Source organism: Streptomyces sp. NPDC093546 (assembly GCF_044765045.1).
Taxonomy (GTDB): domain Bacteria; phylum Actinomycetota; class Actinomycetes; order Streptomycetales; family Streptomycetaceae; genus Streptomyces.
In genome coordinates this window covers 57,317-222,235 of the sequence record NZ_JBIWJG010000012.1, presented here as the reverse complement: position 1 = coordinate 222,235, position 164,919 = coordinate 57,317, and the positions used below count along the sequence as shown (strand labels likewise).

156 protein-coding genes, 1 rRNA gene, 2 pseudogenes and 2 riboswitches (1 of these 161 running past the window's edge) are annotated in these 164,919 nt (G+C 73.1%); of the genes and pseudogenes, 83 read left to right on the top strand and 76 right to left on the bottom strand.

What is annotated here, in order from left to right:
* From rrf to ACIRNI_RS25035, 11 genes are all read left to right on the top strand, one after another.
* Positions 1–93: ribosomal RNA gene (rrf, locus tag ACIRNI_RS25085) — 5S ribosomal RNA — on the top strand; the annotation flags it as partial.
* Between the two features lie 145 nt (positions 94–238).
* Positions 239–847, top strand: a complete 609-nt coding sequence (locus ACIRNI_RS25080; protein ID WP_403554480.1) for a CDP-alcohol phosphatidyltransferase family protein — start codon at positions 239–241, stop codon at positions 845–847.
* Positions 848–963: 116 nt separating this feature from the next.
* Positions 964–3,459 carry a mannose-1-phosphate guanyltransferase gene (locus ACIRNI_RS25075; RefSeq protein WP_355367142.1) on the top strand — a complete coding sequence of 832 codons (2,496 nt, stop codon included), beginning with the start codon at positions 964–966 and terminating at the stop codon, positions 3,457–3,459.
* Between the two features lie 124 nt (positions 3,460–3,583).
* Positions 3,584–4,513 (top strand): DUF881 domain-containing protein, encoded by a 930-nt coding sequence (locus ACIRNI_RS25070; RefSeq protein ID WP_403554478.1) that lies wholly within the window; start codon positions 3,584–3,586, stop codon positions 4,511–4,513.
* Positions 4,510–4,842, top strand: a complete 333-nt coding sequence (locus ACIRNI_RS25065; RefSeq protein WP_064068997.1) for a small basic family protein — start codon at positions 4,510–4,512, stop codon at positions 4,840–4,842. The genes ACIRNI_RS25070 and ACIRNI_RS25065 overlap by 4 nt, the downstream gene beginning before the upstream one ends.
* A gap of 5 nt (positions 4,843–4,847) precedes the next feature.
* Complete coding sequence (locus ACIRNI_RS25060; protein ID WP_403554477.1) at positions 4,848–5,765, top strand: DUF881 domain-containing protein; 918 nt, start codon at positions 4,848–4,850, stop codon at positions 5,763–5,765.
* A gap of 190 nt (positions 5,766–5,955) precedes the next feature.
* Complete coding sequence (locus ACIRNI_RS25055) at positions 5,956–6,726, top strand: FHA domain-containing protein (protein ID WP_403554476.1); 771 nt, start codon at positions 5,956–5,958, stop codon at positions 6,724–6,726.
* A gap of 17 nt (positions 6,727–6,743) precedes the next feature.
* Entirely contained in the window at positions 6,744–7,496 is a 753-nt protein-coding gene (locus ACIRNI_RS25050) for a MerR family transcriptional regulator (protein ID WP_403554475.1), read from the top strand.
* Between the two features lie 64 nt (positions 7,497–7,560).
* A complete protein-coding gene (locus tag ACIRNI_RS25045; protein ID WP_033327106.1) occupies positions 7,561–8,034 on the top strand; it encodes a bifunctional nuclease family protein in 474 nt (157 codons plus the stop codon).
* A 285-nt stretch (positions 8,035–8,319) separates the two neighbouring features.
* A complete protein-coding gene (locus ACIRNI_RS25040; protein WP_403554474.1) occupies positions 8,320–8,943 on the top strand; it encodes a MerR family transcriptional regulator in 624 nt (207 codons plus the stop codon).
* Positions 8,944–9,028: 85 nt separating this feature from the next.
* Positions 9,029–10,453: a DNA polymerase IV gene (locus ACIRNI_RS25035; RefSeq protein ID WP_403554473.1), complete on the top strand. Its 1,425-nt coding sequence runs from the start codon at positions 9,029–9,031 to the stop codon at positions 10,451–10,453.
* A gap of 15 nt (positions 10,454–10,468) precedes the next feature.
* Here ACIRNI_RS25035 and ACIRNI_RS25030 read toward each other — a convergent pair whose 3' ends face one another.
* Complete coding sequence (locus ACIRNI_RS25030) at positions 10,469–10,876, bottom strand: PRC-barrel domain-containing protein (protein ID WP_403554471.1); 408 nt, start codon at positions 10,874–10,876, stop codon at positions 10,469–10,471.
* Between the two features lie 123 nt (positions 10,877–10,999).
* Positions 11,000–11,099: riboswitch (glycine riboswitch) on the top strand.
* Between the two features lie 179 nt (positions 11,100–11,278).
* Between ACIRNI_RS25030 and gcvP the strand changes: the two genes are divergently transcribed.
* Positions 11,279–14,164, top strand: a complete 2,886-nt coding sequence (gcvP, locus tag ACIRNI_RS25025) for an aminomethyl-transferring glycine dehydrogenase (protein WP_403554469.1) — start codon at positions 11,279–11,281, stop codon at positions 14,162–14,164.
* Positions 14,165–14,271: 107 nt separating this feature from the next.
* Here the strand turns inward: gcvP and ACIRNI_RS25020 are convergent, their stop codons facing one another.
* Positions 14,272–14,478 (bottom strand): DUF5999 family protein, encoded by a 207-nt coding sequence (locus tag ACIRNI_RS25020; protein WP_403554467.1) that lies wholly within the window; start codon positions 14,476–14,478, stop codon positions 14,272–14,274.
* Between the two features lie 252 nt (positions 14,479–14,730).
* A complete protein-coding gene (locus ACIRNI_RS25015) occupies positions 14,731–15,333 on the bottom strand; it encodes a hypothetical protein (RefSeq protein ID WP_403554465.1) in 603 nt (200 codons plus the stop codon).
* Between the two features lie 505 nt (positions 15,334–15,838).
* Here ACIRNI_RS25015 and ACIRNI_RS25010 point away from each other — a divergent pair.
* Both ACIRNI_RS25010 and ACIRNI_RS25005 read left to right on the top strand, forming a co-directional pair.
* On the top strand, positions 15,839–17,344 hold the full coding sequence (locus ACIRNI_RS25010; RefSeq protein WP_403554463.1) for a glutamate--cysteine ligase: 1,506 nt from the start codon (positions 15,839–15,841) through the stop codon (positions 17,342–17,344).
* 70 nt (positions 17,345–17,414) lie between these two features.
* Complete coding sequence (locus tag ACIRNI_RS25005; protein WP_403554461.1) at positions 17,415–18,221, top strand: type II CAAX prenyl endopeptidase Rce1 family protein; 807 nt, start codon at positions 17,415–17,417, stop codon at positions 18,219–18,221.
* A gap of 58 nt (positions 18,222–18,279) precedes the next feature.
* On the opposite strand, the gene ACIRNI_RS25000 is transcribed toward ACIRNI_RS25005, so the two are convergent.
* A complete protein-coding gene (locus ACIRNI_RS25000) occupies positions 18,280–19,089 on the bottom strand; it encodes a PhzF family phenazine biosynthesis protein (RefSeq protein WP_403554459.1) in 810 nt (269 codons plus the stop codon).
* Positions 19,090–19,221: 132 nt separating this feature from the next.
* Between ACIRNI_RS25000 and ACIRNI_RS24995 the strand changes: the two genes are divergently transcribed.
* From ACIRNI_RS24995 to ACIRNI_RS24980, 4 genes are all read left to right on the top strand, one after another.
* Positions 19,222–19,602, top strand: a complete 381-nt coding sequence (locus ACIRNI_RS24995; protein ID WP_403554458.1) for a hypothetical protein — start codon at positions 19,222–19,224, stop codon at positions 19,600–19,602.
* 236 nt (positions 19,603–19,838) lie between these two features.
* On the top strand, positions 19,839–20,501 hold the full coding sequence (locus ACIRNI_RS24990) for a PadR family transcriptional regulator (RefSeq protein ID WP_403554456.1): 663 nt from the start codon (positions 19,839–19,841) through the stop codon (positions 20,499–20,501).
* A gap of 167 nt (positions 20,502–20,668) precedes the next feature.
* Positions 20,669–21,661, top strand: a complete 993-nt coding sequence (locus ACIRNI_RS24985; protein ID WP_403554454.1) for an EamA family transporter — start codon at positions 20,669–20,671, stop codon at positions 21,659–21,661.
* A gap of 193 nt (positions 21,662–21,854) precedes the next feature.
* Positions 21,855–22,811, top strand: coding sequence for a DMT family transporter (locus ACIRNI_RS24980; RefSeq protein ID WP_403554453.1), 957 nt, complete (start codon positions 21,855–21,857; stop codon positions 22,809–22,811).
* A 101-nt stretch (positions 22,812–22,912) separates the two neighbouring features.
* On the opposite strand, the gene ACIRNI_RS24975 is transcribed toward ACIRNI_RS24980, so the two are convergent.
* A complete protein-coding gene (locus ACIRNI_RS24975; protein WP_403554451.1) occupies positions 22,913–23,632 on the bottom strand; it encodes a pyridoxamine 5'-phosphate oxidase family protein in 720 nt (239 codons plus the stop codon).
* 35 nt (positions 23,633–23,667) lie between these two features.
* On the opposite strand from ACIRNI_RS24975, the gene ACIRNI_RS24970 reads away from it, so the two are divergent.
* Entirely contained in the window at positions 23,668–24,999 is a 1,332-nt protein-coding gene (locus tag ACIRNI_RS24970; protein WP_403554449.1) for an aminotransferase class I/II-fold pyridoxal phosphate-dependent enzyme, read from the top strand.
* Here the strand turns inward: ACIRNI_RS24970 and ACIRNI_RS24965 are convergent.
* Positions 24,990–26,006, bottom strand: coding sequence for a DMT family transporter (locus ACIRNI_RS24965; protein ID WP_403554447.1), 1,017 nt, complete (start codon positions 26,004–26,006; stop codon positions 24,990–24,992). The genes ACIRNI_RS24970 and ACIRNI_RS24965 overlap by 10 nt on opposite strands.
* Positions 26,007–26,080: 74 nt before the next feature.
* On the opposite strand from ACIRNI_RS24965, the gene ACIRNI_RS24960 reads away from it, so the two are divergent.
* On the top strand, positions 26,081–26,986 hold the full coding sequence (locus tag ACIRNI_RS24960) for a LysR substrate-binding domain-containing protein (RefSeq protein WP_403554445.1): 906 nt from the start codon (positions 26,081–26,083) through the stop codon (positions 26,984–26,986).
* Positions 26,987–27,160: 174 nt separating this feature from the next.
* On the opposite strand, the gene ACIRNI_RS24955 is transcribed toward ACIRNI_RS24960, so the two are convergent.
* The 5 genes and pseudogenes from ACIRNI_RS24955 to ACIRNI_RS24935 all read right to left on the bottom strand — a co-directional run bounded on the left by ACIRNI_RS24955 (position 27,161) and on the right by ACIRNI_RS24935 (position 30,205).
* Positions 27,161–27,637 (bottom strand): Rieske (2Fe-2S) protein, encoded by a 477-nt coding sequence (locus ACIRNI_RS24955; RefSeq protein ID WP_403554443.1) that lies wholly within the window; start codon positions 27,635–27,637, stop codon positions 27,161–27,163.
* Positions 27,638–27,667: 30 nt separating this feature from the next.
* On the bottom strand, positions 27,668–27,934 hold the full coding sequence (locus tag ACIRNI_RS24950; RefSeq protein WP_403554494.1) for an alpha/beta hydrolase family protein: 267 nt from the start codon (positions 27,932–27,934) through the stop codon (positions 27,668–27,670).
* Positions 27,935–28,109: 175 nt separating this feature from the next.
* Positions 28,110–28,712, bottom strand: a pseudogene (locus ACIRNI_RS24945) (prolyl oligopeptidase family serine peptidase); the annotation flags it as partial.
* Positions 28,713–28,851: 139 nt separating this feature from the next.
* On the bottom strand, positions 28,852–29,859 hold the full coding sequence (locus ACIRNI_RS24940; protein WP_403554441.1) for a hypothetical protein: 1,008 nt from the start codon (positions 29,857–29,859) through the stop codon (positions 28,852–28,854).
* Between the two features lie 4 nt (positions 29,860–29,863).
* Entirely contained in the window at positions 29,864–30,205 is a 342-nt protein-coding gene (locus ACIRNI_RS24935; RefSeq protein WP_403554439.1) for a hypothetical protein, read from the bottom strand.
* An 871-nt stretch (positions 30,206–31,076) separates the two neighbouring features.
* On the opposite strand from ACIRNI_RS24935, the gene ACIRNI_RS24930 reads away from it, so the two are divergent.
* The 7 genes from ACIRNI_RS24930 (at position 31,077) to ACIRNI_RS24900 (ending at position 37,138) form a co-directional block, all read left to right on the top strand.
* Positions 31,077–31,925 (top strand): HipA family kinase, encoded by an 849-nt coding sequence (locus tag ACIRNI_RS24930; protein WP_403554437.1) that lies wholly within the window; start codon positions 31,077–31,079, stop codon positions 31,923–31,925.
* Positions 31,922–32,305 (top strand): DUF3037 domain-containing protein, encoded by a 384-nt coding sequence (locus ACIRNI_RS24925; protein WP_403554435.1) that lies wholly within the window; start codon positions 31,922–31,924, stop codon positions 32,303–32,305. Before ACIRNI_RS24930 ends, ACIRNI_RS24925 begins: the two co-directional genes overlap by 4 nt.
* A 174-nt stretch (positions 32,306–32,479) precedes the next feature.
* Positions 32,480–33,241: a 3-oxoacyl-ACP reductase FabG gene (fabG, locus tag ACIRNI_RS24920; protein WP_403554433.1), complete on the top strand. Its 762-nt coding sequence runs from the start codon at positions 32,480–32,482 to the stop codon at positions 33,239–33,241.
* A gap of 13 nt (positions 33,242–33,254) precedes the next feature.
* Positions 33,255–34,022, top strand: coding sequence for an SDR family oxidoreductase (locus ACIRNI_RS24915; protein ID WP_403554431.1), 768 nt, complete (start codon positions 33,255–33,257; stop codon positions 34,020–34,022).
* A 116-nt stretch (positions 34,023–34,138) separates the two neighbouring features.
* Positions 34,139–35,716, top strand: coding sequence for an ABC transporter substrate-binding protein (locus tag ACIRNI_RS24910; RefSeq protein WP_403554429.1), 1,578 nt, complete (start codon positions 34,139–34,141; stop codon positions 35,714–35,716).
* Positions 35,717–35,817: 101 nt separating this feature from the next.
* Entirely contained in the window at positions 35,818–36,504 is a 687-nt protein-coding gene (locus ACIRNI_RS24905) for a uracil-DNA glycosylase (RefSeq protein WP_403554427.1), read from the top strand.
* Between the two features lie 145 nt (positions 36,505–36,649).
* On the top strand, positions 36,650–37,138 hold the full coding sequence (locus ACIRNI_RS24900; protein ID WP_403554492.1) for a hypothetical protein: 489 nt from the start codon (positions 36,650–36,652) through the stop codon (positions 37,136–37,138).
* A 66-nt stretch (positions 37,139–37,204) separates the two neighbouring features.
* Here the strand turns inward: ACIRNI_RS24900 and ACIRNI_RS24895 are convergent, their stop codons facing one another.
* From ACIRNI_RS24895 to ACIRNI_RS24885, 3 genes are all read right to left on the bottom strand, one after another.
* Positions 37,205–37,699 (bottom strand): hypothetical protein, encoded by a 495-nt coding sequence (locus tag ACIRNI_RS24895; RefSeq protein WP_403554425.1) that lies wholly within the window; start codon positions 37,697–37,699, stop codon positions 37,205–37,207.
* A gap of 89 nt (positions 37,700–37,788) precedes the next feature.
* Positions 37,789–38,322 (bottom strand): DinB family protein, encoded by a 534-nt coding sequence (locus ACIRNI_RS24890; RefSeq protein ID WP_403554423.1) that lies wholly within the window; start codon positions 38,320–38,322, stop codon positions 37,789–37,791.
* Between the two features lie 40 nt (positions 38,323–38,362).
* A complete protein-coding gene (locus ACIRNI_RS24885; RefSeq protein WP_403554421.1) occupies positions 38,363–38,968 on the bottom strand; it encodes a TetR/AcrR family transcriptional regulator in 606 nt (201 codons plus the stop codon).
* 113 nt (positions 38,969–39,081) lie between these two features.
* Here ACIRNI_RS24885 and ACIRNI_RS24880 point away from each other — a divergent pair, with 113 nt between their 5' ends.
* Together ACIRNI_RS24880 and ACIRNI_RS24875 are read left to right on the top strand one after the other, a co-directional pair.
* The gene (locus ACIRNI_RS24880; protein ID WP_403554419.1) at positions 39,082–40,386 is read left to right on the top strand and encodes an FAD-dependent monooxygenase; all 1,305 of its coding nucleotides are present in this window, start codon (positions 39,082–39,084) and stop codon (positions 40,384–40,386) included.
* Positions 40,358–41,266 carry a Gfo/Idh/MocA family protein gene (locus tag ACIRNI_RS24875; RefSeq protein ID WP_403554417.1) on the top strand — a complete coding sequence of 303 codons (909 nt, stop codon included), beginning with the start codon at positions 40,358–40,360 and terminating at the stop codon, positions 41,264–41,266. Before ACIRNI_RS24880 ends, ACIRNI_RS24875 begins: the two co-directional genes overlap by 29 nt.
* Here ACIRNI_RS24875 and lnt read toward each other — a convergent pair.
* The 5 genes from lnt to ACIRNI_RS24850 all read right to left on the bottom strand — a co-directional run bounded on the left by lnt (position 41,187) and on the right by ACIRNI_RS24850 (position 45,514).
* The gene (gene lnt, locus ACIRNI_RS24870) at positions 41,187–42,797 is read right to left on the bottom strand and encodes an apolipoprotein N-acyltransferase (protein ID WP_403554415.1); all 1,611 of its coding nucleotides are present in this window, start codon (positions 42,795–42,797) and stop codon (positions 41,187–41,189) included. The two genes, ACIRNI_RS24875 and lnt, sit on opposite strands and share 80 nt — an antisense overlap.
* 56 nt (positions 42,798–42,853) lie before the next feature.
* A complete protein-coding gene (locus ACIRNI_RS24865; RefSeq protein WP_403554413.1) occupies positions 42,854–43,312 on the bottom strand; it encodes a nuclear transport factor 2 family protein in 459 nt (152 codons plus the stop codon).
* Between the two features lie 49 nt (positions 43,313–43,361).
* Positions 43,362–43,577, bottom strand: a complete 216-nt coding sequence (locus tag ACIRNI_RS24860) for a hypothetical protein (RefSeq protein ID WP_403554411.1) — start codon at positions 43,575–43,577, stop codon at positions 43,362–43,364.
* Positions 43,578–43,803: 226 nt separating this feature from the next.
* Complete coding sequence (locus ACIRNI_RS24855) at positions 43,804–44,679, bottom strand: undecaprenyl-diphosphate phosphatase (RefSeq protein WP_403554409.1); 876 nt, start codon at positions 44,677–44,679, stop codon at positions 43,804–43,806.
* A gap of 127 nt (positions 44,680–44,806) precedes the next feature.
* Positions 44,807–45,514 carry a TVP38/TMEM64 family protein gene (locus ACIRNI_RS24850; RefSeq protein ID WP_403554408.1) on the bottom strand — a complete coding sequence of 236 codons (708 nt, stop codon included), beginning with the start codon at positions 45,512–45,514 and terminating at the stop codon, positions 44,807–44,809.
* Positions 45,515–45,856: 342 nt separating this feature from the next.
* Between ACIRNI_RS24850 and tuf the strand changes: the two genes are divergently transcribed.
* From tuf to ACIRNI_RS24835, 3 genes are all read left to right on the top strand, one after another.
* A complete protein-coding gene (gene tuf, locus ACIRNI_RS24845) occupies positions 45,857–47,026 on the top strand; it encodes an elongation factor Tu (protein ID WP_403554406.1) in 1,170 nt (389 codons plus the stop codon).
* Between the two features lie 171 nt (positions 47,027–47,197).
* Positions 47,198–47,632: a DUF3995 domain-containing protein gene (locus ACIRNI_RS24840; protein ID WP_403554404.1), complete on the top strand. Its 435-nt coding sequence runs from the start codon at positions 47,198–47,200 to the stop codon at positions 47,630–47,632.
* A 45-nt stretch (positions 47,633–47,677) separates the two neighbouring features.
* Positions 47,678–48,526 (top strand): spermidine synthase, encoded by an 849-nt coding sequence (locus tag ACIRNI_RS24835; RefSeq protein ID WP_403554402.1) that lies wholly within the window; start codon positions 47,678–47,680, stop codon positions 48,524–48,526.
* On the opposite strand, the gene ACIRNI_RS24830 is transcribed toward ACIRNI_RS24835, so the two are convergent.
* On the bottom strand, positions 48,488–49,801 hold the full coding sequence (locus ACIRNI_RS24830) for an MFS transporter (protein ID WP_403554400.1): 1,314 nt from the start codon (positions 49,799–49,801) through the stop codon (positions 48,488–48,490). The genes ACIRNI_RS24835 and ACIRNI_RS24830 overlap by 39 nt on opposite strands.
* Positions 49,802–49,868: 67 nt before the next feature.
* Positions 49,869–51,020: a hypothetical protein gene (locus tag ACIRNI_RS24825; protein WP_403554398.1), complete on the bottom strand. Its 1,152-nt coding sequence runs from the start codon at positions 51,018–51,020 to the stop codon at positions 49,869–49,871.
* Between the two features lie 94 nt (positions 51,021–51,114).
* Between ACIRNI_RS24825 and ACIRNI_RS24820 the strand changes: the two genes are divergently transcribed.
* The 3 genes from ACIRNI_RS24820 (at position 51,115) to ACIRNI_RS24810 (ending at position 54,933) form a co-directional block, all read left to right on the top strand.
* Positions 51,115–51,567, top strand: coding sequence for a DUF4442 domain-containing protein (locus tag ACIRNI_RS24820; RefSeq protein WP_403554396.1), 453 nt, complete (start codon positions 51,115–51,117; stop codon positions 51,565–51,567).
* A gap of 105 nt (positions 51,568–51,672) precedes the next feature.
* A complete protein-coding gene (locus ACIRNI_RS24815; RefSeq protein WP_403554395.1) occupies positions 51,673–54,168 on the top strand; it encodes a beta-glucosidase in 2,496 nt (831 codons plus the stop codon).
* 93 nt (positions 54,169–54,261) lie between these two features.
* On the top strand, positions 54,262–54,933 hold the full coding sequence (locus tag ACIRNI_RS24810) for a DedA family protein (RefSeq protein WP_403554393.1): 672 nt from the start codon (positions 54,262–54,264) through the stop codon (positions 54,931–54,933).
* Between the two features lie 155 nt (positions 54,934–55,088).
* On the opposite strand, the gene ACIRNI_RS24805 is transcribed toward ACIRNI_RS24810, so the two are convergent.
* Positions 55,089–55,619: a gamma carbonic anhydrase family protein gene (locus ACIRNI_RS24805; protein ID WP_355368423.1), complete on the bottom strand. Its 531-nt coding sequence runs from the start codon at positions 55,617–55,619 to the stop codon at positions 55,089–55,091.
* A gap of 141 nt (positions 55,620–55,760) precedes the next feature.
* Between ACIRNI_RS24805 and ACIRNI_RS24800 the strand changes: the two genes are divergently transcribed.
* A complete protein-coding gene (locus ACIRNI_RS24800; protein ID WP_403554391.1) occupies positions 55,761–56,516 on the top strand; it encodes an acyltransferase in 756 nt (251 codons plus the stop codon).
* A 32-nt stretch (positions 56,517–56,548) separates the two neighbouring features.
* On the opposite strand, the gene ACIRNI_RS24795 is transcribed toward ACIRNI_RS24800, so the two are convergent.
* On the bottom strand, positions 56,549–57,415 hold the full coding sequence (locus ACIRNI_RS24795; RefSeq protein WP_403554389.1) for an EamA family transporter: 867 nt from the start codon (positions 57,413–57,415) through the stop codon (positions 56,549–56,551).
* 97 nt (positions 57,416–57,512) lie between these two features.
* Here ACIRNI_RS24795 and ACIRNI_RS24790 point away from each other — a divergent pair, with 97 nt between their 5' ends.
* Positions 57,513–58,085: an XRE family transcriptional regulator gene (locus tag ACIRNI_RS24790; protein WP_355368414.1), complete on the top strand. Its 573-nt coding sequence runs from the start codon at positions 57,513–57,515 to the stop codon at positions 58,083–58,085.
* Between the two features lie 74 nt (positions 58,086–58,159).
* Positions 58,160–58,729: a YbaK/EbsC family protein gene (locus ACIRNI_RS24785; RefSeq protein WP_403554387.1), complete on the top strand. Its 570-nt coding sequence runs from the start codon at positions 58,160–58,162 to the stop codon at positions 58,727–58,729.
* Here the strand turns inward: ACIRNI_RS24785 and ACIRNI_RS24780 are convergent.
* Positions 58,722–59,147: a CoA-binding protein gene (locus ACIRNI_RS24780; RefSeq protein WP_403554386.1), complete on the bottom strand. Its 426-nt coding sequence runs from the start codon at positions 59,145–59,147 to the stop codon at positions 58,722–58,724. The two genes, ACIRNI_RS24785 and ACIRNI_RS24780, sit on opposite strands and share 8 nt — an antisense overlap.
* An 88-nt stretch (positions 59,148–59,235) precedes the next feature.
* Here ACIRNI_RS24780 and ACIRNI_RS24775 point away from each other — a divergent pair, with 88 nt between their 5' ends.
* The 3 genes from ACIRNI_RS24775 to ACIRNI_RS24765 are packed head-to-tail and all read left to right on the top strand — an operon-like array spanning position 59,236 to position 64,139.
* Positions 59,236–59,862, top strand: coding sequence for a YigZ family protein (locus ACIRNI_RS24775; RefSeq protein WP_403554384.1), 627 nt, complete (start codon positions 59,236–59,238; stop codon positions 59,860–59,862).
* 42 nt (positions 59,863–59,904) lie between these two features.
* Positions 59,905–61,074 (top strand): exonuclease SbcCD subunit D, encoded by a 1,170-nt coding sequence (locus ACIRNI_RS24770; RefSeq protein WP_403554382.1) that lies wholly within the window; start codon positions 59,905–59,907, stop codon positions 61,072–61,074.
* On the top strand, positions 61,071–64,139 hold the full coding sequence (locus ACIRNI_RS24765) for an AAA family ATPase (protein ID WP_403554380.1): 3,069 nt from the start codon (positions 61,071–61,073) through the stop codon (positions 64,137–64,139). The genes ACIRNI_RS24770 and ACIRNI_RS24765 overlap by 4 nt, the downstream gene beginning before the upstream one ends.
* A gap of 21 nt (positions 64,140–64,160) precedes the next feature.
* Here ACIRNI_RS24765 and ACIRNI_RS24760 read toward each other — a convergent pair whose 3' ends face one another.
* Positions 64,161–64,607: an Lrp/AsnC family transcriptional regulator gene (locus ACIRNI_RS24760; RefSeq protein WP_355367605.1), complete on the bottom strand. Its 447-nt coding sequence runs from the start codon at positions 64,605–64,607 to the stop codon at positions 64,161–64,163.
* Positions 64,608–64,701: 94 nt separating this feature from the next.
* Between ACIRNI_RS24760 and ACIRNI_RS24755 the strand changes: the two genes are divergently transcribed.
* A complete protein-coding gene (locus tag ACIRNI_RS24755) occupies positions 64,702–65,205 on the top strand; it encodes a rhodanese-like domain-containing protein (protein ID WP_403554378.1) in 504 nt (167 codons plus the stop codon).
* A 71-nt stretch (positions 65,206–65,276) separates the two neighbouring features.
* On the opposite strand, the gene ACIRNI_RS24750 is transcribed toward ACIRNI_RS24755, so the two are convergent.
* Positions 65,277–66,965 carry a DUF885 domain-containing protein gene (locus tag ACIRNI_RS24750; protein WP_403554376.1) on the bottom strand — a complete coding sequence of 563 codons (1,689 nt, stop codon included), beginning with the start codon at positions 66,963–66,965 and terminating at the stop codon, positions 65,277–65,279.
* Between the two features lie 48 nt (positions 66,966–67,013).
* Positions 67,014–67,520, bottom strand: coding sequence for an Lrp/AsnC family transcriptional regulator (locus ACIRNI_RS24745; protein WP_403554374.1), 507 nt, complete (start codon positions 67,518–67,520; stop codon positions 67,014–67,016).
* Positions 67,521–67,589: 69 nt separating this feature from the next.
* On the opposite strand from ACIRNI_RS24745, the gene ACIRNI_RS24740 reads away from it, so the two are divergent.
* A complete protein-coding gene (locus tag ACIRNI_RS24740) occupies positions 67,590–68,825 on the top strand; it encodes a trans-sulfuration enzyme family protein (protein WP_403554490.1) in 1,236 nt (411 codons plus the stop codon).
* Here the strand turns inward: ACIRNI_RS24740 and ACIRNI_RS24735 are convergent.
* From ACIRNI_RS24735 to ACIRNI_RS24720, 4 genes are all read right to left on the bottom strand, one after another.
* The gene (locus tag ACIRNI_RS24735) at positions 68,731–70,191 is read right to left on the bottom strand and encodes a GNAT family N-acetyltransferase (RefSeq protein ID WP_403554372.1); all 1,461 of its coding nucleotides are present in this window, start codon (positions 70,189–70,191) and stop codon (positions 68,731–68,733) included. The two genes, ACIRNI_RS24740 and ACIRNI_RS24735, sit on opposite strands and share 95 nt — an antisense overlap.
* Positions 70,192–70,267: 76 nt before the next feature.
* Positions 70,268–73,000: a DUF6493 family protein gene (locus tag ACIRNI_RS24730; protein ID WP_403554370.1), complete on the bottom strand. Its 2,733-nt coding sequence runs from the start codon at positions 72,998–73,000 to the stop codon at positions 70,268–70,270.
* Positions 72,997–74,406, bottom strand: a complete 1,410-nt coding sequence (locus tag ACIRNI_RS24725; RefSeq protein ID WP_403554369.1) for an SWIM zinc finger family protein — start codon at positions 74,404–74,406, stop codon at positions 72,997–72,999. Before ACIRNI_RS24725 ends, ACIRNI_RS24730 begins: the two co-directional genes overlap by 4 nt.
* A gap of 75 nt (positions 74,407–74,481) precedes the next feature.
* A complete protein-coding gene (locus tag ACIRNI_RS24720) occupies positions 74,482–75,312 on the bottom strand; it encodes an alpha/beta fold hydrolase (RefSeq protein WP_403554367.1) in 831 nt (276 codons plus the stop codon).
* A 136-nt stretch (positions 75,313–75,448) separates the two neighbouring features.
* On the opposite strand from ACIRNI_RS24720, the gene ACIRNI_RS24715 reads away from it, so the two are divergent.
* Positions 75,449–76,390 (top strand): RNA polymerase sigma-70 factor, encoded by a 942-nt coding sequence (locus tag ACIRNI_RS24715; protein WP_403554365.1) that lies wholly within the window; start codon positions 75,449–75,451, stop codon positions 76,388–76,390.
* A gap of 239 nt (positions 76,391–76,629) precedes the next feature.
* A complete protein-coding gene (locus ACIRNI_RS24710; RefSeq protein ID WP_403554363.1) occupies positions 76,630–77,376 on the top strand; it encodes a GntR family transcriptional regulator in 747 nt (248 codons plus the stop codon).
* A gap of 49 nt (positions 77,377–77,425) precedes the next feature.
* On the opposite strand, the gene ACIRNI_RS24705 is transcribed toward ACIRNI_RS24710, so the two are convergent.
* The 3 genes from ACIRNI_RS24705 to ACIRNI_RS24695 form a co-directional block, all read right to left on the bottom strand.
* Positions 77,426–78,583, bottom strand: coding sequence for an ROK family transcriptional regulator (locus ACIRNI_RS24705; protein ID WP_403554361.1), 1,158 nt, complete (start codon positions 78,581–78,583; stop codon positions 77,426–77,428).
* Positions 78,584–78,671: 88 nt separating this feature from the next.
* Positions 78,672–79,334, bottom strand: a complete 663-nt coding sequence (locus ACIRNI_RS24700; protein WP_403554359.1) for a response regulator — start codon at positions 79,332–79,334, stop codon at positions 78,672–78,674.
* A 4-nt stretch (positions 79,335–79,338) separates the two neighbouring features.
* Positions 79,339–80,517, bottom strand: a complete 1,179-nt coding sequence (locus ACIRNI_RS24695) for a sensor histidine kinase (RefSeq protein WP_403554357.1) — start codon at positions 80,515–80,517, stop codon at positions 79,339–79,341.
* 107 nt (positions 80,518–80,624) lie between these two features.
* Between ACIRNI_RS24695 and ACIRNI_RS24690 the strand changes: the two genes are divergently transcribed.
* Genes ACIRNI_RS24690 through ACIRNI_RS24680 form a run of 3 tightly spaced genes read left to right on the top strand, consistent with a single transcriptional unit; the run spans position 80,625 to position 82,771 of the window.
* On the top strand, positions 80,625–81,557 hold the full coding sequence (locus ACIRNI_RS24690) for an ATP-binding cassette domain-containing protein (RefSeq protein ID WP_403554355.1): 933 nt from the start codon (positions 80,625–80,627) through the stop codon (positions 81,555–81,557).
* 1 nt (position 81,558) lies between these two features.
* Positions 81,559–82,293: an ABC transporter permease gene (locus tag ACIRNI_RS24685; protein WP_403554353.1), complete on the top strand. Its 735-nt coding sequence runs from the start codon at positions 81,559–81,561 to the stop codon at positions 82,291–82,293.
* Between the two features lie 40 nt (positions 82,294–82,333).
* Entirely contained in the window at positions 82,334–82,771 is a 438-nt protein-coding gene (locus tag ACIRNI_RS24680) for a hypothetical protein (protein WP_403554351.1), read from the top strand.
* On the opposite strand, the gene mug is transcribed toward ACIRNI_RS24680, so the two are convergent.
* The 6 genes and pseudogenes from mug to ACIRNI_RS24650 all read right to left on the bottom strand — a co-directional run bounded on the left by mug (position 82,768) and on the right by ACIRNI_RS24650 (position 88,837).
* Complete coding sequence (mug, locus tag ACIRNI_RS24675) at positions 82,768–83,307, bottom strand: G/U mismatch-specific DNA glycosylase (protein WP_403554349.1); 540 nt, start codon at positions 83,305–83,307, stop codon at positions 82,768–82,770. The two genes, ACIRNI_RS24680 and mug, sit on opposite strands and share 4 nt — an antisense overlap.
* A 20-nt stretch (positions 83,308–83,327) precedes the next feature.
* Positions 83,328–84,770 (bottom strand): adenylosuccinate lyase, encoded by a 1,443-nt coding sequence (gene purB / locus ACIRNI_RS24670; protein WP_355367563.1) that lies wholly within the window; start codon positions 84,768–84,770, stop codon positions 83,328–83,330.
* 246 nt (positions 84,771–85,016) lie between these two features.
* A pseudogene (locus tag ACIRNI_RS24665) lies at positions 85,017–85,781 on the bottom strand (SGNH/GDSL hydrolase family protein); the annotation flags it as partial.
* Positions 85,782–85,821: 40 nt separating this feature from the next.
* Positions 85,822–86,841, bottom strand: coding sequence for a hemolysin family protein (locus ACIRNI_RS24660; protein ID WP_403554347.1), 1,020 nt, complete (start codon positions 86,839–86,841; stop codon positions 85,822–85,824).
* Positions 86,838–88,214 (bottom strand): hemolysin family protein, encoded by a 1,377-nt coding sequence (locus ACIRNI_RS24655; RefSeq protein ID WP_403554345.1) that lies wholly within the window; start codon positions 88,212–88,214, stop codon positions 86,838–86,840. Before ACIRNI_RS24655 ends, ACIRNI_RS24660 begins: the two co-directional genes overlap by 4 nt.
* Positions 88,215–88,372: 158 nt before the next feature.
* Positions 88,373–88,837 carry a GNAT family N-acetyltransferase gene (locus ACIRNI_RS24650; protein WP_403554343.1) on the bottom strand — a complete coding sequence of 155 codons (465 nt, stop codon included), beginning with the start codon at positions 88,835–88,837 and terminating at the stop codon, positions 88,373–88,375.
* Between the two features lie 70 nt (positions 88,838–88,907).
* On the opposite strand from ACIRNI_RS24650, the gene ACIRNI_RS24645 reads away from it, so the two are divergent.
* Positions 88,908–89,177: a toxin-antitoxin system HicB family antitoxin gene (locus tag ACIRNI_RS24645; RefSeq protein ID WP_356647277.1), complete on the top strand. Its 270-nt coding sequence runs from the start codon at positions 88,908–88,910 to the stop codon at positions 89,175–89,177.
* Between the two features lie 52 nt (positions 89,178–89,229).
* Positions 89,230–89,601: a fic family toxin-antitoxin system, toxin component gene (locus ACIRNI_RS24640; RefSeq protein WP_403554341.1), complete on the top strand. Its 372-nt coding sequence runs from the start codon at positions 89,230–89,232 to the stop codon at positions 89,599–89,601.
* 10 nt (positions 89,602–89,611) lie between these two features.
* On the opposite strand, the gene ACIRNI_RS24635 is transcribed toward ACIRNI_RS24640, so the two are convergent.
* The gene (locus ACIRNI_RS24635) at positions 89,612–90,589 is read right to left on the bottom strand and encodes a GlxA family transcriptional regulator (RefSeq protein WP_403554339.1); all 978 of its coding nucleotides are present in this window, start codon (positions 90,587–90,589) and stop codon (positions 89,612–89,614) included.
* A gap of 135 nt (positions 90,590–90,724) precedes the next feature.
* Here ACIRNI_RS24635 and ACIRNI_RS24630 point away from each other — a divergent pair, with 135 nt between their 5' ends.
* Complete coding sequence (locus tag ACIRNI_RS24630; RefSeq protein ID WP_403554337.1) at positions 90,725–91,207, top strand: hypothetical protein; 483 nt, start codon at positions 90,725–90,727, stop codon at positions 91,205–91,207.
* Between the two features lie 32 nt (positions 91,208–91,239).
* On the opposite strand, the gene rox is transcribed toward ACIRNI_RS24630, so the two are convergent.
* Positions 91,240–92,700, bottom strand: coding sequence for a rifampin monooxygenase (gene rox / locus ACIRNI_RS24625; protein ID WP_403554336.1), 1,461 nt, complete (start codon positions 92,698–92,700; stop codon positions 91,240–91,242).
* A 303-nt stretch (positions 92,701–93,003) separates the two neighbouring features.
* On the opposite strand from rox, the gene ACIRNI_RS24620 reads away from it, so the two are divergent.
* Positions 93,004–93,327: a hypothetical protein gene (locus tag ACIRNI_RS24620; RefSeq protein ID WP_403554334.1), complete on the top strand. Its 324-nt coding sequence runs from the start codon at positions 93,004–93,006 to the stop codon at positions 93,325–93,327.
* 45 nt (positions 93,328–93,372) lie between these two features.
* On the opposite strand, the gene tpg is transcribed toward ACIRNI_RS24620, so the two are convergent.
* The 7 genes from tpg to bioB are packed head-to-tail and all read right to left on the bottom strand — an operon-like array spanning position 93,373 to position 100,362.
* Positions 93,373–93,930: a telomere-protecting terminal protein Tpg gene (gene tpg / locus ACIRNI_RS24615; protein WP_403554332.1), complete on the bottom strand. Its 558-nt coding sequence runs from the start codon at positions 93,928–93,930 to the stop codon at positions 93,373–93,375.
* A gap of 9 nt (positions 93,931–93,939) precedes the next feature.
* Positions 93,940–96,111 (bottom strand): telomere-associated protein Tap, encoded by a 2,172-nt coding sequence (gene tap / locus ACIRNI_RS24610; RefSeq protein WP_403554330.1) that lies wholly within the window; start codon positions 96,109–96,111, stop codon positions 93,940–93,942.
* A gap of 15 nt (positions 96,112–96,126) precedes the next feature.
* Positions 96,127–96,774, bottom strand: coding sequence for a class I SAM-dependent methyltransferase (locus ACIRNI_RS24605; protein ID WP_403554326.1), 648 nt, complete (start codon positions 96,772–96,774; stop codon positions 96,127–96,129).
* A gap of 50 nt (positions 96,775–96,824) precedes the next feature.
* A complete protein-coding gene (locus tag ACIRNI_RS24600) occupies positions 96,825–97,169 on the bottom strand; it encodes a VOC family protein (RefSeq protein ID WP_403554324.1) in 345 nt (114 codons plus the stop codon).
* A 2-nt stretch (positions 97,170–97,171) separates the two neighbouring features.
* A complete protein-coding gene (bioD, locus tag ACIRNI_RS24595) occupies positions 97,172–97,891 on the bottom strand; it encodes a dethiobiotin synthase (RefSeq protein WP_403554322.1) in 720 nt (239 codons plus the stop codon).
* A gap of 1 nt (position 97,892) precedes the next feature.
* Positions 97,893–99,185, bottom strand: a complete 1,293-nt coding sequence (locus tag ACIRNI_RS24590; RefSeq protein ID WP_403554320.1) for an adenosylmethionine--8-amino-7-oxononanoate transaminase — start codon at positions 99,183–99,185, stop codon at positions 97,893–97,895.
* Positions 99,178–100,362, bottom strand: a complete 1,185-nt coding sequence (gene bioB, locus ACIRNI_RS24585) for a biotin synthase BioB (protein WP_355368206.1) — start codon at positions 100,360–100,362, stop codon at positions 99,178–99,180. Before bioB ends, ACIRNI_RS24590 begins: the two co-directional genes overlap by 8 nt.
* Before the next feature lie 144 nt (positions 100,363–100,506).
* Between bioB and ACIRNI_RS24580 the strand changes: the two genes are divergently transcribed.
* Positions 100,507–101,679, top strand: a complete 1,173-nt coding sequence (locus ACIRNI_RS24580) for an 8-amino-7-oxononanoate synthase (protein ID WP_403554318.1) — start codon at positions 100,507–100,509, stop codon at positions 101,677–101,679.
* Here ACIRNI_RS24580 and ACIRNI_RS24575 read toward each other — a convergent pair.
* Together ACIRNI_RS24575 and ACIRNI_RS24570 are read right to left on the bottom strand one after the other, a co-directional pair.
* Positions 101,654–101,857, bottom strand: coding sequence for a DUF397 domain-containing protein (locus ACIRNI_RS24575; protein ID WP_403554316.1), 204 nt, complete (start codon positions 101,855–101,857; stop codon positions 101,654–101,656). The two genes, ACIRNI_RS24580 and ACIRNI_RS24575, sit on opposite strands and share 26 nt — an antisense overlap.
* A 20-nt stretch (positions 101,858–101,877) precedes the next feature.
* Complete coding sequence (locus tag ACIRNI_RS24570) at positions 101,878–102,747, bottom strand: helix-turn-helix domain-containing protein (RefSeq protein WP_403554314.1); 870 nt, start codon at positions 102,745–102,747, stop codon at positions 101,878–101,880.
* A 240-nt stretch (positions 102,748–102,987) separates the two neighbouring features.
* On the opposite strand from ACIRNI_RS24570, the gene ACIRNI_RS24565 reads away from it, so the two are divergent.
* Positions 102,988–103,428, top strand: coding sequence for an ATP-binding protein (locus ACIRNI_RS24565; RefSeq protein WP_403554312.1), 441 nt, complete (start codon positions 102,988–102,990; stop codon positions 103,426–103,428).
* Between the two features lie 58 nt (positions 103,429–103,486).
* On the opposite strand, the gene ACIRNI_RS24560 is transcribed toward ACIRNI_RS24565, so the two are convergent.
* The gene (locus ACIRNI_RS24560) at positions 103,487–103,966 is read right to left on the bottom strand and encodes a C40 family peptidase (RefSeq protein WP_403554310.1); all 480 of its coding nucleotides are present in this window, start codon (positions 103,964–103,966) and stop codon (positions 103,487–103,489) included.
* A 4-nt stretch (positions 103,967–103,970) separates the two neighbouring features.
* Positions 103,971–104,165, bottom strand: a riboswitch (cyclic di-AMP (ydaO/yuaA leader).
* Positions 104,166–104,793: 628 nt separating this feature from the next.
* Here ACIRNI_RS24560 and ACIRNI_RS24555 point away from each other — a divergent pair.
* The 8 genes from ACIRNI_RS24555 to ACIRNI_RS24520 all read left to right on the top strand — a co-directional run bounded on the left by ACIRNI_RS24555 (position 104,794) and on the right by ACIRNI_RS24520 (position 110,181).
* Positions 104,794–105,000: a hypothetical protein gene (locus tag ACIRNI_RS24555; protein ID WP_403554309.1), complete on the top strand. Its 207-nt coding sequence runs from the start codon at positions 104,794–104,796 to the stop codon at positions 104,998–105,000.
* Between the two features lie 224 nt (positions 105,001–105,224).
* Positions 105,225–105,527, top strand: coding sequence for an urease subunit gamma (locus tag ACIRNI_RS24550; RefSeq protein ID WP_355368514.1), 303 nt, complete (start codon positions 105,225–105,227; stop codon positions 105,525–105,527).
* A gap of 15 nt (positions 105,528–105,542) precedes the next feature.
* Positions 105,543–105,854 carry an urease subunit beta gene (locus tag ACIRNI_RS24545; RefSeq protein ID WP_403554306.1) on the top strand — a complete coding sequence of 104 codons (312 nt, stop codon included), beginning with the start codon at positions 105,543–105,545 and terminating at the stop codon, positions 105,852–105,854.
* A complete protein-coding gene (locus tag ACIRNI_RS24540; protein ID WP_403554304.1) occupies positions 105,847–107,568 on the top strand; it encodes an urease subunit alpha in 1,722 nt (573 codons plus the stop codon). Before ACIRNI_RS24545 ends, ACIRNI_RS24540 begins: the two co-directional genes overlap by 8 nt.
* A gap of 11 nt (positions 107,569–107,579) precedes the next feature.
* Complete coding sequence (locus ACIRNI_RS24535; RefSeq protein WP_403554302.1) at positions 107,580–108,242, top strand: urease accessory protein UreF; 663 nt, start codon at positions 107,580–107,582, stop codon at positions 108,240–108,242.
* Positions 108,243–108,256: 14 nt separating this feature from the next.
* Positions 108,257–108,937, top strand: a complete 681-nt coding sequence (gene ureG, locus ACIRNI_RS24530; RefSeq protein ID WP_403554300.1) for an urease accessory protein UreG — start codon at positions 108,257–108,259, stop codon at positions 108,935–108,937.
* Complete coding sequence (locus tag ACIRNI_RS24525; RefSeq protein ID WP_403554298.1) at positions 108,934–109,719, top strand: urease accessory protein UreD; 786 nt, start codon at positions 108,934–108,936, stop codon at positions 109,717–109,719. The genes ureG and ACIRNI_RS24525 overlap by 4 nt, the downstream gene beginning before the upstream one ends.
* Positions 109,720–109,785: 66 nt before the next feature.
* Entirely contained in the window at positions 109,786–110,181 is a 396-nt protein-coding gene (locus tag ACIRNI_RS24520; protein ID WP_403554296.1) for a cupin domain-containing protein, read from the top strand.
* A 15-nt stretch (positions 110,182–110,196) separates the two neighbouring features.
* Here ACIRNI_RS24520 and ACIRNI_RS24515 read toward each other — a convergent pair whose 3' ends face one another.
* Positions 110,197–110,910, bottom strand: a complete 714-nt coding sequence (locus ACIRNI_RS24515) for a lysophospholipid acyltransferase family protein (RefSeq protein ID WP_403554294.1) — start codon at positions 110,908–110,910, stop codon at positions 110,197–110,199.
* A 180-nt stretch (positions 110,911–111,090) separates the two neighbouring features.
* Here ACIRNI_RS24515 and ACIRNI_RS24510 point away from each other — a divergent pair, with 180 nt between their 5' ends.
* The gene (locus ACIRNI_RS24510) at positions 111,091–111,528 is read left to right on the top strand and encodes an ATP-binding protein (RefSeq protein WP_403554292.1); all 438 of its coding nucleotides are present in this window, start codon (positions 111,091–111,093) and stop codon (positions 111,526–111,528) included.
* Between the two features lie 30 nt (positions 111,529–111,558).
* Positions 111,559–111,906, top strand: coding sequence for an STAS domain-containing protein (locus ACIRNI_RS24505; RefSeq protein WP_403554290.1), 348 nt, complete (start codon positions 111,559–111,561; stop codon positions 111,904–111,906).
* Here the strand turns inward: ACIRNI_RS24505 and ACIRNI_RS24500 are convergent.
* The 3 genes from ACIRNI_RS24500 to ACIRNI_RS24490 are packed head-to-tail and all read right to left on the bottom strand — an operon-like array spanning position 111,799 to position 119,224.
* Positions 111,799–112,425 carry a MarR family winged helix-turn-helix transcriptional regulator gene (locus ACIRNI_RS24500; protein WP_403554288.1) on the bottom strand — a complete coding sequence of 209 codons (627 nt, stop codon included), beginning with the start codon at positions 112,423–112,425 and terminating at the stop codon, positions 111,799–111,801. The genes ACIRNI_RS24505 and ACIRNI_RS24500 overlap by 108 nt on opposite strands.
* Before the next feature lie 58 nt (positions 112,426–112,483).
* A complete protein-coding gene (locus ACIRNI_RS24495; protein WP_403554286.1) occupies positions 112,484–114,913 on the bottom strand; it encodes a GAF domain-containing SpoIIE family protein phosphatase in 2,430 nt (809 codons plus the stop codon).
* Between the two features lie 9 nt (positions 114,914–114,922).
* Entirely contained in the window at positions 114,923–119,224 is a 4,302-nt protein-coding gene (locus ACIRNI_RS24490; protein ID WP_403554284.1) for a HAMP domain-containing protein, read from the bottom strand.
* 262 nt (positions 119,225–119,486) lie between these two features.
* Here ACIRNI_RS24490 and ACIRNI_RS24485 point away from each other — a divergent pair, with 262 nt between their 5' ends.
* Positions 119,487–119,918 (top strand): DUF4190 domain-containing protein, encoded by a 432-nt coding sequence (locus ACIRNI_RS24485; RefSeq protein WP_403554282.1) that lies wholly within the window; start codon positions 119,487–119,489, stop codon positions 119,916–119,918.
* Positions 119,919–119,940: 22 nt separating this feature from the next.
* Here the strand turns inward: ACIRNI_RS24485 and ACIRNI_RS24480 are convergent, their stop codons facing one another.
* The gene (locus tag ACIRNI_RS24480) at positions 119,941–120,369 is read right to left on the bottom strand and encodes an ATP-binding protein (RefSeq protein ID WP_403554281.1); all 429 of its coding nucleotides are present in this window, start codon (positions 120,367–120,369) and stop codon (positions 119,941–119,943) included.
* Between the two features lie 281 nt (positions 120,370–120,650).
* Positions 120,651–121,163 (bottom strand): MarR family winged helix-turn-helix transcriptional regulator, encoded by a 513-nt coding sequence (locus tag ACIRNI_RS24475; RefSeq protein ID WP_403554279.1) that lies wholly within the window; start codon positions 121,161–121,163, stop codon positions 120,651–120,653.
* A gap of 102 nt (positions 121,164–121,265) precedes the next feature.
* On the opposite strand from ACIRNI_RS24475, the gene ACIRNI_RS24470 reads away from it, so the two are divergent.
* The gene (locus ACIRNI_RS24470; protein ID WP_403554277.1) at positions 121,266–122,432 is read left to right on the top strand and encodes a PP2C family protein-serine/threonine phosphatase; all 1,167 of its coding nucleotides are present in this window, start codon (positions 121,266–121,268) and stop codon (positions 122,430–122,432) included.
* A gap of 23 nt (positions 122,433–122,455) precedes the next feature.
* On the opposite strand, the gene ACIRNI_RS24465 is transcribed toward ACIRNI_RS24470, so the two are convergent.
* Positions 122,456–122,893 carry an ATP-binding protein gene (locus ACIRNI_RS24465; RefSeq protein WP_403554275.1) on the bottom strand — a complete coding sequence of 146 codons (438 nt, stop codon included), beginning with the start codon at positions 122,891–122,893 and terminating at the stop codon, positions 122,456–122,458.
* A gap of 148 nt (positions 122,894–123,041) precedes the next feature.
* Between ACIRNI_RS24465 and ACIRNI_RS24460 the strand changes: the two genes are divergently transcribed.
* Positions 123,042–124,220, top strand: a complete 1,179-nt coding sequence (locus tag ACIRNI_RS24460) for a PP2C family protein-serine/threonine phosphatase (RefSeq protein ID WP_403554273.1) — start codon at positions 123,042–123,044, stop codon at positions 124,218–124,220.
* A 21-nt stretch (positions 124,221–124,241) separates the two neighbouring features.
* Here ACIRNI_RS24460 and ACIRNI_RS24455 read toward each other — a convergent pair whose 3' ends face one another.
* Positions 124,242–125,306, bottom strand: coding sequence for a lactonase family protein (locus ACIRNI_RS24455; protein ID WP_403554271.1), 1,065 nt, complete (start codon positions 125,304–125,306; stop codon positions 124,242–124,244).
* 140 nt (positions 125,307–125,446) lie between these two features.
* Here ACIRNI_RS24455 and ACIRNI_RS24450 point away from each other — a divergent pair, with 140 nt between their 5' ends.
* The 5 genes from ACIRNI_RS24450 to ACIRNI_RS24430 all read left to right on the top strand — a co-directional run bounded on the left by ACIRNI_RS24450 (position 125,447) and on the right by ACIRNI_RS24430 (position 132,602).
* Positions 125,447–125,845 carry a VOC family protein gene (locus ACIRNI_RS24450; protein WP_403554269.1) on the top strand — a complete coding sequence of 133 codons (399 nt, stop codon included), beginning with the start codon at positions 125,447–125,449 and terminating at the stop codon, positions 125,843–125,845.
* A gap of 107 nt (positions 125,846–125,952) precedes the next feature.
* The gene (gene lanKC, locus ACIRNI_RS24445; RefSeq protein ID WP_403554267.1) at positions 125,953–128,511 is read left to right on the top strand and encodes a class III lanthionine synthetase LanKC; all 2,559 of its coding nucleotides are present in this window, start codon (positions 125,953–125,955) and stop codon (positions 128,509–128,511) included.
* Positions 128,508–128,636 (top strand): SapB/AmfS family lanthipeptide, encoded by a 129-nt coding sequence (locus ACIRNI_RS24440; RefSeq protein WP_058940762.1) that lies wholly within the window; start codon positions 128,508–128,510, stop codon positions 128,634–128,636. The genes lanKC and ACIRNI_RS24440 overlap by 4 nt, the downstream gene beginning before the upstream one ends.
* 493 nt (positions 128,637–129,129) lie before the next feature.
* A complete protein-coding gene (locus tag ACIRNI_RS24435; protein WP_403554265.1) occupies positions 129,130–130,851 on the top strand; it encodes an ABC transporter ATP-binding protein in 1,722 nt (573 codons plus the stop codon).
* The gene (locus ACIRNI_RS24430) at positions 130,848–132,602 is read left to right on the top strand and encodes an ATP-binding cassette domain-containing protein (RefSeq protein WP_403554263.1); all 1,755 of its coding nucleotides are present in this window, start codon (positions 130,848–130,850) and stop codon (positions 132,600–132,602) included. Before ACIRNI_RS24435 ends, ACIRNI_RS24430 begins: the two co-directional genes overlap by 4 nt.
* Positions 132,603–132,618: 16 nt before the next feature.
* On the opposite strand, the gene ACIRNI_RS24425 is transcribed toward ACIRNI_RS24430, so the two are convergent.
* The 4 genes from ACIRNI_RS24425 to ACIRNI_RS24410 all read right to left on the bottom strand — a co-directional run bounded on the left by ACIRNI_RS24425 (position 132,619) and on the right by ACIRNI_RS24410 (position 138,492).
* Positions 132,619–133,269: a DNA-binding response regulator gene (locus ACIRNI_RS24425; protein WP_403554262.1), complete on the bottom strand. Its 651-nt coding sequence runs from the start codon at positions 133,267–133,269 to the stop codon at positions 132,619–132,621.
* 184 nt (positions 133,270–133,453) lie between these two features.
* Entirely contained in the window at positions 133,454–134,746 is a 1,293-nt protein-coding gene (locus ACIRNI_RS24420; RefSeq protein ID WP_403554260.1) for a PQQ-binding-like beta-propeller repeat protein, read from the bottom strand.
* Between the two features lie 30 nt (positions 134,747–134,776).
* Positions 134,777–137,572: a LuxR C-terminal-related transcriptional regulator gene (locus tag ACIRNI_RS24415; protein ID WP_403554258.1), complete on the bottom strand. Its 2,796-nt coding sequence runs from the start codon at positions 137,570–137,572 to the stop codon at positions 134,777–134,779.
* Positions 137,573–137,670: 98 nt separating this feature from the next.
* On the bottom strand, positions 137,671–138,492 hold the full coding sequence (locus ACIRNI_RS24410; RefSeq protein WP_403554256.1) for a dienelactone hydrolase family protein: 822 nt from the start codon (positions 138,490–138,492) through the stop codon (positions 137,671–137,673).
* 247 nt (positions 138,493–138,739) lie between these two features.
* Here ACIRNI_RS24410 and ACIRNI_RS24405 point away from each other — a divergent pair, with 247 nt between their 5' ends.
* Both ACIRNI_RS24405 and ACIRNI_RS24400 read left to right on the top strand, forming a co-directional pair.
* Positions 138,740–139,219, top strand: coding sequence for a DUF6098 family protein (locus ACIRNI_RS24405; RefSeq protein WP_403554254.1), 480 nt, complete (start codon positions 138,740–138,742; stop codon positions 139,217–139,219).
* A gap of 78 nt (positions 139,220–139,297) precedes the next feature.
* Positions 139,298–140,662: an APC family permease gene (locus ACIRNI_RS24400; RefSeq protein ID WP_403554252.1), complete on the top strand. Its 1,365-nt coding sequence runs from the start codon at positions 139,298–139,300 to the stop codon at positions 140,660–140,662.
* On the opposite strand, the gene ACIRNI_RS24395 is transcribed toward ACIRNI_RS24400, so the two are convergent.
* The 5 genes from ACIRNI_RS24395 to ACIRNI_RS24375 all read right to left on the bottom strand — a co-directional run bounded on the left by ACIRNI_RS24395 (position 140,659) and on the right by ACIRNI_RS24375 (position 145,212).
* A complete protein-coding gene (locus tag ACIRNI_RS24395) occupies positions 140,659–140,817 on the bottom strand; it encodes a hypothetical protein (RefSeq protein WP_355365174.1) in 159 nt (52 codons plus the stop codon). The genes ACIRNI_RS24400 and ACIRNI_RS24395 overlap by 4 nt on opposite strands.
* A 117-nt stretch (positions 140,818–140,934) precedes the next feature.
* The gene (locus ACIRNI_RS24390; protein WP_355365177.1) at positions 140,935–141,891 is read right to left on the bottom strand and encodes a cytochrome c oxidase assembly protein; all 957 of its coding nucleotides are present in this window, start codon (positions 141,889–141,891) and stop codon (positions 140,935–140,937) included.
* A 116-nt stretch (positions 141,892–142,007) separates the two neighbouring features.
* Positions 142,008–143,033: a 6-phosphofructokinase gene (locus tag ACIRNI_RS24385; RefSeq protein WP_403554249.1), complete on the bottom strand. Its 1,026-nt coding sequence runs from the start codon at positions 143,031–143,033 to the stop codon at positions 142,008–142,010.
* A 177-nt stretch (positions 143,034–143,210) separates the two neighbouring features.
* A complete protein-coding gene (locus ACIRNI_RS24380; protein WP_355365183.1) occupies positions 143,211–143,939 on the bottom strand; it encodes a glutamine amidotransferase in 729 nt (242 codons plus the stop codon).
* Positions 143,940–143,973: 34 nt separating this feature from the next.
* The gene (locus ACIRNI_RS24375) at positions 143,974–145,212 is read right to left on the bottom strand and encodes a MurT ligase domain-containing protein (RefSeq protein ID WP_355365186.1); all 1,239 of its coding nucleotides are present in this window, start codon (positions 145,210–145,212) and stop codon (positions 143,974–143,976) included.
* A gap of 147 nt (positions 145,213–145,359) precedes the next feature.
* On the opposite strand from ACIRNI_RS24375, the gene def reads away from it, so the two are divergent.
* Positions 145,360–145,905: a peptide deformylase gene (gene def / locus ACIRNI_RS24370; RefSeq protein ID WP_403554247.1), complete on the top strand. Its 546-nt coding sequence runs from the start codon at positions 145,360–145,362 to the stop codon at positions 145,903–145,905.
* 17 nt (positions 145,906–145,922) lie between these two features.
* Here def and ACIRNI_RS24365 read toward each other — a convergent pair whose 3' ends face one another.
* A complete protein-coding gene (locus ACIRNI_RS24365) occupies positions 145,923–146,570 on the bottom strand; it encodes a TetR family transcriptional regulator (RefSeq protein ID WP_403554245.1) in 648 nt (215 codons plus the stop codon).
* A gap of 134 nt (positions 146,571–146,704) precedes the next feature.
* Between ACIRNI_RS24365 and ACIRNI_RS24360 the strand changes: the two genes are divergently transcribed.
* The 4 genes from ACIRNI_RS24360 to ACIRNI_RS24345 all read left to right on the top strand — a co-directional run bounded on the left by ACIRNI_RS24360 (position 146,705) and on the right by ACIRNI_RS24345 (position 153,349).
* Positions 146,705–147,946, top strand: coding sequence for an acyl-CoA dehydrogenase family protein (locus ACIRNI_RS24360; protein ID WP_403554243.1), 1,242 nt, complete (start codon positions 146,705–146,707; stop codon positions 147,944–147,946).
* Positions 147,947–148,039: 93 nt separating this feature from the next.
* Entirely contained in the window at positions 148,040–149,005 is a 966-nt protein-coding gene (locus tag ACIRNI_RS24355; protein ID WP_403554241.1) for a serine/threonine protein kinase, read from the top strand.
* A gap of 8 nt (positions 149,006–149,013) precedes the next feature.
* Positions 149,014–151,212: a PQQ-binding-like beta-propeller repeat protein gene (locus ACIRNI_RS24350; RefSeq protein WP_403554239.1), complete on the top strand. Its 2,199-nt coding sequence runs from the start codon at positions 149,014–149,016 to the stop codon at positions 151,210–151,212.
* A gap of 25 nt (positions 151,213–151,237) precedes the next feature.
* Entirely contained in the window at positions 151,238–153,349 is a 2,112-nt protein-coding gene (locus ACIRNI_RS24345) for a serine/threonine-protein kinase (protein WP_403554237.1), read from the top strand.
* A 53-nt stretch (positions 153,350–153,402) separates the two neighbouring features.
* Here the strand turns inward: ACIRNI_RS24345 and ACIRNI_RS24340 are convergent, their stop codons facing one another.
* The 5 genes from ACIRNI_RS24340 to ACIRNI_RS24320 all read right to left on the bottom strand — a co-directional run bounded on the left by ACIRNI_RS24340 (position 153,403) and on the right by ACIRNI_RS24320 (position 160,178).
* Positions 153,403–154,272 carry a carbohydrate ABC transporter permease gene (locus ACIRNI_RS24340; protein WP_355365201.1) on the bottom strand — a complete coding sequence of 290 codons (870 nt, stop codon included), beginning with the start codon at positions 154,270–154,272 and terminating at the stop codon, positions 153,403–153,405.
* Complete coding sequence (locus ACIRNI_RS24335; RefSeq protein WP_403554235.1) at positions 154,269–155,654, bottom strand: carbohydrate ABC transporter permease; 1,386 nt, start codon at positions 155,652–155,654, stop codon at positions 154,269–154,271. The genes ACIRNI_RS24340 and ACIRNI_RS24335 overlap by 4 nt, the downstream gene beginning before the upstream one ends.
* A gap of 4 nt (positions 155,655–155,658) precedes the next feature.
* Entirely contained in the window at positions 155,659–157,008 is a 1,350-nt protein-coding gene (locus ACIRNI_RS24330; protein ID WP_403554233.1) for an ABC transporter substrate-binding protein, read from the bottom strand.
* A complete protein-coding gene (locus tag ACIRNI_RS24325; protein ID WP_403554231.1) occupies positions 157,005–158,672 on the bottom strand; it encodes a glycoside hydrolase family 13 protein in 1,668 nt (555 codons plus the stop codon). The genes ACIRNI_RS24330 and ACIRNI_RS24325 overlap by 4 nt, the downstream gene beginning before the upstream one ends.
* Positions 158,673–158,891: 219 nt before the next feature.
* Positions 158,892–160,178 (bottom strand): ABC transporter substrate-binding protein, encoded by a 1,287-nt coding sequence (locus tag ACIRNI_RS24320; protein ID WP_403554229.1) that lies wholly within the window; start codon positions 160,176–160,178, stop codon positions 158,892–158,894.
* Between the two features lie 122 nt (positions 160,179–160,300).
* Here ACIRNI_RS24320 and ACIRNI_RS24315 point away from each other — a divergent pair, with 122 nt between their 5' ends.
* Genes ACIRNI_RS24315 through ACIRNI_RS24305 form a run of 3 tightly spaced genes read left to right on the top strand, consistent with a single transcriptional unit; the run spans position 160,301 to position 163,874 of the window.
* Positions 160,301–160,816 (top strand): PadR family transcriptional regulator, encoded by a 516-nt coding sequence (locus ACIRNI_RS24315; RefSeq protein ID WP_355365215.1) that lies wholly within the window; start codon positions 160,301–160,303, stop codon positions 160,814–160,816.
* Positions 160,813–161,580 carry an ABC transporter ATP-binding protein gene (locus tag ACIRNI_RS24310; protein ID WP_403554227.1) on the top strand — a complete coding sequence of 256 codons (768 nt, stop codon included), beginning with the start codon at positions 160,813–160,815 and terminating at the stop codon, positions 161,578–161,580. The genes ACIRNI_RS24315 and ACIRNI_RS24310 overlap by 4 nt, the downstream gene beginning before the upstream one ends.
* Positions 161,581–161,585: 5 nt before the next feature.
* The gene (locus ACIRNI_RS24305) at positions 161,586–163,874 is read left to right on the top strand and encodes an ABC transporter permease (protein ID WP_403554225.1); all 2,289 of its coding nucleotides are present in this window, start codon (positions 161,586–161,588) and stop codon (positions 163,872–163,874) included.
* Positions 163,875–163,893: 19 nt separating this feature from the next.
* On the opposite strand, the gene ACIRNI_RS24300 is transcribed toward ACIRNI_RS24305, so the two are convergent.
* On the bottom strand, positions 163,894–164,580 hold the full coding sequence (locus ACIRNI_RS24300; RefSeq protein ID WP_403554223.1) for an esterase/lipase family protein: 687 nt from the start codon (positions 164,578–164,580) through the stop codon (positions 163,894–163,896).
* Positions 164,581–164,787: 207 nt separating this feature from the next.
* On the opposite strand from ACIRNI_RS24300, the gene ACIRNI_RS24295 reads away from it, so the two are divergent.
* Positions 164,788–164,919, top strand: partial view of a thermonuclease family protein gene (locus ACIRNI_RS24295; RefSeq protein ID WP_403554221.1) — the 5' end (the start) only. It continues 405 nt past the right edge of the window; 132 of the gene's 537 nt are visible here — the first part of the coding sequence; its start codon is at positions 164,788–164,790; its stop codon lies off the right edge, out of view.

The following is a 164,919-nucleotide window of genomic DNA, read 5'->3' as shown; positions in this document are numbered from 1 at the left end:
ACGCCCGGTTACATTCCGAACCCGGAAGCTAAGCCTTTCAGCGCCGATGGTACTGCAGGGGGGACCCTGTGGGAGAGTAGGACGCCGCCGAACAAATATTGTGGGGAAGCCCCGCACCTTTATGGTGCGGGGCTTTTCTGCGTTCACGACCCAAGGGCCGGCACCCCTGTGCGCGAGGCGGGCCGTGCTGACGGTAAAGTCAGGGGGCATCGTTGGCACGTTCCCCAGGAGGCCCCGGGTGGAGGTACAGGAGACCCGCGTTCAGACGGACCGGGTGCTCACCATCCCCAACATCCTGAGCATGGCTCGCCTTGTCGGCGTACCGCTCTTCCTGTGGCTGATCCTCCGCCCCGTCTTCGAGGGGCCGAATAGTGACGGCTGGGCTCTCCTCGTACTGATGCTCAGCGGTGTCAGCGACTATCTCGACGGCAAACTCGCGCGTCGATGGAACCAGATCAGCAGTCTCGGACGTCTGCTCGACCCGGCCGCCGACCGGCTCTACATCCTTTCGACGCTCCTCGGGCTCACCTGGCGCGAGATCCTCCCTCTGTGGTTGACGATCGCACTATTGGCCCGTGAGCTGATGCTGCTGGTGATGGTGGGAATCCTCCGCCGGCATGGCTATCCCCCGCCGCAGGTGAACTTCCTCGGGAAGGCCGCCACGTTCAACTTGATGTACGCGTTTCCGCTCCTTCTGCTCAGTGACGGAGACGGGTGGCTGGCATCACTCGCTGAAGTTTTCGGGTGGGCGTTCGCCGGATGGGGTACAACTCTCTATTGGTGGGCAGGGATCCTCTATGTGGTCCAAGTCCGCCGACTTGTCAAGGCGGATGCCACAGCCGATTGAGCCTATCCCTCTGGTGCGGCGCAGCGACGGAGCGCGCCCCGAAGACGTAAGACGGCCAGTTACCGGATGGGTGAAGTCGGCTAGACCGTCGTCTCTGCAAGGAGGACGCTTCCGACATGAAAGCCGTTGTGATGGCTGGCGGCGAAGGCACGCGCCTTCGCCCCATGACCTCGAGCATGCCCAAGCCACTCCTGCCGGTGGCAAACCGGCCGATCATGGAGCACGTGCTGCGGCTGCTCAAGCGGCATGGGCTCACTGAGACCGTCGTAACCGTGCAGTTCCTCGCCTCGCTCGTGAAGAACTACTTCGGCGACGGCGAAGAGCTCGGCATGGAGCTCACCTATGCCAATGAGGAGAAGCCACTCGGCACCGCGGGGAGTGTCAAGAACGCCGAGGAGGCACTGAAGGACGACGCCTTCCTCGTCATCTCCGGTGACGCGCTCACCGACTTCGACCTGACCGACCTCATCAGGTTCCACAAGGAAAAGGGCGCACTCGTCACGGTGTGCCTGACCCGGGTGCCGAACCCGCTGGAATTCGGCATCACCATCGTGGACGAGGAAGGGAAGGTGGAGCGCTTCCTGGAGAAGCCCACCTGGGGGCAGGTCTTTTCGGACACGGTCAACACCGGCATCTACGTCATGGAGCCGGAAGTCTTCGACTACGTCCAGCCGGACGTCCCGGTCGACTGGTCCGGTGATGTCTTCCCGCAGCTGATGAAGGAAGGCAAGCCGATTTACGGCTATGTCGCCGAGGGCTACTGGGAGGATGTCGGCACGCACGAGAGCTACGTGAAGGCCCAGGCCGACGTCCTCGAGGGCAAGGTCGACGTCCAGCTCGACGGCTTCGAGATCTCGCCGGGCGTGTGGGTCGCCGAGGGTGCCGAGGTGCACCCGGACGCGGTGCTGCACGGGCCCCTGTACATCGGGGACTACGCCAAGGTCGAGGCCGATGTGGAGATCCGCGAGCACACCGTCGTCGGGTCGAACGTGGTGGTGAAGAGCGGCGCCTTCCTTCACAAGGCGGTTGTTCACGACAACGTCTACATCGGGCAGCACAGCAACCTGCGCGGCTGCGTGATCGGCAAGAACACCGACATCATGCGGGCCGCCCGCATCGAGGACGGCGCCGTCATCGGCGACGAGTGCCTCGTCGGTGAAGAATCGATCGTTCAGGGCAATGTGCGGGTCTATCCGTTCAAGACGATCGAGGCCGGCGCCTTCGTCAACACGTCCGTCATCTGGGAGTCGCGCGGGCAGGCCCACCTCTTCGGGGCCCGAGGGGTCTCCGGCATCCTCAACGTGGAGATCACGCCCGAGCTGGCGGTCCGGCTCGCGGGCGCGTACGCCACGACGCTGAAGAAGGGCGCGACCGTCACCACGGCGCGTGACCACTCCCGGGGTGCGAGAGCGCTCAAGCGAGCGGTCATCTCGGCGCTGCAGGCCAGCGCCATCGACGTACGCGACCTGGAGAACGTACCGCTGCCCGTCGCGCGTGAGCAGACGGCCAGGGGAAGCGCCGGCGGCATCATGATCCGGACGTCGCCCGGGGTGCCCGACTCCGTGGACATCATGTTCTTCGACGAGCGTGGCGCGGACCTCTCGCAGGGCGGGCAGCGGAAGCTGGACCGGGTCTACGCGCGCCAGGAGTACCGGCGGGCCTTCCCCGGTGAGATCGGTGACCTGAGCTTCCCGTCCAGCGTCTTCGACTCGTACACCGGGTCCCTGCTGCGCAATGTCGACACGACGGGCATCGCCGAGGCGGGCCTCAAGGTCGTCGTGGACGCCTCCAACGGGAGCGCCGGGCTCGTTCTCCCGAGCCTCCTCGGTCGGCTCCAGGTCGACTCGCTGACGATCAACCCGGGTCTCGACGAGTCGCGGCCCACGGAGACGGCTGAGTCCCGGCGCGCCGGGCTGGTACGGCTCGGCGAGATCGTGGCCTCGGCGCGGGCGGCGTTCGGTGTCCGCTTCGACCCGGTCGGCGAGCGGATCTCGCTGGTCGACGAGCGCGGCCGGATCATCGAGGACGACCGGGCCCTGCTGGTCCTGCTCGACCTGGTGGCCGCCGAGCGGCGCAGCGGGCGCGTCGCGCTGCCGGTGACCACGACGAGGATCGCCGAGCAGGTCGCGGCGTACCACGGCACGCAGGTGGAGTGGACGACGACCTCGCCCGACGACCTGACGCGCGTCGGCCGCGAGGAATCGACCATCTTCGGCGGCGACGGGCGCGGCGGCTTCATCGTGCCGGAGTTCAGCAGCGTCTTCGACGGTACGGCGGCGTTCGTGCGGCTGATCGGCCTGGTGGCGCGTACGCAACTCACCCTCAGCCAGATCGACGCGCGCATACCCCGCGCTCATGTGCTGCGGCGCGACCTGGCCACCCCGTGGGCGGTCAAGGGTCTCGTGATGCGGCGGGTCGTGGAGGCGGCCGGGGACCGGCACGTCGACACGACCGACGGAGTACGGGTGGTGGAGGCCGACGGCCGGTGGGTGATGGTGCTGCCCGACCCGGCGGAGGCCGTCACCCATCTGTGGGCCGAAGGGCCGGACGACGCGTCCGCGCAGGCACTGCTCGACGAGTGGGCCGCCGTGGTGGAGAGCGCCGGTCGCTGACGTCCTGAGACGGATCCTGAGGGGATCCCCTGATACGGATGTGCCGGGAGGTGCCCACGGGCGCCCCCGGCACACCGGTGGGGCCATTCGGCGGTAGCAGCCGCGACGTGCGACGATGTGCGGCATGTCGCAGCAGCCCCCCGTTCGGAGCACAGGTTCCCCGCCTCCGCGTCCCGACGCGTCCATGTCGCTGCTGACCAATGTCATGGACCACGCGCTCGACGACGGGTACGCGGAGGCCTCGGCACGCCGCACCGCCGAGGGCGGCGGTTTGCCGCGCACGCTGCGGGCCAAGCTCGGGCTCGCGGCGGGGCTCGTGCTGGCCGCTGCGGTGGTCACGCTCGGCGCCGCGCAGGCGCAGATCTCGGCCCCGGTCGTGGCCAAGGAGCGCGAGGAGCTCATCGACCGGATCGAGTCGGAGACGACCGCGGCCGACAAGCTCGAGGAGCGGATCGAGGCGCTGCGCACCGAGGTGGGGGAGCGCCAGCGCAAGGCGCTGCAGGAGCACGGCGGGGACCAGGGGGAGCTCGTGGCGCTGCTCTCCGGGGCGACGGAGGTACGCGGCCCCGGCGTCAAGCTGGTCGTCGACGACGCCAAGGACACCGAGCAGGGGGGCGACGGGCCGCGTGAGAGCAGTGGCTTCGCGGACACCGGGCGGGTGCGCGACCGTGACATGCAGCGCGTGGTCAACGGGCTGTGGCAGTCGGGCGCGGAGGCGGTCGCGATCAACGGGCAGCGGCTGACCTCCCTGTCGGCGATCCGCGCGGCGGGCGACGCCATACTGGTGGACAACAAACCGCTGGTGCCGCCGTACACGGTGCTGGCGGTGGGGGACGGGAACAAGCTCAGCACCGCGTTCCAGGACAGCCCCGACGGGCAGTACCTGCACGCGCTGCGGGAGAACTTCGGTATCCGTACCAGCATTTCGGGTCAGGGAGAGGTGCGCCTGCCGGCCGCGTCCAGCCTGATCGTACGCACAGCAGAGCCGAGGCCCGCCGGAACCGGCACGGATGCCGGGCGGGGCGCGGCCGACACAGGGAAGGGCACATCTTGATCGCCGTACTGGGCCTCGTCGTGGGAGTCGTGGTCGGCCTGTTCATCCGGCCCGAGGTGCCGGCGGTCGTCGAGCCCTACCTGCCGATCGCCGTCGTGGCGGCGCTCGACGCGGTCTTCGGAGGGCTGCGGGCCATGCTCGACGGGATCTTCGTCGACAAGGTCTTCGTCGTCTCCTTCCTCTCCAACGTCGTCGTGGCGGCGCTGATCGTGTTCCTGGGCGACAAGCTCGGCGTCGGCGCGCAGCTGTCCACGGGCGTGGTCGTGGTGCTGGGCATCCGCATCTTCTCCAACGCCGCCGCCATCCGGCGGCATGTGTTCCGGGCGTGAGGCCGATGAGCGAGAACGAACCGACCCCGCACGAGCAGCCGGAGCCTCGGCGACCGGATCCTCAGCGCCCGGAGCCGAAGACTCCGCAGGCCGAGCCCCGGCGGGCGCTGCCGCCTGAGGCGAGCAGCCCCGAGCCGCCGTCGCCGACGGCCGGGCGGCCGCACGGCGCCGAGTCCGGACCCGGCGGGCCCGCGGAGCCCGAGATGACCGGGCGGCAGCGGCTGGTGGCCGGCCTGTGGCCGCCGCGCGTCACGCGCGCCCAACTCATCGTCGCCGTCCTGCTCTTCGTGCTCGGTCTCGGCCTGGCCATCCAGGTCCGCTCGACCAACGACAACAGCGCCCTGCGCGGGGCACGCCAGGAGGACCTGGTGCGCATCCTCGACGAGCTGGACGACCGGACGCAGCGGCTGGAGGCCGAGAAGGCGCGCCTGGAGGACCAGCGCACCGAGTTGGTGAACAGCTCCGACCAGGCGGAAGAGGCGCGCAAGCAGACCCTGGAGAAGGAGCGTCAGCTGGGCATCCTCGCCGGTACGGTGGCGGCGCAGGGTCCCGGGATCACGCTGACGATCGACGACGGGGCCGGGGCGGTCGAGCCCGACATGCTGCTGGACGCCGTTCAGGAGCTGCGCGCGGCGGGCGCCGAGGCCATCCAGGTCAATGACGCCAGGATCGTCGCCGACACGTACATCTCCGGCGAGGCCGGGGACATCGAGGTGGACGGCCGGAAGATCAGCGCACCGTACCGTTTCAAGGTCATCGGGAAGCCCCAGGACCTGGAGCCCGCGCTGAACATCCCGGGAGGCGTCGTACAGACGCTGGAGAAGGAGCAGGCCACCGCGGCGGTCACCAGGTCGGAGAAGATCGTCGTGGATGCCTTGCGACCGGCGGAGCGGCCTCACTACGCTCGGTCGTCATCGCAGTGAGGCGGGGGTGCATGGGGGCCGCGAGACAAGGGCATGAGGTTGCGGGGGGTCGGCGCATCACCCGCATGGTGCGTGGTGGAAACTGTCCGGAGGATACGGACGTTGTGAGGGTGTCCGGGTCGGCAGGTGTGTTCAGTCAGGGTTCGTCCTGCCCCACGGGCGGGTCTGTTTCGGTCAAGGGGAATCGCCCGTGAAGTTGTTTGCGAAGTTGTTCGGCAAGAGCGCACGCGAGGACGGCAGCAGTGCCAAGCACCGCGCGCCGCGCCATGCCCAGAGTGAGGAGCAGGGCGGCGAGCGCCCGCTGTTCCGCGATGAGGTCGCCGGTCCGGGCGGTGTTCCCGGGGGGCAGGGCGCGTCTGTTGACCCTGCTCGTTCCGGCCGCATAGGTTTCGGGGAACCATCGACCTCGAGTACGGGCGGAGACTCGTCCATGCCGGTTTGTACGAGGTGCGGGCACCGTAACGCCGAGGCGAGCCGGTTCTGCTCCAACTGCGGCGCGCCGCTGCGAGGGGGCGTCCCCGCGGAGCGCGCCTCCGAGACGACGTCGACCATCTCGATTTCGGGCCTGGAGGCGTACGACTCCGAGGCCACCGGTCAGACGCAGCTGCCGTCGCTGTCGCCCGAGGCCCAGGCGGCCGTGGAGGCGCTGCCGCTCGGCTCGGCGCTTCTGGTGGTGCGCCGCGGGCCGAACTCGGGCAGCCGCTTCCTGCTGGACTCCGACCTGACGACGGCCGGCCGCCACCCGCAGAGCGACATCTTCCTCGACGACGTGACGGTGTCGCGGCGTCATGTGGAGTTTCGCAGGTCGCCGGACGGCAGCTTCACGGTCTCGGACGTCGGCAGCCTCAACGGCACGTACGTCAACCGGGAGCGCATCGACTCGGTGCCGCTGTCCAACGGCGACGAGGTGCAGATCGGCAAGTACCGGCTGGTCTTCTACGCGAGCCAGCGGGGCGTGTGACCCGGCAGGGGAGGCGCATGCCGCGACCACCGACGGGCGGTGCCGGACACGGCACCGCCGGGGCGGCCGACCAGCTGGTGAGCATCGGGACGGTGCTCAACCAGCTGCGGGAAGAGTTTCCCGAAGTGACCATCTCCAAGATCCGGTTCCTGGAGGCGGAGGGGCTCGTCGAGCCGCAGCGGACGGCTTCCGGATACCGGAAGTTCAGTCCCGCGGATGTGGAGCGGCTCGCGCGGATCCTGCGCATGCAGCGGGACCACTACCTGCCGCTCAAGGTGATCCGCGAGCACCTCGACGCCCTGGAGCGCGGGGAGCAGGTGCGGCTGCCCGCCCCGGCGCCCGGCGGGCGCCGGGAGTCGCCGGACGGCGACCCCTGGAACTCGGACGCGGACGCGCCCACGGCGGCCAGGGTGGGCCGTGCGGAGCTGCTCGCGGCCGCCGGGGTCGGCGAGGACGAGCTCGCCGAGTGGGAGGCGTACGGGCTGATCACGCCCGTGGCCGACGGCGCGTACGACGCCGAGGCGGTGACCGTCGCCAAGCTCGTCGCGGAGCTGGGCGGTTTTGGTCTGGAACCACGCCACCTGCGGGCCGTGAAGGCCGCCGCCGAGCGTGAGGCCGGGCTGGTCGAGCAGGTCGTCGCGCCGCTGCGCCGGCACCGGAATCCGCAGACCAGAGCCCATGCGGAGGCGACCGCGAAGGAGCTCGCGGCCCTGTGCGTACGGCTGCACGCGGCGCTGCTGCAGACGGCTCTCGGTGTCCGGTTGCACTGACCTCCGAGGAGCCGGGAGGGGCCCCGACTACCCAAACCGGTCCAGCACGTCCTAGGGTTGCAATGTGAACGAGCTCGATGTTGTCGGTGTCCGGGTGGAAATGCCGTCCAACCAGCCGATCGTGCTCCTGCGTGAAGTGGGAGGGGATCGGTACCTCCCCATCTGGATCGGTCCCGGGGAGGCGACGGCGATCGCCTTCGCCCAGCAGGGCATGGCCCCTGCGCGACCGCTCACCCATGACCTCTTCAAGGACGTACTGGAGGCCGTGGGTCAGGAGCTGACCGAAGTCCGGATCACGGACCTGCGGGACGGGGTCTTCTACGCGGAGCTGGTCTTCGCCAGCGGTGTCGAGGTGAGCGCCAGGCCGTCCGACGCCATAGCGCTGGCCCTGCGGACCGGTACGCCCATCTACGGAAGTGACGGGGTGCTGGACGACGCCGGGATCGCGATCCCGGACGAGCAGGAGGACGAGGTGGAGAAGTTCCGCGAGTTCCTCGACCAGATCTCGCCCGAGGACTTCGGCACCAACAGCCAGTGACCCGGCCGTCGGTGGCGTCGGCGCGGTGAACCCGCGGCGGCGTCGGCCGAGCCGGTGTCGGTGATCCGAGTCGATCGAGCGCTGATCGGGCATCGATCGACGTCGACCCGAGGAGGGCCGTAGGGGTCGCCTTCAGCGCATTCCGTGATGTGTTCCCCGACGGGGGACACGGGAAACCACCCTCAGGGTGATTATCACTCGGCGTGCCGAGTGTGGCGATCGTTGACGCACCCCTGGTGACTGCCTACCGTCGAGATGGCAGGTCAAGGACGGAGGGTCGGCGTGATGAGCAGCGGCGACGGTGCGGTTGGGGGTATCCCCGGACGAAGTCTGGGGCAGAGCGGGCCGTATCCGCTTCACGGAAACGCGTCCGTCCATGGGGTCGTTCAGGAGGAGTCGGCGGATTCGGCGACCGATATCATCGGGTACCGGGGGCCGACCGCCTGCGCGGCGGCCGGCATCACGTACCGGCAGCTCGACTACTGGGCCCGTACGGGGCTCGTCGAGCCGAGCGTGCGGCCCGCGTACGGGTCGGGGACGCAGCGGCTCTACAGCTTCCGCGATGTCGTGGTCTTGAAGATCGTCAAGCGGTTCCTGGACACCGGGGTCGCGTTGCAGAACATCCGCACCGCCGTCCAGCATCTGCGTGCCCGGGGCTTTCGGGACCTGGAGCGCATGACGCTGATGAGCGACGGCGCCACGGTGTACGAGTGCTCGTCGCCCGACGAGGTCGTCGATCTGCTCCAGGGCGGCCAGGGTGTCTTCGGGATCGCCGTGGGTGTGGTGTGGCGGGACGTCGAGGCGGCGCTCTCGCAGCTGCACGGGGAGCGCGTCGACACCGGTGAGACGCTCATCGGGCACAATCCGGCCGACGAGCTGGCGCGGCGCAGGCGCGACAGGGCCGTGTGACGGCCGCCCGGCAGTACCCGCGCGGTGGTACGGGATCGCACGTGCGTGCGGGCGATTGTCAGTGGCGTGAGGCAGCATCGGTGATGTGAGAGCCGCGCCGACGATTCTGCATCTGGACATGGATGCCTTCTTCGCCGCCGCCGAGCAGGCGGCGAAGCCGAGCCTGCGCGGAAAGCCCGTGGTGGTGGGCGGCCTCGGGCCGCGGGGGGTCGTCGCCACCGCGTCGTACGAGGCGCGGCGCTTCGGGGTGCACTCGGCGATGCCGATGGCGCAGGCGCGGCGGCTGGCGCCGAACGCCGCGTATCTGGTGCCGCGCTTCACGCTCTACCGGGCCGTGAGCGACCAGGTCATGGAGCTGCTGCGGCGGCTGTCGCCGCTGGTGGAGCCGCTGAGCCTGGACGAGGCGTTCGTCGACCTGGAGGCGGGCGGCACGGCTCACGACGCGGCGACGGCGCGGGCGACCGGGGAGCGCCTGCGCGCGGACATCCGGGCGGTCACGGGACTGACGGGCTCCGTCGGCCTCGCGGGCTCCAAGATGCTGGCGAAGATCGCGTCGGAGCAGGCGAAGCCCGACGGACTGGTGCTCATAGAGCCCGGGACCGAGCGCGAGCTGCTCGGGCCGATGTCGGTGCGGATCCTGCCGGGGGTCGGCCCCGCCACCGGCGAGCACCTGCGCCGGGCCGGGATGACGACCGTGGCCGATCTGGCGGAGGCGGGCGAGGACGAGCTCGTACGGCTGCTGGGGAGGGCCCACGGGGCGTCGCTGTACCGGATGGCGCTGGGGCACGACGACCGGCCCGTGGTCGCCGAGCGGGACGCCAAGTCCGTCTCCGTGGAGGACACCTTCGACGTGGACCTGCACGACCGTGTACGGGTGCGCCTGGAGGTGGAGCGCCTGGCCGACCGGTGCGTTCGGCGGCTGCGCGGGGCCGGGCGGTCGGGGCGGACGGTGGTGCTGAAGGTACGCCGGTACGACTTCTCTACGCTGACCCGATCCGAGACCCTGCGGGGGCCGACGGACGACCTCGCGGTGGTCCGGGAGGCGGCGGCCCGGCTGCTGGAGTCGGTGGACACCACGGGTGGCGTGCGGCTCCTTGGGGTGGGGGTGACGGGGCTGGCGGACTACACCCAGGAGGACCTGTTCGCCCAGGCGGCGATGGCGGAGGCGTCGGCCGGGCCCCAGGCCGGCACGGTCCCGGAGCCGCAGGAGCCGGCTGCCGGGGCCGGCGAGGCCGGTGTGGCGGGCGCGGCCGCTGGGACGGGGGCCGCGGAGGACGCCGACGGCGGCGGGGAGCGCAGGTGGCTGGCCGGGCAGGACGTCCGGCACGAGGAGTACGGGCCGGGGTGGGTGCAGGGCAGCGGGGTGGGGCGCGTGACCGTGCGGTTCGAGGAGCCCGGCTCGCCGCCGGGCCGGGTGCGGACCTTCCGGACCGACGACCCGGCGCTGGAGCCGTCGGACCCGCTGCCGCTGGTCGCGCGGGAGCAGGCGGAGCGGGCGCCGTCGCCCTGACGGGCGGGCGGCGCGTCAGCCGTCGCGGCCCGCGAGATCGCCGAGCCCCGGGTCGGGGTCCGGGTCCGGGTCCGTCTTCGGGTTCCGGTTCGGGTCGGGTGGGGGAGGGGACGGGAGTTCCAGGCCGTAGTGGTGGTAGAGCTGGAGCTCCTGCTCGGGGGAGAGGTGGCGGCCGACGCCGAAGTCGGGGGCGTCCTTGATCAGGGCGCGGTCGTACGGGACGTGGAGACCGTCGTCGGTGAAGTCGCTGGGGGCCAGGGGGACGAAGGCGTCGCGGCCGAAGAGGCCGGTGCGGACGGCGGCCCACTCGGGCACGCCCGTCGCGTCGTCCAGGTACACCTCGTCGATGGTGCCGATCTTGTGGCCGTTGCGGTCGTAGGCCTTGCGGCCGATCAGGCTCCGCGGATCGATATCGGTCTGCACGGTCCCTCCAACTGGTCGCAACCGCTCGCAACTGCACTACACCACTACGAAAGTGCACATCCGTGACGTCGGCCACTCGAGGGATCGGGCCTGGACCTCGCTGGTAGGCTGGCAGGCGGCTGTTGACCCCATGCGGGAGAGTCCTCTGGAGAATCCTTTCGGAGGCGCCGAAGGAGCAAATCCTCCCCGGAATCTCTCAGGCACCCGGTACCGCATGGACGAGGTCACTCTGGAAAGCAGGGCGGGCGTCGGACGGCATCCGCTCTCACCGACGGTGAAAGCCGGGCGGCCCCCAGTGGCGCCCGGTGAAGCTCTCAGGTTGAGATGACAGAGGGGGAGGCCGTCCGGGCACCCGCGCCATGGTGCCCCTCGCAGGTCGTGACGACCAGGAGGCCTCCGTAGATGACCGCCAACCGTACTCCGCTCTCCGAGCTTGAGCAGGGCATCCCCTTCGAGCAGCGGCACATCGGCCCCGACGCCGAGGCCCGCGCCAAGATGCTCGCGCAGGTCGGCTACGGCTCGCTCGACGAGCTCACCGCCGCCGCCGTGCCGGATGTGATCAAGACCGCCGAGGCGCTCGGGCTGCCGGCGGCGCGCACCGAGGCCGAGGTCCTCGCCGAGCTGCGCTCGCTCGCCGACCGCAACCAGGTGCTGGCCCCGATGATCGGGCTCGGCTACTACGGCACCTTCACGCCCCCGGTCATCCTGCGCAACGTCATGGAGAACCCGGCCTGGTACACGGCGTACACGCCCTACCAGCCGGAGATCTCGCAGGGCCGCCTGGAGGCGCTGCTCAACTTCCAGACCATGGTCGCCGACCTGACCGGCCTGCCGACCTCCGGCGCCTCGCTGCTCGACGAGGGCACCGCCGCCGCCGAGGCCATGGCGCTGGCCCGCCGCGTCGGCAAGGTCAAGGGCGGGGTCTTCCTCATCGACGCCGACGCCCTGCCGCAGACCATCGCCGTCATCGAGACCCGCGCGGAGCCGACCGGCGTCGAGGTCGTCGTCGCCGACCTCAGCGAGGGCATCCCGGCCGAGGTCGCCGAGCGCGGCGTCTTCGGCGTGCTGATCCAGTACCCGGGCGCGTCCGGTGCCGTACGGGACATCAAGCCGGTCATCGACCGGGCCCACGAGCTCGGCGCCATCGTCACCGTCGCCGCCGACCTGCTCGCGCTGACGCTGCTCACCTCGCCCGGCGAGCTGGGCGCCGACATCGCCGTCGGCACCACCCAGCGGTTCGGCGTGCCCATGGGCTTCGGCGGTCCGCACGCCGGCTACATGGCCGTGCGCGACACCTTCGCCCGCTCCCTGCCGGGCCGGCTCGTCGGCGTCTCCGTCGACGCCGACGGCAACAAGGCGTACCGCCTGGCGCTCCAGACCCGTGAGCAGCACATCCGCCGCGAGAAGGCCACCAGCAACATCTGTACCGCGCAGGTGCTGCTCGCCGTCATGGCCGGCATGTACGCCGTCTACCACGGTCCCGACGGGCTGAAGCAGATCGCGCAGCGCGTGCACCGCTACGCGGCGATCCTCGCCGAGGGGCTGCGCGCCGGCGGCGTCGAGGTCGTCCACGGCAGCTTCTTCGACACCGTGACCGTCCGGGTGCCGGGCAAGGCCGCCGAGGCCGTCGCCGCCGCCCGCGAGAACGGCGTCAACCTGCGCCTCGTCGACGCCGACCACGTCTCGGTCGCCTGCGACGAGACCACCGGCCGCGCGCAGCTCGCCGCCGTGTGGGAGGCCTTCGGCGTACGCGGCGACATCGAGGCGCTGGACGCCGAGACCGCGGAGGCGCTGCCCGAGGCGCGCTTGCGTTCGGACGCGTACCTGACCCACCCGGTCTTCCACGCGCACCGCTCGGAAACCGCGATGCTGCGCTACCTGCGCAAGCTCGCCGACCGCGACTACGCGCTGGACCGGGGCATGATCCCGCTCGGCTCCTGCACGATGAAGCTGAACGCCACCACCGAGATGGAGCCGGTGACCTGGCCGGAGTTCGGTCAGATGCACCCCTTCGCGCCGGCCGACCAGGCGCAGGGCTACCTCACCCTCATCCGTGAGCTGGAGGAGCGCCTCGCCGAGGTCACCGGCTACGACAAGGTGTCGATCCAGCCCAACGCCGGTTCGCAGGGCGAACTCGCCGGTCTGCTCGCGGTGCGCGCGTACCACCGCGCCAACGGCGACACGCAGCGCACCGTCTGCCTGATCCCCTCGTCCGCGCACGGCACCAACGCCGCCAGCGCCGTGATGGCCGGGATGAAGGTCGTGGTCGTCAAGACCGCCGACGACGGCGAGATCGACGTCGAGGACCTGCGCGCCAAGATCGAGCAGTACCGCGACGAGCTCTCCGTCCTGATGATCACCTACCCCTCCACGCACGGCGTCTTCGAGGAGCACGTCGCCGACATCTGCGCCCAGGTGCACGAGGCGGGCGGCCAGGTGTACGTGGACGGCGCCAACCTCAACGCGCTGGTGGGCCTCGCGAAGCCGGGCGAGTTCGGCGGCGACGTGTCGCACCTGAACCTGCACAAGACCTTCTGCATCCCGCACGGCGGCGGCGGCCCCGGCGTCGGCCCGGTCGGCGTCCGCGCCCACCTCGCCCCGTACCTGCCGAACCACCCGCTCCAGCCGGGCGCCGGCCCCGAGACGGGCGTCGGCCCGATCTCCGCCGCCCCGTGGGGCTCGGCCGGCATCCTGCCGATCTCCTGGGCGTACGTCCGGCTCATGGGCGGCGAGGGCCTCAAGCGCGCCACGCAGGTCGCGGTGCTCGCGGCCAACTACATCGCCAAGCGCCTGGAGCCGCACTACCCCGTGCTGTACACCGGCCCGGCCGGGCTCGTCGCGCACGAGTGCATCGTCGACCTGCGCCCGATCTCCAAGGCGACCGGGGTCAGCGTCGACGACATCGCCAAGCGCCTGATCGACTACGGCTTCCACGCGCCGACCATGTCGTTCCCGGTCGCCGGCACGCTGATGATCGAGCCGACCGAGAGCGAGGACCTGACCGAGCTCGACCGGTTCTGCGACACGATGATCGCGATCCGCGGCGAGATCGAGAAGGTCGCCTCGGGCCAGTGGCCCGCCGAGGACAACCCGCTGCGCAACGCCCCGCACACCGCGGCCGCGCTGGGTGGCGAGTGGTCGCACGCGTACAGCCGTGAGGAGGCGGTCTTCCCGGCCGGGGTGTCCGCCGCGGACAAGTACTGGCCGCCGGTGCGCCGGATCGACGGCGCGTTCGGTGACCGCAACCTGGTCTGCTCCTGCCCGCCGCTGGACGAGTACGACAACTGACGGTCGGAGACGGACTGACGGTCGGAAACGGTCGACGGTCGGGACGGCCATGACGAAGGGCCGGTACGGAGTGATCCGTACCGGCCCTTCGCCGTGCGCCGGCCGGTTCAGGCGGCCGTCATGACGTGTGAGGTGCCGAGCGGTCGGTGCGGCGCGATGATCTGGCCGTCCGGCAGCAGTTCACCGGTGTCCTCGAAGAGGAGGACGCCGTTGCACAGCAGGCTCCAGCCCTGTTCCGGGTGGTGCGCCACCAGGCGGGCCGCCTCCCGGTCGGCGGATTCGGCGGTCGGGCAGGGTGGCTGGTGCTGGCACATGGATGGGTTCTTTCGCTGCGGTGTGGTGTCTGTCCTGCGGCTCGATGCGGTGTTCATGGCCGCCCCCCGTTGTGTCGGTCGATCCGGTCCCAGTGTTGCCCCACGGGCGTCCGTCCGCAGGGATTTCGCAGCAGCTCTTCCTACTGCCTAAGGACGTATCACCCGTGCGGATGGTTCAACTCAAACCCCCTGTCCCTTCGGGTGGTTCGGGGTGGCCCCAGTGGGCTAGCCCGTACGGGCCACCCCGTCGCGTCACGCGGTTGACTCCAGCAGCGGCGGCGGTCCGAGGCGGAGCGTCAGGACCGGCAGCAGGTCCGCGACCCGGTACGGGAGGTGGGCGGCGATCCCGGGCGGCGCGGGCGCCAGCGGCACCAGCAGGTCCGTCGGGGCGGGGCTGCCGGTGGCCGGGTCGGCGTCCGGGTCGCCGTGCAGCCACAGCGTGAGCATGTACAGCTCCGGCACGGACAGCAGCCGGGGCTGGTAGTGCGTCGTCATCGTCTCGGCCTGGTGCAGGGCGCGCTCGGTCGAGGCGAGGTAGGGCCCCTCGAAGAAGTGCGAGAAGGCCCACCCGTCCGGGGTGAGCCTGGTGTCCGCGGCGGCGACGGGGCGGTCGCCGCCGCGGATCAGGAACCGCCAGCCGGTCAGGCGCGTGCGCGGTGCGCCGGCGGGCGGAACGATCTGGTCGCGTACGTCGAGCACGTCCAACTCGTGGACGGGAAGCGGCAGTTCGGGGCTCAGCGGTCCCTGGACGGACCGCAGGGCAGGGGTGTGCGCCTCACGGACGGCGGCGGAGCCGAGGGCCATGAGGACACTGCGAAGGGCGGGCGCGGGTGCCTGGGAGACATGGAGCGGCATGGTTGGGTCGCCTCTCACTCAAGAGACAGGTGATGCGGGGGAGGTGCGGACGGCGCTGTCGGCGGCGGGGTCAGAGGGCGGGTCCATAAGGGGGCCGTCGGGCCATGGCCGGGCGCCGACTCTCTGCCTCGTCCGCGGAGTTTATACGACGCGTGTTCACGTGATGTTTCCGCTAGCTGTCGCCGATATTGCAAACAAGCCCGGATCGGGACTTTGTTTTGCGGAGTTCCTGTAGATTTCCCGTGAACCCCACGGCTGCGGCCTGCACCGCCGCTCAGTGCGCGGTCGGCCGAATCTCGCCGGTGATTATCATCGGAAGTCAGCGGGACTTGCCCGTGGTAACCACGCGCTGCGGCTTGCCCCCGGAATGTGCCGGACGGTCTTCCTAACCAGCCTACCCGCCACGCGGTTCCGGCGGGGGCGTTACAGATCAGTCCGGCTGGGCATTATCGTCCGTGATGCGGGCGGCCGACGCCGCGCGCCACCCACGAGGAGGGACGCTTCGATGGGGGAGAAGGTCGTGGCGGGCGCGTTCGACCTGTCCGATCGGCAGAGGTACCGCCACAAGCTCCAGCAGTGTCTCAAGGCCCTTGAGCGACTCCTCGCCGAGAAGAGGTTCGACCGCCCCAAGAATCTGATGGGGCTGGAGATCGAGCTGAATCTGGCGGGCTCGGACGGCCTGCCGCGGATGATGAATGCCGAGGTGCTGGAGCGCATCGCGAGCCGGGATTTCCAGACGGAACTCGGAATGTTCAACCTGGAAGTGAATATCGCTCCGCACCGGCTCGGCGGCCGTGTTCTCGATCAGCTCGCCGAGGAGCTGCGCACCGGCCTCGGGTACGCGCACCGCAAGGCCAAGGAGGTCGACGCCGGGATCGTGATGATCGGGATTCTGCCCACGCTCGCCGAGGGTGATCTCGTCTCCGGGAACCTGTCGGACGTCGACCGGTACATGCTGCTCAACGACCAGATCGTCGCCGCGCGGGGCGAGGATTTCACGCTCGACATCGAGGGCGTCGAGCACCTCAGCTCCACCGCCACCTCCATCACACCCGAGGCCGCCTGCACCTCCGTACAGCTGCACCTCCAGGTCACTCCCGCGCGGTTCCCGGACGTGTGGAACGCGGCGCAGGCCATCGCCGCCGTCCAGATCGTGGTCGGCGCCAACGCGCCGTTCCTCTTCGGGCGCGAGCTGTGGCGCGAGTCCCGGCCGCCGCTGTTCACGCAGGCCACCGACACCCGGCCGCCCGAGCTCCAGGCCCAGGGCGTACGGCCGCGCACGTGGTTCGGCGAGCGGTGGGTCTCCTCGGCGTACGAGCTCTTCGAGGAGAACGTGCGGTACTTCCCCGCCCTGCTGCCGATCTGCGACGACGAGGAGCCGCTGCGGGTCCTCGACCAGGGCGGCGTACCGTCCCTCCAGGAGCTCGTCCTGCACAACGGCACGGTCTACCGCTGGAACCGGCCGGTGTACGGAGTGGTCGACGGCGTACCGCACCTGCGCGTGGAGAACCGGGTGCTGCCGGCCGGGCCGACCGTCGACGACGTACTGGCCAACGCGGCCTTCTACTACGGGCTTGTACGGGCCCTGGCGGAGGAGCCCCGGCCGGTGTGGCGGCGGATGCCGTTCACCGACGCGGCCGACAACTTCGACACCGCGTGCCGGTACGGCATCGACGCCGAGCTGCGCTGGCCCCGGCCCGGGCGTGGCGGCGGGAGCACGACCGTCCCGGCGGTGAAGCTCGTACGGGACGAGCTGCTGCCGCTCGCGGCGGCGGGCCTCGACGCGTGGGGCATCGAACGGGCCGACCGCGACCGCTACCTGGGGATCATCGAGGAGCGGTGCAAGCGGCGGGTGAACGGCGCGTCCTGGCAGGTGGAAACGTTTCATCGGGCCCTGGCCGCGGGCCTGGGGCGCGACGCCGCGCTGGCCGCCACCACGCGCCGCTACTGCGAGCTGATGCGGGAGGGCGAGCCCGTGCACACCTGGCCGGTGGGGTTCCCGGCGCCGTAGGGAAAGCTGTGCCCGTAGGGCAAGCTGTGCCCGTAGGCGTGGAGCCGGGACGGGTGAAGTGGAGACAGGTGTGCAGGCAGAGGCGGGGCGTGTGGCCGAGTCGGTTCCCGACGGGGGTTCGGGTTCCTCCCGAAGGATCTTCCGCTCCGAGCTGCTGCTCGTGCTGGCCCTCTCGCTCGGCGCCAGCGCGGTCGCCTCACTCATCAGCTTCGTCGGGGCGCTGACGAAGCCCGGCGGCCTGAAGGACCAGGCGGCCCACCTCAACACCTCGGCGGCGCCCGGGCGGCCGTGGCTCGACCTCGCCTGGCAGCTGTTCGGCATCGCGACGGCGCTGGTGCCGGTCCTGCTCGTGGCGCACCTGCTGCTCAGGGAGGGCGCCGGTCTGCGGACCATCGGCTTCGACCGCCGCAGGCCGTGGAGCGACCTGGGCCGCGGGGCGCTGGTCGCGGCGGGCATCGGCAGCGCCGGGCTGGCCTTCTACCTGGTGGCGCGGGCGGCCGGGTTCAACTTGACCGTGGTGCCCGAGTCGCTGCCCGCGGTGTGGTGGAAGTACCCGGTCCTGATCCTGTCGGCGGTGCAGAACTCCGTGGTGGAGGAGGTCATCGTCGTCGGGTATCTGCTGCGCCGGCTCGGGCAGTCCGGCTGGACGCCGGTGGCGGCGCTGGTGGCGAGTGCGGTGCTGCGCGGTTCGTACCACCTGTACCAGGGCATCGGCGGATTCATCGGCAACATGGTGATGGGCGCGGTCTTCGTGGTGCTGTACCGGCGGTGGGGGCGGGTCGGCCCGCTGGTGGTGGCGCACGCGCTGCTCGACATCGTGGCGTTCGTCGGGTACGCCCTGCTGAAGGGGCAGGTGGGGTGGTTGCCCGTCGAGTGACGGACCCCTGGTGGTGAGGGGGCGTACGGCGATGCCGCCGCACGCCCCCTTCGTCGTCTCAGGCGAGCAGGTCGCCCTCGACGACCGTCACCGCCTTGCCCGTCAGCAGCGTCCGCGCGCCGCGCAGCGCGGTGCGGACCAGCCCGGTGCGGGCGCCGCCCTGCAAGCCGGTCAGCTCGTCGCGGCCCAGGCGCTCCGACCAGAACGGCGCGAGCGCGGTGTGCGCGCTGCCGGTCACCGGGTCCTCGTCGATGCCGACCGCCGGGAAGAAGCAGCGGGAGACGAAGTCGTAGCCGCGTGCCGGCTCGGCGGCGGCGGCCGTGGCGATGACGCCCCGGTCGGACAGGCCCGCCAGCGCCGGGAGGTCCGGCGCCAGGGAGCGTACGGCCTCCTCGTCCGCCAGCTCCACCAGCAGGTCGCCGATGTGCGCGGCCGTGTCGTGTACGGAGACGACGTCGGCGCCGAGCGCCTTCGCGAGCCCGTCGGGCGCGGGCACCGGCGTCAGGCTGGAGGTCGGGAAGTCCATCGTGACCGTGCCGTCCTCCGCGGCCGTCGCCGCCAGGATGCCGCAGCGCGCGGCGAAGCGGACGGTGCCGGTCGCGTGGCCGGTGGTGTGCAGGACGTGCGCGGTGGCGAGGGTCGCGTGGCCGCACATGTCCACTTCGGCGACCGGGGTGAACCAGCGCAGCGCCCAGTCGGCATCGCCGCCGGGCGGGAGCGGGTGGGCGAAGGCGGTCTCGGAGAGGTTGAGCTCGGCGGCCACCTTCTGGAGCCAGTGGTCGTCCGGGAAGGCGTCGAGGAGGAGTACCGCTGCCGGGTTGCCGGCGAAGGGGCGGTCGGTGAAGGCGTCGACGATTCGAATCCGCATGGGGCCGACGGTAGGGGCGCGATGAGGCGGAGAGCCACGGCCAATTCGAGCTCGCTGGACTGGCCTCGGCGAGGAGACGCTCGCGATCGCGGCTGTCCGGTCTGCGAGAACCCGCTGTTAGATTCGTCCGTCATGCGATCACGTGAGTACGACCTCGACTTCCGCGACCAGGCCGGACGGCTGCGCGCCTGGGGTATCGGTCTGTTGGTCGTCGCGGCGCTCCAGTGGGCATGGTGTGCCCTGTTGCTGCTGACGCCGTACGAGGTCGACAGGGTGCCTGACGACCATTACCCCGCGGAGTGCGAGTCACGGTTGTTGACCGACCGTGGTACGGCCAACGACGGTCTGCGCAGGGAAGACTGGTGTGCGAACGAACGCGACTGGCCGGAAGCCCTGGCTGTGCTCGGGCTGTCCGTGCCGGTGTCGGTCGCCGGCGCTGTTCTCTTCACGAGCGGCAGTCTCAGTCTCCGGATGAGCGCCCACGCCGAGGCGATGCGTGAGCTGGACAAGTGACGTGCCACGGGACCGTGAGGCGCGGCGCCGCGACCTCGCTGTGAGGCATTGAAGAAGCCGCCGGCGCGTCCGCCCACCCATTCTTTCGGTTCGCCGAACACCTCCAGAAGATGCTCGGTCACGGCCACCGGCCGGCCGGAGCTTACCCAGCGATGCTCTCGAACGATTGCCCGCCGAAGTGTTCCGATATATCGTTGACACATCGCGACACGTTATCGATGGAGGGAGCGTCAGTGATGCACGCAGCTGACCACGGACACGGACACGGACGCGGACACGGACACGGACACGGACACGAGCATGGACATGGGTCCGGGCACGGGCCCGGCTGGGGCGGCGAGTTCGGTGGCTTCGAGCGGCTGCGCGCCGCCTTCGGGCCGTTCGGACCGGGCTTTGGTGGCGGCCCCTTCCGCGGAGGGCCGTTCGGTGGCGGGCCCGGGCGGGGAGGCGGTCGGGGCAGGGCGCGGCGCGGTGACGTCCGTGCCTCGATCCTGGCCCTGCTGAAGGACCGCCCGATGCACGGCTACGAAATGATCCAGGAGATCGCCGAACGCAGCGGCGGGGCCTGGCGGCCCAGCCCCGGCTCGGTCTACCCCACCCTCCAGCTGCTGGAGGACGAGGGCCTGATCGTCAGCGAGAGCGACGGCGGCAAGAAGCTGTTCACCCTGAGCGATGCCGGACGCGCGGAGGCCGAAGCGGGGCCCGAAGCCCCCTGGGAGGAGGCCGGGCGCGGGGTCGACTGGGAGGCGCTGAACGAGATCCGGCAGGCCGGCACGGGCCTGTTCGAGGCGTTCGGGCAGGTCTGGAAGACCGGTAACGCCGAGCAGCGGCAGAAGGCCCTGGCCGTCGTCAACGACGCCCGCAAGAAGCTCTACCTGATCCTCGCCGACGAGGACTGATCCACCCCAAGGAGGCGGCGGGTCCCGCGACCGGTCTCGGTCGCGGGACCCGCCGTTCGTCGAGCCGCCGCCGTCGAACCGCCTCCACCGGTCGGCGACTTGCCGTAGCCGTCTCAACAGGTGTCACAGCCTTTACGCTCCTGACCGGCTGCTGCCATGATGTGCCGATGCACGCGTCTCAGGGGAGAAGCGCCGGCCTGGGACTTGCCCTGGCCTCGGCCTTCGCATTCGGTGGATCAGGTGTCGCGGCCAAGCCGCTGATCGAAGCGGGTCTCGACCCGCTGCACGTGGTGTGGCTCCGGGTGACGGGCGCCGCGCTCGTCATGCTGCCCGTCGCCTGGCGCCACCGCGACCTGCTGCGCCGCAAGCCCGCGCTGCTGGCCGGCTTCGGGCTGCTCGCCGTGGCCGGCGTACAGGCCTGCTACTTCGCCGCACTCTCCCGCATTCCCGTCGGCGTCGCCCTGCTCATCGAGTACCTCGCCCCGGCGCTCGTCCTCGGTTGGGTGCGGTTCGTCCAGCGCCGTCCCGTGACCCGTGCCGCCGCCGTCGGTGTGGTCCTCGCCGTCGGGGGCCTCGCCTGCGTGGTGGAGGTGTGGGCGGGGCTCAGCTTCGACCTGCTCGGACTGCTGCTGGCGCTCGGCGCCGCCTGCTGCCAGGTCGGCTACTTCGTCCTGTCCGACCAGGGCTCCGACGAGGCCGAGCCCGCCGATCCGCTCGGCGTCATCGCGTACGGACTGCTCATCGGCGCCCTCGTGCTCACCGCCGTCGCGCGCCCCTGGGGCATGGACTGGTCCGTGCTCGGCGGCACCGCCGACATGGGCGGGACCGAGGCCCCGGCCTGGATGCTGCTCGGGTGGATCGTGCTGATCGCGACGGTCCTCGCGTACGTCACCGGGATCGTCGCCGTACGCAAGCTCTCGCCGCAGGTGGCGGGCGTGGTGGCGTGCCTGGAGGCGGTCATCGCGACCGTACTGGCGTGGGTGTTGCTGCGCGAGCACCTGTCGGCGCCGCAGATCGTCGGCGGTGCGGTCGTGCTCGTCGGGGCCTTCATCGCGCAGTCGTCGACGCCCAAGGCGGTCCCGGCCGAGCCCGTGGCGGGGTCGGAACCACCCGAGGAGGGCGCCGGTAATGAGGTGGCTGCCGGCCGGGCCGCCACGTAAGGTGACGATCATGCATTCGACCGTGCTGCCGCCGCCCGCCGCGTAAACGCGGGCGGACACTCTTCTCGACCTCCTCTGACGAGGACCGGGCTCGGGGCCCTCGGCCCCGGGCGGTTCGTCGCTGCCCGCGTACGGAGTCAAGCGGCCAACCTTCCCGTTCTTCGTACGGAGACGTCACGTGTCGAATTCCTCCATGGCTTCCTCCATGGCCCTGCCCGTCGGGCGGAGCCTGCTCTATCTGATCGTCGCCGGAGTGGCGTGGGGCACCGCCGGAGCGGCTGCCTCGCTGGTGTTCCGGATCAGCGATCTCGGGCCCCTGGCCCTGTCGTTCTGGCGCTGCGTCGGCGGACTCGTGCTGCTGCTCGGCGCGCTCGCGCTACGACGCGGGCCCGTGGTCGGCCGCCCGGAACCCCGGCGGCGCCGGGTTTTGCGCATCCTCGCCACGGGGATCGGCCTCACCGCCTTCCAGAGCGCCTACTTCGCGGCGGTCGAGGTGACCGGACTCGCCGTGGGGACCGTCGTCACGCTCGGGGCCGGGCCCGTGCTCATCGCGCTCGGGGCGCGGCTGACCATGGGCGAGCGCCTCGGGCGCGGCGGGGCCGTCGCCGTCGTGGGGGCGCTCGCCGGGCTGGGCGTGATGGTCCTCGGCGACGGCACCGGAGAGGTGCGTCCCGCGGGGGTCGCGCTGGCGGTGCTCTCGGCGGCCGGGTACGCGGCGATCACCCTGCTGACGCGGTGGCTCGGCCGCGACGGCGGTGGCGCGGACCCGCTCGCCATGTCCGTGTGGGCCTTCGCGGTCGGTGCCGCCGCCCTGCTGCCGATGGCGGCGGCGGAGGGGCTGCTGCCGCACACGGCCGAACCGGCGCGGGTCGTCGGGCTGTTGGCGTACATCGCCGCGGTGCCGACCGCGCTCGCGTACGCGCTCTACTTCGCGGGGGCGGCGGTCGTACGGGCCGCGACCGTGTCCGTGATCATGCTGCTGGAGCCGGTGAGCGCGGCGGTCATCGCGGTGACGGTGCTCGGCGAGCGGCTGACGGCGGCCACGGTGGCCGGGACGCTGCTGTTGCTGACGGCGGTCGCCGGGCTGGCGGCCGCGGAGGCGAGGGCCGCGTCGGCGGTACGGGCGCGGCGGCGCGAGGCGACGGCCTGAGGCCTGGCGGCATGAGGTCTGAGGCGTGAGGCCTCGGGCCGGGGTGTCGGGCCGGGCTGGATGTGCCCGGCACCCCGGCCCGCACGCGGGGATCCTCGGGTTCAGAGGGCGGAGAGGTACTCCGGCAGCGCGATGGACGGGTCGAGGTCGTCGGAGGGGACCGGGGTGCCGTAGGCGGTGCTCAGCGGCACGACACCGCTCCAGTGGGGGAGCGGGAGGTCCTCGGCGTCGTCGTTCGGGCCGCCCGTGCGCACCTTGGCGGACACCTCGGTGAGGTCGAGGCGCAGGACGGCGGTCGCGGCGAGCTCCTTGGCGTTGGCGGGGCGGGAGTCGTACGAGCGGCCGGGGACGACGTGGTCGACGAGCGCGTCGAGCGCGGCCGTCTTCTCCTCCGGGTCGGTGACCTGGTGGGCGGTGCCGTGGACCACGACGGAGCGGTAGTTGATGGAGTGGTGGAAGGCGGAACGGGCCAGCACCAAGCCGTCGACGTGGGTGACGGTCAGGCAGACCGGAAGGCCCGGGTCGGGCTTGCCCGCCATGCGTACGGGGCGCGAGCCGGTCGAGCCGTGAACGTAGAGGCGCTCGCCGACGCGGCCGTAGAGGGTCGGCAGGACGACGGGCCTGCCGTCGCGGACGAAGCCGAGGTGGCAGACGTACGCCGCGTCGAGGATCGAGTGCACCAGCGCGCGGTCGTACGAGGCGCGCTCGCGGGCGCGGGTGGGGACGGTGCGGTCGGTCGGCTCGTACGACTCGGATGACTCGTACGGCTGCTCCGGCTCGGACGGCTGGCCCTGTTCGTACGCGACGGTCGTCTCCGGCATGGCGGACTCCATTGCACTAGTGCATAATGCTGTTTGTGCTAGGAGACTATCGGATCGTAGGGCGCCGCGCATCTGAGATCGCCGCGAGCGTGGAGCAGGGCGTCGGTACGGGGCGGCTGGAGCCCGGTCAACTACTGCCTCCGCTGCGGGAGTTGGCCGCGGAGCTGGGGGTCAATCCGAATACGGTGGCCGCCGCGTACCGCACCCTGCGCGAGCGGGGAGTGATCGAGACGGCCGGGCGCCGGGGCAGCCGGGTGAGGCCCCGGCCCGCCACCACGGTGCGCGGGTCGCTCCGGATCGAGGCCCCCGAGGGCGTACGCAGTGTGGAGAAGGGCAACCCCGATCCGGCGCTGCTGCCGCCGCTCGGCGAGGCGCTGGCGGCCGCGGCGCGGCGCAACGCCGAGGAGCCCGTGCTGTACGGCCGGGCACCCGTGGGCGAGGACTTCGCGCGGCTCGCGCGCGCCGCGCTGGACGCCGACGGCGTGCCGGACGGGCCGATCGCCGTGACCTCCGGTTCGCTGGACGCCACCGAGCGGGTCCTCGCCGCGCACCTCAAACCGGGGGACACGGTCGCCGTGGAGGACCCCGGCTGGGGCTCGCTCCTCGACCTCGTGCCGGCGCTGGGGCTGCGGCCCGTGCCCGTCGCCGTCGACGACGACGGGCCGCTCCCCGGCGCGGTCGAAGGCGCGTTGCGCGGCGGCGCGCGGGCGCTCATCGTGACCTGCCGGGCGCAGAACCCGACGGGCGCGGCGGTGAGCGCCGCCCGCGCCGCGGACCTGCGGGAGGTGCTGGGCCGGCGCCCCGAGGTCCTGCTCGTCGAGGACGACCACGGGCACGGCTTCGTCGACCTGCCGGCACACCCGCTGGCGGGCGTGACGGACCGCTGGGCGTTCGTGCGGTCGGTCGCCAAGGCGTACGGCCCCGACCTGCGGCTCGCCACGCTCACCGGGGACGCCGTCACCATCGACCGGGTGCTCGGGCGCCAGGGGCTCGGGCCCGGCTGGGTGAGCCTGCTCCTCCAGCGCGCGGTCGTCCACCTGTGGGAGACCGGTGCGGTGGACACGCGCGCGGTCGCGCGGGCTTACGGAGAACGGCGCGACGCGCTCGTACGGGCCCTGGCGCGGCGCGGCGTCGAGGCGCACGGCCGCAGCGGCATGAACGTGTGGGTGCCCGTGGCCGACGAGACCGGGGCGGTGGCCCGGATGCTGCACGCGGGGTGGGCGGTCGCCCCCGGTGCACGGTTCCGCATGGTGGCGGGGCCGGGGATCCGGGTCACCGTCTCCGGGCTGGCACCCGCCGACATCGAGGTGCTGGCCGACGCGGTGGCGGCGGCCGCCGGACCGATGCCGGCGCGCGGTTACGCCTGAGACCGCTCGGTGCGAGGGGCGCGGCTCTGGGTGCTCTGGGTGCTCCGGCCGCTCTGGGTGAGGGCCGCGCCGGCCAGCACGATGAGGGCGCCGACCGGGGTGTTCCAGGTGAGCCGCTCGTCCAGGAGCGTCACGCCGGCGGCGGTGGCGATGACCGGGATGAAGTAGGTGACCATCTGCGCCGTGGTCGGGCCGACCTCGGCGACGATCCCGTACTGGAGCAGCACGGCCAGGCCCGTCCCCAGGGCGCCCAGGGCGACCACCGCGAGCAGCGGAAGGACCGGGAACTCCTGCGGCCACGAGGTGAACAGCGGTGTCACGGCGGCCAGTTGCAGCGTGGCCAGGAACAGCTGCGCGCCGGTGAGGGAGAGGTGCGACTCGCCGCGGCCCGCGAGCGTACGGCGGACGTAGATCCAGCCCACGGGGTAGCTGAGCGACGCGAGCAGCGCCATGGCGGTGCCGGTGACGTCGAGCCCGGAGAAGCCCTGCCAGGCGCCGAGGACGGTCAGGACGCCGAGGAAACCGATGCCGAGCCCGGCGACGCGGCGCCGGGTGGGGCGGTCCTCGGAGAGGGCCACCAGGGACAGGATCATGCCCCACAGGGGCGAGGTGGCGTTGCAGATGCCGGCGAGCGTCGAGGGGATCGTCAGCTCGGCGTACGCGAAGAGCGAGAACGGCAGCGCGTTGAGGAGGAACCCCGCCACCGCCAGATGGCCCCACGTGCGGGCGCCGCGCGGCAGTGCGGTGCGCTTCACCGCCATCGCGACCGCGAGCACCGCCGTACCGAACAGCAGCCGGCCGAAGGTGACGTGGAAGGGGGCGTACGCCTGGGTGCCCACCTTGATGAGGAGGAAGCTGAAGCCCCAGATGAGCGCGAGCACCGCGAAGCGGACGCGCCAGTCCAGGGCGGCCCGGCGGAGGGTGAGGACGGTGGGCGCTGTGGGTGCTGCGGGTGCTGCGGGAGTCGGGGTGGCCGACCGAGGCGCGGAGGGGGGTGCGGTGCTCATGACGACCACCCTGGTCCGCGGGACGTCGTAGGACAAGCGAGTTTTCGTCGACCTCTTCGCTTAGAATCGCTTACATGTTGAACTTGGAGCGCCTGCGGACCCTGGACGCCGTCGCCCGGCACGGCTCGGTGACCGGCGCGGCCGACGGACTGCATGTGACGACGTCGGCCGTCTCGCAGCAGCTGGCCAAGCTGGAACGCGAGGTCGGGCAGCAGCTGGTGGCGAAGAACGGGCGCGGCGTGCGGCTCACCGACGCGGGGCAGCTGCTGGCCGATCACGCGGCGCGGATCCTCTCCCAGGTGGAGCTCGCGCAGGCGGACATAGAGGCACAGCGCGGGCAGGTGGTGGGCGAGGTGCGGCTGGCAGGCTTCCCGACCGCCGCGCGCGGGCTGTTTCCGGCGGCGATCGGCCGACTGCGCCGCGACCACCCCGACCTGAGCGTGCGTACCAGCGAGCTGGAGCCCGAGCGCGGCATCGAGCACGTCATGCGCGGCGACATGGACCTCGCGGTGGTCCTCGACTGGAGCAACAAGCCGCTGCCGGTGCCGAGCGCGCTGGCACGCGAGCCGCTGCTGGACGACGCCGCCGATGTCGCCCTCCCGGCGGACCACCCGCTGGCGGGGCGGACCGAGGTGGACCTGGAGGAGTTCGCCGACGACGACTGGGTGTCGTGGCCCCAGGGCGAATTCTGTTACGAGTGGCTGATGTTCACGCTGCGGTCGAAGGGCATCGAGCCGCGCATCGCCCACCTGGCGGGGGAGCACCACACGCAACTCGCGCTCATCCAGGCGGGGTTGGGGGTGTGCGTCACGCCTCGGCTCGGCCGCGGGCCGGTGCCGGAGGGCGTCACGCTCGTGCCCGTACGGCAGCAGATGCGCCGACACATCTACGCGGTCTGGCGCGCGGACGCGGACCGGCGGCCCTCGATCCGGGCGGCGGTGGGGGCGCTGCGGGAGGTGGGGCGGGCGGTCGGCAGCTGAGCGCCGCGCTTGGGGCCGGTCGGTGACCGGCCGTGGCGATCGGTTGAGGGGGACGGTCATCGGGTCCCGGGCGGGTCATCGCGGGGATCCCCTCCGTGCACCCCCGCGACGACCCGTCCGCCGCGCCCTCAGTCACCTGCTCCCTCGGTCACCCGCCCCGGGTCGGCCCTGCCCTCATGCCAGCTTGATCGAGTCGCCGTCGACCGTGATCGACGCCGCCGCGAGCGGCGAGGTGGCCGGGCCCGCCTTGACGCTGCCGTCCGTCGCGTCGAACTTCGAGCCGTGGCACGGGCAGTTGATGACCCCGTCCGCCACGTCCTTCACCGCGCAGCCCGCGTGGGTGCACTTGGCCGAGAAGGCCTTGAACTCGCCCGCCCTCGGCTGCGTCACCACGACCTCTCCGAAGACCTTGCCCCCACCCTCCGGGATGTCGGCCGTCTTCGCGAGCACCTGCCCCGCGCCGCCCGCACCCCCGGCCCCGCCGGTGGTGCCGGCGCCGCCGGTCCCGGCGGCCGGCTGTCCGGCACCGGACGGGGCCGGGCTGTCCGAGCCCCCGCACGCGGTGAGCACGGCGGCCAACCCCGCCCCGCCCGCCGCCGCGACGACGGCACGGCGCCCCACCGCGCTGGTGGTCCCCTGCGATCCGGTCATTCCGGCTTCCCTTCCACGATGGTCAGAACGTCACCCAGGGGTACGGGCCTGCAGGCCCGCTCGTTCAGCCGCACAGCGACCTTTTGAGGAAGTCGAGTTCGAGCGGGTGCTGGTTGCTCGCCACATCCTCCCGGGTAACAGATGGGTCGCACCGGACAGCGGCAGCACGTTGTGGGGCCGGCCCACCGCGAGCAGGGTCGCCGACAGGCGCAGGGTATGGACGGTGACCACATTGTCGTCGGCAAGGCCGTGGACCAGCAGCAGCGGCCGGGACAGCCGGTCGGCGTCCGGGATCAGGGAGGAGCGCTCGTAGTTCTCCGGAGCGTCCGGGTGACCGAGAAAGCGCTCCTCCCAGGCGTGTCGTACAGCCGCCGGTCGGTTGGCGCCGCGCCCGCGGCCGCCGCGTGGACACGTCCGGGCGGTGCGGTATGGCGCCTACGGCGAGGCAACCGCCGTACGACCAGCCCCGGATCGCCACCCGGTACAGGCCCAGGCCCAGGTAGGCCTCCGCGGCCGCATGCATTGCGTCGACCTGGTCCTCCAGGGGAGCGGTCAGCCGGTCGCCGTGGATCGCGGTCTCCCACGCTCGGCCCCGGCCGGGTGTGCCGCCCCCGTCCGTGACGAGCACGGCGAAGCCCTGCTCGGCGACCACTGCCACCGCGCTGTACCAGCGGTGCGCCCGCACCGCGAGCTGGAGCCCGTACCCGGCGCACGGACTGAGCAGCACCGGCGGGGGGCCCGAGCCTGGCTCGTACCACGACGGCAGGTACAGGTGACTGCGCAACTTCCTTGCGCCGAGGGACAGATGGCGGGCCGGGGCGTGACCAGCGGGGGTCTCGGCGTGGACGGCGATGGTTCCGACGGGCTCACCGCCGCGCAGCACGGTCACCGGCCATCCGCCGGGCGTGCGGCCGTCAGGGACGACGGTGCCGTCGCCGACCGACGCGGCGTGGACGCCCGGTTCCCGGCTGATCCGGTGGAGGCCGTCGCCGGGGCCCACGGGGTCGTAGGCCAACACGTGCGTCTCGGTCCGCGAACCTATGGGTGATCGCGTTGCCAGCGGGCCCCGGCACATTTGGTAGCGGACCCAGCACGCTGTCACGAGGTGGCGGCCGTGGTCCTCACGATTCGGTGAGATTTGGTACGCAGACCGGCACCACCGGGCGGTGACCAGGTGGCCATGTGGCCGGTGGGCCGGTCTGCTGCCGTGGGGATCAGCCGCGCCAGCGCCGTACGGTGTCGCCGTGCAGGGTGAGCCACGTGCCGTCGCCCAGCGGCACTGGCAGGCAGTCCACGGCGTCCGGGTAGTGCACCTCACCTCGCACGGTGAGAGTTTCGGCATCGAGGATGAAGTGGCGCGCTTCCTCGCCCCAGGGGTCCTCCCCTGCCGCTGCCAGGATGCGGTCGCCGTCGACGTAACCAGGCCGGCCCATGAAGACCAATGCGTCCGGCAGGACGTCGCTGGTCTCGACAGCGAGTGGTTCCTGCGCACCTGCCGCGTAGCGGGACAGGAGATCCCCTCCGACGGAGATGGTCAGGAAGTCGCCGGGTGCGATGCAGCTGCCCGTGAACGGTTCGTCGAAGGTGCCCACGGTCCGCAGGTGCAGCGCGGTGTCGGGGGTGAGGGAGACGAGGAGGGAGTAGGCCTCCTCCTGCCCCTGAGCCGCGTTGAGGAACACCTCCGCCGCTCCGGTGGGGCCCTGCTGGAACTCGTAGGTGCCGTCGGAGGACGGCATGACGGTCTCAGCGACGACCTCACCGGTCTTCAGGTCGAGAGCGATGCAGGCGTCCTGCCGACGGCCCTGATCCGTCAGTGTGGCAGCGGGTACGGCGGCGAGCAGGTAGCGGCCGGTCGGGTCGGGACAGCAGGCACCGAAAGATCCGCTCGGCCACGGCGAGTGTGGAAATGTCCAGCGGGCCTGCCCGTCCGCGTCATAGACCGTCACAGCCTCGCGGGTGCTGGCGGCTAGAGCTCCATCGGGAGCAGGAGAGCAGTACGAACGGCTCTCGGCCAGAGCGCGAATGGCCCAGCTGTGCTGCGTGTCCAAGACCGTGCCCTGGTCGCTGGATACCCGGACCAGGCGGATATCCGCTGCGCTGCGGGCCACCAGCCAGTAGGCACCATCCCTCACCAGCCACTGGTCGAGTCTGCCGTCCGACCCGGCAAGGCCGGAGAACTCCTCGCTGGCTGTGAGCTCCGCGGACACCGGCGTGTGCTCCATGCTGCTACTTCTTCCTCAGATAGTTGTCGGGCCAGTAGAACTTCACGTAGTCGCTACTGTTGGTCTCGTAGACGGTGACCACTTTGCCGCTTGCGCGGGTCACGGGAGGGCAGATGTCCGGGCAGGCTTTACGTGAGGCTGCTCCATGGGTTGGAAGCCAGCTCTCCTTGCCGTTGGCTACATGCCTGCGCGCGAGGAAGTGGAGGATGTTCTGCTCTGCATGGCCTCCCCTTACCTTGGGTGGTGTCGGTGGCAGGTACTCGCTGGCGGGGAGGGGGATAAGGCCCAGTTGCTTGGCGAGCGTCTGTTGCTCGGCATTCAGGGGTACCTTGCTGGTGCCCGCCACGAACGAATGCCGCTTTGCCCTAGCAAGTTCAGTGCCTCGTCAGGACAAGAAGTTGCATCCCCAGTGCTTTGCGCGCCCTGGGACGTGTTCCCGGTTGCTACAGAGCCGGGCGCTGCGGCCATGTCGTCTCGGCAGAGATGGCCGAGCAACGTTAGACCTCGTCAGGTCGACGCGTAGGTCCCAGCAGAGTTTCCTCCTGGTCCACTTAGCGGCATAGCGGCAGTGTGCCTCGTAGCCGACGGGTAGTCGGGTGTTGGATCCTGGCCGACCTTGTGGCGATTCTGCTAGGGGTTGACGGACGGCGAGGTGGCATGGGCCCAGAGGACGTTGGGCAGCGTGCAGAACTCGCATAGCCCTCGGACTATGCAGAACTCGCGGCTTGCCGCAGCCCGGGCAGGCGTACAGCCGGCATAGCCCGCGGACGGCCCGCAACGGCGACAGCCTTTTTGTGGGGTGCGCAGTGCGCATGGGGCGGACGCAGCCGACAGGGCAGGCCGGGATCCGTAGGTGCGCGTTTGCCCCACACGAGCACGTCTTCGTCGCCACCTGGATATGGCGGCGACACCGGGCGCGGGGTGGGTGCAGTCGGCCGCCATGTTCATGCTGGAGGCGGGGAAGTCCGTGGTGACGTGGGCGCGGCGGCTCGGCACTCTTCACCGACTGTCACGCCCAGTTACTCTGTTCACTTCATGCCGGATGCCGGGAGCAAGGGGCGTACCGCGATCGACGGACTGCTCGGAAGGTAGGGCGATGAGCGTGGCAGTCGAAACCCCAGATCATTCCCCAGGGCTGACCATGGCCGGGGCTCCCGCGCGAGCTTCTTGGAGTTGACCGTGAAGTGCAAGGGTAAAAGGTCGGGCGGTCTTGGAACATGCTGACAGAAGTCACCGCGACCCGCTATGTCACGCCCCTGCGTGAGGGCGGCTCGCTCCCCGGGATCGTCGAGGCCGACGATCTCGGTACGTACGTCATGAAATTCACCGGCGCGGGGCAGGGCCGCAAGACCCTGGTCGCCGAAGTCGTCTGCGGGCAGTTGGCCCGGCGGCTCGGGCTGCGGGTGCCGGAGTTGGTCGCCATTCAGCTGGACCCGGTCATCGGGCTCGCCGAGCCCGATCAGGAGGTGCAGGAGCTGCTCAAGGCGAGTGGCGGGCTGAACCTCGGCATGGACTATCTGCCGGGGTCCCTCGGGTTCGACCCGCTCGCCTATGCGATGGATCCGGTGGAGGCGGGGCGGGTCGTCTGGTTCGACGCGCTCGTCAACAACGTCGACCGCTCGTGGCGCAACCCCAACATGCTCGTCTGGCACGGCGAACCCTGGCTCATCGACCACGGCGCCACCATGATCTGGCACCACAACTGGCCGGGCGCCGCCGCCTCCGCGGCCAAGCCGTACGACGCCTCCGACCACGTCCTGGCCACCTTCGGCCCGGACGTGGCCGCCGCGGCGGCCGAGCTGGCGCCGCTCGTGACCGAGGAGCTGCTGACCGAGGTCGCCGCCGACGTACCCGACGAATGGCTCGTGGACGAGCCCGGGTTCGAGACGACCGACGCGCTGCGCCGCGCCTATGTGGAGACCCTCCTGTCGCGCGCGGCGACCATCCACGAGCGCGTCACCGTCGGCGAGCGCACCGAACCGGGGCCCTCCCGGGCCCCCGGCTGGCTCGCCGAACGGCTGGCGCCCCCCTCCAAGCAGGACCGTACGAAGGACAGCACCACGTGACCGACCGCGACGTCTTCGAGTACGCGCTGCTGCGCGTCGTACCGCGCGTCGAGCGCGGCGAGTGCTTCAACGCCGGCGTGGTGGTCTACTGCCGCGCCAAGTCCTACGTGTGCGCGCGGACGCACCTCGACGAGGCCAAGCTGAAGGCGCTGGACCCGCACGCCGACGTGGTGGGCGTACGGGCCGCCCTGCACGCCGTGGAGGGCGTCTGCGAGGGCGGTGAGCACGCGGGGCAGGCGGCGGGCGACGACGCCGGACGGCGCTTCAGGTGGCTGATCGCGCCGCGCTCCACAGTGGTCCAACCCGGGCCCGTCCACACCGGTCTGACCGCCGATCCGGAGGCGGAGGCGGAGCGGCTGCTCGACCTGCTGGTGCGCTGAGCGCCGGTCCGGGCGCACGCCACGTGACAGGGGGCACCCGGTGTGCCGTTGACACCGGGTGCCAGGGCTTCTAGCGTCTCGTCTGCTGAAGGTACTAAGCGGTCGCTCACCGGCATGGACGTGTCAGGGGCGGGCGGCCGCATCCCCAGGGATCCAAGGGCGAGGAGAACCAGCATGTCCACCACCGAGCAGCGCGTAGCCGTCGTCACGGGCGCGGCGCGGGGCATCGGCGCCGCCACCGCCGTCCGACTGGCCGCCGAGGGCCGCGCCGTCGCCGTACTCGACCTCGACGAGGCCGCGTGCAAGGACACCGTCGAGAAGATCACCGCGGCGGGCGGCAAGGCCATCGCCGTCGGCTGCGACGTCTCCGACAGTGCCCAGGTGGAGGCGGCCGTCGCGCGCGTCGCCGACGAGCTCGGGGCGCCGACGATCCTCGTCAACAACGCGGGCGTGCTCCGCGACAACCTGCTCTTCAAGATGAGCGAGTCCGACTGGGACACGGTCGTGAACGTGCACCTGAAGGGCGCGTTCCTGATGGCCAAGGCGTGCCAGAAGCACATGGTCGACGCCGGCTTCGGCCGGATCGTCAGCCTCTCCTCGTCCTCCGCGCTCGGCAACCGGGGCCAGGCCAACTACGCCGCCGTCAAGGCGGGGCTGCAGGGCTTCACCAAGACCCTCGCCAAGGAGCTCGGTAAGTTCGGCATCACCGCCAACGCCGTCGCGCCCGGTTTCATCGTCACCGAGATGACCGCCCAGACCGCGGCCCGCGTGGGCATGGGCTTCGAGGAGTTCCAGGCCGCCGCGGCCACCCAGATCCCGGTGCAGCGGGTCGGCAGGCCGGAGGACGTCGCGAATGCGATCGCGTTCTTCGCGAGCGACGACGCCGGCTTCGTCTCCGGCCAGGTCATGTACGTGGCCGGCGGCCCGCTCAACTGAGGAGGGTCACGACATGACCGCACAGGAGCTGCCCGAGCTGTCGGGAAAGGTCGCCCTCGTCACGGGCGCCAGCCGCGGCATCGGATACGGCGTCGCGGAGGCGCTCGTCGCCCGCGGTGACCGCGTGTGCATCACCGGGCGCGGCGAGGAGGCGCTCAAGGAGGCCGTCGAGCGGCTCGGCGCCGACCGGGTGATCGCCGTCGCAGGCAAGGCCCACGACGAGGCGCACCAGGCGCTCGCCGTGGAGCGCACGATGGAGGCCTTCGGCCGCGTCGACTTCCTGATCAACAACGCCGGTACGAACCCGGTCTTCGGCCCGATGGCCGAGCTCGACCTGAACGTGGTCCGCAAGGTCTACGAGACCAACGTGATCTCCGCGCTCGGCTTCGCCCAGCAGACCTGGAAGGCGTGGCAGAAGGACCACGGCGGTGCGATCGTGAACATCGCGTCCGTCGCCGGTCTCACCGCCTCGCCCTTCGTCGGCGCGTACGGCATGAGCAAGGCGGCCATGGTCAATCTGACCCTGCAGCTCGCCCATGAATTCGCTCCGGTCGTCCGGGTGAATGCGATCGCCCCCGCGGTCGTGAAGACGAAATTCGCCACCGCCCTCTACGAGGGGAGGGAGGAGGAGGTCACGGCGGGATATCCGCTCGGCCGGCTCGGTGTCCCGGCGGATATCGGCGGCGCCGCCGCATTCCTCACCTCCGGGCAGTCGGACTGGATCACCGGCCAGACGCTCGTCGTCGATGGGGGAATTTTCCTGAATGCCGGGGTCGGCTGAGCCGGATTGTTCCGATTGACTGGTGCTTGCCCAAGCGCCCCGCCGGGCCTGCGCATTGACCCGGCGGGGCGCTGCGGTATGGTCGGCCGACCCATGGCTGAACGAGGAGCGTGCACGTGTTCAACCGGACCAGCCTGCAGGCCGCTGCAGCCCTTGCGTCCATATCTCTGCTGGCGGGCTGTGGCCTCTTCTCCGATGGCGAGACCGATGGGCAGGACAAGATCGTTGTCGGTACGACGAGCACACCCACCACGCTCGATCCCGCAGCCGCCTGGGACAATTCGTGGGAGTTGTACCGGAATGTCTTCCAGACCCTGCTGAGTTTCCCCACCGGTAGCACGACTCCGCAGCCCGACGCCGCCGAGTGCAAGTTCACCGACGCGTCCAGCAAGGTCTTCCAGTGTGACCTCAAGGACGGGTTGACGTTCTCCGACGGCGGCAAGCTGAACGCGCAGGCCGTGAAGCATTCGATCGACCGGATCCGCAAGATCAACGCGAAGGGCGGCCCCAGTGGCCTTCTCGGCTCGCTGGACCGCGTCGCGACGAACGGCGACGCCACCGTCGTCTTCCACCTGAAGGAACCGGACGCGACGTTCCCGTTCATCCTCGCCACCCCCGCCATGTCGATCGTCGACCCGGCGAAGTACCCCGAGGACAAGCTCCGCGAGGACGGCAAGCTGACCGGTTCCGGCCCGTATGTCCTGGACTCGTACCAGGAGGGCGTCAAGGCCGAGCTGTCGAAGAACCCGAACTACAAGGGCTTCGCCGACCGCAAGAACGACGGCGTCACCATCCGCTACTTCGGTGCGTCCGAGGCGATGGTCGAGGCGCTGAAGAAGAAGGAGATCGACGCCACGTACCGCGGTCTGACCGCGGAGGAAGTCGTCGACCTGCGGGAGCGGAAGCCCGCGAACGAGGGGCTCCAGCTCGTCGAGTCGACCGGCGCCGACATCCGCTACCTCGTCTTCAACGCCGAGGACCCCTCCGTCTCCAAGCTGGCGGTACGGCAGGCCGTCGCCCAGGTCGTGGACCGCGAGGCGCTGGTGGCCAAGGTCTACCAGGGCACCGCCGAGCCGCTGTACTCCATGGTCCCGAAGGGCATCGCCGGGCACACCACCGAGTTCTTCGACCGGTTCGGCGAGCCGGACGTCGACAAGGCGAAGAAGATCCTGCGCGAGGCGAATGTCGACGCGCCGGTGAAGCTGACCTTCTGGTTCACCACCGACCGCTACGGCTCTGCCACCGCTCTGGAGTTCGCGGAGCTCAAGCGGCAGCTCGAGGCGTCCGGCCTCTTCGAGATCACGCTGAAGAGCAAGGTCTGGAAGGAGTTCCAGGAGGGCTACCAGAAGCGTGAGTACCCGGTCTTCGGCCGCGGCTGGTTCCCCGACTTCCCGGACCCGGACAACTTCGTCGCGCCGTTCGTCGGCGAGGAGAACGTCCACGCGACGCCGTACGTGCGCCCCGAGATCACCGAGCAGCTGCTGCCCCTGTCGCGCCGCGAGAGCGACCGCGGAGCGGTCGCCAAGCAGTTCGAGAAGGCCCAGGAAATCCTCGTCGACGACGTCCGCCTGCTGCCGCTGTGGCAGGGCAAGCTGTACGTGGCGGCGACCGAGGAGATCGCGGGCGGCGAGCGGGCGCTCGACCCGCAGACCGTCATGCAGATGTGGGAGCTGGAGCGGAAGGCCAGCTGGTAGGAGACCGGCGGGAGCCTGCCGGCGGGAGGCGGCGGACCGGTTGTCAGTGGTGGCCGGTAGTTTCTGTCACGAAAGACGATCACACACCGGAGGTTGTTGACGTGACCGACACCTACACGCTGCCCGAGTCCTGGCGCGGCGTCCTCGGCGACGAGCTGGAGAAGCCGTACTTCAAGCTGCTCGCCGAGTTCGTCGAGGAGGAGCGGGCCAAGGGGCCGGTCCACCCGCCGCACGACCAGGTGTTCGCCGCGCTCGAGGCCACCCCGTACGACCAGGTCAAGGTCCTCGTCCTGGGCCAGGACCCGTACCACGGGGAGGGGCAGGGGCACGGGCTGTGCTTCTCCGTGCGGCCCGGCGTCAAGACCCCGCCCTCCCTGCGGAACATCTTCAAGGAGATGCACGAGGAGCTCGGGCACCCCGTGCCGGACAACGGCTACCTCATGCCGTGGGCCCGGCAGGGCGTCCTGCTGCTCAACGCCGTCCTGACGGTGCGGGGCAGCGAGGCCAACTCCCACAAGGGCAAGGGCTGGGAGAAGTTCACGGACGCGGTGATCAGCGCCGTTGCCTCCCGGCCCGACCCGGCTGTCTTCGTCCTGTGGGGCAACTACGCCCAGAAGAAGCTGCCGCTGATCGACGAAACGCGCCACGTCGTCATCAAGGGCGCCCACCCCTCGCCGCTCTCCGCGAAGAAGTTCTTCGGCTCTCGGCCGTTCACGCAGATCGACGAGGCGGTCAAGGCCCAGGGTCACGCCCCGATCGACTGGCGCATCCCCAACCTGGGCGGCTGACGCCTCTCGGAGGACGGGCCTACGGGCCCGCTTCCCGAGCGTGCCGGACCCCCGCCGCTAGCGTCGGAGGCAGGACCGACGAGCGGAGGCCGCAGTGCGTGAGCAGCAGCAGGAGCAGGAGGAGGCGGCGCCGGACGACGCCGTCATGACCAGGATCGGGCAGGCGACGATGCTGCTCCACGGCGGGGACCGGGAAGAGGCCCGCAACCGCCTCGCCGCGCTGTGGGAGCAGATCGGCGCGGACGGCGACCCCCTCCAGCGCTGCACGCTCGCGCACTGCCTGGCCGACGCCCAGGACGACCCCGACGACGAGCTGGCCTGGGACCTGCGGGCGCTCAGCGCGGCCGAGGGCGAGGCCGAGGCCGGGCTTCGGGGTGGTGAGGGGGAGGCCGGGGGACCGGGCGCCCAGGAGGAGCGGCCCGCCCGGCACGCCGCCGCTGCGGCGCTGCGGGCGCTGTACCCCTCGCTCCACCTCAACCTCGCCGCCGACTACCTGAAACTGCACCGCCCGGACGCCGCCCGGGCCCATCTCGACCGCGCCCGCGCCGCCTCGGAGTCCTTGGACCCCGGCGGGTACGGCAGCGGCGTCCGCGCGGCCATCGAGCGGCTGGACCGGCGGCTGCGCGGGGACTGAGCCGCCTCCGCGAGCCGGAGCAGCGAGCCCGCCTCCGCGAGCCCGGGTCCGCGCGCCGGATGGGGGTCAGTGGCCGTAGGCCTCCCGGCAGGCCCGGGCCTCCTGGCTGCTGCGCTGCCAGCCGCCGTAGTCCTCGCCGAGGGCGCAGACGTCCGGCACGGTGACGGGCACGGACGGCCGGGCCGGAGGGCGGACCTTGGGGAGCCGTGCGCGCAGATCGTCCGCGTCCGGGACGCTCGGCGCGCGCGGCGCACGGCGCGGCGGCCGGTCGTCGCGGTGAGGGCCGCCGCCGGGCACCGCGCCGGCGCCGGCGGGCTTCCGGCGGTCCTGCGCGGTGGACGGTGGCGGGGCGGGGGCGGCCGGCGGTGTCGGCAGCGCGGCCTCCAGCGCCTCGCGCGCCGGGCCCTCGACGATCTGCGGTGCGGCGCCCCGCGACGCCGGGTGGCTCGCTTCCGGCACGGCCGGTGCGGAACCGGGGTGCGGCTCGACGGCCACGCAGCCGGAGACGGCGGCCATCGCCACGGTGGCCAGGATCCTCGCGGTGGTTCTCGTTCGTTGCACCCCGTAACTGTGGTGGTTCCGGGGCGCGTTCGGGACGGCTACGCGCGCTGATTGATCCGCACGGGTGAGGGCCGTCGCGCGGGCGACGCTCAGTCGCCGGTCGCGCCGTCGACGCGCTCGCGCAGCAGGTCGGCGTGGCCGTTGTGGCGCGCGTACTCCTCGATCATGTGCGTGATGATCCAGCGCAGGTTGTACGGCTCGCCGCTGCGGCGGTCCGGGCGTACGGCCACATCGTCGAGGGCGTGCGCGGCGGCGATGTCGCGGGCCTGCGCGATCTCGGTCTGCCAGGTGGCGTACGCCTCCTCCCAGGTGTCGTTCTCGGAGGTGCGGAAGTCCCCGTCGAGGTCTTCCTCGGTGTAGTAGATCGGGCCGGCGTCCTCGCCGATCAGGACGCGGCGGAACCAGGCGCGTTCGACCTCGGCCATGTGCCGTACGAGGCCGAGGAGCGAGAGGTCGGACGGCGGGACGGACCTCTCCCGCAGCTGCTTGTCGTCCAGGCCCTCGCACTTCTTGGCCAGCGTCGCCCGGTGGTACTCGAGCCAGCCGTCCAGCATCTCGCGCTCGCCGGCGAGTCCGGAGGGCCCGAGGCGCGGGTCCCGTGCGGGTTGTTCGGTTGTCGTCATGTCCGGCATCCTCGCCGACGGTCCGCCCCGCCGCCAGGGGTTATCGGCCGAGCATGCCGCGCAGCAACTCCTCGAAACCGCTCCGCAGTTCTTCCCGGCCCGGCACGGCCGAGTGGTACGCGCCCGCGGCGCAGGAGAACATCAGCCCCTCGCACCACGCCACCATCGACAGGGCGTGGCGCTCGGGATCGGTGGACCCGGCCGCCCGCATCAGCGCGGTCAGCGGCTCCCGGAACCGGCGGCCGGTCTCGTCGTAGAAGACCCGCAGCTCGGGCCGCCGCGTCGCCTCCAGCGCGAGCTCGTAGCGGGCGACGAGGAGGTCGCCGTGGCGGGTGAGGTAGCGGTGCAGCGCCAGGGCGAGCGTGTCCAGCAGGGGGCCGAGCGCGTCGCCGGAGCCACCCGCAGGCGGTTCGCCGCCCGTCCCCACCGCCCCCAGCTCCTCCGGGCCGATCACCTGCGCCTCGCGGTCCGCGAGCCGCCGTACCGCCGTCTCCAGCAGGGCCTGGCGGGTGCGGGCGTGGTTGGACGTCGAGCCCTGCGGCAGGCCCGCGCGCTCGTCCACGGCGCGGTGGGTCAGGCCGCGCATGCCCCGCTCGGCGAGGAGGGCGAGGGCGGCGTCGGCGATCAGTTCGGCGCGTGCGGTCATGCCGACAACCTACCGCCGTCACTACAGCTGTAGTACGGTGAGTGGCACGGCACTACAGCTGTAGTTCCATCCGTTTCGTTCCATCCCATCCCGCCCGGATCGCCGGAGGAGCCATGGACACCCGCCCGACCACCCCGCCCCACGCCGTCGTCATCGGCAGCGGCATCGGCGGGCTCACTGCCGCCGTCGCGCTGCACCGGCGCGGCTGGCGCGTCACCGTCCTGGAGCGCGCCGCCTCGCTGAGGCCCGTCGGCGCCGCCATCAGCCTGGCCCCCAACTCCCTGCGCGCACTCGACGTCATCGGCCTCGGCGACGACGTCCGGGCCCTGGCCGCTTGGCAGGGCGACGGCGGCCTGCGCACCCCGCGCGGCCGCTGGCTCGCCCGTACGAACGCCCGGGCCGCCGCGGAACGCTTCGGCGGCCCGCTCGTCGTGCTGCCCCGCGCCACGCTCGTCGAGCTGCTCGCCTCCCGCCTGCCCGAGGGAGCGGTGCGCACCGCCGCCCCCGCGACTCTTGCCGACCCGGGCGACCGCACCCCCGACGGCCGCCCCGCCGCCGTCACCACCCCCCACGGCGACGTCGAGGCCGACCTCGTCGTCGGCGCGGACGGCATCAACTCGGCCGTCCGCACCGCCCTGTACCCGGCCCACCCCGCGCCCGCGTACACCGGACTCACCAGCTGGCGCCTGCTCGTTCCCGCGCCCACGCGCCCCTTCCACCCCCACGAGAGCTGGGGCCGCGGCGCCCTCTGGGGCACCCAGCCGCTCAAGGACGGCCGGGTCTACGCGTACGCGGCCGCCGTAGCCCCCGCCGGCGCGAAGGCCCCCGACGGCGAGAAGGCCGAACTGCTGCGCCGCTACGGCGACTGGCACGACCCCATCCCCGCGCTCCTCGCCACCGCCGACGAGGACGGGATCCTGCGCCACGACATCCGCCACCTCACCGCCCCGCTGCCCGCCTTCCACCGGGGCCGCACGGCCCTGCTCGGCGACGCCGCCCACCCCATGGCCCCGACCCTCGGCCAGGGCGGCAACCAGGCGATCGAGGACGCCATCGTGCTCGCCCACCACCTCCCGCCCCGGCGCGCCACGGGCGCCGGACTCGCGGCGTACTCCGCCGACCGCCTGCCCCGCACCACGGCCGTCGTCCGCACCGCCGCCCGGGTCGCGCGCCTCCACACGCGTACGGCCGCGCCCGCCGTCCTCCTGCGTGACGCCCTCATGACGCTCGCCGGGGCGGTTCCCGGTCTCGCGCTGCGCTCCTTCGACTCCCTCGCGGACTGGCACCCCCCACACCGCGAGGAACCCGTCCCGGCATACGATCACCGGGACGACGGCCGGCACAGCCGGCACCGTCAGGACCGCCCGGCACATCGACAGGGAGACCCCCGTGAAGATCGGCTGCATCGGCCTCGGTGACATCGCGCGGAAGGCCTATCTGCCGGTCCTCGCCACCCGCCCGGGGATCGAACTGCACCTCCAGACCCGCACCCCGGCCACCCTCGCCGGCGTCGCGGAGACGTACCACGTCCCCGCCGACCGCTGCCACACCGATCTGGAGTCGCTGCTCGCCGCCGGGATGGATGCCGCGTTCGTGCACGCGCCCACCGACGTCCACGCCGAGATCGTCACGCGGCTGCTGGAGGCCGGCGTCCCGACGTACGTCGACAAGCCGCTCGCGTACGAGATCGACGACTCGCGCCGCCTGGTGGACCTCGCCGAGCGCCGCGGCGTCAGCCTCGCCGTCGGCTTCAACCGCCGTTACGCGCCCGGCTACGCGCAGTGCCTGGACCACCCGCGCGACCTGATCCTGATGCAGAAGAACCGCGTGGGGCTCCCCGAGGACCCGCGCACGCTCGTCCTCGACGACTTCATCCACGTCGTCGACACCCTCCGCTTCCTGCTGCCCGGACCCGCCGAGCACATCGACGTACGCGCCCGGATCCGCGACGGGCTCATGCACCACGTCGTGCTCCAGCTGTCCGGCGACGGCTTCACCGCCATCGGCACGATGAACCGGATGAGCGGCTCCACCGAGGAGATCCTCGAAGTCGCCGGCCAGGACACCAAGCGGCAGGTCCTCAACCTCGCCGACGTCGTCGACCACAAGGGCCAGCCCACCGTCCGGCGCCGCGGCGACTGGGTGCCCGTCGCCCGCCAGCGCGGCATCGAGCAGGTCGTCGTCGCCTTCCTCGACGCCGTGACCGCGGGCAGGACCCTCAGCGCCCAGGACGCCCTGCGGACGCACGAGCTGTGCGAGCGGGTGGTACGGGACTCCCTCGCCCGGGCCGCCGCCTGAACGACCCCGCGGCCTCGGCGGCGCACAGCCCGGCCAGCACGGCGAGCGCGGCGTACACCGGCCAGTCGCCGAGGCGCGCGTACGCCGTCGTCGCGTCCGTCAGCGGAATGGTGTACACCGCCGACGCGCTGCGCTCGGTGCCCAGCGGGGAGCCGATCCGGTCCCCGTCGGGCCCGTACACCGCGCTCACACCAGTGAGGGTCGCGTGCACCATCGGCCGCCCGGTCTCCGCCGCGCGCAGCGCCGCCAGCGAGGCGTGCTGCCCGGGGGCCCAGCTGTCCTGGAACGTCGAGGTCGCCGACTGGGCCACCAGCAGCTGGGCGCCGTCCCGGGTCAGACGCCGGCTCATGTCGGGGAACGCCGACTCGAAGCAGACCAGCGGGCCGAGCCGCAGCCCCTCGTCCCCGACGGCCATCACCACCGGGCGCTCACCGCGCCTGCGGTCCTCGGCCGCCGCCTTGCCGACCGACGTCGCCCAGCCCAGCGCGGACCGGAACGGGATGTACTCGCCGAAGGGCACCAGCCGCATCTTGTCGTACCGGTCACCTGTCGGGCCCTGCGGGCCGATCAGCACACTGCTCTTGTAGATGCCGGGCCGGTCCGAGCGGCGCGCGTCCACATTGACCAGCACCTCGGCCCCCACCTCCCGCGACAGCGCCGCGAGCCGCCGCGCCAGGTCGGGCCGGGCCGCCAGGTCCGCGCCCACACTGCTCTCGCCCCACACCACCAGGTCCACGTCCCGGCCGGCCAGCGCGCGCGTGAGCTCCTCGCCGCGCTGCACCCGCCGCTCGGCGCCGCCGACGCCGTTGATGACGCCCGGCTGCACCACCGCGACCCGCACCTCGCCCGTCGGCTGCGGCGACCGCACCCACAGCCACGCCGAACCCATGGCCACCGCGCACACGGTGACCCCGGCCACCGCCACCGTACGCACGGAGGGAACCGCCACCAGCACGGTCACCGCCGTATTGACCGCCACCACCAGGAGGCTGACCAGCCACACCCCGCCGAGCGACGCCATCCGCAGCGCGGCGTCCACCTGCCACTGACTCGCGCCCAGCAGCCCCCACGGACCACCGAGCCCTTCCCACGACCGCACCAGCTCCACCATCAGCCACCCGGACGGTACGACGGCGAGAGCGGCCGCCGCCCGCCCCCGCGTCGGCGTACGCGCCAGCAACAGCCGCACCAGCCAGCCCCACGGAGCCCACAGGAGCCCCAGCAGCCCGGCCAGCACCACGATGAACACATGGAGGCTCGGCATCAGCCAGTGGTGCACGGCGACCATGAACCCCAGACCGCCGAGCCAGCCGTCCAGCGCCGCGCGCCCTCCGGTCGGCGCCGTACGGATCAGGAGCATCCACGGCACCAGCGCCACGTACGCGAACCACCACAGGGACGGGGCCGGGAACGCCAGCGCGGGCAGCGCCCCGGCCGCGACCGCGACGGCCGCGCGCCACCAGGGCGAGGCGAGCACCCGCCCCGGAGCGTCCCGCCGGCCGACCGGAACCCGCAGGCTCCCGAACCGCATACCGCGCCTCCCTCGGAGTGACGCCTCCAGTGTGCGCGAACGCGCGCGCGAGCCGGTCAGCCCGCCGACAGCGGGCCCCCGGCGCGTCGCCACGTCTCGCGCACCACCACCGAACGCAGCCGCCAGCCCGCCTCCGTACGCGTCAGGGCGAAGCTGCACCGGCCGCCCGCCAGGGCGTCGGCCCCGGCGTCCAGCGGCAGGGGAGTGAGGTAGTCGGCCAGCGCGTCGGCGCTGTCGCCCGGATAGCCGCCGAGGTCCTCGATCCGTACCCGGCGGTTGACCAGGAGGTGCTGGCGCACCGGACGTGGCGGCACCGTCCGCGCCAGCCAGTCGGCGACCTCGGCCGCCGCGCCCTCGATCCCGCCCGCGTCCCGGTAGTCCGCCCGCCCGTCCGGGGTGAACAGCTCCCGGTAGCCGGCCCAGTCCGCGTCGTCCAGGGCCACCGCGTACCCGGTGATCACCTCGTCGATGGCCAGGCGGTCCATCACGGTCGCGAGATCCGCGCGCTGTGTCATTCGGTCAGTGTCGAGCAGCCGGGGCCCCGCGCCAAGAGCGCCGCACGGCTCACGCCGCCTCCCACTGGTGCGCGCGTCCGCCGCGCCACTCCACCAGGTGGGGGTCGTCCAGCGAGATGTCCGCCTCGTCGAGTCCGGCGCGGCGCAGGAACTCGATCAGGTCGACGTCGTTGTGCGCGAGCCCGACGATCTGTCCGCGTATGGTGACGCGCCGCCCGCCGCCGGGGGAGGGGCGGTGCACGACGATGGGTGCCTGCCAGGCCATGGGACCAGGGTGCGCCGGGCGGCACATGATCGCACCCGCCCCTTGCGGAGTGCCTTCACACGGGGTGTGAAGGACATGCATGCATATATGCGGCACGCGCCCTGGCGCCCGCACCGTTCCGCGCGGGACGCTGCTCCTGCGTGTTCGGGCCGGAGGACCCGGGCCACGGGCCGCCGGCCACCCCCCCTGCCGGCGGCCCGTCGCACGCTCCGGGCCCACCGCGGGCTCACCCCGCGGACTCGCCCGCGTGCGGGCTCAGCACCCCCAGCGCCACCAGCGCGAACAGCACGAGTCCCAGGATGATCCGGTAGATCACGAACGGCATGAAGCTCTTCGTGGTGATGAATTTCATGAACCAGGCAATGACGGCATATCCGACACCGAACGCGATGATGGTCGCGAAGATCGTCGGCCCCCAGGAGACGTGGCCGCCCTCGCTCGCGTCCTTCAGCTCGAAGAGCCCCGAGGCCAGCACCGCCGGGATGGCCAGCAGGAAGGAGTAGCGGGCCGCCGCCTCGCGCGTGTAGCTCATCAACAGGCCACCGCTGATCGTCGCGCCCGACCGCGACACGCCCGGGATCAGCGCCATCGCCTGGCACACGCCGAAGATCAGGCCGTCCCTCACGCCCAGGTCGCGCAGCGTCTTGCGCTCCGGTACGGCGCGGTGCCGGCCGCCCTCCTCGACCCGGGCCGCCAGGCGGTCGGCGATGCCCAGCACGATGCCCATCACGATGAGCGTCGTCGCGATCAGCCGCAGATCGCGGAACGGCCCCTCGATGTGGTCCTTGAGGGTGACACCCAGGACACCGATCGGAATCGACCCGACGATGACCAGCCAGCCCATGCGCGCGTCGTGGTCCCCGCGCATCGCCTTGTCCGTCAGCGAGCGGAACCACGCCGAGACGATCCGCGTGATGTCCTTGCGGAAGTAGATGAGGACCGCCGTCTCCGTGCCGATCTGCGTGATCGCGGTGAACGCCGCGCCCGGGTCGGACCAGCCCGCGAAGGCGGCGGTCAGCCGCAGGTGCGCGCTGGAGGAGATGGGGAGGAACTCCGTCAGCCCCTGGACGAGTCCGAGGATGAGTGATTCGAACCAAGTCATGGGGCTAGGGCCGTCCCGAATGCGCTCGTGCGGTCATGGTGGGCCGCCAGGGTCAACGGGGCGACCGGCGGCAGGTCGGTGCGCAGCGTACAGCGCGAAGGTGAATGGAGGGCGTCGCGCAGGCGACTCACCGGCCACGCAACCGGTGGCGCTTGCACCACGCGACCGCCGCCGCGCCGAGCCCCGTCAGGACGATGAAGCCCGTGGAGAGGAGGAAGGCCGGCGAGGTCGGGGAGGCGGCCTGGCTGCCCGCGATCACGTACGCGGCGGTGTTCGGGACCGACCCGATGCCCGTGGCCAGCAGGAACGGCGCGTACCCCATCCGCGAGACCGCCGCGCAGTAGTTCGCCGCGGCGAACGGCACCCCGGGGAACAGCCGGATCGCCAGCATCGAGCGGAACCCGTGCCGGCTGAGCTGACCGTCCGCCGCCGTCAGCCAGCGCCCGCGCAGCAGCGGACGCAGCGCGTCCTGCCCCAGCACCCGGCCCAGCGTGAACGCGATCCCCGCGCCCAGCACGGTCCCGGCGACCGCCGCGACGAGCCCGGCCTGGGAGCCGAACAGCGCCCCCGCCGCCAGGTTCAGGATCGGGCGCGGCACGAAGGCGGCGGTGCACAGCCCGTACGCCAGCGCGAACAGCACCACCGCGCCCGCGCCGCCGATCTGCGGCGGCCAGCCGGCCGAGAGCAGTCGCTGCGGCTCGTACAGGACCACGGTCGCGGCCGCGGAGACGAGCAGCAGCAGGAGCAGGGACAGGCGCGACCACGGGGAGACGAGCGCCCGCGAGCAGCGGAGGGCGAGGGCGGAGGCCTGGGGCCGCGTGACGGGGTCGAGCATCCGGGGAGACTAACCGACGAAGCCGGGTGATCGCCGTAACCTCCGGCTCCTCCGACGGGACGCGACCGCGCCGCCTCGGCTGCCGCCCGCGAAAACCGTTCGACGCGTGCCCGGCCGCCGGGCGATGATCGGCGGCATGTTCCGGTATGCCTTCCTCGCAGCGCCGTCCGCAGTCGCGGACGCGCCGAAGGCTGCCGCCTCTCCCTTTCTCTTCCCGGCCGCTCTCGACGGCGCCCGAAGCTGACCCTTCCCGGACAGTCCGGTGGACCCCGCAGGGGGAGGGTCGGCCAGGCCCAGGGGTCCTCTCCACCGCTTCGAGTTCCGGGAAGGAACCGCGTCGCCATGTCCAAGACGGCATACGTCCGCACCAAACCGCACCTCAACATCGGCACTATGGGCCACGTCGACCACGGCAAGACCACCCTGACCGCCGCCATCACCAAGGTCCTCAGCGAGCGCGGAACCGGCACCTTCGTGCCCTTCGACCGGATCGACCGGGCGCCCGAGGAGGCGCGGCGGGGCATCACCATCAACATCGCGCACGTCGAGTACGAGACCGACACCCGCCACTACGCGCACGTCGACATGCCCGGTCACGCCGACTACATCAAGAACATGGTCACCGGAGCCGCGCAGCTCGACGGGGCGATCCTCGTCGTCTCGGCGCTCGACGGGATCATGCCGCAGACCGCCGAGCACGTGCTCCTCGCCCGCCAGGTCGGCGTCGACCACATCGTCGTCGCCCTCAACAAGGCCGACGGGGGCGACGACGAGCTGACCGACCTCGTGGAGCTGGAGGTGCGCGAGCTGCTCACCGCGCACGGGTACGGCGGCGACTCCGTCCCCGTCGTACGGGTCTCCGGGCTGAAGGCGCTGGAGGGCGACCCGCGCTGGACCGGGGCCATCGAAGCGCTGCTGGACGCCGTGGACACGTACGTGCCCATGCCCGTGCGGTACGTGGACGCGCCGTTCCTGCTGCCCGTGGAGAACGTCCTCACCATCACCGGCCGCGGCACGGTCGTCACCGGCGCCGTCGAGCGCGGCACGGTACGGGTCGGCGACCGCGTGGAGGTCTTCGGAGCGGACACGGACACGGTCGTCACCGGCCTGGAGACCTTCGGCAAGCCGATGGAGTCCGCGCAGGCCGGCGACAACGTGGCCCTGCTGCTGCGCGGCGTGCCGCGCGACACCGTCCGCCGCGGCCATGTCGTGGCGGCGCCCGGCAGCGTCGTACCGAGCCGCCGCTTCACGGCGCAGGTGTACGTCCTGTCGGCGCGCGAGGGCGGCCGTACGACGCCGGTCTCGACGGGCTACCGGCCGCAGTTCTACCTCCGCACCGCGGACGTCGTCGGCGACGTCGACCTCGGCGCGGTCGGCGTCGCGCGCCCCGGCGACACGGTCACCATGACCGTCGAGCTGGGCCGGGACGTGCCCCTGGAGCCGGGGCTGGGCTTCGCGATCCGCGAGGGCGGCCGCACCGTCGGCGCCGGGACGGTGACGGAGCTCCTGTGAGCCGGGCCGAGTGAGCGCCGGCCTCCGCCGGGGGCAGCCCCCGGCGGAGGCCGCCGCGCCGTGATCGCGCTGCGGCCACCGGCCCCAACTGCGCGGGCCGTGGGGGCGGTTGCCATACTGGTCCCGTTCGCACACCGGCACGCATCGGTACTGAGGCGAAGGGCGCCGCACATGGTTCGCACTGTGGTACCGGCGGGGCTGGCGATCGTCCTCGCGGCGATCGGCGCACTCCACTTCGTCTGGGCCTTCTCACCGTGGCCCCTGAAGGACGCGCTGACGTTCACCAGGACGATCGGCGGCAGCGACGACGGCGTCATGCCGTCGAAGCCGAGCACGATCCTGGTCGGTGTGGCGCTGCTCGGCGGCGCGGTGCTCACCCTCATGGACAACGAGTCCATCCCGGCGGTCGGCGCGGGCTGGCTGCGGTTGACGGGCATGTACGGCCTGACGGTGGTGCTGCTCGCCCGCGGCCTGGGCGGATACTTCATGAACTCCACAGCCGCCGTCGAGTTCCGTCGGTGGAACAGCATCCTGTACTCGCCGCTGTGCGTGGCCCTCGGCCTCCTGGGCGCCGTGGTCGCCGTGGCCGCGACCGGACGGCACTAGGGATCACCGGGGCCTGGTCCACACGACACCCCCTAGGCTGGCCGGGTGAACGAGCAGCTCCCCGTACTCCGCGAGGTCGACCACGGCACCGCCAAGCTCATGCCCGACGTGGACCGCGAGCGGGCCTGGCTGCTGACGGTCGACGGCGCGCCGCAGTCGTACGTCGACCTCGACGACCCGGCGTACCTGGAGTTCGAGTACGCCCGGAGGCTCGCCCACGCCGTGGACTGCGCCGCCGGGGAACCGGGCGCGCCGCTGGACGTGCTGCACCTCGGCGGCGGCGCGCTCACGCTGCCGCGCTGGATCGCGGCGACCCGGCCGGGCTCGCGGCAGGACGTGGTGGAGGCGGACCGCGGGCTCATCGCGCTCGTCGAGCAGCACCTGCCGCTGCCGTCCGGTGCGGGGATCATCGTGCACGCCGCGGACGCCCGCGCCTGGCTGGAGGCGGCGCCCGCGCGGTCGGCGGACGTGCTCATCGCGGACGTCTTCGGCGGCTCGCGGGTGCCCGCGCACCTGACGTCCGTCGCGTACGCGAGGGCCGCCGAGCGCGCGCTGCGGCCGGGCGGGACCTACATCGCCAACCTCGCGGACGGCGCGCCCTTCGCCTTCCTGCGCTCGCAGCTCGCCACCTTCGCCACCGTCTTCGAGGAGCTCGCGCTGATCGCCGAGCCCGCCGTGCTGCGCGGCCGGCGGTTCGGCAACGCGGTGCTGGTCGCCTCGCACCGGGAGATCGACACGGCCGGGCTGGCCCGCCGCACCGCCGCCGACGCCTTCCCCGCGCGCGTGGAGCACGGCCCGTCGCTGGCCCGCTTCACCGGCGACGCGCGCCCGGTACGGGACGAGGACGCGGTCGCGTCACCCGAGCCGCCCGACGGGGCCTTCGGTATCGGCTGACACAGGCGCGGCGGGCTGCGCCGCGATCTCCTTCGTACGCCGCGTCAGATTGCGTACGTCCGGCACCAGCAGTACCAGCGCCGTCACCAGCACGATCAGCCCGGCGCACCCCCACAGCGCCGTCTGCCGCCCGAAGAGGCTCTCCGCCGGACCGGCCAGCGCGGTCGACACCGGCAGCATGGCCGTCGAGCCGAACCAGTCGTACGCCGAGACGCGCGACAGCTTCTCCTCCGGGATCTCCTGGTGCAGCGCGGTCATCCACGCCACCCCGAACACCTCCAGCGTGACGCCGCTGAGGAACATCACCGCCGCCAGGCCGCCCACCGGGAGGGGCACGGCCAGCGCGGCCGACGGCAGCGCCAGCGGGAAGACGCACAGGGTGCCGACGAGCAGCATCCGCCGGGGCTTCCAGCGCATCATCAGTACCGCCCCGCCCAAGGTGCCCACGCCGAACGCGGCCAGCGCCAGGCCCCAGGGCCGTGCCCCGCCCAGTTCCTCCTGGGCGACCAGCGGCCCGTACACGGACTCCGCGGCGCCCACCACCGCCACGACCACCGCGAACTGCGCGACGATCGACCAGAGCCAGGGCCGGCTGGCGAACTCCGTCCAGCCCTCCCGCAGGTCCTTCAGCAGCCCGCCGCCGGGGGCGCGCTTCGCGATGTGACCGACGTCGAGGAAGGCGCGCAGCGCCCCCGCCACCGCGAACGCCGCCGCGTCGATCGCGAGCACCCAGCCGGGACCGACCGCCGCGATCATGGCGCCGCCGAGCGCGGCGCCGCCGATGCCCGCGCCGTTCATGGCCATGCGGAAGAGCGCGAAGGCCCGGCTGACCTGCTCGCCGCTGACGCTGGACATCAGCATGCCCTCGGCGGCCGGGCTGAAGAACGCCTGCCCGGTGCCGCCGAGCGCGGACAGCAGCATCATCTGCCACAGCACGGCGTCGCCGGTGAGGACGAGGACGGCGAAGAGCCCCTGCGAGACGCAGTTGAGGGCGTTGGCGGCCACCATCACCCGGTGGCGGGGCAGCCGGTCGGCCACCGCGCCGCCGATGAGCAGGAAGAGCACGAGCGGCAGCGTGCGGGCCGCCGTCACCAGGCCCACGTCGCCGCCGTCCCCGCCGGTTTCCAGCACCGCGAACGCCGCCGCGATGAGGGCGCCGTGGGTGCCCAGGTTGGTGACGACCGCGGCGGCGGTCAGCAGGGTGTAGTTGCGGCCGGCCCAGGCGGGGCGGCGGAGCCGGCGCGGGGAGTGCGGCGGGGCGGCGGGAGTTGTCACTCCGGGACTATCCCCGGAGCGCCGCCCCGATGCAAAAGGGTTTCTCCGCCGCCCCTTCGGCAGTGCCCTACGACGCGGGCTCGGCCAGCCGCACCGTGCTCAGGATCTTCTGGATGGTCGCGTCCGGCAGCTCGTCGCTGACGCCCTTGGCGCCGTACAGGACCCAGCTGGCGTAGTCGCCCTTGTCGTTCTTGAAGGCGAAGGCGATGGACTTGCCGTCCGTCTTGCACTTGCCGGTCTTCTTCACGTTCAGCGCGGTGGCCGTCGAGACGTGCCCGGTGAGCCCGGACTTGGAGGTGTAGGGCACCGCCGTGCTCGCCTTGACCGTGCCCTTGGGCTCCGTCTGGGCGTACGCCGCCCACGCCCAGCTTCCGGCCGCGTTGTACGCCGCGTCCGCGGTGTCCTTGGCGCCCTGCGCGCCCTTGGTGCCGGTGGCGCTCAGGGTCGTGCTCTCCTGGCGGCCGTCCTTGTTCGTGTCGTCCGTGCACCACTCGCTCTTGAAGTACGCGGGCGAGGTCATCACCACCGCCGGGCTGCCGTCGCCCTTCTTCACGTCGTCGAAGGCGGAGATGGCGCCCACCTTCGAGACCTCCCAGTCGGGCGGGACGTCGAAGAGCGTGCCGTACTTGGGGTTGGAGACGACCTTCCAGCCCGGGATCGTGGGCTGGGCCGCGGCGGAGCCGTCGCGCGGGTTCTCGATCGCGGACGGGCTGGAGCCGGCGGACGCGCTCTGCGAGGGCTTGGCGTCCCCGCCGGCCGTCGTCTTCTTGTCGTCGTCCTGCAGTACCAGGAAGCCCGTGACACCGGCGGCCGCGACGACGGCGATCGCGGCGACGATCGCGATGACGGTCGTCTTCCTCTTGTCGTCGGTGCGCGGCGGTACGGGCGCGCCGGGCGGCTGCCCGGGCACGGCGTACTGCGGCACGGTCGGCTGCTGGTAGGGGTTGGGCTGCTGGTACGCGTTCGGCTGCATCGGCTGCGTCGGCTGCTGGTACGGGTTGGCCTGCGGCGCGCCGGCCGGCGGGTAACCCGGCTGCTGCGGCGGCGGTCCCTGAGGCGGCCCCTGCGGAGGCTGTGCCTGCGAAGGCTGCCCCTGCGGCGGCTGCTGCGGATACCCCGGCTGCTGGTACGGGTTCTGCTGCGGATACCCCGGTTGCTGGTACGGGTTCTGGTCCTGCGGGTTCTGCTCGCCCCCGGGCGGCTGCTGTCCTGGCCACATGGCGAGTAACCATAGAGGGGCCGGGGCGCGGACTGCCACGCGCGCCCCCCGGCCATGGGTTCCCGTGCTTGCTACCGCCTGGTAACTTCGGTCCATGTCCGAGACCCAGCCGAACATCGGCGAGATGCTGCTGGCCACCGTTCCCATGGCCAAGACCCTGAACCTCGAGGTCGTCGAGGCGACCCCCGAGCGCGCCGTGCTGCGGCTCCCCGACCAGAGCGACTTCCACAACCACGTCGGCGGCCCGCACGCGGGAGCGATGTTCACGCTCGGCGAGTCCGCGAGCGGCGCCATCGTGATCGGCGCCTTCGGCGACCAGCTGGGCCGGGCCGTGCCGCTCGCCGTGAAGGCGGAGATCGGCTACAAGAAGCTCGCGATGGGCCCCGTCACCGCCACCGCCACGCTGGGCCGCACCAAGGCCGAGGTTGTCGCCGAGCTGGACGCCGGTCAGCGCCCCGAGTTCCCGGTCAACATCGAGATGACGCGCGAGGACGGCGCCGTCACCGGCGAGATGACCATCACCTGGACCCTGCGCCCGAACGCGTAAAGCGCCCCTCACGCGCGCGCGTGCAGCCGCCCCCGCATCCCTCTTCGGGTGCGGGGGCGGCCTGTCTGACCCGGTGTCAGGCATGTCGTCCCGCATAGTGCGTTTATGTCACAAGAGTCGGAAAACGTCAGCCGCAGAACCACCCTCCGCCTGCTCACCGGAGCCGTCACCGCCGCGGCCGTCACCACCGCAACCCCCGTCACCGGGCCGGCCCCCCAGGCCCGGGCCACCCCCCGGCACAGCCGCGTCGACGAGCTGCTCGCCCGGCTGACCATCGACGAGAAACTCGGCCTCCTGCACGGCGCGAAGGACCCGGAGAACCGCGGTCAGGCGGGTTACGTCCCCGGCGTCCCGCGCCTCGGCATCCCCCCGCTGCGCCTGGCCGACGGCCCCGCCGGCGTACGCCTCAGAACGGCACGCGCCACCGCCCTGCCCGCGCCGGTCATGCTCGCGAGCACCTTCGACCCCGCGCTCGCCCGGGAGTACGGCCGGGTCATCGGCCACGAGGGCAGGGCGCTGGGCCAGGACGTCCTGCTGTCGCCCATGGTCAACCTGATCCGCACCCCGTACGCCGGACGGAACTTCGAGACCTTCTCCGAGGACCCGCTCCTCTCCGCCGACATCGTCGCCGAGGAGATCCGCGGCATCCAGGGCGAGGGCCTGATCGCCACGGTCAAGCACTTCGCCCTCAACAACCAGGAGACCGACCGCACCTCCGTCGACGTACGGATCGGCGAACAGGCCCTGTACGAGACCGAACTGCGCGGCTTCGAGGCGGCCGTCGCCGCCGGGGCCGGAGCGGTGATGGGCGCCTACAACAAGGTGGACGGCCTCCACGCGTGCGAGAACCCGGCCCTCCTCACCGGGATCCTGCGCGAACGCTGGGGCTTCGACGGCTGGGTGATGAGCGACTGGGACGCCACCCACAGCGCCGCCCCCGCCCTCACCGCGGGTCTCGACATGGAGATGCCCGCCGGCCGCTGGTTCGGCGAGCCCCTGCGCCGCGCCGTGCGGGACGGCGCCGTGCCCGAGGCCACCGTCGACCGTGCCGTACGCCGGATCCTCACGATCATGGAGCGGTTCGGGCTCCTCGACGGCACGGCCCCCGCCCGCCCCGCCCGCGACGCGCAGGCCGGCGCCCGGGTCGCGTACCGCGTCGCCGTGGCGGGCGCGACCCTGCTGCGCAACGCGCACCGCGACGGGAACGCCACCCTCCCGCTCGCCGGCCCCGCCGCCCGCTCCCTCGCCGTCATCGGCCCCACCGGCGCGCTGCCCTTCGTCGGCGGCGGCGGCAGCGCCCACGTCGTGCCGGACCGGGCGGTGAGCCCGCTCGACGCCCTCGCCGCCCGTGCGGGGCAGGGCGCACGCGTGACGTACGCCCTCGGCGAGGACCTGTACGGCAAGCCCCTGCCCGCCACGTCCCCCGGCGCCCGCTTCGAGCGCCAGAGCGTGGGCGCGGGCGAGACGTGGGCGTACGACGGGACGCTCACCGTCGACGAGCCCGACGAGTGGACGCTCCTCGTCCACTACAGCGGCGAGCGGCCCCGCGTCCTTCTCGACGGCAGGGAACTCTTCCCCCGACGGGACGCCATGGCCGAACTCTTCGACGGCTTCGGCCTGGCGGCCACCGCTCCGGACGGCCTCAAGGTGCGGCGTACCACCCTCGCCCTCACCGCCGGGCGCCACGCCCTCCACGTCACCGCGAAGGGCGGCGCGAAGGGGCAGGTCTTCCGGCTCCGCCGGATCACGGCCGCCACGCGCGCGGCGGACGTGGCCGAAGCCGTACGCACGGCCCGCGCCGCGCACAGCGTGGTGCTGTTCGCGTACGAGGACGCCATCGAGGGCCGCGACCGTACGACGCTGGCGCTTCCCGGCCGGCAGGAGGCGCTGATCGACGCGGTCACCGTCGCCAACCCCCGTACCACCGTCGTCCTCAACACGTCGTCCGCCGTCACCATGCCGTGGCTGGAGCGGACGGGGGCGGTGCTGCAGATGTACTACCCCGGCCAGGAGGGGGCGGCCGCGACCGCCGCCGTCCTGTTCGGCGACACCGACCCCGGCGGCCGGCTCACCCAGACCTTCCCTCTCTCCGACTCCCGCCACCCGACCGCCGGCGACCCGCGCCGCTACCCCGGCGCCGACGGCGTCGCCGAGTACACGGAGGGGGTCAGGACGGGGTACCGCTGGTACGACGCGGAGGGCGTGGAGCCGCTGTTCCCGTTCGGACACGGCCTGTCGTACACGACGTTCGCGTACGCGGGGCTCGTGGTGACGCCCGCGCGCGGGGGCGGCCTCACGGCGAGCTTCACCGTCCGCAACACCGGCACGCGCACCGGCGTCACCGTCCCCCAGCTGTACGTCGGACCCTCGCCCGACGTGACCCTGGACCAGGCACCGCTGGTGCTGGCGGGCTACCGGCGCCTGGAGCTGAGGCCGGGCCAGATCCGCCGCGTCACCGTCCCCCTCGCCCCTCGCACCCTGTCCTGCTGGGACCCGGCGCGGCGCGCGTGGGTCCTCGGGACCGGAACCCGCACCGTACGGCTCGGGGCCTCGGCGCGGGACCTCCGCCTCACCGTGCGGGCGAGGGTGCTCGCCCTGTGAGGCGGTAGGCTGCCACAGCCCATCAGCGGCCCATCAGCCCATCACCACACCCACAGATCCGCAGATCCGCAGATCCATACGGAGGAGCCGGCGTTGCACGTCCAGGAGTGGCTCGAGACCGTTCCACCGCTCAGCATCTACCTCCTGGTGGGGGTGGTGATCGGGCTCGAAAGCCTCGGTATCCCGCTGCCGGGCGAGATCGTCCTCGTCAGCTCGGCGCTGCTGGCCTCGCAGCACGGCGACATCAACCCGTACGTCCTGGGCGCGTGCGCCACCGCCGGCGCGATCATCGGCGACTCCATCGGGTACGCGATCGGCCGCAAGGGCGGCCGTCCGCTGCTCGCCTGGCTCGGCGGCAAGTTCCCCAAGCACTTCAGCGAAGCCAACATCGCCCTGGCGGAACGGTCCTTCGAGAAGTGGGGCATGTGGGCCGTCTTCTTCGGCCGCTTCGTGGCGCTGCTGCGGATCTTCGCGGGGCCGCTGGCGGGTGTGCTGCGCATGCCGTACTGGAAGTTCGCCATCGCCAACGTCTTCGGCGGAATCCTCTGGGCGGGCGGCACCACGGCCGTCATCTACTCGGTCGGCGTCGTCGCCGAGGCGTGGCTCAAGCGGTTCTCGTGGGTGGGGCTCGTGCTCGCCGTCCTCATCGGCGTGACGTCGATGCTGATCCTCAAGAGCCGCGCCAAGAAGGCGGCGGCCAAGGCGGAGGCGGTGCCCGCCGCGCCCGCCGCGGAGCGGGAGCCGGTGCCGGCGGCGGCCGACTGAGCGGCGGGCGGGGGTCCGGGGCTTGGCCGCTGCGCGGGGCTTGTTCCCCACCCCGCCCCTTCCCGTAACCGGGGGCTCTGCCCCCGGACCCCCGCGCCTCAAACGCCGGCGGGGCTGGATGCGCGTACGGGGCCCGGGGGCAGAGCCCCCGGAACTCAGTCCTCCCGCACCTCGCGGTGCGCCTTCGCCAGCTCCAGGTACATCGCGGCGTTGAGCTTGATGCCCTCCCGCTCCTCGGCCGTCAGCTCCCGCTTGACCTTCGCGGGCACCCCCGCGACCAGGGAGCCGGGCGGGACCCGCATCCCCTGGGGCACCAGCGCCTGGGCCGCGATGAGCGAGCCCGCGCCGATGTGGGCCCCGTTGAGGATCGTGGCGCCCATGCCGACGAGGACGTCGTCCTCGACCGTGCAGCCGTGCAGGACGGCGTTGTGGCCGACCGAGACCCGCTCGCCGACGGTGACCGGGAAACCGGGGTCCACGTGGACGGTGCAGTTGTCCTGGATGTTGCTGTCGGCGCCGAGCGTGATCGGCCCCAGGTCCGCGCGCAGCACGGCGTGGTACCAGACGCTCGACCCGCGGGCCATGGTCACCTCGCCGACCACCACGGACGTCGGCGCGGCGAAGGCCTCCGGGTCGACCTCCGGTTGCTTGCCGCCGACGCCCGTGATCAACGCCCGCTCCGCCATCGCCTGCTCCCTCGGATGCTCATGTGCTGTGGGTCGCGCCAGGGGGAACCGTAAGCGACGGCCCCGGCCCGGACGACGGTGGGGTGAACATCACAGGCCGGCGCGCCGGTGGGCCGCGGCCCCGCCGACTACCGTGTGCGGGTGCCGAAGAACAGAAACACGTTCTCATCGCCCGCCGGCTGGCGGCAGCGGCTCCTCTCGCGTGCCGTGCACGGCGGCTGGCGCCGGCTCCAGGAGGCGGGCGCCGTCACCGCCGAACGCCCCGGGCGGCTGCGGTTCCGCCGGCTCGGCCCCGGCACCCGGCTCGCCTTCCCGCAGGGCACGGTCTTCGGCGAGGCGTGGATCGAGCTCGGCGACTACTGCATCATCGCGGAGCAGGTGACGCTCACCGCCGGGATGATGCCCGGCCTCGACCTGGGCCCCGACCCCGTCCTCACCCTCGGCAACGGCGTCGTCCTCGGCCGCGGCAGCCATGTCATCGCCGACGCCCGGGTGACCATCGGCGCGGACACCTTCTGCGGCCCGTACGTCTACATCACCTCCACCAACCACAGCTACGACGACCCGCACGAGCCGGTCGGCCGGCAGTGGCCGCGCAGCGAGCCGGTGGAGATCGGCCCGGGCTGCTGGCTCGGCACCGGGGCGGTGATCCTGCCCGGGGCCAGGCTCGGCCGCAACGTCGTGGTCGCCGCGGGCGCGGTCGTACGCGGAGAGGTGCCCGACCACGCGGTGGTGGCGGGGGCGCCGGCCCGCGTCGTACGCAGCTGGGACGCCGAGAAGGGGTGGCAGCCGCCGCTGCGCACGCCCACGCCCCAGCCGATTCCGGACGGTGTCACGCCCGAGCAACTGGCGGCGCTGGCGGCACTGCCCACGCCAGCCGAGGCCGACGGCCGCTGACCGCCGGGAAGGCCCCGGGCGGCCGGCGGGTATCAGCCGACGGCCAGCAGCACCGTTCCCACCAGCGCCAGTCCGGCTCCGGCCGTCTGTACCGCCCGCAGCCGCTCCTTGAGCACACCGCGCGCGGCGAGCGCCGTCACCACGGGGTAGAGGCTGGCCAGTACGGCGGCGACGGTGACGGGGCCGTGCTGCGCGGCGATCGCGTACGTGCCGTTGGCGGCGACGTCCGCGAGCCCGACGAAGGCGAGGGCGGGCAGGGCCCCCAGCATCACGCGCATGCCGCCGCCCTCCGGGAGGGCCCGCCCGCCGCGCCTCACGGAGACGTACAGAGCCGCACCGCCCACCGCCACATTGGTGACGCGCTGCACGAACAGCGCGAGGAAGAGCCCGGTGAGGGTGGTGGACGCCTCGGAGATCAGCGCCATCACCGCGCCGAAGCCGAACGCCGCCACCAGCGTCAGCAGCACCGCCTGCCGCCGCACCGGCGCCCCGCGCAGCTCGGGCCCGCCCGCCAGCACCACGCCCGCGACGGCCACGCCGATCCCGGCGTACTGCAGCACCCCCGGCCGGTCGCCCAGCAGCAGGCCGACCGAGACGGGCACCACCACGCCGAGGGAGCCGAGCGGGGACACCACGCCCATCGGGCCGAGCGCCAGCGCCTTGTAGAAGGCGAGCATCGCCACCGGCCCGACGGCGCCGGCGGCCACCGCGTACCAGAGCAGCGGCCCCGCCTCGCTCCAGCCGCCGGTCGCGACGACCACGGCGCCCAGGACGACGACCGCGATCGTCTGGGAGACGACGACCACGGTGAGCGCGGGGGTGCGCCGGGTGAGCAGCCCGCCGCCGAAGTCGGCCAGCCCCCACAGGAGGCTGGTGGCCAGGGCGAACAGTGCTGTCATGGTGTCCTCGCCTCGCAGTACAGTGCAGTGAACGATGAAGTGCACCACACCGTAGTGCAGCCTATTGAACCCTGTCATCCAGAATATTGGACGGAATGTGTCGGACCTTGATCAGCTCACGCAGTCGCTCGCCCGCAACCTGAAGCGCTGGCGAGGGGAGCGGGGCTTCACCCTCGACGCGCTCGCGGCCCGCTCGGGGGTGAGCCGCGGCATGATCATCCAGATCGAGCAGGCGCGTACGAACCCGAGCGTCGGCACCACCGTGAAGCTCGCCGACGCCCTGGGCATCTCCATCACCACGCTGCTCGACTACGAACGGGGGCCGCACGTCCGCCTCGTGCCCGAGGAGCAGGCCGTCCGCATGTGGTCCACGGACAAGGGCAGCCGCACCACGTTGCTGGTCGGCACCGAGGCGCGGGGGCCGCTGGAGCTGCTGTCGTGGACCCTGATGCCGGGCGACGGCTACGCCTCCGACCCGCACCCGGGCGGGACCACCGAGCTGCTGCACGTCACGGCGGGGGAGCTCACCCTGGTCGTGGACGCCGTCGAACACCGCCTCCCGGCCGGAACCTCCGCCGTCTTCGAGTCCAACGTCCCGCACGCGTACCGCAACGACGGCGAGGAGCCCGTCGAGATGACGATGGCCGTGTCGGTCCCGCCCGTCCGCTGAGCCCGTTGGCCCGTTGAGCCCGTCCTTCGAGACGGTCAAGCGCCCGTCGCGGCACCGCTGTTAGCGTGCGGGCCATGCGCGCACCCATCGGAGACTTCGACGACGCCCGCCCCGCCCCCGACTGCCTCGACGAGCTCACCGCGCCCGTCGCCGCCGCCGTACGCGTGTGGCAGGGGCACGTGCCCGCCGAGCAGCTGCTGTACGTGGACACCGACCCGGCCATCGCCGACACCGCCGCCTTCGTCGAGCACCACGGGCAGGACCTGCTCGACACCTCCGCCAACTGCGTGGTCGTGGCGGGCAAGCGGGGCGGCGAGAGCTCGCTTGCGGCCTGCGTGGTGCTGTCCTGGACGCGGGTCGACGTCAACGGCGTCGTACGCAAGCACCTGGGCGTCCGCAAGGCGTCCTTCGCGCCCATGGACACCGCGACGGGCGAGACCGGCATGGAGTACGGCGGGATCACGCCCATCGGCCTGCCCGGCGACTGGCCGCTGCTGGTCGACTCCGCCGTCGTCGACCGCCCGTGGGTGCTGATCGGCAGCGGCCGCCGCCGCGGCAAGCTCATCGTGCCCGGCAAGGCCCTCGCCGACCTGCCGGGCGCGGTTGTCCTGGAGGGCCTCGGAGCGGCCCCCGCCGTCAGCTGAGCTTCGGGATCTCGATGGCCGGGCAGCGGTCCATGACCATGTCGAGGCCCGCGGCGCGCGTGCGCGCGTAAGCCTCCCGGTCGATCACGTCCAGCTGGAACCAGACCGCCTTCGCGCCCTTGGCCACGGCCTCGTCGGCGATGCCCCCGGCCAGATCGCTGTTGACGAAGACGTCCACGACGTCCACGGGGAAGGGGATGTCCGCGAGCGACGCGTAGCCCTGCTCCCCGTGGACCGTCTCCGCCTTCGGATGGACGGGCACGATCCGCTTCCCGAACCGCTGGAGCACGGCCGCGACGCCGTACGCCGCGCGGGAGCGGTTGTCGGACAGCCCGACCACTGCCCAGGTGTCGCCGGACTCGGTCAGAATCCTGCGGACGGTCTCGGCCTCGGACTCGGCCCCGGACTGGTTCTGCACGCTGTGCCTCCTCTGTCGGTCTCTGTGTGCGCCAACCCCCGCCCGGTGCGATTCCTTCCCCGCAGGCGGCCCCGCATAGGGTGGCGGGATGCAGGAGCAGTACCGGACGGTCGCCCGCGAAGGCGTGCACGAGACCGAGATCAACCGCTCGCGCTTCCTCTGCGCGCTCGCGCCCGCCGCGACCGAGCAGGAGGCACAGGACTTCGTCGCACGCGTCCGCAGGCAGCACCCGACCGCCACCCACAACTGCTTCGCGTACGTCATCGGCGCCGACGCCGCCGTACAGAAGGCCAGCGACGACGGCGAACCGGGCGGCACCGCCGGCGTGCCCATGCTCCAGATGCTGCTGCGCCGGGACGTGCGGTACGTCGCCGCCGTCGTCACCCGCTACTACGGCGGGGTCAAGCTCGGCGCGGGCGGACTGATCAGGGCGTACGGCGGTGTCGTCGGCGAAGCGCTGGACGCCCTCGGCACGGTCACGCGGCGCCGCTACCGGCTCGCCACCGTCACCGTCGACCACCAGCGGGCCGGGAAGCTGGAGAACGACCTGCGGGCGACCGGGAGGGCCGTGCGTGACGTGCGTTACGCCGAAGCCGTCACCATCGAGGTCGGCCTGCCGGACGCCGACGTCGGCAACTTCCGCGCCTGGCTCGCCGATGCGACGGCCGGGACGGCCGCGCTGGAGCTCGGCGGCGAGGCGTACGGAGATGCCTGAAGCGGCACGCGTTGTCGGACCCCACCGCTAACCTCGAGGATCATGAGACTCCTGCACACGTCGGACTGGCACCTGGGGCGGTCCTTCCACCGCGTCGGCCTGCTCGACGCCCAGGCCGCGTTCCTCGACCACCTGGTGGCGACGGTGCGCGACCGCGACGTGGACGCGGTCCTGGTGGCGGGAGACATCTACGACCGGGCGGTGCCGCCGCTGCCCGCCGTGGAGCTGTTCGACACGGCCCTGCACCGGCTCGCCGACGCCGGCGTACCGACCGTGATGATCTCCGGGAACCACGACTCCGGACGCAGACTCGGCGTCGGCGCGGGACTCATCGGGCGCGCCGGGATCCACCTCCGGACCGACCCGGCCGGGGTCGGCACCCCGGTGGTACTGGCCGACGCGTACGGCGACGTCGCCTTCTACGGGCTGCCGTACCTGGAACCGGCGCTCGTACGGGACGAGTTCGGCGCGAAGAAAGCCGGCCACGAGGCCGTCCTGACGGCCGCCATGGAGCGGGTCCGCACCGACCTGGCCGGGCGGCCCCCCGGCACCCGCTCCGTCGTCCTCGCCCACGCCTTCGTCGCGGGCGGGGAACCGAGCGACAGCGAGCGGGACATCACCGTCGGGGGAGTGGCGGCCGTTCCGGCCGCCGTCTTCGACGGCGTCGACTACACCGCCCTCGGGCACCTGCACGGCAGCCAGACGATCACCGCGCGCGTGCGGTACTCCGGCTCGCCGCTCGCGTACTCCTTCTCCGAGACCGACCACCGCAAGACGATGTGGCTCGTCGACCTCGGCGCGGACGGGGAGATCACCGCCGCCGAGCGGATCGACTGCCCGGTGCCGCGCCCGCTCGCCCGCATCCGGGGCCGCCTCGACGACCTGCTCGACGACCCGGCGCTCGCCCGCCACGAGCAGTCCTGGATCGAGGCCACCCTCACCGACCCGGTCCGCCCGGCCGAGCCCATGGCCCGGCTCGCCGAGCGCTTCCCCCACACCCTCAGCCTCGTCTTCGACCCCGACCGGCCCGACGACGAGCCCAGCGCCTCCTACGCCGAGCGCCTGCGCGGCCGCAGCGACCAGCAGATCGCGGAGGACTTCGTGGCGCACGTACGCGGCGGGGCGGGCCCCGACGCGCCGGAGAGGGCGGCCCTGCAGCGCGCCTTCGAGGACGTACGGGTCGACATGGAGCGGCGCGAGGTGACCGCATGAGGCTCCACCGGCTGGAGATCACCGGCTTCGGCCCCTTCGGCACCACCCAGACCGTCGACTTCGACGCCCTCTCCGAAGCCGGGCTCTTCCTGCTGCACGGGCCGACGGGCGCGGGCAAGACCTCGGTCCTCGACGCCGTCTGCTACGCCCTGTACGGCGCGGTGCCCGGCGCCCGGCAGAGCCCCGGCACCTCCCTGCGCAGCAACCACGCCCCGGCCGGGACGGCCACCGAGGTGGTGCTCGACCTCACCGCTGGCGGCCGCAGACTGGAGATCACCCGCAGGCCCGAACAGCTCCGCCCCAAGAAGCGCGGCTCCGGTTTCACCAAGGACAAGGCCCAGTCCTGGCTGCGCGAGTACGACCCCGAGCGCGGCGCCTGGCAGGGGCTGAGCAAGTCCCACCAGGAGATCGGCGAGGAGATCACCCAGCTCATCGGCATGAGCCGGGAGCAGTTCTGCCAGGTGGTGCTGCTGCCGCAGGGCGACTTCGCGCGCTTCCTGCGCGCGGACGCCGAGGCGCGCGGCAGACTCCTCGGCCGGCTCTTCGACACCCGGCGCTTCGCCGCCGTCGAGGAGCACCTCGCCGGGCTGCGGCGCGTCGCCGAGCAGCAGGTGCGGGACGGCGACGAGCGGCTCCTGGGCCTCGCGCACCGCATCGCGCAGGCGGCGGGGCCCGCCGCCGCGGACTGGCCCGCGCCCGACGGCAAACCCGGCGACCCGGGGCTCGCCGACTCCGTGCTCGCCTGGGCCGCCGTCGCCCGCGCCGGGGCCCGCGAGGCGCTGGACGTCGCCGCGTCCGCGCTCGCCGCCGCCGAGAGCAGGCACGCCGCCGCCCGCCGCGCCCTCGACGAGGAGCGCGACCTCGCCGCCCGGCAGCGGCGGTACCAGGACGCCGTGCGCCGCCGTGAGGAGCTCGACCTGCGGCGCGCCGACCGCGACGCCTGGCAGGCCCGGCTCGACCGGGCCCGCAAGGCCGAGCGGGTGGCCGGGCCGCTGAGCCTGCGCGACGACGCCGAGCGGGCGCACCGCGCGGCCCGCGCCGCCCACGAGCGGGCGTCGGCCGGACTCTCCGCCGCCGGACTGCCGCCGGACCTCGCCGACGCGGGCGCCGAGCACCTCACGGCGCTGGCCGGGCAGCTGCGCCAGGAGCTCGGCGGGCTGGAGCACGCCCGCCGGGCCGAGCGGCGCGGCGCCGAGATCGCCCGCGAGCGCGAGGAGCTGGAGCGCCAGGCCCGCGCCGACGAGGACACGCTCCACGACGCGGACGCCTGGCTGGCCGGCTGGGACAACCTGCGCCGCACCCTCCAGGACGGCGTCGAGGCCGCCCAGGAAGCCGCCACCCGTGCCGAGCACCTCGCGGGCCGCCTCGACCCGGCACGCCGCCGCCTCGCCGCCGCGCGCCGCCGTGACGCGCTCATACGCGAGGCCGAGGCCGCCGCGTCCCGTCTCACGACCGCCCGCGAGCAGGCCAACACCGCCCACGAGACGTGGCTCGACCTGCGCGAGCGCCGCCTGCGGGGCATCGCCGCCGAACTGGCCGCGGGGCTCGTCGACGGCGACCCGTGCGCCGTCTGCGGCTCGCCCGACCACCCGGCCCCCGCCCGCGCCGCCGCCGACCACGTCGACCGCGCGGCGGAGGACCGCGCCTACGCCGCGTACACGCACGCGGACGAGAACCGCTCCGCCGCGGAGCGTGAACTGGCGGTGGTGCGCGAGGCGTTGACGGCCGCCCGCGCCGAAGCCCGCGCCGAAGCCCTCGCGGACACCGAGGGCGACGCCGAGCTCGCCGCCGCCGAGCCGACCGCCGCCGAGCTCGCCGAGGTCGTGCAGCGGCTGGACCGCGCGTACGACGAGGCCCGACGGGTCGCCGGCGGCCTGCACGCGGCCCGCGAGGAGCTGCACCGTGCCGAGGCCGAGTACCAGCGGCGGCTCGACGCGCGACGGCAGGCCGAGCGCCGCGCCGCCGCGCGCACCTCGCAGCGCGAGGCCCTCGACCGCGAGCAGTCGGCCGTCGACGCCGTACTCGCCCAGGTCCAGGGCGGCGTCGCCGAGTACGCCACCCGGCTGGAGCGCAGGATCGCCCGCCTCACCGAGGCCGCCGACGCCGTGCGGGCCGCCGAGGACACCGCCCGGCGCCTCAAGGAGGCCGACGACCGGCTCGCCGACGCGGCGTTCCGCGCCGGGTTCGACACCCCGGACGCCGCGGCCGCCGCGCTGCTCGACGACGTACGGCAGCGGGACCTCCAGCACCGGCTGGACGAGTGGCAGGCCGCGGCCGCCGCGGTCGCCGACCGGCTCGCCGAGCCGGAGACGCGGGCCGCCGCCGAGCGCCCGCCCGCCGACCCCGGCGCGGCGCAGGCCGCGCTGGCCGCCGCCGACCGCGTCCTGCGCGACGCCGCCTCTACGCTCGACGCCCACCGCGACCGGTGCGCCCAGCTGTCCCGGTTGTCCCGCGACGCGGACGCCGAGGTCCGCAGGCTGGGACCGCTGCGCGAGGAGTACGACCGCGTCGCGCGGCTCGCCGGACTCACCGCCGGTACCTCCGCGGAGAACGAGCGCAGGATGCGACTGGAGTCCTATGTGCTCGCGGCGCGGCTCGAACAGGTCGCGGCCGCCGCGACCGCGCGCCTGCAGCGCATGTCCGCCGGCCGCTACACCCTGGTCCATTCCGACGCCCGCGCCGGCGCCAAGCGGTCCGGCCTCGGGCTGCACGTCGTCGATGCCTGGACGGGCCGGGAGCGCGACACGGCCACCCTCTCCGGCGGCGAGACGTTCTTCGCCTCGCTCGCCCTGGCGCTGGGCCTCGCCGACGTCGTCACGGACGAGGCCGGCGGCGTGCGCCTCGACACGCTCTTCATCGACGAGGGCTTCGGCAGCCTCGACGACCAGACCCTCGACGAGGTGCTGGACGTCCTCGACTCCCTGCGGGAGCGGGACCGCAGCGTAGGCATCGTCAGCCACGTCGGCGATCTGCGCCGCCGCATCCCGGTCCAGCTGGAGGTCGTCAAGGAGAGGGCGGGCTCCCGGGTGAGGCTCCGTACCGGAGGCAGTGGCCTCGGCGGCTGACGGGCTCCGCGGCTGACGGCCTCAGCGGCCGATCGGGCGGCGCGGCAGCGGCGACGAGTAGACGACGCTGGTCGTCACCGACCCCAGCGCGGCGACCTTCCCCGAGATCTCCTCCAGGTGCGTCATCGACCGGGCGGCCACCTTCAGTACGAAGCAGTCGTCGCCCGTCACGTGGTGGGCCTCCAGGACCTCCGGCGTCGTGTCCAGCAGGTCGTGGAACGGCTTGTAGTTGCCGTGGGGGTAGCGCAGCCGGACGAACGCCAGGATCGGGAGCCCGAGCCTCTCCCGGTCGACCACCGCCGTGTAGCCGCTGATTACCCCCGCCTCCTCCAGCCGGCGCACCCGCTCGGTGACCGCGCTGGCGGACATGGAGACGGTGCGCGCCAGCTCGGCGAAGGTGGCCCGCCCCTGGTGCTGCAGGGCCGTCAGAATGCGCCAGTCGGTGGCGTCCGGTGAATATCCCGTCATGGACGACGAATAACAGGGGAATCACCGGCTGAACAAGACAAGCTCCGGGGATTGTCACTTCATCGAGATGATCATGGGCCGTAGATTTTCCGCCATGACGACGACACAGACCACCAGCGCCCCCGCGTCCGCCGCCGCCAACGCCGTCCTGCGCGTGCCCCCGGCCTCGCCCGCCGCCGCGGCCGCGTACTTCTCGGCGAGCCTCGCCTTCCACGCCGACGTGTCGGACGTCGCCTCCGCGCTCGCCGCCGGCGGCGACCCCGGCTTCGTCGTCCTCGACTCCCGCTCCACCGAGTCCTGGGACCAGGGCCACGTCCCCGGCGCGGTCCACCTGCCGACGGCGCTCATCCCCGAGCAGGCCGAGCAGCTGCTGGACAAGTCCGTGCCGGTGGTCACGTACTGCTGGGGCCCGGGCTGCAACGGCGCCACGCGCGCGGCGCTCGCCCTCGCCGAACTCGGCTACCGGGTCAAGGAGATGCTCGGCGGCTTCGAGTACTGGGTGCGGGAGGGCTTCGCGTACGAGACGTGGGAGGGTCCCGCGCGGCGCGACGCCGACCCGCTGACCGCCCCGGTCGACGCCGACGACTGCGGCTGCTGACCGCCCGGACCGACCTCCCGCGAGACGGCCGGTCCCGGCCCCCACGGGGGAGCGGCCGGGACCGGCCGCGCTCACAGCCGGGACAGCTCGTCCACCAGGTCGTCCAGGCCCAGCGGCCCCTGCGACAGCGCCGCCATGTGCCACTTCTTCGCGTCGAAGGCGTCACCGTGCGCCCTGCGGGCGTTCCCCCGGCCCCGCAGCCACGCCCGCTCGCCCAGCTTGTAGCCGATGGCCTGCGCGGGCATCGACAAGTAGCGGGTGAACTCGCTCTCCACGAACGCCGGCGACCTGCTGCTGTGGAGCTGGAAGAACTCCTGCGCCAGCTCCGGTGTCCACCGCTCACCCGGGTGGAACGGCGAATCCGCCGGGATCTCCAGCTCCAGGTGCATGCCGATGTCCACGATCACGCGGCACGCCCGCATCATCTGCCCGTCCAGGTAGCCGAGCCGCCGCTCGGGGTCCGGCAGGAAGCCGAGCTCGTCCATGAGCCGCTCCGCGTACAGCGCCCAGCCCTCCAGGTTGGCGCTGACCGCGCCGACCGTCGCCTGGTAGCGCGAGAGCTGGTCGGCGACGTGCGCCCACTGCGCGATCTGGAGGTGGTGGCCCGGGACGCCCTCGTGGTACCAGGTCGACACCAGGTCGTACACCGGGAAGCGGGTCTCGCCGTCGACCGGCAGCCAGGTGCGGCCGGGGCGCGAGAAGTCCTCGGACGGGCCCGTGTAGTACGCCGCGGCCGCGCTGCCGGGCGGCGCGATCCGCGACTCCACCCTCCGTACCCGCTCGGCGAGTTCGAAGTGGGTGCCGTCCAGCGCCTCGATCGCCTCGTCCATCAGCTTCTGCAGCCAGAGGCGGACGTCCTCGACACCCACGTGGGCACCGTGCTTGTCGAGGTGGGCGAGCGCCTCCCACGGGCCGGCACCCGGAAGGATCTTCTCCGCCTCGGCCCGCATCTCGGCGAGGAGCCGGTGGTACTCGGCCCAGCCGTACGCGTACGCCTCGTCCAGGTCGAAGTCGGCGCCGGTGAAGTAGCGCGACCAGCGGGCGTAGCGCTCGCGGCCCACCGTGTCGGGCGCGTCCTTCACCGCGGGGGCGTACACGTCCCGCATCCAGTCGCGCAGCCCGGCCATCGCCCGGGTGGCGGCGCGCGCCGCCGTGTCCAGCTCCGCGCGCAGCGCGGACGGCCCCGCGGTGACGAACTCCTCGAACCAGCCGGTCCGGGCCCCGTCGTGGCCCGTCCACTCGGTGAGCTGCTCGACGACGGTGGCCGTGGCGCGCGGGCCGCCCTTAAGCCCCCGCTCCAGGCCCGCGTGGAGCGACGCGCGGTAGCCGTCCAGCGCGGCGGGCACGGCGCGCAGCCGCTCGGCGACCGCCGCCCAGTCCTCGTCCGTCTCGGTCGGCATCACCGTGAAGGCGATGCGCACGCTGTGCGCGGGCGAACGGAGGTTGCTCACCGCGCACAGCCCCTCCCCGGCCTCGTGCACGGCGAGCTCCGCGGTGAGCCGCTCGCGCAGCAGGCGGGCGCAGCGCCGCTCCGCGTCGCTGTCCGCGCCGGGCCGGCGTTCGGCCTCGTCGAGCCGGGCGAGCGTGTCGCGGGCCAGCGCGGCGAGCTCCTCCTGTCCGGCGGGCGAGAAGTCCGGGAGGAGCCCGGAGCTTTCCCTGACGCCCAGGTACGTACCGGTGATCGGATCGAGTGCGACCAGGGCGTCGACATACGCGTCGGCCACCTGGCGGGGGAGAGCGCTGCTGGAGGTCTCTGGCATGGAGCCATCCTGGTACGCCGGCGGCCTCGGCGTCACCCTCATCCGTACCTAGTCGGCTGACAAATGAGCGCTCGCCGCGCCCGCCGTGGCCGGCAGCAGCGGCCCGCACTCCCACTGCTGGAAGATCAGCCGCGTCTCCACCCGCGCCACCTCGCGCCGCGACGTGAACTCGTCCAGTACGAGTCGTTGCAGGTCAGCGGGGCCCGAAACGGCCACGTGCACCAGGTAGTCGTCCGGTCCCGTCAGATGGAACAGCGCTCGGGACTCCGGCAGGGCGCGGATCCGCTCGACGAAGGGTCCGATCAACTCCCGCCGGTGCGGGCGCACCTGGACCAGCAGCAGCGCTTCCAGGCCGCGCCCGAGTTTGGCCGGATCGAGTCGGAGCCGGTGGCCCAGGATGACGCCGGTGCGGCGCAGCCGTGCCACCCGGTCCAGGCAGGTGGAGGGAGCGACTCCCACCTCGGCGGCGAGCTCGCGGTACGTGGTCCGGGCGTCGTTCTGCAAAAGGCGAAGTATGTGCAGATCGACCGTGTCCAGTACGACAGATTCGGCCATGCGGCGAACGTAGCACGGCCTTTTCCACCATCGGGCCGGGATGTGTTCACAGTGCGGTCCATGGATGCCATGGACCGCACCACCGCGATCGTGCCCCACCAGACCCCGTGGGCGCCGGCCACCCAAGCCGTGCACGCCGGGCGCGAAGACCTCGCCGCCCTGGGCCTGCACGCCGTCCCGCTCGACCTGTCCACCACGTACCCCTCGTACGACGCGAGGGGGGAGGCCGCGCGGATCGACGAGTTCGCCGCCACCGGCACCCTCCCGGAGGGGCCGCCGGTCTACGCCCGGCTCGACAACCCCACCACCGCGCGGTTCGAGACCGCGCTCGCGCGGCTGGAGGGCACGCAGAGCGCCGTGGCGTTCGCCAGCGGCATGGCGGCCCTCACCGCCGTCCTGCTGGCCCGGGCGAGCGCGGGTCTGCGCCATGTGGTCGCCGTGCGGCCCCTGTACGGGTGCAGCGACCACCTGCTCACGGCCGGCCTGCTGGGGACGGAGGTGACCTGGACGGATCCCGCGGGCATCGGTGACGCGATCCGGCCCGACACCGGTCTGGTGATGGTCGAGACGCCCGCCAACCCCACGCTCGCCGAGGTCGACATCCGTGCCGTCGCGCACGCCTGCGGAGAGGTGCCGCTGCTCGTCGACTCCACCTTCGCCACCCCCGTCCTCCAGCGGCCCGCCGAGCACGGGGCGCGGATCGTGCTGCACAGCGCCACCAAGTACCTGGGCGGGCACGGCGATGTGCTCGCGGGTGTGGTGGCGTGCGACGAGGATTTCGCCGGGCAGCTGCGGCGGGTCCGGTTCGCCACCGGCGGTGTCCTGCATCCGCTGGCCGCCTACCTGCTGCTGCGGGGGCTGTCCACGCTGCCGGTGCGGATGCGGGCCGCGTCGGTGTCCGCCGCCGAGCTGGCGCGCCGGCTGTCGGTCGATCCGCGGATCGCGCGGGTGCACTACCCCGAGATCGGCGGCGCCATGGTCTCCTTCGAGGTGTACGGCGACCCGCGCGACGTGATCGCCGGGGTGCGGCTGATCACGCCCGCGGTGAGCCTCGGCAGCGTGGACACGCTCATTCAGCACCCGGCGTCCATCAGCCACCGCGTGGTCGACGAGACGGACCGGCGCGCGGCCGGGGTGAGCGACCGGCTGCTGCGGATGTCGGTCGGTCTGGAGGACGTCGAGGACCTGTGGCGGGACCTGACGGAGGCGCTCAGCGCCGCGCCTGTCGGTGGCCCTCGCCGGAGCGGAGGACGGGAGCGCCGCTCGGAGCGTCCGGGGACTCCACGGCGCTCAGCCGCGCGGTGATCACCATGGTGCCCTCCTCGATCTGGTAGTCGAGGGGCAGGTTCAGCCCGCGCATGGCGGCGACCATGCCGGTGTTGGACGCCTGCGTCACGGCGTACACGCTCGCGCAGCCGGCTTCGACGGCGAGCTCCACCAGGCGGCGCAGCAGTTCGGAGCCGATGCCGCGGCGCTGCCAGTCGTCCTCGACGAGCAGGGCGACCTCCGTCTCGTCGCCGTCCCACAGCAGGTGGCCGAGGGCGACGAGACGGCCGGACGCCGTCTCGACGGCGAGGGTGCGGCCGAAGCGGGGGCTGAGGAGGTGGTCGAGATAGCGGTCGGCGTCGCCGACCGGCCCGTGGTAGCGCAGTCCGAGCGTGCGGTCCGAGCACCGGTCGTGCATGGCGCGGGCGGCCCGCAGGTCGCTCTGGTCGGCGCGCCGGACGGTGATCTCGTTGCCCTCCGGGAGCGTGAGCACGTCCTGACCGCGGGGAATGCGCGGGCCGAGGCGGGCGTCGAGCTCGACGAGCGCGCGGGCGCGGGCGAACTCGGTGGGTGTGAACGGCAGATACGGGCGCTCGACCGTGATCACCCCGCCGTGGGGGTCGCGCAGCCGCATCACCGTCTCGCCGTCCTCCAGCGCTCCCTCCACCGGCGCGGTCGCCCCGGTGGGGCGGCCGGACAGCGAGACGGCCGGCACGGAGTGGATGGTGCACCGGCCGAGCAGTCCGCGCAGCGCGAGGGGCAGTTCGGCGGCGTCGAGAGCGGTACGCGTGGCCAGGCCGAGCACCCGCGTCGGGGTGTCGACCAGGTCGTGCGCGTCGGCGCGCTCGATCCAGGTGGACGTGCCGCCCGCCAGGGAAGCCTCCCGGGTCAGTTCGGCCGCCGGGAGCGAGGCGGGGGCGCGGAGCAGGAACTCGTCCACCGTGCCCTCGGCGAGCGGGTGCGTCTGGAGGGTGAGGATGTCGACGCGGAGCCGGGCGAGCGCGGTGCACAGGGCGGCGAGGCTGCCCGGCTCGTCGCGCACGGTGGTGCGCATCCGCCACAGCGCGGTCTCGGCCGGCGGCGCCGCTGCCGTCCCGGCCGGTCCGGCGGCCGCGGCGGGCGCGGCGTTCGCCGCGCCGCCGGTATCACCGCCACTGTCACCGTCGGCCGGCGGCGCATGGCTGTGCCGCCGTGCCCACCAGGTGTGGAACGCCGCCGTGGCGATCAGGACGACCGCCGAGACGGCGAGCAGGTAGGGACCGTCGGGGCCGTGCGCGATGGTGTTCGCCACCGCGTCCGCGACGGCCACGGCGGTGAACAGAGCGGCCAGTTCGACGAGGTCCCGCCGCCAGTGGTGGTGGCGGTGCCGGCGGCGGGCGCTCTTCACAGCGGTCACATCAGTCATGGCATCACTGTGACCCAGCGGTGTTGCGTGATCACGAACCCTTTGTGACTGATGGGTTAAGCATGCATCTGCTGCTTTAATGACTGCTTTCTGTCGTTTCTGGCGTGGACTGTTCGACCGGATGTGCGGGGGAGTCCGTTGTCCTCGCCAGGGCCCGCGCGAGCCGCTTCGCCTGCGTGACGAGCTGCGACGAGCCGCGGCGGGCCGCCAGCGCGTCCAGCCCCGGGACCGGGCCGTGGGGGACCGAGCCGTGCGAGACCGGGCCGTGGGGGTCGTGCGCCGGAACCGCTCCGCACCGCTCCACGCAGTCCGCGGCGACCGCCAGTATCTCGCCGAGCCCGCGCACCGGTTCACCGCCGTCGACCATCCCGGGCAGCGCGCTCGCCAGCACCGCCCAGGTGGTGGCGTACGCCCCCGTCGCCGCGGCCGTACGCACCGAGTCCGCCAGCCGGTTGGGCTTGACCGTACCGAGCCGCACCAGCTCCGCGAGGTCCCCGCCGAGCCGCGCCGCGTCCAGCTCCCCACGCGCCGCCAGCACCAGGAGGGCGTCCACTGCCACGAGCCGGTCCTCCGCGTACCGCGCGCCCAGCCCGGTGGCCAGTGCGAGGTGCAACGCGGGCCCCGGCTCGCCGCCCGCCTCGGCGAGCGGCGCCAGGAGCGACGTGCCGCCGCGCAGGTCGTCGGTGGCGGCCGCCGCCAACGGCAGCAGCCATGTCGCGAGCCGCTCACGGTCCTCCGGCAGCACGGCCGTCCAGTGGGGATTCGCGCCCGACCAGTGGTAGCAGCGCCGGCCGTCGTCGGACGGAGTCGACTCCAGGACGCGGAACGCGGGCGGGAAGTCCCGCAGCGCCCCGGGATCCCGGCCGGTCGCCAGCACGATCCGCCGCGGCAGCAGACGGGTCCAGCGGAACCAGTCGTCCACCGGGGCCTGACCCTCGGCGACGCCGCGCACGGCGGGCGCCCACAGCTCCTGGGCGGTGAGCCACCGTGCCAGACGCTCCCCGGTGGGGGTGCCCAGCCGGGCGGCGTCCTCGGCCGCCCGGGCCGCTTCGGGGCCGGACCTTCGCACCCGCAGCAGTGCCTGGGCGAAATCGATGTCTCCCGGTGCGACACCGAGCTGCTCGTAGCCGCGCAGGCGCTCCACCAGCTCGCCCGGATCCACCGCCCCCGTGTGCCAGGTCGGGACCGCCAACAGGTGGGGCGCCTTCCCCTTGAGCACCGCCAGCGCGGCCTCCTGGGCACGCACCAGCGGGAGCCGGTCGAGGGCGCGGTGCACACAGTCGTGGGCAGGCTCCGCCCGCAGCGCCGCGTGCAGATGGCCCGACGTCACCTTGCCGACCACCGTCCCCACGACGATGTCCAGCGGCTGGAGGTGCTGCATGAACTGGGAGTCCCGTCCGTACCACCACAGATCCGCGACCAGCGGCAGCAGCGCCTCACGCAGCGCCTCGCGGTCCCGGTACGCGTACCGCACCAGCCCGTCCAGCGCCCGCTCGACACCGATGACGTCGTCACCCGACTTCAGCAGCACCGCCACGTCCTCCACCAGCTCCGGCAGGCCGTCCGCCGCCGGGGCCACCCGCCGGTCCTGCGGCGCCGGAGGCAGGAGCTCCTCGTACGGCTCCGCCTCCCCGTCCGCCGGGAACACCTCGCTGAACACCTCCCCGAACAGCTCGGCCGCCGCTGCCCGATGTGCCGGGCCGAGCAGCACCGCCGCCTCCGCCAGTCCCGCGCGGGTGTCCTCGTCCACGTCGGACAGATGGCGCGCGACCAGCTTCAGCACCCGCTCCTGCACCCCGGTGTCCGGGTGCCCGAACGCCTCGGCGATCGCCGGCAGCAGCTCGTCCGCCGCGTCCGCGCCACCCCGCCGCAGCGCCTTGCCCACCAGCACCAGCTGAGCCCGCACCAGCTTCTTCTCCGTACGGAACAGAACCGCCCCGGACACCTCGGCCAGCTCCCGCGCGGACAGGTCCCCCGCTTCGGACAGCCGGCCCAGCACCTCCTGGGCGTGCGCCGCCACGGTCGACGGGCCGTCGGCCGCCATGCCCATCCAGTCGGCCGTGCGCGCCCGCTCCTCATCGGCCGTCAGCCTCAACTGCCGCAGCAGGTCGAGGAAGAACCGGACGGCCCCCGGCTTCGCGCCCCGCAGCAGCCGAGCCACACAGGCGTCGACGAGCACGGCCCGCTCCACCACGCCCTCGTCGGCCAGCGCCACGAGCCCCGCCTGCCAGTCGTCGGAGCGCCACGTCAGCGTGGTCGGCAGCTCCGTGGTCTCGAAGAGACGGGGGACCAGCGCCCGCACATACGGGTCGCTGCGCAGCGCGGCCCGGATGTCCCCCTGGGCCACCGCGTCCGTCCAGCCGTGGACGTACCCGTCCGTCACCGGCACCGCACAGCCGGAGAGCCGGACCAGCTCGTGGATGAGCGGGTAGTCCTCCTCGGCCGTGGCGGCCCTCCCCGCGAGCCGGTGCGCCACATCGCCCAGCCACCCGGTCTCCCGGTCCGCGAGGAGGTCGAGCAGCATCCCCGTCGGCAGCCGCTCCCAGTCCCGAAGGTCGCGGGCGCCGATCCACGCCGAGGCCGCCGCGGCCCCCGTGTGACAGCCGGCGCCCGCCACCAGCAGCGCCCGTGAGATGTGCCGCCGCTCCTGCCAGCGGTCCCAGTCCCAGCCGCGCAGCTCCTTGCGCAGCTCCTTCAGCTCCGCGAGCGCCGCCTTGCGCCCGGCCGGGTCCAGCCCCTTCACCAGGGCCGGTACGTCGTCGCGCCGCCCTGCCCGGACGGCCTCCAGCAGCTCCTGCGCCGCGCTCATCGGGCACCTCCGGCGACCGCCGGGGCAGCTTCCTGGGCTCCGCTCGCACCGCGACGGACCATCCTGACCGCCAGCGCGTGTTTGCACGGCCCTCGCCCGCCCCGGTAGTCCACCCACCACTGGCACGTGCAGCTCAACACCCCGCCCTCCGACTGCCGCACCTGGTAGCGGCGTTCGCCCGAGGAGACCAGTGCGAGGCCGTCGCCGCCGGACAGCTCGACCGCGCCCGACGCGACCAGCGCCCGCGCCGCCACCAGCCGCGGATTGTGCCGCTCCGCGCGGTCCGCGTCGTACGGCAGCTCACGGTGGAAGTACGCGGCGTCCGCCACGTCGTAGCCCACGCGGCCCGCCGTGCCCAGCCGGGTCAGCGCCGCCCGCACCCGCTCCACCGACAGACCGGCCTGCGCGGCCAGGTCGGCGAGGTCGATCCGCGGCTCCCACGCGAGCAACACCGACACCAGCTCGGCGTCCTGCGCCGCCTCCTCCGTGGCGAGCGCCTCCAGCACCCCGCCCTCGCCGGAGAAGCCGCGCGAGGCGTCGGGCGACAGCGTCAGCGTCAGCCGCATCCCGGGCAGCGCCACCTCCCAGGCGCTCGCCGTCGCCGCCCCGTCCGCCACCGGCCCGTACACCCGCAGCGCCGTCGCGTGCCGCAGCACCCGCTGGAGCGCGACCAGCCGCTCCGGACCCGGCAGGCACACGGCCCCCGGCACCGGCCGCGTCGTCGGCCGCAGGGTCTTCCCGGCCGGCACCACCCACAGCGGCCCGCGCGCAGCGCCCCCGACCGCCGTGCGCGGCAGGGACCGCAGGAACCGTACGGCCTCGGCCGCGGACAGCTCCGCGCGCAGATCGAACCCGGCGCACGCCACCTGGGCCTCGGCGAAGCCCCGCAGCCAGCGGTCCGGCAGCGGCACCTTCTTCTCCACCACCGCGCCGTCGAGCGTCGTCACGGCCAACTCCTCCGGACCGACGCGCAGATGCAACGGGTCCTCACCGGTCAGCCGGGAGAGCGCCTCACGCAGCGGGTTGTTGACGTCCACATTGGTCGTGCCGTGGCCGGTCTCGGCGCCGTCCAGGCCCTCGCTCAGCACGTCCAGCCGCGCGTACACCCCGCCGCAGCCCGAGAACGACTCGAACCGCAGCCGGTCGCCGTTCCCCGTCACCACCGGGTCCAGCGACGCCGGCCGCAGCCGCTGGTAGTACCGGGCGGCCGCGACGTCCGCGACCGCCAGCAGGCCGCGCGCCGCTATCTGAGGCGACGTCACGAAACCGGAGAAGAAACGGGGATGGGCCTCGGCGCCGGTGGGCGTCAGCCCGCCCGAGGTCTCCAGGCCGAGCAACCGTCCGGCCTGCGAGGACTCCAGGGCGGACGGGCGGGAATAGGCGAGTGCCTGCACGGATCGCGTCATGGAAACGACGGTAGGCCCCACCACTGACAACGGCCCCGGCCCGAGCTCACGCAAGGCGGGCAGGGGGCGGGCGGTTCAGCGGCTCCCGTCCAGCAGGACGCGCGCGACCAGGCCCGGGTCGTCGCTCATCGGCACGTGCCCGCACCCCGGCAGGCTCACCAGCCGGGCGTCGATGATGGCCCGCTTGGCGCGGATGCCCTGACGGCGCAGCAGCAGCCGGTCCCGGGCGCCCCAGGCGATGGTGACCGGCACATCCGGCAGGTCGTGGGTGAACAGGACGTCACGTCCGGCGGTGAGCGTCTGGTGGAAGCCGGTCGCATGACGCAGCGCCAGCGTCTCGGCGACGACCGCCTCCGGCGACCGCCGTCCCGGGTGGGCGTAGACGGTGCTGGTCAGCGCCGCCCGCCCCGCGGCGGACCGGGACATTCGTTCCAGTACCGGCAGGGGGAGGGACTCGGCGCCCGCCCGCATCGCGCGCAGCGTCGCGAAGGCGTACCGCCGCTCGCTCTCGCTCCAGAACCCCGCGGGGGCCAGCGCCGTCACCGACCGGACGCGCTTCTCGCGCCCCAGCTCCAGGGCGAGCAGCCCACCGAGGGAGTTGCCCGCCACGTGCGGCCGGTCGAGGTCCAGGCTCTCGCACAGCAGGCCCAGCACCCGGCCGACCGTGGGGAGGTCGTACGGCAGCCCGTCGGGCAGCGCGGGCGACGCGCCGAAGCCCGGCAGATCGACGGCGATCACGTCCCGTTCGGCGGCCAGGAGGTCCCACACCGGCTGCCACGCCTGCCAGTGGTGCCCGACGCCGTGGAGCAGGAGCAGCGGCTGCCCGGAACCGGCCCGTTCGTACTCGAGCGTCAGTGTGCGGGGCCCCTGGAGGGACTCGACGGTGAACGAGACCTGTCCGGCCATGCTGGCTGCACCTGCTCCCTGCCGTGGTACGCCCTGTTTCAGACGCTCTGTCAGCAACCATTACCGTCCGGTAGTGCCCAGTTCAAGGGGCGCGGCCGTCCCCATGTGGTCAGGACCGCATCCGTCTCTCCTGGACATGCCCTTTCCCGTCGGCTGGGATGGACACGTGGCAACCGAAACCGAGTCCGGCGTCGCCGGCGTCAATGACATCGCCGAGGCCTTCGAAGCGCACCGCCCGTTCCTGATCGGCGTGGCCTACCGGATGCTCGGCCGCGTCGCCGACGCCGAGGACGTGGTCCAGGAGGCATGGCTCCGCTGGTCGGGCGCCGACCACGCCGCCGTCCGTGACGCCCGTGCCTTCCTCGTACGGATCACCACCCGGCTCGCCATCGACCGGCTCCGCCAGGCGCAGGCGCGGCGCGAGGCGTACGTCGGGCCGTGGCTCCCCGAGCCCGTCACCACGGACTTCGGGCCCACCGTCCCCGACACGGCCGAACGCGCGGTGCTCGCCGACTCCGTCTCGCTCGCCGTCCTGGTCGTCCTGGAATCCCTCTCGCCGTTGGAGCGCGCCGTGTTCGTGCTGCGCGAGGCCTTCGGGTTCCCGTACGCGGAGATCGCCACCACCCTCGACCGGTCCGAGGCGGCGGTGCGCCAGCTCGCCGGACGCGCCCGACGCCACGTGGACGAGGGACGGCGCCGGTACGACGTGGACCCGGCCGAGCGCCGTGACCTCACCGAGCGCTTCCTGGCCGCGGCCTCCGGCGGCGACCTGGGCGAGCTGCTCGCGCTGCTGGCCCCGGACGTCCGGCTGGTCGGCGACAGCGGGGGCAAGGCCAAGGCGCCGCTGCGCGTCATCGAGAGCGCCGACAAGGTGGGCCGCTTCTTCTTCGCCGTCACCAAGGCGCCCGTCACGGGCTCGGAGTTCCGCTACGTCGAGGTCAACGGCGCTCCCGCGCTGGTCGTGCTGGTGGAGGGGAGGCCCGAGACCCTCGTTCAGGTGGAAGCGGTCGACGGCCGGATCCACACCGTGTACGTCATCCGCAACCCGGACAAGCTGGCCTCCCTCACGCTGCCGTAACCGCTGCCGTAGCCGCGGCCGCGACCACGGCCCTCAAAGGCGGTCCTCCGCTTCGCCCACCGGCCCCGCGCTCCCCTCCCGGACGCGGGGCCGGCGCGTTCTCCCGGCCTCCTCCGGCTCGCATTGGTCTTGACCAACGGTTGAGGGCCCCCTTATGGTCGGTCGCAGGGTTAGTGCAGGAACCTTTAATAAACAAGGCACGGAAAGCAGCCGGGGCACGGCGATCGCGGAGGATCAGGGTGGGGACCACGCAGCTGGAATCGGTGCCGGAGCCCAAGTACTTGCACCTGAAGACCGTGATCAGCGAGGCACTGGACTCGGATTTCGCGGTGGGGGAGATCCTGCCCAACGAGCGTGAACTGGCCGCCCGTTTCGGGGTCGCCCGCGCCACGCTGCGCCAGGCGCTCGAACAGCTCGAGCTGGAAGGCCGCCTCCAGCGCCGCCGCGGGGTCGGCACCACCGTGGCCCCGCCGCGCATGGGCGTCGACGTCTCCACCACCCGGCACCAGTGGCCCGGCCCGGGCGACGAGGCGTGGGAGCCGGTCGACTGCGTCTCCACCACTCCGCCCGCCGCCGTCGCGCGCCTCCTCGACCTCGCCCCCGACGCCGATGAGGCGGTCCACGCCGTACGCCGACTGCGCGTGACGGCCGGCCAGCCGGTCGCCGCCGAGCAGCTGTACGTCCCCGCCGCGTCCGTGCCGGACCTCACCGCCATCAAGGCGCCCACCGGCCCGGCCCGTGCCCGTACCGTCCTGCGCGAGCTGCAGCGCCTCACCCTGGAGGGCCAGGAGCGCGCCGTCGAGCTGGGCTCCGCCCGCGCGGACGACGCCAAGGAGCTCGACCGGCTGCCCGGCGCCCCGGTGCTCGTCGTCACCACGCGGTACGTCGCCCAGGGACGTACGGCGGCGGTCTCGGTGGCCACGTACCGCGCCGACACCTGCCGGCTCACCTTCGGCGGCGCGGGCGACTTCCAGATCGCCTCCTGACGGCACGGCGGGACACCGGCACGGCGGGACACCGACCCGCCGTCGCCCGTCAGCGGCGGGCCGTCACCGTGCCCTCCACCGCGAAGAGCTGCTCCTCCACGTGGTCCAGCGCCAGCCGCAGCGCGCCCGTCGCCACCGCCGCCTCGCCCAGCAGCGACAGCACCACCCGGGGCGGGCGCAGGCAGAACCGCGCCATCTCCTCCCGCAGCGGCGGGAGTATCCCGTCCAGACCGGCCGCCCAGCCGCCGATGACCACCACCTCCGGGTCCAGCGCCAGCACCAGCGCCCCCACGTCGTGCACGAGCCGCTGGATGAACCGCTCTACCGCCGCCCGCGCCCGCGCGTCGCCCTGCCGGGCCAGCGCGAACACCTCCGCCACCGCCTGCTCGTCCAGCGGGTGCAGCGGCTCGTCCGTGGTCGACAGCAGCTTCTCCGGGGTCACCCCCCGCCCCAGCAGGTGCAGCGCGCCGATCTCCCCGGCGGCTCCGCCGAAGCCCCGGTGCAGCCGCCCGCCGATCAGCGAGCCGGCGCCCGGACTGAGCCCGGCCAGCACGAAAACGATGTCGTCCGAGTCGGTCGCGGCGCCCTTCCACTGCTCGGCCACCGCCGCCGCGTTCGCGTCGTTCTCCACCAGCACCGGGCAGCGGAACGAACGCCGCAGCCGCTCGCCCAGCGCCAGCCCGGTCCAGCCGGGCAGCGCCGTACCGAGCCGTACCGTCCCGTCCGCCTCCACGATGCCGGGCGTGCCGACGCCGACGGCGCGCAGACTGCTGCGCGGCACCCCCGTGCGCCGGAGCACCTCGGCGACCACCGCGCGCACGCGCTCCAGCCGCTCGTCCGCCGAGGCCGTCTCCGAGACCTCCCGGGACCCGGCCCCTATGATCCGGCCGTCCAGCCCCGACATGAGCGCGGCCACCCGGTGCGGCCCGATCTCGACGCCCATCAGGTGCCCGGCCTCCGCGCGGAACCGGAAACGGCGCGCCGGCCGCCCCTGGCGCCGGGTCTCGCCCTCCTCGGGCGCCGCCTCGACCACCAGACCGGTGTCGATGAGCCCTTCGACCACACCCTCGACGGTGGGCCGGGACAGGCCCGTGATCCGTGTGAGGTCCGTGAGCGTACGCGCTTCGGAGCCCCGCAGCGCATGGAGTACCACCGCGGAGTTGATCCGCCGCAGCAGCGACGGATCCCCGCCGGTCAGCCGGCCCACCGTGTGTCCTCCCAGCTCGAACGCTTGTCTGACGGATCGTACTCAATGCCCGGACGGGCGGCGAGCGGTGCCCGGCCCCCGGTCGCCTCTAACGGGCCGGGTCCGACGGCGCCACGAAACCCGACTCGTACGCGGCGATCACGGCCTGCGTACGGTCCCGGGCCCCCAGTTTCGCCAGAACGGCGCTGACGTGCGTCTTCACCGTCTCCGCGCCGACGACGAGCTCGGCGGCGATCTCCGCGTTGGACAACCCGCGTGCCATCAGCCGCAGGACCGCCGACTCCCGCTGCGTCAGCGCCGCCCGCTCCAGGGCGGCCCGCGCGTCGCTGTTGCCGTACTCGGCCGCCAGCGCCCGGACGGCCGCGGGGAACAGCAGCGACTCGCCCTCCGCGATGAGCCGTACCGCGTGCGCGATCTCGGCCGGACGGGAGCGCTTGAGGAGGAAGCCGTCCGCCCCGGCGCGCAGCGCCCCGTACACGTACTCGTCGTTCTCGAACGTCGTCACCACGAGGATCTTCGGCGGATCCGGCACCGTGCGCAGCAGCAGCCGCGTCGCCTCGATCCCGTCCATCAACGGCATCCGCACGTCCATGGCCACGACGTCCGGGCGCAGCCGCCGCACGAGGGGGAGGACCGCCGCCCCGTCGGCCGCCTCGCCGACCACCTCGATGTCGGGCTGCGCCCCGAGCACGGCGCTCAGCCCCGCGCGTACCAGCGGTTCGTCGTCCACGAGCAGAACGGTGATGGGCATCGGATCAGCGTAGGCCGTCCACCGGGAGGCTCGCGCACACCCGCCAGCCGTCCTCGAACGGCCCCGTGAACGCCTTCCCTCCCAGCAGCGCGGCCCGCTCCCGGATGCCCCGCAGCCCGCTGCCCCCGGCCGTGGCGGCGACGGACGCGAACGGACCCGGACCCGGCCCCGGTCCCGCCCCCGCCACGGGGTTCGTCACCTCGATGTCGACCCATCCCTCCGAGACCGCGACCCGCACGGTCACCGGTACCGGCCCCCCTCCGGCGTGCCGCAGCACATTGGTGAGGGCCTCCTGAAGGATCCGGTACCCCTCCCGCGACACCGGGCCGGGCACCTGCTCCAACGGCCCGGACACCTCCGCCACCACGTCCGCCCCCGCAGCCCGCGCCGACTCCAGGAGCCGGTCCGCCTCGTCGAGGGCGGGGCGCCGCGCGGGCGCCTGTCCGGGGTCGCGCAGCGCCTTCAGCACCCGCTCCAGGTCCTCCAGCGCGCTGCGCCCCGTCTCCTCCACGGCGGCGAGCGCCCGCTCGGTGAACTCCGGGTCCTTCGCCGCCCGCGCCGCGCCCGCCTGGACCACCGCCACCGTCAGCGCGTGCCCGATCGAGTCGTGCAGCTCCCGCGCGAGCCGGTTGCCCTCCAGGAGCCGCTCGGTGCGCTCCTCCAGCGCCGCGAGCCGCTCCGCCGCCGACGGGCCCAGGAGCCGCCGCGCGACGGCGGTGACCAGCTCGCCGAGCCCCACCACGACCGCGAGGAGCACCACCAGCGGCAGGACGGCGAGCGGCACGTACACCCAGGGCGGCCCCGCCGCCAGCAGGTCCGCCGACAGCATCGGCAGGCGTACGGTCGCGAACATCGCCGCGGCGGCGAGAGCCATCCGCGCCGCCAGCCACAGGACCGTGCGCCACCGCTGCTCCCACCCGGCCGAGGCGACGGCGGTGATGCCGGCGCCCGTGCCCGCGCCGCCCTCCGCGTGCGCCGCGCCGGGCGCCAGCAGCAGCCGGGCCTGGACGCCCTCGGCCTGCCGCACCCACGGGACCAGGCCCGCCGCCGGCACCAGCACCGCCGGCACCCACGGCCTGCCGGGGTCGATGAACATCCACACCGCCACCAGCAGCGACGGCACGCACAGGTGCAACCAGCGCGTGTACGTGACCCACTGGGCGAGAGGACGGAGGAGGCACATGGGCCCATCGTGCCAGCGGCCCCGGCGGGCATCCTCCCCCGCACGGGGGAGAGGCCGCACACCGGCGGGGGAGGCCCCGCACCGGTGCCGAAGGCGAAGCTCGACGCATGACCAGCATCGAACTGCACGGACTCACCAAGGAGTACGGCGGCCGGCGCGCCGTCGACGGCCTGACCCTCGGCGTCCGCCCCGGCCGCGTCACCGGCTTCCTCGGCCCCAACGGCGCGGGCAAGTCCACCACCCTGCGCCTGCTGCTCGGCCTGGACCGCCCCACCTCGGGCACCGCCCTGATCGACGGGCGCCCCTACCGCGAACTCACCGCGCCCCTGCGCCGAGTGGGAGCCCTCCTCGACCCGCAGGCCGCCCACGGCTCCCGGACGGGACGGGCCCACCTGCTGACCCTCGCCGCGAGCAACCGCATCCCCGCGCGCCGCGTCGACGAGGTCCTGGAGGAGACCGGCCTCGGCCCGGCCGCCGGCCGGCGCGTGAAGACGTACTCCCTCGGCATGAGGCAACGCCTCGGCATCGCCGCCGCGCTGCTCGGGGACCCGGACGTGGTGGTGCTGGACGAGCCGTCCAACGGTCTCGACCCCGAAGGGATCGTGTGGATCCGCGAGACGATGCGCCACCTCGCCCGCGAGGGCCGTACCGTCCTGGTCTCCAGCCATCTGATGAACGAGACCGCCACGTTCGCCGACCACCTCGTCGTCCTCGGCCGCGGGCGCCTGCTGGCCGACACCCCGGTGCGCGCCTTCCTCGACGAGCGCAGCAGGCCGCGCGTCCGGGTGCGCACCCCCGAACCGGAGCGGCTGCGCGCCGCGCTGGCCGCGGCCGGACACGCCGCCGTGCCCGCGGAGGACGGGCGCTGGACGGTCGACGGAGCCAGGGCCGAGGACATCGGCGCGCTCCTCGCGCGCGAGGGCGTCCCCGTCGCCGAACTCTCCGACGAACGGGTCTCCCTGGAACAGGCCTACCTCGATCTGACCGCCGACGCGGCGGAGTTCACCGCGACCACCACGTCACCCGCCCGGGAGACCTGACATGCTCTTCACCGCCGTCCTCCACACCGAGTGGCTCAAGATCCGGACCATGCGCTCGCTCACGGCGGCACTGGCCGCCGTCCTCGCCGCCACCGCCGGAATCACCCTCCTCGTCAACGCCCTCACCGGCGCCGACGAGACCGGCAGAACCGGCGACGACCCGCTCTTCGCCGCCTTCTTCGGCCTCAACTTCGGCCAGATCGCCGCGATCGCCTTCGGCACCCTGGCGGTGTCGTCCGAGTACGCCGGCGGCGCCCTGCGAGTCTCGCTCGCCGCCGTCCCCGACAGGACGCGGTTCTACGCCGCCAAGACGGCCGTCATCGGCTCCCTGACCCTGCTGGTGGGCGTGGTCACCGGCTTCGCCACCTTCCTCGGCGGGCAGGCGTTCGCGGGGGAGCGGGCCCTCGGTCTCGGGGACCCCGGCGCGGTCCGCGCGTGCGTCGGCAGCGGTGTCTACCTCGCGCTGATGGCGCTGTTCGCGGCGGGCCTCGCGACCGTGCTGCGCAGCGGTACGGCCGTGCTCGCCCTGCTGATCCCGTTCGTGCTGATCGTGTCCTTCGTCGTCGGCGATGTGGCGTCGGGCGCGGCGGAGTACCTGCCGGACCAGGCGGGCCGGTTGGTGGTACGTCAGGACGCCGGCGGCCTCGACCCGTGGGGCGGCCTCGCCGTGACGGCCGGGTGGGCGGCGGCCGCGCTGCTGGCCGGCTGGTTCGCCCTCCGGCGCAGGGACGCCTGACGGAACGCCAATTGTCAGTGGCGGGGGCTTTACTGGGTCCATGACCACCGCTCGGCATCTGACGACCATCGACCTGCTGCGCTCCCGTCCCTTCCCCGGGCAGCGCGGCAGATCGGACGTGGGCGACAGCGGCCCCGGCTACCACATCGCGGAGCTCGGCACGAGCGAGGAGTTCTGGGACGACGACGGCACGCGGCGCGCGCTCGTCGAGGAGCAGTACGAAGCGGAGCGCGACGCGCTCGCGGTGCTGCTCACCGCGCGCTGGGGCGAGCCGCAGACCTTCAGCCTGTGGTCGGTGTTCGACCGGGGCATGGCGGGCGAGGAGATACCGGACCCCTGGGACTTCCTCAGCAGCTCCGTGCCCGACCTCCACCTCTGGCGCGCGGACGGGCTGTGGATAGCCCTGGGGGTCTCGCAGTGGGACAAGGAGCTGCCGTTCCAGCTGCTCGCCGTCGTCACGGAGACCGACCCGCCCTAGTCCTCCTGCGCGGCGGCCCGCAGCCGGGCGAACTCCTCCGCCATCGTCTCCAGCGTCCAGTGGGCGTTGAGACCGCTGGGGTTGGGCAGCACCCAGATCCGGGTGTCGCCGATCGTCCGCTCCTGCGGGCCTATCCGGGCCTTCCGGTCGTGGAAGGCCGTGCGGTACGCGGTGACACCGGCCACCGCGAGCCAGCGCGGCCGCAGCCGCGCCACCTTCAGCGCCAGCAGCCGGCCGCCCTCGCGGAACTCGTCCTCGCTCAGCTCGTCGGCGCGCGCGCTCGCCCGCGCCACGACGTTGGTGATGCCGAGGCCGTACGAGAGGAGCTCCTGCTGCTCCGCCGGCTTCAACCGGCGGGGCGTGAAGCCGGACCGGTGCAGCACGGGCCAGAAGCGGTTGCCGGGCCGGGCGAAGTGGTGGCCCGTCGCGGCCGACATCAGGCCGGGGTTGATGCCGCAGAACAGCACGGACAAGCCGCCCGCGATCACATCGGGGACGATGCGGTCGCGAGCGGCTTCGAGTTCCTCAGGTGTCATACGGGTCGTGTGCCCCGAGGTCAGAGGATCGCACCGGGCGTGTAGCCGGCGGCGTCCGGGTGCTGCTTGGCGATCTCCTCGATCCGGGCCACCACGACACCGACCTGGTCGGCCGCCGCGCCCGTGAACGACAGCTTGTCCGCCATCGCCGCGTCCAGCTGCGCCCGGTCCAGCGGGATACGGTCGTCGGCGGCGAGCTTGTCCAGCAGCTCGTTGCGCTCGGCGCCCTGCTCCCGCATGGCCAGCGCGGCGGCGACGGCGTTCTCCTTGATGGCCTCGTGCGCGACCTCGCGGCCCACCCCGGCCCGCACCGACGCCATCAGCACCTTGGTGGTGGCCAGGAACGGCAGGTAGCGGTCCAGCTCACGGGCGACGACCGCCGGGAAGGCGCCGAACTCGTCGAGCACCGTCAGGAAGGTCTCCAGCAGGCCGTCGAGCGCGAAGAACGCGTCGGGCAGCGCCACGCGGCGCACCACCGAGCAGGAGACGTCGCCTTCGTTCCACTGGTCGCCGGCGAGCTCGCCGGTCATCGAGGCGTAGCCCCGCAGGATGACCATCAGGCCGTTGACGCGCTCGCAGGAGCGGGTGTTCATCTTGTGCGGCATCGCCGACGAGCCGACCTGACCGGGCTTGAAGCCCTCGGTGACCAGCTCGTGCCCGGCCATCAGCCGGATCGTCTTCGCCAGCGACGAGGGCGCGGCGGCCAGCTGGACGAGCGCCGTGACGACCTCGTAGTCGAGCGAGCGCGGGTAGACCTGGCCGACCGAGGTGAAGGCGTGCCCGAAGCCCAGGTGGTGGGCGATCCGCCGCTCCAGCTCCGCCAGCTTCGCGGCGTCGCCGCCCAGCAGGTCCAGCATGTCCTGCGCCGTGCCGACCGGGCCCTTGATGCCGCGCAGCGGGTAGCGGCCCAGCAGCTCCTCCACCCGGGCGTACGCCACCAGCAGCTCGTCGGCCGCGGTCGCGAAGCGCTTGCCGAGGGTCGTGGCCTGCGCGGCCACGTTGTGCGAGCGCCCCGCCATCACGAGCTCGCCGTACTCGCCCGCCAGCTTGCCCAGCCGGGCCAGCACCGCCACCGTGCGGTCGCGCATCAGCTCCAGCGACAGCCGGATCTGCAGCTGCTCGACGTTCTCCGTGAGGTCGCGGGAGGTCATGCCCTTGTGGACCTGCTCGTGGCCCGCGAGCGCGTTGAACTCCTCGATGCGCGCCTTCACGTCGTGGCGCGTGACCTTCTCGCGCTCGGCGATCGACGCCAGGTCGACCTGGTCGAGCACCCGCTCGTAGTCGGCGAGCGCGGCGTCCGGCACCTCGATCCCGAGGTCCTTCTGGGCACGCAGCACGGCCAGCCACAGCCGGCGCTCCAGCTTCACCTTCTGCTCGGGGGACCAGAGGACGGCGAGCTCCGCGGAGGCGTAGCGGCCGGCGAGGACATTGGGGATGCGAGGCTTCGCAGACGCAGCAGTCACGTGACCAGAGTCTAGCTGGCGATTTGTGCAGGCCAGCGCCACGGTCCCGTTTGTCGGTTGCTACGAGACGGTGTCGCCCCGCGGGACGGAACCGCTCCGCGGAGCGGGCTCCTCGGGCGAGCGCCCCGTGCCGGGCGCCTCGGACGGTACCTCGGGCCGGGCCTCGAACGGCGCCTGTGACCGGGCCTCGGACAACACCTCGGACCGCGCCTCGGCCACCACCTCGGACCGCGCCTCGGCCACCACCTCGTACGGCAGCAGCTCCGGCCGCTTCGCCGGGCGGCCGTCACCCGACGAGCGGCCCGTTAGCCGCCGCCCGATCCACGGCCCGAGGTGCTGCCGCGCGAACCGCGCGTCGCTCAGCCGCCGGGCCGCCCAGCCCGGCCGCACGGCCGGGGGCAGCGGCGTCCGCCAGTCCTCCTCCGCCTCCAGGCCCAGCGTCTGCCACACGGCCTCCGCCACCCGCCGGTGCCCCTCCGCCGTCAGGTGCAGCCGGTCCACGTCCCACAGCCGCTGGTCGCCCAGCACCTCGGCGCCGTACAGGTCGACCACCAGAGCGCCGTGCCGGGCCGCGAGCTCGTCGACGTACGAGAAGAGCTCCTCCATGCGCGGCCGGAAGCGCTTCATCACCGGGCCGTTGCGGCCGGGGCTGCGCATCAGCACCAGCCGCCCGCACGACGGGGCCAGCCGCTCGACCGCCTCCTCCAGCAGTCCGCGCACCCGGCCCATGTCGCACTTCGGGCGCAGGGTGTCGTTGAGCCCGCCGACCAGCGTGACGACGTCCGCCTTCATGGCGGCCGCGAGGTCCACCTGCTCCTCGACGATCTGACCGATCAGCTTGCCGCGCACGGCGAGGTTCGCGTACCGGAACCCGGGCGTACGGGCGGCGAGGCGGCCCGCCAGCACATCGGCCCAGCCCCGGTAGGAGCCGTCGGGCAGCAGGTCCGACATGCCCTCGGTGAAGCTGTCGCCCACCGCGACGAAACTGGTGTAGGTGGCATTCATCTCCATGGCGGAGTGATCGTATCCCGCGCCCCCGACTACGCCGTCTCTAGCCCGTCCGAGGCCGGCCCACCAGCTCCCGCAGCACGTCCTCCATCGTGACGAGTCCGGCCAGCTTGCCGTTGTCGTCCAGGACCGCCGCCAGGTGCGTACGGCTGCGGCGCATCGCCGTCAGGACGTCGTCCAGCGGCGTGGCCGCCCGGACCCGGGCGATCGGCCGCATCGACGAGACGGGAAAGGGCAGGTCGCGCGGGAAGACGTCCAACGCGTCCTTCACATGGAGGTACCCGAGGATGCCCCGGGTGGCGTCCACCACCGGGAAGCGGGAGAACCCGGACCGGGCCGACAGCTCCTCCAGTTCGGCGGGCGTCGTTCCGACCCGCGCGTACACCACCCGCTCCACCGGCATCACCACGTCGCGCACCGGCCGGCGACCCAGCTCCAGCGCGTCGTGCAGCCGCTCGGTCGCCCGGTCGTCCAGCAGGCCCGCCTGGCTCGCGTCCGTCACCATCCGCGCCAGCTCGGCGTCCGAGAACGTCGCCGACACCTCGTCCCGCACCTCCACCCGCAGCAGCTTCAGCAGCGCGTTGGCGAACGCGTTGATCGTGAAGATCACCGGACGCAGCGCCCGGGTCAGCGCCACCAGCGGCGGCCCCAGCAGCAGAGCCATCCGGGTCGGCTCGGCCAGCGCGATGTTCTTCGGCACCATCTCGCCCAGCAGCATGTGCAGGTACGTCGCCACCGACAGCGCGATCACGAAGGAGATCGGGTGCACCAGCCCGTGCGGCACTCCGACCGCGTCGAAGACCGGCTCCAGCAGGTGCGCGATCGCCGGCTCGGCGACCACGCCGAGCACCAGCGTGGACAGCGTGATGCCCAGCTGCGCCGCCGCGAGCAGCGCGGAGACGTGCTCCAGGCCCCAGATGACGCTGCGCGCCCGCCGGTCCCCGGCCTCGGCGTACGGCTCGATCTGGCTGCGGCGCACGGAGATCAGGGCGAACTCGGCGCCGACGAAGAAGGCGTTGACGACCAGCGTCAGGAAACCGATCAGGAGCTGGATCGCGATCATCGGCCGGCCTCCCCGGCGCCACCGGCGCGGCGGCCGCCGTCCTCGTGGTCCTGCGCCCCGCCCGGGGGCTCGGTGGGCGCGTGCAGCAGCACCCGCGCGGCCCGGCGCCCGGAGGCGTCCACCACGTCGAGCCGCCAGCCCGCGAGCTCCACCCGGTCGCCGACGACCGGTATGCGGCCGAGCTCCGTCGCGATGAGCCCGGCGAGCGTCTCGTACGGACCCTCGGGCACGCGCAGCCCGGCCCGCTCCAGCTGGTCGGTCCGGGCGGCGCCGTCCGCCGACCACAGCAGCCGCCCGTCGGCGTCCTCGCCCACCCGGGCGAGGTCCGGCGTCTCGTGCGGGTCGTGCTCGTCGCGCACCTCGCCGACGACCTCCTCGACGATGTCCTCCAGCGTCGCGACGCCGGCCGTGCCGCCGTACTCGTCGATGACGACCGCCATCGTCCGCTTGCCGGACAGCCGGTCGAGCAGCCGGTCCACCGTGAGCGACTCCGGTACGAGCAGCGGCTCCCGCAGGATCTCGGTGACCGGCGTACGCGGCCGCCGCTCGGCCGGGATGGCCAGGACGTCCTTGATGTGCGCGGTGCCGATCACGGTGTCGAGGCCGCCCCGGTAGACCGGGAAGCGCGACAGGCCGGTGGCGCGCGTGGCGTTGGCGACGTCCTCCGCGGTGGCCTGCGCCTCCAGGGCGGTGACCTGGACGCGCGGCGTCATGACGTTCTCCGCGGTCAGCTCGGCGAGGTTCAGGGTGCGGACGAAGAGCTCGGCGGTGTCGGCCTCCAGCGCGCCCTGCTTCGCGGAGTGGCGCGCCAGGGCGACCAGCTCCTGCGGGCTGCGCGCGGAGGCCAGCTCCTCGGCCGGCTCCAGGCCGAGCCGGCGCACCAGACGGTTCGCGGTGTTGTTGAGGTGGCCGATCAGCGGCCTGAAGGCGGCGCTGAAGATCCGCTGCGGCGTGGCGACGACCTTGGCGACGCCCAGCGGCGAGGAGATCGCCCAGTTCTTGGGGACCAGCTCGCCGACGACCATCAGGACGACCGTCGACAGGCCCGTACCGATGACGAGCGCGATCGACGACGCGGCCGACGCCGAAAGCCCGAGGGTCTGGATCGGTCCCCGGATGAGCTTGGCGATCGACGGCTCGGAGAGCATGCCCACGATCAGGTTGGTGACGGTGATGCCGAGCTGGGCGCCGGAGAGCTGGAAGGTGAGGGAGCGTACGGCCTTGAGGGCGCCGGCCGCGCCGCGCTCACCCCGTTCGACGGCCCGTTCGAGCTCGCTCCGCTCGATGGTGGTGAGGGAGAACTCGGCCGCGACGAACGCGCCGCACGCCACGCAGAGCAGCAGTGCCACGGCGAGCAGAAGCACTTCGGTCATCGGTTCACCTCCGTCCCATCGTCGGACAGGGAGCGGAGGAATGCGCGATGTCGCGTACGGGGAGGCTCGCCCATGGGCGGACGCTCACACCTTTCGTTCGGGTCGTCGGAGTGGTTCTCCGGCGCATGCCCACTCATGGTAAAGGGTTGGTAAATCGCTCAGGATTCGGGGAGCCCGTCTGCCGGCTGCCGTTCCTCCAGCGGCTTGACCCAGCGGCTCCACTGCGGCTCCGGCGCATAGCCGGCGGCCCGCCACGCGTGGTGCGCGAGCGCGTTCCCGTCGAGGACCATGGCGTCCCCGCGCCGCCCTCCGAGCCGTACGAAGCGCTCCTCGGCGGCCGCGAGGAGCGCCCCGCCGACGCCCTGGCGGCGATGGTCCGGATGGACGGCGAGCCGGTACAGGTGGCAGCGCCAGCCGTCGAAGCCGGCGATCACCGTGCCCGCGAGCGCGCCGTCCCGCTCCGCGAGGAGGAGCGCGTCCGGGTCGCGGGCGACCAGGCGCGCGACACCGTCGCGGTCGTCGCTGATGCTGGTGCCCTCGGCGGCGACCTTCCAGAAGGCGAGGACGGCGTCGAGGTCGGCCGGCCGGGCGGCCCGTATCCGAAGATCGTTCATGCGTTCCATCCTCCACGATGCCGCGGCGGCCGGAAGACATGCCTTGCCGCTGCTAGCGCCGCCGCGCTAGCGTGAGGGAGTGGCCAAGACCCAGCTGAACGTTCGCGTGGACGAATCCACCGCCGAAGCCGCCCGCCGCCGGGCGCAGCAGCGTGGCGTCAGCGTGAACCGCTACATCGAGGAACTCGTCCAGCAGGACGCCGGGGAAGCAGGGCGCACCTTCGTCGAGGCGGCGGCCGACTTCATGAAGCAGTACGAGGCCGTCTTCGCCGAGGAGTTCGGCACCGCCGAGCACCGGGCCGGGCCTCCGGCGAAGGGTGGCGGCAAGCGCGCCAAGGGCAAGCGGTGAGCGGCCGGGGACACGCGCCGGGCCACGCGCCGAGGGCGGGCGCCGCCTCCGGATGAGCCTCTCCATCGACCTCGCCTGGCTCCTCATGGTCGCCGAGCACAAGACCCCCGGCGACCCCCAGGTCACCGACTGGGGCGCGCTCGTCGCGGCCGTCGCGCGCCACGACGCCGAGATCTTCGGTACGGCCGTGTACGCGGACCCTCCCGCGCGGGCCGCCGCACTGCTCCACCTGCTGCTGCGCGTCCCCGCCCTCGAGCACTCCAACGCGATGTTCGCCTCCGCCGTCGCGTATGGCTACCTCGTCGCCTGCGGCCTCAAGGTGGTCACCTCGCCCGAGCAGGTGCGGGACCTCGCGCGCCTGGTCAGGGAGGGCGAGGCGGACGTCCGGGCCATCGCGGAGGAGCTGCGGCAGTGGAGCCTGTGACCGGTCCCGCCTACGCACGGGCGCGCCGCGCCGCGTGCGCCTCCCGGTACCGCGACGGCGGGATGCCGTAGCGACTCGTGAAGGCCTGGCGCAGGGTCTCGGCCGAGCCGAAGCCGCACTTGGCGGCCACGCTCGCCAGCGGAAGCGCGGTGGACGCGAGGAGGTGCGCGGCGGCCTCGGTACGGGCCTGCCGCACGAACCGGCCCGGCGTCTGACCGAGGTGCTCCAGGAACAGCCGCGTGAGGTGGCGCGGCGTCACGCCCGCGAGCGCCGCCAGCGCCACCGTGCCCAGGTCGCCGTCCGGGTGGCCGGCGATGTGGTCGACGAGCCGCCGCACGAGAGCGTCGCGGGGCGGCGACGCGGCCGTGAACATGCTCATCTGCGCCTGGTTCCCCGGCCGGTGCAGGTACGTGACCAGGTGGCGGGCGACCTGGCGGGCCAGCTCGGCGCCGTGGTCCTCCTCGATGAAGGCGAGGGTGAGGTCGAGCGCGCTCGTGATGCCCGCCGCCGTGGAGATGTTGCCCTCGCGGATGTAGATGGGGCTCGGGTCCACGGTGACCTCGGGGTGGCGGGCGGCCAGCCGGGCCGCGAACTGCCAGTGGGTGGTGGCACGGTGGCCGTCCAGCAGCCCGGTGGCGGCCAGGATCGCGGCCCCCGTGCACACGGAGGCCACGCGTCGGCTCTCCTTGGCCAGGCGGCGGACGTGCCCCACGAGCCGCGCGTCGGCGGCCGCCCGCTCGACCGCCAGGCCCCCGGAGACCACCAGCGTGTCGAGCGGTCCGACGAGCCGCTCCAGGGACTGCTGGCTGAGCAGCGTGAACCCGGAGCCGCACACGATCGGCCCGCCGCCCGGCGCCGCCAGGACCACGTCGTACGGGCGGGCCGGGGCACCGAGGTGGTTCGCCATGACGAGGGTGGTGGTCACACACGCGATGTCCAGCAACTCGGCCGTGTCGAAGCCGACCACGGCCACTCGCCGTTCCGTCATGCGACGACCCTATGCCGGAAGGACCGGTACCCCAAGGTTCGGGACATGACCGGGGGAGACCGTACGCGGACGGGGCCGGCGGGCCGGAAGGTGGACTCCACCACGACCGCCGCCTCGCCGCTCCGGGAGAGACCCATGACGACCGACGCCACCCGCGGAACCAGAGCCGACACGACACCGGACACGCCCGAACTGCCTCGGCCGTCCCGGCCGTCCCGGCTCCTCCGCCTCCTCGGGCACCGCTGGCCCACCTGGCTCGCGCTCGCCGTGGTGGCCGCCACCTTCCTCGACGGCACCCCGCCCGTGGCACGCCTCGCGGCGCTCCTCGCCCTGATGCCCCTCTTCTACCTGGCCTTCGGCGCGCTGCGCGGGCACCTGCGCGGCCCCCGCGTCCTCGCGCTCCAGATCGGCGGGCTGCTCGTCTTCGCCGCGCTCGCGCTGGTGGCGCTCACGGCCGACCGGACGACCGCGCACTACCTCCTGGCGGCCGGCTGGTTCGCCCACGCGGTCTGGGACTTCGCCCACCACCGCGCCGACCGGGTGGCGCCCCGCGCCTGGTCGGAGTGGTGCTGCGTCGTCGACCTCTTCGGGGCGGCGGCGATCCTCCTCGCGGCCTGAGGGACGGGGCCCCTGCCCCGGCCCCGCGACGCTCAGCCGACGGGAGCGCCGAACCATCTGAGCAGTTGTCCGCGCAGGCCCGGCTGGTCCTCGCCGATCCAGGCCACGTGCCCGTCCGGCCGCAGCAGCGCCGCGGGCACGTCCAGTTCCTCGCCGACGCCGACGACGTGGTCCACCCGGTCCGCCCAGCCCGCCACCGACAGCCGGCCGGTCTGGTCGAGCAGCAGTCCGCGGCCGTCGCGCATCAGCTCGTAGAGCCGCCCCTCCTTGAGCTTCACGTCCCGCAGCCGCCGGCCGAGGAGCTCGTGCCCCTCGTCCCCCTCGCCGAAGTCGTAGCGGACGGCGATCGCGGTGATCTTCTCGATCAGGTACCGGTTCACCTCCTCGAACTCCATCAGTTCCGCCATCAGCCGGCGCACGGCCCGGGCGCCCGGTTCGGAGGACAGCAGCTCCATCTGTGCCCGGGTGTTGTGGAGTACGTCGGCGGCCACCGGCCGGCGTTCGCTCTGGTAGCTGTCCAGCAACCCCTCCGGCGCCCAGCCGCGCACCGCGGCGGCCAGCTTCCAGCCGAGGTTGAACGCGTCCTGGATGCCGAGGTTGAGGCCCTGCCCGCCGGTCGGCGGGTGGACGTGCGCCGCGTCACCGGCCAGCAGCACCCGGCCGACGCGGTAGCGCTCGGCCAGCCTGGTGGCGTCGCCGAACCGGGACAGCCAGCGGGGCGAGTGCACACCGAAGTCGGTGCCGGCGAAGTCCCGCAGCCGCTGCTTGAACTCCTCGAACGCCGGCGGGACCGAGCGGTCCTCGGCCACCCCGTCGGCGGGCACGATGACGCGGTACGTCCCGCCTTCGAGCGGCATGGTGCCGAACCGCCACTCGGTCTTGCGCACCTCCGCCACCACGGCCGCCAGCTCCTCCGGCTCCATGGCCACTTCCATCTCGCCGAGCAGCGTCTCGACCCTCGCGGGCTCGCCGGGGAAGCCGACGCCGAGCAGCTTGCGCACGGTGCTGCGGCCGCCGTCGCAGCCGACGAGGTACCGCGCGCGCAGCCGCGTGCGACCGGCCGCGCCGTCGGCCGCGCCGTCGGCCAGCTCGACGGTCACACCGTCGTCGTCCTGGCTCAGCCCCACCAGCTCGCAGCCGCGCCGGATCTCGGTGCCGCGCTCGACGGCGTGCTCGGCCAGCAGCCGCTCGGTGGTGTTCTGCGGGATGCCGAGGACATACCCGTGCGCGGTGTCCAGCCCGGTCGGCCACGATGTGCCGATGCCTGCGAAGAACCCGCCGGTCTCGTACTTCTGGCCGAGCGGGAGGAACCGCTCCAGCAGCCCGCGCTGGTCCATCACTTCGATGCTGCGCACATGGAGACCGAGCGCGCGGGTCTGCCTGGTCGGCTCCGCCAGCTTCTCCAGCACCACCACGTGCACTCCGTGCAGCCGCAACTCGCCGGCCAGCATCAGACCGGTCGGTCCGCCCCCGGCGATGATCACGTCAATCATGAAACCCCCATGTCCTGGCTGAGGTGGGAGATTCTGCGGCACCACCGGGGCCTTGCCGCAAGGCCCCCAGTGCGCTATACGTTGAGAGTGGCAAGGAGTGGGTAACCTCCTTGCCTTCGTTTTTGTGGCCCTTTTTCCTTGTGCGCTCGGCGGTGCTCCACGTTTGGGTGAAGGCCGTAGCGCTTCCGGTTCTGCGACGAAGCGCCGGGCATGTCCGTGCTGAGAGGTCGTTCTCGCCTGGTCCCGGCGCTGCGTGGGGCAGCGGTAGGCGGGCCAAGGCGAGCCGGGAGAAAGGGAATCGCCATGAGCCTGCGATCACTCGTCCGTCGTCCGGTTGTCGCCGCCGTCACCGTGGGGCTCGCCGCCGCGACGTCAATCGGGGTCACCGCGCCGGTATCCAGCGCCATCGCATGGCGCGACTACGAGTGTCGGCACCTGGAGTACCACGCCCGCCTGCGCACGCTGGACGGATACGGCTGCACGCCCTTGTACATCAACCATGAACCGATGGAAAACACGCTGATCACAAGGACGGACAGCAGGCGCTGGCTCTACGAATGCGAGATCGTCAAAGAGGTCGTGGGCGGCCACAACGAGATCGTCGGCGCGCACTGCAACCCCATCTAGCGTGCGCCACCCGAACCACCCATTGATCCCGACTCGATACGTGCCCTAGTAGTCGAGCTCCACGTAATCGATGTCGGTGAACTCGACCTGGAGGCCCGCCGCGCGCCGCCCGCGGTCCTTGAAGTACTGCTCCTGGAGGCCCTCGGCGGCGATGGCGCGCAATTCCTGTTCGGCCGCGCCGGCCGCCTGGGCGTCGAAGAGGCGTGCCGCGTAGGCGGGGGGCAGGTGCTGGGTGATCAGGCGCAGGCGGCTGTCGTCGGTCGAGCCGGGGGCGGCCGTGAAACCGAAGCGGGCGCGGGTCTCGATCACGATGCCGCCGGTCGTCGCGGCCGCCTCGCGGGCCCGTTGCCGTACGCGCGGCTGCCACGACTTTCGCACCTCGGCGACCAGGCGCGCCGCGAGCTCGGGGCGCGGCTGCCTGATCTGGCCCTTGACGTACCGCTCCACCGTGCGCTGCGAGACGCCGAGGCGCCGCGCCACCGCCCGCGTGGAGCCCTTCTCGCTCCTGACGAGGAACCTGACCTGCGCCGGAGCGGACTTCGGGAGCGGGCGGGTGAACGTGTGCTCCGCCGCCCGTTCGAGGCTGTCGCCCAGGATGCCCATCGTGCGGCCCTACTCCCCGTCCGCCACGGCGTCCGTGCCCTTGATGTGCCGGGCCGGGTTGTGGCCCTCGTCCAGCATGCGCACCGCCCACATCAGGGACTGCGTGCCCTCGTGCTTGACCATGCCGGGCGACACGCCCAGCCGGAAGCCGCCCGGCAGTGGCTTGCCCTCCGGGGTGCGCGGCAGGAAGTCCAGCGGGCTCGGCCCGTCGGACAGGTACACGGCGCAGTCGGACAGCACCGCGATCGGGAACAGCCCCGCTCCCTCGGCGAGCCGCAGCATCTTGCGGTGCATGTTGATCCGCGCGGCCGCGATCACGGCCGCCCGGATGTCCGGGCGCCAGGTGGGGCGTTCCAGGGCGGGCCACCGCTCGCCGGGGCGGTAGCCGACGCCCTGCGGACGCTCGCGGAGCTTGCCGATGCCGCCCTTGACCGTCGCCTTGATGGCCGACAGGACGGCCGCACGGCCCGGATGCTCCGCCTTGTGCCGCTCGGCCTCCTCCATCGCCGCGAGGAACTCCGCCTCCGGCATCCCGGCGCGTACGCCGAACTCCTCCATCGTCGTCAGGTAGGCGTCGCGCAGACGCGTGTACCAGGCGTCCAGGTAGGCACCGTTGTCGGGGCGGAGGTACGCCTCGACGGGCGCGACGTGGTGGCCGAGTTCGACGGCGTACGCGACGGTCGGCGTGGCGTACCAGGCCGGTCCCTCCGGCCGTGCGCCGTGCGGCGTGAACGGGTTCGGCAGCCGCGGGTCCACCTCGACGGAGGACAGGTCCACCAGCCAGGAGCCGGGCGTCTTCTTGTCGAAGACGGGCGAGGTGACGTGGACCGGGGCGCCCAGCCCGACCGTGAGGCGGTTCGCGGCCGCCGCGAACGCCATGTTCACGTCGATGCCGACGGCGTAGGGCCTGGCGCACTCCGCGTCGGTGAGCAGCTCCGGACTGCGGATCCAGTCGTACGCCTCCTCGTCGAGCACCTGGTCGGGCGTGCGCTGGTGCGTGCGCGGGTACAGCGCCGCGACGACCGGGTGCTCGTCCGGGGCCTCCGGCGGCGCCGGGTCCACGGGCGCGGTGAGCGTGCCGGGGCTGGGCGCGGACACCCAGGAACCGGTGGCCTCGTCCCGCACCGCGCGCGTCGGCGGGCGCAGCGCGGTCATCAGCTGCAGACCGCAGACGGCGGTGGTCCCGCGCGGCGTGATGACCCGGGCGGCGTACGTCGCGAGCATGTCGGCCAGGTCGGCCGGGGGCAGTGCGGCGGCCTCGCCCCACGTACGGCTGTCCAGCGCGCCCCACGGCAGGACGGCGAACTGCACGCACCGGCGGCGGCTGCCCTGCGCCGGGCGGTACAGCCAGGCCCAGGGCCCGAACCCACGGCGCGTCAGCAGCCAGTCGGCCTTCCTGATCCGCCGTACGACCTCGTGGTCGTCGGGCAGCCGCAGCCCGCGCCGGTCCGCCAGCTCGGCCGGCAATCCGAGCCGGACGGCCGCCGACTCCGTCAGCACCACGAGCGGGTCCGCGTCCTGCCCGTTGCGGTGCAGCCGGGGCGCGCCCAGCCGCGCCTCGCCCAGGGCCCATTCGGCGAGCGAGGGAAGGTCGGTGGCCGGGCAGTCGAGGACGAGCCCGCCCGCGCAGTACGCGCTGCCGTCGCCGTCCAGCACGGCCAACGGGCCGTGCGCGAACCGCGGGTCGACCGGATCCTGGTCCTGGTCCTGGTCCTGGGGCCGGGCGGCGGGCCGCTCGCGCGTCACGGTGGTGCGGGCCTGCCCGGCCGCCACCCCTGCCGTGCGCCGGTCCTGCGGCGCGGGCACCCGCCCGGCGGGACCGCCGGCGCTGTCGTCGTACGGTGGTGCCGGTGCCGGTGCCGGATTCACTGCCAGAGCCGGGGCCGCCCCCGAAGCCTCCGCCGACTCCTCCGCGGCCTCTTCCACAGCCTCCGGATGCCGCTCCGCCAGCCCCGACAGCAGCCGCGCGTACGCCGCCCGCTTCGGGGGGCGGGGGTCCGAGCGGCCGGTTTCCCAGGACGTGATGGTTTCGCGGCGGACGGAGAGCGCCTGGGCGATCTGGTCCCGGCTCAGCCCCGCCGCCTCGCGCAGGCGGCGGCGCTCGGCCGGGGCGGGAAGGGCCGCCACCTGCTCCAGCAGCGCGTCGACCGCCGCGAACAGCTGCTCCTGCTCATCAGACACACGGTCACCCTAACGTCAGCCGCCCGGGCGCCGGGCCACCCCCAGGACGCAGGGCGACGACGGCAGCTGCGGCCCCTTCTCCGGGAGGCGGAACCGGCGGTGGGTGACGACCTCGAAACCCGCCGCCTCGATCGCCGCCAGCGGATCGCGCGCCGTGTGGCACCCGCCGAAGAGCGTCGGCCACACCGTGCGGTCCAGCGCCCGCTGAGCCGTCGCCAGGGCCCGCCCCTCCGCCCGCCCGTGCTCGAAGAACCGCAGCTCACCGCCCGGCCGCAGGACCCGCCGCAGCTCCGCGAGGGCGCGCGGCAGGTCCCGTACCGTGCACAGCACCAGCGACGCCACCGCCGCGTCGAACGCCTCGCTCTTGACCGGCAGCGCCTCCGCCACGCCCGGCACCACATCCACCGGTACGTCGGAGCGCAGCGCCGCGCTCACCGCCAACTGCCGCAGCCGCCGTTCCGGCTCGATGGCGACGACCTCCGAGACGGCTCCCGGGTAGTGGGCGAAGTTCAGGCCGTTCCCGGCGCCGATCTCGATGACCCGGCCGGAGAGCCCGGCCAGCAGCTCGTCGCGGCACGCGGCGACGCCGCCCTTCGTGTCCATCGCGACGCTCACGCGCGCGTAGAAGCGGGCGAAGAGGGGGTGGTGGACGGTGTCCCGCATCGCGGACCTCCCGGCGAGAGGGTGGGGCGGACACCGTCAGTGTCCCCCCGTCAGCCGCTGACGAAGCAGAACTCGTTGCCCTCGGGGTCCCGCAGCACCTGGAAGTCGCCGTAGTCGTCCGCCACGACGCCGCCGACCCGCACCGCGCCGAGCCGTACCGCCTCGGCCGCGGCGGCGTCCACCTCTCCGCCCTCCAGATCCAGGTGGAGCCGGTTCTTCGCCGCCTTGCCCTCCGGCACGCGCTGGAAGGCGATCCGTACGAACCCGGGAGGCTCGACGTACGACCAGTCGGGGCCGCGGTCCACCGGCTCGCCGCCCAGCAGCGCCGCCCAGAAGCGGACCAGCGCGGCCGGGTCGGCGCAGTCGAACACGATCTCACTCACTCGAGCACGCATGCTCAGCAGCGTACGGCCGCGGCGAACGCCTCCGCGTCCCAGGTGCCCCCGAGCGTGGGCGCCAGCCAGGACGCCGCCCGCTCCCGGAAGGCCTCCACCGGCAGCGCCCCCGCGCCCGCGGGCACCGCGCCCAGCAGCGGCGCCCCGGCCGACTCGGGCAGGTCCGTGATGTTGCAGCGCTCGGCCAGCCCGGGCTCGTCCGGCCAGCTGCCGACGACCACGCCCAGCTGGGCCAGGCCGCGGGCCCGCAGCGCCTCGCCCGTCAGCGTCGCCATGTTGAGCGTGCCGAGCGCGGCGGGCGCCACGACCAGCACGGGCGCGTCCAGCAACCGGGCCGCGTCCGCGAGCGTGCCGCCCTCGGCGTCGTACCGTACGAGGAGCCCGCCGGCGCCCTCCACCAGGACCAGGTCGTGCTCCTCGGCCAGCTTCCGCGCCGCCCGCGCGACCTCCTCCGGCGCCACCGGCGCCATCCCGGCGCGCCGCGCGGCCGTCGCCGGGGCCAGGGGCTCGGGGAAGCGGACCAGTTCGACGGGCGTGACGCCGTCACCGGCGAGGCGTACGACCTCGTCGGCGTCGCCCCGCTCGCCCGGGCCGACCCCCGTCTGCGCGGGCTTCAGCACGGCCACCGACCGCCCCGCCGCCCGCGCGACCGCGGCGACGGCGGCCGTGACGACGGTCTTGCCGATCTCCGTGCCCGTTCCGCTGACCACCAGTACCGTCATCTCAGCCCTCCCGTGCCGCCGCGCACACCCCGCGGCAGATCCGTGCCAGGTCCTCCGCCCCGGTGATGTACGGCGGCATCACGTACACCAGGTCCCTAAACGGCCGCAGCCACACGCCCTCGCGCACCGCCGCCGCCGTCGCGGCCGCCATGTCCACCGGATGGTCCAGCTGGACGACGCCGATGGCGCCGAGCACCCGCACCTCGCGCACCCCCGGCAGCTCGCGCGCCTCCGCGAGCCCGTCCAGCAGGCCCGCCTCGATCCGCTTGACCTCCTGCGCCCAGTCCTGCTCCAGGAGCAGGTCGATGGAGGCGGAGGCGACGGCCGTGGCGAGCGGGTTGCCCATGAACGTCGGCCCGTGCGCCAGCACCGGCACCTCGCCCCGCGAGATGCCGTCCGCCACGCGCGGGGTGCACAGCGTCGCCGCCAGCGACAGGTAGCCGCCGGTCAGCGCCTTGCCCAGGCACATGACATCCGGGGCCACGCCCGCCTGCTCGGCCGCGAACAGCGTGCCCGTCCGCCCGAAGCCGGTCGCGATCTCGTCGAAGACCAGCAGCACGTCGTGCGCGTCGCACGCCTCCCGCAGCACCCGCAGGTACGCCGGGTCGTGGAAGCGCATCCCGCCCGCGCCCTGCACCACCGGCTCCACGATCACCGCGGCCAGCTCGTCCGCGTGGCGCGCGATCAGCTCCCTGAGCCCGTCCGCGTACGTCTCGTCGTACGCGGCGGGCGGCGGCCCCGCGAAGAGCTGCCGGGGGAGCACCCCGGACCACAGTCCGTGCATGCCGCCCTCGGGGTCGCACACCGACATCGGCTGCCAGGTGTCGCCGTGGTAGCCGCCGCGCCAGGTCAGCAGCCGCTGCTTGGCCGGGCGGCCGATGGAGCGCCAGTACTGCAGGCACATCTTGACGGCGACCTCGACCGCCACCGAGCCCGAGTCGCACAGGAAGACGTGGCGCAGCGGCTCCGGCGTGATCTCGACCAGCCGGGTGGCGAGCCGCACGGCGGGCTCGTGGGTGAGCCCGCCGAACATCACATGGCTCATCCGGCCGAGCTGTCCGCTCGCGGCCTCGTTGAGCACCGGGTGGTTGTAGCCGTGGATCGCGGACCACCAGGACGACATGCCGTCGACCAACTCGCGCTGTCCGTGCGCCGGTTCCGCGAGCCGCAGCCGTACCCCGGAGGCGGACTCGACGACCAGCGGGTCCGAACGGCCCGGCATCGGGCTGTACGGGTGCCACACGTGAGTCCGGTCCAGGGCGATCAGTTCGCCGGGGGTGAGCTGATCAGGCATTGGGCGCCAGGTCCGTACCGGCGCCACGACGGCGCACCGCGACCAGGTCGGGGCGGGCCGCCTGGGGCTCGGCCGCCACCTGTGCAGGCGCCTGCGCCGGGACCTCCGCGTCCGACCCGCACACGGAACCGGAGCCGCAGCCGCCGCCCGAGGAACCGCAGGAGGCGGCGTCCGAGCGGTGCTCGGGCAGCGTGGTGGTGTCCGTGCCCTCCACCTCGAAACCGGCGTCCGCGATCATCTCCAGGTCCGCCTTGCCGGCCTGGCCCTCGCTGGTGAGGTAGTCACCCAGGAAGATCGAGTTCGCCAGGTGCAGCGCCAGCGGCTGGAGCGTCCGCAGGTGCACCTCGCGCCCGCCCGCGAGCCGGACCTCGACGTCCGGGCAGACGAACCGGACCATCGCCAGGATGCGCAGCGCCCGCTGCGGGGTGAGGTTCCACTCCTTGGCGAGCGGCGTGCCCTCGAAGGGGATGAGGAAGTTCACCGGCACCGAGTCCGGGTCCAGTTCGCGCAGCGCGAAGACCACGTCCACCAGGTCCTCGTCGGACTCACCCATGCCCGCGATCAGGCCCGAGCAGGCCGACAGGCCCGCGGCGTGGGCCTTTTGCACCGTATCGACGCGGTCCGCGTAGGTGTGCGTGGTCGTGATGTCCCCGTACGTCCCCTCGGACGTGTTGAGGTTGTGGTTGTACGCGTCGGCGCCCGCCGACCGCAGCCGCTCCGCCTGGCCGTCGGAGAGCAGGCCCAGGCAGGCGCAGACCTCGACGCCCTCGTTCTCCTCCTTGATCGCCGCGATGGTCTGCGAGACCCGGTCCACGTCCCGGTCCGTCGGGCCGCGGCCGCTGGCGACCAGGCACACCCGCTTGGCGCCGCCCGCGACACCGGCGGCGGCCGCCTTGGAGGCCTCCTCCGGCTTCAGCCAGGTGTACTTGAGGATCTCGGCCTTGGACCCGAGCCGCTGGGAACAGTACGAGCAGTCCTCCGGGCACAGGCCCGACTTCAGGTTGACCAGGTAGTTGAGTTTCACCCGGCGCCCGAACCACTTGCGCCGCACCTTGCCGGCCGCGGCCACCACATCGAGCAGCTCGTCGTCGGAGGTCGCCAGCACGGCGAGCGCTTCTTCGCGGGTCGGCAGCTCGCGCCGAAGCCCCTTGTCCACCAGCGTGTTCAACAGGTCCATGGCGCCGATCCTGTCCTACGGCACACCCCCTGGCCAAGGAGGAACCGGACAAGAGAGCGGCTGAGCGGTGTGTGTATGACCACACTGTGCCCCCGGCTGTCCCGGGCTAGGGTCTGTGCGCTGCCTACAAAAGGGACCCGACCCATGCCGCAGGAAGACCCCTTCGACTGGACCGACGCCGAGGCGCGCCGCCGCGCGGACGCCGGTCTGGTGCGCGTGCTGCGCCCCCGTCCCGCCGAGCCGGACCTGCTCGACCTCGCGAGCAACGACTACCTCGGCCTCACCCGTCACCCCGCCATCACCGCGGCGGCCGCCGGGGCCGCCCGCCGCTGGGGCGCCGGCGCCACCGGGTCGCGCCTGGTCACCGGCACCACCGAGCTCCACACCGAGCTCGAGCGCGAACTGGCGGACTTCTGCGGCTTCGAGGCGGCCCTGGTCTTCTCCTCCGGGTACGCGGCCAACCTCGCCGCCCTGACCGCGCTCAGCGCCCGCGGCTCCCTCATCGTCTCGGACGCGGGCAACCACGCCTCCATCGTCGACGGCTGCCGGCTCTCGCGCGCCGAGACCGCCGTCGTCCCGCACGCCGACCCCGAGGCCGTCGCCAAGACCCTCGGCGCCCACCCCGACCGCCGCGCCCTCGTGGTGACCGACTCGGTCTTCTCGGTCGACGGCGACGCGGCGCCGCTCGCCGGACTCGCCGCCGCCTGCCGCGCGCACGGCGCCGCGCTGGTCGTCGACGACGCGCACGGCCTCGGCGTGCTGGGCGACGGCGGCCGCGGAGCGCTGCACGCGGCGGGGCTCGCGGGCAGCGCGGACGTCGTCGCCACGCTCACCCTCTCCAAGTCCCTGGGCAGCCAGGGCGGAGCGGTCCTCGGCCCGGCGCGGGTCATCGACCACCTGGTCAACGCCGCGCGGACCTTCATCTTCGACACGGGCCTGGCCCCGGCCGCGGCGGGCGCCGCGCTGGCGAGCCTGCGGCTGCTGCGGGCCGAGCCGGGCCTGGCCGGCCGGGCCCGTACGGTCGCGGCGACCCTGCACGGGCGGCTGACGGCGGCCGGCCTGACCGCCGTGCGGCCGGACGCCGCCGTCGTCTCCGTACGTGCCCCGTCACCGGAGCAGGCCGTGCGGTGGGCCGCCGACTGCCGCGCCGAGGGGCTGGCCGTGGGCTGCTTCCGGCCGCCGTCGGTGCCGGACGGGATCTCGCGCCTGCGGCTGACCGCCCGCGCCGACCTGTCGGAGGCTCAGATCGATACGGCCGTGACCACGATCCTCCGTACGGCGCCGGAGCCGGTCAGCCCAGCGGCTTCAGGGAACTGACGAAGGACGTCCAGGCCGCCGCCGAGAACCGCAGCGGCGGCCTGGCGGTGTCCTTCGAATCACGCACGGCCAGCCGCGCGGCACCGAGGCAGGCCGCCTCGACGCAGTTGTTCATGCCCACGCTGCGGCTGCTGCGCCGCCAGTGCGGGCCATCGTGGTGTGCGAGGTAAGCAGACATGTGGGGTGCCTTGCCTCTCCCTACGCGCCGTCACCGATCCCGGCGATGAGTTCCGACGACTCCTCGGGCGTCAGGGCGAGCGCCTGCATGGTGCGGAACGCGGCGCAGTACGCCTCGAGGTCTTCCGAGCGTTCGAGATAGAGGCTACTCGTCAAGTGGTCGAGAACCACCACATCCAGATCAGACATGTTCGCGAACGAGAAAATAACGAAAGGCCCGGAGAGGCCGACGTACCCGCCCACCGCGAACGGCAGCACCTGCAACCGCACATGGGGCAGGTCCGCCAGCTCCCGCAACCGCCGCAGCTGGGCCCGCATCACCCCCGGGCCGCCCACCTGCCGCCGCAGCACCGCCTCGTCCAGTACCGCCTCCAGACGCAGCGGCGGATCACCGAACAACACCTCCTGGCGGGCGATCCGGACCTCCACCAGTGAGTCGACCGCCGTCGCCGGCAGCCCGTCCAGCGCGGCGCGCGTCACCGCCCGTGCGTAGTCGGGCGTCTGCAACAGGCCCGGCACCACCGAGGTCTCCAGCGTGCGGGCCCCGCAGGCCTGCGACTCCAGGCTGATGAAGTCCTGGTACTGCGGCGGCAGCACGCCCCGGTACGCGTGCCACCAGCCCGTGCCGCCGCCGTCCGCCGCCGCGCCGGACAGGGCCTCCACCAGCGTGCGCAGCCGTGGTTCGCGTACGCCGTAGGCGTCGAGCAGCCGTGACACGTCCGCGCCCGTCACCCCGCTCGCACCCGTCTCGATCCGGCTGACCTTCGACTGGTGCCAGCCGACGAGCCGCGCCGCGTCCCGGCTGGTGAGCCCCGCTCTCAGGCGCAGCCGCTTCAACTCCTCGCCGAGCTTGCGGCGTCGCACCGCCGGACCGTGTCGCGTGCCCCGCACGACCGCCCCTCCTCCCACCCTCCGGAACGCTGGACCAACCCGCCAGTCTGCCCGCCGGAACCGCTCTCGCGTAGCAGGGTTCACCGCTTCGAGCGACAGATATATGCATATCTTGGGGGATCGGCCCCACCTGGGGCGACATAGGTGGCAGTCTGGCGCGAAGCGCAATCCGAGGCCGTCCTCGCACAACATCCGCTCCCTGTCGGAGTCCGGCCCCGGTGGGAAAGGGACAGCGTCGCCATGGCAGACCATCAGGAAGCATCCGTCACTCTGCCGAGCGATCCAGCCTCGGTCTCCGCAGCCCGCAGATACGTGGCGGACGTTCTTACCGAATGGGGGCTGCCGGCCGAGTCCGACACCGCGGACGCGGTACGGCTGATCGTCTCCGAGCTCACGACCAACGCCGTTCAGCACACCTTCGGACAGTCCCCGACCTTCACGGTGGACATCCGGCTGGAGCGGGACGAGCAGCTGCGCATCGGCGTCACCGACAGCCACCCGCGCTGGCCGCAGCGCCTGCCCGCGGCCGTCCAGCAGGACAACGGGCGCGGCATGGTCATCATCCGCTGGCTCGCCGCCGAGCGCGGCGGCCGCCTGACGGTCACTCCGACCGGCGACGGCGGCAAGACGGTGTGGATCGCCCTGCCCTGGTCCGTCCCGTCCGTCCCCGTCCGGGGCTGACCGGCCCCGCACCGCAGGTGTGCACGCTCCGTGCGGTACGGGGGCTTGGGGCCTCGCGTCAGCGCACGCGTCCGTAGTAGACCGACTTCGACCAGATGCGGTCGAGCTTGACCACCGAACCCGACTTCGGTGAGTGCCAGATCTTGTTGTCACCGGCGTACAGGCCCACGTGGTAGACGCGGCCACCGGAGTGGAAGAAGACCAGGTCTCCCTTCTGCCGCTGCGACGCGGAGAGGTGACGGGTCTTGTTGTACTGCTGCTGCGCGGTGCGGGGCAGCGTCTTGCCGGCCTTCTTGTACGAGTAGAGCGTCAGCCCGGAGCAGTCGAAGCGGGACGGGCCCGCTGCGCCGTACGCGTACGGGGAGCCCTTCTTCGACGCGGCGACGTTCAGCGCCTTCGTGGCGAGCGTCGCGGTGGCGGCCTCGGCGTCGGAGACGGCGCCCGGTGCCAGCATCGTGCCGCCGACGGCGGCGAGCGTCAGTGCCGAGACGGCACCGGCTCGGGACAACAGAGACGGGACATGCATCTGCGCGGTCATAGCGCAACCCTTCGTCAGCCGCCTGTGAAGGATGACCTGTCGGGTTCGGGCTGGCGAAGTTGCCCGGCCGCTGACGCGGCTTCACCCCAAGGGGCGGCCATGGTGCGCTCGCCCCGTACTGCTTGGGTCCTCCACTCCTGCCGATCCACTCCTGTCGACCAGTCGTCCGGACGGCGGCAGGACTCGGCGTCCGCCCGGACCGCCCCGCCGCGGTGGCGGGGGCTTGTCGTCGAAGGGATCTTGACCCATGACGGGACGAAATTCCGAGCCGAAACGGAAGTTTGTGAGGCTCCTCACGACTGATCCATTCGAGTGGACAGGGGCGTTTTGGCGCGACGCGGCGGCCGATTGATGATCCGTGTACCAGCGGCGGAGCGTGATGTTCCGCCAGATGTGTACAGCAGCGGCGCAACTCGTGCAGTGCGTAATTCCCTCGTTTGCGTACGCCGAACGAGGGTGGCTCGTTGGCCCGTCTGCGCCCATCCGTGCTACGCGGAAATCCCTCATCAGGCGGGCTCCTGAGGGAGCGTCACCCGCGCTGTTCGGCATTCGCCATCGAGAACACGGAGCGCACGCGCCAGCGTCCGGGTGTGCGCCTCGCCCTCCCGTGGTCACGCGTCGCGCTCAGTGCCTCCCGCGGTGCGGCCGTGCGCCCGGCGAGCGCCCGATTGGGCCCGCTCCAGGGGTGCGGACGCGTGCGGGATCGTTTCGTCGTCCTCGTGCGGGTGACCGGGCGCGTACCCGGGGTGCGGAGGTGGGTAGCCAGGGGCCGACTCGAACCAACCGGCGGGTCAGGACCCGTCACTCTGCCCCAGGAGGGAATCCGTATGCGTCGCATCGCGGCCGTCGTCCTCGGAACCATCGCACTGCTCGGATCCACCGCCACCACCGCCTCGGCGGTGCCGGATCCCACCGCCGTCGTCGACTGCGTCGTTACCGGCGCGACCGACCTGACCGCCGTCGTCGACCCCGCCTCCCTCGCCATCCCCCCGGAGGTCCCGGGCGTCCCGGGAGCGAACTGCCTGGCCGTCTGAGGCGGACACCACGGCTCGTATACGAAAGGGCGGCTGCCCCGGCGGGGCGGCCGCCCGCATCCCATGGCCGGGCAAAGCCGTAGTTAACCTCCTGGAAAAACTTCTGCCCGAGATTGAAATATCTCTCCCTCACAATCGTTTCCGCAGGTCAACAGAGTGTTGAAGCCGGATAGGGTCCCGCTGCTGCCCGGGGTCGCGCCGGGCGGGAACATGTGAGGTGAAACGTGCAACTGAGCCCGCACGAGCAGGAGCGCCTGCTCATTCATGTCGCTGCCGACGTCGCGGAGAAGCGCAGGGCACGCGGGGTGCGGCTCAACCACCCCGAGGCCGTCGCCCTGATCACCGCGCACATCCTGGAGGGGGCCAGGGACGGCCGGACCGTCGCCGAGCTCATGGCGTCCGGGCGCAAGGTCCTCAGCCGCGACGACGTCATGGAGGGCATCCCCGAGATGATCCACGACGTCCAGGTCGAGGCGACCTTCCCCGACGGCACCAAGCTCGTCACCGTCCACGAGCCGATCGTCTGACGGGGAACGCCACCGATGATCCCCGGAGAGATCCTCTACGCCGACGAGCCCGTGCCCCTCAACGAAGGCCGCCCCGTCACCCGCCTCACCGTGCTCAACGCCGCCGACCGGCCCGTCCAGGTCGGATCCCACTACCACTTCGCCGAGGTCAACCCGGGCCTCGTGTTCGACCGCTCCGCCGCCCGCGGCCTGCGGCTCAACATCGCCGCCGGTACCGCCGTGCGCTTCGAGCCCGGCATCCCCGTCGACGTCGAACTCGTCCCCCTCGCCGGCCGCCGCGTCGTCCCCGGCCTGCGCGGACAGACCGGAGGAGCCCTCGATGGCTGAGCTCGCCCGCCCCCAGTACGCCGACCTCTTCGGCCCCACCACCGGTGACCGGATCCGCCTCGCCGACACCGACCTGCTCGTCGAGATCGAGGAGGACCGCTCCGGCGGGCCCGGCCGCTCCGGCGACGAGGCGGTCTTCGGCGGCGGCAAGGTGATCCGCGAGTCCATGGGCCAGGCCCGCACCACCCGCGCCGAAGGCGCCCCGGACACCGTCATCACCGGCGCCGTCGTCATCGACCACTGGGGCATCGTCAAGGCGGACATCGGCATCCGCGACGGCCGCATCACCGGCATCGGCAAGGCCGGCAACCCCGACACCATGGACGGCGTCCACCCGGACCTCGTCATCGGCCCCGAGACCGAGATCATCGCCGGCAACGGCAAGATCCTCACCGCGGGCGCCATCGACGCGCACATCCACTTCATCTCGCCGACCGTCGTCGAACAGGCCCTCACCTCCGGCATCACCACCCTCGTCGGCGGCGGCACCGGACCCGCCGAGGGCAGCAAGGCCACCACCGTCACCCCCGGCCCCTGGCACCTCGCCCGGATGTTCGAGGCGCTGGAGACGTACCCCGTCAACATCGGTCTGCTCGGCAAGGGCAACACGATGTCGCGCGAGGCGATGCACTCCCAGCTGCGCGGCGGAGCCCTCGGGTTCAAGATCCACGAGGACTGGGGCGCGACCCCGGCCGTCATCGACGCCTGCCTCGGCGTCTGCGACGAGACCGGCGCCCAACTGGCCATCCACACCGACACGCTGAACGAAGCCGGGTTCGTCGGCGACACCCTCGCCGCCATCGCGGGCCGCACCATCCACGCGTACCACACCGAGGGCGCGGGCGGCGGTCACGCCCCCGACATCATCACCGTGGTCTCGGAGCCGTACGTCCTGCCCAGCTCCACCAACCCCACCCGGCCGCACACCGTCAACACGCTCGACGAACACCTCGACATGCTGATGGTCTGCCACCACCTCAACCCGGCCGTCCCCGAGGACCTGGCGTTCGCCGAGTCCCGCATCCGGCCCTCGACCATCGCGGCCGAGGACATCCTGCACGACATGGGCGCCATCTCGATCATCTCCTCCGACTCCCAGGCGATGGGCCGCGTCGGCGAGGTGATCCTGCGGACCTGGCAGACCGCCCACGTGATGAAGCGGCGCCGCGGCGCACTTCCCGGCGACGGACGCGCCGACAACCACCGCGCACGCCGCTATGTCGCCAAGTACACGATCAACCCGGCCGTGGCGCAGGGCCTCGACCACGAGATCGGCTCCGTCGAGCCCGGCAAGCTCGCCGACCTGGTGCTCTGGGACCCGGCGTTCTTCGGCGTGAAGCCGCAGACCGTGATCAAGGGCGGCCAGATCGCGTACGCGCAGATGGGCGACGCCAACGCGTCCATCCCCACGCCCCAGCCGGTCATGCCCCGCCCCATGTTCGGCGCGCTCGGCCGGGCCGCGGCGGTGGGCTCGTACAACTTCGTCACGCACAGCGCCCTCGACGACGGGCTGCCCGAACGGCTGGGACTGGACAAGGGGTTCGTGGCGATCAAGAGCACCCGCGGAGTCACCAAGGCCGACATGCGCGAGAACGACGCCCTGCCGCGCGTCGAGGTCGACGCCGACACCTTCACGGTGACGATCGACGGCGAGCCGGTCGACCCGGCACCCGCCGCCGAACTGCCCATGGCCCAGCGCTACTTCCTCTTCTGAGGGCGCCGACGATGTCCCGGTCCGCCCTTCTCGTCCTCGCCGACGGCCGCTTCCCCGCCGGCGGCCACGCCCACTCCGGCGGCGCCGAACCGGCCGTCAAGGCGGGCCGCCTCCGCGACGCCCGCGACCTGGAGGCGTTCTGCCGCGGCCGCCTGCACACCACCGGCCTCACCTCGGCGGCACTCGCCGCCGCGGCCGCCCTCGGCCTCGACCCCGCCGCCCTCGACGAGGCCGCCGACGCCCGCACCCCCTCGCCCGCGCTGCGCGCCACCGCCCGCAAGCTCGGCCGCCAGATGCTGCGGGCCGCCCGAGCCACCTGGCCGTGCGCCGAACTCGACGCACTGGCCCGGCGGTTCCCGCGCGGCGCGCACCAGCCCGTCGTGCTCGGGCTCGCCGCGCGGGCGGCCGGGCTCGGGCCCGAGGACGCGGCGCACTGCGTCGCGTACGAGACGGTCAGCGGCCCCGCCACGGCCGCCGTCCGCCTGCTGAGCCTCGACCCCTTCCACGCCACCGCCGTCCTCGCCCGCCTCGCGCCCGACATGGACCAGGTGGCCGAGCACGCCGCACGGGCCGCCCGCGAGGGCATCGACGCCCTGCCGGCCGCCTCGGCACCGCTGCTCGACATCACCGCCGAACAGCACGCCGCCTGGCCCGTACGCCTCTTCGCCTCCTGACGACAAGGAAAGCCATGCACCTCGACCACACCCACGACGAAGCCCCCGCCGCCGTCAGCGCCGACGCCCACCGCCCCGACGGCACCCGCCGCGCCCTGCGCATCGGCCTCGGCGGACCCGTGGGCTCCGGCAAGACCGCCACCGTCGCCGCCCTCTGCCGCGCCCTGCGCGACCAGCTGTCGATCGCGGTCGTCACCAACGACATCTACACCCGCGAGGACGCCGAGTTCCTGCTCCGCAACGCCGTCCTGCCGCCCGAGCGCATCCAGGCCGTGGAGACCGGCGCCTGCCCGCACACCGCGATCCGCGACGACATCTCCGCCAACCTCGAAGCCGTCGAGGACCTGGAGGAGGCGGTCGGCCCCCTCGACCTGATCCTCGTCGAGTCCGGCGGCGACAACCTCACCGCCACCTTCTCCAAGGGGCTCGTCGACGCCCAGATCTTCGTCATCGACGTCGCGGGCGGCGACGACATCCCCCGCAAGGGCGGCCCCGGCGTCTCCACCGCCGACCTGCTCGTCGTCAACAAGACCGACCTCGCCCCGTACGTCGGCTCCGACCTGGAGCGGATGGCCCGCGACGCCAAGGAGCAGCGCGGCGACCTGCCCGTCGCCTTCACCTCGCTCACCGGCGAGCAGGGCGTCGCGCCCGTCGCCGCCTGGGTGCGCGAGCGGCTCGCGGCCTGGACCGCATGAGCGTCCACGCCACCGCCCGGATCGTCGCCACGCCCGCCGGGCTGCCCGTCCTGGAGAGCGACGGGCCGCTCGCCCTGCGCCGCACCCGGGCCGTCGGCGCGTACAGCAGGGTGACCGTCGTCGGTGCGATGACCGCCCCGCTGGGCGGCGACCGGCTCGCCATCGAGGCGGACGTACGGGACGGGGTGCGGCTCACCGTCGACTCGGCCGCCGCGACCGTGGCCCTGCCCGGCCGCGGCGCCGACGAGGCCCGCTACGACGTCCGCCTGACGGTCGGCCCCGACGCGGAGCTGCGCTGGCTGCCGGAGCAGCTCGTCTCCGCCCGCGGCTCGCTCCTGCGCATGCGCACGACCGTCGAACTCGCCGACAGCGCACGGCTGGTGCTGCGCGAGGAGCAGGTCCTCGGCCGCCACGGCGAAGCGCCCGGCACTCTCGCGACCCGCCTCACGGTGCGCCGCGCCGGGCGCGCCCTGCTGGACCAGGAGCTGGCGTACGGCCCCGGCGCGCCCGGCGGCTGGGACGGGCCGGCCGTCCTCGCGGGGCACCGCGCCGTCGGCCAGCTCCTCGTCGTGGACCCCGCCTTCGACGACGAGCCCGCCGAGCCGCGCGCCCTCGGCCCGACCGCCGCGCTCACCCCGCTCGCCGGGCCCGCGGCCCTGGTGACGGCCGTCGCCCCGGACGCGCTGCGCCTGCGGCGCGTCCTGGACCAGGCGCTGGCGATCCTGGCGGACCCTGGGCGTGTTGCCGTAACCGCAACAACGGTTGGCGCATCCGGCGCCTGAGCGCAGCCTGGTTCCCGTCGAGGCCGTCAAGGCCTTCGAAGCCGTCGAGAACCAGGAGGCCGCACGATGTCCACGCCGAACAACCGCGTCCACCACGTCCGCTCCGGCGAGTTGGACGGCCACACCGCCATCAGCGGCGGCACGGTCGGGTCGAAGAAGCTCTGGATGGGCATGGTGGTGAACCCGCCGCTGAGCGCCACGGACAACCACCACCACGGCGATTCGGAGGCCGGGATCTACGTCGTCAGTGGCCACCCCGTGTTCGTCTACCACGACGGCACGCGGGAGGTGCGGATCGCCGGGGGCCCGGGCGACTTCTTCCTCGTCCCCCCGTTCGTCCCGCACCGCGAGGAGAACCCCGACCCGCACGAGCCCGCGGTCGTCGTGATCGCCCGGACCACGCAGGAGCCGATCAAGGTCTCCGTGCCCGAGCTGTACCGGCTGGAGGAGACGCCTCGGTGAGGCCCGCGGCGACCCTCAGTGCCTGAACCGGGGGAGCCTGCGGCCCTGTTGACCGGTTTCGCGCTCCTTCACGACGGCCGCGTACTCGTCCACGTACTCCTGGCCGGACAGGGCGAGGATGCTGGACATGATCTCGTCGGTCACGGCGCGGAGCACCGCCTTCTCGTGCTCCATCCCCGCGAACCGCGAGAAGTCCAGCGGCTCGCCGAAACGGATCGTGACCCGCTTGATCCGCGGGACGGTCTGGCCGGGGGGCTGGATCTCGAACGTCCCCACCATGGCGCAGGGGATCACCGGCACCCCGGCCTTCAGGGCCATCACCGCGACCCCGACCTTGCCCTTGTAGAGCCGGCCGTCGTGCGAGCGCGTCCCCTCCGGGTAGATGCCGAGCAGCTCGCCCTTGGCCAGCACGCCCAGCCCCTCGCGGATCGCCGCCTGCCCGGCCTCCTTGCCGGAGCGGTCCACCGGGATCTGCCCGGCGCTGCGGAAGAAAGCGGCGGTCAGCCGGCCCTTGAGCCCCGGCCCGGTGAAGTACTCCCGCTTCGCCAGGAAGGTGATGCGCCGCCTCAGTACGGCCGGCATCAGGAAGTGGTCCGAGAACGACAGGTGGTTCCCCGCGACGATCGCCGGGCCGCGCTGCGGAACGTGTTCCAGCCCCTCGGTCCTCGGCCGGAACAGCAGCCGGAGCACCGGCCCGAGCAGCACGTACTTGAGCACGTAGTAGAACATGGGCTGACTCCCTACTCCCTACTACACGGATGGGCTGACGGACCGTCAGGCCATTTTGCCCTTCGTGCGACCTGCGGCTGAGGTGTCGTGTACCCCGTGTCGACGCCGACGTGATTCGGATACCGATATGGGGGAAGACGCAGCGGAAGGGAAAACCACGGCCTGATGGGGGAAGCTTGGATGCGCAGTGACAGCACGGCCTTCCTCGACGACGCACGGCCGGCCCGGGCCCAGTCCGCCTCCAGGACCTACGGCGACCCGCGCGGCGCCATCGCGGCGGCGAGGGACTTCACCGCGTCGTTCCTGCGCGCCCGGGCGGAGGCGGGGGCGGCGATAGGGCAGCGCACCGTGGAGGACGCCCGCCTCGTGGTGAGCGAACTGGTCACCAACGTCGTCCGGCACGCCGCGGGGCCCTGCCGGGTGGAACTGGGCCTCACCCGAGGGACGCTGGAGATCGCCGTGACAGACACGTACGAGGCGGCCCCCACCGCCCACGCACCCGACCCGGGAAGGGTGGGGCAGCATGGACTGGAGATCGTCCTCGCGCTGTGCGAAAGCGTGGACGTGGAGCCGGTGCCCTCGGGGAAGCGCGTACGGGCGCGCCTCAAGGTGAAGTGACCGACATCGGTTCGTAGGAGGAAAGCAGGAATGGGACCCTCTCGGGTGCAGGTGCGAGTCGAGCCCCGGCCGGCCGGCATCGGTGTCGTCACCATCAGCGGCGAGCTCGACTACGACGGGATCAGCGCATTCGAGCAAGCACTCACCGCCGCCCAGGCGCGCGGCATGCACCAGCTGCTGCTGGACCTGTCGCCGCTGACGTTCATGGACTCCTCCGGAGTCAACGCCTTCCTCAGAGCGCAGCGCGCCACCACGACCACCGGCGGATGGCTACGCCTCGCCAACGCCCAGCCGTCGGTGCTCAAAGTGATCGAACTCGTCGGCCTGGGCCAGGCGATCCCGCTGTACGGCACCGTTGAGGAAGCGCTGGAAGCCTGAGCCTGAGCCGGCGGTGCGCACCTCGCCCGCGGCAGCCGCATCGCGGTCGGCAGCGAGGCGGAAGCCGCTCAGGCCGGTGGCGAGGGCCCTGCGCTGGGCGGCCGGCATCGCGGAGATGACGTCGATCAGCGCTGCCTCGCGGCGGGCGCGCAGGTCTTTGAGGTAGCTCTCGCCGCGGCTGGAGAGGCGGAGTTCGACTTCGCGGCGGCTGGCGGCGCTGGGGGAGCGCTCGATGAAGCCGAGGGCGTCGAGGCGGTCGCACATCCGGCTGACGGAGGAAGGCGCGGAGCCCAGGACGTCACCCAGGGTGCGCAGGTTGATGGGCTGGTCGCGCTCCAGGATGTACAGCACCCGCAGCTGCGAGGAGGAGACCGGGGCGGATGAGGTCATGTCCCGGCCCTTGTTCCACAGCACCTCGAGCAGCTCGATGACCTCGCGAGCGGCGTGAGCGGCACGGGCGGCGTGTCCGGCGTACGCGCCGGCATCCCGGTCGGCGCATGGGGAAGTCTCGGAACGCATGCCCCCAACTGTGACACCTCGCAACGGCGTTGTCAGTCACCGGCGACCCCGCCCGGCGTCACACCACCTGGATGCCGATGAGGCACGTGTCGTCGTCCGTGTCCGACTTGCTGTGCGTGAGCAGACCGTCGAGACGCTGCTCCAGCGAGGTGGTCGGTATACGGGCGTTGCTCAGCAGCTTGGCGAGGGAGTCCTGGACCGACTCGTCCCGGCGCTCGACCAGCCCGTCGGTGTACATCAGCAGGGTGTCGCCGGGCGACATCCGCAGCTCCTCCTCCTCGTACGACGCCTCCGACAGCGCGCCGAGGAGGATCCCGCTGACCGTCCGCAGCGTGGTGGCCTTCTGCCCGCGGATCAGCACCGGCGGGAGGTGGCCCGCACGGGCCCAGCGCAAGGTGCCCTTGTGCGGGTCGTACAGTCCGCACACGGCCGTGGCGGTGACGTGCTCGGTCAGGTGGTGGGCCACGATGTTCAGCCAGGACAGCAGCTGCCCCGGACCGGCGCCGGTGACCGCCAGACCCCGCATGGCGTTGCGGAGCACCACCATGCTGGTGGCGGCCTCTATGCCGTGCCCGGCCACGTCGCCCACGCACAGCATGACCTGCTTGGAGGGCAGCACGACCGCGTCGTACCAGTCCCCTCCGACCATGGACTCCGACTCCGCCGGCCGGTAGCGGACCGCGATCTGCAGCCCCGGGCTGTCCAGCGGTGCCTGCGCGGGCGGCATGATGGCGTGCTGCAACTGCAGCGTCAGGCGGTTGCGTTCGGCGGCCTGCTGCTCGGTGTGGGCGAGCTGGTCGCGGGTGGCCGCCAGGGCGACCTCGGTCCAGTGCTGCGCGGAGATGTCCTGATAGGCGCCGCGCACCGCCAGCAGCCTCTGGTCGGCGTCGACGACCGGCTCGGCGATCACGCGGATGTGCCGGGTGACCCGGTCGGGGCGGAGCAGGCGGAAGTCCGCCGACGCCGGCCGCCGGTGGTGCAGCACGGAGCGCAGGAACTGGCCGATGGCCACGGCATCGTCCGGGTGGGCGTGGGCGGTCAGCTCCTCCAGGGGCACGGGGCGCATCGTGCGGGGGCGGCCGTAGAGGTCGAACAGCTGGTCGTTCCACATGATCTCGCCGGTGGCGACGTTCTCCTCGAAGCCGCCGATCCGGCCGAGGCGCTGGGCATGCTGGAGGAGGTTCGCCAGGCGTGCCGTCTCGTCCTCGACCCGCCAGATCAGCAGCACGCTGCTGCCGTGGCGGCTGACGCTGATGTCGGCCACGGCGGCGAGAGGCACCTGATCGACCAGGGCCGTCAGGGTCATGCGCCGGGCCCGGAACGGCTCACCGGTGGCGTAGACGCGCTCGATGCTCTCGAACAGCTCGCTGCCGCCGACCGCCATGGGGTACGCCTCCAGCAGCAGCGCGCCGCTGACGGCGTTGCGGGGGCGGCCGGCCGGGTCGACGAAACGGCTGTTGACGTGATGGATGCGGAAGTCGACGAGCTCGCCCTCCGGTCCGAGGAAAGGCGTCAGCACCAGAGCCGGGTCGTGCAGGCCCTCCGCCAGATTCGCCAGCTCGGACAGGTCGGGCGTGCTGATCCAGGCGTCCGCCGCAGGCACGACCCCGGTCCCCGGGCGCCCCTCCAACGTGTGGGCGCAGAGCTCCGCCAGGGCCTCGATCTGCCGCTCGATCTGCGGCGGGTGCGAAGGCAACGGGTCGGGCCAGCAGATCTCCAGGATTCCGTGGATGCGGCCGCCGGTTCCCGCCGGGACGGCGACGCGCCCGCCGTCCGGGTGGTGGGCCCACCCGATGGACGGCGGACCGGCCGCGCGCAGGGACGAGACCCGGACCGCCTGCCGCCGGCTCAGCGCCTGGCGGGCCAGCGTGGACACACCCGGTGGCACGTACCGCCAGCGCACGGCCTCGTCCGCCGGGAACCCGGCGTGGCCGGCCAGGGTCAGTGACGCGTCGGAGCCCGCCGTCCACACCGCCACGGCGCTGGCGCCCAGCGGCGTCAGAGCGTGCTGCAGCAGGGACTCCGCGACCGCCTGGGTGTCTCCCGCGGCCAGGGCGGCGCTTTCCGCCGTACGCAGCCGCACGCCGACGGAGATGTCGTGGTCCCCGGCGGACTCCGTCTCGCTGTGGGTACGCCGGACGAACTCGGTGGCGATGTCGGTGACATGGTCCCGGGCCGCCTGGTTGACGATGTCCGCCGCCAGCTCCAGCGGGGAGACGCCCGCCTCTTCCGCCAGCGCGGCCAGCTGCTGGGCCGCCACCGTCGGGCTGCACCTGAGCCGCTCGACCAGGACGCCCTTGGCCAGCTCGATCAGGGCACGGCCGTCGGCCGCGGCCTGCGCGGCGCGGATCTCGCGGCGCAGCCGTTCGACCGTCGCGGCCAGCCTGCCCACCCCCGTGGACCGGTGCACGGAGGCGGCAGGCTCCACCTCGTCCTCGGTCCCGCCCTCGGTGGCCACCGCGGTTCCACGATGCTCAGGAGTGCTCACAGTGCTTCCTTACGCAGGGATCCAGCGCCCGATGCAGGCGATGAGGTCGTTGGCGTCGACCGGTTTGGTGACGTGGTCGCTCGCTCCGGCGGCCAGGCTCTTCTCCCGGTCGCCGGGCATGGCCTTGGCCGTCACGGCGATGATGGGCAGGTGGGCGTGGGCGGGATCCTGTCTGATGGCCGACGTCGCGGCGTAGCCGTCCATCTCGGGCATCATCACGTCCATCAGGATCAGGTCGATCTCCGGATGCTCGCGCAGCGTCTCGATGCCCTTGCGGCCGTTCTCGGCGTGCAGTACCTCGATGCCGTGCATCTCCAGGATGCCGCTGATGGCGTAGAGATTGCGGGCATCGTCGTCCACCACCAGCACGGTGCGGCCGGTCAGCGTGCTGTCGACGGGCTGGGAGGCATGCTGGAACAGCTCCTCCGTACGCACCAGGGGCAGCACATGCCCCGGCTCCTCCGCCGACAGGTGCAGCGCGATCCGCTCCCGCAGCTCGTCGAGGCTGGAGATGAGCTCCAGCGGCCGCGCGTGGGAACGGGCCTGGAGCTCCTCCTCCTGGGCCCGCTCCAGACGGCGGCTGTTGTGCGCCAGGACCGGCACCGTCATCGCGGCGGTGTCGCCGTCCATGGCGTCCAGGAACTGCAACGCCGCGCCCTTGGACATGTCGAGCTCCAGGACGACGCAGTGGAAGGGCCCGGCGGCCAGGCTCTCGGCCGCTTCCTGGGCGCCCACGGCGGTGATGACCTCGATGCTCGCCGTGTGCTTGGAGAGTTCCCCGCTGCCGGACAGGTCGGCCACCGCGCTCTCGGCGACCAGGGAGAGCAGACCTCTGCTGCGCTCCTCGACGACCAGCAGCCGGCGCTTCTGGCGCGGCACCGCGGTCGGGCGGGCCGTCATGCCGCCGGCTGCCCGATCGGCGGCCGGCTGCGCGGCAGGCAGCGCCGCTCCCGGGGCGATGCCGACGGCGTTCCACTCGGACCGCGCGATCGGCAGGTACAGGGTGAACGTGCTGCCCTCGCCCTGCACGCTCTCGGCGGTCAGCGCGCCGCCCAGCAGATGGGCGATCTCCCGGCTGATGGACAGCCCCAGACCGGTGCCGCCGTACTTGCGGCTGGTGGTGCCGTCCGCCTGCTGGAAGGCGCCGAAGATCGTCTCCAGGTGCTGTTCGGCGATGCCGATGCCGGTGTCCTTGACGTGGAAGGCCATCACCGGCACACCGCGCTGCACGGAGGCCGGGAGCTCGTGCTCCGCGGCCATCTCGATGCGCAGTTCGACGCTGCCGCGCTCCGTGAACTTGACCGCGTTGGACAGCAGGTTGCGCAGAACCTGGCGCAGCCGCGAGTCGTCGGTCAGCAGGTCGGTCGCCACGCCCGGAGCGGTGCTGATGGTGAAGTCGAGGTGCTTCTGCGCGGTCATGGGGCGGAAGGTGGCCTCCACGTAGTCGAGGAGCTGCCGCAGCGCCACCACTTCGGGGTTGATGTCCATCTTGCCGGCCTCGACCTTGGACAGGTCCAGGATGTCGTTGATGAGCTGGAGCAGGTCCGACCCGGCCGAGTGGATGATGCCCGCGTACTCGACCTGCTTGGGCGTCAGGTTGCGGGTGGGGTTCTGCGCCAGCAGCTGGGCGAGGATGAGCAGGCTGTTCAGCGGGGTGCGCAGCTCGTGGCTCATGTTGGCCAGGAACTCCGACTTGTACTTGGAGGCGAGGGAGAGCTGCTGGGCCCGGGCCTCCAGCTCCTGCCGGGCCTGTTCGATCTCCAGGTTCTTGGTCTCGATGTCGCGGTTCTGCGCGGCCAGCAGCGCGGCCTTCTCCTCCAGCTCCGCGTTGGACCGCTGGAGCTCCTCCTGCTGCACCTGGAGCTCGGTCGAGCGTGCCTGCAGTTCGGCGGTCAGCCGCTGGGACTCGTCCAGCAGTTCGTCGGTGCGGGCGTTGGCGACGATGGTGTTGACGTTGACACCGAGCATCTCCATCAGCTGCTCGAGGAAGTCCCGGTGCACGGCGGTGAAGGGCGTGAACGACGCCAGCTCGATGACGCCGAGCACCTGGTCCTCGACGACGATCGGCAGCACGACCAGGCTGACCGGGACGGACTGCCCCAGGCCGGAGGAGATGCTGACGTAGTCGCCGGGCAGCTGCTCGACGGCGATCGTCCGCTTGCTGCGCGCGGCCTGCCCGACCAGCGACTCGCCGAGCTTGAAGCGCGCGTGCCCGGCGAAGTCGACCGGGCGGCCGTAGGAGCCGACCAGCCTCAGCTCGGTCCCCTCCGCGGCCTCCTCGGCCAGGTAGAAGGCGCCGTACTGGGCCGACACCAGCGGTGTCAGCTCGTCCATCACCAGCTCCGCGACCACGGCCAGGTCCCGGTGGCCCTGCATGAGGCCGGAGATGCGGGCGAGGTTGGACTTGAGCCAGTCCTGTTCCTGGTTGGCCAGAGTCGTCTCGCGCAGCGACTCCACCATGGTGTTGATGTTGTCCTTCAGTTCGGCGACCTCACCGGAGGCGTCGACCGTGATGGACCGGGTCAGGTCGCCCTCGGCCACCGCGCTGGCGACCTCGGCGATGGCCCGCACCTGCCGCGTCAGGTTGCCGGCCAGCTCGTTGACGTTCTCCGTCAGCCGCTTCCAGGTGCCGGACACGCCCTCGACCTCGGCCTGGCCGCCCAGCCGTCCCTCACTGCCCACCTCACGCGCCACGCGCGTCACCTCGGCCGCGAACGAGGACAGCTGGTCGACCATCGTGTTGATGGTCGTCTTGAGCTCCAGGATCTCGCCGCGGGCGTCAACGTCGATCTTCTTGGAGAGGTCTCCGTTGGCGACGGCCGTCGTGACCAGGGCGATGTTACGGACCTGGTTGGTCAGGTTGTTCGCCATGGAGTTGACGTTGTCGGTGAGGTCCTTCCAGGTGCCGGCCACATTGGGGACCCTGGCCTGGCCGCCGAGGATGCCCTCGGTGCCCACCTCGCGGGCGACGCGGGTGACCTCGTCGGCGAAGGCGGAGAGCGTGTCGACCATGGTGTTGATCACGCCGGCGAGGGCGGCGACCTCGCCCTTCGCCTCGACGGTGATCTTCTGCGAGAGGTCGCCCTTGGCCACCGCGGTGGCCACCTGGGCGATGGAACGCACCTGGCCCGTCAGGTTGGAGGCCATCACGTTGACGTTGTCCGTGAGGTCCTTCCACGTGCCGGAGACGCCCCGGACGGTCGCCTGGCCGCCGAGGTTCCCCTCGGTGCCGACCTCGCGGGCGACGCGGGTGACCTCGTCGGCGAAGGCGGAGAGCTGGTCGACCATCGTGTTGATGGTCTCCTTCAGCGCCAGGATCTCGCCCCGGGCGTCGACCCGGATCTTCTGCGACAGGTCTCCCTGGGCCACCGCGGTGGTGACCTCGGCGATGGAACGCACCTGGGCGGTGAGGTTGTCGGCCATCACGTTGACGGACTCGGTGAGGTCCTTCCAGGTGCCCGAGACGCCCTTCACGTCGGCCTGGCCGCCGAGCCGCCCCTCGGTGCCGACCTCTCGGGCGACGCGGGTGACCTCGTCGGCGAAGGCGGAGAGCTGGTCGACCATCGTGTTGATGGTGTTCTTCAGCTCCAGGATCTCGCCGCGGGCCTGGACGGTGATCTTCTGGGAGAGGTCGCCCTTGGCCACGGCCGTGGCCACGTGGGCGATGTTGCGGACCTGGTCGGTGAGGTTGCCCGCCATGAAGTTGACCGAGTCGGTCAGGTCGCGCCACACGCCGCCGACGCCCGGCACCTGGGCCTGACCGCCCAGCTGGCCTTCGCTGCCGACCTCTCGGGCGACGCGGGTGACCTCGTCGGCGAAGGCGGAGAGCTGGTCGACCATCGTGTTGACGGTGTCCTTCAGCTCCAGGATCTCGCCCCGGGCGTCCACGTCGATCTTCTGGGAGAGGTCGCCCTTGGCCACCGCGGTGGCCACCTGGGCGATATCCCTCACCTGGGTGGTGAGGTTGCCGGCCATGGCGTTCACCGAGTCGGTCAGATCGGCCCAGGTGCCCGACACGCCGGGCACCACGGCCTGGCCGCCCAGAGTCCCCTCGGTGCCGACCTCCCGGGCCACCCGGGTCACCTCGGAGGTGAACAGCGACAACTGGTCGACCATGCCGTTGAAGACGGTGGCGATCTCGCCGACCAGCCCCTCCGCCTCCACGGGCAGCCGGGTGCCGAAGTCCCCGTCGCGGACCGCGGTCAGGCCGGCCAGCAACTGGCGCAGCTCCGCCTCGCCGACCTTGCCGCCCCCGCGAGCGGGCCGGGACCGGGGCACGGCGCGCGCCCCTTCGACCACCGTCTCAGCCATGACCAACCTCGTTCCTCAGATGCCACGACGAAAAGACCGAACAGACGCACGCTCCCGGCGGGAGCGGCCCCCACAGCATTGGTTTAATGCTTAATCATTGCCGTACGGCAAATACTCGCAGCCTAACCCGCGCGTCACGACGAGGGCAATCGACCCCCAAGACGCACGCCCCCGGGTGCGTGCGCGGCCCGATGCGGGGCACACGCGGTGCACGGCAACTCCCCTATCAGCAGCAGACCTTCGACGGCAAAAGGAGCTTGTCATGTCCGACGCGCACCGACCTCAGGCGGAGTACCCGAACACGGTGTACGAGTCCGGCCACCACGCCGCCGGGACGGGTGGCGAGCGACCCGGTCAGGGGATGGCGATCGCGGCGCTGGTGACCGGTGTCCTGTCCCTGCTCCTGTTCTGGCTGTGGTTCGTGGGCATCCCGCTGGCCATCGCGGCCATCGTGCTCGGCGTCATCGCGGTGCGGCGCGCCCGCCGGGGGCGTGCCGCCGGAAAGGGCATGGCGATCACGGGTCTCGTGCTGGGTGCGCTCACGGTGGTGGGCACGGCTCTGCTGATCGCGGTGGGCGTGTCCGTTCTCGACTCCGACAGCGGGCGGGACTTCCAGGCGTGCGTGGACAAGGCGCAGACGGAGTCGGCCCGGCAGGAGTGCGCCGACGACTTCGGCCGCGATCTGAGTGACTGACGGGCCCGAGGCCGCCGCGGCGTCATGAGGGCGACGTCCAGCGCACGGCGACGACGGTCGTGCCCTGCCCCGGCGTGGTGTGGATGTGGAACTCGTCCATCAGGCGCCGCGCGCCTCCCAGGCCGTGCCCCGGGCCGGCACCGGTGGAGTACCCGTCGACGAAGGAGGTGTCCAGGTCGGTGATGCCCGGTCCGTGATCGGTCACCGACACCCGCAGTCCCCGGCGTCCCGGCCGCCGGACGACTCTCACCTCGCAGGCGCCGCCTCCGCCGTGGACGTACGCGTTGCGGGCGAGCTCGCTGGCGGCCGTGACGATGCGCGTCTGGTCCACCAGCTCGAATCCGGCCCGTATGGTCGCGGAGCGCACCGCGTGGCGCAGGGCGAGCAGGTCGTCCTCGCTGTGCAGAGGGTGCGTGGCGGCGGCCGGGCCGCCGACGTCGTGTGGGTCCATGCGCAGCCCCTTCCTGCCGCGGATCACCCCGGTACCGGTCGATCCCGTTCCGTGGCGACGATGCCGCCGCCTGCGTGACGGTTGCCGCACGGCAAATGTAGCCCGAAGGGGGAGCATGCCCCGTGGCTATCGCGAGAAAACAGTTGCCGTTTGACAACTGTGACCCAAAGGAAACACTCTTTCCTCGTGCGAGTCCCTCCGCGTGCCCCGCCCGTGGCACGCACGCTCGAGAACAAGGCAGGTGACGGTGAAGCGGACGGCATGCCGTGCGCCTTCGGCGGTCAGGCGGTCTCCTCCGCGTCGCCGGCCTTGTGGGCCCCCTGGGAGTCCTCGGATTCCTGGGTGTCCTCGACGGCGAGGCGGAAGCCGCTCAGACCGGTGGCGAGGGCCGTGCGCTGGGTGGCCGGCATGGCGGAGATGACGTGGAGCAGGGCTGCCTCGCGGCGGGCGCGCAGGTCTTTGAGGTAGTTCTCGCCGCGGCCGGAGAGGCGGAGTTCGAGTTCGCGGCGGCTGGCGGCGCTGGGGGAGCGTTCGATGAAGCCGAGGGCGTCGAGGCGGTCGCACATCCGGCTGACGGAAGAGGGTGCGGAGCCCAGGACGTCGCCGAGGGTGCGCAGGTTGATGGGCTGGTCGCGGTCGAGGATGTACAGCACCCGCAGCTGCGAGGAGGAGACCGGGGCGGGTGAGGTCATGTCCCGGCCCTTGTGCCAGAGCACCTCGAGCAGCTCGATGACCTCGCGGGCGGCGTGTGCGGCAGCATCCCGGTCGGCGCCTGGAGAAGTCTCGGAATGCATGCCCTCAACTGTGACACTTCGCAACGGCCTTGTCAGTCTCCGCGACATAAGAGGCCATCCACTCCTTTTACGCAATTCTCTCGAACAGGTGGTACCCGAACGGTGGACAGATTCTCGGCTGTGGAACGCGCGCTGCGCGGGGCACCGCCCCACGCTCTTCTCGAAGCAGTGCGTGACGCGCTCATCGCCCACTACACGGCCGTCTCCGTCGACCTGCTCGTGGCCGATTACGCGATGACCATACTGCAACCGGTCCATCCCCTCGCGGACACCGTCGAGCCCGTGCCGGTACACGGCAGCGCCCCGGGACGGGCCTTCGGCTCCCAGCAACCGTATGTCGAAAAGCAGCCACGGGGCACCCGTGTGATCGCCCATTTCCCCGTCAGTGTGCGCGGAGACCGCATCGGCGTCCTCACCGTCCGTCTCCCCGCCGACGGCTACACACTCCGTACCGAGCGGGAGCTCCAGGAGATCGCCGAGATCCTCGGACACGAGATCGTCGTGGCCGAACGCGACACCGACCTGTACCTCCAGGCCCGCCGCGCCAGCCGGCTCACCCTCGCCGCCGAGATGCAGTGGCAGCTGCTGCCCGGCCGCTCCTGCTCGCGCCCGGAGTACGAGATCGGCGCCCAGCTGGAGCCCGCCTACGCCATCCACGGTGACAACTTCGACTGGTCCACCTCCGCCGACCACCTCACGCTCACGGTCACCAACGGCATGGGCGAGGGCATCCAGGCCGCGCTCCTGACGAACCTGGCCATCAACGCGCTGCGCAACGCCCGGCGGGCCGGACTCAGCCTCGCCGACCAGGCGTGCCTCGCCGATCAGGCCATCTACGGTCACTACCACGGGGCCGCGCACCTCTCCGTCCTCCTCCTGCGTTTCGACCTCGCGACCGGAGACGCCGAGATCGTGGACGCCGGATCGCCGAAGATGTGGCGGCTGCGGAACGGCAAGCCCGAACCGATCGACCTGGAGGCGCAGCTGCCGCTCGGCATGTTCGAGGACACCCTCTACCGGGCGCAGCCCTTCAGCGTCCTGCCGGGCGACCGGCTCTTCTTCGTCAGCGACGGCGTCTACGACGCCGCCTCGCCGGCCGGGGAGCGCTACAGCGACAAGGCGCTCGCCCGCGCGATGACCGCGACGCGCCTCCTTCCGCCGTCCCAGGTGCCCCGCGCGGTGCTCCACGAGCTCGCCGGGCACCGCGGCCCCGTGGCCGCGGAGGACGACGCCATGGTCCTGTGCCTGGACTGGCACGGCCGCCGGTAACGGCCCGCCGCCCTTCCGGCCGCCTACCACGGCAGGAAGACGTGGATCTCCTTCCCCCTACGGTCCCGTACGACGTCGACCCGGCCGAGCGCCTGGACGATGTGCCAGCCCAGACCGCCCGGCGCCCGATCGGGCCGGCAGGGCACCGGCTTCGGCGGCTCGGGGTTGGTGTCGCCCACCATGACGTGGACCCCGTCGAAAGTGCGCCGGACCCGCAGCGTGAACGGCCCCGGAGCGTACTGAACGGCGTTGGCCGCCAGCTCCGTGACCACCAGCACGATGTCGTCCCGGCTGTCGGGCTCCGTCGGCGGATCGGCGTACGCGAGGGTGTCGAGGAACAGGCCCGCCGCCAGCCGTGCGTCCGTGACGTTTCTCAGCTCTCCGTCGAAGCGCGTGCGCAGACCCTCGCCGGCCTCGCCGCGCATGGGGTCCCAGTCGTCCTTGAGTGGCCCGGGCGCCATCCTCGACCTCCCGTCTGTCCGTTTCATGCGAATGGTCCGCCTGCCCGTACGGGGGTGATCTACTCGCCCACATGGGCGCCCCCGCCCCGCCGCCTTACACTGAGTGAGGACCGGTTCCCTTTCCGAGCTGGGGAAAAGGCGGCACGACGTGGACAGACTCATCGCCGTCGACAGGGCCCTGAGGGCCGGCGCACCCCACACCCTCCTGGAGATCGTGACGACCGCCCTCGCCACGGAGTACGGAGCCGAGCGGGTGGAGCTCCGGCTCGCCGACTACGCGGTCCGATCGCTCCAGGCGGTCGAGCGAGGCCCCCGCAAGACCGAGCCGGTGGGCATCCACGACAGCCCCCAGGGGAGGGCCTTCGGATCCCAGGAACCGGTGGTCATCGAGGGCGGCGCCACCGGCGCGGTGGACGTGCACCTCCCCGTGACCATCCGGGGCGACCGGATGGGGGTGCTCTCCGTCCGGCTTCCCGGCGACTGCCCCCTCGACACCGTCCTCCCGGAGATGCGGCACATCTGCGAGGCGCTCGGCCACGAGATCCTGGTCGCCGAACGGGACACGGACCTCTACGTCCTCGCCCGCCGCGCGGCCCGCCTCACCCTGGCGGCGGAGATGCAGTGGCAGCTCCTCCCCGGGCGGGCCTGCTCCCGCACGGAGTTCTCCCTGGGCGCCCACCTGGAGCCCGCGTACGCCATCTTCGGCGACAACTACGACTGGTCCATCTCCGCCGACGACCTGATCCTCACCGTCACCAACGGCATGGGGCAGGGCATCGACGCCGCACTCCTGACCAATCTGGCGGTCAACGCCCTGCGCAACGCCCGGCGGGCCGGGCTCGGTCTCGCCGACCAGGCCGCCCTGGCCGATCAGGCGGTCTACGCGCAGTACCACGGGCGCACCTACGTCTCGGTGCTCCTGCTGCGCTTCGTTCTCGCCACCGGCGAGGTGGAGGTGGTCGACGCGGGGTCACCGCGGGCCTGGCGGATGCGTGCGGGCGTGGTGGAGCCGCTGCGGTTCGAGGCTCAGCTGCCGCTGGGGATGTTCGAGGACACCCCCTATGTCACGCAGCCCTTCAGCGTGGAGCCCGGCGACCGGCTGCTCTTCGCCAGCGACGGGGTGTACTCCGTTCCGTCCTCCGCGAGCGAGCACTACGGAGAGCGGGCCCTGGCGCGTTCGCTCAGCGCCACCCGCCTGCTGCCCCCGAGCCAGGTGCCGGCCGCCATGTTCCGGGACCTCGCGGCACACCACGGGGAGACCCCCCTGGACGACGACGCCCTGGTGATGTGCCTCGACTGGTACGGACCCTCGCCGAAGACACCCTGATCCGTCGTACTCCGGCGAACCTCAGGCGAAGACCAGGCACGCGGCGGCCGGTACCTCCAGCGCGCCCGCGCGGCGCGGTTCCCCGCTCACGGGGTCGACGTCGAACCAGGTGACGTCGCCGGACCACTCGTTGGCGACGTACAACCTGCGCCCGGACGGGTCGGGCACGAGCGCGCGCGGCCAGACGCCCCCGCACTCCACGACCCCCGTGAGCCGCGGCTTCTCGGCACCGTCGGCGAGCGAGAGGGTGACGATCGTGTTCCTGCCGCGCACCGCGGCCCGTACGAACCGCCCGTCGGAGGAGACCGAGACGACCGACGGGTGCGCCCGTACGCCGTCCGGACCGGGATCGGGGTCGACGTCGACCTCCGCGAGCGGCTCCAGGCGCCCGGACGCCGGATCCCACTGGCAGACGGTGAGCAGCGGCTCCAGCTCGTGGAGGACGTACACCACCTCTCCGTCCGGGTGGAACGCGAGGTGCCGCGGCCCCGACCCGGCGCGCAGCATCGTCTCGGCACGCACCCGCAGCTCCCCGGTGCCGGCGTCGAGCGCGCAGACGCGCACCGAGTCGGTGCCCAGGTCCACGGTGAGCACCCACCGGCCGCTCGGGTCGGGCAGCACCTGGTGGGCGTGCGGCCCCTCCTGCCGGTCGGTGTCGGGGCCCGAGCCGCGGTGCGTGAGAACGGCGGGCGGCCCGGCGAGGCCGCCGTCGGCCGCCAGTGGCAGGCTGCTCACGCTCCCGGAAACGTAGTTGGCGGTCAGCAGCCGCCGCTCGGCCACACTGAGATGAGCGGGGTTGACACCCCCCACCTCGACCGCCGCTCCGAGCGGGGCGAGCCCCCCGGCGGTGGGCCGGAAGGCCGCGGCCCTGCCCGGTTCCGTCTCGCTCACGGCGTACAGCACCCCGGTGTCCGGCGCGAGGGCCAGCCAGGAGGGGTTCACGACGGTGTCGACGTCCGCGAGCGGGGCCAGCGCCCCGGTCGCCGGGTCCACGTCCGCGACCGTGATGCCCCGCCCGCCGCCCGAGGTGTACGAGCCGATGTACGCCCGCGGCCCACCGCCCGCGCGCTCCGTGCCCTCGCCCACAGGGTGCTCCTCTCCGTCCTCCGGTCCTCCATGATGTGCGGCACGCGGCTGCCGCCGCCCCGCTCACTGGGCCGTCCGGGGGGTGCCTCGCGGGCCGCCTCACGGGGTGTCACGCCGGGGGAGCGGGGCACAAGGGCTCCATGACCGTTTCGAAGACAAGTGTCCTGGTCCTGGACTGTGCCGAACCGGAAGCCCTGGCGGAGTTCTACGCGTCCTTACTCGGCGCCCACGCCCAGCGGGGGACCGACCCCGACTTCATCGAGGTCCTCGACCACGACGGCGTACGCCTGGCCATCCGGCGCGACCACGGGTACGCGCCCCCGAGCTGGCCGCGCCCCGACGACGCGCAACAGGCGCACCTGCACATCCTGGTCGCCCAGGAGGACATGGACGAGGCCGAGCGCGAGGCGGTCAGCCTGGGCGCCCGCCCCGTGGAGACCAGGGACAACTCCGGGCCGCGTGACGTGCGGACGTACGCCGACCCGGCCGGGCACTCCTTCGTCCTCGCCGCCCGGGAGGGCCGCTCGTCCGTCACGTGACGGACGTTACTCGTGCGTTCCGCACGGCTCTTTGCTGACAGTTGTGACTGTTGGCCGCCCCCGACCCGGTGGCACTGTCTTCCTCGACGCCGACCGAGGGAGCAGGAGTGAACAAGGGGTACGCCACCTTCTGCGACGCGGACCGCCACTTCTACGACGCGCCGCACCGGCTGTCACTCGACGGCCAGGGCCCGTACGCACTGGCGCTCGCGTCCGTACCGGAAGGCTGGCAGCGGCACCGCAGCGGGGACTGGCTGGCCCTGCGGCCCGTACGGCACACGCTGCCGGCGCAGGGGTGGAAGATCCACGTGTCGGCGTGCCTGGACAACGCGGAAACGATTCTCTCCCGCACCGCCGACTACTGCCTCACCCACGGCATTGCCTTCAAGTTCGTCCCGAGCCGCTACCTGCTCCACAACCGCAACGCCAAGTACGCCGACCGCGCCGCCAGCGGCAAGTTCATCACCGTCTACCCCGCCGACGACGAGCAGTGCCACCGCGTCGCCGGCGACCTCGACGCCCTGCTCGCCGGCGAGGCCGGCCCGTACATCCTCAGCGACCTGCGCTGGGGCCGGGGCCCGGTGTACCTGCGGTACGGCAGCTTCACCCAGCGCCACTGCTACGACGACAAGGGCGAGCTGTGCCCCGCCGTCGAGGACCCCGACGGACGGCTCGTCCCCGACCTGCGCGGACCCGTCTTCCAGACGCCCGACTGGGTCCGGCTCCCCGACTTCCTCCGGCCGCACCTGGAGGCCCGGCAGAACGTCACCGTCGCCGGCATGCCGTACACCGTCGAACGCGCCCTGCACTTCTCCAACGGCGGCGGCGTGTACGTCGCCCAGGACACCCGCACCGGCGAGAAGGTCGTCCTCAAGGAGGCCCGCCCGCACGCCGGGCTGGCCGCCGACGGCGCCGACGCCGTCACCCGGCTCCGCCGCGAGCGCGAGGCCCTCGAACGGCTCGCCGGCCTGCCCTGTACCCCCGAGGTGCACGACCACTTCACCCTCGGCGACCACCACTTCCTCGCCATGCAGTACATCGAGGGCAAGCCGCTCAACACCTTCTTCGCCCGCCGCCACCCGCTCATCGAGGCCGACCCGACTCCCGAGAGCCTCGCCGCCTACACCGAGTGGGCCCTGCGCATCCACCGGCTGGTGGAGGAGGCCGTCGAGGCGGTCCACGCACGCGGCGTCGTCTTCAACGACCTGCACCTGTTCAACATCATGGTCGCCGAGGACGAGGAGTGCGTCGTCCTGCTCGACTTCGAGGCCGCCGCGCACATCGACGAGGGCCGCCGGCAGACCGTCGCCAACCCCGCCTTCGTCGCCCCCGCCGACCGGCGCGGCTTCGACGTCGACCGCTACGCCCTCGCCTGCCTGCGCCTCGCGCTCTTCATCCCGCTCACCAGCCTCCTCCCGCTCGACCCGCACAAGGCACGGCACCTGGCCGACATCGCGGCCGCCCACTTCCCCGTACCGCGCGACTTCCTCGACGAGGCGGTCGCGGAGATCGCCCCGGGCCCGGCCCCCGCGCCGTACTTGCCCGTCGAGCCGGCCGACTGGCCCCGCAGCCGCGACTCCCTGGTCAGCGCCATCACCACCTCGGCCACGCCCCACCGGGACGACCGTTTCTTCCCCGGCGACATCGCCCAGTTCGCCACCGCCGCAGGCGGGATGAGCCTCGGCTACGGCGCGGCAGGCGTCCTGTACGCCCTCGCCGAGACCGGCGCCCCGCGGCACACCGCCGCCGAGGAATGGCTCCTGGAGCACACCAAGCAGCCGCCCTCCGGCAGCCCGCTCGGCCTCTACGACGGCCTCGCCGGCATCGCCTGGACCCTCGACCGCCTCGGCCACCCCGAACGCGCCCTCGAACTCGCCGAACTCGCCCTCGCCCGCCCCTGGGACGACATCGCCCCCGACCTCCACAGCGGGCTCGCGGGCCTCGGCCTCGCCCTCGACGCGCTCGGCCTCCACGACGCGGCCCTGCGCTGCGCGGACCTCACCGGCCGCACCCAGCCCACCCGGGCCGGGCTGCTCCACGGCAACTCCGGGCCCGCGCTGCTCTACCTGCGCCTGTACGAACGCACCGGCGACACCGGCCTCCTCGACCTCGCCGCCGACGCCCTGCGCCGCGACCTCGACCGCTGCGTGCGCGGCGCGGGCGGCACCCTCCAGGTCGACGAGGGCTGGCGGACGATGCCGTACCTCGGCGCCGGGAGCGTCGGCATCGGCATGGTGCTCGACGACTTCGCCGCCCACCGCGACGACGACCGCTTCGCGCAGGCGCGGACCGAGATCGTACGGGCGGCCCAAGCCACCTTCTACGCCCAGCCCGGGCTGTTCCGGGGCGCGGCCGGCATGGTGCTGTACCTCAGCCGCACCACCGCGCCCGGCGTCCAGCCCGCCGACGTACGCCGCCAGATCGACGCCCTCACCCGGCACGCCGTGCCGTACCAGGGACATCTGGCCTTCCCCGGCGAGCAGATGATGCGGCTGTCGATGGACCTCTCCACGGGGACCGCCGGCTGCCTGCTCGCCCTCGGCAGCGCCGCCACCGACGGCGTGGCTCAGCTGCCGTTCCTTCCGCCGCCGCGGCGGCCCCAGAGCCGGTCCCAGTCCGGGACCGTGAAGAAGCACACCGTCCCCACAGAAGGGAAACGATCATGACGCTTCTCGACCTCCAGTCGATGGAAACCCCCAAGGAAGAGGCCACGGGCGATGTCGCCACGGGGAGCCGCGCGAGCCTGCTGCTCTGCGGTGACAGCAGCCTGAGCGTCACGACCTGTAACTGACGCGTCCTGGCCACCCGGTGCCGACACCGTGTGGCCGCCGGCCCCGGCCCGAGCGGGCTCTCCCGCTCGGGCCGGGGCTCCGGCATCGGGGGGCGGCGCGGGGCTTTTCCCCTACCCGCCCCCTACGCCCTGCGGGCATGGGGGGACCCCCACTTCCCGTAACCGGGGCTGCGCCCCGGACCCCTGTTTGTCTCCGGGCCGGTGGTCCGGTTGTGCCACCCTCCCCCGTGCCCGAAGGGCTACGGGGGAGGCGTCGAGACCGTTCCGCGTCCGTACGGGCCAAGGCCGCCGGCCGCGAGGAGTCGAGCCCGGAGGGGCCCCGCCCCGGACCCCGCACCGACGGGTGCCGCCCACGCGGACGCTCGCGCGGCGCCGCACGCGAGCCCGGGCGGGTAGCCGCCCCGCACCGACGGGTGCCGCCCACGAGGACACCCGCACCGACAGGTGCCGACCCCGAGGGACTGGGTCCCGAACGAGGAAGGACACGCCCCGGATGCCCCGCACCCGCCCCCGCACCGCGGACGCCGCCCTCCTCGGCGCCGCGCGGCGCAGTGTCCCGCATACCGCCGCCCTCCTCCTCTGCTCCCTCGCCTCCGCCCTCGCCACCCTCGCCGAACCCGCCGCCGTCGGCCACACCCTCGACCTCCTGCTCGCCGGCGCCCCCGCCGCCCCCCGCTGGGTCGCGCTCTGCGCCGCACTCATCGCCGCCGACCTGGCGCTGGACGCCGCCGTGGCGTGGCTGACCGGCGTGACCAACGCCCGTACGACGGCCCGGCTGCGTACGCACGTCCTCGCCCGGCTGCTGCGTACCGCCCCGCACCACGCGGCCGCGCGGTTCCCGCCCGGGGACCTGGCGACACGGCTCACGGCCAACGCGACGGAGGCGGGCACGGTGCCCGCCACCGCCGCGAGCGCCGCCGCCTCCGTGCTGCCGCCCCTGGGTGCGCTGGTGGCGCTGTTCCTCATCGACTGGCGGACGGCGGCCGCCTTCCTCGCCGGCGTACCCCTGCTGCTGCTCCTGCTGCGCGCGTTCGCCCGCCACTCCTCCGACAGCGTCGCGCGTTACCAGCACGTGCAGTCGGGCATCGCCGACCGGCTCGTCGAGGCCCTCGCCGGGGCGCGTACCGTCGCCGCCGCCGGGACCGCCGCGCACGAGCGGCGGCGGATTCTGTCCACGCTGCCCGAACTCGGCGCGGAGGGGCGGCGGATGTGGCGCGTGTACGGCGCCGCCGTCGCCCGCAGCGGTGTGCTGATGCCGCTGCTCGTCTGCCTGGTCCTCGCCGTCGGCGGGCTGCGGCTCGCGTCCGGCGCGATCGGCGTCGGCGAGCTGCTGGCGGCCTCGCGGTACGCCGCGCTCGCCGCGGGCGTCGGCGCGGTGGCCGGCCTGCTGGGCGGCCTGGTCCGGGGCCGGGCCGCCGCCCGCCGTACGACCGAGCCGCTGTCGCTGCCGCCCTTCGCGTACGGGACGGGGACCCTGCCCCCCGGTGGCCCCGGCACGCTCGCGCTGCGCGGCGTCACCGTCGTACGCGAGAAAACGGCCGTGCTGCGGGACGTCGACGTCGTGGTGCCCGGGGGCGCGACGGTCGCGGTGGTCGGCCGATCGGGGTCCGGCAAGTCGCTGTTCGCGGCGGTCGCGGGCCGGCTCACCGACCCCGACGACGGCGAGGTCCTGCTCGACGGCGTCCCGCTGCGCGCCCTGGACGAGGGAGACCTGCGCCGCGAGGTCGGCTACGCCTTCGCGCGACCCGCGCTGTTCGGCGCGACGGTCGAGGAGGCCCTGGCCTTCGGCGCGCAGACACCGCCCCGCGACGCCCTGCGCGCGGCGGCCCGCGCGGCGGGCGCCGACGGCTTCATCGAGCGGCTGCCCCACGGCTACGCCACCCCGCTCCCGGACGCGCCCCTGTCCGGCGGGGAGCTGCAACGCCTGGGCCTGGCGCGCGCGTTCGCCCACGCCGGGCGGCTGCTGATCCTCGACGACGCCACCTCCAGCCTGGACACCCTCACCGAACGGGAGGTCCAGCGGGCGCTGACCCGCGACGTACGGCACGGCACCCGGCTCGTCATCGCCCACCGGCTGTCCTCGGCGGCCCGTGCCGACCTGGTGATCTGGCTGGACGAAGGCCGGGTACGCGCCACCGGGCCGCACCCGGAGCTGTGGCGGGACCCGGCCTACCGCGCGGTCTTCGCCGCCACGACCGAGGGAACCGCGTCATGACGAGCCATGGCCCGCTGCGCCGCGTCCTTCCGCAGGGACGCCGGTTCCTGCTGCGCCGCCGGCGCGCCCTGCTCACCCTGACCGGCTGGTCGCTCCTCGAATCCGCCCACACCTTCCTCACCGGTTACGGCGTCGCCCGCGCCCTCGACGACGGTTTCCTCGCGGGCCGTACCGGCACCGGACTGGTGTGGCTGGCGGTCGCCGCGGGCGCCGCCCTGCTGGGCGGGTTCGCCGTCCGCGGCGTGTTCGCGGGCCTCGCCGGTCTGGTGGAGTCGCTGCGCGACGGGCTCGTGCGCCGGGCCGTGTCGCAGGCCCTGGCCGCGGCGGTGTCCGACCCGGCCCGGTCGGACGGCGCCGCGGCCACGAGCAGCGCGGCGGTCTCGCGGCTCGTCCACCAGACGGAGATGGCCAGGGACAGCTTCGCGGGACTCGTCCTGACCGCCCGGTCGTTCGTCTTCACGGCTCTCGGCGCGCTGCTCGGGATGGCCTCGCTGGCGCCCGCGCTGCTGCTCGTGGTGGTGCCGCCGCTGCTCCTGGGACTGCTGCTGTTCCTCGCCACCCTCGCGCCGATGGCCGCCGCGCAGCGCGCGTTCCTCGACACGGACGAGGCCCTGTCGGCCCGGGTCGGCGCGGTGGGGGCGGGGCTCCGCGACGTGGTGGCGTGCGGCGGGGAGCGCCGGGTCACCGAGGACCTGGGCGCGCTGATCGGCGCGGAGGCGCGCCTGTCGCGCCGCCTCGCCCGGTGGGCCGGGGTGCGTACCCTCGCGCTGGGCGCGGCGGGCAGGCTGCCGGTCGTGGCGCTGCTGGTGGCGACGCCGTGGCTGCTCGGACGCGGAGTCACCGCGGGCGCCCTGCTCGGCGCCTTCACCTACCTCGTACAGGCGCTGCTGCCCGCGCTGCACACGCTCATGACGGCGCTCGGCGCGGCGGGGACCCGGCTCCTGGTGGTGCTGGACCGCTTCGGCACGGAGGAGCCCGCGCTCCCGGACGGGGAGCCCGCCGCCGCGCCCGTACGGCAGAACCCGCGCCCGCGCCCGGCCGCCGCCGTCGAACTGCGCGGCGTCACGTTCGCGTACGGCCCGCGGGCCCGCCCGGTGCTCGACGGCCTCGACCTCGTCGTCGAGCCGGGGGAGCACCTCGCGGTGGTCGGGCCCAGCGGCATCGGCAAGTCCACGCTGACGGCGCTCCTCGCCGGGCTGCTCGCCCCGACCGGCGGCACGGCCCTGATCGACGGCGCCCCCGCCCGCGGGCACGACGGCCCGCCCGGACCGGACCCCCGCCGCGCCCTGCTACCGCAGCAGGCCCACGTCTTCAGCGGCACGGTCCGCGACAACCTCCGCTACCTGCGGCCCGGCGCGCACCCCGCCGAGGTGGAGGAGAGCGTCGAGGCGCTCCGCCTCGCCCCCCTGGTGCGGCGGCTCGGCGGCCTCGACGCGGTGATCGACCCCGGCACGCTGTCGCAGGGCGAGCGCCAACTCCTGGCCCTCGCCCGAGCCCACCTCGCCGCCGCCCCGCTGCTCATCCTCGACGAGGCGACCTGCCACCTGGACCCGGAGACGGAGGAGCACGCGGAGCGCACGCTCGCCGCACGCCCGGGCACGCTGATCGTCGTCGCCCACCGCCTCTCGTCGGCCGTACGGGCGGACCGCGTCCTGGTCCTGGACGGTACGCGGGCGGCGTGCGCGCCGCACGAGGAACTGCTGGACACCTCGCCGCTCTACCGCGACCTCACGGGCGTCTCCCACGGCTGAGCCACGCGGCCCGGCCTCACACCCACCCCGCGCCCTGCGAGATACGGATGGCGTCGATCCGGTTGCGCGCGCCGACCTTCCGCGTGGCCGACGCCATGTAGTTGCGCACGGTGCCGTTGGACAGATGCAGCCCTCTGGCTATCTCGGCGATGGACTCGCCCTCCGCCGCGCGGGCCAGGACGCTCAACTCCCGGGCCGTCAGCGGCATCCGCGACGCCTCCAGAAAGCCGAAGGCGAGCGATTCGTCGACGAACCGCTCGCCTGCCGCCACTTTGCGGATGGCCCTGACCAGACGGCGTGGGGAGCCGTCCTTGTCGACGTAGCCCAGCGCCCTGGCCTCGAAGGCCTTGCGCAGCGCCCCGGGGCGTCCCGCCGAGGCGAGCACCAGCAGCCCGATGCGGGAGCCGAGGCCCGTTCCGCCCCCGGGGCGCCCCTCCTCCCACAGCGTCGCGGTGCCCGGACAGTCGAGGTCGACCACGCACACGTCGGGCGTTAAGGACTCCGCCTGTCGGAGCGCCGTGCGCCAGCCGCACGTGGAGACGTCGAACGCCCCCTCGGACTCCCCTGGCTCCCCGGACTCCCCCGACCCCTCCGACTCCTTCGTGAGCAGCGCCGCCAGCGCCGACCGCAACAGGGCGACGCTGTGCAGGACAAGCACCTTGGTCATGGCGGTTCCCCTCCCGGTGGTGGCCCGGCGCTACCCGGGCGCTCGGATGCCACACATGCGACTGCCCCGGACGCGAGTGCAGGAACCTTTCGCTGGGGCGTACGGGGCGCGCGGTACGGATCGATGGGCGCCCCTCCTGCGCCCCGTGCGCCTTTGTGCGCCCCCCATCCCGTCCGATGGGCCTTCAGGACCGCTCGTACGCGGTGAAGGGCGAGGACCGGTACCCCGCCTCGCCGGTGATCAGCAGCCCCTGGTAGTCGAACAGCGCGTCCCCGCCGTCGACCTGGTCGTGGAAGCCGCGGTTGTCGAGCTCCTCGCCGGTGGCGGCGTCGAAGACGAACAGGTCGCCCTCGGCGAAGTAGTGCTCGTCCGCCTTCGTGAGCACGGTGACCTTCCCGTCCTGGACGAGCAGGCCCTTGGCCTCCACGCCGTCGAGGTGCTCGTCCGTGCCGCCCCAGGCGACCTCGCCGGTCGCCAAGTCGAAGGCGACAAGAGTGTGGTCGTAGTACCTGCTGTTGTGATCACCCAGGGCGTAGAGCCTGCTGTCGTCCACCGCGACCATGAACCGTGCGGGGCCGCCGTACTGATTGGTCCCGCCGATGGCGCCGTAGTCGCCCTTGTAGTCGATGGCGGGGTGGGCGCGGCCGTCCTTGCCGAACGAGTAGTAGGCCCCGGGGCCCGCCACCACCAACGGATCCGCGGACACCACGCTTACCTCCGTGCTCCCGGCGAGCAGCGGGCGGCGGGCGCTCAGCGGGGTCGACCAGAGCAGCGCGCCAGTGGCCGAGTCGAAGGCGGCAGCGTGCAGTTCGCCGGAGCGGCCAGGCATCTCGTCCGCGCCCTCCTGGTCGCCACCACAGGCGAGCACCGCGGCGACCCGGCGCTCGGCCGCGCCGAACCGGCCCACCGAGCAGTCCTTGGGGACGGCCGCGGTCCACCGCACCTTGCCGGTGCGCACGTCCACGGCGCGCGGCACCCGTTCGCCGAGCACGGCGACTCCGCCGGCCGCGGCCACGGTCTCAGGCCCGGAGTCCGGAGCGCCGGGAGCGGAAGCGATGGCGGTGCGCCAGAGCTCACGACCGTCCTTCAGGTCGATCGCGACGGCGGTGGCGCACTCTCCGGCCTTCTCCGACCTGCCTTCGGCGTCGCGGACCACCACCAGCACGGACGCGGCCTCGTCGGCGTCGCCACCGCAGATCTCCGAGCGTCCGGGCGGCACGTACTCCCATGCCCGCTTGCCGGTACGGGCGTCGAAGCCGGTCACGGCGTCGAAGCGGCTGCGCACCAGGGTGTCGCCGGACAGCCAGACGCCGTTGCCGTGGCCAGAGTCGGTGCGGTCCGCGGGGGTGTTCCAGCGGATCTCCATCGAGTCACCCGGGAAGCGCCCGGTGGTGGAGAGGCATCCCGCGGTGAGCGCGCCGACCACGGCCAGCACCACCCCGAGCTTGACCAGTATCCAGGTGAGCCGACCGCTCATTGAGTCCCCCCTCAGCCTCGGCCGGGATCATCATACGAGCCGGTCGGCCGCCCCCGTCCCGTCCGCCCGGTCCATCAGCCGCGACAGCTCCACCCGAGAGCGCACCTGGAGCAGCGCGAAGACGTTCCGCAGGTGGTGGTCGACGGTGCGCGGGCTGATCGACAGCCACGCGGCCACCTCACGGTTGGTGGCCCCCTCGGCGACACAGCGCGCGATCCGCAACTGCTGCGGCGTCAGTACGGGCAGCACCCCGTCCGGTTCCCGCCGGCTCCCCAACGCCTCACCGGTCGCCCGCAGTTCGGCCCGGGTCTGCTCGGCCCAGGGGCGGGCCCCGCACCGCTCGAAGGCGACGAGCGCGTCCCGCAGCCTGCCCCGCGCCTCGCGCGGACGGCGCCGGCGCCGCAGCCACTTGCCGTACAGCAGCAGCGTGCGCGCGGTCTCGAAGTCGCCGCCCGCCTCCTCGTGGCGGCGCAGCGCCTCCCGGAAAACGACGTCCGCCTCCTCCGACTCCGGCGCGAGCAGCGCCCGGCACCGCGCCAGCTGCGCCGGGGCCTGCGCGTCCGCGCCGAGCGCCGCCCAGACGGCGAACTCCTCGGCCGCCGCCCGCGCGTCCTCGCACAGCCCCGCAGGTACGGCCGCCTCGACGAAGCACGGCACGGCGAGCATCCGTACGCCGAAATGGCCCCGGCGCGGCCCCGGCCGCACCAGCGGCCCGAGCCGGGCGGCGGCCTCCGCCACCCGTCCACGCCCGAGATCGGCGCGGGCCGCCGCCCATTCGGCGAGCGTGGCCGCCTGGGCCAGGCCGTGCGGCCGCGCGATCGCCAGGGCGTGCCCGACATGGTGCGCCACGGCCCCGGCGTCGCCCTCCACCGACGCGACCAGCGCGAGCACCGCGTGCTGGTGCGCGACGACGTTGCCCAGCCCGGCCCGGTGCGCCCCGCGCAGCCCCTGCCGGGCGTGCGCCCTCGCCAGGGCGTGCCGCCCGCCCCGCAGCTCCGCGTACGCCAGGTGCTCCAGCACCCGCGGCACCAGCGTGGCCATGCCCCGGGCCCGGGCGAGCGCCAGCGCGCGGGCCCCGGCGCGGCAGGCGGCCGCGCTGTCGCCGAGGACGAGTGCGGCGGCCCCGGCCCGCAGCAGCCGCACGGGGTCGTCGTCCCCCACGGCCCGCCGCAGCACCCGGCGCAGCGGCTCGCGCGCCCGGTCCAGGCGCCCGCAGAGGGCCGCGTACAGGCCCAACCGGTAGTCGTACGACGCCCCGGGCTCACCGCGCAGACGGGCCGGCGGGCCTCCGTCGCCACCGAGCGCGGCCAGGCACGCCGCCATGTCGCCCATCGCCCACCCGGCCTCCACGGCGGCGAGCCGCGCGGCGAGGGCGCGCTCCGGGTCGTACGGGCCCAGCAGCTCGGCCGCCACCAGCAGCTCCGCGTGGGCGTCGCCGACGGGCCCGTCGTACAGCGCGAGGGTGCCGCGTACCAGCTCGGCCCGGCCGCGTACGCCTTCGTGGGCCGCCTGCCGCGCGGCGGCGAGCAACTCCCGCGCCCGGCGCGGCACCCCGGCCGCCCCGGCGAGCTCGGCGGCGGCGGTCAGCCGCGCCGCCCGGCCGGCGCCGTCGCCACCGAGCTCCGCGGCGCGGGCGAGGGCCCACGACCGCTCCAGCGGGCTGCCCTCCACCTTCGCGGCCTCCTCGAGCGCCGCCGCCAGGGACGCGTCCGGCCCTTCGGCGGCGAAGGCCAGGTGCAGGAGGTGCGACAGCCGGTGGTCCTCGCCGCCGAGGGCCGCGGCGAGCAGCGCGTGCGCGGCGCGCCGCCGCGACAGCGGGGCCCCCGCGAGGACCGTGCGCCGCAGCAGCGCGCTCTCGAACCGGATCGCCCCCTCGACGCGCCCCACCACGACGCCCGCCGCCTCGGCCGCGTCCAGCGCCTCGGACCCGATCCCCGCGGCCCGGGCGGCCCGGAGCACCACCGCCGCGTCCGCGCCCGCGGCCCCGGGCGCCGGCTCCTGCGCGGCGGCCGCCAGCAGCAGCGTGAACCGGGTCTCCGGCGGCAGCCCCGCCAGCCGCCCGCCGAACGTCCGCAGCAGCACCCCGCCGTCGGCGAGCGGCCGGGGCAGCGGCGCGTCACCGGTGCGCTGCGCCGGGGTCAGGCCCTCGACGACCGCCGCGATCAGCGCGGGATTGCCCTCGGCCTCGTACCTCAGCTCCCGCAGCAGCTCCTCCCGCACGGCCGGATCGGCACCGCCACCGGCGACCCCGCCCGCCGACTCGCACGCCGACCCGTCCAGCAGCTCGTCCACCAATGCGGCCACGGCCCGGTCCTCCAACGGCGCCAGGCGCACCACCGGGACCCCCGCGTACTCCGGGTCCTGCGCCCGGTGCGCGGCCACGGACAGCAGCAGCCCGACGCCGCGCAGCGACTCCGGGCGCCGCGCCGCGAAGCCGAGCGCGGCGCGCGACGGGGTGTCCCACAGGTGGGCGTCGTCGACGCACACCAGCAGGGAGCGCGCCTCGCCGGCCGCCCCGCGCAGCAGCTCGGCCAGCCGGTCCGGCTCCAGCCCGGTGCGCAGGACGTCGGCCGTCCCGCGGACCCCGGCGGCGGACAACAGCGCGTGCACCCCGCTGTGGGGAACGCCCCGCTCGGCCGCCACCGCGCGGACGCGCACCACGCGCCCGCCGCCCGTGAACCCGTCGGCGGCCCGGTGGAGGAGCGCGGTGCGGCCGAGACCTGGTTCGGCGGCGACGAGGAGCGCGCCCCCGTGCCCGGAGCGAACCCGGTCGAGCAGGTCCCCCACGGCGTCGAGTTCAGCGCTCCGGCCGTATATCCCGGTCACACTCGCACGTTACTTGCGCGTAACGACAGGCGGAAGCGGCGTTGGGCACGCGCCCAACGCCGCCGGTCCAACTCTGTGCTCAGGCACCGCGTCCGATGTCACGAGGAGTGCGGGCAGGTGCCCCGGTACTCCTCGATGGTCAGGCTCGGCCGGGGGAGCGGGCACAGGAACTGCTCGTAGCGGGTGTCGTTGTCGATGAACCGCTTGAGCCAGGAAATGCTGTACTTCGCGATGGTGGTGTCGGAGGTGTTCGGGGCGAAGTGCCCGGCGTTGTTCAGCTCCAGGTACGCCTTGTCGAGGGTGCTCGGCAGGCTCGTGTAGAACGGCTCCGAGTGCGAGGAGACCGGTGCGATCGTGTCGTCCTCGGCGCCGATGACCAGCGTCGGCGTCCTGACCTCAGGCCAGCTCTTGTCGGTGTTCCAGGGGGTGAGCGGTATCGCGGCCTGGAGGGACGGCCGGCTCTTGGCGGCCTCCAGCGAGCCGCCGCCGCCCATGGAGTGGCCCATCACGCCCAGCCGGGTGGCGTCGATCCGGCCGCGCACGGCGCTGCGCTGCGTCAGGTAGTCCAGCGCGGCGAGGAGCTGGCGCCCGCGACTGTCCGGCTGGTCGAGGGTGGTGTTGGTGTCGATGGTGAAGACCACGAAGCCCTGCGAGGCGAGCCGGGGGCCGTACCAGGCCATGGAGGACTGGGTCCCGGTGTAGCCGGGGGAGACGGCCACGGCCCCGAAGGTGCCGTCGGCGGTGGTGGTGGGGTAGTAGATGGTGCCCCCGCCGAATCCGGTGACCGACAGCGACGAGACGCTCGTCTGGGAGACCGCGTAGGGGCCGCGTACGGCCTCGATGCTTGCGGTGGTCGGGTCCGGGCCGCGCTCGTAGGGGTTCTCCGCGGCCTGCGCACTCGGAGTGATGGTCAGGGTCATGCCAAGACAACAGGTGGCGATGAACGCCGCCAGAGTGGATCTCTTCACGACTGAGTCGTCCTCTCGGTCGTGGCGGGGGAAGCCCTCAGTGACAGGAGTGCCGTCGGGGCGGTACCGCCGTGTTTGCCGGGGTGCCACTGTCCCGGCGCCCACGCCCCACCGGCATCGGTGGAATCACCGGTCCTCGCCAGGGGTACGCGGCGGACGTCCCGGTAGAACGGGCGGTACGACGAGGAGCGTGAGCCGCATGGACCAGACCGACGCGGCGACCGGCCGCAGGACGGCCCCCGACGGCGTGAGCGAGCTGCCCACGGTGAGCAGCCTCGAGGAGCTGGGCGATCTGGTGGAACGCCACGGCCGGCTCTACGTCCGGTGGTCCCGCAGCCCCGCCGACGACACGAAGGACTCGCACAGCGCCGACCACCTCACCGGCATCACCATGCCCGGCCTCTCGGCGAACCCCCTCCAGATCGAGACCTGGTGGGAGGACCGTCCCGTGCGGCTGTGGGTGGCCCGGCGCCTCTACGACTACTGCCACCTGCGCGAGGAGCGGGACGGCGACGTACGCCCCTGGGCCCTGCGCGGCCGCGAGGTCGCTCGCGGCCCGGACAACGAGCCGCTGCTCCGCGACATCGAGCCGGTCTGCTGGATCGACCTCGGGGTCATCGAGGAGGCCGAGCGCGAGGTGGCGCGTCAGCGCCGTCCATGGGGCCCCATGCGCAGGTGAGACCGGCCCGGTGAGGAGGGGACGAACGTCCCGCGTGCCGCCGGTCTCCCCGGGCAAACGGGCGATATGTCCACAGCCATGGATCACACCGCCACGGAGCAGCAGGCGCACCAGGGGGAGCAGGGGGCGCCCCTCAAGCGGTCGCTCACCACCCCGCTGCTCTACTTCTTCATCCTCGGCGACGTCCTCGGAGCCGGGGTGTACGTCCTGATCGGCCAGGTCGCCGCCGAGTCGGGCGGCGCCGTCTGGGTGCCGCTGACCGTCGCGCTCGCCCTGGCCCTGCTCACGGCGGCGTCGTACGCCGAGCTCGCCACCAAGTACCCGCGCGCCGGTGGCGCCTCGCACTACGTCACCCGCGCCTACGGGCCCTTCGCCGGGTTCCTCGCGGGCTTCTGCATGCTCGCCGCCGGCGTCGTCTCGGTCGCCGCGCTCGCCCGGGGCTTCGCGGGCGACTACCTCTCGGCCTTCGCCACCGTCCCGGTCGCGCTGGTCGCGGTCGTGTTCCTCGCGGCGCTGGCCCTGCTCAACGCGCGCGGCATCCGCGAGTCCACCCGCGCCAACGTCGTCGCCACGCTCGTCGAGGTGGGCGGCCTGGTGATCATCATCGTGCTCGGCGCCTGGCTCCTGCTGCGCGGCGACGGCGACCCCGGCCGGCTCACCCGGCTGGGCACCGCCGAGAAGGGTGCGGCGTCGGCCGTCCTGAGCGGCGCGGTGCTGGCGTACTACTCCTTCGTCGGCTTCGAGACCTCCGTCAACGTCGCCGAGGAGACCCGCGACCCCCGCCGCTCCTACCCGCGCGCCCTCTTCGGCGCGCTCGCCACGGCCGGCGGCGTGTACGTCCTCGTCGGCATCGCCGCGTCGGCCGCCGTCCCCACCAGCACCCTGGCGAAGTCGAGCGGCCCGCTCCTCGAAGTGGTCCGGGCGGCGGGCGGCGTGCCGCTGTGGCTGTTCAGCGCGATCGCGCTCGTCGCCGTCGCCAACGGAGCGCTGCTCACCGGCATCATGTCCTCGCGCCTCACGTACGGCATGGCCCGCGACGGACTGCTGCCCTCCGCCCTCGCCCGGGTGCTGCCCCGGCGCCGTACACCGTGGGCGGCCATCGCGGCCACCACCGCGCTGTCGATGCTGCTGGCCGTCACGGGCAGCGTCGAGACCCTCGCCGCCACGCTGGTGCTGCTCCTGCTGGTGGTCTTCTTCCTGGTCAACACCGCCGCCCTGGTCCTGCGCCGGGACCCCGGCGGCACGCCGGGCCACTTCCGGGCGCCCGTCGTGCTCCCGGTCCTCGGTGCGGCCTCGTGCGTCCTGCTCGCCACCCGGATCGAGGCGCAGGTGTGGCTGCGCGGGCTGATCGTGCTCGCCGTGGGCCTGGTCCTGGGCGCGGCCGCCGCCCTCAGGCGGTCATCGGGCCGCCGGGCGACGACCTCCGACAAGCACGGGGACTAGCTGTCCCGGATGGCGATGACCCCGAGCGTCAGCAGGCCGAGCACGACCCACCCGAACCAGAGCCAGCCGTTGCTGCCGAGCGCCACCGTGTACGCCGTCGTCAGCACCAGCGCGCCGACGGTGAGCGTCCCCATCGTCTTCGTGGGACTGGACATGCGTGCCCTCCTCCCGGCCGGGCCGCGGGGCCGACAGGCCGTAGAGCCATGGTCGCCCCACCGCCACCCTCGGCGCTACCGCCGCGCACGCCCCGCCCGGCCGGCGCCCCGGGAGCGCTACCGCCCGCGTGCGTGCAGCGACGCGAGGTAGGCGTTGTACGCCTCCAGCTCCTTGCCGCCGTCGCGGTCGGCCGCCCGGTCCTTGCGGACGGCCTGCCGCTGCTCGGAGCGGTACCACTGGTACACCAGCGCGATCAGCACGAGCACGGAGGGGATCTCGCTGAACGCCCAGGCGATGCCGCCCGCCGCGCTCTGGTCGCCGAGGGCGTCGATGCCGAGCGACGACGGCGGATTCCGGTACGCCGCGACCATGGGCTCGGACGCCATCATCAGCGCGATGCCGAAGAAGGCGTGGAACGGCATGCCCGCGAAGAGCTCCAGCATCCGCATCACGTAGCCCGGACGGTGCGGTCCCGGGTCCACGCCCATGATCGGCCAGAAGAAGACCAGGCCGACCGCGAGGAAGTGCAGCATCATCGCGATGTGCCCCGGCTTGGAGCTCATCAGGAAGTCGAACAGCGGCGTGAAGTACAGCCCGTACAGGCTCGCGATGAACAGCGGGATCGTGAACGCCGGGTGCGTGACGACCCGCAGGTAGCGGCTGTGCAGCAGCGCCAGCAGCAGCTCGCGCGGGCCCTTGCTGCCCCGCCGCGACGCCACCGGCAGCGCGCGCAGCGCCAGCGTGACCGGCGCGCCGAGCAGCAGCAGGATCGGCGACAGCATGCTGATGACCATGTGCTGCACCATGTGCACGCTGAACATGACCATGCCGTAGTCGTTCAGCTTGGTGCACATCACCAGCGCGACGGTCAGCACGCCGATGGCGAAGAACACGGTCCGCCCGACCGGCCAGGCGTCACCGCGCCGGCGCAGCCGGACGACGCCCCACCCGTACAGGCCGAGCGCGAGCAGGCACCCCACCAGGAAGAAGGTGTCCGGCGAGTAGGCGAGCGCCCGCCCCAGCGTGAACGGCGGAAGGTCCATCGGCATGCCGTGCCCGCTGTGATGATCCATCCGCCGGCTCCTGATTCGTACGGGGTTGTCCGCTTGCGGGGACAAGACTAGAACCGCCCCCGGCCGCGTCTGCGACCGGGGGCGGTTCGTTCACGTTTCACCCAGGCGGTGAACGGTCAGAGGACGGTCTCGGCCTCGTCGTACCGCTCGGCGGGCACCGTCTTCAGGGTCTCCACCGCCTGCGCCAGCGGGACCATCACGATGTCCGTGCCGCGCAGCGCGGTCAGCATGCCGAACTCGCCCCGGTGCGCCGCCTCCACCGCGTGCCAGCCGAAGCGGGTGGCGAGGACCCGGTCGTACGCCGTCGGCGTGCCGCCCCGCTGGACGTGGCCGAGGATCACCGCGCGCGCCTCCTTGCCGAGGCGCTGCTCCAGCTCGCGCGCGAGCTGCTGGGCCACGCCCGCGAAGCGCTCGTGGCCGTAGATGTCCTTGCCGCCCTCGTCGAAGGCCATCGTGCCCTCGCGGGGCTTGGCTCCCTCGGCCACCACGACGATCGCGAACCGCTTGCCCGCGCGGAAGCGCTCGCCGACCCGGGCGGTGAGCTCCTCGATGTCGAAGGGCCGCTCGGGGACGACGATCGCGTGGGCGCCGGCCGCCATGCCGGAGTGCAGCGCGATCCAGCCGGTGTGCCGGCCCATGACCTCGACGATCAGCACGCGCTGGTGCGACTCGGCGGTGGTCTTCAGCCGGTCCAGCGCCTCCGTGGCGACCCCGACGGCCGTGTCGAAACCGAAGGTGACGTCGGTCGACGCGATGTCGTTGTCGATGGTCTTCGGTACGCCGACGATCGGCAGCCCCGCCTCGGAGAGCAGGTTGGCGGCCTTGAGGGTGCCCTCGCCGCCGATCGGGATGATCGCGTCGAGGCCGAGCTCGGCGACGTACCCCTTGGCGCGCTCGACACCGTCGACGAGGTGCGCCGGCTGGACACGGGAGGAGCCGAGGATGGTGCCGCCGCGGGCCAGGATGCCGGCCACCGCGTCGAGGTCGAGCTTGCGGTAGTCGCACTCCAGGAGGCCCTTCCACCCGTCGTGGAAACCGATGACCTCGTCGCCGTGGTCGACGACGGCGCGGTGCACGACGGAACGGATGACGGCGTTCAGACCGGGGCAGTCGCCGCCGGAGGTGAGCACACCAATGCGCATAGCCCGAAATACCTTTGCAACGTGGGCCGACTCCCGGACCACGTCGTCCGGTTGGATCCCCGTCACCCTACCGGCGTTGGGTGACGGGGCCGAACCGAGCGTCCGTCAACTGGACGTTCTTCGGAGGAACAGACAAGGGGTGGCGCGCGAGACCGCTCCAGACGAGCGGACGCCCGCTCAGGCGGGCTGGCTCGCCGCCGCGATCCGCTCGGCGCGCAGCGCCTCGTACCACCGGTCGTCGGTCGGCGGCAGCGCGTTCACATCGAGGGCCAGCTTCAGCAGCAGGTCCGCGATCTGCGGGTTGCGCGCCATGACCGGTCCGTGCATGTACGTCCCGAAAACGGTGTCGTTGTAGGCGCCTTCGGTACCGTCCCCGGTGCCGTTGCCCTTGCCGTACACGGTCCGGGCGAACGGGCGCGCGGTCGGGCCGAGGTGGGTGATGCCCTGGTGGTTCTCGAAGCCCGTCAGCTGGGGCAGGCCGAAGCGCGGGTCGATGTCGGCCAGGACGTCACCGACGCACCGCTCGCCCTCACCGCGCGTCGAGATGACGTCGATGAGGCCGAGGCCCGGCTCGCGCTCGCCCAGGTCGTTGATGAACTCGTGGCCGAGGATCTGGTACCCGGCGCACACCGAGAAGATGATGGCGCCGTTCTCGGCGGCGCGGTTCAGCCCGCCGTCGCGGCGCAGCCGCTCGGCCGCGAGCCGCTGCGGCCGGTCCTCACCGCCGCCGATCAGGTAGATGTCACCGGACGTCGGGATCGGCTGGTCGCTGCGCACGTCCACCCGGTGCACGTCCAGGCCGCGCTGCCGGGCGCGCCGCTCCACCACCAGGGCGTTGCCCTGGTCTCCGTACGTGCTGAGCAGGTCCGGGTAGACCCACACCAGCCGCAGACTGCTGTCGCTCATGCTCATGTCCTTCGAGGCTCTCGGTCGCTCTGGCTCAGTTGCCGACGCGGCGGCGTACGTCCTGGAACGCGGTGTAGTTCGCGATGAGCTCGATCCGGCCGGGCGGAGCCAGCTGGACGGCCTCGTCGAGGGTGTCGCACACCCGGAAGTCCAGGCCGGCGACGTCCAGGCGCACCGCCAGGTCGAGGCGGCGGTCACCGATCACGAAGATCGGGTGCCCGGCCAGCCGCGGGTAGTCGACGTCCCAGAGCCAGGACGTGTCGGTGCCGTCGGCGCCGCGGGCGTTGACGGACAGGATGACCGGCGTCGGCGGCCCGTCGATCAGGGAGAACGTCTCGAGCCAGCCCGCGGGGTTCTTCGCCAGCAGCAGCCGCAGGTCGCGGCCGAGGAAGGACACCACGTCGTACCGGCCGGCCACCGCCTGCACCTGGTACATGCGCTCCAGCGCCACCTGCGGCGGTACGCCGAAGACCGCGGCGACCGCGGCCGACGTGGTGGCGTTCGCCTTGTTGGCGCGGCCGGGCAGCTGCAGGTGGATCGGCCAGGCCGAACCGTGCGGGTCGAGGACGTGGTCGCCGCTCAGCGCCCAGCTCGGGGCGGGGCGGCGGAAGCCGCACTCGCCGCAGAACCAGTCGTCGCCGGGGCGCTGCATCACACCGCCGCAGGCGGGGCACGACCAGGCGTCGTCCTTCCACTCCTGACCGGCGGCCACCCACACCACGTTGGCGGAGGACGACGCGGCCCACACCACCAGCGGGTCGTCGGCGTTGGCGATCACGACCGCCTTCGACCCGGCCAGGCCCTCGCGCCACTTCTCCGCCAGCATGCGGGTCTCCGCGGCGCGGTCCAGCTGGTCGCGCGAGAGGTTGAGCAGCGCGACGGCCTTCGGCTCGGTGTCGCGCGCGACACCCGCCAGGTACTTCTCGTCGACCTCGATGACGCCGTACTTGGCGTCCGAGCCGCCGGCGAGCGCCGAGGTGATGCCCGCGGGCATGTTCGCGCCGAGCGCGTTCGAGACGACCGGACCGCTGGCGCGCAGGGCCTCGGCGATCAGCCGGGTGGTGGTGGTCTTGCCGTTGGTCGCCGACACCAGGACGACGTCCAGGTGCTGCGCCAGCCGCCCCAGCAGGTCGGGGTCGAGCTTGAGCGCCACCTTGCCGCCGATCACCGATCCGCTGCCGCGTCCCGCCGCGCGAGACACCGCCGCTGCGGCCTTTCCTGCCGTCACGGCCAGCTTGGCGCGCGGCGACAGCGGCTCCGTGTTGCCTGCCATCGTCCTTGTTCCTCCTAGCGTGGGTCCGGGCTCAGCCTATCGAGCTCCGGCCGGGCGCCCGAACCGCGCCACCTGCCGAAACGGTCGGGCGAGGGCCGAACCTACGCGGAAACCGCGCGTAAACCACGCGGAACGTACGCTGACGCCATGCGAAACCGCCCGATCCCCGGCAGTTCCGGTCACGTACGAGCCATGACACTGCTCGGCGAACCGGTGCTGCACACGCCCTGCGAGCCCGTCACCGACTTCGGTCCCGCGCTGTCCCGGCTCATCGAGGACATGTTCGCGACGATGTACGCCGCCGAGGGCGTGGGCCTCGCGGCGAACCAGGTCGGTGTCGGTTTGCGGGTGTTCGTCTACGACTGCCCGGACGACGAGGACGTCCGGCACCTCGGCCACGTCGTCAACCCGCGGCTGGTCGAGGCGGACGGGGTGACGGTGCGGGGCCCCGAGGGCTGCCTGTCGCTGCCGGGGCTGGAGGCGGGCACGGAGCGCTTCGACCACGCGGTGGTGGAGGGCGTGGACGCGCAGGGCGTGCCGGTGCGGGTGGAGGGCACGGGCTTCTTCGCCCGGTGCCTCCAGCACGAGTGCGACCACCTGGAGGGGATGGTGTACCCCGACCGCCTCACCGGCTGGCGCCGCTCCAAGCTCCTGCGCGCGGCCCGCCGGGCGCCGTGGTCGCGGGAGCGCTGACGCGCAGCGGCCTCGCGCTAGAACCCCGGGCCGCCCTCGCGGTCGTCGACCTCCGCCAGGCAGCCCCACAGCAGGTCCGCCAGACCCCGTACCAACTCCGGCCGCGTGCAGGGGCGTTCGCCGAGCCACCAGTCGCCCGCCGCGTGCATCATGCCGACGATGCCGTGGCCCCAGACCCGCGCCAGCGCCTCGTTGCCCGGGCCCAGGTCTATGCGCTCCGCGATCACCTCGGCGAGCTCCTCGCCCATGCGGCGCAGCAGTGGCGCCGAGTGGCGGCCGACGTCGAAGCCCTGCTCCGGCGTCTGGCCGGGCTCCTCCGCCGGGTGCATCAGGAAGCGGTACACCTGCGGCCGCGCCTCGATCGCGGCGAGGTAGGTGTCGAGCGTCGCCTCCACGCGGCGGCGCCGGTCGGCCGGCGCGTCCAGCGCGGCGCGCAGCGCGGCCAGCAGCGCGTCCGTGTGCCGCTTGGCGAGGGCGCGGTACAGGCCGCCCTTGTCGCCGAAGTGGCGGTAGAGGATCGGCTTGGTGATGCCCGCCTCCGCGGCGATGGCGTTCATCGACGCCCGGGGCCCGTCGCGGAGCACCACGCGGTCGGCCGCCTCGAGCAGTTCGCGTCGCCGCTGGTCGGCCGACCGCTGCTGGTCGGTCCGGTGTGTGGTGTCCATAGTGCTTCTCCCCGCCCGTGAGATGTCCTGAGGCTTGCGCAACGTAACACCCGGCCGCGTGCCGCTGCCGGTTGACAGCGGCTACTTACCGGTAACAGACTGCGGTTACCGTTAGTAACACCCTGGGAGGGATCATGGCCGCCGAGTTCACGCTCGACCTCAACGACGACCAGAAGCAGGTCCGTGACTGGCTGCACGGTTTCGCCGAGAACGTCATGCGCCCGGCGGCGGCCGAATGGGACGAGCGCGAGGAGACCCCCTGGCCGATCATCCAGGAGGCGGCCAAGGTCGGCATCTACTCCCTCGACTTCTATGCCCAGCAGTTCTTCGACCCCACCGGCCTCGGCATCCCGATGGCGATGGAGGAGCTCTTCTGGGGCGACGCGGGCATCGCCCTGTCCATCGTCGGTACGGGCCTCGCGGCCGTCGGCGTCCTCGCCAACGGCACCGAGGAGCAGATCGGCACCTGGATCCCCCAGATGTACGGCGACGCCGACGACGTCAAGGTCGCCGCCTTCTGTTCCTCCGAACCCGACGCCGGCTCGGACGTCGCCTCGATGCGTACGCGCGCCGTCTACGACGAGGCCGCGGACGAGTGGGTCCTCAACGGCACCAAGACCTGGGCCACCAACGGCGGCATCGCCAACGTCCACGTCGTCGTCGCCGTCGTCGACCCCGAGCTCGGCTCCAAGGGCCACGCGTCCTTCATCGTCCCGCCGAACACCCCCGGCCTCTCCCAGGGCCAGAAGTTCAAGAAGCACGGCATCCGCGCCTCCCACACCGCCGAGGTCGTCCTCGACAACGTACGCGTCCCCGGCTCCTGCCTCCTCGGCGGCAAGGAGAAGCTGGACGAGCGCCTCGCCCGCGCCCGCGAGAAGGCGGCGAAGGCCGGCAAGGAGGGCGGGGAGCGTGTGAAGAACGCCGCCATGGCCACCTTCGAGGCCTCCCGCCCCGCCGTCGGCGCCATGGCCGTCGGCACCGCCCGCGCCGCGTACGAGGTGGCGCTCGACTACGCGAAGACTCGCGAGCAGTTCGGCCGCCCGATCATCGACAACCAGGGCGTCGCCTTCCAGCTCGCCGACATGCGCACCCAGATCGACGCCGCCCGCCTCCTGGTGTGGCGGGCCTCCTGGATGGCCACCACCGGCAAGCCGTTCACCTCCGCCGAGGGCTCGATGTCCAAGCTGTACGCGAGCGAGGTCGCCAAGAAGGTCACGGCCCAGGCCGTCCAGATCCTCGGCGGCAACGGCTTCACCCGCGAGTACCCGGTGGAGCGCATGCACCGCGACGCCGCGATCTACACCATCTTCGAAGGCACGAGCGAGATCCAGCGCCTGGTCATCGCCCGCACCCTGTCGGGCATGCCGATCCGCTGACGGACGCTCACGCTTCCGCCCCCTCCACCTCGTCGAACAAGCCTGCGGATAGACTCGCCGGGCTCGGCGCACGGGGTACGAGGGGGAGCGCACATGGAACACCCGCGTCAGGACGACCCGGTGCGGATCGGCCCCTACCGCGTGCTCGCAGCCCTCGACCCCGAGACCGCGCGGCCGGCCGTCCCGGAGCACCGCTCCATCGCGCGCAGCGCCTCGGGGGACGACACCGTCATCCTCGCCGTCCCCCGGGCCGACGCCGACCCGGACCGCTGGTGGGCCGAGGCCGAGACGGCCCGCCGCCACACCGCGCCCGGGCTGCTCGGCGTCACCTGGACCGGCCGGGACGGCCGACTCCCGTGGCGCGCCGCTCCGTACGTGCCCGCGCTTCCGCTGCCGTCGGCGCTCGACGCCCACGGCGGTCCGCTGCCGGAGCCGGCCGTCCGCGCCCTGGGGGCCGCCCTCGCCCGGACCCTGGCGGCTCTCCACGACCAGGGGGCCGCCCACGCCGGACTGTCCCCGTCCGCCGTGCTGATCACCGCCGAGGGCGTACGGCTGAGTGCTTTCGGAGCCGTACGCGCGGCCGCGCCCGACGGCGAACGGCGCTGGGGCCTGCCCGGCCTGGAGCCCGGCAGCCTGGCGCCGGAGCAGGGATCCGGCGGCCGGCCCCGGCCACCCGGCGACGTGTACGGCCTGGGCGCCGTCCTGGCGTACGCGAGCACCGGGCACATCGTGCCCGAGAACGCCGAACTCCCCGCTTCGGTAAGGGGCCTGATCGCGGCCTGCCTCGCCCGCGATCCCGCCGACCGGCCGACCGCCCACCAGGTGCACGACGCCCTGGCGTCCGCCGAACCGTCGCCCGAACCGTCCGTCCCGCCCGCGGGCCACCTGCCCACGCTCCTCGACACCGCGGGCCACCTGCCGCCCCTGCCCGCCCGGGTGGTCGTGGCCCTCGCCCGGCAGGCCGCGGAGGTACTCGCCGCCGAAGCCGCCACGACGAACGGGCCCGCCGCGGCCGCCACCATGACCGCTCCCGCTCCGCCCGCGACCGCCCTGGACTGACGCACCCCATGTTCTCGCCGCTCACGCACGACGACCCGCGCCAACTCGGCGCCTACCGCCTCATCGCCCGCCTGGGCAGCGGCGGCATGGGCACCGTCTACCTCGCGCGGTCCCTCACCGGCCGCACCGCGGCCCTCAAGACGATGCACGCCCACATCGCCGGCGACCCCGCTTTCCGTACCCGGTTCCGGCTCGAAGTCGACGCGGCGCGGGTCATCGGGGGCGTGCACGGCGCCCGCGTCTTCGACGCCGACCCGTCGGCCGCGACGCCGTGGATGGCGACGGAGTACCTGCTGGGGCCGCCCCTCGACGAAGCGGTCGCGTCCTTCGGACCGCTCCCCGAACCGGCGGTCCGCGCGCTGGGCGCCGGACTGTGCCGGGCGCTGGCCCGGTTGCACGCCTCGGAGGTGGTCCACCGCGACCTCAAGCCGTCCAACATCATGGTCACCGCCGAGGGCCCCAAGGTCATCGACCTCGGGATCGCGCGGGCGATCGGCGACGACCGTCTGACCCGTACCGGCGCGGCCGCCGGCACCCCGGCCTTCATGTCCCCCGAGCAGGCCACCGGCGAGGAGCACACCCCGGCGGGCGACGTGTTCGCCCTGGCGAGCGTCCTGGTCCACGCCGCCACGGGCCACGGCCCGTTCGGCACCGGGCAGCCCGCCGACATCCTCTACCGCGTCCGCTACGCCGAACCCGACCTGACCGGCGTCCCCGAAGCCCTGCTCCCCGCCCTCACCCGCTGCCTCGCCAAGGACCCCGCCCAGCGCCCGTCCACCATGGAGCTGGCCGCCCAACTCGCGCCCGGGCCAGGAGACTTCGCGGAGCACCTGCCGGAACCGCTCCTCATGGAGATCGCCCGCCGCTCGGCGGCCGTGTGGCACGTGCGTCCCACGCGCCTGCCGCCCCCGGCGTACGAGACGGTCGTCGCACCGGCTCCCACGGGCCGCACGACCGGCCTGTCGCGCCGCCGGCTCCTCGCCCTGGGCGGCGGTTCCGTCGCGGGCCTGGCCGCGACGGGGGTCGGCGCGTGGGCCTGGCTGGGGAACGGGAAGCCCGAAGGGAGCGGCGGCGGGAGCGCCGCGCCGAAGCCGGCGGGCACCGCCCAGACCGGGCCCCGCTGGGAGTCGCTCTGGCAGGTCAAGGCCGAGGGCAGCCCCGACCGCCTGCCGCCCGCCGCGATCCTCCTCAAGGACCTCGTCATCGCCCCCTCCCAGGGCTACACCCTCCAGGGCCTGGACCCCCGCACGGGCGAGGTGCGCTGGGCGGACGGGGATCCGGTGTTCCCTCACCGCGTGGCCGCCGACGGCGAGCACGTCCACGCCCTGGACTACGCCCTCGAGGAAGAGCCACTGAGAGTCGCCACCCTCGATCCCGCGACGGGAAAGCTGACGAACCCGCTCGCGGAACCGACCGACCTGAGCGGTTTCCCCCTCGGCACGCAGCTGCTGTGCGCCGGGCAGGGCGCCGTCTACATGGCCGCGTCCCGGGGCCCCCAGTCCGTGCGGGAGTTCCGCAAGGACCAGGCATGGTTCCTGGCGGCCCTCGACAGCCGTACGGGCAGGAAGCTGTGGGCCAACCCGCTCCCCGCGCGGTCCAACGCCACCGAGCGGCTCCACTTCCTCGCCGCGGAGGTCAGGGGCGGATTCCTCGTGCTCGTACAGCAGTTGGAGCAGGGCGACCTGAATCTGGTCGTGCGCGACGCCGGCACCGGGAAGGCACGCTGGAGCACCCCGCTCGACGGCCCCGGAGCGCCCTTCGCCCGCGCCGTCCTCACCGTGGACGACCAGCACGTCTACCCGGCGGCCGGCGGGCTCCGGGCGCTCGATCTCAGGAGCGGCGCCGTGGTCTGGCACCACGCGGGAGGGACGCCGCAGGCCCGGTTCGGGCCGCCCACCGTGAAGAACGGCGTCGTGTACGCCGTCGAGGGCGGGCGCGGCCTGGTCGCGGTCAGCGCCGCCGACGGGAAGGCGTTGTGGGCGCAGAAAGGCCGTCAGACCGCGGAGACGGAGCTCGCGTACGCGCCCGTCGTCGGCCGCGACGCCGTGTACAGCCCCTCGCCGTCCGGGCTGCTGGCCGCCGACCTCCGTACAGGCGCCGCGAAGGGCACCTTCAAGGCCGCCCCGGCCCGCTACTACGCCCATGAATCCGCCCAGCGGCTCATCGCCGTGGGCCCGTCCTCCGTAGCCGGATACCCGCTGCGATGAACCACGGAGAGCACTGATCACCGCCATGAACCCGCTGGAATTCGGAGACCCGGTCCGCCTCGGCCCGTACCGCCTGCTCGGTGTGCTGGGGGAGGGCGGCATGGGCAAGGTCTACGTCGGCCAGGACGGCGAGGGCCGGGCCGCGGCGGTGAAGGTGCTGCACCCCCACCTGTCGCACGACGAGAACCTCGCCCAGCGGTTCGTCCGCGAGGCGCGGATGGCCCAGGCCGTCTCCAGCCCCGGCGTGGCCAGGGTCCTGGACGCGCGGACGGAGGGCGGGCGCCCGTGGATAGCGAGCGAGTTCCTCACCGGCCCGACCCTGGAGCAGGCGGTCCACGCGCACGGACCCCTCGACGAACCCGCCGTGCGCGCCCTCGCCGAAGCGCTCGCACGCACCCTGCACGACATCCACGCCGCCGGTCTCGTCCACCGCGACCTCAAGCCGGCCAACATCGTGCTGACGTCGGGCGGCCCCCGCGTCATCGACTTCGGCATCGCCCGCCCCGAACACGGCCTCACCCTCACCACCACCGGACAGGTCCCGGTCACCCCCGGATACGGCGCGCCCGAACAGGTCCTGGGGCACCGCGTCGGCCCGTCCGCCGACGTCTTCTCGCTCGGTGCGGTCCTCGTCCACGCGGCGAGCGGACAGCGGGCGTACGAAGGCGCCAACATCGCCGCCGTCCAGTACGAGGTCGTCCACGGCGCCGCGCGCCTGGACCGCGTCCCGGCGGCCCTCGTCCCGCTGATCGGGCCCTGCCTCGCCAAGGACCCCGCGGCTCGGCCGACCCCGCGGGACCTCGTCCGCGTGGCCGCCCCGCCCCGTGGGGCGGACCGCGTCTGGCGGCACGGCCCCATCGCGCAGGACATCACCACGCGCGAACTCGGCCTGCGGACGCTCACCTCGACGGTGCCGGGCGCCGCCGCCCAGGCCCCGCGCTCCGTGTCGCGCCGCCGTCTCCTGACGACGGCCGCGGCGGGCGGCGCCGTGCTCGCGGCGGGAGGCGCGGCGGCCGTCTGGTGGAGCACGAGACCTCGCCGCACCAACGAGCTCTTCGACATCCCGCCCGCCGTGAAGGCGCCGATGGGCCGGCTGCTGGACGCCACGAAGGGGGACTTCGTCATCGGGCAGTCGCCCGAGCCCCTCTGGACGCACAAGGACGCCCTCGCCGAGGAGTCCCCGGGGCCCCTCCCGGTCGGGGACGTCGTGGTGGCCGGCACCGCGGACGGTGGCGTCACGGCGTACGGCGTCGTCGACGGCAAGCGGCGCTGGACCGCGCCCGAGGCCCGGGCCGTGCACCGGTACGCGTCGCTCTCCGACCGGCTGGTGGCGGGGGTCGACGGGGACGGCACGCTCCTGACCTTCGTCGCCTCCACCGGCCAACCGAAGTGGACGGCGCCGGCCGAGGCGTCCTCGATCCTCGGCGTGGACGACGACGCGGTGTACGTGGCCACCGAGGACAACCGGGTGCGTGCCGTCGGCCGTTCCGACGGCCGCCTCCGCTGGACCGTGCGCCTCGACACCGACCTCCGCCGGGAGGCCCAGCCCCGCGGCACCGTGTCCCACGGCCACCTGGCCGTCACCACCAAGGACGGGGACGTCACGGCCCTCGACACCCGCGACGGCCGCACGGTGTGGAACGTACGCCAGGAGTCCGACGAGCGGGTGGAGACCCTGGCGTCGGGCCGCACGCTCTTCCTCTCGGGCCACCGCTTCCGGGCCGTGGACATCACCACCGGCAAGCAGCAGTGGATCGCCGACCTCGCACGGCAGGACGGCACGCCGATGCGGTGGGGTCCGCCGGCGGTGCACGGCGGCCATGTCTACGTGGCCGCGCTGGGCTTCCCGTTGCGCTTCGACGTCCGCAGCGGCAAGACCGTCGAGTGGACCTGGGGCCTCCTCCCGGAGGGCCACCCCCGCACCCCGCTCGTCCTCCAGGGCAACGGCTTCTGGATGATCGAGGTCGACGGGACCAGGACGGAGGCCGGGGTGTCGGTCCGCCACCGCGAGGACAGCACCGGGACGACCTGGGGCTTCCGCGGGCTCCGCAAGCCCGACCGCTGCTGGATGGTGGGCGACGCCTACCGCGTCTTCGTCCGCGACAGCACGACGCTCACCGCGCTCCCCGTCTTCTGAAGACCCGAAGCCCGCGAGGGGAACACCCCCGCGGGCTTCGGGTCTTCAGGGGCTCACTTCACCGAACCCGCCATCACCCCCTGCACGAAGTGCCGCTGGAAGGCGAAGAAGACCACCACCGGCACCACCAGGGACAGGAACGCCCCGGGCGCCAGAACGTCGATGTTCGAACCGAACTGCCGCACCTGCGACTGCAGTTCCACCGTCAGCGGCTGCGATGACGAGTCGGCGAAGAGGAGCGCCACCAGCATGTCGTTCCACACCCACAGGAACTGGAAGATCGCCAGGCTGGCGATGGCCGGCCGGCCCACGGGGAGGACGAGCCGGGTGAAGATGCGCCACTCGCCGCCGCCGTCCATCCGGGCCGCCTCCAGCATCTCGCGTGGGATGTCGGCGAAGTAGTTGCGCAGCAGGAAGATCGCGAACGGCAGTCCGTACGCGACGTGGAACAGCACCACGCCCGGGATCGTGCCGAACAGCCCCAGCTGACCGAAGAGCTTCGCCACCGGCAGCAGACCCACCTGCACCGGCACCACCAGCAGCGCCACCACCAGCAGGAAGATCCAGTCCCGGCCGGGGAACTCCAGCCAGGCGAAGGCGTAGCCGGCCAGCGCCGCCACCACCACGACGAGCACCGTGGTCGGCACCGAGATCAGCACGGTGTTCCAGAAGGCCCGCGTGATGCCCGCGTTGTCCAGCAGCGTCGCGTAGTTGGCGAGCGACAGCTGCCCCGGCTCGGCCAGCGCCGTCCACCACCCACTCGACGCGCTGTCCCGCGCCGAGCGCAGTGACGACAGCAGCAGCCCGGCGACCGGGGTGATCCAGATCAGGCCCACGACGGCCAGGAACGCCTGCACCAGGCCGCTGCCCAGCCACCGGCGCAGCCGGCCGCCGCCCGGAGCCGATACGGTCTGCGCGCTCATGACTGACTCCTCCGGAAGCGGCGGACGTTGAACACCATCGCCGGGATCACCAGCAGCAGGAGCAGCACGCCCAGCGCGCTGCCGAGCCCCTGGTCGTTGCCGCCGCCGAAGGACACCAGCCACATCTGGGTGGCCAGCACGGTGGCGTCCTCCTGCACCGGGCCCGGCGCGATGATGTAGATCAGGTCGAAGACCTTCATCACATTGATCACGAGCGTCACGAAGACCACCGTCAGCACGGGCGCCAGCAGCGGCACGGTGATCCGCCGGAACACCTGCCACTCGTTCGCGCCGTCCATCCGCGCCGCCTCCAGGCAGTCGCGCGGCAGCGACGACAGCCCGGCGCCGATGAGCACCATGGCGAAGCCCGTCCAGATCCACAGGTACGCGCCGATGATCGCCGGGGTGACGAGCGCCGGGCCGAGCCAGGAGACGCCCTCGTACGGCGGCGCGAAGTTCGCCGCGGGCAGGCGCACGGTGTACGCGCCCGGGCCGAGCTCCGCGAGGCGGAACGAGCCGTCGGCGGCCGTGGTCGCGGTGGCGACGGCCTTGCCGTCCCGTACCGCCTCGACCGTCATCCCCGGCAGGCCCCGCTCGGCGGCGTCCACCACGCCCGGGCGCCCCCCGCCGCCGGGTGTGAAGTCCAGGTAGACGGTCCCGCGCAACTCCCGCGGGCCCGGAGCCGGCCCCGCGGACGCGGTCTTCGCCTCCGCCGGCAGTTCCTTGGGCGGTACGCCGACGAGGCCGAGCGCCACCGCCTTGCCGGGCGAGACCGGCTCGGCGGTGCCGTACGAGCCGTCCGGCGCCCGGTCCAGGCCCTGGCCCTCCCGGGGCCGGGCCTTCGGGTAGGAGGAGGATTCCTCGAACACGCCGTGCACGCCGACCACCGCCGCGTTGAGCACTCCCTTGTCGGGGTCCTCCTCGTACGCCAGCCGGAAGATGATGCCCGCCGCGAGGAAGGAGACCGCCATCGGCATGAACAGCAGCAACTTGAAGGCGGTGGCCCAGCGGACCTTCTCCACCAGCACGGCGAGGATCAGGCCGAGCCCGGTCAGCAGCGTCGGCGCGACCACCACCCAGATCGCGCTGTTGCGCAGGGCGGTGAGCGTGGCCGGGGCGCGGAACATCTCCGCGTAGTTGCCGCCGCCGACGAACCGGGTGCCGGACGCGTCGAAGAAGCTGCGCCCGACGGAGAAGACCACGGGGTAGACGACCAGCGCGCCGAGCAGCAGCAGCGCGGGCAGGACGAACGCCGCGGCGATGATCCGCCGGCGCCGCCGGGCGCGGGCCCGGCCGTCCGCGGGCCCGGGCCCGCCCGGCCCGGCCTTGGCGACGGGCGGGGACGGGGGAGGGGAAGGCGAAGGAGCGGTGAGTGTGGTCATGTCGTCAGCCCTTGCCGCCCGCGCCGCCCGACGGGTACGCCTTGGCCGCGGCGGCCTCCAGCGCGGCCGCCGTGGCCGCCGGGTCCTTCGGGTCGCGCAGGAAGTCCTGGAGCAGCTTCCACTCGCCCGCGCCCTTGGTGCCGCCGAACGCCGCCGGAGCCTGGTCCGACATGTCGAAGCGCACCGAGTCCCCGGCCGCGATCAGCGACTTGGCGGTCTCGCGCAGCGTGTCGTCCCCGTACGCGGCGAGGTCCAGTTTCTTGTTGGGGGAGAGGAAGCCGCCCGCCTCGGCCCACGCGGCGGCCGCCTCCGGCGTCGCGAGGAACTCCAGGAACGCCATGGCGGCCTTCTGGTTCTTGCCGTCCTTCAGGACGACCGCCGCGTCACCGCCGCTGACCACCGGCGCCTTGCCGCCCGCGACCGCCGGGAAAGGGAAGAACCGCGCGTCCTCGCCGATCTTCTTCCCGAACTGGTCCTTGGCGATCCCGGCGACGAAGTCGCCCTCGTACACCATCCCGGCCTCCGGCTCCGGGCCGAAGACCTTCTCGACGGAGCCGGGGAAGTCGGTGGCGAGCGCCCCCTTCTGGCCGCCCGAGATCAGCTTCTTGTCGGAGAAGAGCGCGCCGAGCGTGGTGAGCGCCTTGACGACCGTCGGGTCGGTCCACTTGATCTCGTGCCGGGCCAGCTGGTCGTACTTCTCCGGTCCCGCCTGGGAGAGGTAGATGTTCTCGAACCAGTCGGTGAGCGTCCAGCCGTCCTCACCGGCGACCGCGAAGGCCGGCAGACCCGAGTCGGAGACCGCCTGCCCCGCCTTCAGCATCTCCTCGTACGTCTTCGGGGGCGTGACACCCGCCTGCTCGAGAGCCTCCGGGCTGTACCAGACCGTCGACTTGTGCGCGGCCTTGAAGTACAGGCCGTAGAGCTTTCCGTCGACGGAGCCGTACTCCTTCCAGACGGGCGCGTAGTTGGCGTCGACGGACTTCACGGTGGCCGGGGACAGCGGCGTGAGCCACTTCTCCTCGGCGAACTGCCGCAGGACGCCCACCTGGGGGACCATCACCACGTCGGGCGCGTTGCCGCCCTCGATCTTGCTGCCGACGACGGTGGAGACGTTGTCGCCGGTCGAGGTGAACTGCGTCTTCGCGCCGGTCTTCGCGGTGAAGGCGTCCAGCACCTTCTGGAAGTTCTTCTGCTCGGCGCCCGACCACACCCCGGCCACGTCGAGGGTCTGGCCGCTGAGCTCCTTGCTCCCGCCGCCCGCTGCGACCGGGCCTCCGCCGCAGGCGGTCGCGCCGAGCGCCAGGGTGAGGGTGAGGGCCGAGCAGCGGGCGAGCACTGTCCGTCGTCGCGTCATCTCTGTGATCCCTTCGGGGTGGTGGTGTGGTCGTCGCTGATCCACCAGGCGGCGGTGGAGCCGGGCAGGGAGCCGTCCGGGCAGATGCCGCTGGACAGCAGGGGCGCTCCGGCGACCGGGGCGGGCACCGGGGCGGTGGTGAAGTTCACGGCGCAGACCAGGCCGTCGCCGCGTACGAAGGCGAGGACCCCGGGCGGGGTGTCGTCCAGCCAGCGCAGGGTTCCTTCGCCCAACTGCGGCAGTCCGCGCCGCAGTTGGAGTCCCTCGCGGTACAGGTGCCAGAAGGAGCGGGTGTCCGCGAGCGCCCGCTCGGTGGCGTGCTCGGCGAACCAGCCCGGCTGCGGCAGCCACGGCCGCGCGCCCTCGGCCCCGGTGGAGAAGCCGAACGGCGAGGCGTGCCCCGACCAGGGCAGCGGCACGCGGCAGCCGTCGCGGATCCGGGCCCGGCTGCCGGTGCGCCGGAAGATCGGGTCGGTGAGCACCTCGTCCGGCAGGTCCACGACCTCCGGCAGGCCCAGCTCCTCGCCCTGGTAGATGTACGCGGCTCCCGGCAGCGCCAGCATCAGCAGCGCCGCCGCCCGCGCCCGGGCGGCGCCCAGGCCGCTGCCCTCGGTGCCGGACTCGCCGTAGCGGGTGACGGTGCGCACCTGGTCGTGGTTATTGAGCACCCAGGTGACGGTGGAGCCGGTGCCCGCGATGTCGCGGATCGCCTCGTCGATGACCTTGCGGAAGGTGTCGGCGTCCCAGGGCGCGCTCAGCAGGTCGAAGAAGAACGCCTGGTGCAGCTCGTCGGGGCGCACGTACTTGGCGTGCTCGCGCGCGGTCGGTACGGACACCTCGCCGACGAGCAGCCGCTCGCGGCCGTCGCGGGCGGTGTACTCCTCGCACACCGCGCGCCAGGCGCGCCACACGTCGTGCACCTCGGGCTGGTTCCAGGCGAGCGGGTTGACCGAGTCGCGGGTGCGGGCGTCGGCCTCGGGGTCGGGGGAGTCGGGCAGCTCCGGGTGCTTGAAGAGCCCGGCGGCCACGTCGATGCGGAAGCCGTCGACGCCCCGGTCCAGCCAGAAGCGCAGGACGTGGTCGAAGTGGGCGCCGACCTCGGGGTTGCGCCAGTTCAGGTCCGGCTGCTCGGGCGTGAACATGTGCAGGTACCACTGGCCGGGCGTGCCGTCCGCCTCCAGCACCCGGCTCCACGCGGGACCACCGAACATGGCGTGCCAGTTGTTGGGCGGTACGTCGCCGTCCGGGCCGCGCCCCTCGGCGAAGTGGAAGCGGGCGCGGGCCTCGCTGCCGGGGCCGGAGGCGAGCGCCTCGCGGAACCAGGCGTGCTCACTGGAGCAGTGGTTGGGGACGATGTCGAGGAGCACCTTGATGTCGAGGCGGTGCGCGGCGGCGACCAGCCGCTCGAACTCGTCGAGGTCGCCGAAGACCGGGTCCACGTCGCAGTAGTCGGCGACGTCGTAGCCGTGGTCGGCCTGCGGTGACGGGTAGAAGGGGCTCAGCCAGATGCCGTCGACGCCGAGCTTCTTGAGGTAGGGCAGGCCGGCCCGGACCCCGGCGAGGTCGCCGATCCCGTCGCCGGTGCTGTCCAGGAAGCTGCGGACGTACACCTGGTAGATCACCGCGTCGCGCCACCAGTGATGGCTGCTGAGGGCTGTGAGCATCACCCGTTGACCTGTTTCTTCGTGAAGGGGTGCACGCCACCCAGAGCGGGTAGCGGTTATGCATGCATGTTAGGTATCCAGCTCGAGGAAGTGTCAATGAACGTGCAGCAAACAGCGGGTAGCTGGGGGTATATGTCCCGATTTGACCCGCCGAGAAGGGAAGGTCAGGTCCGGATGCTGATACCTAACAGGTATGTAGGAGGCTCGGCGATGCGGCCGTCAGCGGCGGCGGGCGATCGCCGCCAGCTCGCCGGCCAGCCGCCGCACCGCCGCCTCGGGCGTCTGGTGCTGCGCCATCGCGTCGTGCGCCACCGCCTGCACCGCCAGGCTCACCTGCTCGTAGTGCGGGCTCTTCGGGCGCGGCGCCGCCGCGAGCACGCTCGCCCGCAGCGCCGGCAGGTACGGGAACTGCCGCACCAGCGCCGGATCCCGGTACAGCGCCGCCCGCACCGGCGGCAGCGCGCCCTCCGTCAGGACGCGGCGCTGCACCTCCTCGCCGGTCAGGTACGCGATCAGGTCGCGCGCCGACCGCGGATGGCGCGCCTGGGCGCTCACCGCCAGATTGGAGCCGCCCAGCACACTCGTGCCCGGCCCGTCGGGCCCCGGCAGCGGCACCGCGCCGAACTTCCCCGCGACCTTCGACCCCGCCCCGGAGGCGCCGGCGTACGCGTACGGCCAGTTCCGCAGGAACAGCAGCCTGCCGTCCTGGAACGCCTGCCGGGACTCCTCCTCCTTGTACGCCAGGGCCTCGCGCGGAATCCAGCCGTCGCGCACCCCGCGGGCGAGGAACCCGATCCCGGCACGGGCGGCCGCCGAGTCCACGGTGACCCGCTCGCCCTCGTCGCCGAGGATCGCGCCGCCCGCCGAGTACACCGCCTCGGCGGTGTTCACCGTGAGCCCCTCGTACGGCAGGAACTGCCCCGCGTACCCGCCCACCCCGTACCTCGGGGCGATGGTCCGCGCCTGTTGCTCCAGCTCCGCCCAGGTGCGCGGCGGGCGGGCGCCCGCCCGGTCCAGGAGGTCCTTGCGGTAGAAGAGCATCCCGGCGTTGGTGACGTACGGGACGGCGTACAGCTTCCCCTCGTACGTCGCCGTGTCCACCACGGGCGGCAGGAAGCTCTTCAGCGGGAAGCGGTCGCGCTCCAGCGGCGCGATCCAGCCCGCCGCGGCGAACTCGGAGGTCCAGGCCACGTCGATGTTGAGGACGTCGAAGCGGCCCCCGCCCGGCCGCAGGTCCGTGATCATCTGCGCGCGGGTCTCGTCGGCGGAGTCCGGCAGCTCGACGAGCGTGACCCGCTCGCCCGGGTGCTCGCGGTTCCAGCCCTCCAGTACCGGGCCGAGATAGCCCGTGAGGTCCCCGGCCGTGGCCAGCGTCATGGGCCCGCGCCCGTCGCCGCGCACCCCGGCCGCCCGCTCGCCGTTCGCGGGCGCGGCCGAGGCCGCGAACCCGCTCAGGACGACGGCGACCGCGAGGAGCCCCCTACCGGCGGCGCGCATCCACCGCATAGGTTCCTCCTTGAGCACGGCGCCGTACACCTTCGTCCGGCGTCAGGGCATGTATACCCGTTAGGCATGGGCGATACTAGAGCTCACATCACATTGGGAGCACGCGGAGGAGGACGGCACCGGTGCGGCTTCCCCTCCTCGCCCTGCTGGCCCGCGGACCCGCCCACGGCTACGAGCTCAAGCAGGACCTTGAGCAGCTGCTGGGCGCGGCGTACCCTCCCACCAACGTCGGCCAGATCTACGTCACGCTCGGCCGGCTGGAGAAGTCCGGGCTCATCGAGGGCGAGGAGATCGCCCAGGAGAGCCGCCCCAACAAGAAGATCTACCGCCTCACCGACGCCGGGCAGGAAGCGCTGCGCGCCTGGTTCGAGGAGACGGCGGACGAACCGAGGGTCCGGGACGAGTTCTTCATGAAGCTCGCCCTCGCCCCCCGGACCGGCCTCGCCGACCAGATCGCCCTCATCAACAAACAGCGCCGCGAGTACCTCAACACCATGCGCAACCTCTCCAAGCTTGCCGCCACCGAAGACCGCGACAACCGCATCGCCCACCTGCTGATCGAGGGCGCCATGCTCCACCTCCAGGCGGACCTCGACTGGCTGGAGCGCTGCCAGGAGGAGTTGGAGGAGCTGCGGTGACGGACTCCCACGAGATACCCCTGCTGCGCGCCGAGGGCCTCGTCAAGACCCACCACGGCGAGGGCGCGCCCGCCCACGCCGTACGCGGCGTCGACCTGACCGTCCGGCGCGGCGAGTTCGTCGCCGTCACCGGACCCTCCGGCGCCGGCAAGTCCACCCTGCTGCACCTGCTGGGCGGGCTCCAGCGCCCCGACCAGGGCTCCCTGTGGCTCGACGGCGAACGCACCGACGGCTACAGCGAGGCCCGCTGGGCCGTGGAGCGGCGCCGCAGCATCGGCATCGTCTTCCAGTTCTTCAACCTCGTCTCCAACCTCACCGTCGCAGACAACGTCGAGCTGCCCGCCCTCCTCGCCGGCCACTCCGCCCGGCAGGCCCGTGCCGCGCGCGAGAAGCTCCTCGCCGAGCTGGGCCTGGAGGGCAAGGAGCGCTCCATGCCCGGCGAGCTGTCCGGCGGCCAGCAGCAGCGCGTCGCCCTCGCCCGCGCCCTGGTCAACCAGCCCCGCCTGCTCCTCGCCGACGAACCGGCAGGCAGCCTCGACAGCAAGGGCACCCGCGAGGTGATGCGGCTGCTGACCGACTTCCACGGGCGCGGCCAGACCATCGTGCTCGTCACCCACGACGCACGGCTCGCCAGCGCCGCGGACCGGGTCATCAGCTTCTTCGACGGCCGCATAGCCGACGACGCCGCACTCGGCGCCACCCCGCCGCCCCGCACCGGCCGCGGCCTGTCCGGCGTCCTCGAACTGAACGAACTGAAGGACTGACCGGCGTGCGGGCCATGCTGCGCTGGGCGCACGCCGACCTCCGCACCCACCGGGGCGAGGCGCTGTTCATGATCGCCGCGACCGCCGGGATCGTCGCCTCTCTGCTCCTCGCCACCGCGCTCTTCGGCTACGCCACCAACCCCTGGCAGCGGCTCTTCGCCCAGTCGCGCGGCGCCCACGTCTGGATCCACACCGGCCCCGCCGCCGACGCCGCCGAGCTCGCCTCGCTCGACGGCGTCGAGGCGGCCGCCGGCCCCTACCGCACCGCGACCACCACCGTCGCCTCGCGCGGCGCCCGGGCCGCCGTCGAACTGCGCGCCGCGGACCCGCGCCCGCCCGCGACCGGCCGCCCCCTCCTGGCCTCCGGCCGCTGGCTCGACCCCGCCGTCCCGGACGGCGTCGTGCTGGAGTCCACCCTCGCCCGCGCCCTGTGGGCCGAACCGGGCGACCGGATCACCCTGCCCTCCGGCGCCCCCCTCACCGTCGTCGGCGTCGCCGACACCGCCGAACCCCGCTACCGCCCCGGCGAGCGGCCCGGCACCCTGTGGGCGCTGCCGCCCGCCGTACCCGCCGACCGCACCGGCGGCCAGGTCGTCGGCCTGCGGCTCGCCGACCCCGACGCCACCGGCTACGCCGTGCAGCGCGCCGTCACGGCGCTCGGCGCCGGGGCCGTCACCGACGTCTCCACCTGGCAGCAGACCCGCGCCGAGGCGCAGGGCGACACCCGGCTACTCGGCCAGGTCCTCGGACTCTTCGGCCTCGGCGCGCTGATCGCCGCCGCGCTCGCCGTCTTCGGCGCCATCAGCACGCGGGTGCGCGGCCACCTGCGGGACGTCTCCGTCCTCAAGGCCATCGGCTTCACCCCCGGCCAGGTCGTCCGCGTCTTCCTCGTCCAGCACCTCGCCTTCGCGGCGCTCGGCGCGACCCTCGCCACCGTGCTCGTCCAGGCGCTCGGCGCCCGCCTGCCGGGCCGCCTCGGCGACGCGGTCGCGGTCTGGCAGGGCCTGCCCGGCCACACGGCGGCGCTGCTCGCGGTGCCCGTCGCGGCGGTGCTCTTCATCGGCGCGGCGACCTGCCTGGCCGCCTGGCGCGCGGGCCGCGTGGAACCGGTACCGGTCCTGCCCACGGGCGCGGCCCCCGGGGCCGGTCTTTCGCGCGCCACCCGCGCGGCACTGGGGCTCGGCGTGCCGGCCGCGCTCGTCCTCGGCTGGCACCAGGCCTTCGGGCGCGGGCGGCGGGCCCCCGCCACGATCGGGCGGCTCGCGCTGCCGCTGCTCCTGATCATCGTGGCGCTCGGCGCCTGGACGACCATCGAGCGCTTCGACAGCCGCCCCGAGCAGCTGGGCCTCGCCGCCGCGCTCACCGCACGCCCCGACGCGGGCCTCACGGACCGCGAGGCGGCCGCGCTCCTCGCGGCGCACCCCGCCGTCCGGGCCGCGCACCCCGGCCTGGAAGTCGCCGCCCTCGTCCCCGGCCAGACCGGCACCATCGCCCTGCGCGGCCTCGGCACCCGCGCCGCGCCCTACCCGTACTCCATCGCCGAGGGCCGCCCGGCGCACGGCCCCGACGAGGCGGTGGCCGGCCAGGGGCTGCTCGACCTCCTCGGCGTACGCGTCGGCGACTGGGTCCGCGTCACGGTCGGCGGCCACCCGCAGGTGCTGCACCTGGTGGGCCGCAGCATCGAACCGGAGAACGGCGGCCGGGTCATCTCCACCTCGCTCGACACCCTCCGCGAGAACGACCCCGCCCTGCGCGCCACCCTCTACCAGCTCCAGCTGGGCCCCGGCGCCGACCCGCGCGCGGTCCGCGCCGAACTCGCCGCCGCCTCCGAAGGCCGCCTCGACGTCCACGAGGTCACCACCCCCGCCGACCGGCTCTCGGCGCTGCGGGGCGTCGTCGTCGGCCTGATCGCCGTGCTGGCCCTGATCGGCCTCACCGAACTGTCCACCGCGATCGGCGGCAGCCTGCGCGACGGCGAACGCGACCTGCTCGCCCTCAAGGCCATCGGCCTGTCGCCGCGCCAGATCGCGGCGGTCACCGTGACGGCCATCGGCTGTACGGCGCTGGCGGCCACGCTCCTCGCGACCGCCCTCGGCGTGCCCTTCGCGCACTGGCTCATCGACCACGAGGCGCACGCCACCGGCATCGGCGCGGGCATCGCCCACGCCCCGCCCCCGCCGCACCTCGCGGCCCTCGCCGCGGCCGCCGTGCTCGGCGCGGTCGCCCTCACCGCCCTCCCGGCGGCGCGCTCCGCCCGCCACCGCCTGGCGGACACGCTGAGCGCGGCGGCGTGACGGGCGGGCCCCGGGCGCGTCAGCGGTGCACGAGGTCCCGGACCTGTCCGTAGACCACCGGGTCGGTGCCCAGGGCGCTGTGCCCGAGGCAGGCCGTTCGGGTGTTGGCCGCGCCGCTCAGGGCGACGCTGCTGTCCGGGTTGATGAAGCCGTCGCACGGCGACCACCAGGTGGCGTGCCGTACCCCGTCCGGGGTCTCGTCGCCGGAGTTGAGCGCGGTGAGGAAGGAGGAGCCGATGCGCATCTCCGTACACGAGGTGTCGTAGCAGGAGTCGGCGGCGTCGGTGCCGTGGTTGGGTCCGCCGAGGGAGACCCAGGCGTCGATCTTCGAGCTGCCGCCGAGTTCCTTGGCGTAGTGGCGGCTGGAGAGCCCGCCCATCGAGTGGGTGATGACGTCGACCCGGCTCGCGCCGGTCTCCGCGAGCAGCCGGTCGACCTGGGCCGAGACCTCCCGCGCGGTGGTGGCGTTGGACTGGCGCCAGTCGTAGCTCCACTGCCGCAGGTGGGTGGAGGGCCAGCCGTCCGCGCGGAATCGGTCCGCCATGGTGTTCCAGTACGAGCCGGACGAGTTGTACCCGTGCACGAACAGCACGGGGTGCCGGGTGGGCGTGGCGGAGGCGGTGGCGGCGTCGGCCGGGACGGCGGTGCTCAGGCCGAGCAGAGTGCCCACGACGGCGACGCGAAGCGACAGCAGGTACTTCTTCATGACCTACCTCGGTGAGGGTCGCGTGGGGGGCGCGAGAGGAGGTTACTGGCAGGTAGCCGGAAGAAGTCAATGGTGCTGCACGAACCCGTGCGCGAACCCCGAGCCCGGGTTTGTCGCGTCACCTGCTCGCGGTCATCCGTCGCGGTCGCCCGGCCCACGGCACGGTGCTGTACTGGGAGAACGGAAACCCCGCTGAGAGGGGGCGCCATGCACCGCTCCTCGCCCCGCAGCCGGACTACCGCCGTACTGGCCTCGGCCGCCGCCGTTCTGGGCCTCGCCACCCTGGCCCCCACCACGGCGCAGCCCGGCAACCCGGATCCCCGGCAGCGCGGACCGGTC

Coding starts and splice junctions, on each gene's coding strand:
- ACIRNI_RS25075 (WP_355367142.1), top strand. CDS start 964: ATGAAAGCCGTTGTGATGGCTGGCGGCGAAGGCACGCGCCTTCGCCCC.
- ACIRNI_RS25070 (WP_403554478.1), top strand. CDS start 3,584: ATGTCGCAGCAGCCCCCCGTTCGGAGCACAGGTTCCCCGCCTCCGCGT.
- ACIRNI_RS25060 (WP_403554477.1), top strand. CDS start 4,848: ATGAGCGAGAACGAACCGACCCCGCACGAGCAGCCGGAGCCTCGGCGA.
- ACIRNI_RS25050 (WP_403554475.1), top strand. CDS start 6,744: ATGCCGCGACCACCGACGGGCGGTGCCGGACACGGCACCGCCGGGGCG.
- ACIRNI_RS25040 (WP_403554474.1), top strand. CDS start 8,320: ATGAGCAGCGGCGACGGTGCGGTTGGGGGTATCCCCGGACGAAGTCTG.
- gcvP (WP_403554469.1), top strand. CDS start 11,279: ATGACCGCCAACCGTACTCCGCTCTCCGAGCTTGAGCAGGGCATCCCC.
- ACIRNI_RS25020 (WP_403554467.1), bottom strand. CDS start 14,478: ATGTGCCAGCACCAGCCACCCTGCCCGACCGCCGAATCCGCCGACCGG.
- ACIRNI_RS25015 (WP_403554465.1), bottom strand. CDS start 15,333: ATGCCGCTCCATGTCTCCCAGGCACCCGCGCCCGCCCTTCGCAGTGTC.
- ACIRNI_RS25010 (WP_403554463.1), top strand. CDS start 15,839: ATGGGGGAGAAGGTCGTGGCGGGCGCGTTCGACCTGTCCGATCGGCAG.
- ACIRNI_RS25000 (WP_403554459.1), bottom strand. CDS start 19,089: ATGCGGATTCGAATCGTCGACGCCTTCACCGACCGCCCCTTCGCCGGC.
- ACIRNI_RS24995 (WP_403554458.1), top strand. CDS start 19,222: ATGCGATCACGTGAGTACGACCTCGACTTCCGCGACCAGGCCGGACGG.
- ACIRNI_RS24990 (WP_403554456.1), top strand. CDS start 19,839: ATGCACGCAGCTGACCACGGACACGGACACGGACGCGGACACGGACAC.
- ACIRNI_RS24985 (WP_403554454.1), top strand. CDS start 20,669: ATGCACGCGTCTCAGGGGAGAAGCGCCGGCCTGGGACTTGCCCTGGCC.
- ACIRNI_RS24980 (WP_403554453.1), top strand. CDS start 21,855: ATGGCTTCCTCCATGGCCCTGCCCGTCGGGCGGAGCCTGCTCTATCTG.
- ACIRNI_RS24975 (WP_403554451.1), bottom strand. CDS start 23,632: ATGCCGGAGACGACCGTCGCGTACGAACAGGGCCAGCCGTCCGAGCCG.
- ACIRNI_RS24965 (WP_403554447.1), bottom strand. CDS start 26,006: ATGAGCACCGCACCCCCCTCCGCGCCTCGGTCGGCCACCCCGACTCCC.
- ACIRNI_RS24960 (WP_403554445.1), top strand. CDS start 26,081: ATGTTGAACTTGGAGCGCCTGCGGACCCTGGACGCCGTCGCCCGGCAC.
- ACIRNI_RS24955 (WP_403554443.1), bottom strand. CDS start 27,637: ATGACCGGATCGCAGGGGACCACCAGCGCGGTGGGGCGCCGTGCCGTC.
- ACIRNI_RS24940 (WP_403554441.1), bottom strand. CDS start 29,859: ATGGAGCACACGCCGGTGTCCGCGGAGCTCACAGCCAGCGAGGAGTTC.
- ACIRNI_RS24930 (WP_403554437.1), top strand. CDS start 31,077: ATGCTGACAGAAGTCACCGCGACCCGCTATGTCACGCCCCTGCGTGAG.
- fabG (WP_403554433.1), top strand. CDS start 32,480: ATGTCCACCACCGAGCAGCGCGTAGCCGTCGTCACGGGCGCGGCGCGG.
- ACIRNI_RS24915 (WP_403554431.1), top strand. CDS start 33,255: ATGACCGCACAGGAGCTGCCCGAGCTGTCGGGAAAGGTCGCCCTCGTC.
- ACIRNI_RS24900 (WP_403554492.1), top strand. CDS start 36,650: ATGACCAGGATCGGGCAGGCGACGATGCTGCTCCACGGCGGGGACCGG.
- ACIRNI_RS24890 (WP_403554423.1), bottom strand. CDS start 38,322: ATGACGACAACCGAACAACCCGCACGGGACCCGCGCCTCGGGCCCTCC.
- ACIRNI_RS24885 (WP_403554421.1), bottom strand. CDS start 38,968: ATGACCGCACGCGCCGAACTGATCGCCGACGCCGCCCTCGCCCTCCTC.
- ACIRNI_RS24880 (WP_403554419.1), top strand. CDS start 39,082: ATGGACACCCGCCCGACCACCCCGCCCCACGCCGTCGTCATCGGCAGC.
- lnt (WP_403554415.1), bottom strand. CDS start 42,797: ATGCGGTTCGGGAGCCTGCGGGTTCCGGTCGGCCGGCGGGACGCTCCG.
- ACIRNI_RS24865 (WP_403554413.1), bottom strand. CDS start 43,312: ATGACACAGCGCGCGGATCTCGCGACCGTGATGGACCGCCTGGCCATC.
- ACIRNI_RS24860 (WP_403554411.1), bottom strand. CDS start 43,577: ATGGCCTGGCAGGCACCCATCGTCGTGCACCGCCCCTCCCCCGGCGGC.
- ACIRNI_RS24855 (WP_403554409.1), bottom strand. CDS start 44,679: ATGACTTGGTTCGAATCACTCATCCTCGGACTCGTCCAGGGGCTGACG.
- ACIRNI_RS24850 (WP_403554408.1), bottom strand. CDS start 45,514: ATGCTCGACCCCGTCACGCGGCCCCAGGCCTCCGCCCTCGCCCTCCGC.
- tuf (WP_403554406.1), top strand. CDS start 45,857: ATGTCCAAGACGGCATACGTCCGCACCAAACCGCACCTCAACATCGGC.
- ACIRNI_RS24840 (WP_403554404.1), top strand. CDS start 47,198: ATGGTTCGCACTGTGGTACCGGCGGGGCTGGCGATCGTCCTCGCGGCG.
- ACIRNI_RS24825 (WP_403554398.1), bottom strand. CDS start 51,020: ATGTGGCCAGGACAGCAGCCGCCCGGGGGCGAGCAGAACCCGCAGGAC.
- ACIRNI_RS24820 (WP_403554396.1), top strand. CDS start 51,115: ATGTCCGAGACCCAGCCGAACATCGGCGAGATGCTGCTGGCCACCGTT.
- ACIRNI_RS24815 (WP_403554395.1), top strand. CDS start 51,673: ATGTCACAAGAGTCGGAAAACGTCAGCCGCAGAACCACCCTCCGCCTG.
- ACIRNI_RS24805 (WP_355368423.1), bottom strand. CDS start 55,619: ATGGCGGAGCGGGCGTTGATCACGGGCGTCGGCGGCAAGCAACCGGAG.
- ACIRNI_RS24795 (WP_403554389.1), bottom strand. CDS start 57,415: ATGACAGCACTGTTCGCCCTGGCCACCAGCCTCCTGTGGGGGCTGGCC.
- ACIRNI_RS24785 (WP_403554387.1), top strand. CDS start 58,160: ATGCGCGCACCCATCGGAGACTTCGACGACGCCCGCCCCGCCCCCGAC.
- ACIRNI_RS24775 (WP_403554384.1), top strand. CDS start 59,236: ATGCAGGAGCAGTACCGGACGGTCGCCCGCGAAGGCGTGCACGAGACC.
- ACIRNI_RS24770 (WP_403554382.1), top strand. CDS start 59,905: ATGAGACTCCTGCACACGTCGGACTGGCACCTGGGGCGGTCCTTCCAC.
- ACIRNI_RS24765 (WP_403554380.1), top strand. CDS start 61,071: ATGAGGCTCCACCGGCTGGAGATCACCGGCTTCGGCCCCTTCGGCACC.
- ACIRNI_RS24760 (WP_355367605.1), bottom strand. CDS start 64,607: ATGACGGGATATTCACCGGACGCCACCGACTGGCGCATTCTGACGGCC.
- ACIRNI_RS24755 (WP_403554378.1), top strand. CDS start 64,702: ATGACGACGACACAGACCACCAGCGCCCCCGCGTCCGCCGCCGCCAAC.
- ACIRNI_RS24750 (WP_403554376.1), bottom strand. CDS start 66,965: ATGCCAGAGACCTCCAGCAGCGCTCTCCCCCGCCAGGTGGCCGACGCG.
- ACIRNI_RS24745 (WP_403554374.1), bottom strand. CDS start 67,520: ATGGCCGAATCTGTCGTACTGGACACGGTCGATCTGCACATACTTCGC.
- ACIRNI_RS24740 (WP_403554490.1), top strand. CDS start 67,590: ATGGACCGCACCACCGCGATCGTGCCCCACCAGACCCCGTGGGCGCCG.
- ACIRNI_RS24735 (WP_403554372.1), bottom strand. CDS start 70,191: ATGACTGATGTGACCGCTGTGAAGAGCGCCCGCCGCCGGCACCGCCAC.
- ACIRNI_RS24730 (WP_403554370.1), bottom strand. CDS start 73,000: ATGAGCGCGGCGCAGGAGCTGCTGGAGGCCGTCCGGGCAGGGCGGCGC.
- ACIRNI_RS24725 (WP_403554369.1), bottom strand. CDS start 74,406: ATGACGCGATCCGTGCAGGCACTCGCCTATTCCCGCCCGTCCGCCCTG.
- ACIRNI_RS24720 (WP_403554367.1), bottom strand. CDS start 75,312: ATGGCCGGACAGGTCTCGTTCACCGTCGAGTCCCTCCAGGGGCCCCGC.
- ACIRNI_RS24715 (WP_403554365.1), top strand. CDS start 75,449: ATGCCCTTTCCCGTCGGCTGGGATGGACACGTGGCAACCGAAACCGAG.
- ACIRNI_RS24700 (WP_403554359.1), bottom strand. CDS start 79,334: ATGCCCATCACCGTTCTGCTCGTGGACGACGAACCGCTGGTACGCGCG.
- ACIRNI_RS24695 (WP_403554357.1), bottom strand. CDS start 80,517: ATGTGCCTCCTCCGTCCTCTCGCCCAGTGGGTCACGTACACGCGCTGG.
- ACIRNI_RS24690 (WP_403554355.1), top strand. CDS start 80,625: ATGACCAGCATCGAACTGCACGGACTCACCAAGGAGTACGGCGGCCGG.
- ACIRNI_RS24685 (WP_403554353.1), top strand. CDS start 81,559: ATGCTCTTCACCGCCGTCCTCCACACCGAGTGGCTCAAGATCCGGACC.
- ACIRNI_RS24680 (WP_403554351.1), top strand. CDS start 82,334: ATGACCACCGCTCGGCATCTGACGACCATCGACCTGCTGCGCTCCCGT.
- mug (WP_403554349.1), bottom strand. CDS start 83,307: ATGACACCTGAGGAACTCGAAGCCGCTCGCGACCGCATCGTCCCCGAT.
- ACIRNI_RS24660 (WP_403554347.1), bottom strand. CDS start 86,841: ATGATCGCGATCCAGCTCCTGATCGGTTTCCTGACGCTGGTCGTCAAC.
- ACIRNI_RS24655 (WP_403554345.1), bottom strand. CDS start 88,214: ATGACCGAAGTGCTTCTGCTCGCCGTGGCACTGCTGCTCTGCGTGGCG.
- ACIRNI_RS24650 (WP_403554343.1), bottom strand. CDS start 88,837: ATGGAACGCATGAACGATCTTCGGATACGGGCCGCCCGGCCGGCCGAC.
- ACIRNI_RS24640 (WP_403554341.1), top strand. CDS start 89,230: ATGAGCCTCTCCATCGACCTCGCCTGGCTCCTCATGGTCGCCGAGCAC.
- ACIRNI_RS24635 (WP_403554339.1), bottom strand. CDS start 90,589: ATGACGGAACGGCGAGTGGCCGTGGTCGGCTTCGACACGGCCGAGTTG.
- ACIRNI_RS24630 (WP_403554337.1), top strand. CDS start 90,725: ATGACGACCGACGCCACCCGCGGAACCAGAGCCGACACGACACCGGAC.
- rox (WP_403554336.1), bottom strand. CDS start 92,700: ATGATTGACGTGATCATCGCCGGGGGCGGACCGACCGGTCTGATGCTG.
- ACIRNI_RS24620 (WP_403554334.1), top strand. CDS start 93,004: ATGAGCCTGCGATCACTCGTCCGTCGTCCGGTTGTCGCCGCCGTCACC.
- tpg (WP_403554332.1), bottom strand. CDS start 93,930: ATGGGCATCCTGGGCGACAGCCTCGAACGGGCGGCGGAGCACACGTTC.
- ACIRNI_RS24605 (WP_403554326.1), bottom strand. CDS start 96,774: ATGCGGGACACCGTCCACCACCCCCTCTTCGCCCGCTTCTACGCGCGC.
- ACIRNI_RS24600 (WP_403554324.1), bottom strand. CDS start 97,169: ATGCGTGCTCGAGTGAGTGAGATCGTGTTCGACTGCGCCGACCCGGCC.
- bioD (WP_403554322.1), bottom strand. CDS start 97,891: ATGACGGTACTGGTGGTCAGCGGAACGGGCACGGAGATCGGCAAGACC.
- ACIRNI_RS24590 (WP_403554320.1), bottom strand. CDS start 99,185: ATGCCTGATCAGCTCACCCCCGGCGAACTGATCGCCCTGGACCGGACT.
- bioB (WP_355368206.1), bottom strand. CDS start 100,362: ATGGACCTGTTGAACACGCTGGTGGACAAGGGGCTTCGGCGCGAGCTG.
- ACIRNI_RS24580 (WP_403554318.1), top strand. CDS start 100,507: ATGCCGCAGGAAGACCCCTTCGACTGGACCGACGCCGAGGCGCGCCGC.
- ACIRNI_RS24575 (WP_403554316.1), bottom strand. CDS start 101,857: ATGTCTGCTTACCTCGCACACCACGATGGCCCGCACTGGCGGCGCAGC.
- ACIRNI_RS24565 (WP_403554312.1), top strand. CDS start 102,988: ATGGCAGACCATCAGGAAGCATCCGTCACTCTGCCGAGCGATCCAGCC.
- ACIRNI_RS24560 (WP_403554310.1), bottom strand. CDS start 103,966: ATGACCGCGCAGATGCATGTCCCGTCTCTGTTGTCCCGAGCCGGTGCC.
- ACIRNI_RS24555 (WP_403554309.1), top strand. CDS start 104,794: ATGCGTCGCATCGCGGCCGTCGTCCTCGGAACCATCGCACTGCTCGGA.
- ACIRNI_RS24545 (WP_403554306.1), top strand. CDS start 105,543: ATGATCCCCGGAGAGATCCTCTACGCCGACGAGCCCGTGCCCCTCAAC.
- ACIRNI_RS24540 (WP_403554304.1), top strand. CDS start 105,847: ATGGCTGAGCTCGCCCGCCCCCAGTACGCCGACCTCTTCGGCCCCACC.
- ACIRNI_RS24535 (WP_403554302.1), top strand. CDS start 107,580: ATGTCCCGGTCCGCCCTTCTCGTCCTCGCCGACGGCCGCTTCCCCGCC.
- ureG (WP_403554300.1), top strand. CDS start 108,257: ATGCACCTCGACCACACCCACGACGAAGCCCCCGCCGCCGTCAGCGCC.
- ACIRNI_RS24525 (WP_403554298.1), top strand. CDS start 108,934: ATGAGCGTCCACGCCACCGCCCGGATCGTCGCCACGCCCGCCGGGCTG.
- ACIRNI_RS24520 (WP_403554296.1), top strand. CDS start 109,786: ATGTCCACGCCGAACAACCGCGTCCACCACGTCCGCTCCGGCGAGTTG.
- ACIRNI_RS24515 (WP_403554294.1), bottom strand. CDS start 110,910: ATGTTCTACTACGTGCTCAAGTACGTGCTGCTCGGGCCGGTGCTCCGG.
- ACIRNI_RS24510 (WP_403554292.1), top strand. CDS start 111,091: ATGCGCAGTGACAGCACGGCCTTCCTCGACGACGCACGGCCGGCCCGG.
- ACIRNI_RS24505 (WP_403554290.1), top strand. CDS start 111,559: ATGGGACCCTCTCGGGTGCAGGTGCGAGTCGAGCCCCGGCCGGCCGGC.
- ACIRNI_RS24500 (WP_403554288.1), bottom strand. CDS start 112,425: ATGCGTTCCGAGACTTCCCCATGCGCCGACCGGGATGCCGGCGCGTAC.
- ACIRNI_RS24490 (WP_403554284.1), bottom strand. CDS start 119,224: ATGGCTGAGACGGTGGTCGAAGGGGCGCGCGCCGTGCCCCGGTCCCGG.
- ACIRNI_RS24485 (WP_403554282.1), top strand. CDS start 119,487: ATGTCCGACGCGCACCGACCTCAGGCGGAGTACCCGAACACGGTGTAC.
- ACIRNI_RS24480 (WP_403554281.1), bottom strand. CDS start 120,369: ATGGACCCACACGACGTCGGCGGCCCGGCCGCCGCCACGCACCCTCTG.
- ACIRNI_RS24475 (WP_403554279.1), bottom strand. CDS start 121,163: ATGCATTCCGAGACTTCTCCAGGCGCCGACCGGGATGCTGCCGCACAC.
- ACIRNI_RS24465 (WP_403554275.1), bottom strand. CDS start 122,893: ATGGCGCCCGGGCCACTCAAGGACGACTGGGACCCCATGCGCGGCGAG.
- ACIRNI_RS24450 (WP_403554269.1), top strand. CDS start 125,447: ATGACCGTTTCGAAGACAAGTGTCCTGGTCCTGGACTGTGCCGAACCG.
- ACIRNI_RS24440 (WP_058940762.1), top strand. CDS start 128,508: ATGACGCTTCTCGACCTCCAGTCGATGGAAACCCCCAAGGAAGAGGCC.
- ACIRNI_RS24435 (WP_403554265.1), top strand. CDS start 129,130: ATGCCCCGCACCCGCCCCCGCACCGCGGACGCCGCCCTCCTCGGCGCC.
- ACIRNI_RS24430 (WP_403554263.1), top strand. CDS start 130,848: ATGACGAGCCATGGCCCGCTGCGCCGCGTCCTTCCGCAGGGACGCCGG.
- ACIRNI_RS24425 (WP_403554262.1), bottom strand. CDS start 133,269: ATGACCAAGGTGCTTGTCCTGCACAGCGTCGCCCTGTTGCGGTCGGCG.
- ACIRNI_RS24420 (WP_403554260.1), bottom strand. CDS start 134,746: ATGAGCGGTCGGCTCACCTGGATACTGGTCAAGCTCGGGGTGGTGCTG.
- ACIRNI_RS24410 (WP_403554256.1), bottom strand. CDS start 138,492: ATGACCCTGACCATCACTCCGAGTGCGCAGGCCGCGGAGAACCCCTAC.
- ACIRNI_RS24405 (WP_403554254.1), top strand. CDS start 138,740: ATGGACCAGACCGACGCGGCGACCGGCCGCAGGACGGCCCCCGACGGC.
- ACIRNI_RS24400 (WP_403554252.1), top strand. CDS start 139,298: ATGGATCACACCGCCACGGAGCAGCAGGCGCACCAGGGGGAGCAGGGG.
- ACIRNI_RS24395 (WP_355365174.1), bottom strand. CDS start 140,817: ATGTCCAGTCCCACGAAGACGATGGGGACGCTCACCGTCGGCGCGCTG.
- ACIRNI_RS24390 (WP_355365177.1), bottom strand. CDS start 141,891: ATGGATCATCACAGCGGGCACGGCATGCCGATGGACCTTCCGCCGTTC.
- ACIRNI_RS24385 (WP_403554249.1), bottom strand. CDS start 143,033: ATGCGCATTGGTGTGCTCACCTCCGGCGGCGACTGCCCCGGTCTGAAC.
- ACIRNI_RS24380 (WP_355365183.1), bottom strand. CDS start 143,939: ATGAGCGACAGCAGTCTGCGGCTGGTGTGGGTCTACCCGGACCTGCTC.
- ACIRNI_RS24375 (WP_355365186.1), bottom strand. CDS start 145,212: ATGGCAGGCAACACGGAGCCGCTGTCGCCGCGCGCCAAGCTGGCCGTG.
- def (WP_403554247.1), top strand. CDS start 145,360: ATGCGAAACCGCCCGATCCCCGGCAGTTCCGGTCACGTACGAGCCATG.
- ACIRNI_RS24365 (WP_403554245.1), bottom strand. CDS start 146,570: ATGGACACCACACACCGGACCGACCAGCAGCGGTCGGCCGACCAGCGG.
- ACIRNI_RS24360 (WP_403554243.1), top strand. CDS start 146,705: ATGGCCGCCGAGTTCACGCTCGACCTCAACGACGACCAGAAGCAGGTC.
- ACIRNI_RS24355 (WP_403554241.1), top strand. CDS start 148,040: ATGGAACACCCGCGTCAGGACGACCCGGTGCGGATCGGCCCCTACCGC.
- ACIRNI_RS24350 (WP_403554239.1), top strand. CDS start 149,014: ATGTTCTCGCCGCTCACGCACGACGACCCGCGCCAACTCGGCGCCTAC.
- ACIRNI_RS24345 (WP_403554237.1), top strand. CDS start 151,238: ATGAACCCGCTGGAATTCGGAGACCCGGTCCGCCTCGGCCCGTACCGC.
- ACIRNI_RS24340 (WP_355365201.1), bottom strand. CDS start 154,272: ATGAGCGCGCAGACCGTATCGGCTCCGGGCGGCGGCCGGCTGCGCCGG.
- ACIRNI_RS24335 (WP_403554235.1), bottom strand. CDS start 155,654: ATGACCACACTCACCGCTCCTTCGCCTTCCCCTCCCCCGTCCCCGCCC.
- ACIRNI_RS24330 (WP_403554233.1), bottom strand. CDS start 157,008: ATGACGCGACGACGGACAGTGCTCGCCCGCTGCTCGGCCCTCACCCTC.
- ACIRNI_RS24325 (WP_403554231.1), bottom strand. CDS start 158,672: ATGCTCACAGCCCTCAGCAGCCATCACTGGTGGCGCGACGCGGTGATC.
- ACIRNI_RS24320 (WP_403554229.1), bottom strand. CDS start 160,178: ATGCGGTGGATGCGCGCCGCCGGTAGGGGGCTCCTCGCGGTCGCCGTC.
- ACIRNI_RS24300 (WP_403554223.1), bottom strand. CDS start 164,580: ATGAAGAAGTACCTGCTGTCGCTTCGCGTCGCCGTCGTGGGCACTCTG.